This window comes from Bacillus sp. PS95 (assembly GCF_037963565.1).
GTDB classification, from domain to species: domain Bacteria; phylum Bacillota; class Bacilli; order Bacillales; family Bacillaceae; genus Bacillus; species Bacillus subtilis.
This window is the reverse complement of the sequence record NZ_CP150160.1, coordinates 1,137,196-1,361,285: the sequence shown is the minus strand read 5'-3', so window position 1 is coordinate 1,361,285 and position 224,090 is coordinate 1,137,196. Positions and strand designations below refer to the sequence as shown.

Sequence of the window (224,090 nt, the reverse complement as noted above, 5' to 3'; positions counted from 1 at the left end):
CGACGTTGACGTGGGGAATTGTATTGGGTACCAGTATTCTATTAAACATAACTGGTACGGCTCTAATCATGCGTTTCTTAAAAGCCCCCCAATATAACAGCTGACATGCAGCAAAGCCGATGACGAAATCTTTAAGTTTTGCTGTTTTTATTTCGGCATGACTGAACCGCAGTACAAGCTCACAATCTCTTCTTTACCCAATCTCCATATATCTATCAGCATCTTTTGCTTTAGATCGGGCTCAGAGCATAAAAACCCCCTGTCCATTACGGACAGGGGGTTTGAGGTTATGACATATGCTGGTCTCTATAGAGTCTTTTATTTTCAATTCCATACGATTTTTGGACGATGTAAAGCGGCCTGTCTTTGGCTTCATCGTAGATTCTGCCGATATATTCGCCGATCACGCCCAAAATCAGAAGGACAATGCCGCTGAACAGGAGCTGGATCACAATAAGTGATGACCAGCCGGTAATCGTGCTGTCTGTGAATAGTTTCAGATACAGCACGATAAACATATACAGAAATCCAGCACCTGACATTAAAATCCCCGCATAGCTTGCCAGCTTCAACGGTTTATGTGAAAATGTCGTGATGCCGTCCATTGACAGCTTCAGCATTTTCTTGAGCGGGTACTTTGTTTCTCCGGCGAGCCTTTCATCACGTACATACTCGACCGCTGTCTGTTTGAAACCCACCCAGCTGACTAGCCCTCTGACAAATGGATTTTTTTCTTTTAATCTTTTCATTTCATCACAGACTTTTCTGTCCATGAGACGAAAATCCCCCGTATCAATCGGGATATCAATATCTGTCATACCGCTGAGAAGCCGGTAAAACATAGCCGCGGTTTGTTTTTTGAAAAAGGTTTCCCCTTTTCGTTTAGTCCGCACGGCGTACACGACCTCATAGCCTTCCTTCCACTTTTCAATCATATCTAAAATCAGTTCAGGAGGGTCCTGCAAATCGGCGTCAATGACGACGATTGCATTCCCCTGTGCATAATCCATACCCGCCGTAATGGCGATCTGGTGTCCAAAATTCCTTGAAAAATCAATAATTTTCACTCTCGGATCGATCAGGCTGTGCTCTCTTAAAATCTCAATACTGCGGTCTTTGCTGCCATCGTTGACAAAAAGCAGCTCGTAGTTTTCCTTCGTTTGATCCATGACCTCTTTTAAGCGCTGATAGGTTTCATGAATGACAAGCTCTTCATTATACACAGGTACAACAATTGAATATTGAATATGTCTGCTCATGTTTTTGCCTCCTATTCATCAGCATGTAGTTCGTATAATGTTGCTGACTGATTCATTCCGCCAGGTCCGCCCATTTTGACGTTTTCACCTGAAGCCTTGCTGCTTGATGTATCAGCCGAATCAGTATTTTCTGTTTTTTGATCAGAACTTGATTGCCATTTTTCTGATGCTACTTCTTTTCCATTTTTTTCAACCCATTCAACAATGTCATTGTTTCCGCCTCTTCCCATTCCAGAAGCCAAGAAGTATTTCACTTTTCCTTCTTTTACAAGTTTTTTGAATTGAGTCAGTGTGATCGCCGGGTCAGAACCGCTGTATCCGCCAATAGCCATGACAGCTTTTTTCGTTTTAATGATATATGGTGCCGCTGTGTTCGAATCGGTTGTGGCGAATAGGTATTCAGCTCCGGAGTTATTCTCCTCTAGATATTTGATCAGTTTTTCATTTACAGTCGCATCAGACATTCCCATGCCTTTTCCGCTCATTGATGCGAGCTGAGGGCCTGTTTCAGGCAGTGAGCTGTTGCCTCCGTACAGAAGTGGCGTACTTGCCCAATAAATCGGCATCACCAGCAATGCGAGGAGAGCTGCAAGTGAAACATAATAACTGAACGGTTTTTGGCGCTGTTTAAACAGCAGCAAAGCAATCGCTGACAACACGCCGATAACACCTACCCCGATACTCCATCCAACACCGATTTGATCGTTGTAGTTTCTGAGAATAAACAATTCAAATCCAGTTGTCGCAATAATTGCTCCTGGCAAAAGCCATGCTTTCCAGCCTGTCTGATTGCGATACAGATGAACAAGGGCAACCCATCCCGCACCAACAAAAGCCGCAATCGGCGGTGCCAGCATGATGAGATAATAATGATGGAAAAATTCTGCGACACTGAAGAATCCGGCAATCGGTACAAGCCACGCAACCCAGAACACCGTTTCCTTCTGCTCTATAGATAATCTTCTTCTTTCTCTTGCGCCAGCGATCAGTAAGCCTGCGATTCCAAATATCGCAAATGGCAGAAGCCAGCTGATTTGATCAGATAACTCTTGTTGGAAAAGCCGCAATGGACCAGGTGTTCCCGTTCCAAACATCCCTGAACCTGATTGCATTTTCGAACCGGTTCCTGTACCGCCTTTCCCTCCGTCTCCGCCAGGTCCGCCTTGGCCGCCATCTCCGCCGCTTGGAGGGCCTCCTTGACCGCCGCTTGGCATTTCTCCTCCGCTTGGCATTTGGCCATTGGATGGAGGTACCGTCATATTGCCATTTGAGGATTTACCATCGCTTGATGAGCTGCTGCCTGATGACTGATTAGGCGGTGCTTGAGTGTTATCAGAAGAAGACATTTCTTTTGAAGCGTCTTTGTTTGGCGCACCCTGGCCGCCGCCTGAATTTTGGCCTGTCAGCCGCTGGATTCCGTTATAGCCGAAAGCCAATTCCAAAACAGAGTTGGTTTGGCTGCTTCCGATATAAGGCCGCTTGCTTGCAGGGATATTGTCGACAATGAGCGGCCACGATAACGAAACGGCTGCTAATACGGCTAACGCACTTACTAATGAAACGATTTTTTTCTTGATTGTGGCGTTTGCCGCAATCAGATAGAACAATAAGAAAGCCGGCAAAATCATGTAAGCCTGCAGCATTTTTGTATTGAAACCTACTCCAACAACCAAAAATGCTGCTAACAGCCAGATCAGCTTTCCTTTTCTGATCGCTTTAAAGAGAAGCCATGTAGCAAGCAATAAGAAAAATACCAGTAATGCATCAACATTGTTTGTACGTGCTACAGCTACAGCAATCGGTGTACATGCCATGATGAAAGAGGCAATTCTTGCTGCTGTCTTACCGAATGTCGGTTTTATTAACAGATACATTAAAAGGACAGAACCTACACCAGCAAGTGCCTGAGGCAGGATGACGCTCCAGCCGTGCATACCGAATATAAGTGCGCTGATGGTTTGTATCTGGAACGTAATAGGCGGTTTATCAACCGTTATAAACCCCGCCGCGTCGAATGAGGCATAGAAAAAATTATGAAAGCTTTGCATCATACTTGTGACTGCAGCGGTGTAATAAGGATTCACCGTATCATCATTCCAGATGTTATAGATATTTAAGAATGCAGATGCGAGCAAAATGAGGATGAGGAAAATATCCAGCTCGCGTTTTTTCTTTTCCACGTGTTTTTCACTCCTTTTGGCTAACTTGGAAATAGTGTAACAAGCAAATATGAATAAACTATTAATAAACAAAGACAATATTTTTGCCGAGGCCATTTCATGCCAATCATCCTATATACAGCTGGTTTCTAGCCCTTTCTCCAAATCGTAATCGGCGATGCGTTTTCCCAAAATAAAAAAACCCTCCGGCGCGCCGGAAGGCAAATGAATCACAATTTATTGGATCGGTTTCAATTTCGCTTCAATTTCTGCTCTTCGATGCTCTAGATATGGCGGAAGAGCAATCGTTTGGCCAAGCTCATCAAGATTTTCATCTACCATAAAGCCCGGTCCGTCTGTTGATAACTCGAACAAAATGCCGTTCGGTTCTCTGAAATACAGCGCCTTGAAATAGTAGCGCTCAACTATGCCTGAATTGCTAAAGCCTTCGCGGCTGATGATCCGGTGCCACCCGGCAAGTTCTTCTTCATCTCTTACCCGAAATGCGACGTGGTGAACACTCCCTTTGCCTTGACGCTCGCGCGGAAGATCGTTTCTTTCTATTAAATGGATTTCCGTTGCAGCACCGCCTTCTCCTGATTCCAGAATAACGGCGGTTCCTTGCCCTTCGACTGGTTCACGGCTGATTTCTGTAAATCCAAGAATATTCGTCAATACGTGTAAAGTTGGTTCAGCATATGGCACAGTCAGTTCAACCGGCCCTAACCCGCGAAACGAAAATTCTTCCGGAATGCCGCTCTGCTCAACAGGCAGGCCATATCCTTTTCCTTCCTCATCAGCAGTCAGCACAAGTCGCTGCCCTTCATGATCTTGAAATGCCAATATGTCACGTCCGGCTCTTTTGGAGATGCCGCTGTGCGTTACTTGCTGCTCTTCAAAACGTTCTTTCCAGTAATGCAGGGCTTCTGTGCTTGGAACGCGCAATCCAATAGAAGAAATACTGTTTGTTCCTGCATGAAACGGTGCAATGCGGGGAATCTCGAAAAACGTCAACTCAGTTCCCGGGTTTGCCACTTCATCTCCGTAGAACAGATGGTACATGGTCGGTTCATCCTGATTGACGGATTTTTTGACGAGCTTTAATCCTAATACTTTCTTATAGAAATCCAAGTTTTTTTGTGCGTCGGCCGTTAATGCCGATACGTGGTGAATGCCGTTAACTTTCATATGCTGTCCCTCCAGGTTATTTTATCTCGATTTCGAGATATCATATCATAATTGTATATTTATTGTTCTAATAACAAAGTATTTTATTCGCATGAGAAAGTCAACATATCAGCTTCACCGAAGGTTCGTTCATTTTCTGAATTCTCATCTCCCCTCTGTACCGGCTAAAATCCAAAACATAAAACACGAACTTTACAAATTAAAATCATGAAGTTTATTCGTTTATAGATCGTTAAAACAGGTGTTTCCACAGTTTTATCTGCTGTACACAAAGCAAATTTCGGAAATCAGAAAATTTATTTTATTTCACTTTTCTAAAATAGGGTTTACAATATGAAAAAATAGATTCTTCAACATGAAGCTTCAACATCATAGGAGGTTAAGGACATGCATACTGAAGACAACGGTTTGAAAAAAGAGATAGGCCTCTTGTTTGCCCTTACTCTTGTCATCGGAACCATTATCGGTTCTGGTGTTTTTATGAAGCCCGGCGCTGTGCTTGCTTATTCAGGTGATTCAAAAACGGCGCTTTTCGCCTGGCTGTTAGGCGGTATTTTAACACTGGCGGGCGGTTTGACAATCGCGGAAATCGGAACGCAGATTCCAAAAACCGGCGGGCTTTATACGTACCTTGAAGAAGTGTACGGCGAGTTTTGGGGATTTTTGTGCGGCTGGGTGCAGATTATCATTTACGGTCCGGCGATTATCGGCGCGCTGGGTTTATATTTTGGATCTTTAATGGCGAATCTTTTCGGCTGGGGATCAGGACTATCAAAAGTCATTGGAATCATAGCAGTTCTCTTTTTATGCGTCATTAATATTATTGGTACAAAATATGGCGGTTTTGTCCAAACGCTGACAACGATCGGAAAACTGATTCCGATTGCCTGCATCATCATCTTTGGCCTTTGGAAAGGCGATCAGCACATCTTCACAGCAGTAAACGAAAGCATTTCCGATATGAACTTCGGGGCGGCTATTTTAGCTACGTTGTTTGCTTATGACGGATGGATTCTCCTGGCCGCTCTCGGTGGAGAAATGAAAAATCCCGAAAAGCTGCTTCCACGCGCTATGACGGGCGGATTATTAATTGTAACGGCGATCTATATTTTCATTAATTTTGCATTGCTTCACATCCTGTCAGCGAACGAAATTGTCACGCTTGGTGAAAATGCGACAAGCACCGCTGCAACCATGCTCTTCGGGTCAATTGGCGGAAAGCTGATCAGTGTCGGGATTATCGTCAGCATCTTTGGGTGCTTAAATGGAAAGGTGCTTTCTTTCCCGCGTGTTTCATTTGCGATGGCGGAACGCAAACAGCTTCCATTTGCTGAAAAACTGTCACATGTACACCCGTCGTTCCGCACACCATGGATTGCGATTTCTTTTCAAATTGCTTTGGCTTTGATTATGATGCTGATCAGCAACCCTGATAAGCTCTCAGAAATCTCCATTTTCATGATCTACATCTTTTATGTGATGGCCTTTTTTGCAGTGTTTATTCTCCGCAAGCGAGCAAAGGGAAAAAAGCGCGCCTACAGTGTTCCGCTTTATCCATTTATGCCAATTCTGGCAATCGCGGGCTCCTTCTTTGTGTTAGGCAGCACACTCATTACAGATACAATGAGCTGCGGATTATCCATCCTCATCGGCCTTGCTGGACTGCCTGTCTATTACGGGATGAAAAAACGAAAAGCAAGCTGATAAAACGGTTCCCTTGTTTAGGGAACCGTTTTTTGGTGAAACAGAAGATAAAAGTTGACAGGAAAAACACAACTTTTGATATACTTTTTACGTTAAGCAGAAAGTTTTTGCAAACTTGGGTCGTTTTTTTAAAGCGAAGTAGGTCAAAATAAGGAGACACGATTTATCAAAAAAGTCAAGATACGTTTTTTTCGACTTTACCTGTTTTTTTTCGACAAAAGGCTATATAATAATTTGATGTGTGCATTGTTCATTCAAACTATGGAGGGTTTTTAATGATAAGAAGAAAAAAAGATAAGTTCTCACTCCTTTTAACAGAAATTGCAAAGAACATAGACGAAACTGCAGAATATTTTGTGAATTTTAAGGTCACTAACCAAACGACTCTTAAAGAATTTGCAGATACGTTAAAGGAATATGAAACAAAAGGTGACAATCATGTTCATGTCATGATTAAAGAGCTTAACAAAGCGTTCATCACTCCTATTGAGCGCGAAGATATCCTTCAGCTGACAAACAGCTTGGATGATGTGCTTGACGGAATCGAACATTTCTCTGCCATGATGGAGATTTTCTCAATTACTTCATCAGACGAGCATATTGATAAATTCAGCGGATATATCAGAGAATGTGCGAAAGAGATTTTGATTACGATCGAGCTGCTGGCAGAAAATCGCTTAAAGGATATTCAGCCTCACGCAATCAAAATTAAAGAGTATGAGCACAGTTGTGACAACTTGCACAGAAAATCATTAAAGAATCTTTTCGGAAATGAAACAGATCCAATCAAAGTCATTCAATATCGTGAAATATACGAAACGCTTGAAGAAATCGCCGACTCTTGTCAAAGTGTTGCCAATAATCTTGAAACCATCATTATGAAAAACGCGTAACGAGGGGTAAAAATGGATATTCTATTAATATTAACGATACTAATAGTCATTTGTGCTCTGGCGTTTGATTTCATCAACGGGTTTCATGATACGGCAAACGCAATTGCGACTTCGGTATCAACAAAAGCGTTAAAACCACGCCATGCCATTATATTGGCTGCTGTGATGAACTTTGTCGGAGCAATGACGTTTACAGGTGTTGCCAAAACCATTACGAAAGACATCGTAGATCCTTATACGCTGGAAAATGGCTCTGTTGTCATTTTGGCTGCGCTACTCGCTGCAATTGCCTGGAACCTTATCACATGGTACTACGGTATCCCAAGCAGCTCATCCCATGCCATCATCGGCGCTATTGCCGGTGCAGCCATTGCGGCAGCCGGATTTGCAGCGTTAAACTATAAGGGCTTCATTAAAATCATTGAAGCACTGATCCTATCACCAATTATTGCCTTTGTCCTTGGTTTTATTCTTTATAGCATCGTTAAGCTGATTTTCAAAGACAGCAACTTGGCGAAAACGAATAAGCAATTCCGCAGAGTGCAGATTGTAACAGCTGCCCTGCAATCGTATACACACGGAACAAACGATGCGCAAAAAGCAATGGGAATTATCACAATGGCTCTCATCACAGCGAATTTACATACTTCTGCTAATGATATTCCTACCTGGGTGCAATTCGCCTGCGCGACAGCCATGGGTCTCGGAACATCAATCGGCGGCTGGAAAATCATCAAAACCGTTGGCGGAAAGATCATGAAAATCCGCCCGGTAAACGGTGTTTCCGCTGACTTAACCGGAGCAGCCATTATTTTCGGCGCCACGTTTATTCATTTGCCGGTCAGTACAACCCACGTCATTTCTTCATCAATTCTTGGCGTCGGTGCGTCACACCGGGTAAAAGGCGTAAACTGGGGTACGGCCAAGCGAATGCTCATTACATGGGTCATCACGCTTCCGATTTCAGCGACACTTGGTGCCATCGCCTACTTTATTTTAAATATGATATTTTAATGTCACACCGCTTCTGTCAAAGGAGCGGTTTTTTTGATGGAACAGGAAAACCATCCGGATCTCTCGAATACAATAAGCAGAACCTATTTCAGATGTGAGGGATTCGAATATGGTTTTATTCTTTCAGATCATGGTCTGGTGCATCGTGGCCGGACTGGGGTTATACGTGTATGCCACGTGGCGTTTCGAAGCGAAGGTCAAAGAAAAGATGTTCGCCATCCGGAAAACTTGGTATTTGCTGTTTGTTCTGGGCGCTATGGTATACTGGACATATGAGCCCACTTCCCTATTTACCCACTGGGAACGGTATCTCATTGTCGCAGTCAGTTTTGCTTTGATTGATGCTTTTATCTTCTTAAGTGCATACGTCAAAAAACTGGCCGGCAGCGAGCTTGAAACAGACACAAGAGAAATTCTTGAAGAAAACAACGAAATGCTCCACATGTACCTCAATCGGCTGAAAACATACCAATACCTATTGAAAAACGAACCGATCCATGTTTATTATGGAAGTATAGATGCTTATGCTGAAGGTATTGATAAGCTGCTGAAAACCTATGCTGATAAAATGAACTTAACGGCTTCTCTTTGCCACTATTCGACACAGGCTGATAAAGACCGGTTAACCGAGCATATGGATGATCCGGCAGATGTACAAACACGGCTCGATCGAAAGGATGTTTATTACGACCAATACGGAAAAGTGGTTCTCATCCCTTTTACCATCGAGACACAGAACTATGTCATCAAGCTGACGTCTGACAGCATTGTCACGGAATTTGATTATTTGCTATTTACGTCATTAACGAGCATATATGATTTGGTGCTGCCAATTGAGGAGGAAGGTGAAGGATAATGGAACGTGCGTTTCAAAACAGATGCGAGCCCAGAGCGGCGAAGCCGTTTAAAATCCTGAAAAAACGTTCAACCACCAGTGTCGCAAGCTATCAAGTCAGTCCGCATACAGCAAGAATCTTCAAAGAAAACGAACGGCTGATTGACGAGTATAAACGAAAAAAAGCATGATCACACTAAAAGGACAAGGGAAAACAGCTCTTGTCCTTATTCCTTTTCTTAAAGGGTTACATATAATAAATACAAACAGAGGATAATGTCAGGTGATACAGTGAAAAAATTGGTGAGGCGTGTGAAGTTTGTTGATTACGGAAGGTTTGGGCTTTCCGGGTACTCGCTTCGGGTGAGGGAGCGCAGTGCCATGGTAATGAAGCAGCTAAAAAAACGAACAAAAAAAAGCGACAATTAAACAATATGTCGCTTTTTATATTCATCATTTTTATCTGTTTCATTAAAAAGCTTTGCGTACATGATTTCTAAATACTTCATTGGATGGATTATATATTTCACAATTCTGTTAAATGCTCGCGATCCCAAAATAGACGTTACTCCTAATGCCATCGTAAAACATAATACTAATCTAGTATCAGGGTTTTGCTCATTTAACCAGCTGTTATGCGTAAATAACGGGAAGACAAAGATCATATGAAATAAAAAGATCGCTAGTGAGTGTTCTCCCCATTGGGTTAATTTGTTTTTGCCAGCACCAACTGCATTTAATAATAAGAAAATGCCTAACACTGCTAAGGAATAATGAAAGAATACAATAGCAGTATAACTGTGATTCTCTATATGGAATTTTTGATAGCCAAGAAAACCAAAAAACAGCTGATCAAATTTATCATGATGAAAGTCTAATATGATGAATATCAATGCAGAGACAGCTAAAGTGGAAAACAATTTAAACTTAAATTTGTCTAATGAACTATATATTTTACTCATCAGATCGCTTGAACAATAAAAACCAGCCAAGAAAAATGGAAGAAAAACAAAAGTCCTTAATATAGAAAGCGTTTGTGTATGCATATTGCTATAGTATATTTTGATAAATTCTATTATCTCATCTGCGTAAAACCTGGAAAAAAAGCTTGCAACCAGCAATAAAATCAACAATGTCGGTTTTATGACATTTCTGCCGTTAATTTTCTTGAGAATGATAGCTAATGCATACCAGCTGCAGAGACTGACAATATACCACAAATGAGTATGCGGTCTTCCGTAAGTAAATTGAATCACAGAAAAGTTACCTGCGTAGTAACGGTACACACAGTAAAAGGTTTGAAAAATAACATATAACAGAATGAGATTAATAACTTTTTTGATTGATGGCCTTTTGGAAAAATAACCATTTAAAAAAATAAAAGCAGGCATATGGAATGAATAAATGAATTCAACCATATTTTCCAGCCCACTTTTACTAACACCCAGCAAATGGGCAAATACAACCAGAAATATCAATACACCTTTGACATTATTTAATTTAATATCTTTTTGCACAGTAAGACCACCCATAAATACAAAATTCGTCATATTCAGTATGGTTTTACTAGCTGAAGATGTCAATGTTTTCTTTCTACATAACTAATAAGGCACGGATTTTCTCCCTAGTCGCAGGCCCATAGATACCGTCAGCAGTTAAACCGTTAACAGACTGAAAACGGGCAACTGCGTCAGCTGTTTTCGGTCCGTAAACGCCGTCAATTCCGTTGTTAACAGCGCCTTTATCAGGGTAAAAATACAGAGCCGCAAGTGCTCGTTGCACCTGAAAGACGTGTTCTCCTGAGGTATAAGGTGTTGTCAATTGAATGATACCATCAGGGAGCGGATAGGGCTCGGGTTCTTCAGCGGACGATGGAGCACTTACAATTAATACTTGACCAACGCGAATAAGATTCGGGTCTTCGATATTGTTCCACTCTTGCAGCTGAGCAACCGTAACACCAAATGTTCTCGCTATAGATGTAAGTGTGTCGCCCTGTTTCACGACGTAAGTTTGGCTGCCGCCTCCCCCAATTCCTGCTTTGAACGAATCCCACGTATCTAACAATTTTCGCGGACATTCCTTCCCTGACCAATACTTATGAGGGACGACATTGGCGAGACTGATATTTTGTTCAGTCATTAATGTTTTGATAAGCCACTGGGCATTTGCTGTTGCTTTTGCAAAATCTCCATCAGCATTTTCGCAAATTTCAATTCCGATAGAAGCCCGGTTGCCGCTGCCATTTCCGTCTCCCGCATGCCAGCCGTTTTCATTCAAAGGCAGATGCTGATAAATTTCTGTATCATCAACTGTAAAATGCCAGCTTGTCGTCGTATCAGGATTTTTCAAATAGCGGGCATGCGCTGCAGCATCTGCCCCTACTGCGGTATTCGCTGTATTGTGCACCGTAATGTAAAGCGGCGTCATTGCGTAGCCTGGACGGTTATTTGCGCCAACCGGAATAAAGTCTTGAATAATGTTAACCATTTTCATCTCTCCTTATTTCGTCAGATTATTGTCCCTTAACAAGTCGCGCTGTTTTTTCCCTTTTTCTGTTATATAGTTGTTTTTAAACCAAGCGGCAAGTGTCGTTCCAATTGTAAATGCGATGGAACCGGCTGAATAAAGAGCGTCAGCGAGCTGATTGACCTGCTCCTCCTGAATGTCCAATGGTGATTTGCCGAGCATCAGCATGGTCTGGTTGATTAAAGCAATTAAAAGAAGCACCGTCCTGATGACCGTGCCCTTGTCAAACGTGTTCATGAAAATCCCCCTTTAATGCTGCAGCAGGCTGTACATAATGGCGATGGCTCCGCCAATGATGCCTGTAGACACTGCTGTAATGATGGCACCTGTGATGGTGCGTTTAATCCACGTGGTGTTTTCTTCAATTTTGTTTAATTTTTCGTTCAGCGTCATGATTTGCTGGTCTTGCCGGTCAGACACGCGTTCTAATGCGGAAACCCTCTGCTCAAGTGCTTTGTGCTCGCCTTTTATGTCTGCTAAGTCCTGCTGAAACACATTCACATCTGCCTCTTGCTGCATTATTCACTCCTCCTTCACATGCAGATCACCTCCCTTCCGAGAGCCAAAACTGTTATGAAACAGCGGTCCCTTTTACCGAGAGAGTACCGCCGGTGATACTGACGATCTCCATGATGATCTCATTAAACCCTTTAATATCGAAGGCCCATGCCTCAGCTTTTCCTAATGTACTCAAAGCAGTGGTAGCATCATCAGTTTTCACGCCTCTGATCGGAAGTTTCTGTCCTGACACCGATTTGCCCCAAAATTTGACTTCGCTCATTTCTGCTGTGCCGTAGACTTCAACGAGTAAATGCGCGGCACCGTCAACAGGTAAAGCAGCCCCCTCGCCGGCGGACTCTGCATTTTCATGAAAGACAAAGTCAAATGTTTTGCGAGCCTCGACTTTCAGCCGTCCATCGTGTGTTTGATTCTCCGCAAAGTCAATCTGTAAAGGCGTTTTTCCATTGACACGCACATCCATCTCACCCGCACCGACTGATTGGTATAATACAAACTCAGATTGCTGAAGATTCCCGTTCACATAGCGGAAACGGTAATAGCGTTTAGAAAGATATACCCAGTCCGTCGCTGTCAGGACACCTGCTGCGACATTAACTGCTGCTGTCGTTGTCCAAACATTGTTATTGTCACTTTCTTCTATAAAGAGCGTACCTTCACGATCTGCATACGCCCAGCCCTTCACTTTCGAAATCAGAACTGCGCCAAGCCTATCCTGCCCGAGCTGACTGTATGCCTCAGTAGCCTTTAAAGCAGCATTTGTTAAAATCTCCGCTACGCCTGACAAATTCGAAACAGGTGTCACAAAATCATTTTTTCCTCCTCGATAGGGCTTTACAGCGCCGGCTTTTCCAGCCTTATCGAGAGGAAATTCATATTGATACTTCACCATCTTCATCCTCCTTTGATCTAAAAACAGGCAAAATAAAAAAGCCTTACATGGCTTTACCGGTAATTTCTTTATACTGGTCAGTTGTGATCAGCTTTTTGTTCACACCCTCTGTCAGATCCTCAATTGAACAGTCTCGATATGCTAAGGCCTGCTTCACCATATCCGTTGTCGCCCACTCATAATAAAGGGCTAGCACCCAATAATTCATTCAGCATAATCTCCTTTCAAAGAAAGTATGGAAAGCTTTATATCTGACAACTCGCTTCCCAAAGTTTTGTTCAGTTCTTCAAGCTGCTTGCGTGCCAGCTTTTCTTGTGACAATTCTTGAGCGAGAAGCTCCACCTGATCAGGCGGATCGTACGGCGGGTTTTTTTGCAGCTCTTCCCACCAGGATTCGAGTTCTTTTTGTGTTGGGATGGGCGAGCGCAGGTTCCATTTTTCAATGTAAGAACCATTGCCGTCATTCCTCAGTTCAAAATCCTTTCTTGGCACAGCGTCAGGGTATTTGTACATGATTGCGTCGTATAATATCATTTTTGCACCTCCTACCGTGCAGGATAATTTCGGCCGCCAATTTCTGTTATATCAAAATAGTTATACCAGCCTAAACTATCTGTGATATAGCGTTGTGTCTGCCCGTTATATCCGACATATAAATAAATCTCAATATAGTCTCCCTTGTTGACAGATACTGTTGCTGCACCATATATACCTATATTAATGTTCGTATTATCTTCGGGATTCGAAGGGCTTATTCTATAATGCGCGATGTTTTTATATCTACTCCCATTTACATATATAGAAGTTTCATAGTTTGCATATTCTAGATAATTTTCTATATATATACCAGCATTGACTAAATACATTCCGTCATTTGGTACAATAAAACGGTTGTTTGTAGGGTCGAAGCAATTATGGCTATCTTTTATTTTCCTATTAAAATTTACTTTTTGAGACTCGCCTTTTATTAACAACTGTTTTCCAGTAGTACCAATATTCGCGTGAGCAAATCCAGAAATTTTCTGCCATGCCGTCCATCCTGAATCTGCCCACCAATGGCGGATCCAAGAACCTGTGTTAGTAAAATAGGAGCTAGATTCATTTCCAGTTCCATAAAAGTATTGAGAAAATCTATAATTACTGTGTTTTTCATTTTTTACAATACCATAGGTAAGCGGGTATCCTGTTGTATTATTTGCTCCTATATCCATAAAAGTCAGCCCAGCTGGATACTCATTGCCGCTTGTTCTAGCGTCTTGAATTGCATTGGATCCTGTAAGAACTGTTAATTTATTATTCGTATAATTAGAGTCAACATAGTTTTTAGCATCAGCTAAGGCTTTATCTGCTTTAGCCTGAGCGCTGGTTTCAGTTTCAACCTTGTTCCATCCTTGCCATGCAACAGTACTTCCATCATAATAATTCGTAAAAACGTTGTTTCTGTAATCGGTAGCTAAGACCCAACCAAACATACCTTTCCCCTCAGTTGATTGGCTAGTCAAATGAAATACTCCTCTTATTGAAAATGGGGATGGAGCGTTTACAGCTTTTCCATGTGCATAAAATGTGCCCATACCTCTACCTTGATCAATTATTTTTTGAAGAATGTCCTCTCCTTCGTTTGCTGCAATGGACACCCCTCCTATATCACTTGTTATTTTAGTAAGCTGAGCTCCATTCCATTTACTTCTCTCAACAGATGTAATGTGTATTGCTGAGTCCTTAGCATGATTAGATACCTTTTCCTCTGCCCCAGCTGTTGTCTCTAATTCAACCCAATCTGACCAGGCTCCTCCTGAGATCGTCTTTCGATACGTTTTATTTGTATTGTCAAAAGCGATAATTTGCCCGTAATTTCCAGTCGCATTAATTGTCCATATGCCCCTGACTGAAGTGCCGGGGCCGTTTAGTGTATTTGGTGCAGAAGCAAAATGAACCAATCCAGTGTTCTGTGGAACAATTTTATGAAAATCATCTGTTTCGCTTAAGTATAGTTTTCCTTGACCGTTGTCTGCAGTAATTTTAAAAAGCTGGCTGTTATTCCACTTGTCTTTTTCTGCTTGTGTGACATGTATGTCAGAAATGTCTGCATGAGCGTTCACTTTTGTTTGAGCGCCCTCTGTCGTCTCCAATTCAACCCAATTTGACCAGATACCGTTTAAGAGAGTTTTACGAAAAGTTTTATTATCATTTGTCACCACAATTACATGACCATTTAATTTGCTGTCGCTGCAAGTCCAAAATCCTCTTCCTGAGCCGCCTGGTGAATTTAGAGGCGTCCCAGTATAAGAAAAATAAGTCAATGTAGGATAGTTCAACAGTTCCGTATGGAAATCACTCGTTATATTGAACATAGGCTGTCCATCATCTTTTGTAATCTTCGATAACTGACCCCCATTCCATTTCTCTCGCTCTTCCTCTGTAACATGCCGCACCTGATCTTGCTCATGCTTCTCAAAATCCTTCTTCGCCGCCTGCTGCACATTATCTACGTTCCCCAGCCCGATTTGCGCCTTTGTTGTGTTGTGGGGGTTGTTCATGTCGTTTTTGTGGGCGGCCAGGTCGGTGTGGGCGTCTTTTATGCCTTTTTCCCAGCGGTTGACGTCATCTTCGTTGATGGGGTCGTCCGGAAGCCAGTCTGTTTTTTCTTCGTATGCCATGTTTACACCACCTCAAAAGTAAATCTGAAATCGAGTGTTCTGTTTTCGCTGACGTCCAGGTCAGTCTTTCTCTCTGTAATGACGTTGCCCAGCTCGTCAAAAATTTGTACCGTTTCGATATGCTTGATGTCTTCCTCACGTTTTGTCAGAACGGTGACGGTCGCACCGTCAATGGCGAGATCTACTATTTCTGTTTTTTGGCCGTTGAGCAGCACGTGATCGATTCTGCTTTTTAGATCAGCCGCTGTGCGTTCTCTGTATATGGTTGAAATCAAGTTAAGACCACCTCATTATTGTTAAGAGTGACAGAATAACCGACCTTGAGCTCACTGGCTGTTCGGTATCTGCGATGATTCAGGATGACTGTGTCTTTGATTTGCAGCGTCTCGTTCAATCCGCCTCTGAGCGTATACGCCAAATGAGCGGGCTTCATGTTTTCTATCGCTTCGATCAGCTCATTCATGTGCTGGAGGTCATCAACATTGATATCGACGTTAAATCGGTATTCGCCGGGAAGCAGGCGGACCTGTGCAGACGGGTTTTTCAAGAAACGGTTTACCGCCTGCTCAATGGCCCTGTATGTGATGGGCGGGATGTTCGACATTTTGGAAATGAGCCGCAATCGTCTGATCTCATCAGTGTCGCCTGATTCCCGCGGGACGTTTAAAATTTTTTCCCAGCGGCTGAGCCCCCAAGTCGCCGTCGGCACGAATAACTGATCCGTCAGATCAAATATGCTGTCATTTTGTTTATCAAACTCAGGCGCTTCCGCTTTCAGCAGCTCAGCCATTTCTTTAAGGCTGGTGAGAAACGGCGGCAGATACGCTGTCATGTCATCTTGTTTGCTCAATGATCTTCACCTGCCCAAGCTTAGGAATTTCCACGTCGCTCAGCACCAGATTTTCAGACGTGCCGTTGATTTGAATATTGGAGTAGTCACTGACTGATGGTGAATTATAGACGATATTGTTAATTTGAGAAAGGCGGATGACGTTATCTTCAAACGCCATTTTCTTAAAGAGATTTAAAACGCCTTCCTCAATTTCTGACTTCACTTCATCAATTGAGTGATTGATCTCAGGCAGCACTTCGGCAGAAATCTCAACTTCTTTCCAGACCGCGCTCTCCACTGTGACAACGGCTCCGATTGGCGCCTGTCCCTCTCCCTGCCCTGGTTCAGGGTCGATATAATCTTTCACTTTTTGAATTAAAATTTGAGAAGCGGGCTCAAGATTCGCATTCGTGACGACAATTTTGACCGTGCCTTCACCGTTCCAAAGCGGGAAGATCTTTGCCTTGCCCACACCGTCCACTTCCTCAGCCCACTCTTTATAATGCATTTTATTGGCACTGACGGCCTCACGCCGAACCCTTGTAAAATACCGTTCTCGCAAGCTGTCATCTCCCTCTTCCTCGCGCCCCGGAATCAGGATTTCTTTGACAATGGCCGTTTCTAAACCGGGAATGGTATCCAATGACAGTAAATTGCGTCCGGTCAGATTGGCGTTTCCCGCTTCACCAGGTGTTTCACAGATGAGCGTCCCGTCTGCCGTATATTGAAAATAAAGATTATCCACGTAAAAGCGGGAGCCGACAGGAATAGTAACTCCAGATGTAAACTCTCCCGCTCTGACAGCCTTTGTCGCGGCAGTTCTTTCAATTCCCGCTTCCGCTGCACGCCTGTCTAAAAATTCGCCTTGTGCGGTATCAGAAAAAACTAGCTCAAGCACAGTATCCAGCCATATATAAGACTTCGCAAGCTCGGCCGCCGCCGGGGCTAACGCATTATAAATGACACTGCCTTCTCTTGTATCAATATCTGCGGAAATGCTGTTCAGCATACGCTCCATAATCGCTTCAAAAGTCTGATCTTCAAACATCTTCGCCAATCACCTCCTCAATCTCAAGCGTTCCTTCATCCGTCTCCACCACGAAGGACACATGAAACGCGGCGCCTTGTTTTTCAATCTCAAAATCTGTTACAGCCGATATCCGGTCATCATAAACCAGCGCCTCTTCTATCAGCCTCGGGATCTCCATCTTTTTATAGGCATCAGTTGTCTCATGATCGGTCAGCACGTCCTGAAGCTCGTTTCCGACATTATGGCTGTATATGGAATACGCATAGCGTTCTGTCTGTAAGGCGATATACACGAACTGCCTGATCGCTTCAAGTCCGGTAATCAGCTCATTCGTAATTCTTCCGTTTTCAAAATCTATTTTGTACGTTTGCGAGGTTTCAATGATTTCACTCACATCTTCAATATCTTCAAACTCCACTTCTGGTGTCAGGGCCATGATGCCCACTCCTTTTACATGCTAAATAAAAACCCCTTCGTACTGAAGCGGTTTGTCTATACCTTATCTAAAATAAAAAACGATTGCCCGCCAGTCAGAGCCGCGGTCATGAGGCGATCCCCCGGCTCGAGTGCATCGTCTCCTCCGGACTGCATTCGTTTTGGGATAATGATGGCGTCTTCCGGTATGATCAGTTTGCTGTTTTCTTTTAATTTGATTTCCACAGGAGAAACCGAAACAACTTCAGCCGGGAGCAGTTCTACCGGAGACTCAGCGTCAACTGCGCCGACTGCCAAATGTTTTATAGCCTCACTTAATCTCATCAGGAAACTCCTTCCGGCATCGTATTCTTTTCGACAACATCGATCGTCATCGTATGTTTCGTTCCTTTAAATTCATGCCGGTCCGTATCTACCCAATAGGTTTTCTTGATGCCGGCCTCCGGAATCGAAATATAGACAGGCAAGCCGCTCTGCACTTCTGGGATGCCCACTGCCTGAATATTTTTCAGTTCTTTTTTCACGCCCTTTTTTTCAGCAAGACGTACATCTGCCCGCTGCTGAAGCTGTGCCTGGTTGATGTCATCTGTGACCGTTTCCGTATATTGAAGCACACCGTATTTATTTAAGCCTGAACTGTCCTTAGCAGAGGCTTTATATGTCTTATTGTCCTGTTGCCGGCGAAGCACCACCCGAGTAGCAGTGTCGTTTATAGAAGTGCTGTATTGGTAGCCTGTGATATTGACGCCCGTTTCAAGCACCCATACCTCTGACGGATCTGGCCAAGCGCGCAGACCGAGCTTTCCTTTTTCCGAATACAGCTGGTAATGTCGTCCTGTCTGGCTTTTCGTCTGTTTCAGCGCTTTTAATATGATGTCATACAATGTCGTATCATTTTTAATGACAAGACTTTTGATCGTATGGCCTGTGTTCGCGATCGAGGTTGTCGGTATCTGGAAGTCACTAGCAATCCTTCTGATGATCTGGTCGGCCCGCTGATTGGAAAACACGTACATATCCTGGTTTTTGACCAGGTACTGCAGCATGTCATAAGCGCTGAAGGCAAGCGTATGCTCGTCCGGGGTTCTTGCAAAAACAATGCCCCGAAACAGCTCTTTTCCCTTCCATTTAAACAAGACCGTATCTCCTTCTGAGACACTGTAATACGTCTGGTCGCCCTGCTTGGTGACGATGGTCGCTTCAATGGAACGCGGCGCCTGATAACGATGGCCTTCAAGCGATACGCTTTCTGCAACCAGCTCAAGCCACTCTGTGTCTTTAATGACGAACAGTTCTATCATCATACATCACCTGTTTCATTGCGGTATCTTTAATTTTTGGCCGGGAAAAATCCAGTGGCCCGGCTGCCTGATGTTCCGTTTGCTTCGTTTGATCATTGCTGTTTTATTGGCGTTCCAAATTTTGCGCCATTGGTTGCTGTTCCCGTAAAATCTGCCTGCAATGTCCCATAGCGTGTCTCCCTTTTTGACTGTGTACGTCTTCGGCGCAGCCTTCGACGGACGTTTTGCCTTTGTTTTTTTCTTCTGCTTGATTTTCCGCGGGGAAGCGGTTTTGTATTCTTTTAATTGAATATCAAAGGAACGATCACCTATATCCTGCTGGCCTTCGCTATAGGAAAAACCTTCAATACTGCATGTTAAATTCACTTTAGTTCCCGTAATCAAAAACTGAACCGGTTTTTTGGCCTTCATCCATTTTTCAATTTTTGTTATCGCATTTTCCGGCGACGGGAAGTTTTGATATTCTGCTATCGGACTGTATTTCTTCGGAAAAAAAGAAGAGAACGAAATTTCTTTCGCTCCCTGCTCGTCAATAAATGTAAGGTCACCGAACTTGGCTACTTTAACCGTCTCATTCTGAACTGTATTTGAAATACTCAGCTGGTCGGGAAGAACGGGGAGCCGCAGCTTGTCCTTCCCTTGTGAAATCCAAAATTCATATACGGATTTAGTCAAATGCAACGACTCCCTTCGTTCCAATATTGATATCCTTTTGCAGTTCGTCTATAAGCGCCTGCTTGATTTTCGCTGCAAGGCTTTCAGCGTCCTGTCCATTATGGAAGTGCTGGTCTCCGTTAAATTGAATATAAATCTCTTTTGATCCGGAAACCGTTGCAGTCGGCCGGCTAGCCGAGGTAACAGCTGAAACTTGTCCTGAAGAAAGCTCAGACTGCTGGGATTGAGACGGATCTGTCACTTCCATACCAAGAGCCTGTGCCGCTCTCTGAAGAAGGTAGCGACCGCGGATGCCCCGTTCCTCTGGGATGATCCATTCCCGCTTGTTTCCTTCACCGACACGGGCAATTTGTTCTTTCGTGATCAGCCCGCCGTTTGCATAACCGACATAAGGACCGCCACGTTTCAGGCTTTTAATGCCAGGTACATTATCAATTGAGCCGTATCTGCTTTTGATATAGCCGATCGCGGCAGCAGCGTTGTGAATCGGATTTCTAATGTTACCCATGCCCGGTGCTTTATGAGCATTAAATGTGGTCGGAACTGTCTGCATGAGTCCTTGTGATGGATTTCCCGCCTTCGCGTTGCTATCCCACAGGTTAATAGAGTTCGGGTTGCCCCCTGATTCATACTGTGCAATCGTCATTAATCCCGAGAGCCAGCTCAATGGTGTTTTTGTGGCCATCATTGCAGCCATAAGCCACTGCTTCACATTTCCACCTACTGCATCCATTCCGGAATAAGCAGCTGCCAGTGATCCAGCTTGCTTTTCAGCATATTTTTTCACATCGACAGAATCCAGTCCTTTTACAACACCGACAGAGGCAAAACGCCCCAAGCTCATCATGACTCGAGAAGGCGAATGGATATCTAATTCTTCACGGAAAGCCTGCTCCACTCTCTTGGCCATATCCTTTGCTGCTTGTTTTACTTCACTGGATTTAGAATTCATGCCTGTCACAAAGTTTTCGACCATGCCTGAACCCCAGCTGTTAGATGTGTCTTTTGAACGCAAGAACGGTTTGTCAACATGTGTACTCACATACTGTGCAGTCCCTGTTTGGGTTGAGTTTTGTCCTTGCGCAAAGCCTTTGACCGTTCCTGTGCCCCATGAAGACGATTTGTTCACAGTGGCTTGGTACGGCGTTTTAACTTTTGATTGCAAAAAGCCGTCCGTTCCGGTTGCAGTGCCGTTTTGGCCCTTGGCATACCCGCTTACCATTTGTTTACCGTAATTTGGTGAAGCAGAAATCATTTGTGTAAATGGCGTATTGATGTTTTTCTTTTTCCAGTCTTCCATTTTGACAGGTTGGTTACTTATTCCCTTGTCAAAGCCCTCTGAAAATTGCTGTCCGAGGTCTGAAGCTTGTCCGTTAAGGCTAGATGTGTTAATAGAAGGTGACATTGAAGCAGAATGGCTGCCAACAGTGTTTAGAGCTGTACCACCTGAAAGTGTAGAGGCTGATGCCATATCATCGACCACATGCATGCCCAATTTCGATGCGGCTTGCGCTAACAGCATTTTGCCGCGGCCGCGATTGTTGTCGACTGGAATGACAAATTCCTTACCCGCTTCACCGATCCAAGAAATAGTTGGTTTCGTAATAAAACCACCTGAGGCGTTTTTATCAGTTTTCATTCCAAAGTCTCTGTGAGCTTTCTCTCGTCCATTTTGAAAATGCTCTACCTTTTCTTGAACCCAAGACTTCACTCCGCCGCCCAATTTTTGAGCAGTTTTTACTACCTTCCCGCCTGTAGACTTTATTGCATCCCAAGAATCTCCTAATATATTTTTTCCCCACTCTTTTACTGAATCCCATTTTCCAGACCACCAGTCTTTATTAAATAGGCTGTCCTCAAGTGTAGATTTGAATTTTTTCCAAAGTGACTTTGTATTTTCCCATTTTTCCTTTGTCCAGCCTTTAACACCTTCCCACTTACCGGACCACCAATCTTTATTAAAGACTGTTTCTTTTACTTTCGACTTAATTGATTCCCAAACAGAAACGGCACCGTTCCATTTTTCTTGAGCCCAGCTCTTAACGCCTTCCCACTTACCGGACCACCAATCTTTATTAAAGACTGTTTCTTTTACTTTTGATTTAACAGAGTTCCATACAGAGGAAGCTTGATCCCATTTTTCCTGTGTCCAACCTTTTACCGATTCCCATTTTCCGCCCCACCAATCACTGTTGAAAAGCGTAGACTCTAATGTACCGTATGCATAACCAGCTTTTTCAGCCCACCAATTTGAGTCAAAAAAAGTAGTAGAAGCTGTATCTTTTATATTAGTCCACGTATCACTAAGGCCTCCGAGAGTATCACTCGTTGTTGTTTTAACACCTGTCCATTTTTCATTCCACCAATCACCATTAAATAATGTATTTGAAATGTTCTCTTTGATTTGAGAAGTATCAAACATCTTACCAATGTTCTTACCTGCTTCTTCGCCGCCGATTCCGCCTACTAATCCGCCGCCAATTCCGCCGATTGCCCCGCCGATTGCTGTACCTTCCGGACCAACGAAAGATCCAATCGTTGCACCAGCTTCCGCTCCGGCTGTTGCACCAGCTTCCGCTCCGGCAATGCGTCCTCCGATTGAACCAACCTTTTCGCCAGCATTATCTTTATTGATTCCAGCTAAATCAAACACTGCTAAAGCAGATCCTACGTATGGAACAGCCTTTCCCATTCCTCTGAACGCTTTTCCTAGTTTGGATGAATCCTTCCCTAGCGATTTTAAGCCTCCAAGCCAGTTCTTTAACTTGGAACCCGAGGTCCTAGGTGCACTTTCAGCAGGTGTGCCGCTTTGGCGTCTTCTTATCACCTCTCCAGGAACCTTGAGTGTTCTGTTTGGAGCCTTTGTGGGACTTTTCTTTTTTCTATAGGTTTTTTTATTTTTAGTGCTCGGATTGAGGCCGCCGCCTTCACAGCAGTCACAGCAACAATTTCCTCCTGTATTACGGTTAAGGACTTTTTTATCTGTGTCAGAATTTTCACCAGAATCGTCCTTTTTTTGTGGTCCTAGAATTTTATCAATGATCTTATCAAACACATCATTTTTCAGCTTTTCTATCAATCTCTCTTTGAAACGATCCAAAAAAGCTTTGCCTATTTCATTGAGTGTATCTTTAATCCAAGGCCAAGCTGATTTTGTCCACCAATCCTTCAGCCAGCCTTTTATTTTTCCGACCCATCCAGGTTTTTGATCTGAGCTTTTATCAGAGCCTTTATCTGAGGATTTATCTGATTCTTTCTTAGAAGTTTCTTTGTTAATCGGGCTTTCTTTTTTATTGATTTTGTCTGATATTTTTGTCTTAACAACCACTTTTACATAATAGGTTTTTTCAAATTTCCTTAGAAGGGCTGTTAATCGATTAACTGTTTTGGTGATTTCATCGATGACCTTTAGTTTGACTGTGTATCCGTTTTTCAAATTTTTCTTAATATAACCGATAATCCTTTTAACTGTAGAAGTAACCTTGTCATCTGGAATCAAAAGGAATGATAGCTTTTGATTAGATAGCATCTTCTTTATTTTTTTATACGCAGCTGCTGTCCGGTCTACCAAAGAGACAGTCAGCTTCGTTTCTTTCGGCAGCCGTTTAAGTTTTCTTTCAATTTCTTCAAGCTTTGAAGTGACTTGGTCATCAAGTACAACTTTAATTTCAAGCGATTTCGCGAATTTTAAAATGATATAGTCGTTTATTTTTCTCAGCCGGTAAAATGCCTGATCTTCCGCTCTGATACTGATTTTGATTTGCCGATTAATGGTTTTGACTTTTTTTTCGACCTCTTGGAATCCTTTATGTATCCGTTTTAGTTTTTTAGATACCTTGTCTTCGAGATCAAAACGGGCTGTTAATTTTGCGATATTAGTTCCCTCCTCTCCTTGATTCTTTTTCTAATAGATCTAGCTTATAACCTATCAACCCAAATAAAAGAGCTTTAAAATGTTTTGGTGCTTCATATAATTCAAGAAGTTGGGATGGCGAGTAATGAAGCTCATGCATTGCATAGTACAAATACACAGCTTCCTTATCGCCATCCTTTACTAGTTTTTTGCTTCTTCTTCTAGATCTTCAAGATCATCTTCAAAACCATTGATTTCAATTGCTTTATTCAGCCAGTTCGCATACTCTCCCCCAACAGATAATACACGTTTGGCAACTTCTACCGGATCCGCAGTTTTGTATGCTTCCCTTAAATCTTTTGAACGAAAATCAGGATAAATAGTAGATTCAATGGCAATTCTCGCATAAAAGCGCTGGGAGTCTAAATCTTTGACGCGGCCGCGGCCTTTCACATTTTTAAATGTGGTGTTTTCTTTCTCTAATTCATCAATCCGTTCAGTAGTAATTGGTTTTAAAATAAACGGAATGACATTCCCTTTTTTATCAACAAAACGCTTTGAGATCGGCACTTTGATTTCCTCAGCTTCAATTGTTTTTCCCGGCATAAAAAAGGAAAGATCATATACGTTTTCGTTCTTCTCGCTCATGTAAAAAACTCCCTTGTCTATTGTTTGGTTTCATCTTGTAAAAAAACAGACCTTTCTGAGAAAGGTCTGTGTATGGGCTGATTCAGCTTTTATTAAAACGTGTCAGATAGCTTTTCAGGGACGTCGAAGTCTTCGAATGTAAATGGAACTTCTTCCTCTAACGCTTCTGAATCGACATCAAGGCTTGCGATTTTGGCAGAGTCAAAGTTGACGTCGTACAGCGTGACTCGCTCTGTGCCCCGGCCTGAGGATTGATCATCCAGCACAGCTTGAAGTGTGAAATAAGGGTCGCTGCCTTTTTTGACATAGTCCATCATCAGGATCACGAATTTTGATGTGACTTTGTAGAACGTCGCGGTCCCTGTTCCATTTGCTCCTGTTGTTTTATGGCCTGTCATGCGGCGGCCCATAATGTTGACTTCAGACTTGTTTTTCTCGACGTTTGCTTCAAATGTTTTGATATGCGCCATTTCCTCACCATCGAGAAATAAGCGGCCTTCTTTTCCTGAGATTGTGTTTTGTGCTTTTAATGCCATATTAGTTTACCTCCACATTAAAGTAGAATTTTTCTGCTGCATCGACAGGCTGTACAGCCAGGTCAATCAAGAAGCCGTCACGATCTTCATTCATTGAAATTGTGATATCTTCATCGGAATCAAAGCCAGTGATGCCGCCTGCATCCTGAAGTGTTGTCATGTATTGCGTGATCATCGTTTTTACATACTGCAGTCCGTCTTCAGATGCCGGGATATCGCTTCCGCTGCCTTTTCTTGATTTAATTAAGGCTTTCAGCTCGCGTGTTAAATCATTATTCACAGCATCCAGGACACGAACGATTTTGTTTTTCGCAAATTTCTTGTTTTTCTCAGCTGTGAACGTCACGAGTGAGTTAATATCCTTTTCTACACTGACGGATTTATCGCGGGCGTCGAATGTGAATAATAATTCACCTTTGCCCAGACGTTCAACAATCGTATCGTGGTCAAGGCGGTGTAACACATCAACGGCGCCTTCGTACTCTACAAATGTAAGTGATTGGTTAAAGGTTGCTCCTGCACTCGCTCCAGCAACCCAAGCTGTTGCTTTGTCGGGTGTAACTTCCGTGCCATCTTCAAGCAGCACACCCTCGGTTACGTTGATGATGCCTTCATAATCACCGGCATAATTGGCTGTGACGCCTTGCACTTTTTGTCCTTGGCCGTCGCGCAGGCGTTTAATGAAAGCAGCAAACGTCGCCTTCAACTGGTCACCTTCTGCAACAGGCAGCGCAATCACATCAAAGCTCTCCGTTTCAGCCGCGGCTAAGAAATCTGTATAGTCGGAGTTGACAGGGGCTTTATCCGTACCGCCAGATAAACGGATTCCCGCGGATGCATTCAGCGTCTCAGCTGCAGTGTCTCCTTCTGATCCAGTGAGAGGAATCGTTGAAGAAAGATCGCCTGTTCCGGTAAAAGTGACATAGCCGTTAGCTGTTAATTCTTCAGCCTTTTTGACAGTCTGTTTATCAACCTCTGATTCGTCCATATATGTTGTCACATCGAAAGAATTAGCATCCAGCACATTTTGATTGATGCGGATGATAATGTCATTTCCTTTTGTTCCGCCATATACTGCAGTTGCTTTGACGCCTTCAGCAATATCAGCAGACGCTCGGACACCTTCGGTTAGACGGTACATCAATACCGTTTTCGCATTTTTCTTCGCTTCACGCAGCAGCAATAAAGACGGGTCATCGATGCTGAGGCCCACTTTTTTGTTTAGGTCTTCAACACTGGAAATGGAGACGAACGTTTTCGCTTCGCCCCAGCTTGATGCGACCGGAAGTGCGACTGTTCCCCGTTCACTGAGTGATACCCGCTCCTGTGCCGTCGTTTTAAAGTTAAAATAAATGCCTGCACGTTCTTTTTCTTTGCCTGTTGTAAATGTTCCGCCATTCATGATGACATGACCTCCTTGGTTAGAAATGTTTGAATCAATTGGTAGGCTTCTGATTTCGTCATACGTGGTTGATCCACGCCAAATAAAGCCCCCTGAAGAATATCCGGCTTAACGCCGAACAGTTCCTTCGCGTGCTTAATCAAATCCGCTGTATCAAATAGAGCTTCCCGGCTCTTTGTATGTACAGCCTTCTTCTGTTGTTTGTCCTTTGACACCGTTTATTTCACCCCGCTGTTCATGTCGATATCCTGTAAGACAGGCTGTTCTGTTTTGTGATAATAATATCGGCTGCTCCACCTGATCACCATGGCCGCCTCGCCCCTGTCCCCTACCCTTGTCTCGATTTGGGAGATGCGAACCATATCCCCCGTCTTCTCGCCGGATTCACTCAGCAGCGGAATCATATTTCTCGCTTCTCTGATGGCATCCGCGAGCCTGTCCGCTTCATCCAGCGCCTGAACGGAGTCCAGATGAAACAGTTTTACATTGAGACTGTAGGTTTTTTTAAATGTGGAGAGCGTATCTGTTTCCTCGAAAACAGATGGTGGCGGGACATATAACGACGGCACCTGAAAGTGATCAGGAAGCTCGCGTTCATAAATGGGAACAGACAACCGGCTGTACAAAAACGCCATGATCGATCCTGTTTCACTGTTCATCCTGCTCCTCCTTTACAGCTTCTTCAGCCACTGGCGCAGTTTGCTTTCCAGCGATTTTTCAAACAGCTGTTCATATAAAAGCAGTGCATGATCCCAGTAGCTCGTGCCCGGTATCCATTTTCTCTTGAGCGCCATTCCCGTTGAAGCCGCTGGATCATAAATAAACCGTGAGCCTTGAAAACGCCCCGGCACCCATCTCACATCTTGTTTTGACGTCCAATGGCCGTCATTAAGAAATGAGGCGTAATCAAGCTGTGTCCCCACCTCAAGCGAAAGCCCGCCGCTTTGCACAATCCAGAGATTGTCCTCTGCGCCTTTCTCAAAGGAACTGAGCAGTTTTTCTGTATCAATCGTTTGTGTGCTGATGAGTTCAGATTGGACGATCTCCAGAAAATCTTGCCCGCACTCCTCAAACCACCGGGACGCCTGTCTGGAAAAACCGCCTGAAGCCGCTTCTTTTAATGCCGTGTTCAGCTGTTTCAATCCCGCTATTTTCATAGGCTTTCATCCCTGACTGCGACGACCTCCCAATGATGATGCCTGATCCTTTTCGGCAGCTTTAATATATATTTATGATTCTCCCAAATGATTTTATCGTTCACGCGGATGTCCGCTGACAACGGAAAATGGACGAGAAAGCTATGATATACAGTTTGATCCGGCTCCTCCTGAATCAGCTGCTGCGTTTTTTCGGTAAAATAACAAGGGACATCTTGTTCATCGGGTGTCTCCGGATATGAAATCACCGGCTGCAGCCTGTCTGCCGGAATCCCAAATCGGCCTGCAGACGGCGCTTGCGCTGCTTCATGATAAATATCGCAGCGGTGAATGAGCATCTGCTTGTAGCTCATAAAGATCTCACCTTCAGTCTGGAGGATTCAGGGACGTAGCCCGGCTTGATAAACTCTTCGAGCAAATGATACACCTCAGGCCGCTGAATCCCGCCTTCTCCGGAAACCGTGTAGGAATAATCCCCCATTTTCTCAGACTGATAGCTTGATGAGGCAGATTCATCGCTGTTGACAAGCGCAAAATACTGGGCAAGCTTTACTAAAGCCAGCTTCACCTTGCCGGGCAGCGGATCATACAAGCTGTCTTCAAAGCGGTGGCCCGTGAGGAGAGCCGCTTCTGCCTCCGCCTCGATGATATCCTGCGCCAGCAGCTCTTCCGGCCTGTTTTTCACCCGATCATAGACCGAATAGGAGGCTACGTCAGTCGGTTCAATGAGCATGAGCTGACCACCTCGTTTCTATTATTCTTTTACGTTAATTAATTTCGCGCAGGCATCCTCTTCTTCGAACTTGCTGTCCAGCTTGGCCGTTAAGACAATGATGAACTTACGGGAGCGGATGTCTTTGTCGACTTCAATTCGGATATTGCGGGAGAAGCCGAGAATGATATTTTTCGGATGTGTGAGAATGATATCAGAAGCGTCATATTGCGCGTCTCCCTCACCGACTGTGTACGGCTGAATATTGGATACCCCTTTGACCGGCACGCCGAATGCTGTTGACAAGCCGCCCTGAACAGCCTGGTCCCCAAGGTTTGTCTGGCGGTCTGCCACGCGGTCCTTCCATTCAACTTCTAGGCCGTGAGACGTATAGAATCTGAATTCCTGAGGGATGCGCAAATATTTTGGCGGAACTGCCTTTAAGCCTTTCTTGAATGTCGCTCTGGACAGTTCTTCACCGTTCATGTCAACGATATGGGAAACCGCCTGTTTGCGGATGCCGTCCAGCTGCGCCAGATACGGATCAGCTGATGCTGTATCGCCGTTAACGATCAGCTCTTCAATATCAACTGCTGCGCGCTCTGCTAAAATTTGCATGATCGTCTGCTGCAAGCCGTCTTTTTCAATATTGTTTTCAAGTGTGTCATACGTAATGTTGATTTCCGCAATGACTTCCTTCGTGTTCAGCTGGACCGTGCTTGTCGTCGGAACTGTCAGCTCGTCGTTTGACAGTGCTTTTCCTTCTTGCGCAGCCCGCAGAATACGCTGGCCGAAGCCGATTTTTTCAAATTTTTGCGAATCGTTTTCCATTTGAATCACGCGGGATTCACTGAAAATGGTCGGCGTGTTTTGCACCATGCGGATAAAAGCCGATGCTTGCGAAGGGTTCATTAGCCCGCCGCTTTTTAAAGCAGAAAGCGACATTTCCGCTTTCCGAATGATCTCTTGATTTCTCAATTGATTTCCTCCTCCTTGACTGGTTTTACAGCAGTCCGCTCCAGATTGATTTTTTGACTTGCTCTGTATTGCCGCCCGTATCGTCCGCTGTCTGCTTAGACGCGCCTCGCGCTTTTTCCAAAGCCTCGATGCGTTCGATCAGCGGGGCAAGCATGTCTTCAACGAGCTTTTTCAGACGCTCGTCATCACCCGTCTGCTCCGGCTTTTCCTCCGTGTCTGTGTTTTTTTCAATCCGCTCAAGCCGTTTGAGCAGAGGGTAAAGCGCATGCTCGAATGATTCTTTCATGTCTTCTTTTCTCATTTCTTCAGTCTCCTTCCCTGTTTTGTCAGCAAGCATTTGCTTGAATACACTGAAGAATCCCGCTTTTTCAACCGGTTCTTCCTCATATACATCTGCAGTGCCCGCCATGCTGTAGCCAGTGATGATTCCAGCCTTGATCTGTTCCCACACCTCGTCTGACGCTCTTGTCACGAGCACCCATGAGCCCTTTGTAATCCGCTTTGACCCGATCATAAAATCATCGGGCGCCACATAGGACTCGACCACGACGCCGGTTCCGCCCTCAAAGCTGTGATTGATATCAATCTCCCGTGCCTCCGCGAGAAAACCGTGCGCCGCTTTTTCAATTTCCTCGGCGGTCATAAAATCGCCGTGGGCATCAGGAACATCAGGCTCATACACGATTCCGTACACGAGCTTTTGTTCATCCTGCTCACTTTTTGTAAACAGCCGAACCTTTTTTTCAAATGACGGAGGTTCGGCTGACTTCGTAAAGAAAAATTCTGTCTGGTTAGCCGCCTTGTCTACATAACTGACAAAGCTGATTTTGGCATTTCTTAATTCTCGCGCCACCTGCTTGATTCACCTCCCTTCAGGACGTTTTGATATCTTCGATGCTTTCTTTCAACTCCTGCATGAGCGCAGTCAGGTTTGTCTTTTCCGCATCCTGTCCTGCAGGCCGTTTATAAATGTCCTCCGGCCACTCCTCAAGTGTTTTTCCAAGCACCCGTCCGGCAAGGTCGCGTAAATCATTCGGCGAGACTGCTCCGGCTGTAATAAAAGGACCGAGCACCTTCGCAATCTCAAGCGGATCACGAAAGTCCGGTCCTTTTAATGTCAGCCTGACGTCATGGATATTCAGCTCCGGCAAAAGCAGCGTGTTCAGTTTATTCACGAGCGTTTTTCGCTCCGGCTGAAAAACCTGCTCCTCCGTAATTTTTCTAGCAGTATCAGCTGTCGCCCGGTTATATTCCTGGGCCTCGCCTGTATACAGCGGCGGGAGACGGAACGCGGAACGCAGCTTATTTCTGCTTTTTTCATCGTATTCAAGAAACAGGGCGTCGTTTTGGAGAATTTCCGCCAAGGATTTGATTTCCACGGAAACCGGCGTAATATCCTCGCCTCCGTGGAGATCCTTTTCTTTTGCGATTCCTTCTGCTTCGATCAGGAGAAATTTATGGGCGTTTTCCACACCTTCAAGATCATTCATGTATTCCTGCAGTTCCCGGTAAGAAGCTTCAGACAGCATCCCGTTTTCCACTGTAATCGCAGCGGGGACGTGACGCCCCTGCTTAAAATACATAAAATTGAGCTCTTCTGCTTTTCGGGCCCCGTATAAATTGACAATATTGCCGATCCAGCGGGGTACACCGTATACGCCGCTTCCGATTTTGAGGTGAATGGCTTCATTTGCTTGATACTTCTCTGCCAATGTGTTTACATATTCACCTGTACGCATATCCATTTTTCGCGGATCGCCGTATTCTTTAAAAAATACTTTCTTTCCATTAATCATCTGCACATATTTTCGGAAGCGTTTTTGCCTTTTGATCCTTTTCATTTTCCCGTTTTCTTCATATATAAATGAGACCTCAACAGGCTCGCCAGCTCCGCATACACGCATATATTTCACATCTAAATATTCGATGCCGGCAGGTTTTCCCGCCCCGTCGCGAAGCACTTCCATAAATCCGTTGCCTGTTTTTTCTCTGTCTTCGATGGCATAGCCTAAAATCATTTCAGCTGATTCATCAAAGTGAAGACATTTATAAAAGGCTTCGAGTCTGGCCCAGTCTTTTTCCGCTCTTTTCTTTTTTGCCTGATCGACATCACTTGCGTTGACATCAAATGTGTACTCAACATCGAATCCAAAGCCTGTAATATTCACTCTGTACGCATCAATGCATTGCTGAAGAATGGTCGAGTATTCGGCAATGGTTTTGAGCTCGATGATATTGTAGGGCGGAGCGATAATGTCCTCTCCGTACAGCTCAGAAAAGTCATCTTCATAGATTTGCTTTGTCTGAGGAGCGGCGGCATTGGCTTTAAATACAGTTGCTCTGACTGTTTGATTGTGCATGATTTATGACCTCCTCCTTTCTCGGTTCGGCCGGATTCGTTTGTGTGCTGTCTCTTTCATATCAGCAACCTCATAATCGTCAAGCGCATACCAAATGGCAGAAAGCGTATGCGGGTCAATCGTGAATTCATCCTCAATCAGAGCTCCGTTTTTATCTTTGGCATACGTAAGTGTCTTGAGCTCATAGATGACATTTTCACAGCGGTCCGAACAGAAGATTTTTTTGAACCGTTTTACCTTTTTGGTATATTGAAGCCTGGAGCCGGGAAACTTTCTGGCTCCAACCATCCGAAAGCCCTGCTGGCGGAAATATTGAATGCTTTTCGGCTCAGCCGAGTCGGCTTTGATCAATTCCTGTGTCTCAATAAACTCACGCAGCTCCTCAGCCGTCCTGTCATCTGTCATTTTGTTTTGATAATACTCCCAATAAATGTAGAGGTATTTTTTTTCAGTATCTACAGCAAGCCGGACGACAGCATTATAGGATTCCTCGAATCCAAAATCCATGCCTGTACGAAAGATTGGCTTGCTGATGGCTGCGATACATTTTTTCACTTGATCATGCGGGAGTACCTCGAACTGCGGCAGCACCCTGATCCCATTGACGCCGAATCGGCCTTTTCGGGCAATCCGGTACAGGTCAGGATCATACTCCTTAAGTCCGTCAAGCTGTTTCACATAGCTTTCCGGGAGAAAAAGATTGTCGTTAGCGGTGGAATGATGGTAATACGTATCTCCCTTCACAATTGTCCGCTTTTCGTAAAGTTCGCTGTCATCCAGCACAAACCGTTTATTGCGTTCGTCCCGAAAAAAATGCCTGTACGTCCAATTGGAGGTGCCGACGGGATTGGTGGTACAGATCATATGAAGCTTCAGCTCAGGATGGCGAAGACGTCCGATTAATTCCTTGAACCCCTCATACTTCACCTCTGAGCACTCTTCAATCCATATTAATGAAATATTATGAACCGATTTTAATTTTGCCGGATTGTCCATTCCTTTGAACATGATCCGGCTGCCATTGTGAAATCGTAGCTGCAGCGGGGAAGAAAGAGATGCCACAGCCTTTGTGAGACCGAGCTCTTCGATCACCTCTTGAAACAAGGCGAAGGTCGAATCCCGATGGGTATCGAACACCTCCCGGATCACAAGGGCCGTCCGTTTTTCCTTCAGCAGCTTTAGCACGATTTTCAATGCGGTATGATAGCTTTTGGATGAGCCGTAGCCGCCGACGAGAAATTGGTACGTCTGCTCCCAATTGAACACGTAATCTTCGAAATGAGGGTTGATTTCTTTTACAATCATGACTTGCCCTCTTTTCGTTTGATCATAATTTCAATCGGCTCTTGGCTGTCATCTGTTTTCTCCGCTTTTTGTTTGGCAAGCTTCAACTTCTCATTTTCAATTTTTTGTTTAAATTGATCTGGAAACAAATCAAAATATAAGGATAGCTTCTCAAGCGCCTTCATTTTATCTGCAAGCTTGATGGCAATGCCTTCTTTCCCAAGCTTTGCTTCCGTTACAATGGTGCCATCAACGAGCCCGGAGTCTTTGACATCGACAAAGCTGATTTCCTTCATAATCGGATTATCATCTTCATCAAACAGCGGACCCGATTTCCCGACAGCCTGGACCTCTTTTTTTCCGAAGGTCACATAGTCCGTAATATCCGCAAACGCGATCTTGATATAAACCTGCAGCACATCCATCGCTTCAATAAACATCTCATTGACCATTTCTTTTTTAATGCGTCTGATTTCAGCAGCGACCTTTTCGTTTTTTAAGAGCCGGCTGCCCGTCACATGAGCGCTGTCCGGAGAATAGCCCGCTTTGATTGCTGACTGTGTGGCATTGAAGCTTTTGACGTAATACAGGCAAAACAGCCGCTGGCGTTCATTTAATTCATCGTTGTTTATAGGGCGCTGTTTTTGTTCGTTTTTGGACGCAGAAAACAGCGCCTCTTTCCATTTGTCTTGTTTTTTCCAGATGCCGATTGTTTTCGCGGAAACACCGATTGTGTCCGCAATCGCCCGATTTGTGATCTTTCCTTGATGTTGTTGATAGATTGCTAATGCTTGTTCGCGCTGTTGTGTTTTCATGCTACGGCATCACCGCCACCTCCAGCATGGTTGTTTATTCATAAAAGCGGCTGATCAGCCAGCCGCTTATGTGTCATGCTCTATTCACTTATAGGTGGCAAACGTATGACAAGCTTTCAGGCAAGTGATCGATTCATGTCTTCCTGCTGTCTTTGCATCTTTAAACTCGCCCGTTTAATCGTCGTTTGCACTGTCGATTTTTTCACGCCGAGAAGATCGGCGATCCGTTCATAAGAAAAACATTCTACCTTATGCAGCAAAAACATTTCCTTTTCTCTGTCCGTTAACAGGGCTAATGCTTCTCGAATTCTCTCTCTGTCTTCTTCTGATACCTGTCCGTCCGGCTCAAACATCATAGCGCTGGAAAATGATTCGATGATTCTCGGGTCCTTGATCATCAGCCGCTGGTAGGCATCACGCCGGTCAATCGCCCGTCTGATGCCGGGCTGCCTTCCTTTTTCAAGCCACTCTGTTACATATTCAAGATCAGTAATCATATTTCTAATGATTTTTTTATCCTTCAGCTCTTCAGCTGAGAGCACGGATTCATCTGCCTCAGCGAGCGGTTTATATTGGTTTCTTGTTTGTTTGAGCGTTCGTTTATATTCAAATAGTAAGTCTTGCATTCTATGATCCTCCTCATTTTTGGCAAATAAAAAACGGACACCAATCAACGCACAAATGCTGTGCAGTTGATCAGTGTCCGCAGGCTTTCCGTCTTGGACGTATTCTGTTTTCGCTTTAATTTAATTTGTAGCCGATTTCAAATTCCACTCGGGCAAGGTCGCCCTTTCTTGTTTCGACGAGCGTTTTTCCATGCTCGGGCGCTTCTGTGATCCATGCTTCTTGCTTGATGCCATCCACAATAATGACACGGATTTTCCCGTCCTCCAGCTGGCTCTTAAGCGTGACGGAATCGATATGCAGCAGTTTTTTAGGATGAATCATGTTTTATTTCCTCCCCTTTTCGGTGCAGCGCTTGCTTCAGCTTTTTCTAATAGCTGAATGATACGCTCCTTTGAATGAACAGAATTCCCCTTCAGAAAATCAAGCGCTGCTTTAGACGCTTCCAGCAATTCAGGCGCAGCGGCCATCAAAGCGGCATTGCTTTTTTGCGAATAAGAGCTAAGGTCAAATACAGCGGCAATCAGCCGTCCGTTTGAATATGGGAATCTTTCTTTTTCTTCTTCACTGTAAGCTGAATAAATATAGATCGGTTTCGTATCCCCGCACGGGACAGCACGCCACGGCGCAGGGCTTTTCTCTGTCTGTTTTGTTTTTTCCAACACTTTCACTTCCCGTCGTCCTTATACCATTGTTCAATGTTTTTTTCTGTTCGCTTTGCCCGAAACAGCAAAGTGATTAGAGCAGTCAGCTGTTTAATCATAGATATTCAGCCGCGCTTTTCCCGCTGTCAGCATTTGCTCCAGCTTTTGAATGACAGGCGTTAAGTCAGTGCCGGACCGGCAGTTCGGACATGGATGAAAAACGACTCCAATACCGGTATGTTCCACAATGACTTTCTTTGTTTGACAAAGCTTGCACATTATCTGACGCCCTCCAATCTATGGTTAAGCTCGTAGGCTGCTCCTTTGATAATCACTAGATAGTCACTGCACATCTCATAGATTCTCGTGCCGAGCGCTTCATCAACCCGTACAAGTGCTTCAATTGTCAGCTCGCTAGAAAGCAAAATCGGTTTATGATTTAAGTAGCGATAATTGAGTACCGAATACATTTGCTCTAATTGCCAATCTGTAGCGCGGGGTTTGCCGTTAACCGGTTTAAACAGATCATCAATGAACAGCACATCCGCCTGCTTCATCCGGTTCAGCTTCGCTTCTAATAGGGCAAAATCATTTTTCAGATCAGTAAAGCCTTCCACGAACGGAAAATAAATGACAGGCACATAGCATGTTCTCATTAATTCGTTGGCAGCGGCAGTCAAAAGGTGTGTTTTCCCTGATCCAGGCTGTCCTAAAAGGGCAATGCTGTTTTTTCGGCAATCCTTGATTTGTTCATAATCGGCAACATACTCTTTTGTACACTCAAATGCGTCTTTTATAGCCTGCGGCTTTCCCTCCGTGCGGAATTCCTTGAAGCCGAGCTGTCTGAAAGCGTGGGTAATCTCACTTGCACCCAGCAGCCGCTTCACTTTTCGTTCTGCCATGCAGCTGCACATCGTCCAGACTTCCAGGCCATTCTGCCTGACGAGATAACCTCCCTGATCCTTGCAGCGCAGGCAATCATACCTGCTTGCGTCTGATTCGGCCGGATTGTCCGCCAGTAATGGACGTCTCCCTCTTCTCAGCTCGTCCAAAATCTGTTCGATTGTTCGTTTTGTCATGTTTTTTCATCCTCTCATGCTGAATTGCGGCATTCTTTTTGGCTTGCTGCGCGAAAAATCGGTCTTCAATGAATTTCGAGCAGTAGCGAAAGGCCTTGATTGTTTCTGAAACGGCGGTCCGCCGGTTTTCAAAAGCCTGAAAGCATTCTTCAAGCCATTTGATTGTTTGCGTGACAGGAACGCCGATGGCAACAATGCGGGCGATGGCTTGATAATCTCTTGAGGAAGGATACACGGTGCGTCCTTCTTGAGCCGACCGTAATTGTGTAAACCGCTTCGCAATGTGATCCACTGCATCATCAGCAGCAGTATATTTGTTTGTTTTATCTATATCTGTACGGTCGTTTGTGTCCGGTGTCTGCGGCGAAAATGGCCGTTCTTTTAGACTCCCGTGTACAGTATTGTCCGATCTGAAGCTGAATTTTTTGGAATGCTTGACCGAAATCATCAGTCCGTATGGCGCACGGACGGCCTTTATGTAATCATGGTTTTCGAGAAGCTCCAGCCATCTTCTGACGGTTTTTTCACTTACGCCGAAGACTGCCGCCATTTCTCTCGCTTTTAACGGCTTATGGCCGAGTACGATGCCCCAGCTTACGCCGTCTTTTTCGATTTCTTTTGTTGTTGAGCTGATAAACCAGAGAAACAGCCATAGCGCCGGGCCAATTTTGTCATAATGTTCTGAATTCAATAACCCTGAATACGTCGGAAAAGGATAGCTTTTATCGTTTTTCATTGGACGCCGCTTCTCCTTTTAACATCATGTATGCTTGAAACTGTTCCTGCGTTTCAAAGTGAAACACCGGAAGGCCGCATGCGGTAAACGAAATGGTGCCGCCGGATTGTCCGAGATGGCGCTGATCTATGGGATTTTCACTAAAAACGATTTGGATCGGATACATGTGATCACTCTCCTGATCTTTTTTTGATACATTTTGTATCAGCTGTTACCAAGTATAAACGATACGTTCTGTATCATCAAGTTATTTTTGATACTTTTTTTATCATAACTTTATTTTGATACATATTGTATCTATAATCATAAGTAACTTAGGGAGTTTAAAAAAGAGAGGTCATAGTATGATAGGCGGCAGATTGAAGAGTCTCAGAGGGAAAAGGACACAGGAAGAAATCGCATCACACATCGGTGTGTCACGGGCACGATATTCCCACTATGAAAATGGGCGAAGCGAACCTGATTACGACACACTCCAAAAGCTGGCTGATTACTTTCAAGTAACGACTGATTACTTATTAACGGGAAAAGACAAAAAATCCGATGACGATATGTTCTCAGATCCGGACCTGCAGCTTGCATACCGCGATATGCAGGATTTTTCCCCAGAAAGCAAACAGCAGGCCATCGAATTTATCAACTATTTAAAAGAAAAAGAGAAAAACCGCAAACCGAAAAATAAATAAATCGTTCTCTGTTCTCTAAAACATATAAAAAGTAGACCGATATAAAGAAAAAAGTGTTTATTTTTTAAAGAAAAGGGAAAGATTTCTACACTACTTTCCAGTCCTATACGGGCTTTTCTTTCTCGCTAAAAACAGAACAAATGTTCGAAAGGGAGTATTCAATTGGGCGATTACTTATCACATCTGGAGGAATACGTTAAAAATTTATACGGCCGGCTGGGCATCACATCCCCTCATCACATTGACATGCTGAAAATCGCAAAGGATCTGGATATTTGGGTGCATTTTGAGGATATGGGGAGCATGATGGTGAAATACGACGGCATGTACAGTATCGTATTGAACCAAAAAAAGTCACGGGAAGAGCAATGGGAGGATTTTGGCCATGAGCTGTGCCACGTGTTAAAGCATGCAGGCAATCATTTTCAGATGAACAAGCTCTTCAGAGAGCTTCAGGAATTCCAGGCAAATCAATTTATGTACCACTTCTGTGTGCCAACCTTTATGCTGTTGCAGATGGAACTGCCGCAATGGAGAAGCCAGGCACTCGCCACAATTTCGGCGGTATTCCGGGTAACAAAGGAATTTGCTGATAAAAGGCTTGACATGTTTGAACGGCGTAAAGCAGGTATTCAATTTCAGAAGCGGCTCGCTTATTTATTATCTCACAAGCGGCCACATGCGTACGAGGAAGGCGATCAGCAGCACTTGCAGGTCGCTGAGGAAAAAGCGTTATATCATATTGGCAAAAACATCTGATCAAATACGGGCTAAGGATATATTCCTCAGCCCAGAAGAGAACCTAACATTTCGACATTGGGGGAACTGTATTATGCAGCCACATGGGCGCCGGTTTAAGATGAGGCGCAGATGCGAACGCAATCGGAGCCGGGATATACCTGAATTCACCCCGGCCGTCAAAGGCTTCCCCATGTGCCCATCTTCCTTGTGAGCTTTCATCCCCCCTGGAAAAGTTAAACAGGTCATAGGAGACTTCCTGCTTTTCGAGCTCACGCGGAAACGTCGTCGGGACGACAATATCCCGTTCTCTTTCCTCCAGCTCTTTAATGGCCGCGTACCACATATTTTGATGATAGGTATCCCTTGCAATCAAAAATGACAGCATATCTCTTACCCCTGGATCATCGGTCATGGCATAAAGCCGTGTCACCTGAAGGCGTCCTTGGGCCTCCGCATTTAAGTTAGCGCGAAAATCGGCCAGCAGGTTTCCGCTTGAGATAATGTATTTTGCATTCCACGGATAGCCCTCACTATCTGATGCCATCGCCCCCAATCCGGACACAATCGCGTGCTGAGGATTCATACCTGACATGACTGCTGCAATAGCGGGATTGCTTTTATAAGCATCCTCCTGTACATCCGCGGGTGCATTGTCCAGAAGTCTGGAAATCATCGTTGCCAGCATTTCTACGTGCCCAATCTCTTCGGTCCCCACATCATATAACAAATCTTTATACTTAGCATCCGCCCTGCAGTTAAACCCTTGAAACAAATACTGCATCATGACGCTAATTTCACCGAATTGGCCGCCGAGCACCTCTTGAAGTTTTTTCGCATAAATCGGATCGGGATGAGCTGGCTTTGCTTGATATTGAAGCTCTTTTATATGATAAAACATGAATCATTCCTCCCCACACTTTGGCACAACCCCAGCGTATGAAGGAATAGGCCAACCGTGCAGGTCCCGTCTAGTTTTATTTATAAAAGCCAAGCTTGACGGCTTCCACATATCGATCAAACAAATCGTTTTGTATGTAGCTTTTATCATGGCACCCAAAATTGCGGAATAGCGCATTTCGCTGTGCCGTGCTTACCTCCAATTGCAGTCCCATTTCTCTTTTCGTCCGATTGACAATATTGTTTGGGTGTACACCTGCCAGGCGGTCTTTCTCATTAGTGAGCTCGGCGCTAAAACCCGCTTCATTCAGACGCTCACAAATGAGCTTGGCTTTTTTACGATCCGCCCCCCCGACCAATGTATGCGGGATTTTCGGATCATAATACCCGTGAAACGCTAATGCGTAATGGTGGTCATTCACTTTTTCTAAAGCCAGCGGCTCATCAAAACGAATGCTAGTGAGATGCAAGGAACGGTTGTTTCGCTGCTTTAGACCCTCAAACAAATAGATGGAACATCGATCCGAAAATGCCCGCACCAGTTCACTGACGCCAGGCTCAATTCTGCCGCCGTGAGGACCGAGGACGATAAGCTCACTTCCGTTTTTCTCCTCATAAATAATCCGGTACTCCGACTCAGAAGCAGAAAGGGCCGCAAAGCTGTCATACATATCTTCCATTTTGAACGCCCCCTTTACCAGTCAGCACCAGTTTACTCTACTCATCTATGAATGAAAACCTTTTTTATAGTATGATTTGATAGAATACGCAGAGGAGGTATATGATGGGGTTTATTGATGGATTACTCGGCAATGCGTCAACACTGTCAACGGCAGCTGTGAAAGAAGAGCTTGCCCATATTTTGCTGGAGGGTGAGAAGGTTGAAGCTGCGTTTAAGCTGGTTCGCGATTTGATTGTCTTTACTGACAAGCGGCTTATCCTTGTGGATAAACAGGGAATCACAGGCAAGAAAACGGAATATCAATCGATTCCGTACAAAAGCATTTCCAGATACAGCGTGGAAACCGCCGGCCGCTTTGACCTTGATTCAGAGCTGAAAATTTGGATCTCTGGCGCAGAACTTCCCGCCGTCTCAAAGCAGTTTAAAAAAGATGAAAGCATTTATGATATTCAAAAGGTGCTTGCCGCAGTTTGTATGTAAGGCAAAAAGACGGAAGCTTCACAGCTTCCGTCTTTTCATTTACAGCTTTTCCTCCAGCTTCGCTTTCGTTTTCGGACCGTAAATCCCATCAGCCGTTAAACCGCTGACAGACTGAAAACGCTTCACTGCATTTGCTGTTTTCGGGCCATAAACACCGTCAACGCCGTGATTTTTCGCTCCTTTATCAGGATAAAAATAAAGAGCGGCTAAAGCGGTCTGCACCTGCTTTACTTTTGTCCCTTTCGTCAGCGGGCTTGTCACTTTGATCACGCCGGATGGGAGCGGATATGAGGATGCGGCATGGCTTTTAGAAGCAGATGCCGTCTGAGGCAGTTTGATCACCTGTCCGATTTTGATGTGGTTCGGGTCAGTGATATGATTTATGCTTTGCAGCGTTTTCACACTGGCCCCGTGTGATGCGGCAATCCCTGACAGTGTGTCGCCTTTTTTTACATGATATTCAGACGCCGAAGAAGAGACTGCAGCTTTTTTCGCTGATACGCCCCCGTTTAATTCCTTTTCAATCGCCGCCTTCACTTGATCCCAGCGCCCCTCTGATAAAATGCGGTGCGGGCAATACTTTCCGCTCCAGTCCTGATGCTTTCTCACCCGATCGATGCCCCAGCCGCGCTCCTTCAACAGCTGTGCAACAAATGAAATCGCCAAGGCTTCAGCTGCCTTATACTTCGGGCCTCCCGATTTGCTGTAGCAAATCTCAACGCCGATTGATTTGCGGTTTCCCGGACCGTTTGTGCCGTCACCTGTGTGCCAGGCGTTTCGGTTAAGCGGCAGACCTTGAATCACCTCTTTATCATCGACTGCAAAATGAAAGCTTGTCGAGCTTGTGTTCCCGATCATATAGCTGATTTCATTGGCCGCTGACGCATCGTTTGCCGTGTTGTGAATGGTAATGTATTCAGCGGACATTGCATTAGGACACTTCAACGCGTATTTCGCCTCAGAAACCAAATTTTGCTTTACTGGAATGCTCACCTATCATCTCTCCTTTTCTTTTTTCATAAATAGGTGGCATTCGTAGGACGAAAAACTCTTATCATCTACACCGTAATATGGATAAATATGTTAAACTGAAGTTCACGGAGGGTCTGAATATGTATACATATTTAATGCTGACAATGAGAACGGAGAAATTTAATCAGGAGCATGTGGCTGGGCACTATGAATTTCTGGATCGTTTACAGGCAGAAAAACGTTTAAAAATGTTTGGGCCATTCAGCGACGCCACAGGCGGAGCGTATGTCATCGAAGCAGATTCACTGGAAGAGGCAGCGGAAATCGGGCATGCGGATCCGCTGGTGGCAAGCGGATCTTCTGAGCTGACGATAAAAGAATGGAAGCTGAAGAAATAAAAAAGACCCCTAAGGGTCTTTTTTTATGCATCATGTTTGATTGCGTGCCGCAATATGAAATGTTTTCCCTTCTGTGTTTGCTGTTTCACCTGCATGAACCATCACCTGAGTAAAGCTGAACCCGACCGCAACGAGCAACAAACCTGACATCCATTTAGATTTCATATAAACAATCTCCTCTCTGGATTTGTTTTTGTGCGTGCACCATTTTCTCATAAAATGAAAGTGCTTTTTCGGGCTGTCCGTTTTCTATATAGAATTGGGCAGCATCATGCGCCAGCTCTTCAATATAAGGATACAGCATATGTTCTTCAAGAAATTGAAAGGTGTGTGAGACTGATTCTGTGTCAATGTTTTTTCCGTATAACGCATGTAAAAATTGAAAAAGCTCCACAAATAATTCATCACTGTATTGACGGGCGATTTCCAATCCTTCACGATACTTTTTTTGCGCTTCGGCGTCATTTTTTTGTTTATACAGAACTTGTGTTAAAGAGTAGATAGAATGCGGAAGATTATCGAACTTTTCCGACTTGCAAATAGAAACAGATTTCTCAAAGTATTCGGCTGCCTTTTGCAGTTCACCCATTTTCTCATAGCAGTTTCCGAGATTATACAGGGCGGAACTGATCAGGCGGGGATTGCCTTCTTTCTTTGCAAGATCTAAAGCCAGTTCTAAGTGGGGCAATGCTCTTTCTGGATACTGCATATCATCATAATTACCTGCAATAACGAATTCACATTGGATTCTGCGGACGGTGTACGTTTCATACATTTGGTATGTTTCTAATGCCTGAACGGCGTAGCTCATCGAAACATAGGTTTGTTTTAAATTGTAAAAAATCTCAGCCATTTTAAAAGCAAACTCGGCTTTCTCAATATCATCCGAGACGAGGGCAAGATTCTTTTCTGCCCGTTTATAATACATCATGGCACTGACAAACATCTTCTGTTTAAATTCATACATTCCTCGAAAAAAATTAAAGTAATATTCGAGAAGCCCTGTCAGCTTGTACTGATTCCCTTCGATGTCTTCTAATAATTCTGAAAACTCTAGCTGCGACGTGTCCTCTCCAAAAGGCTTAATGTAATCCAGCATGACACGATGCCTGAACTCCATTAAAGAATAATACAGCAGCAAATCTTGGTCTTCTTCCATATCCTCAATTTCTCTTTCTACTTCGAGCTTGACCCGTTCGGCTTCAGCGACGTGGAACTGCCGGATATGAGTATACCATTCATTAATTTTAAGCCCGACATAAGAGGACGGAATCGTCTGCTTCATCCTCAATTAATCCCCCCTTTTGAATTACCCGAGATATGTCATATTTTATCATATTTACAAGAAAAAGAAGAACGCAAAATAACCGCAATTGTCGAATTTCGGCTAACCGCAACAAAAAAGCACGGGGTTTTCAAACACCCGTGCTTTCTTTTAGTGAAAACCGACTTTGTTTCTTTCCATCCAGCTTCCCCGCTGGCTTTTTCTTTGCTCTCCTGTCATGTCTTTCACCATGGTTTCAATATGGTGATTCCCTTCTTGGTGCCATTGAAGGGCTGAAGATACATATAATTCTCCCAGCTGTGCAAAGGAAAAGCCTTCTGTAAGTTTTGCGGCGTTTTTTATTTCTCCTTCACTCAAAAAGATGCCAAATCCTCTCATTTTCATATATTCCAGCCGCAGCTCTTCATCCGGAAGCCCGATTTCATAGGCACGGTCAAATCGCCCTGCACGATTCATCAAACCTGGATCGATCTCTTCGGGATAGTTTGTCGTACCGATGAGAAATAGCCCCTCTTTTGATGTCGCGCCGTCCAGCGTATTGAGAAAAAAGGACCGCACATCTTCCGGCATCGAATCTATATCCTCGATGACCAGAACTGCAGGAGCGAGGCGTCTCGCTGCCTGAAAGACTTCTTCTATTGTCTCGCTCGACGTAAATTCAGTAATTTGCCAATAAGCAACAGGTGCATCGATACTGCCTGCGATCGACTTCACTAACGTCGTCTTTCCGTTTCCAGGAGGTCCATATAACAGAATGCCGCGCTTGTAAGGGATGTCATATGTTTGATAAAACGATTTATCACTATGAAAAAACTGATCAATTGATCTGTATATCTCTTTTTTCAATAGCGGATTCATGATGACTTGACTCCGCTGAACCTCTCTGACAATGGCTTCCTGCTCTCTTGAAGTGCCTCCATCTCCATCCGTAAACACGGTCACTTTCCGCTTGCTTTTTTCCCAAAGACGCGATCTGACTCCCTCCAGAAATGCACGCATCTTTTCATCGTTAACCGCAAACAGACAATCAAAACTCATAATGCTCCCATCTTGAAAATATGGAATTCTGGCAAAAGCAACTCCCTTTTCAGGATACGCGTATACACTGTTTCTTATAGACTTATGGACGGTATAATCCGGTTCTTTCTCATCTTCATCGTAAGCAAAGGTTTTCTTTTCAAGCTTTTCAAATATATATGCCACATGCTCAGGCTCCAATGAACCGCTGCGGACATCTTCTACAAGAAGCTCCCAGTATTCCGTATTTGGATCATCACTGGCATAGAGCTCATAGAATACACCGTATTGATTATAAAGCGTTTCTTCAATCCGTGTGATAAGGTAACCGAAAGTGCCGTAGCCCGCCGCAGCTCTTTCATTCTCTTTTTCTGCGTACTGATAAATGAAAGGTATGTTAGTCATGTTTATACTCCATTTCATGTTTTGTGAACGTTATATATACGATTGACATAGCATTTTGTTTCATCCCACAGCATATTACTTGTGAATTCATAACCGTTGATATAGGATTTCATTGCACCATTTATTTTTACATATGGAGGAGATCATAATGAGCCAATCCAATCAAATTGTCAGCCATTTTTTATCCCATCGAAACGTGACCAATGAGCTTGCCGAAAAAATCAGCAAAGACCATTACAGCTACAAACCGGCAGAAACATCAATGTCAGCAGAAGAACTGGTCAAACACATTCTTACGTCTTTCCACTTGTTCGCAAATGTCATTAAGGAAGGCAATGCCTCACCATTTCAAAACAAGCAGGAGGAAACAGAAACAGATCTCAATGTTCTGGCAAAAACATATACAGAAAAAACGGCCGCTATCCTTGAACAGCTGACTGAAGAGCAGCTGGACAGAGAAATTGATCTGACATCCGCTTTCGGCAGAAAAGTCACAGGCCGCGCGCTGCTTCAGCTTGCAATGGAGCATGAAATTCACCATAAAGGCAACCTGTTCGTGTATGTGCGGGAAATGGGCCACACTGAGCTTCCTTTCTATCAGCAGCGCATGTAGCGTAAACAAGAAAAAAGATACCTGTTAAGAGGTATCTTTTTTTTGCGCCTTTAGTACTTCTCGATTTCGTCCAGACACTCATTATAGGGCAAATGAATAGAGATATTGAGCATACCAAAATTTCAAGCAACTAACGTGCAAAAATTCAAAAAATTTAATTGATTAACGCGTCCTAATCATATATAATCTGATAAAAATAGTCGGGTTTTCAGGAGGCCTTTATCATGAGTGTAAGCATCATATTGATGGGTTTGTTTGTCGGAGCCTTAGTCGGATTGACGGGAGTGGGTGGAGCGGCCTTATTAACTCCCCTTTTAATTGTGCTTGGAATTAATCCTTCCATCGCGGTCGGTACAGATCTTGTATATAACTCGATCACAAAGCTGTTTGGCGTTGCCTCCCATTGGCGGCAGAAAACGATTAACTTTAAATTGGTAAAATACTTAGCCATCGGCAGTATTCCGAGTGCTTCGCTAGCCATTGGCATATTGCATTTGTTCCCCGCCTTTCACCAGCATCAGGAAGAAATTATTAAGCACGCTCTAGGATATGTGTTAACGCTGGTTGCCATTTCAATCATCGTTCGTTTGTTTTTGGATAGAAAACTTCGTCCCAACCGCTGGCAGCTGATGCCGCTTGAAAATAAGCGGGCGCTGACAATTCTTATTGGTGTTGTGTTTGGGTTTATCGTCGGATTAACATCAATCGGGTCCGGCTCATTATTTGCAATCGCTATGATTTACTTATTTAACATGAAAGCGTCACAGATTGTCGGAACCGATATCGCGCATGCTTTTCTTCTTGTTACGGCAGCAGGCATTTTGAACGCAAGCTTCGGAAGCGTGGATTACATGCTGGCAGCTAATCTGCTCCTCGGTTCAATTCCCGGCGTACTGATCGGGAGCCATCTTTCGCCTCGATTCTCCCCGCGTCCGCTGCAATTTATTATGGCGTCCATTATTTTAGTCAGCGGTTTAAAATTGATTTAATGAAGAAGGCTATCCGCTTGAAGGATAGCCTTTTCTTATTATAACGTCACACCCGATTTAAAAATGGCGAGTTCTCTGAAATCATTTTTTTCATGGTTCACAAGCTGGCCGCTTGCCACCTCAATCATATAGTGGATAAACTCACGCAGCACATATTCCTCATGAACATCATCCTCTGCTAAAAGGCCTGCGTTAAAATCAATCCAATGCGGCTTCGCTTCATACAGCTCGGTGTTTGTCGCTACTTTCACCGTCGGGACAAAGGTGCCAAACGGCGTGCCTCTCCCCGTTGTAAAGAGGACAATTTGGCAGCCGGCCGCCGCCAATGCGGAGGAGGCGATCAAATCATTGCCCGGTGCGCTCAAAAGAGTCAGCCCTTTTGTCTTGAGTACTTCACCGTATTTCAAGACATCCGTGACAGGAGAAATCCCCGCTTTTTGCGTACAGCCCAGCGATTTATCCTCAAGTGTAGAAATGCCGCCCGCTTTGTTGCCCGGTGAAGGATTTTCGTACACCGGCTGATCATGTTTAATAAAGTATTGTTTGAAATCATTGATTAAATCGACTATCTTATGAAACACTTCTTCATTGGCAGCCCGCTGCATCAGGATGGTTTCTGCGCCGAACATTTCCGGTACTTCCGTCAGCACAGTACTCCCTCCCTGTGCAATGAGATAATCTGAAAAACGTCCAAGCAGCGGGTTTGCGGTTATGCCGGAAAAACCGTCCGAACCTCCGCATTTCAGCCCGATCTTCAGTTCAGACAGCGGGATGTCTTCTCTCTTATCTCCTTTGGCCGCTTCATGAATTTCCTTCAGCAAAGCAACACCTGCCTCCATTTCGTCGGTCACCGACTGGGATTCCAGAAACTTCACCCGCTCCAGGTTCACATCTTGCAGTGCTTCCTTCATTCTTGCCAGCTCATTGTTTTCACAGCCAAGCCCTAACACCAAGACGCCGCCGGCATTTGGATGGCGAATGGCATTCAGCAGGATCTGCTTCGTATTTTCATGATCGTCGCCAAGCTGCGAGCATCCGTATTGATGCTTTAACACCAGTACGTTATCAAATGGAGCGATATCCCCTGTTTCTCTGACAAAACGCTGCAGCATTTTTTCTGCTATTCCATTGACACAGCCGACAGTTGGGACAATCCACAATTCATTCCGTACACCCGCATCTCCGTTTTCTCTTCTAAAACCTTTAAACATCCGGTTCTCATTAGAATACGGATTTTCATCAAATCTCGGTGTATAGCTGTATGATTGGATATCAGACAGGTTTGTTTTCGTATTATGGACATGAATATGCTCTCCGATCGAGATATCTTGTGATGCATGACCGATTGGAGACCCGTACTTGATGATGCTGTCGTTTTCTTTGATAGACTGCAATGCAATCTTATGGCCTCTTTTTATATCATCCTTTACTTCAATCGACACGCCGTCCGCATGCAGCCTCTCTCCCTTTTGGATATCCCGCAGAGCAAGAAGGACATTATCTTGCTTATGAATCTTTATAAACGACTTCAACGTACCTCTCCCCCTTGTATGCAGTATTGTTCAAGAGCCCTCTGCATGCCCAGCTCATGAATATGATTCAAGTAAACAGCGACTCTATCAGTCAGCTTCGGTATCTCATTGAGATCTGCCCCCCACAGCCACTGTTCGCCTAACACTCTTGAGGCAATCCGAAGCATGTCGCCATCCTCCTGACACCAAACCTCTTTGAAAAATTGAAGAACTGCCGGATCATCCTGCAATGTCTCGTTATCATGATAAAAATACAGAAGAGCGCTGAAAGAAAACACCAAGCGTTCAGGAAGCTGTCCCTTTTGTTCAGCATATTCCTTAAGAGTCGGCAGGTTTCTCGTTTTGAATTTGGAAATGGCGTTCAATGCAATGCTTTCCAGGTAATGCTTAATATACGGGTTTTTAAAACGGTTCAGCACATCGTCAGCATACTGAGAAAGACCTTCCATTTTTAAAACAGGAAGAATTTCGTCATCAATCAGCTCTCTTATAAATCGCCCCACTTCCGGATGCTCGACAGCATCCCTAACAGTCTTCAAGCCGTATAATAAAGCCACTGGCGTCATTGCTGTATGAGCGCCATTTAAAATTCTTACTTTTTTAGTCCGGTATGGGGTGAGGTCGCTGACAATCTTTGTATGCAGCCCTGCAGCCGCAAAGGGAAGTTCTTTTCCAATCCAATCAGGCCCCTCGATAACCCATAAATAATATTGCTCTCCCACAACTATCAAATCATCCTGATAGCCAAGATCCGCCGTGATCTCATCAATGCTGTCGACGGGAAAACCCGGAACAATCCGGTCTACTAAACTATTACAAAATGTATTAGCCTCATGAATCCACTGTGTAAATCCTTCCTCCAGCTTCCACAGACCTGCATAATGAAGAACCGTTTCCTTCAGCTTTTCGCCGTTGTTCTCAATCAGTTCACATGGGATTAGGACACACCCTTTTGTCTGATCTCCTTTAAAAGCCTGATAGCGGAAGTAGAGAAATGCAGTTAATTTCCCAGGGAATGTTTTTTGCGGTCTATCCTCTAAACGATCTTTTTCCTCACATACAATCCCAGCCTCAGTGGTGTTGGAGATGATAAACCGAAGCCCTTCGCTTGATGCCAATTCTTTGTATGCTTCATAATCAGAAAACAGGTCAATCCCCCGGCTGATTGAGTTGATAATCATATGCTCGTTTACCGCTTCTCCGTCTTTCATTCCTTGTAAAAAAAGTGTATATAATCCATCTTGCTCATTTAATCGTTTGATTTTTTCTGAGCCTCTTGGCTGGACAACTGCCACGCTCCCATTAAAATCAGTGTGTTGATTCAATTGATCAATCTGCCAATCGATAAATCCCCGAAGAAAGTTTCCTTCTCCGAATTGGAGAATTTTTTCTGGATACTGAGTATAGTGATCGTACACATTTTTATTCAGTTTCTGCATCCTTATTGCCTCCCTCTTTTTATGCACACGTTAACATTTTTCTTTATAAAAGAATGCCCGCTGAAAAACGGGGCATCACGTCGTCAATCGTCTGACTGAATCACGCACCATGAATTCTGTGTTTTCCAAGATTTTTTCTGCTTTTGTTTCGGGCTCGCTGATCAGCGACAAGAGTTTTTGCGCACCGAGCACGCTGATTTTCTCCACTGGGCGCTTTACTGTTGAAAGCCTTGGCGTGATGTACTGTGAAAACCCAATATCATCAAACCCGATCACCGAAATATCATCAGGAACGCGCAGGCCCTTTGCGAATATCGCATTCATCGCTCCGATTGCCATGTCATCATTCGAACAAAAAACAGCGGTTGGAGGATTCGGCAGTGCCAGCAGCCGCTCCATCGCTTGAAAGCCGCTTTCCATATCGTACTGTCCTTTGACACTGTATTCATGCTTGATCGGAATATGATGTTGAATCAGTGCAGATAAGTAGCCTTCCTTTCGCTGCTGGGAGGATTTAAAGCCTTCGATCCCCTCGATGATGGCGATGTCTTGATGTCCGGACTGAATGAAGTATTCTACAGCTTCTTGAGAGCCTTCCTTGTCATTGGACAAAATATTCGTGATGGTGCGATCATCAATATCACGATTCAGCACGACAAGCGGAATGTTTTTTTCGCGAATATGGTAAATAAAAGAATTATCAATGTCACTTTGGCTCATTAAAATGATGCCGTCATATCTCATCGGTGTAACGGAGTCATAGTTTTTCAGATCATCAATGCCGCGCACATACAGATTGTAATCCTCACTTATGGCTTGATTGACGCCTTTAATTGTGTCTGCAAAGAAGCTGTGTGAGGTTCCGTTTGTAATGCTTGTAAAGAAAAGCCCGATCGTATGCGACTTTTGCATCGCCAGACTTTTCGCATTTACATTTGGTGTATAGTTGAGCTGCTCTGCTAGCTCTAATATTTTTTTCTTCGTATGTTCTTTGATGTAAGGGCTGTTGTTGAGTGCTCTGGAAACAGTAGTGTGGGATACGTTTGCGAGTTTTGCGATATCTTTTATGGTTACCATCTAATTCCCTTCCTTCTCATACCGGCTGCGATTATTTACTGTATATTGTATCATCAAACATACCGCCTCTCCCACTATATTTCCAGATTAATAAGACACAGGATTCTCAGCTTCTGTTCCCGCTGACTTGCCGATGATTGGACGGACAAAACGAATCACAGCAAGTGAAGCGAAGACAGCCAGCCCTCCGGCAAGCAAAAATGCTCCAGAAAACGTGCCTGTTTGGTCAACAATAAATCCGGTTAAAGCCGGGCCGATAATTCCTGCCGTGTTGGCGAGGAAATGCATGAAGCCTCCAACAGAACCGACTTTGTTTTGATCAACCACATCTTGAATGACAGCCCAATAGATAGCACCTGTTAAATATAGAAAAAATACTGACAAAGCGACCAGTGTGACAGCCCCCGCAGTCGTTGCCACAAGCCCGGCAAAACCAATCAGGACAGCTGATGAAAACAAACACGTGACAAGCACAACCTTGCGCGAAAACAGCACACCTTTTCGGGCCGTTTTTTTGTACACATAGTCAGAAACAAATCCCCCCGCAGCCAGCCCGATAAATCCTAAAATCCACGGTATGACCGTGATGACACTCATCGATTCAACACTTAATCCCCGCTCGTCGACAAGATAGCTCGGAAACCACGTCAAAAAGAAGAAGAGGATGTAGTTGTAAGCGAAAAAAGCGAACGCCGTGAACAGGACCGTTTTTTGCTTCAGGTAAAAGGTGAGCGGAATTTTTTCTCCGGGAGACGTTTCTGCTTTTATTGCCGGTGCTTCCTTGATCGTCTCTTGCGGCTTTTCTTTGACAAACTTGAACCAGAGCACTGCCCATATCAATCCAATAATCATAATGAGAACGAAGGATACCTTCCAGCTGAACGCCACTGCGATCATGCCGACTATCGGGCCGGAAATGGCTCCCCCGAGCGGCGTGCCGCTGTTGGTTACACCGATAACAGACGCCCGCTGGGTCGGCGGGAACCAGTTGTTCACCATCTTGTTGATGGTCGCCGAAAGCGGGCCTTCTCCCATTCCGAAGAGAATGCGTATAATCAGCAGGCTGACAAAGCCAAAAGCGAGGGCGACTGCTCCGCTAAACAGCGACCAAACAACCATCGCGACAAACAAGGTCAGCTTTGCCCCATAGCGGTCGGATGCCACGCCCCCAAGAAAGTTAAAAATCGCATAACCAATCGAAAAACTGCTGAAAATCAAGCCCATTTGCGTGGCAGACAATGTGAGATCATCCTGAATAAAAGGAGCTGCAATGGAAAGCGCCGAGCGATCCAGGTAATTAATCACCCCTGCCAGGAACAAAAAAAGGATAACGGGAAGCTTATCTTTTGAAAACATCTCAACCTCACCCCTATGTTGGTTCAGTTTCTGTTGCACCGCTTTCGTTACACACCTGAATAAGCCATAAATCCTCCATCGACAGGAACGGTGATCCCAGTGACAAAACCGGAATAGGATTCATCCGCCAGCCAAAGAAGCGTACCGAGCAAATCCTCGGGTTTTCCGAAGCGCTTCATCGGTGTTCCCGCAATAATTTTGTGAGATCGGCTGGTGAACGTTCCGTCTTGGTTGATCAGCAGATCATGATTTTGTTTTGTCAGAAAGAAGCCTGGGGCAATCGCATTGACCCGCAGCCCGGTTTCGGCAAAATGAACAGCCATCCACATCGTAAAATTATTGATGGATGCTTTCGCGGCACTGTATGCCGGAACCCTCGTCATAGGTGAATAAGCACTCATGGAAGAAAGGTTGATGATCGCCGGTGAATCGGCTTTCAGCAGCTCTTTTCCAAACACTTGCGAGGCCAGAAACGCACCGGTGAAATTGGTGGAGAATACAGTTAGAAAGCCCCTCTCATCCATATCAAAAAAGGATTGGCCTTCTCCCGCTTCTTCATATGTCTCCACATCGGTTATCGCGTCAGGATGATTGCCGCCAGCCCCGTTAATTAACAGATCAACAGCGCCAAATTGGCCAAGGATGTCTTCCTTTGCCCGTTCCAGTGACATCCTGTCCAGCACATCCGCAGCAACAGCGCACGCTGTGCCGCCAGCCGCCGTTATCTCCTTCTCGACCGCTTGGCCTTTTTCAGCCGTCCGATTCAAAATCGCCACCTTCATGCCATGACGGGCTAGCTCCCGGGCCATCGCAGAGCAAAGCACGCCGCTGCCGCCAGTGATGACAGCCGTTTTACCAGCCAGGTTCTCATGCAGCGGGATCATATGCCCACCTCTTTTTTTGCCATTGCTTCATAGGCGTCCCACAGCCCGTTCAAATACATGATGCCAAGTGCCCGATCGTATAAGCCATATCCCGGGCGGCATTGCTCGCCCCAAAGATGGCGCCCATGATCCGGTCTGACATATCCTTCGTAATCCTGCTTATGCAGTTCTTCCATCACGCCTTGAATGTTGATCGAACCATCCTTTGTTAAATGAGATGTTTCAATAAAATCGCCATTCTCATAAATTTTCACATTGCGAATATGTGAAAATGGAGCGATGCCGGCATACGTTTTAGCGATCTCCACCATGTCGTTAGCGGGATTGGCTCCCATTGAACCTGTACAAAGGGTGATACAATTAGACGGTGAATCTGATATCGCCCGCAGTTTCTTATAGCTTGCCTCTCCTGTGATAATGCGCGGCAGTCCGAAAATCGGCCACGGCGGGTCATCCGGATGAATGGCCATTTGAACACCATAGGGCTCAGCAACAGGAAGAATTTCCTGCAAAAAGAATGATAAATTGTCCCATAGCTTTTCTTCATCGACCGTTCTGTAGGCAGCAAAAAGCTCTTTGATCCGAGCTAATTTTTCGGGCTCCCACCCCGGCAGTGTCATGTCAGATGCATCCTCCACCGTCCGAATCAGCTCTTGAGGATCAAGGCTTTCCACCTTGGCCTTTTCAAAAAACAGAGCGGTCGATCCATCTTCTAGCGGCCGGAACATGTCCGTGCGTGTCCAATCAAAAACCGGCATAAAATTATAGCAGATCACTTTCACGCCAAATCCGGCAAGGTTGCGGATCGTTTGCTTGTAGTTTTCAATATACCGGCCGCGTTCTTCGTTCCCAAGTTTAATCGCTTCGTGAACATTCACGCTTTCTACAACTTCAGCATGAAAACCATAGGATTGAATATATTCGGTCTCGGCTCTGATTTCTTCTTTTTCCCACACGTCGCCGACAGGCTTTTGATGGAGAGCCCAAACGATGCCTTTGACACCGGGAATTTGCTTCACGTGTTCAAGTGTGACTGTATCGTTGCCTCTTCCATACCATCGGAATGTCATATTCATGCTCGCACCTCCGGATTCAGTCATTTAATCAAACGTGATGACGGCTTTTCGCACCTGATCTGGATGCTCCTTAATAAACTGAAATGCATGATGAACGTCATCAACTGAAAATGTATGGGTCACCAGCCCGTTATGCACTAACCGGCCTCCATTCAAAAGCTCTACCACTTTTGGAAACTGATTGGTCTGCAATCGCGATCCGGTTATCGTGACTTCTTTTTTTGTAATTGGCAGCTGAGAAATCTGAGCCGCTCTTTCATCAAATCCAAGCACAACCACATGTCCCGCCGGTGACACAGCCTCAATTGAAAGTGCAAAAGTCTCCGGCAGGCAAACAGCATCAATGACCACGTTTGCTCCTTCATTCCCAGTCCATTCAAGGACCTGCTCGGCAACATGTTCTGCTTGGACATTTACAACAGCATCGGCGCCGTTTTCTTTCGCAAATGCCAGCCGCTCGTCGTTCAAGTCAGTCATCATGACAGCAGCGCCCGCCAGCTTTGCCATTTTCAACACACAGATCCCGATGGGCCCCGCTCCCTGGATCAGAACGGTATCACCTTTTTCCACCTGGCCTCTCCACACTGCCTGGGCGCCTATCGTATAAGGCTCGGCCATGACTGCTTCCTCCCAAGGCAAGTCCTTTGAGACCGCGTGAAGCTGCCTTTCCGGAAGCACAATATATTCCCGCATGCCCCCGTCCTCATGTACGCCAAATACAGAAAGCTTGGCGCAAACATTCGGCCGCCCTTTGCGGCAGGCATAGCACGATCCGCAATAAGAAATCGGCTCAATCACCACATGATCACCGGGTTTTAGGCTCTGTACATTCGCGCCAACTGCCTCCACTTGTCCCGTTACCTCGTGTCCGATGACTCTCGGGAGGGTAGCGAGCGGATTCGTTCCATGATAAATGTGCATGTCTGAACCGCAAATGCCGACTCGCTTGACTTTCACGAGCACTTCATCATCCTTTGAAAGAACTGGCTTCTTCACCACCGCTGTCACCAGATCATACGCTTTTCGCACTTGAACCGCTTTCATTTTTCTCACCTGCTTTTTAAGAATTCATACACGCTCCGGGCGATAGAAATTCCTTTTTCCTTATTTCTTTCTTCATGCAGCTGCTCGATCTCGCCGGGCACATACACTCTTTCGAATCCAACAGCCGGCGGTGATTGCTGCAGTTCATCAATCATGTCATCCATCTGCTCTAAAAACGTATCCCAGTCAGTAAAAAAGGCTGGATTGATCGCGCAAACGTAATGCCCCAGCTTTCTTTTTTGATCAAGGCCGCTGTACATTTTGGCAATATGAGGGCCAAAAGCCGCGCCCGCCAGCAATCCGGAAAACACATCCACTACAATCGATAGTCCATAGCCTTTCGGGCCGCCGAATGTTGAAAGTGAGACGACCTTGTCAGGATCAGTTACTGCTTCTCCGTTTTCATCGACTCCCCATCCTTCAGGAATTTCATTGCCCTCTTCACGGGCCTGCAGAATCTTCCCAAAAGCCACTTTGGATGTCGCCATATCTAGGATAAACGGTTTTTTATGCTTAGCCGGAACACCGTAAGCAATCGGATTTGTCCCTAAAAAAGGAGTCCTCCCCCCAAACGGGACAACGATACTGTCTGTATGCGTCATTGCCATTCCGATCAGCTTTTCGTCAGCCGCTTTTTGCACAAAATAGCTTAGCGCTCCGCAATGGCTGCTGTTTACGGCCGTGACCATGCCGACTCCTTTTTTCTTCGCCATGTCAATTGCATGGTCCATCGCCATGTCGCAATTCACATGACCGAAACCATCGTCTCCGTCAAGCACCCCGGTCACAGGCCCCGTTTCTTTAAAAACAGGCTGTGCCCCAGGATTGATCCCTCCCGCTAAAAGCCTGTTCACATAGTGTTCTGTGCGCAGCACGCCATGCGAATGTACATTGCGCAAATCAGCGTGCACGAGAACATCTGCTACTTTTTCAGCATCTCGTTCATTCAAACCGGCACCGGCCAGCTTTTGCCGAACGAGTCCCTTTGCTTCTTCAGCTGCAATTGTTATCGTTTTCAAACAAGTGCCTCCTTCCTTTTCAGTTTTTTGGGCACTCCCCTAGTGAAACCCCTACAAACACATTTTATTTACAAATTATTTTAAATATTCTTTATATTATATTGTCAGTTCTTTTGATGAAGATCCTGAACGATCTGAGCATGCTGCTGGTCTGTGAGTTTATAAAGAAAGCCGATAATGATCATCGCTAATGCCAACGCAATGGCCGGATACAGAAGAAGCAGCGCTTTGATGCCAATCAGCGCCTGTGCTGTCTGGACTGCATTCGGCACATAGCCGATAATCCCCAAACCGATCCCCGAGAGAAAGCCAGACAAAGATTGAGCAAGCTTTCTTGAGAAATTGAAAAGTGAATATGTCGTTGCTTCCTTCCGTTCACCGGATTTCCATTCACCATAGTCGATAATATCGGAGACAAGAGCCCACGTGATGCCATTTGGGATACTGATTCCGATAAAGGCGATACTGGCGAGAATTGTAAACACATAAACGTTAGATGGAAGCATAAAGTTGATCAGATCCGCGGCCACACTGATGCCGAAGCCGATCATTGCCGTTCGTTTCTTTCCAAACATCTTGACGAGCTTTGGAAGGAATACGACGCCCAAAAAGGAAGAACCGATAATGATGAAGTTCATATAAGCCATTAATTCAACATTGCCCAAGTTATATTGTGCGAAATAGACTAGCATGGCGGATTTAATGTTGTATGCGGAAATTGAAAAAATCGTCATCAGGACAAGGGTTAACAGCGGTTTATTTGTAATAAATGTTTTGACGACAGATGAGAGTGTTAATTTTTCTTTGGGTGCTTCCGATATGACAATGCGTTCTTTGCAGTTGCGGTAGCAAATATAAAACCAAAGCACACCGAGTGCGGCGAACAAGCCCATGACCACCGGGTAGCCGACCTTCGGATTATCAAACTTGATGAGCAGCGGCATCACGGCAACACTTGTGATAAACAAGGCGCCAAGTGATCCGATTTGGCGGAACGTCGAAATGGAGGTCCGGTCCTCAGAATTTTGAGTCATCGCTGCCCCTAATGAGCCGTACGGAATATTCACAAACGAATAGCCGATGCCCCAAATCATATAGGATGCATATGCATAAATCAGTTTTCCGGTCGTTGATACATTGGGAGACAGAAAAATAAGAACAGTAAGCACCGCAAGCACGATGCTGCCAATTAATAGATAAGGCCTGAATTTCCCCCGTTTGCCGATATTTTTGCGATAATCGATTGATGAGCCGACAATTGGATCTGTTATCGCCGCAAACAGCTTACTGACTAAAAAAATGCCGCCGGCCATCGCAGCGGGGATTCCCGCTACATCAGTGAAATACTTCAATAAATAAATCTGGCCGAGATCAAACATAAAACCATTGCCAAAATCACCAAAACCATAGGACATTTTCTCTTTCAATGAAAGCCTTTTTTCCGTTTCGACCGACACAACCTTATTTGCCAGTTCAGTTCGCATGTTCCACCTCTGTGCCTTAAGAATTTTCGGATAGTGGTCCGCTCAGCGATACTGAGCGGACACTTTGTTACACGTTTGCTTTCTCTTCTTGAAATTGAAAGTAGTGTTTCGCATTGTCATAGCAAATCCCCTGAACGATGCTTCCCAGAAGTTCCATATCGCGCGGCACTTCGCCGTTTTCCACCCATTCTCCAATCAAATTGCAGACGATCCGCCTGAAATATTCGTGGCGCGTATACGAAAGAAAGCTTCTGGAATCGGTGAGCATGCCGATAAAACGGCTGAAAAGGCCAACATTTGATAACGCTTTCATTTGGTCGAGCATCCCGTCTTTAGTATCGTTAAACCACCAGGCTGTGCCGAATTGTATTTTTCCCGGGGTAATACCGTCCTGAAAACTGTTGATCATGCTGGCGATGACATAGTTATCATTTGGATTCAGTGAATATAAAATCGTTTTCGGCAGCTGGTTCTTCATCTCAACTGAGTTCAGCAGCTTGTATAAAGGCTTGGCAACTTCTTCATCGTTCATTGAATCATAGCCTGTATCAGGTCCGAGCCTTTTCATCATTTTTGTATTTGTGTTTCTTAAAGCGTTGATATGAAACTGCATCGCCCAATCGAGCTCCGCATACAAACCGCAAAGAAACTGAAGCGTATATGTCTTAAATTTCTTCTCATCTTCATAAGAAACCTCTGTTCCTTGTAATCTGTCAGAAAAAATCCGTCCAGCTTCTTCTTTTGTTGTTTCGGCAAATACCATTGAATCTATCGCGTGATCAGAAACTCTGCCGCCGGCTGAGTGGAAGAATCGCACTCGTTTTTCCAAAGCCTTTAAAAACTCATCATAGGTTGCAATGGATATGGCGGCGGCATCTTCAAGCGCCTGCACCCACTCAGGAAAGCCTTCACGATTGATCTCAAGTCCTTTATCCGGCCGAAATCCAGGCAGCACGCTGACAGGAAAGTCTTTGTCTTCTTTTAATAATAGGTGGTATTCAAGAGAGTCGACAGGGTCATCCGTGGTGCACACAACCTTTACATTTGATTTCACGATTAAATCCCTTGCCCCGAAGCCTTCCCCTTTGAGCAGTTCATTTGTCCGTTTCCATATAGCCGGTCCGGACTTCTCGTTTAAAATCTCGTAAATGCCAAAAAAACGCTGCAATTCTAAGTGAGTCCAGTTGTAGAGCGGGTTGCCGATCGCCATCGGCACGGTTTTCGCCCAAGCGATAAATTTCTCCTCATCAGGCGCATCTCCGGTAATGTATGTCTCCTCAATTCCATTGGCTCTCATAATGCGCCATTTATAATGGTCACCATACAGCCAGGCTTCCGTGATGTTTTGAAATGTCTTATTTTCATAGATTTCTTTCGGACTTAAGTGGCAGTGGTAATCAATAATTGGCATGTCTTTCGCATAATTGTGATAGAGTCTGACAGCGGTTTCATTTTTCAATAAAAAGTTTTCGCCCATGAAGGGGTCCATGTCCTCACCGTCTTTCATTCTATTTCAAAATGTTAACGTTAACATTTTGATTGTATCTATTTTACCTTTATATTCCTCTGAGATCAATCTCTTTTTTGAAAATGAAATGTTAACGTTAGCATATAAACAAAAAAAAAGACATTGCCAGAAAGCACTCGGAAAGGAATGCTTTTGGCAATGTCAGATTCATAGAAAGGATTAGTAAGCCAGGCTGAAAAGTCCTTTAATGTGTGTTAAGTAGCGTACGTTACTTGCTTCTTTCATCAAGGAAGCAGGAAGACCTTTAAGCGGTGTAGAATTTGCACCAATGATGGCAACCGCGTCTTTGCGTCCAAGGCTTGCAAGTGTACCAGAGTTTACTGGCTTGAATGTTTCAAGCGTTTTGCCTTCTAAGTAAGCGAATAGGTTGTAACCGATCAGCTCACCCATTTGCCATGCGATTTGTGCAGTTGGCGGGTATGGACGGCCGTCTGGACCGAAGTAAACTGCGCTGTCTCCAGCAACGAATACATCTTCATGAGATGTAGATTGCAGGAAGTCATTTACAGTCGCGCGTCCGCGGTTCACTTCTAGGCCTGATTCACCGACTAATGGGTTACCTTGTACGCCGCCAGTCCAAACAAATGTGTTGGCAACAACTTTAGATCCGTCTTTCAGATCAATTACGTTTCCTTCTACATTTGTAACAGGAAGACCTGTTAAGAACTCAACGCCGCGTTTTTCAAGGCTTGCAGTCGCACGCTCGATAAGATCATCTGGAAGAACAGGAAGGATCTTCGGACCTGCTTCAACAAGTTTCAATTTGATTTCTTTATGGTCTACGCCGTATTTTTTCGCAAGGTTCGGCATGATGTCAGCAAGCTCACCAACAAGCTCAACACCTGTTAAGCCGCCTCCGCCGATAAGGATTGTTGCATCTGCTTCGTTTTTCGTTTTAGAGTACTCTCGCACACGATCTTCAACATGCTGGAAGACTTTGTTCGCATCAGCAGCAGATTTCAACACCATGCTGTTTTCTTCAAGACCTGGGATGCCGAAGTAAGCCGTTACAGAACCAAGACCTACAACAAGCGCATCGTAAGTTAATGTAGAACCGTCAGCAAGCGCAACTTCTTTTTTATCAACAGAGAAAGAGCTTACTTCCGCGATTTTAAGATCAATGTCTTTGCCTTTGAAAAGTTTTTCTAATGGCATAGCAACCGCTTTTTCAGACACGTTGCCTGCAGCAAGACGGTGTAATTCCGTAATGATTTGGTGAGTTGGGTATTTGTTTACCACTGTCACGCGTGCTTGTTCTTTTGTGTAATGTTTGCGAACTGTTAGAGCAGAAAGAACTCCGCCATAACCAGCGCCTAGAATGACAATATGTTTTGACATCGTATATCCTCCGTCCTTTATATCAATTTGAATCTGAGATTATTTTTGGTTTTCGCGTTCGTTCATGACTTCAAGGTAGCTGTTAGCAAAACGGAACAGCTTTTGAGCTTGAGGATCTTTCAGCATGCGAAGAAGGCCGAAAAGTCCAATTGTTTCGTTGCTTGCTTCCGCGCGGTCTTTTGCTTCGATCGCAGTCGCAGCTACTTCTTTCGCTGTTTCTTTTACAGGCTCAAGAATTTCAGTGATCGCACCGACTGTGTCGTTTTTTAACACTTCGTCAGTCGCTACAGACTGAGCGAAATCATAAGACTTCGTTAAAATATTGACTAACTCAGTCAGCTTCGGAAGCTGGTCAACTAAAACAGTCAATGATTCTTGAACTTCTGGCTTTAATAGCTGATCAATAAGATCTTGCTGGCTTTGGCTGACAGACGCATTTGTTTGATCGATTGTTTCTGGCATATCCAATTCTCCTTTACTATAAGCAGTTTGCTGATTTGTTTGGAAAGGGTAGTGCCTCTCCCTGTCTCACGCTTTTAAGGCATAAGAATAAGGATTGTGAATTCGTGCACAATCATTTACAAAAATAAATGTTTACTACCCAGTTTTTCATCTTGCCATATTCAGTATTATTTTTATCAAAAAATAAACAATTGAATAAGTCAAAATCCTTTACTCTCTCTGAAAATAGCAAACACAAAAAACTCCAATTCGATTACCTTCTATATGATAACACTTTTTGAACAAAATTTGAACGTGAATTGCTTCGATTATGAAATTAATTTATATGGAGCTCATGTCATATCGTTTCTGCGGCACTAGTTATTGACAATCCAACAATTTCTCCCCTTCACTTTACCCATATTTCCAATAGAGGCTCTCTTTTTCCTGTGATCGGATCATTCGCCGGCAACGCCGCCTGCTTAATCTGTTTGACCGCTTCCTCCCGCTCATTGGGCTTCCCCGTCTTCATATCATACTGAACGCCTCCGGGATAGGCGCCAAGGACAGTAAAATCGGGGCTTGAGCTGAGCTTTTTATGTCCGACTCCGGCTGGAATCACGACTGCGTCGCCTGATTTGAAAGGGATGGCAGCCCCTTTTTCACCCCCAAACTGAATCACAGCCTCTCCCCTAAGGGCAAACAGGACTTCATGCGTATTGCTGTGATAATGATGGTATGGAAAAACACTCCCTGACCAGCTGTTTGACCAGCCATGCCGGATGACGATCCGCTCTGCCAGTCCGGTGTCCTTAAGCGCGTTTTGATACACCACGAGCGGAAAATCAGGGTGATTCGGAATCCTGCCGTCATCCCGAAAGAAGTATGTCTGTGTCTCTTTTTCCATCAATTACACCTCCCTTTTTTGTCTTCCACACATAGCGGTTCGCAAAACATGATGTTTTTCTCATGATTCCATTGATCTGCATGATACCGAATAGTATAGTATAAAAAAATAATGCCAGAATGAGGGATATCATGAAAGCTATCGTTATCGGAATATTGGCTTCACTCTTTTTCGCCGTTACCTTTATATTAAACAGAGCGATGGAGTTATCAGGAGGCAGCTGGCTTTGGAGCTCTTCGCTGCGCTTTATTTTTATGGTGCCGTTTTTATGTTTGATTGTCATCATGAGGGGGACATTCACGCCTCTCTTACTAGAGATGAGGAAAAAGCCGTTTTATTGGATCAAATGGAGCTTCGTCGGCTTCGTGCTTTTTTACGCGCCGATTACATTTGCGGCTGCATACGGTCCGGGGTGGCTCATAGCCGGAACCTGGCAAATTACAATTGTAGCCGGGGTGCTCTTATCTCCTTTGTTTTATGTCAAACAAGATATGCCGGGCGGTCCGCAGCTCGTTCGCCAAAAGATTCCCCTGGTTTCACTTGGCACTTCCATGATCATCCTGATTGGAGCGGCTCTGATTCAGCTTCAGCATGCAGAATCGCTTTCTGGGAGGATGCTGCTTTTCAGTGTGCTGCCGGTTGTCATTGCGGCTTTTGCCTATCCGTTAGGAAACAGGAGAATGCTCGAAGAATACGGAGGCCGGCTTGATACATTTCAGCGCGTTCTTGGAATGACATTGGCAAGCCTTCCATTCTGGCTTATATTAGCAGCTTACGGCTGGTGGTCAGATGGCCTTCCAACAGCAAGTCAAACCGTTCAATCCTTTATCGTTGCCGTCAGCTCAGGCATCATTGCGACGGTTTTATTTTTCTGGGCCACTGATATGGTAAGAGACAATCCGCAAAAACTCGCAGCTGTTGAAGCCACTCAATCCGGTGAAGTGATTTTCGCGCTAATTGGTGAAATTGTTCTGCTGTCAGGCGTTTTCCCATCTCTATTATCATTTGCCGGTTTGTTCATTATAATAGCGGGGATGATGTTACATACCTTCGCTTCACAGCCGAGAAAACCGAAAAAGAAAGCACAGTCAAATCTGACTGCGTAGCATCTGCAGGAGAATGGGTGAAAGCCTGTTCTCCTTTATTTGTGCTACCAAAAGGAATCTGTTTCACGTTATAGTTAAATATAATGTCAGCCTACTTATATTGAAAGGTGATTATTGTAATGGAAGCAAACGATCAAACACAAAACATACCAGCCATCTCCTTCAGATCAGTCAGAAAAAGCTATAAACAAGATGGACAAACCTATGATGTGCTGCAGGATGTCACCGGAGACATTCAACAGGGCGCAATCGTAGCCGTTTTAGGCCCTTCCGGCTCAGGCAAAAGCACCCTCCTTTCTATGTGTAATTTAATGAGAACGCCTGACAGCGGCGAAGTCAACATATATGGAAAGGAAGTCAGAGAATGGAATGTCAATGAGCTGAGGCGAACGGCAGCCCTCGCGTTTCAATCGGCTCCCGTGCTCGACGGGACAGTGCGTGACAATTTAAGTCTTGTACAAAGGCTGCATCAATCCCAGCTGTACTCTCCTGAAAAGCTGGCTTCTCTTGCAGGGCTGCCGCCAGAGCTGTTAGACAGAAGCGCCAGAGACTTATCGGGCGGGCAGCGGCAAAGACTGTCACTGGCCAGAACGCTCTCAAATCCTTCCTCCATTCTATTGTTGGACGAAATCACATCGGCCTTGGACCCGGTTTCTGCTCTTGAGATTGAAGAACTGATCAAACGTCAGCATCAAGAGAAAAAATGGACAGTCATGTGGGTCACTCATAATATAGAGCAGGCAAAACGAATAGCCGATACCATTTGGTTTATGGCAGATGGCCGGTTGCTTGAAATCGCTGAAACCGACACATTTTTCTCCGCTCCGCAGCATGAAGCAGCGAAAGAATTTTTGAAGGGAGGCACTCGGTAATGGATTACCTTTCTCTCTCTTTAACGATGATCTTTGTTTTGATCGCCTTGTTTTTATCAAAATCCTTTAAAGCCGGTGTAGAAAAAGACATGATCATCGCCACCATCCGGGCCGCGGTGCAGCTGCTTATCATCGGTTATGTTTTGTCGCTGATTTTTCGCGGAGACCACCCTGTTTTTATCCTGCTGATGGTGCTGTTAATGCTCGCAGTGGCGGCGCAAAATGTCATCAAGCGAAAGAAAAATACTATCGGTTCGTTTTGGAGGGTGTTTGCCGCGTTAGCAATCGTAGAAATTGTGACGCAGGGAATTCTGCTGTCTCTTCATATCATTCCGCTTACGGCACGATATGTCATTCCGATCAGCGGGATGGTCATCGGAAATTCGATGGTGCTCTCAAGTTTGTTTCTAAACCGGCTTAACTCAGAAGCCGGCGTTCGCAAAGAAGAAATTCAATTAATATTGTCACTTGGCGGCACACCGAAGCAATCCATACAGCGCATTCTTACCTCAGCGATGAAAATGAGTATGATCCCGACGCTCGAAAGCCAGAAAACACTGGGTCTTGTCCAGCTTCCCGGCATGATGACTGGCCAGATTCTAGCCGGCGCGGACCCGATTCAGGCAGTACGCTTTCAACTCTTAATCGTGTTTACAACGATGGCCTCAGCCGCGCTGACTTGTGTAATCTTAAGCGTGCTGACATACCCATCATTATTCACCGTTCATCAGCAGCTGAAGCAGAATGAATGACAGACAAAAGCCGCTTTCCGAGGGAAAAGCGGCTTTTTGTACTTGTTATTCCTTTTCTTCATAATACTTGGCCAGCTCAACAATCATTGCACCCATCCGCTCAATCTCTGGCGCAAGCAGTCTCGTAATGCCCTCTTCCCGCAGTGCTTCAGCAGTCACTTTTCCGACAGCAGCTGCGATGGCGCGTTCTTCGAATACCTTCTTCACTTCATTGATATAACCTCGCCCCTTAGCAAAATCAAACAGGGAACGAACCTGAATGGCCGTTGTAAAACAAACGGCATCGATCTCATCGTTCATCAGCTCTCGGCATAACCGCTCCACCGTTTCCTCCTCCGGCGGGATGTGCTGATAAGGCAGAATCGGCAGGACAGACGCGCCTTTTTCTTCAAGAAATGCCATGAGAGCCGGCGCTTTTTCGCCATGAAGCTGCACCATGACTGTTTTTCCTGAAAAGTCGTGAGGCTCCAAAGAACGGATTAAGCCTCTTGTTGTCCCGTCTTCATCCGAAGCTTCCGGTGTGATCCCAAGCTTTTTCAACGCAGACAGCGTTTTGTATCCCCGGCATGCCGCTTTCGCTTGGCGAATGGCCTGCAGAAACTCATCTTTCAGTCCAATTTTCTCTGCCATATCGACAAGAGTCTCCAACCCGATGCCTGTCGTGAAAATGACCCAGTCAGCTTTTTCTTCCGCAAACGTCCGCAAATCCGGCTCCACCTGCTTCTCTGCTAAGTAAACTGTACCTTGGAGAGGCCGGATGACAGGTATTCCGCCCTGTTTTTCAATGATTGTACTGATTTCTTCCGTTTTTCGTGAGCCACCGATTGCCACACGTTTTCCAAGTAACCCTTTTCCCATACCCGTTTCCTCTCCTCTTTGCATAGGTTTTTTATGTATACAAGCTTATTAAAGCTATTTTGGCGCAAACCAAGGGAGAAATCAAGATAAACCCAAACCTCTAAAATCCATTGAATACGCCGGAAGCTTGCTGTAAGATAAACAGCAGACACGTCTTGTAACGGAGGGACGACATGGAAACAAAAAAAGAAGAATATGAAACAAAAGGCTACGATACATCGATCGTTTACGAATTCAATGAATATCCGGACGCCCGCAGCGGGCGCTGCGACAACTGTGATTACACACTGTTCAAAAGCTCTGTAAAAGGCGGAAAATTTCTTAGAGAATGCCGGAGATGCGGGATGAAAAAAAATATTTAAACAGAAAACCGAAATCAAATTGATTTCGGTTTTTATGTTTTTACTGCGGGACAGCGGATTTTTTCATAAACGCTTCAATCTCAGCTGCCGCACGCTCCGCTCCGCCAGCTTCTTTTACATCCTTTTGCATATTCTTGACGCGGCTGAGCAGCTCTTGATCACTGGATACAGCCTGAACCGCTTCCTGCAGGCTGGAAACAGTCACTTCCTCTTTCGGCAAATAAACGCCAAGGCCTAATTCATCAACCCGATTTGCAGTGAGCTCTTGCTCATACATTTGCGGAATGACGACAAGCGGCACACCGGCATTCATTGCTTCCATCGTACTGTTCATGCCGCCATGCGAGATGAACAAATCAGCTTTCTCTAACACCTCAAGCTGGGGCACGCTTTGGCGAATGGTAAAGTGAGCAGGAATATCCTCCAAACTTTCAGGATCAATCGATTTTCCGACCGACATGATCACCTGCCATGAAGAACCCCTAAATGCTTCGATACACATTCTGTAAAATTCCGGCCATGCGTTAAACGCTGTTCCCAATGAAATCAGCATAACTGGTCGATCTCCCTTTTCAATCGACAGGCTTTCTTGTTCCTTCCGTTCTCCGAGAGAGGGGCCGACAAAACAGAAACGGTCATCGAACGTCTCATGCTGAATCTGAAAAGACTTCGGCATAAAGACAATATTTAATGCTTCCGGCACAGCTAACTGTTCAAATGAAACAGCCGGCAACTTCTCTTGCTCCAAGTAGGCTTTAAATTCAGCCTCTGCTTCTCTTATTTTTTTCAGCATGTCTTCATTTCCTAACTGAAAGGATTCATTTTGGGCATATGACGAACAGAGCTTAATGACCGGAACATTAAGCTTGTCAGCAAACAATTTACCAGCCAGCGCAACAAAGTCATAGATGATCAGATCAGGCTGATCATCCTTATATAACTCCTCAAGCTGGGGCAGAATGCTGAGTGATTCTTTCAAAAGACTGAGGGGCGCGTCATTCTTTTCCATCATCTCCCTGATTTGCTTAGGATCAATATTCAAGGATGTATGATAGAGCAATGCTTCTCCACCGGCTTGCTGAACAGCGGGCGCAAACTCCTCAGTCGTCGCGTACGTGACACGGTGCCCTTTCTCACAAAGCTTCTCTACTAAAGCAAGCGTAGGATTGACATGTCCGTACGCCGGGATATTGATCATCGAAATATGGTACTTTTTCATGAATCTCCAGTCTCCTTATCTATTACATTTTTACACGGAAGCTCTTTAATCCGTATATCACACTGTTTTCAATCGGAGTGATACTGACGTACTCCATATGAGGAATAGCAGAAATCAAAGACGTTAACGCGATATTTGCTTCAAGACGGGCAAGCGGGGCCCCAAGGCAAAAATGGATGCCGTGGCCAAACGCAATATGCGGATTAGGATGGCGGCGGATATCAAACATGTGCGGCCTGTCAAACTTCGCTTCATCACGATTTGCCGATGCCACAAACGCCAAAACCATATCACCTTCTTTCATCAGATGCCCACCGATCTCCGTATCCCGCTTGGCAATGCGCCTCAAAACCGGGGCGGGCGCTCTGAAACGCAGGGCTTCCTCCACTGCCTGAGGCATCAGTTCAGGATGGCTGCGCAGTTCCTCATAAACGCCTGGCGTTTCTAATATGCTGTACATCGCATTTGAAATCAGGTTTGTAGTGGTTTCATTTCCGGCCACCAGCAGCAGCGTGCAAAACGGAATCAGCTCTTCACCGGACAGCTTCTCGCCTGTTTCTTCCGCTTCCACTAAAATAGAAATAATATCCTGCGCCGGTTTGTTTCGCTTTTCTTCTATGATGCCGGCAAAAAACGCAGCCAGTTCTTCCTCACACTTATCTCGTTCTTCCAAAAAGGCTTTTTCAGCTTCTTCACTTTTATCCCTCGGTGTACTGACCAGAAGATCAGACCATGCTTTAAACTGATCCATATGCGCTGAAGGCACTCCCAGTAGCTCAGATATCACAATAACCGGAAGCGGGTATGAAAAATCGTGAACAAGGTCAAACTCACTGCGCCCCTGAAATTTTTGAATCAGTTCATCTGTGATTTCTTGAATTCTCGGTTCCCATTGCTTCATCACGCGCGGAGTAAAGGCTTTATTCACGACTGAACGGATTTTTGTATGCTTCGGCGGGTCCATGTTAATGATGGAATTTCCAATAGAGCTTGTCTGCTGCGGCATGTAACTGGAAAACAGCTCTTTATCCCCAACAACTTTTTTGACATCATCATAAAGAAAAACGCTCCACACTTGGTTTTCTTCATCAAAGGAAACAGGCGCATCCTTTCTCATCGATTCGTACCATGGAAACGGATGATACGCATCCTGTTTGTTTTTCCCATTGAGCAGCGCTCGCTGCAAGGCTTGCCGGCGGTTTAACACACTCATTATGGTCACTCCCTTGAAAAAATTCAGCAATGAATGTTCCACTTCACCTCCCGCTTTCGAAAAAGAGAGGGACTACCACAAATAATTAAATTGATAACAGCAGGCAGGCGATCACGATGTTCGATGCAGGCATCATATATTCCCCCTCGAATTTCGTTCATCTTACCATAATCTTTCAATTTTTTTCTATTCTGCACTGCTGTTTTGGCTCACAACGTGACCTTAGGCATAAGCACGCAAATCCAATATGGATTCAATTGCACCGCTCCGCTCAAAAAACGTCACTGTTTTCAACCAAATGCACTAACTCCAAAAATGACTTTCCCATTATGTAAAATAATTTGGTTCTATGATTAAATAGAAGGTAAAAGGTGAAGGAGAGAACAACGTGGCAGCACAGACTGATTACAAAAAACAAGTTGTCGGAATCCTACTTTCACTTGCATTCGTACTCTTTGTGTTCTCTTTTTCTGAGAGACATGAAAAACCGCTTGTTGAGGGAAAAAAACAGGAAAACTGGCATACTGTCGTCGACAAAGCCTCTGTCAAAATTTATGGCAGCCGATTAGTTGAAGAAAACAAATTAAAGCAAAAACTCGGCCATAAACAAGCCGATTCTATTTTGACCCTTCTGAAACTCGCCAACGAGAAACACATTACATTTTAAAAAAGAAAGAGCCCATAGGCTCTTTCTTTTTTAGTCAAATATCGTTTTCTTGTCCGGATGGCGCAAAAAGTCAAACAGCATGCTAAGCTGTGAGGGTGTGTTTCGTTTAGGAGAGAGCGGCGGGAGTCTGTCTTCCGGAAAAAAAGCGGCATGATTCGTCTCGACCCCTGTTTCCCCCTGCCCGCCCGTCATGCTGCATGCGATGAAGATTTTATAATAGTGATAAGGCTGAGGGGGATGAGAGTGTTTATGGCTGTCTAGCACGGCCAGCAATCGAGACGGCTCTGTATCGTACCCCGACTCTTCTTTGATTTCCTTGACGACGTTTTCAGCTGGCGATAAACCAATCTCGCAAAATCCACCCGGCAGCGACCACAGCTCTTCATGCTTCTCCCGGACAAGCAAAATCTGATTCTCTCGGAATACTGCGCCGCGAACATCCGCTTTCGGTGTCGGATAGCCCTTCTCGCCTTGCCATAAATCAGTGATAAGTTCAATGTCCTTCTCCGAGTAATCCGCCATCATTTCCGCGCTAAGCTTCATTAGCTCTTCGTACCTCTCCCTGTCGTACACATCCTTGGAAAAAGCAAGCCCCGCTTGGGCGATCGCCCGAATCCGCTGTGCCCGTTCCAGCCATTTGGTTTGCACTTTTATCACTCATCCTTTCAAGTCAAGTTTCGCTATAAAAAATGCACGTTTTCCACAGATGAAAAACGTGCAACTGTAAATTAGCTTCTAATCTAACTTCACCAAGTAATCAATATCGTCCTTTACTCTCTCTTCTGTATTACTGCTATTTGTATCAGCTAAAAACGGATTATATACCAGTGTGTAATGTTTCTGTTCTCCTTTAGGGATGACATAACTGAGTACACCTGTAACCTTTTTCCCCGATACTAGTGTTCCTCCCATAAGGATTCTGCCCTTCTCTTCTATAGAAAAAACAGGCCGCACTGATTGATCATTCTTATCTCTTAAATCAAACCCGATAAAATTGTAGCTTATTGAATCTTCCCCTATATTTTCCATCGTAACTTCTATAATAAGCCGTTCCTCATCATCTTTTATTGTTTTTGTCTCCTCATTTACAGCTCCGCCAACATTCATATATTCACCTTTTTGCACTCTATCAACTTTATTCACTGTAAAATTCGTATGTCCTGCTTTAAATGTTTCTCCTATTTTATGTATTTGATCATCTTTTTTGGTCTTCGGCTCACCGCCTTTTTTCAATTCCTTATCAAGTTCCTTTTCAAGCTCTTCTTGCGATTTTTTCTCTTTCGGTTTTTCCTTCTCTGACGCATCGCTCGATTGGCTGCACGCAGAAAGCGCTAACCCGATCGTCAAGACAAATAATAGTAATAAGACTTTTTTCATGATTGTTCCCCCATCTAAAGTAATCGATTTCTATTATAATCAGATTTTTCCTTTTCTTAACAGGTAAGAAAGTAACGATTATTTCTATCTCATTCATCACAATCTTACTTCTTCCTAGTATTTGAATATTTTTTACTAGTCCATTAGACCTTTTCATCAAAAAACCCGAGCTGGCTGAAGCCGCTCGGGTGGGAGGTCAATCTCGCTTATTCATTCCCCTTTTCTCTCGAGGTTCCTGATGATGTTTTTGGTGTTCCGGAGGCTGCGTCGTGCGTTCCAGCTCCTTTGTATCTTGTCCCATTCCTTTTAAAAAGGAAAAGAGCAGTGTAATTGATTTGTTGATTTCCGGGTCTTTTAGCGAGCGGATAATATCAAAATAACCTGTCTTTTCTTCGCTGTTTTTCTGCTCTACAGCGCTTGCCACACCCGCATTCACTTTCAAAATGAGAGGCTCCAGCTGCTTCACGTCCAGCATGCCGAGTGTTCCAAACAGAAGAAGCAGATTTTTCAGCGTGTTGGCCGTTTCCTCTGTATCTGCTTTTTTCACCAGAATATCAAGAACTTTATCCCCTTGGCCAAAAAGGCCGCGGAGCAACGGCAGGACCCCGCGCTCGTTCATATGGCCCAGCATATGCAATGTTTCGAGAATCGCTTCTTTGTGATCAACTAGAGCATCTTCAATTTCCCGCAAATCACGCTTTCGCTGATCCTCCTCGGTTACCTCGATTTTCTGGATTTGTTTAATCGCTTTAGCCATTATGCCCAATCCCCCTTTTCACGGCGTCACCAGGGAAAATATAATCATTCCGCGCCCATTTCTTTTGAACCTGCACACCGATTTGCGGCTGCGGATTGCCGTTGCGGTGGTTGATCTTAGGCAGCGGGCTGATTCCGTCGTGCTTCAAAATTTCCATCTTGGCCGATGTTTCTTTGTAAGCAGGCGTATCGGTATCCTTATCGGCATGGCTGCCCGTTAACAGGTTGATCGCCGCTTCCCCTGAATCGTTCATTGGCAGATATACTTCCTTCCCTTTGACTCGATCAGTAATCAGGCACTTCACTTTGACATTTCCGAAAGGCGATGTGAGTCTGACGAGGGTTCCGTCCTGAATCCCTCGTTCTGCCGCAAGCTCAGGAGAAATTTCTAAGAACACTTCCGGTGTTTTCTCCGAAATCCCTTTTGATTTGTAAGTCAGGTTCCCTTCGTGGAAGTGCTCCAAGAGCCGCCCATTGTTGACATGGATATCATATTCCTCACCGAATTCCTCAGGCTCTGTCCACTGGACAGGGTAGAGAATGGCCTTGCCGTCCGGGAAAGGGAAGCGCTCTGTAAAGAGTAAAGGCGAATCCTTTCCATCAGCTTTTACAGGCCATTGCAGGGAATTATAGCCCTCAAGACGTTCATAGGTGACACCGGCATAAATCGGCGACAGCTTGGCTGCTTCCTCCATAATGTCTGCAGGATGCTCATAGAGCCAGTCGGCGCCAAGCTTATTGGCAACCTCCATAATAATCTGCCAATCCGGCTTTGATTCACCCAGCGGTTCAAATACCTGATACAAACGCTGAATCCGGCGTTCTGTGTTTGTAAACGTTCCTTCTTTTTCAAGGCTTGGGCTCGCAGGAAGAACCACATCAGCAAACTCCGCTGTACGTGAAAGGAAAATGTCCTGCACCACAAAGAAATCAAGCTTTTCATATGCAGCGTGTACATGATTGATATTGGAATCCACCAGGCCCATTTCTTCACCTTTTACATACATCGCTTTCAACTGTCCGGAATGGATTTTTTCAATCATTTCGTGGTTGGTCATACCCGGCTCCTTCGGCAGCGGCACACCCCACACACGCTCGTATTTTTGGCGGACTTGTTCATCCGTCACTTTTTCATAGCCTGGCATTCTGTCAGGCATACTCCCGAAGTCACTTGCTCCCTGCACGTTATTATGACCGCGCAATGGGTAAGAACCTGCTCCCGGTTTTCCGTAGTTTCCTGTCACAAGCAGCAGGTTAGAGATCGCCGTGCTCGTGTCGCTTCCTCCAATGTGCTGTGTCACGCCCATCGCCCACAATGCGCACACACTGTCAGCTTGCCCGATCATCTCTGCCATTTGGATAAGGGTTTCTCGATCAATCCCGGTTTTCTCCTCAGCATATTCAAGTGTGTACGGCGCGAGGCTTTTTACATATTCATCCCGTCCGTTCACTCTTTCTCTCAAAAATCGTTCATCGGCCTTGCCGTTTTCTATTAAATATTTGGCGATCGCATTCAGCCAGACGATATCCGATCCGGCACGCGGCTGGACAAATAAATCGGAGCGTTCTGCCATTTCGTGTTTTCTGATATCCGCGACGATCACTTTCTGCCCTCTTAGCTTATGAGCCCGTTTAATGCGAGTGGATAAGACTGGATGCGACTCAGACGTGTTCGAACCGATAATCAAAACAAGGTCCGCTTGCGCGATATCTGTAATTGATCCTGAATCACCGCCATAGCCGACTGTCCGGAACAGGCCGGCAGTCGCAGGAGATTGGCAATAGCGAGAGCAGTTGTCCACATTATTTGTGCCAATGACCCCTCTGGCCAGCTTTTGCATAAGATAGGATTCTTCATTTGTACATTTAGAAGATGTAATAAAAGCGAGAGAATCCGGGCCAAACGCGTCTTTTAATTCAGTGAACTTGCTGGCGATCAGCGATAACGCCTCCTCCCACTCTGCTTCACGGAAATGGTCGCCTTCCCGGATCAGCGGCTTTGTCAGGCGTTCTTCGCTGTTGACGAAATCCCAGCCGAACTTGCCTTTCACACAAGTAGAAATGCCGTTGGCAGGCGCTTCCTCCTGCGGCTCTACTTTCAGAATGTCTCTGCCCTTTGTCCAGACATCAAAGCTGCAGCCAACGCCGCAATACGTGCAGACGGTTTTCGTTTTTTTGATTCGTTCATCACGCATGGCCGATTCCATATCAGAAATGGCGAGAATCGAGCCGTAGCCTGTCTCTACGCCTTTCGTGATCTCAATCATCGGTCGCAGCGTTTCGTTATTGATGCCTGTTAAATATCCTGCTTCCCCTTCCATTCCTTTTTCCATCATCGCGTTGCACGGACAGACCGTTGAACAATGGCCGCATGACACACATGACGACTCATTGATCGGCACGTCGTTATCCCAAATGACGCGCGGGCGTTTCCGCTCCCAGTCAATGGTCAGCGTTTCAGTTACCTGAACGTCCTGGCATGCCTCAACACAGCGTCCGCACAAAATACATTGATCTGGATCATACCGATAAAACGGATGGGATTCATCCTTATGGTATGGCTTGTGATCAAACGGAATGCTTTGGTGATTGATTTTCATTTCCTTCACCGTATTATGTATTTCGCATCCCCCATTGTTGTAATCGCAAACTGTACAATAAAGCTCATGATTATATAAAATCTTGTCCATCCCGATGACCTGCGCTTTTTTCACGTCAGGTGAGAGCGTATCAATGATATCCCCATCCTTTAATTCAGCGGAGCACGACCTCTTCAGCTCACCATTGATGCTGACGATGCACGTATCACATGTCTCAATCGGTCCTAAGCTTGGATGATAGCAAACTTGCGGCACTTCAATCGAGCTGTTATTCAAAAGCTGCAGCACCGTCTGTTCCTCGGACGCTTCCATTTCAACGCCGTTTATTGTGATTTTTTTCTTGCCAGGCATCTCCATTCCCCTTTCTTGCTTTATATACCGAATTACCTATTTCAGTTCCCTTACAACAACTCAATAAAACATACAAAGCGCACTCACATGTTTTATTGCACTAACACCGGGAAACGGAATGGTAGATCAATTAGGAGGGATTAACATGAAAAAGACAATGTCTGCTATAACCGCGGCAGCAGCAGTAACAAGCTGTTTTACCGGCTTTGGGGCTGCGTCCTTTTCAGCACCGGCAAAGGCCGCAGCTCAAACAAATACACTCTATGAAAATACAAACCAATCAGCCGCTGAGCTCGTCAAAAACCTTTACAACACCGCCTACAAAGGAGAAATGCCTCAGCAGGCGCAAGGCCTTACCATTAATAAAAGCACAAAAGGGGATGTCCACGCTGCGTTTGGGGAACCGGAAAGACCAGTCGGGGGAGACAATCGCTTTGATTTATATCACTGGAATATGGGACAGCCGGGCTACGGATTTTCCTATCATAAAGACATGACAATTTCAGAAATCCGCTACTTTGGAACCGGTGTGGAACGGCAGCTGAATTTAGGCGGAGTTACGCCGGAAGTGCTGCAGAAGCAATTAGGGCCAGCAAATCGGGTGTTAACCGTCCCGTTTACCGATGAAATCGATTATGTATATGATACAGGCCGCTATGAACTCCATTTTGTAATAGGCACGGATCAGACAGCCGACCATGTAAACCTAAAAGCAAAATAAACACCCTACGCGGCTATTCAGCCGCTTTTTTAGTGGACAAATAAAAGCTATATTCCTTACAATACAGGGAGATGAAAAAGAGACGGGGTATCAATTCGCAATGAAGCGAAATCGTTGGATATATGCAGTTTTCACCGTACTGATCATTGGGCTGGGGCTTGGATCCAGAGCATTCTCCAGTGTTCTTCCTGATACTCTCAATACTTATCTGGGAGACTCGTTGTGGGCCGCCATGATCTTTACGGGATGCGGATTTCTATTTCGGAAGCTGAAGACAATGATAACGGGCATTATCAGTCTTTCTTTCTGTTTTGTCATTGAATTCAGCCAGCTCTATCATGCCGAATGGATCGACCAGATTAGGGATACTTCTCTTGGCGGGCTTGTACTGGGGTACGGTTTTTTATGGAGCGATATCGAAGCATATACAATCGGAATTGCCGCCTGTGCCGCCATAGAACTGCTGGTTTTGGGAATCAAAAAGCGCCGCTGTATGTGACGCTTTTTTCATGTAGAAAACAGCCCGCATTGAGAAAGAATGGTCTTCGCATCCAAACGTGTGGCCTCGCTTATCGTGATATGATGTTGATTCATAAATGACTGAACGGCATGATAGCCAACTGCATAACCCGCAAAAGCCGATAAACCTGCAGGCTTAAAGCCTTGGTCGTTAGCAATTGGATCACCAAACATATAACGGCTGACTTCCGAAACTCCTTTCACATCCAACACCTCATTAATCACATCAATGGAATATTGCAAATCCTCATGATCAAAACGAGTTACCCAAGGGCCCAATCGTTCCGTACCAAACAGCTCTCTGGCGAATGATTCCGCCAATCCTTCAATCACAAGATAATCCCCGACACTTACAGAGCCATGATGAAAATCTATATACGAAAACCGCACATTATGATGAAACTCATGAGCAATAATGGAAGGAATCCTTGGCAGGTTATAACGGTTCGGATTAATCCATACATGAATAAAGCCCGGTATCCCGCCAAACCCGCAGTAGCCTTTTTGCAGCTGAAGCTTATTTGGATCAGCGATATAAAGGCCGAATTTGATCTCCTTTGCATTCACCCGCAGCTGTTCGCGCTCAGCAAAAAATATGCATTGCCGAAGTGCAGATTCCGCTGTCTCTGAAACATGTGATTCTTTCAGTATTCGCAGTGCTTTCTGTCCGATTTCAGCATCACGGACATCCAAATAGCCAAGCATTTTCGCAGCCATCATCACATCATAGCCGTTTGGCTCCTTCGCTTTCAGCGGAACATGGATGGCGGTCCACATCTTTTCAAACGGCCTCATCATCGTATACCGAAATTCATCCTTTCTTTTTTGTTCTTCCATTGAAAACAGCTTTTCGTATTGCTCAAAGGTCTTTTCCATTACAAGATTCATCCTGATCCCTCCTTGTCAAAAACATACGGTATGCCGCAGCGTAAGGGTCAACAAGTGAAATTAAGCCATTTTTCACTGTAAAATCATACAAACCCGCCGATAGGTAAGGCATAGGAGGTGGAACGATGGATATTCCTGCTTTATCGATTGCGATGCATCAAGCATCCCTTGCCCAGAATGTAAATATTGCTTTAACGAAAAAAATGCTGGACACCGCCCAGCAAAATGCCGATCAAACCTTAAAGATGATTCAGCATCCGACTCTCGGACAAACCATTGATGTAAAAGCATAACCTCACACCAAAGGCGGCCAATAACTCCATCCTCCCGGCCGCCTTTATTGTTCACAAAAAAGCATGCATGTTTTGATTGTTCCTCCATATGATTTATTGTTTGCCATATTAAGGAGGTCATAAATTGAAAAGACTGTTTATGAAGGCTTCATTGGTGTTATTCGCAGTAGTATTTGTTTTTGCCGTCAAAGGTGCACCCGCCAAGGCGGAAACCCATGCCTACGATGGAAAAAGCCCTTATTACAATGATTGTGCGTCCACCGGCTCTACAAAAAAATCCTCAAACTTAGTGAATGCCAGCAATCAAGTCATCGGAGTAGTCGAGCTTAAATTCAGCAGTACATGTAAAACGGCTTGGGCAAAAATCACGATGAATAATACATTGACGTCTGGCTATGAAGCAAATGCGGAGATTACCCGGAACACAGACGGAAAAAGATATAATTGTGATTCTGCAGGCGGCAATGGAAAAGCGGTGGCCGGCCAAAAGTCTTGCTATACACCGATGGTATATGATTTAGATCCAAGGACTTCTTACGCTTTTGGCAAGTATTCAGGACCAAACTTAAATGTTTGGGCCACCACAGGCTCTTATTAAATAGAAAAAAGGCTGTCCGTACGGACAGCCTTTTTTAATTTATTTCGCTTCTCTTTGTTTTTTAACCTCTTCAAGCTGAGAAACTGTCACCAATTGATAGCCTTGATCGGTGAGCTTTTTTATAATTTCATCGGCCGCATCAGCAGAGGTGCGGTAAATATCGTGAATTAAAATGGTTCTTCCATCTCCCGCCTGATTCATGACACGGTCAACAATTGTTTTTTTGTTACGGTCTTTCCAATCTTCCGGGTCAACATCCCATAACGCAACATCCATTTTCATTTGACTCCGCAGTTCATCATTAATGCCGCCGTATGGGGGTCTTACAAGCGTCGGACGATATCCGCTTATTTTTTCAATGATGTCTTGCGTATCATTGATCTGCTTTAACGCTTCTTTCACTGAAAGCCTTGTGAGAAGCGGATGGCTCCATGAATGGTTCCCCACCTCATTTCCTTCTTTCAGCATTCTTATTAGCGTTTCCGGATAATATTGAACTCTGCTCCCCAAAACAAAAAACGTGGCATGACCCTTATATTTCTTCAAGGAGTCTAGAATCTGATTTGTTGTCGCAGGATTCGGGCCGTCGTCGAAAGTAAGCGCAATGACTTTTTGATTTGGATCAACTGTTTCCTCTTTGGGTAAAGAAATCACTTCATGCTTCGGCTTTTGTTCTTTGATTTTATTTTTATTTTTTGCTTTATCAATATATTGTTCTTTCAGAATGTCTTTCAAAAGACTTTTCTTAATGGCAATCGATTGCTCTCCAAGATAGCCTGCTGCAACCTGATATGTGTCAAAGTAAAGTTCGATATAATCCTCCTTGATGGCAAAGCGGCTGAAATTTTCTTTTTTCGGAGCCGTCCCTTCCTTTAACAGTGCATCGTCCGCGGCAATGTCCTTATTCTTTTTCAGCTCGTGATAAGCGATTAACGAAAGCTTATGTAAGTAGTCAGCGTCCTCTTTGAAAATATCATCAATGGAAAGAAACGCTTGTTTACTAAAATCATAGTTAAACGTTTTTTTCACGGTTTGCCCGTGTGCCCCGCCGATGTATTTATATTCATTAAATACAATCGCCACTGTCTGTTTGGCATAATGGACAATTTTATAATCAACATTTAATTCGTTGCGTTTTGTCGTATGCTCTTGGTCAACGTCCTTTGTTTCCTTTTGAAATTGACGAACCTCTTTTTCTGCGAATCTTTTTAATGCCGAATCCATTTTTTCATTTTTGAAAACGGGATAGTTAACCGCGTAATTAAAAGTTTTCCCGTCATTCACAAGCGTTGCGATCTCAACATTCCCATATTGAGAATCAGTTCTTACTTTATTCATGACCGTTTCTTTTTTCAATGAATGATTATGGAAAAAGCCGATAAGGCCCACCACACATACAACTGCTATTAATACATGAAACCATTTGATTCTTTTTGCCAACAACAAAAACTCCTTCTTTCGTAGCCATTTCGATTTACTCTTCATCAGTTGGAACTGTATCTATTTAGAAATGTTTTTGTAACATTGTAGTAACATTTATTTCACATTTGTAATACTATGAGATTTAGAAGTTCATGTCAATCCTTTTTAAGGAATTTCATCATAAAAAAAACCGAATTTCATGAATGTACATACACCCAACTTAAGCATCAGGAATATGGTAAAAGGAATAAAAAAAGCTAGGGAGGTTTTCCTCTTGGATTACCCTTTGAATGAACAGTCATTTGAACAAATTACCCCTTATGATGAAAGACAGCCTTATTATTATCCGCGTCCGAGACCGCCATTTTATCCGCCTTATTATTATCCAAGACCGTATTATCCGTTCTACCCGTTTTATCCGCGCCCACCTTATTACTACCCGCGCCCGCGACCGCCTTACTACCCTTGGTACGGTTACGGCGGCGGTTATGGCGGAGGATATGGCGGAGGTTACGGTTACTAGTCGCCGCATATCAAAATGGGGGCAGTCCAGCTCCCCATTTTTTTGTTTTAAAAATGACAATATCATGAAAAATATAGGAAATAATTGTGATTCCGTCCCCCTCTTGTTACGATAACAAAAGCATGCAGTTTTGGGGGAGGCGTCTATTTTTGAAGAATACAAGAGATTCTGCAGCCATATCTGAAACAAAATACATAAAAGCTTCGAACCGGGTAACCATTTACGATTTTATCAAACTTGCAAAGCCGGGCATTATCATATCAAACTCGATAGCAGCCTTCGGCGGGTTTTGGATCGCGTTTGCAAGCGCAGAAAAAACGTTAACCGGCTTGGCTTTTTTGATGACAATGGTAACAGCAATGTTGGGAACCGCGTTTGTGATGGCTTCCGGCACTGTCTATAACAACTATTTTGATCGGCATATGGACGCAAAAATGGCACGCACTCGCAGCAGGGCCTCGGTCACAGGGAAAATGCCGCCAGCCATGATCTTAACATATGGCTCTGTTTTAGGGATCGCAGGCCTTGCCATGCTTTATTCCCTCAATCCATTAACGGCCTTTCTCGGACTGGCCGCCTTTATTTTTTATGCGATCATCTATACGGTATGGGTGAAACGAACGTCTGTGTGGAGCACATTTGTCGGGAGCTTCCCAGGAGCTGCGCCGCCATTGATGGGGTATTGTGCCGTAACCGGTGACTTCAGTATGACAGCAGTGCTGTTGTACACGATTATGTTTCTGTGGCAGCCGCCGCATTTTTGGGCGATTGGGATAAGACGCAAAGAGGAATATCGCGCTGCTGGCGTTCCGCTCTTGCCAGTAGTCAAAGGCAACCATGTAACTAAAATAAAAATGATGCAATATATTGCCGTCCTGGTGCCGGTCACGCTATTATTTCCTTTCTCTCTCGGCACCGGCCATATAAGCCCATTTTATTTCTTAGCCGCCTTGGTTCTCGGAGGCATATGGATCAAAAAAAGCATCAAAGGATTCAAAACAGACGATGACGTGAAGTGGGCAAAGGATATGTTTGTCTACTCGCTTATTTATTTTTGCTTGCTGTTCTTCATCATTATGATCGATTCATTTATGATGCTTCTGATCAGATGATGCAAAAAGAGCCACACATTAATGTGACTCTTTTTTGTTTGGAAAAACAGCATCTAATAGAAATGTCATGGCAAAAAACACAACCATGCAAATCAACAATCGTATAATCTCACTCAAAATCCAGCTATCAGCTATGCGCATACCATCGGTTTCTCGGAGGGTTGCGCATATTGAAAAAATCATGAGTATGTTTTTTAGGGTTTCTTTGTTCATAAAATACCATCGCTTTCTCGATAGAATGACTTAAAGGCAATGAGATAAGTCATCAAGATATAAAATATGTCGCATCGTTGCATGTTTTGATTGAAAGAAATCATTGTTTTTTTGCCAGCCAATTGTAAAGCTCAGGCAAACAGATGAAAAGCGTTTCTGTGAAAAAGCAGATCTAATCGAATGCTTCTATACTCTCTCCACAAATAAAAAATGCTAAGAAATACATTTGTTCTCTAATCTATAAACCCGCACTCTTTTTCCATCATCAGGTATTATAAGCCAAAAACAAACAAAAAAATAGACTTGCGTTTGAGTTGTATGAAAGTGAAATTGCAAGAATAACCCATACGGTGGTAATATATTGTTTGATTTTCCCATATTCATAGATTTGGAGGTCATACAAAAGTGAAGGGAATATTTTTAGTTGTTCAGCTTGGATTTTCTATTATGATATTTCTGTTTTTAGCTGCTGTTAATTGGTATCATGGAAGCGAGCTTGTTTCAGATCGATTTGATTGGAACTATACTGCTAAACTCTCAAAACTGCTAAATGGAATTGATGCCGTCAGCAGCCCCAAACAAATTTCACAGCTTGATTTTTTCATCTATTCCGCTAAACACTACCCTGTTATGAGTGCGTTAATGATCATCTCCTTCTTATATGTTCTGGCCGCTCTTTTTTTACTTATATACTCAGTCAAATGCAATAAGCAAAAGATTCATTTGGACTGCTGACCCGGTGAAATCCCTTTTTTAAGCCCCTTAACTCTTCAAGATGTTCCTGTGTTTAGTGAGGCAGACCTTAACCTAGGTTTTCGGAACTTCTCGCTCCATTTTACGTATACCTTAATAGGAGGGATCAAACGATGAAAGAATATGAATTCGTAAGAGTTGAGCTGAGCACGATGAGAAGAAGGCCTAAAGAAGACTACCAGCAAATCATCCATGATTATGCGAAAAGAGGCTGGAGATTCGTTCAGATTTTCGCTCCCAGTATAGATGGGTATGGGGCAGCTGCTTATTTTGAAATCATATTTGAAAGGGATGCGGAAAAAGCTTAATCGATATGACTAAGCTTTTTCGTTCCCCTATATCTGCATCTATACAATTTCTGCAAATGCGGCATCACATGATCTGGCTAAATCTTGTGGCGCCAACTTTAGCTGCATACCGATTTTCCCTGCACTGACAATAATAAAATCAAGCGTTTCTGCAGATGCATCAATATAGGTCGGGAACAATTTTTTCATGCCAATTGGCGAGCAGCCGCCGCGAAGATAGCCAGTTACCGCTAATAGCTCCTTCATTGCAATCATTTCTATTTTCTTTTCCCCTGTCACCTTTGCTGCCTTTTTTACATCTAACTCTTCTGCAACGGGTACAACAAAGACATAATAATGATTTGTTCCTGCTGCTGCAACCAACGTTTTATATACATATTTCAAAGGATAACCGATTTTTTCCGCCACAGAGATGCCATCTACCGGCTGGCCGTCTGTTTTATACCCTAATACCTCATAAGAGATGTTCTGCTGTTCTATCAGACGAACCGCATTTGTTTTTGCTATTTTTTTCGCCATTGTTTTCACCCGCTATCAAAATGATGTATGTCTAACTTCTTGCAGTAATATGTAAATTCTATCATCCTAACCTGCATTTTCAAGGTTACTAGCATTGAATCAACGAAAGGACAAATTGATTTCCTTGGACGCCTATAGCCCATTATTAGTCTACATGGAACAAAACAGGAATGAACAAATAACTCCCACATACAATTTGTATGAATGGAAAATAAAGGAGTGGTTGCTTTGTATCATTACTTTTATGGCCCTGCGTTAATTCCTTACTTTTCACATACTCATAACCCTCAAAGAAGTCCAGATTTTTCAGAAAGACAGCGAAGAAGAGAAATCACATTGACTGTAGATGGCTTTGTCCCCCCATCTTCCACCGAAGATCTTGGAGACGGCTTTTATTCTTACGCATGGACGAACCAACAGGTCATCAATCCAGGTGAATACTTAGTTTGTCATCTTGAAGGAAGAGATATCAACGTGATAAATGGTGGGTTCACTCCGCGCGATACTGCTCCATTGTATGCGGTAGCAAGCTTTCCAAGACGAAGAAACCAATGGGTCATTATCATTCATAATCCTGTTCAAACCCAAAGAGCCATATCGCTTTATTTGATTGCGAAAAGGTAGCACAACATGTTATCAGAAACCCTGCATTCAGGAACAGAAAAACGGGTAGGGACACATTAACATCAGCATTTTCCTACCCGTTTTTGGTCTGGGCAAACTCTTACCTGCCACTCTTTCAATTCCCCTCAATTTTTTCATCTTTCTCTACTGCCAAGGTATCAGAGAAAATTGTTATATGTTATCATTATTCCCAGTAAAAAGAAAAGAGGATTAGATATATGGTTCTCCTTGAAACGAATCGATTACGATTACAAACGATTGATATTCCCCTTCTTGACGCCGCGTCTAAACAAGATCATCAGGCTATCAAAGACTTAGGTTATGGAACAAATGGTGAATGGCCAAATTCTGATTTTTTTGAAGCGATACCTTATTTCCGCGAGATTTTAGTCAAAAACAATGGAACAAAAGGATTTGATTCATGGATTATTGTAAAGAAGGACAGTCATGAAATTGTTGGAGGAACTGGATTTTTAGGTGACCCAGACGAAAATGGCATGATTGAAATCGGTTTTGCAACAAATAAAAGTCATCGCCGCAAAGGTTATTGTGTGGAAGCCGCCCAAAAACTAATAAACTGGGCATTAAGCCAAGAAACAGTAAACCGGATCACCGCAAGATGCGAACATGATAATCTAGGCTCACAAAAAACCTTGGAGAAGTTAGGGTTTATATTGGATCATAAATCAGCGGATTATAAACATTGGATATATGTTACAAAGTAGAGTCCTTAATTACAAAAGCAGGCACTGCGCCTGCTTTTGTTTGGATTATTTACCTCTGTGCTTCTTTTTCGCTTTTTGCTTTTTGAGCATATACCTTTGCTCTTTTACATGTTCTCGTTGTTCTTTCATTATTTGTTTTTTCTTTTGCTTTCTTGCTTCAAGCTCTAGCTTTATCGCCTCTTGAGCTTTAGAAGTTACTCCGGCGTTTTTCAACTCTTTTGAAACCTGGCGCTGCAATCTTTTTGGATTGATCTTTTTTTGACGCCTGCCTTGTAAACGCACTCCTTCCTGCTCAGCTTGGGCCATCATATTCAAAAGTTGGTTATGAACAAACTCTAATACTTCAGAATCCCTCGGCTCTTTGCCAAAAAGATGACGAAAGGCTCTTAGCTTTCCATTGTCCACAACTTCAACAACGCCTACCCAAAACTGACCATCGTAGTAAACCGTTAATTTCATAACGATTCCCTCCTCATAAAAGATATTAAAGAATGATGGACATCCCGAGGAGGGGAAGGTTACTGACATTCTCAATCATGCATCCGGACTACCAACCGAATCGTGTTTTTTCATTCTTTACCATATACAGAAAAGAGTGTAACATTTCTTCTCCAACTATTAAACTCTTATTTTATTTAGATCATTGCTGGAGAATAGGCGTCTTCACTCGCAAATTTATTTCTCAAGCCCTGCCATGTTACAGATGGGAGACGATACATTCTGCATATCCTTCGAGTTTAAATTCTCCAAGACCGTAAGGCAGCAACATATGATCTCCTTTTTTGAAAGGATAGACATACTCACCAGAGATCATACGGCCCTCCCCTTCAATCACACTGATAAGAAGGAATGGTTTTTGCTGCTTTAAGCTTGCTGATCCTGATAAGTTCCATTTCCCCACCGAAAAGTAAGCGCATTCAATCAATGTCGTTGTAAGCAAATCCTCAATTTGTTCATGGTGAACTGTATGCCGTTCTGGAATAGACGGAACCTCTATCACTTCGATGCTCTTTTTCAGATGAAGCTCGCGCAGCTTGCCTTCTGCATCTTTTCGGTCATAATCATATAATCTGTAGGTTGTGTCAGAGTTCTGCTGCGTCTCCAAAGCAAGAATTCCTTTTCCAATCGCATGAACAGTACCGCTTGGCACATAGAAAAAATCCCCCGGCTTTACCTTTACACGGCGCAAGAGCTCATCCCATTCTCCACGCTCTATCATGGTAGTTAGTTCTTCCTTTGTTGTTGCATTGTGGCCATAAATAATCTCGGCATCACTTTGGCAATCAATAATGTACCAGCATTCTGTTTTTCCAAGCTCACCGTTTTCATGTATGCTGGCATATTCATCATTCGGATGCACCTGAACAGATAAGTCCTGGTCAGCATCTAATATTTTTGTAAGCAGAGGGAAACGATCCCCTTCAAGCTGTCCGAATAAATGTCTGTGATGTTCCCATAATTCGCTGAGCGTGAACCCCTTATACATTCCGTTTTGAACAACGCTTTGACCATTTTGATGCGCGGCAAAAGCCCAGCACTCTCCTGTTCGTTGTGACGGAATGGTATAGCCAAAATCAGCTAAAGCGGTCCCGCCCCAAATTCTTTCTTTGAAAACAGGCTTGAAAAATAACGGTTCAGTCGTCATGAAAATCCCCCGCTTTATTCGATTTCTTCTAGCAGCTTGTATGCTTCTTCTGTTGTTTGCACGGAGAGCAGCCGCTCCCTATAATTGTCATCCATTAGCTTTCGAGATAGCATCTGCAGTATTTTGAGATGCTGGTTTCCCCCGCTCTCTTTCGGTACAGCAATCATAAAGATTAATTTAACTTCTGATCCATCCAGGCTATTCCAATCAACGCCTGATCGTTTGATCCCAAAGGCAACACTCGGCTCCCTGACCGCCTCAGACTTTCCGTGCGGAATCGCGATATTCATGCCAATCGCCGTTGTTCCCTGTTGTTCACGATTCAAAATGGCTTGTTTAAATCCGCTCTCTGAAAGCAGCGCACCTCTTCGGGACAATTTCTGAATCAATTCATCTATGATGTCATCCCTCGTTTCCCCCGATAAATTTGGTTCAATTAATTCCGGGCTGATAATGTCTGTCAGTTTTTTAAATTCCGACATCTCAGCTTTTTGGCTTTGAATTGGCTGCTTTATTTCATTTGCTGCCGCAGCTTCACTTGGCGCGGAGGTCGGTGCAGTTTCACTGAGCACAGGAGACGCCGTAATATCCTTTTTTAGTACATTGACGAACAGAGCAGTGACAAGAGATCCTGCAATCACAGCAATAAAAAACATCAAGACATGATCAACTGCGCCAAGCACTGCAACGATAGGTCCGCCGTGTGCCACTCTGTCTCCCACATTGCCAATCATGGCTATCACAGAACCTGTCATTGAGCCTGCCATAATACTTGGAATAACGCGCAGAGGGTCCTGCGCCGCAAATGGAATCGCTCCTTCAGTAATGCCGAAGAGACCCATCGTAAATGCCGCTTTCCCCATTTCTCTTTGAGATGCCTCGAATTTTCTTTTTCCTAAAAACGTCGCAACGCCAAGGCCAATCGGGGGAATACAAATGGCGACAGCAATTGGTCCCATAATTTCATAATTTCCTTCTCCAATCATTGCTGATCCAAACAGAAACGCCACCTTATTTACGGGACCGCCCATATCAAATGAGATCATCGCCCCTAAAATCAATGCCAGAAGGATCGAGCTCGACCCTTTCATCCCCGCCAGCCAAACTGTTAAAGAGGCGAAAATTTGAGCTACAGGCGCGCCGATCAAAAACACAAACGCTAAACCTACAATCAGTGATGCAAACACCGGAATAATAATAATCGGCATAATCGGCTGGATTGCTTTTGGAACTTTTAATTTCTTGATCCAAAGTGCAGCATATCCGGCCAAAAACCCGGCAATAATCCCCCCGAGGAATCCGGCGCCGCTTGCGCTGTCATAAAAACTTCCAGTCGCCGCAATATAACCGCCGATCATCCCTGGCACAAGTCCCGGTTTATCAGCGATGCTATAGGCGATATAGCCGGCTAAAATCGGAATCATAAATGAAAATGAAGCACTGCCGATCTGTTCAATCGTTTTCCAGAAGGAATCATCCGGAATAACTAAGCCTTTAGGTGTTTTCTCCCCTCCAAGCGTTAATGCAACCGCTATCAATAATCCGCCGACAACAATGAAAGGAACCATAAATGAAACACCGTTCATTAAATGACGGTAAATTGGATTTTGTTTCTTCTCCTGATGATTACCGGATTCCAATTTTGTAGCGGAACGATAGACCGGTATATCCCCGTTAAGAGCTTTTTGAATCAATTCTTCCGGTTTGCGGATACCGTCCTGTACCCCCACAGACAGCAGTTTTTTGCCTATAAACCGGTCTTTGTTTACCGAGCGGTCTGCAGCAATAATGATTGCGTCCGCTTCGCGAATTTCCTCTTCGGTTAGCTTATTTTCAACACCAATCCCTCCCTGGGTCTCAACTTTGATGCTAACGCCCAGTCTGTCAGCAGCTTTTTGCAGATTTTCCGCTGCCATATACGTATGGGCGATTCCATTCGGACAAGATGTAATCGCTAACAGTTTCATAGGAAACCTCCTTAAAGTGTGAATAATCAGATCTTGTCTCAACTGTATACCGAAATCAGCTCATTAAAATCGCTTTTTTTACCATAGGTTCCGGTAATAAAGGCATTTTTCCCTATAACAAAAAAAAGCAAGGAATAATCCCTGCTTTTAATAATCCAAATGAGATAAAAATGTCATGACATTGGCTTCTTTCGTCAGCTTCTGGACGAAGGCCGGCTGCTCGCTAAGATATGAAAGCTCGCTAAACAGCTGCTTTGTCATAGTTTGATCCTCGTGTTTGACAGCCAGCATAAAAACGAGCGAAACTTTTTCATTTCCCCATTCAAGCGGCTCCTTTAATGTGGCAATCGCGATTGCTGATTGTTTAATAAATTTAGCGTTTGCATGAGGAATGGCAATGCCTGACCCAATATTTGTAGCCGACATTTTTTCCCTCATCACCGCATGAACCGCATAGTCCTTATCAACATAGCCTTTCTCAAACAAAGCTGTCGCCAGCTGTTCGATTAACTTGTAGCGATGCTCCGCCTCCTGCTGCAAAAAAACCAAAAAAGGAGTCGTATTGTTCAGCATCTGAAACGTTTTTTGTTTTTGGCGGTGTGATTCGCCCAGCTGACGTATAAACGCACTTAATTTCTTCTCTTCGCCAGGCTCTAAAAGCGGAGATACAACAATATGGGGAACCGTAATTTTCTCCAGCGCAATGGTGGATATGACAAGATCAATATCCTCATGCTTTTTGATATAATCCTTTAAATCGGCCTTTGCAATACAAGCCATTACAGCGATTTGGTGATATTTCCGTTCAATTTTTGTCCGCAGCAATTGTGACATCCCAATCCCCATGTGGCAGACGATAACCGCCTTTTTATGTGTCTCGCTGCTGCCCTGCATCCGTTCGATCGCTGCCTGAAAATGCAATGTCAAATATGCTGCCTCTTCCTCAGGAATATGAAGATCAAAAGTTTGATTGATGTCTTCCAAAACATCAATGATGAGGTGGAACAAATAAGGGTACATCTTTTTGATGTCATTGAGCATAGGATTTGCTACAGAAAGATCGTAGCTCAGCCGTTGTAGCACAGTATTGAGATGAATGTTCAAACCATTGATCAAATCCTGATCCTTGTGAAAATCCATCATTTTCAGCTCTGAAACACGATTGATTAAATGCCCTACAACCTTAGGAAGCACAGCATTTTCAAGGTCCTCTTCTGTCTGCAATGGATAACGAACTTTACCGCCCAATATATGTAATGTTAAGTACACGGCTTCTTCTTCAGGGAAGCGGATTGCAAAAACCGGTTCAAGCCGCTGTAAACAAGCAAATGTCCATTGATATTCTTTCTTCTTTTTTACTGCCGCCATTTCTTTTGGGGACAATGAAATCGGCTGCTTCATTTTGATGCGGCGGACCATTAACAATGTATGCAGCAGCAAACTTTCAAACGTTTCGTCTGTGAAATAGAGGGAATGCTTTTTTTGCAATGATTTGATTTCTTTCGTCACAAAGTCTACTTCATAATGTAAAAACTTACTTTTAATAAATTGGCTGGTAAACGCTGTATTGTGAATCAAATCAGATATTCTTGCCAATGCCTTTCTTTTATTTCTTTCGTTCCCTTCAACCTTTAATCCAAGCCGCTGCCTAGAAACCAGTGTGAGATCAAAACGCTTCAGCCACTCTTCTACTGCGTATAAATCCTTTTTAATGGAAGATCGATTGACAAAATGCCGAGCGGCAATGTCTTTTGCGGAAACAGGCTTCGGATTCATTAATAAGTCATAAGCAATGTGTAGCATTCTTTCTTCATCGCTCCGCTGCCTAGAAGAAAAATGTTCAGTATGTAATTGTTGGCTTAGCCAGGTCCTTTCCTGTTCTTCTATATGTAAATAAACGCCCAACCCTGGTTTTCGAATAAGCTGTGCATGAGAATGCTCATTGAGATAATCCTCGATCACTTTCAAATCATTCCGGATTGTTTTTTCAGAACACTGTACCCTATCTGCGAAATCTTGCACAACTAAATAGTCATCAGGTTCAGATAACAACAGATACAAAATCTCTTTTTGTCTTGTATTTATGTATTCCATCTGTTTTTCTATCCTTCCTGTCAGTATCTACTTGAGCAAATTGATAGTATAAGTATACTATATAAGAAACCGTTTACATTATAAAATAAAATCATAGAGACAAAAGTTTCGTTTTTTACCGAAGCTTCCGGAAAAATACGATTTTTATATTCATTGAGTTTGCTATGTAATGTATTTTTTATCGTTATTCAGCAGAAATTCATAAAAATACTCCAATTCTTCAGCTATTTAGAACGAAGATTTTCTAATGTATGAGTACGAAAGTAAGAACATGATGAAGAAAAGTGATTTGGTATCTTCGGGGATAAAGTGCAGGTAACAAAATTCCCACACGCTCAACAAACTAATAACTATCAAATGTGTGCTATTAACATTTTAAGGATGGCCATTCTCTCTCAGCAATTTTCCATCATAAATACAAACTCTGTGCAGGGCACACAATAGTCTTAGCTCAAATCAGTTGATCGTTCACATATTATTAACATTTATTTACAAGGAAAATAATTACTTTTTGCTGAATTGTTATAGTGCAAGACAAAAAACTTTAAAGGAGTGTTTCAAAATGAATTTCAAAAAAACGGTTGTTTCTGCTTTATCGATTTCTGCGTTAGCTCTGTCGGTCAGCGGGGTAGCTTCAGCTCATGAAATAAACTCCACACCTACTGAAGTAAAGAACATTTCTATTTCACCTACACATGTTATCAAGATTCAAGACTATAATTTACCTCTAAAAGTTGGAGAAACCTATTCTGTTAAAAATAATTCAGCTACTCGTTATTGGACTGATAACCAAAAAGTTGCTGAAGTCGATCAAAATGGTTTAGTGACGGCTAAATCAAAAGGGAAAGCCACGATTACTTTGTTTAAAGGTACTGCAGTATTCGGAAAAGTATATGTAACGGTTTATTAATCTTTATCCGCCAGATTTTCTGGATGCAAAACATGCATGAATAAAATAAGGTCCCCCTCTAAAAAGAGAAGGGGCCTTATTTTATTTCAATTGCGCTTCAAGTTTAGATTTAGTTTTGGGAATACATCATACATTGGTGTATATTGTGTTTCAGTAGCTTAGCCCCGAATAAATCCACCTTCTGAATGAATAATTTGTCCAGTTATCCATTCAGCCTCATCACTTGCAAGAAAAGCAATCATTCGTGCTGCATCATCTGGTGTGCCAATACGCCCCATTGGAAATTTAGGTGAAAGAAAATTTCTTATTTCATCTGTCATCCATGTAGAATCTGTTGGACCTGGGTTTACAGCGTTAACAGTGATGCCCAATGGTGCAAGTTCTTGTGATAACGACCTAGTAAAGGCAGAAATAGCTCCTTTAGTAGCTGCATACGCTAACTCCCCAGGCAAAGGACCTAAATCCTGCCCTGATGTCATATTGATGATTCTTCCTGATATTAAATTAGACTTTTTAAACCGACGGGCGAATTCAACACAAAGAAGAAAATTTGATCTCATATTAACCGCATAATGATCATCAAGTGATTTCGCATCTAACGATACATAATTATCACTTGCGGAATGAGCTGCATTATTAATAAGAATGGAAGGATATCCTAATTTATCTGAAATTTTTTCATGTATTGTGAATGCAGCATGTGCATCTGATAAATCAATTTTCATTGCCTCACAGCGGACACCCATACGTAAAATTTCTTGTTGAAATTCTTCTATCCAGGCCGCATCAGAGTTCCAGTGAGTAAAGAAGATATGTATACCCTGTGAGGCTAACTTACGACAAATAGCCGTACCAATATCCCCTTGACTGCTTGCTCCTGTAATTAGTGCAATTTTTTCTTGAGAATGACTCATTATTTTAACCTCCAATTTATACGGAGTATCTCCATTATGATGGTAACAAGTTATCCAAAGAATATAATCCTTTAAATCAAACAGAGCTGACTTTGAATACATTTCAAAATCAGCTCAAAAAACATTTTCGTCTCAAAAAATATTAAATAGAAAAAAATAAGAGTTGGACAACAATTTACTACTTAATCACAAGTGGCTGATTCTATGTCATTGAATGTCTTTTTTTAAAGAGCCTTTCAATCATTCACATTGCTTTTCATTAACCATTCTACTTCCGTTAATTCTTGTTTTTGAACGTCTATTGTGTGTTTTTTCGTGAAATGGGTTTTCACAGCTTCTTCGTTTTCCCAAATCTCCCAAAGCATTATTTTACGTTCTGATGGCTCAAGCGGATAAGCATGGAATGTAATACAACCCTCTTCTTTGTTCGTTTCTTCCTCAAGTTTTTTGAATTCCTTCATTATCTCATTAAGGTCTTTATCACTGATGATTTTTAAACATGCCGTTATGTAATGCATCGAAATTTCCCCTCCCATCATTTTATGGCTTTTCATTATAACATTTTCTTGAAAAATAAATATAACTGCGATATTGATTGCTCGAGTTAATCAATCGCTGTATGTAAAGGATTTAAAAATTGAAATCAAATAAAAAACCTTCATTTTATAGGAAGGTTTAAAAGTTATTTTATCAAGTTTGTGAAATATGTTTGGTATTGTTTCACTGTAAAGTCTGTAGCGAAACCACGTACTAAAACAAATGACAAGCCCCGCCCGGATAAGCTTAATCTCTATTTAAAAGTTATACAGTCATTCTCACCTTTGAATTTGTGTTTGAGTTTCAACCATTTTTTGATGATAGAGGTTTCAAATTCTTTTGAGTTTGCATAAGCAGGTGCAGTCCCAAAGGCAATGTCTTCAACATAAAAATCGTTACTTTTTTCTAAGTATTCTATGGTTTGATTAACTCCATGTTGATCCACCGCACGAATCATCTTAATAACATTCATTGATATTAATACCAACTTCTGACGATGGTAAATGCGGATTCACAGGACACCACTAATATATCTTTCTAACGTTTAACCGAAAAAACCGCAATTTGCTTGCGGTCTATATTATTACGTTTATGTTTTTTGCACATTCCCATCTGTTTCTGGCTTCAATAGTTTAGTTAGAGTTATCCCAGATACCCTAGTCAGAATATAGCCACTCAAGACAGTGTAGGGCGCAATTTCATTTATGAGAGATTTAGAGAAGATGAAATATAAGACAAAAAAGATAACTGCCGCTCCGCTTAAAACGTAAAATGCTTTTTTGTTTTTAACAGTTAATCGTTTCGATTGTGTGATCTTGTTAAAAAGCAATGGGCTTCCAGTGTAAATGCCGAAGAAAAATGTAACAATAATAGACCACAACAAACCAACAATCGAAAAATAATCCTGATGAAAAAAACCATCAAAAGACCATCTACTAAAAAAAATAAAGCCAAGTAAATAAACAAATGACAATATAACCTTGACCAATTACATCCCTCCCCTTCATTCAATATACACCCGCCAAAAGATTGTTTAAATGGGCAAGTACTATCATTTACCTTTTAATGGTAAAATCACCTCTGGAAAAATCATTGACAAAACGGCTAAGTATGCAATTGCCAATTCTGATTACACGTTTGTAAAGTATGGTGGCAACCGCCACGGTCATATGGAATTACATTCACACCAAAGGGAAACTGTTACACACATCTCGTTTCTATTAAGTAAAAGAGCCCTCCTGATAGTTAAATAGAGTAAGAGTCATAACAGTTATTTGCTTTTGTTCTTCAAAATATTGAGGCCTCGTTACCTCTGCGTATTCGTTTAATCGGTTTCCCTTTCCGAACATCATCCATAAAAAAACGCCTCCTATTCCGGTTTAATAGAATAATAACGTTCAAACATGGTAACGGTCACCGCTACAATGCATTCCTAATACGCCTAAAGTCAACGCAATAAAAAACGGCTATAAACATTGATATAACGCCTCTAACCGCCGTGTATGATTCCGACTGGGCTCGAACCAGCGACCTCTACCCTGTCAAGGACGAGACACGTATTCTGACTAATCTTTAACAATCCTAAAAAATCACCTAAACCCTTGTCACATAAGGGGTCATAGGATTTAGTTTCCTGATTGATATTTGTTGTTACTAAGTGGTTTTTAAAGTTTTTGTGACTCCGATGTGACTCCATGGTGACCCAATTTGTACACTAGAACACATTATTTTTGCATCCTTTAATTTCTTTATAAAAAAGCCAAACACAAAAAATTTATAGCATTTCTAGTGGTATAATTTTATTTAACAAAACTGAAAGGACAAAATAATATGGATAATCTAATTTCTATTCTCATATTCTCTTTACCTGGATTACTAGCGTATTTCTGGATACAAATGTTTGGCCTTAATCCATCTGTTAAACATAGTTCAGGGGAACTTGTTGGACTCTCTGCATTATTATGGATACCAGTATCATTGATAAATGTAGGAGTTATGAATGTATTAGCTGATAAGGGGCATTTTTGGATACATATGAATAGTGTTAGTGATATTAAAATTAACTCTGGGGACTTACTTTTCCTCACCTTTTATACAGTAATAACACTTTTCTCAAGTTTTTGTGTCTCTCTTCTTTGGTCAGTTTTTTTATACCCAACCTTCTTGATCATTATTAATAAAATAAGGTCATTTAGAAAAATTGTCTCTTTGGATGTTCATGCTTCAATCTGGGATACATACTTTCTTAATTATGAAGAAAGTAGAGATAAAGCTGATGAAAATACTTATGAAGGTGGTAATAATGAAGAAAATAATAAGAGTAAAAGTGAACCTCCTCTTATCGTAGAAATTTATTATTTAAGTGATCCAGACAAGAGAATGTATGGAGCCGTTTCAAACATGTCCCGCCCTTTTGAGGCGGAACGAGCTTTAATCCTCCAAGAGCCTGATGAGTGGAAAATAGCATATAATACTTATAGATATCCTGTTAAAAGAACTTACTTTGATACCAAATCAGGATTGGTAGTTAATGAATTAGAATTCAAACATATCACTTAATAATTTGTTAACTTCTTGGTCTTGGCGCAGACACAGTAGGTCTGTTACCTGACCTTGTCTCATTACCTTTTTGAACCTTCGGGGCTTGGACAACTGGTCTTTTGCCTGATTCATTCATGGGAATAAGTTGTTTTGTTGCCATAATAATCACCTCTTTTTGCACTTACTAACAGGATTTAAACATTATTCGACAACAAACAGCAATTCCCTTTTCCGACTAAAATTTTTTTGTATTGATCTAATAATTGTTCTGTGATCTTTATCCGAAAGTTTCAGTCTTTCTTTTATGTCATTTTGAAAATTAAACCAAAAAAGGATAGACAATTTGTCCATCCCTCATAGCTAATATTCTATGCACATGCAGCAACCATTGCTAAATCACAAACAACTCCACAAGTTACACCAGCTCCAACATTAATCAAACCAACAACCCCACAATAGTTGATACAAGCCAATAAACCTAGCGCTCCACAGGCAAAGTTCTTTCCCCAAACACTAAAGCCATTTGTGTGGAAGTCACCCTCCTGAAGACCATCTAAATTCTTTCCATAAATTTTAAAAGAGTTATCATTATCTTGGATCAATACATCAAGTTCATCAGAATCGCCGCTAAAATCTTTAGGTATTCCTAATAAGCTAAAGTTAAAAAACTCTTTAGTCTCTTTGCTATAACCCAAAGTATAAATTATGGAGTCGCCTTCTCCATTTTTATAAGCCCCATAAACAAATTCTAAATCAGATTTTGTACCTTCTTTGTCAATTTGAGCACCTTTGAATAAAAGACTCTTATCCTTTAAATCTACCTTTTTGTATCCGGCATTTTTGTATTCTTCAATGTACTTTTTAAACGTTTCTTTCTTATCTAGAGCTATTTGCTCTACATTTTTTACCTCTTGCTCACTAAGTACTTCAGTTTCGACATTGTAAACATCTTTAATTTCCTCGATGATTTGTTCTCTGTCTCTCTCTTTCGAACAAGTTGTACATTCTGTTTTGGCATTACTTCCATTTCCAATCGCTAAAGCATTTATTGGCATGATAGATACTATAGCAATTAAAAACATCAGCACAAACCTTTTCATACACTTTCCTTCCTTTCCATTAATATATTTAAAATACGCAAAAACGTATTTTAATCCTTACTATCATCTATCCAAACATCTCCAATCTTTGAATAGAAGTATTTTAAAGTAAAACCTAAAGCAATTCCAAAGATCACAAATCCAATTGAGAAAATAAGAAATTCAACGGTAAATACAGGCTTTCCTTTTAAATAACCTATTAACAGTTGTCCAAGAACAAACACCACTGACATTCCTGTCGTAATTAGAGGTAAACTTCTAACCCATGTTGTAAAATTCTTTTTCATTTGTTCGATAGTTAATTTTCTTTTTGCCATTTTCATCACCTCTTTAATTAGGTTAACACAAACTCTTTTTCCAAAAAATGAATATTACGAATTAAATTCTATACAACTTCGTTACTTATTTTCTATTTTAAGATTGAGACATTCTACATATTAATAGGTCTTACTTCTGCGCCACTCTCACAATTGATAATAGCTTAAGTAATGTTTTATCTTTTAGTACTGTTTGACAGGTTTACAGTAGTATGTTATCCCTTGCCAGGTTCACTATGAACCTCACAAATTTCTCCATTAATTGTCTTGACTTTTCTTTTGATTTTTTGCTTGATTGGTTGAGACTGTGGACAACGGCTGGGCAAGTTGTCTGCCTGAATTTGCTTGTAAAAAAATAAACAAACTCAGGCAGGCGACTGAAACTTGATTGTATATCCACTTGTGGTATCCGTGTGTTCACCCTATTTGCCGTTGGTTATTCCCCAAACAAGCCTACTGTGTCAAGTGTCCCTAACAGGTTCAACCAACCCAAAATTGGGTTCGTATACTTATGGCTTGTCCTGCATCGTCAGAAACGATACACCCATCCTTCGTCAGCACTTAATGGCAGCTTTCGCCTTTCAGATGCATGTGTAAATAGGGAAACACAGAAGGCATCCTATCCTCATTTATTGCGTCGGCTGAGTCACTACCCTGTCAAGTTTTACGTGTGTTAGCGCATTCCACGGCAGTCTGATCCTTAAAAAAGGCATCACTAAAGACAACACCTTAATTCAGGAGCATAGACTGACTTTATTTAATTGTAAGGAGTCGCATTGCACGCCCCCCTTGATTAAATTGTTGAGTTTAAATACAATGGAAAGGTATCAACCCTTTTACGATTAGGAGAGTGTGCCCGCACTCCCTAATCACCCAAACCAAGCTACAAACTGGATACATATAGCCGGTACAGCTACAAATAATACTCCAAAAGCCACTTTACAGAACCAATCGTTATGTATCTCAGTTTTATTCATCAGCGTCAGCTTCCTCTACGTCATACTCACCAATCCTACATAAATTATCGCTAACTCTAGGGATAACTATTTGTCCTCCGCCCATTTCAAACAACACATGTATATGATTAATTGCCATTTGCAACATTGACTCTAAATTGTCTCTTGCATCCTCTTTACTTTCACCATCTATATTGAAGGAAACAGGAATAGTGATTTCAGTATGTATGTTGAAGCGCTTTGTAGGCGCTCCATTATTACTTGTTTCAATGAAATTAACTTCTTCTGATTTGTTATTCAGGATGAAATGGTGAAAGTGATTAGCTATATCCTCAAAGCGTTCCTCGTTAGTGATTGTCCCTAAGCTCGTTACGTTAGTTCCTACAGTGTGTCGGTTAATTTGCATTGTCAGTATCCCCTTTAGTATGTTTTGTTTTTGTCTAACAACTGAAAGCCTTCTAATGTAATTAGCTCTCGATTATCAATAAGTGCATCCCATAAGGTTGTGTGAAGCAGTTTATCAACTACTGCATTAGTCAGAGTGACAAGACTTTTGTATTGAATATCTTCGGCCAAGAAATCTGAATGAAGCCTATCGTACAGCCCATCCCCTCTTTTTAAGACTTGATATAGATGAACTTGACCATCTTCACCAGCTATTGCGAACTGCTTATAAAAGAGTATTGCGGGTAAATTACCTAAGTCTTTTCTGTGGATGATTATGTGTTTCAATATTATCACCTCTTGTTAATCTCTATTTGTTTAACTCCTTGTGTTAATAATATATCATCATTTGTTTAACGTCAATCGTTAAATCGTCATTATTTTTTGCGTTGGTTTGTGGTATTATTATTTGGAGGTGAATACTTTTGATCAAATTTAAATTAGATAAACTATTAGAAAAACACGATAAATCAATGTATTGGCTTTCTAGAAAAACAGAAATAAGACCAAATACTATTAGTAAATGGGTTAATAATGAGCAACTGAGCGAAGAAGAAAAAGTAAAATCTATAAATGTTGAAGCGTTAGACAGAATTTGCAAAGTGTTAAATTGCAAACTGGAAGATGTTATTGAATTTGTCGAGGATGATCCTAAAGACTCTTAAGCAAAAGTATTGCTTTTATTTTTTAATTCGTTAAACAAAACCATTGAAATATTCGATTGTCGGAATTTCCGACAATCAAAAGTATTGCAATAGCTTTACACTGTACGGAGAGGTGAACGGGATGGAGAACAATATGCTTCAAGCAATATTGGATGAAATAAAGAAAATTGATAACAAAATTGATGGTGTGTCATCTGAATTAAAGTCATTTAAAAAAGAGATGAATGAATTTAGAGAAGAAACAAAGAAGGAATTCAATCAGATTAACGTTAAATTAGACAGACTTGAGGAAAACCAACCTCAAGATATTACAGCTCATCTTAAACAGCTGTAGAATGTAGATAAGAAGACTGGTGTGAAAAGGACGATTACAATGAAATTTCTAGGTTTAGGACTAATTCTAGCAATAATTGAAGGAGTTATTGGATACTTTTTCAGAGGAAGTGTATCTTATGAAACAGTATTTGGTACAGTATCAATCATTTTAATAGGTATATCCGTTCTAATTTCAGGTTTAGCAGTAAGTGGAGACCGTCAGCGAGCAAATCATCATTCTGAAACAAAAGAACACAGACAGTTTAGAATCAAAAATACTTTAAACCTCATGATCACAGCAATACCCTCTATTGTTGTTCTTATTTTCTTACTCAGCACAAAATAAAAAATCTTAATAAACGAGTGTTTGAACTTGATGAAAGATTGAACAACTGAGTAAAATTGTGAGAAGTATGTTCGAATAATCTACTCTGACCGAGCTCCCACATTTTTCATTTGGTATGTGCTATGCTTTTTACATACCAAATAAAGGGGGCTTTCAATTGACAACTTCTCATGAAATTTCTGTTTCTGTAGGGAATGAATTTAGGCGTTCCAAACACTTTAAATCACGTAGGGAAGCGTGTAAATTCCTTGAAAGTATTAGATTAAAGTTTGAAGATAAAGAGGTATTTCCATGGGATGAGGAATTCCCACGATTCAATGTGTATCTAAAGTATTGTCATAGTCACCTGGGGAAAGTAAGAAAAGGGATAATGGCACCACTTGGTACGCCTCATAGCCATTTCCCTGCAGAATTAGAAAGTGAAATATTGACGTTTATGGAAGAAGAATACCTAAAACGATAAATGAAAAACCCCTTCACATTTTTGTGAGGGGGTTATTTCGTTCTTATTAATCTTCCCAGTCTTCATCTTCTTCCCAGTTCTCTTTTGCTTCTTCAAGCTCTTCCATAAAAAACTGCAAAAAATTATCTGCAACTGTGTCTCCATAACCAGCTTCGTTTGCCCAAACAATTACTGGACATTCGCCGTTTTCCATCTTATTTGTATCAAGACAATAAGAAAATTCATCTACATACTCTATTACGATAATACCGTCACTTAAATCATAATGAGTTCTATATTCCTCAGTAACTGTAACAACTCTTGCAGAAACTTTGCCATGACCAAGTATATTTACCCCGTAAATTCCACCTGAACCATACTTATTTAAAAACCACTTATAACTCTCGGGAAGTTTTACATTTAAACTGTTTTGTATCTCTTTTATTTTATCTTCACTTATTCCGCCTGTGAAATCATCATCTTCAGCGTTTTCTTTAATAAATTCTTCAATTTCATGATAAGTCATTGTTACATCTCTCCTTTCTCAAATTGGCTCGCTCTCCATTTCCAATATCTTCGTTGGAAGCTTTTATACTGATTTCGCAGCTCTTTGTCATTTCTAAAACTCTCTCCACCTTTTTTCAATCCATGAAGAACTTTTTTATTATTTTGATGCACTGAAGCCGGAATTTCCACCATCGTTCCTGGCTCTTCTTGAATTAAGTGATGCAAGTTGATCTTTGTGCCGTCATTAGCAAAAGGAGCGTCACCTTTTTTCATGAGTTGTAAATTTGTTTTTCCACTTTCAGTATCAACTTTGTTTATATCAATATCTTTCAATGTGTATACTCTACGACTCACATCTTTGGTTTTACCTGAAGCTTTTACCTTCCCTTTAACCTCAAAGGCACCATACTTTTCTTTATTTAACCAAGGGAGATTTATTTCCTTACCTGTAAATGGCTTTCTTGTTTCATCTAATTTCTTAGCAAGCTGAAGCAACCTGTCTTTTGCGCTCACATCATTGATGACATTATAAGGCATGCCGCCTGCTACAACAACATCATCTCGCATGACAAACGGTTTAATTGCTGTTAGTGGATCAGGAGTTTCATCCAGTTTTTTTGACACTTTTTTGACTGTCGCTTTTCCGGCAGTTTTTACTCCTATTTTAGCAACTGAACCAGCACCTTTTAAAGCAAAGATGTTTACTGCTGCACATGTAATCCAATGAGCTGTTGATTCTGCGTCCCCGTTCTTTACGTCTCTAATATAGGAGGTTATTATTGCATCTTTAATTGAATTAAATGTGGAATCATAGTGATAAACTGCGACTGCAGAATTAATAAGCATGTCGACAGGATGATTGTGTGCCATATAGTCTAATGTTTCAGCTGTCATATCATAAAGAGCTGTAACAGTACCTTTGGCTCCAGCCATTAGCTCACGTGTGTTTTCAATCTGTGTGAAATATCTTTGTTGATCTGCTGTTAGATTGTCATAACCAATGGTTTTGGCCATTGAATAGAATTCATCTGCATCAGCAAAGTCGTAATTTTTCAGTCTTTCCTTCAGCTTCTCGATTTCCCGTTCTTTTTCTTCCTTCTTCTTAATCGTCAAATAAGCTTCAGTACGTTTTTCAATATCGCCTTTTTTCTTATGTATGTCACTTTCTCTATACGCTTTGGCATTGTAGTGAATTGGTGTAGCGTTCTTTCCTTTGCCTGTTGACTCCTGCAGCTTTTTAAAATCTTGCTGAATGAATTGTTCGTTAGGCTCTGTTAGTGCATATTCAGTTGTTAAATCATCATCGACTTCTCCAATTTTATTAATTGTTTTTTCGCGTTTCTTATCTGCACTTGCAAGTTCATCTTTAAAGTTTTCTGTTGAAAACAAATCAAGTGGTAGGATATCGTCAATATCGTTCAGAATGTCCTTCATTGCCTTCTTCTGTTCGGACATAATAGCCTTTGATTTTTTATAAGCATTAGCTAGTTCATGCTCTAAGAAAGACTCCTCGACGTATGCATCTGACAAGCTGGCTTCCTCTATAACTCCAGAGATACTTGTAAGGAAAGCAATTTTCATGTCAATCAGATCGATCCATTGGTCTGTAACGCCGACATGATCATGATAAAATGCTTTAATGTTGTCTGCGCCCTTAAAGATAGGGCTACTGCTGAGAGAATTGCTAATTCAGTTTTAAACGATCCAAAAAATATAAAGAAAATCGAAAATTGGATTGATGATCCTAAAAAACCTAAATTAATGTTAAGATACAAGGGCGATGGAGAAATAATCGGTAGAAGTGTATCAAGAAATTCAGAACTAGTAGAAAACGTTACAAACGCAAAAATTATACTCAAAAAAGATAACAACGGTAATTCTTACAGGATATCCAACCAAATAGAAAGAGAGGAAGTATCATGGATGAAGGTTATGATTTCTTAGACGAATTAGAAAATTTTTTAGGTGCAACATTTCATCAAGATATCCGATCCCCTGAACACGCATTAGACGAATTTATTGAGGAAATTAGTAAAGAAGGTTTGCTATTTACAGTAAAGTATTGCGAAGAGTTTCTAAATAGCGATCTAACTAAAGAAGAAAAGGAAGACATTATAAAGTGTAATGCCGAAATATATTTCCCGACAATTGGATTACCACCTATAGACTGGTTGAAAAGTGTAATAGAACAACTAAAAGAAGCTATTTAAAAGTGACACTGAAAGGCCCCCATTTTAAGAGGGCTTTTTATATTACTTCAATTTCGCTTTTGTAGCTGGTTCATAATAGCCATCGATACCTGAAGAAAATACAATTAGTTATCTAGAAAATTGTAATAAAGAAGATTTATATTGGATCAGTGAGGTATTTGAAGATTTAGCTGATAGTTTACAAAGTAAAGAACTTATTAATTGTTTAAGAAAATTAGATGAAAAAATACCCTGACTTAGAAATGACAAACGATATTGATATAGCAGAAAGTTATATAGAATAAGATTCCACCATTTCTCAGATTTGAAGTTAACATTTCTTGGCGGTGATAAGTAATGATTGAAATCGAAATTTATGAACCTGTATTTCAATTTCTAGGAGGTATATTTCATCAAGATATAGAAACTCCAGAGTCAGCACTGGACGAATACTTAGAAGAGATTCCAAAAGAAGAGCAAGAAACTGATATAGTTGCATTGAAAGATTTTATTAACAGCGATTATTCGGATGAAGAAAAGAATGGTTTTATCGATGAAGCTGCTGACGGAGTGGACGTTCTTAGTTACGGCGTATCTCCAATCATATGGCTCGAACAAGTTATTCAAAAAATCGAAAAGAATATTGAAACTGTATAATCCATTAAACCTAGCATAGAAACAGAGCTGATTTTGAATTCACTTCAAAATCAGCTTAAAAAACTTCCGTCCCCAACTCGATGAATGATGACAAAATCAATAAATAAGCAAAGTAAAAAACCCTTGCTGCGCAAGGGTTTAAGCTATGATTCCGACTGGGCTCGAACCAGCGACCTCTACCCTGTCAAGGTAGTGATTACCTTATGAACTGTTATTTTTATTCCTGACAAATACTTATCCATCAAGGGTTTTCATAATGGATGTCTGATCCCTTCTGAATAAAAATATTAATTGTTGGCAGGTTTGGGCAACAACTCGCCAACAATTTCCCATTTAAAACCAATGGGTAAATTCACAGACTTACCAACATTTTCTCCATTGATAAAGGAACATTTGTTCGCATATAATTTATTCAAGGAGATGATCGGAATGAGTCAAGAAATTTACGACAAGAGATGGGAACAAAAATTCATATTGCCTGAGCAAAGGGTTGCCCTTTTAAACAGAAAGAGAGAAGTCCAGAAGATTGAAAAACCCATTCTTGATGAATACCAGCTGGAGGAGATGGCACGCACTATTTGCGAAGCGATGGAATTCAACTCGGTTCTGGTCATCAGTATATACAGAGAGGGCTTTATCGAGGAAGTAACAGGGCACGTGCATTACATAAACGAAGTGAAACAGAAGCTACATGTGAAGGATTTAAAAGGGGATACATGGTTTATTGCACTTGATTCTCTTTTATCCGTTGGAAATGATGAAGTTGGGAGATGATCAAATGACTGATTTTGAACGGAAAGTATATCTGATCATAGTGAACTTGCAATTATATGGAAAGAACCCAACCTTGAATGATTTGAAAAGGAAAACAGGAAAGAGTGAAGAGGATATTCGTGTTGCAGTGAAAAGCCTTTTGATGAAAGGTGAATTGAAGTGGGATAAATTGCAGAAAAAGTGGATAATATAAAAAGCTCACCTTAATAATGGTGAGCTTTAATCAATTAAAAGCGTTTCTGCATGATCATAAGAAATTACCTGAAATTCGCCTGTTTCTTTCCAGGCATCTTCCTTATGTGAGAAATCACTTATTTCTCCAGAGCCATAATCTATGAAGAATTTGTCTACCTTCTTCAAAATATCGTATTCATGTTTATCAAAGATACTTTCATTGAAAGACCCCACTGATTTAATTTGGTTAGCAACATAATTACCGTTAATCTCATATGTTACTTCAATCAGTTTATTTTTTTCTAGCGTTGATAAAAGTAATTCATAATCTTTAGGTACTGGTCCATATTTAAAACGAACATAAGGCATTCCAGTTATAGATAAAGTATTATGTTTAAAATTTAGATAATCCGAATAAAATAACAACTTCATTAATTTAGTTTTCTGCACCCCTTGTTGAGCAAAGTACAAAATCATATTTATTAGTTTCTCTATATTAAAAGGACTATAACCTGATTCAATAGTTTTTTCATGTATTTTATAATTTATTTGAATAGTTTCCAATAGGCTTTGCTCTACTTCGCGTTGATCTACACAGCTGAGTTTACTTTTAATCTTCTCCTGCTCTTTATCATTAAATTTATACATCCTTTGCTTAAAAAATTCATCTAATTTCTCTGGGTTTTTCTTTAGTTGCAAATATATATTCATATGTGATGAATCAGGAATATACTTACCTGATTCATATCGTACTATTGTAGACTTGCTCCACCCTAAAATCCGTGAAAATAAGTCCATAGATAAACCGTATTGTTTTCTAATATTTTTTATTTCATCAAGAGGCAACCCAACTCGCTCAGTATAAAGCTTAACCAATGTATTCATTGTTTCATTATCTAAAGTTTCATCGTATAAGTCTTGATTACACGTTTTACATTGCAAAACTCTCTCCGTAAGATCGAATGTCTCACCTTTGAAAGTATATGTAGTGGGACGTTCTACAATTATGGTTTCAACATCTTTATCACAGACTTCACAATACTGAATTTTTGTTTTCACCATAGTGTCCTCCATTGTTAATTCTCCCCCGTTTTTCATCATTTACCCAATTGGTGCTCTTACCAATCCTTATGAAAGGATAAACAGACACATCCACGACGTTTATCGATTTTCATTTTGATGTATACCTGATCACCGTTTACATCTTTTTTGAAGACCCAGATTACTTTACCTTCATGCTTACGGTCAACATCAACGATTGGTCCCGCTACACAATGATTTGGTGTCAAAGTTAAGGTTTCATTCCACACCTGACTAATTTCTGTCAGACCAATATCCATTAGTGCTTCAATCCACTTAACCTTTTTTCCTGATGGATGATCATAAGTCCGTTTTATGAAATCTTTTTTGCCGCTGGAGATTAGTCGTTTAGCTTCTTTCAAAAAGGATTTAGAATCATTATTATGCAGAAGCTTTCTCCCCCAGTGACATTGTTATCTTATTTATATTATATAGTAATATATAAAGGGTATATACCGAGTATATACAATACCGGTATCAATTGATACCATTTTGACGCGAAAAGTTTCCTGACAGGAAATTTTTTTGTCGACATCTTTCGACAAATGGAAGAGATTACAATGGAGAACTACATAAATTATAAACTTTATAAGAAAAAATGGAAATAACTTAGTGAAAATTCTCTATAATCTCTTTTATTTATAGGTAGCAAAAGTATTACATAATTATAAAAACCCATTACTTTATACAAAGTAGGGGGTCATTCATCATACGGCCGGCACTTCTTCTAGGCGTTTACCCGAGTCTCCTTCAGTTGTTCTTCACAAGTACCCATGTTTTGATCGAAGTACATGTAAGTATGTTCTTGTCATCCTATTACAAAAATCAAATCGAGATATTGGATATTCTTATCCAGAAAATAAAATACTATCTTTGATGATGTTTCTAATGAGGTGAATGTATGGAATGCCCTAAATCAGCAACAATTTATCAAAAGGTAATTAATTTTACAGCAGCAAATTTCAATTCAGAAGAAGCTGTAATTGTAATTATTAAAGCTATTGCAGAAGATATGGCAGAGAAGAGAAAAGTGGAACAATTAGTAAATGAAATTACAGACCGAATCAACAAAATTATTGACCGCGCATTTTTCGAGCAAAATGCTGCGGATTTAGAAGCACTTCAGGATTTAGTTTTCGACTATGCTGAATCTAATGAAACAGACACTGGGTTGTTAAATCATCTCCATATCTTATCTAGAACCTTGTTTCAAAGGTTCAGGAAAGTGAATTCCATTGAAGGAATTCTTAGTACTATCCTTGCAGGTATTTTATACATGCTTGTCTTAAAGGCGAAAGATAAGGCAGGAATTAACGAAGATGCGAATTTAATCATTCGCGGTAAAGAATTAGGTGTGTTGATTAGGGAAAAAACAGATATTCTGTATAATTCAATAGCGCCTGAAAAAACTCTTGGAACTTGTGTGTCAAGAAATTTCCAAGTTGAACATGAGCCAATAGGTAATGATTTCGTTTTTAAAATAGAAACTTCATTATTTGATTTATTTTTTCCTGGTCGTTACAGGGACTATAGTACAAAAAGAGATTTGCCAAGAGATAATTCAAGTGAAATTAACCCAATGGTGCCAGTAGAGAAAATTTATGAGTTTATGGGAGATCCCGGTCTAGAAAAATGCAATTTAGACCGTGCTTTCATCTCAGAATGTCGTAAACAAGAAGCCGAAGGGCTCAGGGAAAGTTTAATTAGTCTCGCTAAAACTTTTGAACAAATTAATTAGTCTAATGATTTGTCACTGGGTCAATCTTAGAGGATCTGATGAGCCTCACCCACATGCAAAAAAGCAGTCACATAGGTAACCTCACTTTTATTGTGCTCCTCCCAAATAATGGAGGAGCATATTTTTAAAATTAAGACTCCAATTTCGATTTCGTTTTCGGTCCATAGATACCATCAGGATTTAAACCATTCATCAGCTGGAATCGTCGTACTGCGTCCGCTGTTTTTGGTCCATAATAACTATCGATCCCAAAGTTTTTGGCTTTCTTATCCGGGTAGAAATGCAACGCCGACAGGGCTGTTTGAATCTGTTCAACAGCAGCACTGTGCATTAATGGGCTTTTCACCTTGAAAATGCCAGAAGGCAGATTAAAGGATGATTTCTTTTTGCTTGAGCTTGATTTTTTCACCGTTTTGGATGAAGTTGTTTTCTTGCTGGTTGATTTGCCGCCAAGCGATTTTAATTCAGCATCAATTGCAGCTCTGACTTCATCCCAGCGCCCTTCTGACAAGATACGATGCGGGCAATACTTTCCACTCCAATCTTGATGCTTCCGCACACGATCAATACCCCATCCTCGTTCTTTAAGCAGCTGCGCCACAAACTTGATAGCTAACTTTTCAGCAGCGTAGTATTTAGCGCCTCCTGACTTGCTATAGCAAATTTCGACACCAATCGACTTACGGTTCCCGGTGCCGTTTTTACCGTCCCCTGTGTGCCATGCATTGCGATTTAACGGCAATCCTTGAATAACCTCTTTGTCATCAACTGCAAAGTGAAAACTCGTTGAACTGGTGTTTCCGGTCATGTAACTGACCTCGTTAGCAGCTGACGCATCATTCGCTGTATTGTGGATGGTAATGTATTCAGCATCCAAGTAGTTTGGGCATTTTAAAGCGTATTTTGCTTCTGATACAAGATTCTTTTTCACTGCAATTGTCATGAAAATCTCTCCTATTCTGTTTTTGAAATAAAAAGAACCGCCAGCTGGCAGCTCATTTGGTTAGATTGTTTTGCTTTAAAACCGCTTTTTGCTTGTGTCCTTTTGCTGTCACGTAGTTATTTTTGAACCACGCAGCAAGTGTCGTGCCGATTGTGAAGATCAGAGAGCCGGCAGTGTACAGCGCATCTGCCAATTGATTCACCTGTACATCAGTGATATCCAAAGGTGATTTACCGAACATCAGCATTGTTTGGTTAATCAGCGCAATTAAAAGAAGCACCGTCCGGACGACCGTGCCTTTGTCGAAGTTTTTCATTTTGTTTATTCCTCCTTATTTTTGCAAAACGGTATAAAAAATAGCGATTGCTCCCCCTATAATTCCGGTGGAAATCGCTGTAATGATAGCGCCAGTTATTGTGCGTTTGATCCAAGTTGTATTCTCTTCGATCTTGTTGAGTTTTTCATTGAGTGACATGATTTGCTGATCTTGCCTATCTGAGGATCGTTCAAGAGAGCTTACCCGTCTTTCAAGCGATTTTTGCTCTAGTTTAAACTCTGCCATCTCTTTTTGTATTACATTCACATCCGGTACCTCCGTCAATTGTGACATTAGTACGCCCCCCTTTTATCTATTTCATGCGATTTCACCTCCTTTGAGGCAAAATAAAAACACCTACTCGTTTACAGGTGTGATTTCTGGTTCACTTACATTGTCTTGGTCTGATTGTCCTTCATTTAGCTGCTGTATCAATGCATCTCTTTTCTGCGCTGTAAAGGTATACAGGGCCTTATATTCGGCAAGCTCCTTATTCTTTTGATCCAATTCTTGTTGTAATGAGGCAGACTTATAGATTTCAATCTGCAACTGCTCCTGAAGTTGCTCTTTCGTCATTTCTTCCATTCTGAACGCTCCTTTATGCTTGATCTGGATACGCGTCGCCGCGTTCCATAGTAGTGATTTGATCGTATTCTGATTGAGTTATTCTTCCTTTTTCCACCGCTTGTTTCATTTCGATGGTTAAGACAGTGCCATTCCTCCAACAATCCTCAAAAAACCCATACAGTGTGCTTCGACTTTCCATAGGGCTTCCCTCCGGTTATTACGATTGATTCGCCATTAAGACATTGCATACACGTTGAAGATCCAATATTTGTTCTTTTAACTGTTCAACTTCCGTTTTTCCGCTATTTGGGTCTGGTTTAGAGTTTACAACCGTTGGTTCAAGCTTCATTTTTTGTTTTCTCCTCTTCTTTGCATATTAAAATTGTGCCTTCTCTTGTTCCGTCCGGGAACACTTTGACTGACACCGGGAAAGAAATTAGAATGTTACCACCCTCATACGCGCATGCACTTTCCCCAGTTAGATAAGCCTTATTCAGTGATAATGAAGCCGTATCTGTCTCCCTGTTCAAATCCAACCACAGTACATACTCGACCGGGTAAGTGTCATCAGGTGTCAAGTCAAAGTGCGCCTCATCAAGTGAATATGTTTTTCCCTCCACTTCTGCATCGTGCAATACTCCAGCGGTTATTTCTATACCTGTTTCTGTCTCTTTGATATCAGCCGTATAAAACCAAGCAGGGCTATAATATATAGTATTAATCATTGAAGTTCTCCTTTTCTTATTGAGGTTCTACAAAGACAGCAAGCCTTACCTTAAATGTCTTACCAAGAATGACTGTAGAGTCTCCGATACCTCGTATCCATAAACGAGCTGCGGATGTAGAAGATTGACTTATTACCTTAACATGGACATGGTCTGCGTACGCTCCATAAACAGTAGGAAGAATCAAAAATACATTTTCTAAACTTTTTATGTCTAGCATAAGAAAGTCGAATGCGACCCCTGTATAAGCATTTCCTGTAGTAGGCATGGTAACTTCTTGTTCATACAACCTCACAATAGCATTTGTGTTTAGTGCTCCATGCGTTTTTACAATTGACTGGTCAACTTCAATGCCCAACAAAGGTACGTGTGGTGTTCCGGGACTATTCCCGACTCTCATCCTTACTGCGTTTTCTCCACCCGGTGTGAAAGTTATAGGTCCTGAACCGCCGACGACTTCAATATCTATTCCCGTTTTTGCTCTTAACATAATGTTTTTTTCTGCAAACACATTATGAACTTGGTCTACGTGTTGAAAAGTATCAGAACCCATAGTATTAAATGTGAAAACCTTGTTTGCACTAGCCTCAGGGACAAAGCTCCCCATATACATTGTGGTTGCTCCGCCTCTTTTCATGCGTAACCATGCGGAAGATTCCGATCCCTTCAATGCGTCCCAGTCGTTACAATACATTTGTATTTCAGAGTAATCTTTTTGTGTAGTATTTCCTGACATATTTACCGAGGCGTCCGACAATTTCAAATACCGCAAAGGTACGTCTGTTCCCGTTTCTCTACTACCTGTTACCATAGAAATTTGACCACTTGTAATAGTCATTTCGTCATATCTTTCAGATATAATAGTTGAGCTTGATCTATAGTCAAATCGCTGATAAATCTTATTGGCTTCAATATAAGACTTATAGGCAGATGACTCGTTCAACGGTTCAAAGCGCCCGCCCTTAATCAGAGACCCTGTAATATCAATAGCTTTGATTGTCCCCGACGTAATTTTGTCGGCTGACAAACTCCCAATCTTTGCATTGGTGATTGCCCCATCAATAATATGCGCGGTATCAATAATTGCTGTCTTTAAATGTGCTTTTGTTATCGCTGCATTTTGAATTGCTGCAGTACCTACGGCCGCTTCGGCAATTTTAGCCGATGTAATTGCGGCATCAGCTATATTTGCTGAGTTGATGGCAGCATTTTGGATGTGAGCAGAACCAATAGCAGCATTTGCAATAAAATCAGATGTAACTGAACCATCAGTCAAAAGTACATCGAAAGGGCTGAAGGTGTATTCTTTTTTCACAAGACCCCTTCTGATTTGAAGTTTCCGAATAGAAAAAGATCCAGCAGCAGCTACGTCTCCAACACTACCACCCAGCAACAAATGAATAGTGTCGCTTGATAATGGTGATTCGAAAGACAGATCCACACGAACAAATTGATCCGTAGGGTTTTTAGTCAGATCTGAAATACTCGATGTATTAATCAGGTTATTTTCAGAGCTTGAATTAGTGGATCTGAAATTTAAATAAGTTATGCCAGGTATATCACCGCGTTTTAGCTCAAATGAGATCGTATAAGTCTGGCCCTTTACTAAAGAAAGTGTTTTTCTTGGTGATGTGCTTATTCCGAATAAGGCGTTATCCGTTTTCGTTTTAGTTGCTGTTACTTCATTGTGTTCGCCGTTTTTCACAACAGATATACCAGCACTATTAAGACCGTTAATATCGCTTGCTCTTAGCAATGAACCCGGCAAAATATTAGCCTCTGAAAAATCACGTGAGAGCTTATCTGCTGTTACCGCCAAGTCTGCTAATCGATCCGATATAATACCGCCGTACATAATGTCATCAGTTAGAATTCTTCGTGTAGTGGCCGAGAACTCATCTGTAAAATCGCTTGCTGTGCCTCTTGTATTAATTGCTCGAAGACGGTAATACCAAACTTCATTCACACCTGTAAAATGCTCATATCCGCTTGTTTTCCCTCGAAAAATTCTGTTTTCTGACAGAGGTGTAAATCCTTTAATCTGAGAAGCATAAATTTCATAGGCAGCAATATAACTAGATGGATCATAGTCCCACGTTAAGGTGATATTTTGAAACATCGACTTTACTTCAACATTTTTAGGTACTGGTGGCTTTTTATCTGGGAAACTGCCATCAGTCACCTGAACATTTCGGTCAATATTTTTCACTTTATCTTCTAAATCGTCTAGGCGCCTATCAGGTTGATAAACTTCTAAAAATTCGCCCATTTCAACTGTTTTTGTGCCAGCAGGATTTGAAATACTGTATCCGAGGGAGATAACTCGGGATTGAATTTGTATTGGATCGGCTTGTGTATCATCTATAGCAGTCCTGGTATCTCCAAGAGAAATGTGATCAGTCGGAATGACCTTTAGTTCATATGTTGCTTGAGGTTCGGATGCCGTATCCCTCAAATGTTCATATGTTTTCTGTAATAGCTCTTTTGGATCAGTTATGTTTTCATCCTGCCATTGACCAAAAGAGTTTATAAACGCTCCATCAGCCTTTTTGTAGCCGTATTTCTCTTTTGCTCCTGGCAGCTCAATCCACTTTTGACCTTTAGGCTTGTCTGCCGGATCACCGTTTGCAACTTTCCATTCAACGTCTGCAAAATCAATATAACGGGAATCACCGCCATTTTCTGTCTCCACGCTGCCGCCCCACCCATATAGAGCAGAGACGGGATACGCCATTTCAGTGACTGTAATACTTTCGACATTGTAGCCGACTTCGAAACGATCACCTTCATCATTTCCACGCCGCTGCTCAATGTTTACAACCCGTTCAATAATTTTGTTGTTTTCTTCGTCAAAATTGACAGTAAAACGCAGCTCTCCGCCCCATACCTCAATAATTTTAGTAATGGCTTCGTAAGCGCTGATATGATAAAAGTTTGTGGACTGTATACCCGTTTGAGCTGTTACATTGCCCTTCCACCTTGTGCCTTCTAAAACTCTATCCAGTGCATATTGTTGCGTTTTACCGGTTGGCCGTACGTCTTCCACAATAGCTTCCAGCAACTCCATTTCAGCCGGCTCACAATGGGCGACTTTCTCTGCCCCGTTGTCTCCGTTGCCGCGGTCAATTTCTCTAATTTTGAAAAGACGAAAAAAGCCGTCTTCATCTCTGAAAACGACTTGGTTTAGTTTATTTACATGTAGGCTATCTTCGTGTCTTGCGTCACAACTGAAGGAGAATTCTGTACCTTGGTTCAGCTTTTCCACAAACTGATCAGAATGAAAGGTACAGGCATCATCCTCCGCATCACTAGATAGGATTGCCAAAGGGTTATCGTATCTATCTAACACCCACATATCGGCCATATAATCACCTACCTATCTACTTATATTTCTCTGTTAAATGTATTTTACTTGGATGGCTGGCCTTAACTTTGACGTTTTTCTTAGGCGGAATCTGAAAAAACCTCGATTTATAAAGGATGGCTGAACTCTTTTTGATTCCACTGATAGTCACACGTCGCTTAGAAAAATCTATTTCAATATAATCACCCGCAATAAAGTTAAATTTCAGATACACTCCTTGATACACGCTGCCATCATCATTCAACATTTCAATGCTGTATGACGTGGATGCAGCCGCCAGCGTGCATTTTACAACGGGTGAAGCCGGTGCACTGCCATTTGTTTTTACAGTCGTGCCCGCTACCGGAATATCAAAAACAGTGTCTGGACCATACTTGTAAGGATCAGGGCAGATAAAATTTATCGTGCCCTTTCCGTATTTGAAAACCTCGTCCAACTGCCCTTCACCATCAATAACGGCGTAATATGTTCTGTCAGGTTCATCAGGAAAGACTAATGGGGCAGGCTTGTCAGTTACAAGCCATTCGGCCACTTCTTCTTTCGCTTTCTGCATGTCATCAACACCCTTAATGACCACGGAAACAGGCAACGGACGGGTTTTTATTTTCTTTTGCTTCAGATATGCGCCAGGACGACCGGGGATTTCAACCATTTCCCACTCTATGGGCGCCCACATCGGCCGCTTTGTGTCTACCGTTGCATGAACAAAGGGTTTTGATACCCCGTTAAATGTCATAGTCATTTGTACCGCCTCTTATCTCTAAAAGCTTGGCGCTGTTGCGCTTGTGTCATGTCTTTTTGTGTTGCCGATGCAAATTGCCGTCCGTTTACGCTAAGATCAGTGCGAATAGCTGGTATGTTCACCTCGATAGGATGATTTAAAACAGCTTGAGAAAGTTGTTGAATAGCTTTAGCCATCGCCGACAGATCAAAATTGTTATTGATGTTTGTTGGATTAATATTTCCTAACGCACCGGAAATTCCAGCAGCCTTCTCTTTTGATGAAAGAGGTATAACTTTTGTTGTTGATCCAGTTGCATCTAATAGTTCTGGACCAGCCTCCCCTACAATTGCTTTACCTCGTAATACCCGGCCGCCTGTAGCCAACATTGGTATTTTAGGAATTGAAGGGATATTCACGCCAGGTATCTTATTTAAAACCTTCAGCTTGCTAGAGAACCCACCTGTGAAACTATTAATTTTTCCGATTATCCAGTTAATAGAGCTCCGAATGCCAGATTTTATGCCATCCCATACGCCCAACACTCCAGACTTTATGTTATTGAAGGCTGAAACCACTTTATTTTTGATATTATTTACAGGATTAACAACGTATGTTTTTATAAGATTCCACGCTGAACGTGCTGAGCTCTTCATTCCATTCCAAATATTATTGACCACGGTTTTCATCCCGTTAAAAACTCTTGATGCTGTATTTTTTATCCCATTCCATAAGCTTGAAAAGAATGATTTAAGCCCATTCCAAATAGACTTCCCGGTAGATGATATTCCTTTCCAAATATTAACCACAGTGCTTTTAATGCCGTTCCAGATTCTTGAGAAAAGACTTTTATAGAAATTGAGTGCATTTGTAAAATATGTTTTTAATGCATTCCAAACTGTATTAGCCACAGAGGAAATTCCTTTCCATACAGTGGTTAAAACAGTTTTAATCCCATTCCAAATGGTTGTGAAAACCTTTTTAAATCCATTCAGAAGATTGGTGAAGAACGTTTTTAAACCATTCCACACACTTTTCCCAACTGTAACGATCCCGTTCCATACTGTGGTTACTGCTGTTTTTATCGCATTCCATACCGTAGTAAATATGATTTTTAAACCATTTAAAAAATTAGTGAAGAACGTTTTTAAACCTTCCCAAATTGCTTTACCCGCTGTAACAATTCCATTCCATACTGCAGTTACAGCCGTTTTAATCCCATTCCACACAGCAGTGAAAATGGTTTTATAGAAATTTAGAAGAGTTGTAAAATATAATTTAAGTCCTTCCCAGATAGTTTGAGCCGCCACTACGATTCCGTTCCAAACAGCCTCTGCAAACGCCTTTATACCGTTCCATACTGTAGTGAAAATGGTTTTGTATAAGTTGAATTGAAAAGTAAAATATGCTTTTAAACCATCCCAAATTGTTTTTGCAACCGAGACGATGCCTTCCCATAGCCCTTTAAAGAATTCTGAAATAGGTTCCCAATATTTGATTACTAAATAAACTGCCGCCGCAATAGCTGTTATCGCAATTAATATGGGGTTTGCCATAAAAAGCTTTGATACTACACCGAATACAGTACCTATCGATTTGATTGCACCGCCTACTTTTGTAGCAACCGTTACGACTGTCCCAAAATTGGTGACGATAGCCGTTATAGCCGGCAACATCGATGATAGAACCATTAACAATGGACCGATTGCCGCAGCTATCCCACCCATAACGACTACAACCGCTTGTCCAGTAGGAGAAAGACTGTTGAAAGCATCCGAAACTACTTTGATTGCTTTTTCGACATACGGTAGAGCCCTCATCGCTAAATCTAAAATTATATTGCCGATAGGTACTAAAGCATCAGCTGTGCTTCTGAGAGCCTTTTGGAATCGTTGACCGAATGACTCTTCTTGTGCTTTGGTTACTCTGCCCATAGCACCATTTGCCTCGTCAAGTGAGCCGTTTATATTTCCCATACTGTATAATGCATCCGCTTCAAGGTCTTCCCATTTTGTACCGAATAGTGCAACACCTATGTTATTCGCAGCAACTTGATCATCCATCCCTTTTAATTCGGGAAGCACTGCGTTCGCAACATCTTTTACCGTACCCTTCCCTTGCAAGAAGTCTTTCCAGACCTTTTGAGTACCACTTGATAGTTGTCCCATTGCTTCTTCTGTGCTTTTCGATCCGTCTTTTACACGAATTTGAAACTCTTTAAAGACATCATTTACATAGTCGAGATTGTAGGCTCCATTATTAGATCCAGCTATAAGTAGCTTAAAGTATTCGTCTGCTGAATAGCCCATTTTCGCAAAGAGAGGGGCATATTCACTTAAGTTATCAAATAACTCATTAGAAAAATTTAAGCCATGGTCCGCCCCATAAGCCATCAAATCGAAAGCTTTTTGCGAGTCTATGCCAAAAGCTTGCATCAACTGGCCGCCGCCTCTAGTTACTTCATTCACGTCTGTATCAAAAGCTTTGGCCAATGCTAGTGCATTTTTAGTGGCAGTCTGTAGTTCAGCCTCACTATTGATATTTTTCATATTTTGTTTCGTTTGTATAAGAGCGTCAGATACTTGATCAAGACTCTCGCCGAAACCAGCTTTATAAATATTTCTGGCTACATTAGTAAGATTTTCAGCTTCTTTTTTGGTGACTCCTAAAGATGACTGTATTTTGGCTTGTGCATCATTCACACTTTTAGCAGAGGAGATGGCAGCCGCGCCTAATCCAGCTAACGGAACAGTAATGGCTTTACTCATAGTTTCGCCAACACTTTTCATTCGCCGAGCTCCGCTTTGCATTGTTGATTGAAGCCGCTGAAAGTCTCGCTCTGCTCCTTGTCTATTTAAGGATGTATCAATCTCAATTCTGCCCGCTGCTGCCATTGCTCTCACCGCCCTTTTTTCTTGTATTTGCTATCATGGAGAAATAAGTGTCCAATTTGGTTTCCAAATCTTCCAGTGTCTCTTCGTCTTCGAGACTGTAAAGGCGTTTGAGTTTAATCAACCGATCTCGTTCTTCTTTGTTGTGCTTAGTCGGTTTTGGCACTTCAGCAGCTCGAATACTCACGACCTCTTTAAATTTGGATTTATCTGAGAGGTTTTGGAGAAGGGCATTGAATTTATTCCAATGAAGAGTCCCTTGTAATTCGAATAAGTCCAAGTTATAGTCATACAAAAAAGACGCGTATATGTAAGCCGCGTCTTTGTCCAGATCGTATAGTTTTTTATTTGGTGCATCGTCGTCCCGCTGCTCTTCTTCGTCGTCATCCTGCTTTTTCAGTCCGATGAAGTCATAAACAATTGACTCGAGAGCCGCATTTTTTTCTTCAACCTCAAGCAACTTTAAAATTTCCGGATTCATTGCAAACATTTCTAAAGCTATATCAAGCTTCTGACCTTCACTAAATCTATCGTCTTTAAAGAGCTCGAAAAGCCTCATTACCCTGTCAAAGGATAAATTCAAGTAAAGTATTTTTTCGCCAATCATTATTTGATCGTCGAATCTTTCTGTCAGCTTAAAGTCCATAAAACTTCACTACTTTGTATAGTATTTCTTGCCGCGATTCTGAAAATCTTGAAACTTTTCTTCTACCACTTCAAGTAGACTAAATACAATTTCCGCTACCACAAATACTGATCGGCCGGCTTGCTCATAAATATGACTGTATGTGCCTTCTCCTAAAAACATTTCAATAGCTTGTTTGGTCAATCGTTCATTTTCAAGCTCTAACTGCTCCAATTGTTTGTCAGAGGCGTTATTGACATTTACTTTTTCAAGCTTTTTCACAGCTGCATAATACTCTTTTGAAAAACTTTCGTATTTTTTCAAGGAATCATCATCAAAAGGAATCTTATAAATAGAATCCCCGATTTCAACCTCTTCATAGGATTTCTTGATTTCAATTTTACGAACAGCCATAGTTATTCCGCTCCTTTATAAATAAAAAAGGGCAGCCGTATGGCTAGCCCTCTGTTGTTGGTTCTGGTTTTGTACGAGTTACTAATGAATCTGATGGTTCAGAGACACCAGCAGCATTAACAGCTCGGACCACAAATGTATATTGTGTGTCCGGTTTTAAACCTGTTGATTGATATTTATTTTCTGTTACATTATCAATTTTATTTCCGCTTCGGTATATATCATATGAGTCAGCCCCATCTACTTTGTCCCAAGACAAGCTGATTTCATTTGTACCTGCCTCATAAGTTAGATTTTGGGGCGCATCAGGGTGTTTCGGTTACTTTTGGTACCCCGTTATAAGCGATTGTGACACCGAACTCACCTTTTGCATTCGCATCACCAGAAGGCAGGGATATCTCAGTCATCGTGACATCCCCCTCAACAATTACACCTGATGGATCTGTCCAGCGAAATTGTGTTTCCCTCTCAGAGCCGTATTTCAACGCTTTTGAAGCAATAAAATTTTGCGCTGGATCATCATATTTCCGATGCCCGGAGAATGCAAGGGTTAACTGTCCCCCTGTTACTGTAGTGGATTTGTTTCCGTCACCGTCTAAATAAGACGTATCATCTGTTTCTTCATTTGGAGAAGGTTCAACGGATGAAAAGCCAGCTCCAACTCTTACCCATGTTGGTTCTGTAGCGTCCGGCGTTGTATTGATCTCAAATTTATGTTTTGCCTGAATGATAAAACTATCAGTACCTGGCATCATTTTTCCTCCCTTGCTTTGATAAATAACTCTGCATCAAAAGTGGATGCATACACATATTCCTGCTGCTCAGATTTCCCTAGAAAATTAGGCGTTGCAGAAACATTGCACTTAATAAATTCAAATGAATTGTCGCTACTTTGAACCTCGTCCTCTTGCAATCCAGATAAGAATTCGCCAATTTGAAGTAGAGAATTATATCCCACGAATTGCTGTTTATGCTTCACAAGAATCTGAAAGCGATATGTTTTCTCTATGCTGCCATCCATGTAATAAACATTTTCTGCATCAGATGAGGGAATGGGCGTTAATGCAATACTATTCCCTTCTTGAAGCATCGGAATGAGTATAGTGCTATATAGATTCATATTTCGCTCGATATGATCAATTAAACGATCAGGAAAATCCATATTTTCACCTTCTTAAATAGGCGTTAACTGCATTTTGTCCAACTGTGATCCAATCACCTTTATGTTCTGCAGCCGCCACCTCAGCCCACCGCGCCTTCGCATTTGGGTTTCGATCTAAAGATACACGCCTTGCATTCCATACTTTGCTTGCATACTTTGTATCCCAGATTACTTTCCCGGAACCAGGATGCGAGGCTCGTATACCACTTCTTTTTAGCTCCCCAGTATCTTGCGGAGCATAGAAGTTACCGTCTTTTAAAACTTGTTGATCTATAGCAATTTGAGCGTGGTCTAAAGCAGCAGAAGTAGCATTTAAAACACCGCTTAAATTAATATTCACGTTAAAACCAGCCATTAGATCAACTCCACTTCATAATGATGCGGTAGATCGCCATCAAAAGTATAAAATGGACTCACCTTGTTGACTTTCATTGTGCGACCGTTGAAAATGACTTCTGATTTCTCTTTCATTTCCACAAACGGCTTTGAATACTTGGCATCCAGAAATAATATAGATTGAGAGTTAACCTGTTCCCCTGTTGCTGTGACAGTAAGAGAAGTCGAAGGCTTTACAAGAACGTTAATAACAGGAACAACGTCAAGCCATCTTTCACCCCAGCGTTCATTTTGTTCATATTCTCTGTATTTCACAGAGTGAATAAGTAATTGTTTAGGAATCGGCCTAACCATGAGTAAAAACCTCAATACCTGAATACAAAAGCCCAGTAAACTGTAAGTAAGCTATAGTCGCAGGTGAAACCCTTTTTTGATTTCTAGTGAGTTCAGGATTCGCTTTACTATAATTAAACCCTCCGATACTGACGCTAGACATATCATCTGAAGCGCCAATTGTGTCCCCGCCATTCAATACGTAATATTCCACTTGGGCTGCCGTGGCCTTTTTCACGTTTTCATCAATGAAGCTGTTAGCCGCCAAGTTAATAGCTCCATTTTTAATACGAAAATTGGTCAATTGATCAATTAAATCAGACGCTCGTCGAATATACTTATCTAAAACCTCGTCATTATCCTCAGATTCGCCTACATACGTTTTTCGGTAATAATCAATATCAATATAACCCACTGGAGAAAAACCTCCTTAAAACGAAAGAGACAGCTTTATATTAAGCTGTCCCTCTCTAACTTGAACTTTATTCAGTTGTTGGTTCTTTTTGTGTCCGTGTTACAAGGTTTTCCGATTTATCAGAAGCACCCACTTCATTGACAGCTGCGATAGCGAATGTGTATTGAGTATCAGCCTTCAAACCACTAGAAACATATGTGGTTTCAGTCGTGTTATCAATTTTATTTCCGCTTCTGTATACGTCGTATGAAGTTGCCCCATCTACCGCATCCCAAGTCACGGTCACGCTGTCAGTCGTAGCCGTGAACGATAGATTTTGGGGCGCATTAGGGAGTAGTTTGCTCAAGGGAGACAATAACGCCATCCTGTTTATTTTCTAACATGAATAGATCATGATAAATACGGTTTTGGTAAAGGTATCCGTCACCTTCTGTATGCTGCCCCGGCGCAAACAAATAAACAGAATTGAATTTTGCTTTAGCAATAACGTTTGGTTTAGCAACAATCAGGAAATTAATTTTCTTGGCACCCTCAGCTGGTTTAAACCCTTCTGAGAAATCAAAAGAGTCATAGAAACGAGATTCATCCCAAACTTCAACTAAACGAACGCCGTCAATAGAAGAAACTCGTGTTTCTAATGTTCCATTATTATTAGTCACATCAATTTTACGAGTAAAATCCTTTGAGAGTTCCAGCGCATCCATTACCTCACTCGAAACGTACGCGATTAGGTTTCCTGGTCCATATTTTCTCAAAGGACGAATTGCAGCTTTTAATGTTGTGAAAATGTTCTCTTTGTCAATAGCGCCCGTCTCAATTTGTTTTCTATCGACAGCGTATTTGGCCAACTTCGAGAAGCGATATGCATCAAGCTCCGGCGTAGCATGCTCTGTTGTGAATGTTGCAGTAACATTTGAAGCAGAAGCAGCTTGATTTGATTCATCGACATCTGCTTTGTCAACGAAAAATTCAATGTCTCGATCAAATTCAAGAGTATAAGGCTTCTCAGTTGTTGTAACAGTTCCTTCGTTGTACCCTTTATTTCTTGTATGCGGCTTATATCCTGTTGTAGACACTGATTGAACTTTAAATGTTTTTGCATCCAACCAGTTTACATTAGGCGTTTCTAATTCTGCTGTAAGTGCACCTTGCACCAATTTTTGATCTAAAGCGTCTTGATACTTTGATACATAGTTAATAGAGTTTGGCATTATTGAGTTCCTCCTTTAAGTCCTAATCCTGTAAGAAAGGCGTCCATTTTCCCGCCTTTGGATTGATGCTGCCCTTGAGAAAAGCGCGGCTTGTCTACCTGTGTTGTTACTTCACTATTTGTAAATTGTGGGTATTTCTCCACAACTTTTTTGATCGCTGTTTCGATATCTACATCATCATTCATCTGTGCTTTCGCAAGCAGAAGAACATCATCCAGCGACTCTTCATTCACACCAGCTTTAAAAGCTGACAGCTTGGCATTAGCTTTAAAAAGCTCCTCATCTTTTTCTTTATTTGACTGCTCAAGCGCTTCATACGCTTCCTGTTGTTTCTGCTGCTCAGTCTTTTGAGATTCAAGGTATTTTCTGTGATCTTCAACAGCAGCCTTTGCCTCATCGAAGTTTTCAAAGCCAAGTGATTTTAAGATCTCCTTTTTCACATCCTCATCTGAGGGCGTTGGATCAGTTTGTTCTTCGTTACTTGGTTGTTCAGTTGGAGAGCTTGCCTGTACATCAGTATTACCTTCTTGATTAACTGTTTCGTCGGTAGCCACCGAATCACTGTTCCCTGCTTCCCCGCCAGTATCTTCTGAGAAAAACTGAAGATTCAATTTTAAAAGTGGGATTGTCATATATGTTCCTCCTTCTGTTTTAGGCATAATAAAAAAGATTGTTCTTTTAAGCCTGCAATCTTCTAAAAAGGCAATGAGTCAATAAACTTGTTCACGATATCTTCGGCGCTCGCGTCCGGTTTCCTCAATAAATGCACGCATAGCAGCTTGTCTTTTTCTGATTTTCAATTCTGCTTTAGCTGCCCCCTCTTCATCTCCGATAGCCCGAAGCATATTGGCTTCATTTTTGGCTTTTCGGATCTGTCGTTCGATATATCGTTGTTTCTGGCTCTGTTCATATGCTTTTGCGTTCTCTCTTTGGTTATAGGGTTTGTTTCTGCGTATTGAAACACCCTCGATATAGGCATATTTTTGATGACCGCAGTTAATCCCAAATAAGCCGTCTGGCTCTCCGTAGCTTGTGGATGAGAGAGGCGGGTACCTCGGGTGATTGCCGGATAAAGAAAATACCTTCCCTTGATACCGGGCGCATTTCGGGCGAGCCCCTGAATGACTTGAAATTTCAACAAGATCGATACCGTAGCTCGCGCATCTATCTTCTTGCATTTGATTAGTTACATTATTTGAAACAGTCCTGATCACAGTTCCTACATGAGCCTCTGTACTCCACTTCCGGCCGGTCCTGCTTATAAATGCCGGGATTCCTTGTTTACTGTATTCAATACAGGCTGAGCGCAAAGCCTCTTGATGCGTTTTCAATCCACTCAGAACCTCAGCTGTTGTTTTATTTACAATATCCCTATAGACCTGTTGAGACTGAATAAGAATAGTTGAATTTGTGAGATTAAGTTTTGTTTTAGCCTGCTGATAGTAAGTATTTAACGTATCAATAATAGTCGGGTCTTCTTTAACTGGAGGAGCCTGCTTTAAATTTCCGCCTTTTGCAACACGTTGTAAAAAGCTTTCTTGCTCAGCAATTCCTGTAAACCCCGCATTTTCAAGAATAGAATATATCGTCTCCTCTGCTATCCCTGTCCTTTCAGATAACACTTCAATATTCTCCTTAGTAAGGGCCTGCAGCTGGTTGAGCTTTTGAAATTGCCATGAAAGAATGGTTTCCGATGTCTCTTCCTCATCAGTTTGCAATTTCGAAGCGATATTTTGAAGCAGTTCACTCTCCATAGCGTTATAAATCTCAATTAAAGGACTCGTGAAAAGATCAAGTTGACGTGGGGTGAGGCTCATTCAACTTCATCTTCTTCCGTTTTTTCCTCTTCTTCCTCATCCTTTTCCAGTTGCCCTTCTTTTTGGCCGAATGTGTCCAACATAAAAGCATCATCCGCCGTTGCATTTTCATCTTTTATTTCTTGCAACATTTCTTCCGCTTGTTCTTCTGTTAGATCAAGGATTCGCTGAAGAGCATATTTCTTTGAAATAAGTCCGGCGCTCTGTAATGTCATATAATATGTGGCATTTGCCGCCCTATCTTCTGCAATGCTATCGTCAAAATCAACCGTTACATCATAGTCATCAGGAGCTGTAAAAATATCATATAGCTCAGCCACATTAACAATGACATCAACGAGCTCTTTAATCCCTTCTTCAACTATTGTTTCATGGCTATTTTTAGTCCTGAACGTCTTACTGTTTTCGCTGACAACCTCTGTCGCGGTCTTTAATCCTTGAGAATCAAAAGTAAATGTTCCTGCTGAGAAACCCAACTGCATAGACAGCAAATTCAAAATACTATTGATAGCATCAATATGTTCACTCACCCGCAATTCAACGCTAATGTCTTTTATTGCATCTTCACTTTCAAAGTTCATTGCCTGGTACGCTTCATCCTCAGCGTCAAAATAACGTGACATTTTTCCGCTCTGAGGATCAACTACGGTCTTTATCGCGGATTGCGGAACGAGAATACGTTTTTTTCCTAACCGGAATTCCCTTTGAAAGCTATCATAAGCAATATCCAGAGTTTTCAATGTATCAAGGGCATTCGCATAAATAGAAATTCCTAATGGTGAATACATATCAAAATTATTTGCTGTGTTGGGCCGAATATAAACGAATAAAGGCCGTGTAAGCCCCTCAATCCTCGCCTCTTCCTCTAAATCTGGATACATAGTAGATAAAGGGACTCTAATGCCTAATGTAGCTGAGTTATTACTCTCATAAAGTTCATTGGTAATGACATATTCAGAGCCTTCCCACGTATGCCATTCAAGCAGTGTATATTTTTTGTCGCCTTTTCTTGTCTCATTAACAAAAACGCCTTCTGTCACTTCGTCACTTGTTGAGGACAAAGGATAAAAGGCGTCAGCAGCAACATATGAAATTTTTATTTGGTTGGCATCTACATGTACTTTCATAACCATGCCGCCAAGAGCAAAACTGTATTCCAAATATCGTTGAAATTGCTTGCCAAATTTATTATGGTCCAGAACCTCTTTGATTTTGTCATACAGTGCGTTGTCCGATACATTCACCAAGCATTTTTCATTAAACACCAGCTGGGCCATTTCTGCAGCTGCAACTTTAGGCATATTCAGTGTGGCTCTGCGACGTGATCTCTCACCGGCAACTGTTTTATATGTTATATCATGAAAGTCTTTGTGGTATCCCTTGTATAAAGCATACCATGTATCCACGTATTCATAATGCTCATCGGTAACCATTACCTTTTTGCTGTCTGTAATTTTGTTTATTCCTTGGATTAAACCCATTTTGTACATCACCGCCTTTAATGCAGAGCCTATTTTTTTGATCATTGTTTCACCGCCCTAATTTTTCAAGCCGAGCTTTTGCAAATTGTCCTTAACGTAATATTGAAAGGCGTCACAAGTGTGATCATCAATCTTTATTATCTTCGGATCATCCGATTGAAGAGTGTCTGCATCCCACTGGTATTTCCTGTGCTCGGTCAAAAAGATTTGATTCGATTCTGTTTTAAGCACAAAAAAACGCCCTTGAGCCAATAGGTCCTGAACGTTGTCGATCATGTCAATTTTCTTTTTCTTCGCTACCGGGTGCAGCCTGATTCCGTAGTCTTTGAAGAATTGATTTCGAAGGGCACCTTCAGCTGAATCGATCGTCTGCTTGTCGAAATACTTGTTGTATTCTTGGCTTATCTTATCCATCCACTCTTTTAATTCTGTAGAAAGTTCAGATGGAGCCTTTTTCACGACTTTGTTTTCCGGGCTATAGTAATAAGTATCAAGCAGAATGACATTTTGTTTCTTTGTTAAACCAAACGCCAGATAGGTTGTTGCTGATACTTGGTGCCCGGTATCAATAGCAATATCTATAAGAATCAGTCCGTCATCCTCTGGCAGCTGATCAATTTCATGAAAATGGTTCATGTTATAGACCATATCCCCGAGACCAATAACCTCTCCGCTATACATCCATCGCCAGTAATCCTCATCCTGTTCCTTATAACGCTCAATTTTACGAATGAGCTGATCAGATAAGAAGCCTTTTTCATCCTCAAGGTATGTTGAATGATGGAGGAAATACTCATCATCTCCTGCCTTATCGTCTCTCCACTCATTCACCCAAGCGTAAGGATTCCGCGGCGGGTTATAAGAATAGTAAATCTTCACTTCTTTTTCACCCAGGTCTTGCCGGATGAATGTATCCTCCACAATATCGATGTCCTCTACACCGCTAAACTCGGCCAGTTCCTCAAACCAAAGAGCCATGATATAACCTACTGCTATATTCATTGATTTCAGCTTCTGTGGATCATCCACGCCATAGAAATAAAAAGCCGTTTTCGTTTCCTTGTGTTCGATCTTTAATGGAGATTTACCAAAAAAGAATTCATCCTCCACACCAAGCATGTAAATAGCCCATTTTATCTGTTCATAAACAGAGGTTGAAAGGTATTTTGCAACCTTTCGCAGACATATCACATTACCTTGGGGATCATCTAAAAAATCAATTACGAGTTTCAAAGAAATTACGGATGATTTCATAGAAGAACGGCCGCCAGATAATATTGACTTTGGTCTTTCGTTCAGCCAGAAAGAATAAAAATTCTTATTCATGAGGTCAGTAATTTTAATTGTCTTGGTTTCCATCGCTAATTGCCTTCCTCATAGCATCTTTATCATTAACGATAACAACCCGGTTCTTTCCGGATTTCTCATTCTTTGTCTCAGCCTTTGTCTTCTCGATATTCAAGCGCATTTGCTCCAATTTAAGGCGCCGTTCATCTTGTTCATGGGCCAGCTGATCAAATTGCTTTATCAAGCTCCTGAGTTCCCCCATTGCCCGAGATTGAGCATTTAGGAAGGTTGCATGACGATCCCATGCGAATTGGAACTCCCATTCTTTCTCATCACCAAACATACCTGGCTTCTCTTTTTTCAAAACCTTAGTCATATCGTCTTGATCCTGCACGTGCATAATGCGCTGCGCCCGGATAATGGCTGCATACTGAATCTGTATTTGATCCCATATCATATCAGCAGGCGAACGTTCCTGAATCTCTTCCATGATTTCAAGCGTCTCTTCTGGCAGGAATTTAGAGAAAAAGCCGTGAGTCACAGCGTTTTGATTCTTCTGTGGTGCGCCGCCGTTGTTCCCGACTGCATTTTTGTTGCCCGGTTGCCCGCCTTTTTTTGTGTGCACACTTTTTTCAATGGGTGCACCCTTTTTTCTTTCCCAACCATGCCGCTGTTTCCACGATTTAATGGTGTTCACAGACACCCCGTATTTCTCGGCAAGGTCCTTGTATTTCATGCCTTTGACGTAATCCTTATACGCCTGAATGTGCTTTTCGGCCATCTACATTCACCGCCGCCCCCTTCTGATTCGTGTTGTTTTGGAAAAGATATTCCCTCTAAACCACCACCGTGCTCAAGCCGTTAACCGCCAATTGTCTATCCTGAGTCTTACCGGAAGCAGTTTACAGAGAATATAAAAACGCCTTCCAAAAGGAAAGCGTTTGTTTTACCTAGGTATATTGTTTATATCCAAGGGTTCTCTTAGAAGTCCTTCCAAAGGAGTAGTTAGATCTCCATTAGACACATTTGTTTCATTAATAATAACTATTTCAGGCTCTTTTACTTTCTCTAATAGTTGTTCACCAGTTTTAGATATCCACTGATAGACAACTGTTTTTTCTTTCTGCTCTGCATCAAACAATTGATTAAATGAATCTATGCCGCCTAAGCCACAACCAACGTCTAAAATTGCTTTGAATGCAAGTCTCAACTCAAATTTTATATGTTCATCAACTATAAAAATAGCTCGAACATGTGGATCCACTGGAGTAAGCAGTTGGCATTTTATATTTGAACTCACTTTTATCACCCCCTCACCTACCAAATTATAGGCGAAAACAGGGGAACAAAGGAACAATTTACGAAATTTGTCGAACGAAAGCCCTACACCCAATAAGGGCATAGAGCTCTTAGATCACTATATGAAATTAGTGGTGACGCAGGAATAATCCGCCGCGCCGATCCTGCCTCCCATTTTACACTGCCGATTTAAGCGAGTTCAAATATTGCAGAAAGTTGGCTTCTTTGACTTTATTGACGATGTTGCCGATTATGGCTGTTTTGATCTTTCTGATGGTATCCCGGGAGCAATCAAGGTGGTTTGCAATAGCTGTATAACTCATGCCTTCCATCATGCAATCATAAACGATTCGGTGCTTTTCTTCTTCAATGTGTTCCATAGCGTTGTCCAGGTAATGCACAATAGATTCATATTTGTGGAGTCGTCTCTCTCTTCGGTCCATCTGTCGCAATTCTGCCTGACTGACGCCTGCTGATCCCCTTGGCATGCCCGCTTCATCCCCGTATGTTGCAGTGAGCTTTCCGTCAATAAAATCCACTTTGTTTAATACACGATTGAGCCTTTTAATCTCCCGCAGCATGAATTTATAATCACGAATCCATTCCTCAATCTCCCATGCAATCATTTGATCTGTCATAGTGCTTTCCCTCCTGATAATTAAATAGAATAAGTGTCATTCCAGTTGTTTGTTTTTTGCTCTGCGATATATTGAGGCCTCGATACCTCTTTCACGCTGATACTGAAGGTTTTGACCAAGAAGGTTTTCAATTCGTTATAGAGCTCTTCTTTGCCGCAAAAGATATTTACAAGCTTTCCATTTTTATAAGCGAATCCGTATTTCATCCTGAAACTCCCCTTTTACTTTCTACGTTTATAAGCGCCGCCTTTGCCACGTCTGAGTGTTTGCGTGTTTGTGTTCATCATTTGTTGCCAGAAACGAACTGAGCACTCCTGTTGCTTCTGTGATGGTTTCTTTTTGAAGTATTTCATGTCTAATCACTCCTTTCATAGCTAGTAATCGCGATAGACATCTGGTTAATTGCGAAAAAAAAACGGGCACCGACCGAAGCACAGGTTTTCTCTGTACAGCGATCAGTGTCCGCAGGCTTTCCGTCTTGGACAATTTATATTTTTAACGATTCACATAGGTATCTTAATGAATGAGAATTTTTTCTTGCAACTTCTAATTTGAACTTCTCAATTAGTTCAATCAAAAAAGTAGTTTTCTTAGTTTTAGGAGGAATCACACTATCAAAGGTCTCCTTAAAGATTTCATTACAATTATGCTTATGTTTAAAGTTTAATTTTAGTTTATCTTCAGTTTCTAGACCCGCTAAAAACCAACCTTCTATTTCTTTAATTACTACGTAGACTTTTTCTTTTTCTACATTTTTATATCTTTTTATAACTTCAGTTATTTTGTCTTCAATAGAAGAACACTCATCTAAATCTACAGTAAATATATAATCAGTATAGGCTGTTTTTTTAGCACTTTTGATATATGAATCTGTAAATAAATCATTAGGTTTTGAATACTCGATAATTTTTATTTCATTATAATATTTATAGAGTAAGGGTTGTATGATGTTTTTAAAAAAAGTCATATCGTAATATCCTTCGACAAAAATTAAAAGCGATTTATAGCCCATATCATTCACCTTGGTCCTCGTCAAATATTAAGTCTTTTACAAAAATGTCCTCTATACCTATTCCGTTATTTAAAAATTCCATAAAAAGCTCATTTTTTTGAGGATATATAGCTTTAGAAAATCCTTTATTGTTTCTTTTTATAAAGATTAAACTATCCGCGTCTAAGTACTTTACTATTTCAGGGTTATGACTAGTCAAGATAATTTGTTTATCACTTGATACATCTTTCATCATATTTAAAAGGCTAGAAAGAAGTTGAGGATGTATATTTCTTTCTGGTTCTTCAAAAAATAATATTTCTTGCTTCTCAAAAAACAAAGCAATTACTAAAGCTGTGACATTAATTGTACCATCAGATAGTAAAGAGGAAGGAAAACTTGAAGTCGTCTCATCTTGATAAGTTTCTTGCACTTCAAAATATAATGAGTTATCAGGTTGTTTCTCAATCTTTATTTGGTTGATAAAAGGCAATAACTGATTTATAAGGCTTGTGAGTTTTTTTCCATCCTTTTTATTTTTAATTATTTTACTTAGGACTAAAGGAAGGTTGCTACCATCCTCTTCTAAGTTGGTTTTCCCTATAACTTGTACTGCTTTTTTAGCTTCCTTAGGATCAATATAAAATATTGATGAATTCTCTAGAAATTCAACTAGTCGGTGAAGTGCACCATTAAACAAAATTGGTTTCTTCAGCATCATAAAATTGAAGTTTTTTTCGTCTGGCTTTTGATTGTATAGGTTAAATGCCCTTGTAAAGTGCCCTTCATTAAGGTTGTACTTATCCAATACATCATCTGGAGCATTTACTTTTTGATTATAAATAGCACCGTTTTTCAAATGCATTCTTGAACTTCCTGTACCGATTGTTTCTAATTCCTCATATTTTCCTTCTATTTTTGTATCTATTAGAACATACTTAAGGTCTTGGTTTAATTCTTCTTCAACTTCATAGTCATCATTAATAAAGTTAATAACGATTTTATATTTAAGTTTATCTACCTGGCAGACTAAAGTTGTTTTATTATCTATTTCTTTTAGAAATTCTCCAGCCATAGGCTTAACAACCAACTCTAATTCTAAAGGTTTATTAGGGCCAATTAATCTGTTTGTAAGGAACTCTTTTCCACCTTGCATTGCAATAGCATTTTCTAGACCATGTTTAGCAATATCCCCTAAAAATTTTATAACTAAAGAAAAATTAGACTTACCAGATCCATTTGCACCCAAAATCATGTTGAAATCTTTTAAATAAAAAGAAGTCTTATTAAATGATTTAAAATTAGAAATATGTATTTCGTTAATTTTCATATTATGTTCACCCAACAATAATTTTAACATTTTAAACCACACTTTCCAACATTTTTGTCATTCGGTATTAGGATCATCTTTACATTCTTATCTATAATAGGTATGATTTATACAATTTAAAAATAACTTAACAACAAATATCTCCATCACATCTATATTATTTTGGATTTATTTTTCCCACTACACGTCACACCATATAACAAATACCCATTTATAATTTTTCTATTCTAAGCAGGAACCCATTACTTGTTCTAAAGAAAAAATATATTTTGTTATATCCCCGGCAAAACTGCAATTGCAAAGAATAGAACTACAACCATCGCCCCAATGAGCCAGCCATTTGTCTTATCGCGCTTGGCAATGATTGTTTCATCACCAATCATTTTTAAATCATCTGCTCTCGCTACAAGAACAGGTATATATTGTTCGGGTACTTTTAATAGTTCTGCTGCCTGTTTGACGGTCATCGCTTCATCTTTCGTTGATTTGACGACACGTTGAAGTTCAACTTGTAATGGCACCATCATAAAAACCCCTTTCAATTGATTATCTAACTTTGAAACCTAATTCGTGATCAACTCGAGCAAAGCTGCCTTTTGCCGTTTGAATGATTGTTTTACCATGCTCCGGGGCTTCTAAGACATGTGCGGTGCCCTGGCTCCCGTCTAAAACGATGATCTGTATTTTACCCGGCTCAATTGCCTGTTCAATTGTTGTATCTTTGCTTAAATTAATTTCTCTTGGGTTGTACATTCTTAGCGCCCCCTGTGCTATGATAGAAGTACCAGTTCATATCAATGCATCGGGGCATACGCTTCGGTGCTTTTTTGTGTTTAATAGTGATCCGGTTTCCATCCGGCCATCGTGAACGCTGGCGATGGTTTCAGTTCCTCCCGGTAAACGATCGGATGCTTTTTCACGTATTCGGCCAGCTGTTCAGGCGTCATCTTCCATTCTTCAACCGGTCCTGGCTTGTAAGGATTGATGCTTTGGTGTTCCATGGTATCTGCCTCCTCCATTGATTTTGGGAATTTCAGTGCCGCCGAGCTTCTTGCAATCAGAACCCATTCGGCTGGCGCATGCCTTAAACTGAGAGCAACGTGTCATACAGGCCATGAGCTTATTTCCTTCCTGCACCCACAACGGCCGATCGTCTGCGATTACCACGTTTAACAGTGGACTTTCCCGCCTTTCTTTTGAGTTTTTTCAGCTCGTCCAACTCGATGAAGCCGAGTGACTTATCCAGAGCCAGCACCTTGAGTGGCGTATCATAAAGCCGCTCATACAACTTGCGTTTGATGGCAAATTCCTTTGTTTCCACGCCCTTGATATCAATGATCTCGATGCTGCCGTCCAAGTTATGAACCTCAAAATCTGCAATATATTCAATCTTCCGAAAAGTTTTGCCGTTCTTTTTGAATGCCTCTTGCAGCAGGAACCGTGGCTGCAGCTTAAAATCTTTGATCTGCTTGCTCACCTTGAGCCATTTCAGTTGCTCATAGTATTTGGCTTCGGCCCGGCTATCGAACGTGATGCCGTCTACCTGTGTTTTTCTGGCGCCGTACTTATTTGCTGGCATGCGATGCCTCCAAAAGCTCAGGATCTTCATAAATGTTACCGATGACTTCAATTTCTCTTATGGATGCGTCCATTCTCCAAAAACCTTGATCGTCTCCCATATTGAATACAAACGACCCAAGAGAATCTTTAAACTTGACCACTGCTTTTATAATTTTGTTTTCGCAATAGGCAGATTTAAACTTTACGACATCCCCCTCATAAATATCCCGACCGTTCTTGTCCTTTAATCCGGTGTATTGCATTAAAGGTGATACATTTGAAAACTCGTTTCTGAAATAAGAAGCTAACTCCTCTTCGTCATTATTGAGAATTTCATCCCAGTCCATCATTCGCGGAAATTCTTGACCGTCTCTTTTCTCTGTATGATAAGCCCGGAACTTGATTTCCCTCATTCTCCTTACCTCCCGTCATTTTCTTCCCATTGCTGAATCTGCTTTTCTTTTGCTGGCGCCGTCAGTATGATGGCTGGCAGCAGGATCACCGCTTTAAGCACTGTGCATCAGCTCCATTTGTCTGATCTTTTCCTCAAGAACCCGGATAGCCGGTGTGAGGTCCTTGCCGCCCTTTTGTTCAGCAGGCCCGAACAAATACATTCCTTTGGATCCTTTAACGTTCGTTTTTTCATCCATTCCGCAACCCTGCCAATCTATGATTTAATTGCATTCTGTCACCCTTGATGATCACGCAATAGTCCGCGCACATTTCATAAATTCGGGTGCCGAGCGCCTCGTCAATATCCACCAGCTCTTCGATGTCTAATTCACTTGAGATAAGAACCGGTTTATGATTCAGATATCGATAATTGATGACCGAGTATGTCTGCTCCACCTGCCAATCGGTTGCCCGTGGTTTCTTAATCCGTCCTTCTTTGGTGTTTGTGTACACAGGCTTGAATAGATCATCTATGAACAGCACTTCAACCTCTTTCATGCGGTTGAGTTTCTCCTCCAGCTTGTCAAAGTCATCTTTCAGATCGTTGAATCCTTCGACGTATGGGAAATACTGAACCGCGACATTTTTTGATTTGATCAGCTTGTTTGAAATAGCTGTTAACAGGTGCGTTTTCCCTGAGCCTGGCTGCCCCAGTAAAGCAATGCTGTTGCTCCGGGTGCCCCGAATGCTGTCAAAGTCTTTGTAGTATTCCACCGCAGTATCGTAAGTTTCTTTCACGACAGCTGGCTTTCCTTTGGTTATAAAATTCTTGAACTTCAACTTCTCAAATTCAGCAGTTATGTCACTAGAGTTCATCAGTTTCCGGGTGCGCCGGCGTTCTATGCAGTTGCACCGGACCCAAACTTCATATCCGTCCTTGTTCTCGATGTAGCCAAGTTGATCTTTGCATTTCGGACATTCATATTCAGCCTTTTCTTCTGACTCGGCCGACCCCGCCGAAAATTGGGCTGACCTTTCCTGAAGCTTTTTCAGTATTGCTGCCATTGCCGCGTCCGTACTTTGCGTTTTGTGTGTTTCCATGTTGCCACTCCTTACTTTTGTTCTTGTTTGACTGGAGAATGCGCTGCACGTAGGCCAAGTTGCGAGCGTTCCGCGTTACTGCCTCTTTCATTGCCTCCAGCACCTTATCTTCGCCATAATCGTCTATCAAGCTATTAAGCTTCTCAGCCATGAACGATGATAGAAGGCCAAATCCCTCATCCTCGAAAAATGCAAATACGTTACTCTTCATTTTCTTCTCATCCTCCTGCTGCTCTTCTTGTGCTGGTGCCAAGTCTTTTTTCTTGTTGTAATTACCCAGTTGTATGTACTCAGCGTAATGAAGAACTGTTACGATAAAACCGCGCTTTTGTGGTAGCCGGTCCAGCTTCAAATATTCTTGTTTAACCATTCGATCTAATGAATACTTGATTTGATCAGCTGACCAGTTAAAGCGTTTAGCCAGATCCACCAATTTGATAATTGTTTGGCCGGGCTCTAATTGTTGATCTGACCTGTATTCAGCCCTTTTAAACAAATGATCGTAAATCGTCTCGTCGCGTGAATCCTTAAAGGGTAGCCGGGGCAGGATCACATACCCCAAACCGTGCATATCCATGCCGCTCACCTACTTCCTTTCACACAGTGCTGTCATTCCGCTGATGCGGACTAAACGTAAACCAGGTTCATTTGTTCTGAGATAGCCTTCAACATAAGCACGGAACAGCTGCGCGCGATTGGGTGCCCCTTCTGCCAGCCACTTATAACAGAAGGGGATACTAACCTTAATCAAATGGGAGGTCATCGTCGCTGATGTCTACAGGTTTGCCGTCAAAAGGATCAGCATCCTGCGCGCTTGGTTTTTCCTCGGTTGGTTCCGCATCAATGATTTCTGGCTCAGACATTTGGTCAGTGATATCAATACGCTCGCGTTCCTCGTTATCCTCAATGACCGCCTTTTGCATTTCAACGGAGAGTATCCCCCACTTGCTGAGCATGGATTTTAGAACGGTTTTGAGTGCCATCGCATCCCAGTCCTTGCCCCAGCCGAAGTCCGACTTACTAAATTTCTTTTTGTGTTTCTCAACTTGAGCCTTTGTCCAATAGACAGTTTTTCGGAATCCATTTAAAAGCTCAAAATAAGCAGCGTAACCAATAACCGAATCTGATTCCCGCTTTTCAAAATCAATATCAATTTCCTCGGTCAACGGATTCCACTTTTGCAATTCTCCTTCATGAACCGGTATGCAATTGATAGATTTATATTGGCCCGTCCGCAAAGCAAGCTGAATGTATCCTTTGTAACCAAGCTGAAATTGCGCGCGGCCTTTATACGGAACGATCCAGGCATAACCCAAGTTCTTATCCACTGGCAAATCAAGCGTTGCCGCCACCATAGCCGATGAAATTACACTCATAGGATCTGCCTTTTGAAGAGTATTTTCACTGTTGTATAGGCTTAAGATTGACGCTGTGAATTGAGACGCTCTTTTTCCCAGAACTTCTTCGAATCGATTCATGACTGCTGGAGAAGAAAGTAGGCCCTTCATCGTTGTTCCCTGCTGTTGTCCTGGGGCACTGTTTTGTTTCTTCTGAATGCTGTTTTTAAGCGTTTGATTTGTAGCCATATTCAGCTAACCTCCTTAATTCCAAAGCGCCTGAATTGCACTTCTTTTGTGACTTTCTCGTATACATCTGGAAACTGCTCTTTCAATTTCTTGCTATCGATCCGATTAGTTGAAACTGACTTCCAGCTAGTTTGATAGTTTCCGATGAATCCATATTCTGCTTCCTTCATTTCATGTTTGATCTGGTTTTCTAATTCCTTTGCCTGCAATGACAGCTCGTTGATCTGCTCTTTCAGCTGTAAATACTGCTGAATACGTGTTTTATTATCAGATGTGAGATCAACGACTTTGCCGCCTTCTGCTTCGGCATAACGTTGCTTGAGGTATTCTTCTGCAGCACTCGAACCGTCAAGAACCGGAGCCTTTCCGCCCAAGACCTTTTCATTCCAAAATTCAATTTCGGCCTGAAAGATCATTGCAATAAGTTCGTCATCGCGCTCAATCTCTTTCCAAACGAATTTATTGCCGCCGATCAGTACAGCAAAATATGCTTTTTTATATTCAGGCCCCAGCACTCCTAGATAGTGTTGGACCTGAACAATATAGCTGTCAGGAATCTCGTCATCTTCCCACTCTTTCAGGTTGTATGCCGATGTGGTTTTGCACTCCAAAATGGCTTTTTCGCCAACAATCATTCGATCAACGTTTGCCAATATAAAATCGTGCTTAGGATGCCTGAGCATTGCTTTTCTCCGTCTTACTTTTTTGCCGCTACGTATCTCAAACTCTTTTGCAACGATATCTTCAAGAAGTGAGCCGAAGTAGGCTGCCTCACTTCCTGATTCACTCACAGGCACTTGACCTGTTTTGTCTAACCATAATTCAAACGGTGTTTGCCATTTGTTTATGCCTAAAATTACAGAAGCATCTGAACCGCCGATGCCTTTCCGTCGCTCAAGAAGCCATTCGTCCCGACTCATGTCTGCTGTCGAAGCGAAAACCTCTGCTTGCATCAGATCAGCCCCACCTTTCTTTTGTACTCTTCCGCACCAAGCCGCTGCCATTCTCGGTAGTGATCCATTGAAGGGAAACTAAACTGCGCTTTACCGTTTTTGGCGAATACAATTGAACCGCCAACCTGTCTTAAACGTTGTTGATCCTCCGCACGCTCGCTGAACGCCACTTTAACTGCTTTAGCCATGTATAAAACCTCCATTGATTTTCATGAGGCTATCTGGTAGAATATTGATATATGAGTTTTCAGATAGCCTTTAATTAAGTCCACTCTGCCAAGTGGGCTTTTTTATTGCTCATTTTTAAATTTAAAACCTAGCTGCTGTTTTAAATAGCGATCAAGATTTTCTCTCAAAATCAAAGTGCCGCAATCAATCACATAATCATCAACTGGCGTTACTTCATCCCCGAAAAAATCCTTTGGTGTTTCTGGCTCAGTCAGTTTGTCGTGCCAATTGTTTAGGATCATTGGGTTCTCGACTTCCATTTTCCTCAGCTCCTTCTTTTGCTTTAGCAAGTTCAGTAAGACTGTCGATTGCATTTTCTAAAGAGTAAAATTCCTTATGCAGAATGCTCACAGCTCCTTTGATATCTTCCTCTGAATATGCCGCCTTTTGGGCATATCGCAAGAAGCTTGCCGCGAGCTCAAATTTTCTGATATTCATCCCAAACACCTACTTATTACTGCCAAATTGATGCCGCGCTGTTGCATTTTCATAGCTGTTTCATACAACCGCCCTTTATTTTTCATACGGCTAATATCCTCAGAAAGAACTTTGATACTTCCAGCTAGACTCGTAGCCTCTTCGTAATCTCCATCACGCAAAGCCTCTAACAACATGATTGAAAGCTCTTCCGCTGAATTGATTTTTCTTGCAGCTGACTCTACATCTGACTTCAAAAACTGATTTGTTTTCATACTAAAACTGCCTTCCTTTCTTCTTGTTTTGACATTGCAACCTGATCCATTAACGCTTTGCGCGTCCACCTGTCAGCCAATTCAGGCATCTTCAAACCATAGTTCCGAACTAAAGAGTAAATGAGTGTTTTGTTTGCTGGTATCAGATCAAAAATTTGCTTGATATCATTCATCGGTAGTTCTCCAGTTCTACCTGGCCGGTCATTTGCCAACCATCGGGCTAGATGCTTTGTAGCTTGCAATGCTTCTTCAAGTTGATGAACCATATTGATTACTGCATTACTCGCACTTTCATTAAGTGCAGGGTCTATAGGTGCCGAAGCTGTCGGATGCAGCTTAAACAGGTAATGTACAAGATCGATGTGTTCATAGGCTTCGCAGGCTTCAAACCACTTGATACACAGCTCAGGTGTTAAAGGAAAAATGCCATTTTCGATATTAGAGACATACGATTGATCTCTGTTACCAATAATCTTTCCTATTTGGTACTGCGACAGCCTCGCTCTCTTCCGCTCTGTTTTGAGTATGGTTGGTAAATTGTCCATATTGTATGGATTGTTCGACATAAGTTCGCCCCCTGATATATTTAGTTTTAATTGGTAAAATTTAAGTAATGAAGGAACTAGCTTGCTTGCTGTTTCAGCTTGTTGATGATGAAGGCTTGTCCCTTTGGAGTGATGCGCATTGTCAGCCAGGACTTCGGCGTCCCGTTTACATCTCGCACCCCCTGTGCGATTTCAAAGTAACCGCGTTCGACGTATTCCTGGTATGGCTCATTTTTGTTGGCCATGATCATCTTCCATTCGCGCAGCTTCTGAAAGAGCCGTTTCTCACCGATAACAATGCCGTTTTTACAAGCAAGCTTTGCCAATTCACGAACAAGCATTGATCTTTCTGATGCCATACAACTCTGTGCAAAGTTGACTAATGGTTCTTGAATTTTCAATGTTTGTTCAAGGTGCTGCCGTTCTTCTTGCTCGCTGATCCATCGCTTTGCCCGGCTGACTGGATCTTCGATCATGTAGGACGGCTGAGTCATTTTTTCCAATTCGGCTTCCATCCGATTAAATTCGGCAATGTATTTTTCTTTGAATAGCGCTGCTTTGGCGCCCGTGTAACCAAAAACAAGAAATGTGAGTCCGTCACGTTTAATCAAATATTTTTTCAATGATCGACCTGTTGAATCTTGATATTCACTCAACGAAAAATTTCGTTCAGCAAAATCTTTAGAGCAATTAAGCGTTTCAATGCTTTTTATTACATCGGCGTGTCGTTTTCCGAATACCTCAGCCACTGTCAGGCTGTCTGTTACGGCTTGGTTGCCTTCAATAAAAACGAGTTGATTCACTCTATAGAGCCTCCTTCATATTTGCTTGTTCCTGAGCTTCAATCCACGCATCTATATTGTGTTTGGTGAAGAAAATACGTGTGCGCACTCGGAAGTGAGGAATTTGCTTTTCACGAACCATTGCATAAATTGTGTCATGGTGAACACCAAGATATTCAGCTGCTTCTTGGACGGTCATTGTGTTGCGAGTCATTTCTATGCCTCCTATGCTGTAATCTTTTTACCCTGCATTTCGTGGTGTTGTTTATCAAAAAAAATTTGCTGAACAGTTTTTTGATAATAATCAGCCAATTTAATTTTTATTTCATCCCGGGGAATACGCTGCCCAGTTTCATACATTTGCAAAGCGCTTACGCTTATTTTAACTGCTCTAGCTACCTCACTACGGGACTTTTCGGCTCTCAAACTAAGAAGCCTTTGACCAATGAGTTTTTTGTCCAATCAAGTCACCTCCTACACGTTTTGTGGTGTTCTTGATTATTATATTAAACCACGCGATTTGTGGCGTCAACACTTTTCGTGGTGTTTTTTATAAAAACACGTTTCGTGTGGTATTATCAATACAGGTGATGACTGTGAAATTTAATGAGACTCTAAAAAAATTGAGGCGAGAAAAAAACCTCTCCCAAAAGGAATTAGGAAATAAATTAGGTTTAGCTGAGAGTACGATCGGCATGTATGAACAAGGCAAAAGACAACCTGATTACGAAACACTTTTAAAAATCGCTGATTTTTTTGAAGTTACTTTGGATTTCCTTTTAGGTAATCCTAGAGGCGGTTCAAGTGTCAAAGAAACAGGGGACTCTTACAACATCAGCGATCCAGACTTACAAATAGCATTTAAAGATGCATCTGACTTTTCAGAAGAAGCACGTAGACAAGCTATTGATTTTATCGAGTACCTGAAAGAGAAAGAAAAAGCAAAGGGTCGAAAAGGTTAATCAATCGCTTAAATAACTCTTTGTTTATTATGTTTAATTTCTGTTTACTAATAAGATCAGAATTTCCAACCGAATTCGAACAGGATTCTCTTCTGGATGGTAAAAAAAACCATAACGTTAAACCCTTATATACCATAGGTTATATCATTTCTTCTCATCCGGATTCTCATCTGGATTTGAACAGCATTCTCTTCCGGAAAAATATAGAATTATTTAGAAACGAGTTCACTCGATTACATAAAAACAATAATTATTAAAGAGGGGAAATTATTTTGAAAAAATGGCTTTTAGGTTTTAGTGCTTTAACACTCAGTATCACTCTTGCTGCGTGCGGATCTGAAGATACTTCAAATAATTCATCAAAAAAAGAAACATCTTCTGAAAATGGCACTTCTGATACTTCAGATAAAACTAAAACAGATAGCAAATACACTGCTAACGATGTTTTAGCCGCTTTTAAGGATGCAAATTTAAAAACACCAGAAGATCGAGATAATACTGATAAACAATGTTCTTCATTAGGTTGTTCGCAGCTAATCACAACCGAAGCTGTTAGCATTTATCAGTGGCCTTCCGAGAAAAAAGCAAAAGAAGTGTCTAAAAGCTTCGATTATCAAAAAGAGACATTCACAATTAGATTTAACGACAAAAGCGTTGAACAACAACCGTATAAAGATGCTCTAAATGATCTAATTAAATAGATTGTTAAGCAATCAAAGTATGCCCTTTTCTTGGGCTTTTCTTTCACACAAAAACAGAACATACATTCCCTTTTGGTGGTGTTTTATTATGGCTATCCAGTTATCGCTCCTAGAAGAAGAAGTGAAAAATATTTATTCAAAACTGAATATGCTCAATCCTGAAGACATCGATCTTGAACGCATTGCCGCTGCTTTTAAGATATGGATTCATTATGAGAAAGCTAATAGCAGCATGTTTTGTATCAATGGTCTTTACAGCATGGTTTTGGATATTCGGGCTTCTCCACAAGAGCAATGGCAAGACTTCGTTCACGAACTCGCCCACGTGCTGAAGCATGCCGGAAACCAATTTAATATGAATAGAATGTTTAGAGAGCTTCAAGAATATCAAGCCAATAGTTTCATGTATCACTTTTGTGTACCAACATTCATGCTCGAAAAGATTTCGTTGCCGCGCATGCAATCCGAGGCTATAAAGTTAATTGGGGATACCTTTAACGTCACATACCCTTTCGCAGCTAAACGGCTTGAAATGTACAAAAGAAAACAGTTTTCAGAGAAACTTTATTTAATGGGGTGGGTGTTAATCATGGGTCATTGGATGGCTAGAGGTCAAAAATCATTTTTATTAGTTGTTGAGAACGGTTATGATTCAAAAGGCAAACGCAATAGGAAGACTAAAACAATCAAAATTGAAGATCCTAAAATTCTAAACAGCGTTAGAAAGCGAGAAAAATATTTATCACAGCAACTCCTAATGTTCGAAATGGAAGTAACGTCTGGTGAATATATATCGCCCGAAAAAACAACCTTCGAGTCTTTTGCAAACGAATATAAAGAACGAATTTTATATAAGAAATTTGCCCACAGAACATCTGAAATGCATGAGAGTCATATCAAAAACTATATTCTTCCAGCGATCGGTCTCAGGAGATTAGATCAGATCAAAACAATGCATATTGTTGACTTTATGTATTCACTTGAAAAAGACGGAATTCGAAAAGACGGCAAACCAGGAGGTTTATCAAGTTCAACCAGATACGACATATTCAAAGTTCTGAAGGCAATGTTCAAAGTTGCGGTTAAGCAATGGAAACTAATCAAAGTAGATCCAACCGAAGATTTAGATCCCCCTTCTGTTGAAACCAAAGAAATGCAATTTTATGATTCAGAAGCAGCTAAAGAATGCATTGAAGCTCTTTATCAGATTGATATAATGTGGAGATTGTACTTTTTGGGTGCAATGATTGGCGGTCTAAGAAGAGCAGAAGGATTAGCCTTTGAATGGCATTTAGATGTTGATTGGGATGCAGGAGGTTTTTATGTAAATCGTTCAATTCCAAAAACAATTGATGGGAAACCACTTATCAAAGATCCTAAATCAAAAAAATCCAAACGCTTTGTAAAGATGCCTGATTGGTACATGGAAGAGCTTGAGAAGTACTATAGAATGTGGAAAAAAGAGAAACTGAGATTAGGTGATGCTTGGGAAGGTGGAGAACATCAATACATTTTCCATAGTGGGAAAGGTAAGCCCTATTATTACACAACCCCCACTGCAAAATGGTCCAAGTTCACTAAAAAGTATGGGCTGAAAAAAATACGACTTCATGAGTTGCGTCATACAATGGTTACTTTATTAATTGAAGCTGGTGCAAATTATAGAGCGATTCAAGAACGAGTCGGTCACGCCAGCTATCGAACTACATTCGATAGATATGGCCATGTAACAAAAAAATTAGCTGATGAGACAGCTGAACTATTCAACAATTTTGACCCTAAAAAGAGATACGGTCAATGAATTTCGAAGCCAAAAAATCAAGTTCGCCAACAGTTTGCCAACAACTCGCGAATTTGATAAAACGGCTTTATTAAAGGAAAGTAAAAAACCCTTGCTACGCAAGGGTTTAAGCTATGATTCCGACTGGGCTCGAACCAGCGACCTCTACCCTGTCAAGGTAGCGCTCTCCCAGCTGAGCTACGGAATCATGATATGTATGTGTTGCTGGGTATGTTGTTGTCTTTCTGACAAGTTCTATTATATAACCTTACCTTCTATTCGTCAACTGCTTTTTTAGAAAAACTTTTTTTGGACTTGCTGTTCCGTTCCCCGGCTATTATAATATGTCTTAATTTTCTAACAATAGAGGTGATGGGGTTTTGCATTCTTTGATTTCTTCTGATGATGCATGGGTATTATGGGGGTTTATTGCGGTGTGGGCGGCAGTGAGCATCGGGCTGGAGCAGCGCTTTAAGTGGGCGTCCGCTGTGTCGGGCGCTATTATCGCCCTTGCAGGTGCTATGGTGTTTACAAATGTAGGAGTGCTTCCTGTTGAGTCGCCTGTGTATGATACTGTGTGGGCTTATGTGGTGCCGCTTGCGATTCCCCTTTTGCTGTTTCAGATCAATGTTCGGCAAATTTTTAAGGAAAGCAGGCGTTTGCTGTTTATTTTTCTGATTAGCTCCGCTGGCACTGTGCTTGGGAGCATTCTTGCTTTTTTTCTACTTAAACAGCATATTCCTTACTTAGATAAAATCGGCGGGATGATCAGCGCCTCTTATATCGGCGGCGGGGTCAACTTTGCGGCGATGGCGGCAAAATTTGAGACGCCTGGTGAATATGTGTCGGCTACCGTTGTGGCTGATAATTTTATGATGGCGCTTTTGTTTTTTATTTTAATCAGCATTCCTGCACTCAAATGGTTTCAGCGGCATTATGCCATGCCGTTTGAAGAGAAGGTAAAAGCCGATGAAAACAGCGGAAACAGTGCTGAAAGCTATTGGAAACGGAAGGATATTTCCTTAAAGGATATCGCTTTTAATGCCGGTGCCGCTTTCGCACTTGTTGCGGTTAGTATGAAGGTTTCCGGTTATTTTAAAAGCGTTTTTTCTCATCCCCTGCTGACCGGTACGCTTGGCGATCAGTACCTAATGCTTACATCTTTAACTGTTCTTATCATTTTTCTTTTCCCGCGTTTTTTTGAAAGGCTCAATGGATCTCAGGAGCTTGGAACCTTTTTGATTTATTTGTTTTTTGTGGTGATCGGCATTCCTGCAGATCTCCGTTTAATCGTCACGAATGCGCCTCTTATTCTATTATTCGTGTTTATCATTGCGATCAGCAATTTAGCGGTTTCCTTAGCTGCCGGAAAATTGTTCCGTGTGCGGCTTGAAGAAATTCTGCTCGCCGTCAACGCTACTGTCGGGGGACCGACGACTGCGGCTGCGATGGCAATTGCCAAGGGATGGCGGGAGCTTGTCGCCCCGATCATGCTTGTCGGTACGCTCGGCTACTTAATCGGCAACTATGTTGGCACTTTTATGGGAAATTGGTTTTCTTCCTTCTTATAAAAAGGATATTTGCATTTCCCTGAGAATAATGTAAGAGGAATGCTGACATGAGAACGGAGAGATCACTGTATGTTAAAAGGAAAAACCATTTATGTTAGACCTTTAGAAGGAAAGGATGCCGAAGAAAATTTGCGGCTGCAAAGCGAAAATCGGGATTTTTTCGAACAGTTTTCTATGATACGCGCAGACGATTACTATACGGTTGAGGGGCAAAGAAAACGAATAACCGAGTATCAGGAAAGACTTGAGAAAGATGAAGAATATCATTTTGGCATCTTTACAGCGTCAGACGATAGATTAATCGGGACGGTTTCGCTCTTTCAAATCATCCGTGGCGCGCTGCAAACTGCGTTCATCGGGTATTTTTTAGACAAAGCCCATAATGGAAAGGGCATTATGACAGAGGCAGTCAGATTGGTTGTTGATTATGCGTTCCACGAATTGAAACTGCATCGGATTGAAGCCGGTGTGATGCCCCGTAATCTCGGGTCCATGCGTGTTTTAGAAAAAGCGGGATTTCATAAAGAAGGCATCGCCCGAAAAAATGTAAAAATTAATGGCGTTTGGGAGGATCATCAAGTCCTCGCGATTCTGAATCCTGATGACGAACAATAATAAAAGAAGCCGGGCCATCCCCGGCTTCTTTTTTAACGAACCGCAACTGGAGCAATTTCTTTCAGCGCTTGTTCGAAATCGTGTTCTAAATCGTCTGCATGTTCGACGCCCACACTCAGACGGAGCAGGCCATCAGTGATACCGCGTTTTTCACGCTCTTCCTTAGGCATTGCCGCGTGAGACATCGTTGCCGGATAGGACAAAATCGATTCCACGGCGCCAAGGCTGACAGCGAAGACTGGAAGTGACACATTCTCGACTAACTTCTTAACGGCCTCTTTGCTTTCAAGCTCAAAAGATAGCACGGCGCCCGCTCCCGTTGACTGGCTTTTATGGGTTTCAGCGCCGGGATGATCAGCCAGTCCCGGATAATACACGCGCTTGACCGCCGGGTGCTTCTGGAAAAATTCCGCAAGCCGCTGCGCTGTTTGGCTCGCTTTTTCTAAACGGACCTGCAACGTTTTTAAGCCGCGCAGCACGAGCCAGCAATCTTGCACGCCAAGGACGGCGCCGAACGCGTTTTGCAGCTTATACAGCTGCTTCCCAAGCTCTTCATCTTTGACAGCAGCTAAACCTGAGAGCACATCGCTGTGTCCGCTTAAGAATTTTGTCGCGCTGTGAAGTACAATATCCACGCCGAGATCAAGCGGACGCTGCAGTGCCGGTGTCATGAATGTATTGTCCAGAAAGGTCAGACAGCCGTTTTCTTTTGCAAGCTGAACAATCGCTTTAATATCTGTAATCCCAAGTGTCGGATTTGATGGCGTCTCCATATAAATGACCTTTGTGTTCGGCTTGATGCTCCGCGCCACTTCATTACGATCCGTCATGTCCACAAACGTATGCTCAATGCCAAACCGGGTCAGCACCTCTGTCACCATACGGAAGGTTCCGCCGTATACATCTTCGGTCACAAGAACGTGATCACCCTGTGACAGCAGTAAAAATGCTGTTGAGATAGCAGCCATGCCTGAACTGAAAGCAAATCCTCTTGTTCCGCCTTCCAATGCGGCAATTGTTTCTTCGAGAGCTGTTCTTGTCGGCGTGCCAGAGCGGCTGTAATCATATGCCCCGAACTCTTCAAATGAAGATTGGTGAAAAGTCGAGGCGTGCTGAATCGGTACACTGACCGCCCCGGTTCCGCCGTCTGTTTTAAATGGATTGTGCACGAGCTGGGTTTCCAGCGTCCAATTGTGTTTACTCAAATGAAACAGCTCCCTCTTTGACCTGACATAATGCCTGTTTTAGATCCTCTTTTAAATCTTCCGCATGTTCAATACCGACAGAAAAGCGCAGCAACCGATTGCACACCCCGTTTGCGATGCGGATCTCTTCAGGAATATCCATGTGCGTCTGGGTCGCAGGGTATGTAATAAAGCTTTCCACCCCGCCGAGGCTTTCTGCAAAACAAATGGTCTTCAGTGCTTTTAAAAACGGATTGACCCATTCTTCTTTTTGCAGACGGAAGGACAGCATGCCGCCTTTTCCGGGATACAGCACATCCGAAATTTCTTCCTGCTCTTCTAAAAACGCCGCAAGCTCCTGCGCGTTTGCCTGATGCTGACGCATTCTGAGGCTCAGCGTCTTCATTCCTCTCATCAGAAGCCACGAATCAAATGGCGGCAGGACGGCGCCGATCGCATTTTGATGCTGAAACATTTCCTCTCCGAGCTGCTCATCCTTCACCACGACAAGTCCAGCAAGCAGATCGTTATGCCCGCCTAAATACTTGGTCGCGCTGTGAATGACAATGTCAGCTCCCAGCTCTAGCGGCCTCTGCAAGACCGGTGTATAAAATGTATTATCTACGATCAGCAGAAGACCGTGCTCCTTTGTCATCCGGGCAATATGTTCAATGTCCGCCTCCTGCATGAGGGGGTTTGTCGGCGTTTCCACAAACACCGCTTTTGTATTCGGCGTAATCTTAGAGCGTAAACAGTCCTCATCGCTGAAATCATCATAATGAAAAGTCAATCCGTATTTTTTCCATTCATTTTCAAATAAACGGTACGTGCCGCCATATAGGTCCGATGAAACGATCAGTTCATCTCCGCTTTTAAACAGCGCCATAATCGTTTGGATAGCAGCCATTCCCGAACTAAAGGCAAGCCCTCTCGCGCCGTTTTCTAAGTTAGCGATCGCGTCCTCAACAAGCTGGCGTGTCGGATTTTTTGTGCGGACATAATCAAATCCGGTAGATTCTCCGATCCCTCTGTGGCGGTATGCTGTTGATAAATAGATAGGAGCACTCACTGTTCCCGTGACTTCATCGCTACGGTTCCCAATTTGAGCTAATTTCGTTTCAACGTGCTGTGACATATAGCTGACACCTTCCCTTTTCAAAATAAAAACCCCTTCTTCATAAGAAGAAGGGGTTTAACGCTTCTTCTTATCTTCCAAGCATAAAAAACGCTTGCTGGATTTAGCACCTTGGCGCTTTGCACATGCAAAACAAGCCGGTTGCTGAGGTTTCTAAGGGCCAGTCCCTCCACCTCTCACGATAAGAAATATCGATTTCAATTTTCTGATTGTTTTATATTAGCGCAATTCACAGTTTATTTCAACACTTTTTTCTTCGTGTGCCGAACCGTTTAAAGAGAGAAATTTCTAATAATTCATGGTACAATAATTGAAAATGCAAGAAAGTATAGTGATGTCCTGGAGGAATGTTTTTATGGCACCGAAAAACGGCACAGTGCAAGAAAAGAAATTCTTTTCAAAAGAGCTTAACGAGGAAATGACCTTGCTTGTTTATCTGCCGTCCAACTACTCCCCGCTTTATAAATACCATGTCATTATCGCGCAGGACGGCCACGATTATTTCAGGCTGGGGAGAATCGGCAGACAGGTTGAGGAATTGCTGTCGAAACGCGAAATAGACCGGAGCATTATTATCGGTGTTCCTTATAAGGATGTAAAAGAGCGCAGAAACACCTATCATCCGGAGGGTTCAAAATTTTCGGCTTATAAACGGTTCATCGCCCATGAGCTCGTTCCTTTTGCAGATGATGAGTATCCAACCTATCAGATCGGTTACGGCCGAACGCTGATCGGTGATTCGCTCGGAGCAACCGTGTCACTTATGACAGCACTTGATTATCCGAATATGTTTGGCAACATCATCATGCAGTCTCCCTATGTTGACAAACACGTACTAGAAGCCGTAAAACAGTCAGACGATATCAAACACCTCTCTATTTATCACCAAATCGGAACAAAAGAAACTGACGTCCACACGACAGACGGGAACATTCTGGACTTTACAGAACCGAACCGGGAGCTGAAACAGCTGCTGGAGAAAAAGCTTTCCGATTATGATTTCGAGCCATTTGACGGAGACCACAAATGGACATACTGGCAGCCGCTCATCACCCCGGCGCTGAAAAAAATGCTTTAACACTCTATCATACTTTATTTCCAGGAGGGACATAATATGAAATACGGAATCGTTTTATTTCCATCAAAAAAGCTCCAAGACCTTGCAAACTCTTACAGAAAGCGCTATGACCCAAGCTACTCTCTAATCCCGCCTCATTTGACGCTGAGAGCATCCTTTGAATGCGCGGAGGAGAAAGCGGATCAGCTCGTATCACATTTAAGAAACATCGCAAAAGAGTCCCACCCACTCGTTCTCAAAATGACAAAATACAGCTCATTTGCGCCTGTCAATAATGTCATTTACATCAAAGCAGAACCGACGGAAGAGTTAAAAACACTCAATGAAAAGCTATACACCGGTGTGTTGGCAGGAGAACAGGAATATAATTTCGTTCCGCATGTGACGGTCGGCCAAAATCTTTCCGACGATGAGCATTCAGATGTGCTGGGACAATTAAAAATGCAGGAAGTGTCGCATGAAGAAATCGTTGACCGTTTCCACTTGCTTTACCAGTTGGAAAACGGATCGTGGACAGTATATGAAACCTTCTTGCTAGGCAGAGGAGAATAATGTTTGAAAGCAGTTATCGCAAAAAATGAAGAACAACTGAAAGATGCATTCTATGTAAGAGAAGAAGTCTTTGTCAAAGAACAAAACGTGCCTGCTGAAGAAGAAATTGACGAACTTGAAAATGAGTCAGAGCATATCGTCGTGTATGACGGTGAAAAGCCTGTCGGTGCCGGAAGATGGCGTATGAAGGACGGCTACGGCAAGTTAGAGCGGATTTGCGTACTGAAAAGCCACCGTTCAGCCGGTGTCGGCGGCATCATTATGAAAGCGCTCGAAAAAGCCGCGGCAGACGGAGGCGCTTCCGGTTTCATTTTAAACGCGCAAACACAGGCTGTGCCGTTTTACAAGAAACACGGGTATCGCGTGCTTTCTGAAAAAGAATTCCTCGATGCCGGCATCCCCCACTTACAAATGATGAAGGACTGAACGCATCCGGATCTTTTTGAGATCCGGATTTTTTCCGCATATAAAAAACCGTTCTCTCGTATGAACGGTTTTTTATACATATCGATTAATATATGTGCCCATTCCTTTTTCTCGCAATCTCTTATAAAGAGAGCGCTTACGTTTCATCTCGTTTACCTTTCTTTCAGCGGCCGTTTGATTCTCCTGCTGCTTTTCCAGTTCTTTGTATACCCGCTGAAACGGGACATAGCTGATTTTTTCGGTTCCGGCATAATCCTGCTTATGTCCAGCCGTTCTATTAGCATATTGAGCGTATTGCTGGTTCTGAATTTGACCTGCATATATCATACAATACCCACCCCTCTGCTGTCTCTTTTCCCTTAAACTTACTTTTTGAAACACATTTCTTTTGATATGATAGTCATTGTCTGTAATGAACACCTTTTGATTGGGAGGACCCCTTTTTGAAATGCGCCCGACTGAATGATAGAATCATACATTTACATACATATTCGAGAGAACATTATCAATTCCTCTTTGAAGAGGGAATAAAAGGACATTTATTTTGTTCTCATTGCGGAAAGCCCGTTTTGTTACGGCTTAACATCGCCGATCCGCCAGAGTTTATCCATCGCCAGCCAGGCGATTTTCCGGCATGTGAGGAGGCGTGCGAACCGAAGCCCTCTAAAGAGGGGAAAAAAGAAGATGATCAGGAATCTGGTGTCATTCGTTTACCCAAGGGAAAAGCGATCGCCGCTGACCCGTCCCCAGCTGTTACAGAATGGCACCGTCCTAGAAGGATTAAACCAGGAACACCATTTGTGCCAAAAACAATAGAACCCGATACGAGCCTTTTTCCGTCTGTCGGTTTAAACACGGATCAGCTGAAAGCTGTCACGGAAACAGAGGGCCCGCTGCTCGTGCTTGCAGGTGCGGGGAGCGGAAAAACACGGGTGCTGACAGCCCGTGCCGCCCACATGATCGAACACTTAGGCATACCGCCTGAAAATATGCTGCTTGTCACCTTTACAACAAAAGCTGTCGCTGAAATGAAAGAGCGTATGGCCAACCAGTACGGATTACAGCCGGCAAAAGTCAGAAGACTTGTGACAGGAACATTCCACAGTCTGTTTTATAAGATCTTGTATCACTCTAATTCTGCTAAATGGAACGGTGAGCATCTGCTGAAAATGGAGTGGCAGCGGGAACAATATATCAAAAAAGCACTCTATGAAGAAGGCATCGATGAGAAAGAATTCCCAGTTGACCAAGCTCTGCAGCAGATCGGTTTTTGGAAAAACACTTATGTCCCAAATGAACGCATCCCTCTAAAAGATGAGTGGGAAAAACAAGTTTATCGTTTATATGAACATTATGAACGTCAGAAAAAAGAACACAGCCAATTTGATTTTGATGACATGGCTTCAGCCTGCTATGAATTGTTTATCGAGCGGCCTGACCTTCTGGAACAATATCAATCTCGGTTTACGTATATCTTAATTGATGAGTTTCAGGACATTAATCCGGTTCAATACAAAATCATGCAAATGCTCGCCAGTCCGGAGCAAAACCTGTGCTGTGTCGGAGACGATGACCAGTCCATCTACGCGTTTCGCGGAAGCAATCCGTCTTTCATTCTTGATTTTCAAAAGGATTATCCGGGAGCGAAGACGATCTATTTAACTGCGAACTACAGGTCTACGCACCCGATCGTCTCTAGTGCTGATATCGTTGTGAAAAAGAACAAAAACAGATATGCCAAAACGCTTGAAGCGGCCCGCGATGACATTCAGGTCCCTGTGCTGTTTTATCCTTATGATGAAGAGGAAGAAGCCACAATGGTCGTTTCCGATATCAAAGAAAAAATTCAAAATGGAGCCAGTCCAGAAGACTTTGCGGTTCTTTACCGCACAAACAGCGGAGGCCGTGCTATATATGAAAGGCTTCATCAATCGTCAATTCCGTATACAGCTGACCGCGGCGTCCAATCGTTTTACAGCAGACGGATCGTCCGCCAGATTCTCGCCTACTTGTATGCCAGCCAAAATGAGGATGACACCGAAGCGATTAAACACTTGCTTCCCGCCTTGTTTTTAAAACAGTCCGCTTTGAATACGCTGAAGGCGCTCTCGATTACAGAGGACTGTACCATGATCAAAGCGCTGGCCAAATTGCCTGATCTGAAGCCATTCCAGCTGAACAAAATCAAGAAAATCGTACCGTTTTTTGCAAGCCTCCGCACAATGAAACCCGTAGAAGCCATCACCTTTGCAGAAGGAAAAATGGGCTTCTCCGAATATTTAAAAAAGCGGGGCAATGAGGGCAACAAGCTGGAAAAAGGCTCTGATGACTTGCGTGACATCAAGGTTGTCGCCAAGAAGTTCAAAACGATTCCTGACTTTCTTGCCCACGTAGACCATATGAGGGCCGCTGAGAAAAACAGAACGGATGAACATGGCGTTCAGCTGATGACCATTCACCGGTCAAAAGGCCTTGAATTCAAAACAGTCTACGTGTTAGGCACTGTAGACGGCTCGATTCCGCACGATTTCTCATTAGAAACGGCAAGAAAAGGAGACGAGGCCGCTCTTGAGGAGGAAAGACGTCTTTTATATGTAGCCATGACCCGGGCGAAACAGCATTTATATTTGTCTTGCCCCGCTAACAGGCGCGGCAAAACAGCCAACCGCTCAAGATTTTTGTATCCCCTTCTACAAAAAGCAAGACAGCCCTTGCATCATTAACAGCCCGGCAGATTACTGCCGGGTTTTTACTGTAAAAAAAGGCCCGCTGCAGTGAGTCAGCCAGGCCATCCACTTATTTATTATCCATCATTTTAGAAATCGTGCCAAAATCAAGCTTTTCTTTTCCGCTTGTAATAGATTCCACAATTTTATCTTCTAATTCTTTTGGCACGCGTCTGTTTGCCATCTGAGCTACGCGGTTAATCACACTGCGCACTGTATTTTCATCTTTAAAATTAGCGTTTTGGAGTGATCCGGCAAGATTCATTACATCCTGCATCTTCACACCTGTTTTCTTTTCGATGTTCTTAAAAAATTGATTATCCATAATGCGCCTCCTTTTGGCGGAGTAATACGGTATTGTATGAATGCACATAATACAATGTGCTTTTCCAACATTTTTAAAAATAAACACAAGGCAAGGAAGCACGGGTTATAACCCGTACTTCCTCAATACATCTTAAAAGAAAGATGCACCTACGATGATGAGGAGAATGAATAATACGACCAACAAAACAAATGTTGAACCATAGCCGCCGCCGTAACCGCCAGCATAACCGCCATAACAGCCGCCGTAGCCGCCGCCGAATCCGTATCCAAAGCCCATAGATAAGCACCTCCTTTACTCTCTATACACTATGTGAGCTGCTTGGATCGGCTTGGATATTCGCATAGGGCGTTTGCGGATTTATGATTGATCATATTGAGCTTGATGTTTCTTAAGTAAGGCCTCCGTTTTTTCAGCCAGCTCTTCAATCTCATCTTCAAATTCCAGACCGGCTTTATCAAATGCATCCAAGTCTTTTCTGATACGGCCCATCGTGTCTTCATACTCTTTTTGCTTTTGTTCGTGTGGTTCATATCTTCCTTCTATCCATTTTTCAAACTCATTCACTTTTATCCCCCCGCTTATGATATATGCTGAGCGAGGCCGCCCCGTTAAAAAAACAAAAAACCGGAGTTCTCCGGTTTCTTTGCCAGGCTATTGAGGCTTTTTCTTTTTATTTCCGCACCCGCAGCCTTTCTTTTTTATCTTTTTTGATTGATACGATGAATCTGTATATGGAGATTTTTGGGAAGGTTTATGATGTTGGCTCATTTTTGTCCCCTTCCTTTCCTTATGTCATATATGCTACTTTATGCTGATGCTAGTGAAAAGTTGCTGGTGGTAACGCCTCATTCTTGCAGCCATTTTGATACGAGCGTTTCTATGATGCCGGCAAGGCCGGCGATCGCCAAAAGTAAAATCAGCCACTGCGCCGCTTGCGGGATCAACGCCTGGCATAAAATCAAAAAGCCGGCGCACCACACGCCTGTGCACCAATAGCAGCTCAGCAATTCACCAATAAACGCCCTGACACCGGTTCCCTTAATCACGATATAGGTTTCAATGTTCCCGTCCGCATCCTTTTCTTCCTTCTCTTCATGAAACAGACTGCGAAGCGGCGCCATAATCGTGTCAAACACCAGCAGGCGGGCGAGCCGAAAGACCGCAAGCGATAGAAGAACAATTGTCAGCCCATTTATAACCACTCGTTCACTCCTTTGCCAATCATGATCCCTTCACATATATGCGAAAACCCTATTCTTCATGAATTGTATCTTGTCCGGCAGAAAATTGGTTATTTTTATTATTCCGCTCGGCACCCCATTTGCATTATATAGAGTATGGATAAGAAAGGAGTGAAGGTTATGTCATTTGAAACAAAAATTGAATCCCTGCATCCTGACATATTTGAGCAATTATCAAGCGAATTCGAGCAGCAGATCGAAGTGATTGATTGCGAAAATATCACAATAGATACGTCACATATAACAGCTGCCCTTTCTATACAAGCCTTGGTTACAACATTGATTATCCTGTTGACACAGCTCGTTATTGCCGACGAGGACTTGGCCGACACAGTAGCAAGCGAAATACTCATTCTTGATAACTCTCAAATCAAAAAAAGAACCATCATTAAAATTATCAACAGCCGAAACATCAAGATTACTTTGTCTGCAGACGAAATAATAACCTTTGTACAAATCTTGCTTCAGGTGTTAAACAGTATGCTCCTTGAATTCGACATCCTTTAACCCTTTCTTTTCACAAACTAAAAGTTGAGGTGAGAACAAATGTCAGATAACGATAAAATCAAAGAAGAGCTTGAAAAGCTCCCAGAAGTTGATCCAATGATGAAAATGCTGGTCCAAAACATATTTGTAAAACACGGCATCACAAAAGACAAAATGAAAAAAGTATCAGATGAAGAAAAAGAAATGCTTTTGAATATGGTAAAAGACCTGCAAGCGAAATCAGCGGAGCTAGCTGAAAAACACAAGAAGAAAAAAGAAGAAGAAGCCGTACAAGAGCAAAAGAGCGATAAACCGCTTAGCCGCAGAGAGCAGCTCATTGAACAGCTCAGACAAAGACGGCAAAACAATAACAATTCAAATTAATCATAAAAAATAGGGCACATCATCAAGATAAATGCCTCAGTCAAAGTAAGAGGCTCGCTCATTTAATAACAGTAAAAGAAAAGGAGGAATAGATATGGAAAGCAGACCATACTCTTGGGTTGCACTTGATCCTGACTGTGACCATCCGTTAGAGCACAAAGAGAAAGAAAAAGAAGAAAGAAAATGCAATTGCGATATTTGCTGCAATAACAATGGGTTTGGCAATGACAACAACGCCTTTATCGACCAAGATCTAGCTCAGGCAAATCTCAATAAACAAGTCTCAGATGAGACAATTATTATTAGAGACTCTTGTGACATCAACGTTTCATCTACAGACGTTCAAGCCGTAACATCTATTGTAACAGCGCTTAATGCAGCTGTCTTGACAGTAGCTCTCACCTCCATTGCAGATGGCGTTATTGCTGAATTAGTCGCACAAGATTTATTGCAGCTTACAGCTAACAAGCAAGTAAACCGCCAGAAACTTCTTATCGAATGCTCCCGCGGCGTAAACGTCACAACAGTAGATGCCGATATCGCAACCCTTGTCTCTACAGCTACAAACGTTCTGATCGCTGTCCTAGTCATCACTCTTGTCCTCTAGAACCTAAAAGCAGAGCTAAAAACGCTCTGCTTTTTCTTATTTTCCAAGCATATGATGAATATATAGACGTTCACCCACACCAAGTGGGGCACGGGTACATATGTTGTTAAGGACTAAAGTCAAATACCCTATAAAGAAGGAGCTGAAATCAATGAGCTGCGGAAAAACCCATGGCCGGCATGAGAACTGTGTATGCGATGCAGTGGAAAAGATTTTAGCAGAGCAGGAGGCAGTTGAGGAACAGTGTCCGACTGGCTGCTATACAAACCTTTTGAATCCGACAATTGCAGGTAAAGACACAATTCCGTTTCTCTTGTTTGATAAAAAAGGCGGATTGTTCTCCACATTCGGAAACGTGGGGGGATTTGTGGATGATATGCAATGCTTTGAATCCATTTTCTTCCGCGTTGAAAAATTATGTGATTGCTGTGCAACACTGTCTATTTTACGCCCTGTCGATGTTAAAGGCGATACCTTAAGTGTTTGCCACCCTTGTGACCCGGATTTCTTCGGGCTAGAAAAAACAGATTTCTGCATAGAAGTGGATCTCGGATGCTTCTGTGCGATTCAGTGCCTGTCACCAGAGCTAGTTGACAGAACATCGCCTCATAAAGATAAAAAGCATCATCACAATGGATAAACACTTGTAAAGAGGAATCCCCTTCCAAACTCTATTACAGGTGCAAATCATTCAGCTGCTTCCAGCGTGAGGCAGCTGACTCTCCATCATTTCGCCAGTCTCAAATTTATAAGGCAGGAGGGATAATATGAGCCAGAAAACATCAAGCTGCGTGCGTGAAGCTGTAGAAAATATTGAAGATCTGCAAAACGCTGTTGAAGAAGACTGCCCGACCGGCTGCCACTCTAAGCTTTTATCTGTAAGCCATTCGTTAGGCGACACAGTGCCTTTTGCAATATTTACATCAAAATCAACGCCATTAGTCGCCTTCGGAAATGTCGGCGAACTCGATAACGGCCCTTGCTTTAATACAGTATTTTTCAGGGTCGAAAGAGTGCATGGAAGCTGCGCAACACTGTCATTATTAATCGCATTTGACGAACACAAACACATTTTGGACTTCACCGATAAAGATACGGTGTGTGAAGTGTTCCGACTCGAAAAAACGAACTACTGTATTGAAGTTGACTTAGACTGCTTCTGCGCAATCAACTGCTTAAATCCTCGATTAATCAATCGTACACATCATCATTAATCATAAGCTGGAAAAGCTTGCAGGCCTGCAGGCTTTTCTCTATGTAAAAAAGCTGTCCGGCAACATCAGCCGGGCAGCTTTTTTCTTTTTCGTTAAAAACCGAGCGGGTGCAAAGAGGTAATATCATCAATTGCCAGTTCGGTTGGGGCTCCGTTTCCGGTTGTTCGAAGCAGGACGGAATCATTTCTTCTTCCGACAATCACGCCCCTGTACGTTCTTCCATTGGCTTCAATCAAACAAAGCGCTCTCGGCATGTTATGAGGCAGCTTTGTTAAAAAATCAATTTTTTCGTGGATCGTCATCTTGCTCATCGGTTTTTTCACTTTTCGTGCCGGCGGTGCTTTTTCCTCCGCTTTATCAGCACTATGGACAGCTTCCGGTTCTTTCTCAGGCTTCCGGGCCTCAAGTGCAGGCTCTTCCTTTTTTTCTGCTTTCGGGGGCTCGTGTTCGACGGTTTCTTCTACGGCCTGCGGCTCTGCTTTCTGTTCCTCTTGGCTTTTTATGTTCTCTGGCTCTCTCACCTCTTGTATTTGCTGACTCACTGGTTCGGCTGCAGGCTTTTGGTCTTCTTGCAGGACATCCTGTGCCACAGCTTCCTCCTGCTGCTTCTCATGGTAAGCCGGCTTTTCCTCAGCTTTTGGCGGAGCGGGTTTGTCGGCCTTTCTTTTGATGACAATCTCCTGCATGGATGACCTTGTAGTTTCTGCATAATCCGGCTGAACAATATACATGAGCGGTTTTTTATCCGCGTTTCTTTTCTTATTAGACATCTTCATCCCTCCGATTGTGTCATATTCTATCTATATGACAGAAAGCTGAAAATCAGAAGAAATAAAAAAGCAATCCCTATTCGGGATTGCTTGAAATAGATCCTGCTTAGCGGGCAGTGATATGGAAACCTGAATCAACGTGAAGATTTTCACCTGTAATCCCGCGGGACATATCGCTGAACAAGAACGCAGCTGTATCGCCCACTTCTTCAGGTGTTGTCGTGCGGCGAAGCGGTGCACGCTCTTCGATGTCTTTTAAGATAGAGTTGAAATCGCTGATGCCTTTAGCAGATAATGTTCTGATCGGGCCGGCAGAAATGCTGTTGACGCGGATATTTTCTTTTCCTAAGTCAGCAGCTAAATATTTCACACTTGCATCAAGAGAAGCTTTTGCTACACCCATAACGTTGTAGTTTGGCATCACAAGCTCTCCGCCAAGGTACGTCAAAGTGACAATGCTTCCGCCTTCAGTCATCATCGGACGTGCCGCTTTGACAACAGCAGTCAGAGAATATGAGCTGATGTTATGAGCCAAAAGGAAGCCGTCACGATTTGTGTTTAAGTATTCGCCCACAAGCTCTTCTTTGTTGGCAAACGCGATACAATGCGCGATACCGTGGATTACACCGACCTGCTCCTTAATGCTTGCGAAGCAAGTTTCGATTTCTGCGTCGTTTGTAACATCGCAAGGAAGGATGATGGAGTCGTTGCGGTCTAATGTTCCGGCAAGCTCGTGAACGGATTTCTCCAGGCGTTCACCAGCGTATGTGAAAATCAAACGTGCACCCGCTTCATGTAAAGAACGCGCAATGCCCCAGGCGATGCTGCGTTTGTTGGCTACCCCCATCACAACAATGTTGCGGCCTTCAAGTGAAAAATTCATATGTATAAAGCCTCCTATATTTAATAAAGACATAGTATTAGTACCTGATCTTAATTTCTATCATATCATAACCTTGTCCAGATGAAAAGCGCATACCGTAGCAAACGCAAAAGAGATCACCATCAGCTGGTGATCTCATCGGCTTGTATTTAAGCTGTTTCGTTTAAAAGCGAAATGGTTTGTCGGCCCGTGTCCCGATCCGATGCCGAGCGTATTTTCCACCGCTTCGCGGACAAAGTTGGCCGCAATCTCAAATGCCTGATGGATGCTGTCTCCTTTAGCCGTTTGGGCCGTTAAAGCCGCAGCAAAGGTGCAGCCTGTGCCATGCGTATGCTTCGTATTGATATAAGGATGGGTGATTTGCATAAACATGCTGCCATCAAAAAGAAGGTCAGTAATGTGATTGTCTTCAGGCTGGTGCCCGCCTTTGATAATGACATGCTGCGCACCCATCTTGACGAGCTGCTCGGCTGCTTTTTTCCGGTCATCCAGCGAGCTGATTGTCATTCCTGTCAGCGTTTCTGCTTCCGGGACATTCGGCGTAATCGCGTAGCTTCTTGGAATGAGCAACTCCTTTAAGGTGGCAACTGACTCATCACGCAGCAAGGATGCCCCGCCCTTTGCGATCATAACCGGATCAACAATTACACGATTGAATCCGTGCTCGTCAATTTTTCTTGCCACTTCTTCAATCATGTCGGCATTCCAGAGCATTCCCGTTTTGACTGCATCCGGTCTCAAATCCTCAGCAACAGCGTCAATTTGCTGTCTCAACGCCTCTACAGTCAGCGGATGCACCCCATGAACGCCAAGCGTATTTTGAGCGGTTACCGCTGTAATCGCAGACATTCCGAATACATCAAGCTCTTGAAAGGTTTTAATATCAGCCTGTATCCCTGCGCCGCCGCCTGAATCTGATCCGGCGATTGTCAATGCTTTATATATACTCATTACACTACACTCCTTTTATTACCCGATCCATTTATGATAAATGGATTTTGCCCGGGCAATATCATTTGTTCCATGGATCAAAGCTCTGCCGTCCCGGAACAGCACCATTTTCATATCATCCGAGCGGCAGGAAATTAAATACGGGTTCGCAGCTACTTCAAGCCCGGCCTGCCTCAGCTGACCGGCAAGCGCTTCAAGATCCGCTTCTTTCGTAATAGATGATCTGATCTGCACCGTGTTCCTGCCGCACAATACAGCCGCTTTTGTTTGATTTTCATATGACAAAAACGGAAAATCCTTTGTGCCGCAGCTTGGGCATGCGTCATGTTTGAGACTGGCCGCTCTCACTTCTGACCGCTCATTTTTCCACAAATCAAAGGAGCGCAGCACCGGCTCGCACTCCTCTCCCGTCAGCAGCTTCAGTGCATCTGTTACCTGAAAGACTGCTACCTGCAAAACAGCCGGACTGATGATGCCAGCTGTGTCACACGTTGCTCCGCCAATCGGAAGTGTATCGAGCAAGCAATGCAGGCAAGGGGTAGATCCCGGCACCACGGTAAAGGTGAGGCCGTAGCTCCCTACACAGGCACCGTAAAGAAAAGGAATCCCTTCCTTTACCGCAGCATCATTTACGATCAGGCGGGTTTCAAAATTATCAGCCGCATCCACTATAATTGATGCATCCCTAATCAGCTCGAAAATATTTTCTGCTGTCACATCCATGACAAGGCCGGTCACATCAACATCGCTGTTAATCGAACGGAGACGGCGCTCCGCAGCGGCTGCTTTCGGCATTTCTTTTTTGACATCATCTTCTGTATAAAGCTGTTGGCGCTGGAGGTTGCTCCATTCAACATAATCTCTGTCGGCAATTTTCACAGAGCCGACTCCCGCTCTCACCAGCATTTCTGCACTGGCTGTTCCGAGCGCGCCGGCGCCGATAATCACGGCGCGCGCTTCTTTCAATTTTTTCTGGCCGGATGGGCCGATCGGAGCAAACAGCTCCTGCCTTGAATACCTGCCTGTCATACAGGAAGACCTTCTCCCGGACTGCTTGCCGTTCCGTATTGCTTAAGCGGGATTCGGCCCGCCTCATAAGAAAGGCGCCCTGCTTCCACTGCGAGCTTCATGGCACGAGCCATTTTCACAGGATCGTCAGCGCCCGATACAGCCGTATTGAGCAGTACGCCATCCGCTCCAAGCTCCATTGCGTATGCCGCATCTTTAGGCGAGCCGATTCCCGCATCCACGATGACCGGCACTTTCGCCTGTTCAATAATAAATGACAGATTCAAAGGATTTAAGATTCCTTGTCCTGATCCAATCGGAGATGCACCCGGCATGATGGCATGAACGCCGAGCTCTTCCAGCTTTCTCGCCAGCACAACGTCATCCGACGTGTACGGGAGCACAATAAAGCCTTCTTCAAGAAGCTGTTCAGACGCTTTTAATGTCTCAACAGGGTCAGGCAGCAAGGAACGGCTGCATCCGATGACTTCAACTTTAATCATGTCACAAAGGCCGGACGCTTTCGCCAGCCTTGCAATCCGAACCGCTTCTTCAGCAGTGCTGGCGCCCGCTGTATTCGGCAAAAGCGTATATTTGGATAAATCAAGCTGTTCCAAAAAATTCGGCTGAGATGCTTCAAAGATGTTCATTCTCCTTACAGCAAATGTTAAAATATCAGACTCAGAAACAGCTACTGCTTCCTTTTGAATGTCAAACGATGGGTATTTCCCCGTGCCCAGCAGCAATCTTGATTGAAATGATTTTCCGCCAATTGTTAACATGCTCATCCGCCTCCTACAAAATGGACAATTTCAATGACATCACGATCACAAAGCTCAACCTCGTGATAGCGTTCTTTCCCGATTATTTCTTTATTTCTTTCCACGATAACGATTTTATTTTCAAGCTGATACGACGCCAGCAGGTCTTGAATTGTACCTGCGTCTTTTTCCCACTTCACGTCTTTACCGTTCAGCTGTAGCATCATATCTGAACCGCCTCCTTGCGATCAATTCGGAATGCGTGCAGCCAGTCTTGGTTGACCTCTTTATTCATGATGAGATCACTGATCAAAGCGCCCGTTGCGGGAGCAAGCAGGATCCCGTTTCTGAAATGGCCCGCCGCAAATAAAATACGGCTGTCCTCAGGATGTCTGCCGATGTACGGTTTTCCATCCTTTGTTCCCGGCCGGAGTCCCGCCCAAAAACGATCCACCTTCATATTCTGTATAGCCGGCAGCATCGTTTTTGCTTTTTTCATAACCGATTCCAATCCGCCAAGATCCGGTGTTTCACTCCAGTCTCCCGGCTTCATTGTCGCGCCGACAACCAGTTTGCCGCTTTTTCTCGGTACGATATAGCAGTGATCATGGTAAAGCGTTTTTGTCAGCGGGATATCATCATTCCAAACGGACAGGCACTCCCCTTTTACAGGGAGAAAAGCATTGTTCAGTCCGAGCCGTTTAAAAAACATCCCGCTCCACACTCCGCTGGCAACGACAACATGATTAGCCCATACGTCTCCTCTAGGGGTCTTGATGGACAGGGCTTCACCGTCACGTTCGACATGCAGGACAGGCGTATGCTCAAAAATCTCCGCCCCAAGCATTTTTGCTGCTTTCACATATGCCTTGCAAACAAAATAAGGCTCCACATGCACATCATCCTGAATAAAAGATGCACCAAAGATGTCACCAGACGCATACGGCTCTTTTTCTAACACCTCTTCTTTTGAATACCAGCTGACAGAGTCCAAATCGTCCATCTGTCTCAGCTGCAGCACATCTTCTTCAGAAAATGCAAGCTTAAACATACCGCCGTTATGCTGCCTGATATCCACACCGGATAATGCATAAAGCTCTTCTCCAAGACCTTTGTACAGACGCTGACTGTGCATAGCGAAATCAAAAAACGCGTCACGTTCCTCGCATTCGGCATGGGCGCCCAGCATTCCAGCAGCGGCACTTGTCGTTCTGCCGCCCATTGTTCCGCTTTCAAACAATGCGGTGCTTTTGATTTCCTTTGCCAAATGATAAGCAATCGCGGAACCGATAATTCCGCCTCCAATCACCACTGCTTCATAATGCCTTTTCATAGCGCATCTCCTTTAGCTTACGGGAATATCGTCTGGCTGCTTCCAAAGGCTCAGCGGAAGAGAAAATTCCTGACATAACAGCAATGCCGTCTGCCCCTGCTTGTTTTACGTCTCTTAACCTGTCCGGCGTCATCCCCCCGATGGCTATAACCGGGATGGAAATCCGCTGTTTGATATCTGACAGCAAAGATACTCCTCTGCCTTCAAGACCCTTTTTGCAATCCGTTTCAAACACATGGCCGAACAGCACGTAGTCCGCGTCTTCCTTTTCTGCTTGAACCGCTTCCTCCAGTGAATGCACCGACCTCCCGATATGAAGGTGTGGAAATCTGGCTCTGACCTGCTTCGGTGAAAAGCTGCCGCTTGGCAGCTGCACGCGGTGAATAGTAGAGAAAAGCGCAATATCCACGCGCCCGTTCATCACCAGTTTTCGTTTATCTATACCGCCTTCAAAAATAAGCTCGAGCAGTTTCAAAATATCCGCCGCCGATTTTGAGCGTTCCCGAATATGAATAAAATCAACTTCATTCTGAATCGTAATGATGATTCTCGCTAGCTCTTCTACCGGCTTGCTGTCATCCGTTATGGCGTGAAGCTCCACATTCCTCCACCTCTTTTATTGCGCTGTCAGACCAGCCTTCTTTTCGATAGGCCATTCCCCAAAATTGATATTCATAGTAGCTGGAGATGACAAAATTCTCTTTCATCTTGGCACGCACTTCCTCCGTGCTGTTTTCCGCCAGCTCATCAAAGCGGTTGATTTGCTCCTCAACCTGTTGTCTAAACCAGTCACCGCCGTACGTCCCAATCCACTTTTGATAAATCGGATGCCCAGGATCGCAATGCAGCAATTTCTCACCAACCTCGTAATAAAGCCAGTAGCATGGCAGCAGGGCCGCTAAGATTTCTGCGAAATTCCCGCTCAAAACCGAACGGTACATATGGGATGTATAAGAGTACGCTGTAGGAGACGGCTTAAACGCCTTACGCTCTTCCTCGCTGATTTCCAACAGCTCGGCAAACTCGCGATGAAGCGCCATTTCCGCCTCATATGTACCTTGGGCATGGCTTGCCATCCGCCCCGTTGTAAAAAGGTCCTTCGCATAAGCTGCGCCAAATGACTGCACCTTTGCAAAATGCGTTAAATAATAGGAATCCTGAAGTACGTAGTATTTAAAACGGTCAATCGGAAGCGTTCCGTCACCGATTCCTTGAACGAACTGATGGACAAAGCTCCCCTCCCACCATTCTGCGGCTGAACTGCGGCATTCTTCTGAAAACTTCACAAATCATTCCCCCTCTGAAAATAAAAAAACCACTTTCCCGCAAGGAAAAGTGGTTTGGAATTGGCATAGTAAAATAACACAAATACCGCTCCACTTCCCTACGCAGGTCTGAACCTGTTCAAGTTATGAGGGTCTAAAAGTCACACTTTTATCTCAGCCCTTATGAAGGACACCCCTAGTGGTTAAACGAATACATATTGAATTGTTCTGCACCTCTATATTAACACGAATCCTTATTTGGTCAAGATTTATCCTTCCAATGTTTTCTTAAGATCCGTTACGTACCCCCGAGATCCGGTGACAATTAAACGGTCTCCAAGTTTCAGCCTTGTATCCCCATGAGGAACGATGCTGTCCACACCTCTGAAGATCCTGACAAAGATGACGTCACCTGTTAAAGGGAATTCCCGTAAAATGACACCATCATATTTACTGTTCTCCATATTAATTTGATACAGCGAAGACTCTTGGTTCGTGAGCAGCTTCATGACGCCAGGCGCTTCAATCAGTGCGCGAAGCAGCGTTTTTGTCGACAGCAGAATAGAAAAGATGCTGATTCCCTGCTCCTTCAGAGCTGCTTCATGCTCCGGTGATCCTACGCTTGCAATGACTCTTTCTGTGCCTTTTTCTTTTGCAAGTAATGCAATGTCTGCATTCATATCTTCATTTCCTGTCGCCACAACGAGGATATCCGTTTCAAAAATGCCGAGTGATTCAAGCGTCTCGTGTTCATAGTCAGAAATTGTTTCAACAGCAAACACTGATTCTGACAGCTTTTCCTCCGCATTCTCTTGGTAGACGTGTACAACACGCACGTCATACTCTTCCTCTGGCAATTCGAGTGTAACAGGCAAAGTCATTTGATTGGCGCCAATGAACGTAATCGTCTTTTTCTCCTCCGGCTGCTCTTCCCGTTTGTATAATTTTTTAAAACAGATCGGCGTAAAAATACTTGCAATGACGGCTACTAAAATGAGCGCTCCTGACATATTTGCACTGATCACGTGAAGCTGCTGCCCGATTGTTGCAGCGGCAATCACGAGCGAAAGCGTTGATGTCAGCAAGAAGCCAGACGCGAAAATGGTTCGGTTATCATACCACTTCTTTAGGTACATGACAGGAATGATTTTGCTGACTAACAGCGCCAGCAGCAGGAGCGGAATCATGATTAAAATTGTTTTATCCTGAAAAAGAGTCCAAATATCAAGCTTCACACCGACCATCACAAAGAAAATCGGTATTAAGAACCCATAACCAAATGAATCCAGCTGCTGAACAAGTTCTTTGTTTGGCGAAAGCAGGGAAACGAGAACCCCCGCTAAGAAAGCGCCGAGAATATTTTCCGCCCCAAGTGATTCAGACAGGGCAACGAGTACAATAATTAACGTAAAAATGGCACGCGTCCCGATCTGGATCGTCCCTTTTGACATGGATTGAACAAAAGAGCGATGTTTGAAGACCCGGCCGAAAAAGTAAAGCACCACTCCGGCCGCAAACAGGATCATCAGGAGCCACATGTTTCCGCTGTCCTCTCCGTATAAAGAAGAAAAAACAGCAAGAAGAATCATCGTGGCCAAATCAGCAATAACAGCAACAAGCAAAATAATCTGCCCGATATTCGAATTCATGATCCGTTCTTCTTTTAATGTTGGAACGACAACGCCTAATGAAATCGTTGAAATAATCAGGGTCATCAAAAATGCATTTTGGATAAATCCGGCCAAGACGAACCCATAGGACAAGAGCAATGATAAAATAAAAATACCGACGAAAATAACAGATGCCGCAGCAAACGTATTCGGCGCTTCCTTGCCATTCGGCAGGAACTGCTTTTTCTTTCCTTTCTCAAACGACGAAAAATCAATTTCAAGCCCGCTTAAAAACATTAAAAAGATAAATCCGAGCATAGAGAGTGTTTGGAGCCAGGTGTCACCCTCCACAACTAAATTAAGGCCGCTTTTCCCAATAATCAGCCCCATAATGATTTCAGCAACAACAACCGGGATGCTGAGTTTAAACCGATGCAAAAGGATGGGTGTCAAAAATGCAACGATAAGTACAACAACTAAAGATGCGACAGATGTATGCGCCATAATCAGAACCTCCTTTTTAAGTCAGGGTTATGCCAGTTCTCACTCAGAGAACAAAACCTCATTTTTAAAAAACATAACGCGATTTTAACAAGGGTGATGATGAAAAATAAAGTGATAAGGTCTTAATCCTGTTTAGAAAATGATTCTTCTTCTATAATTTGCACATAAAAGCTTGTGATGACTCACAACACTTTGCTTCATAATAAATAAAACAATCGGTAAGGAGGATACCGCATGGCTTACGATATCATCAGCGATATTCATGGCTGCTATGACGAAATGACTGCATTAATCCAAAAGCTTGGCTATACAATCAAAAATGGAGTACCTGTCCATGAAGAAGGCAGGGTGCTTGTTTTTGCCGGAGATTTAACTGACAGAGGGCCTAAATCGATAGAAGTCATCCGATTTGTAGCCGGCACTTACGAAAAAGGCGCTGTACGTTATGTCCCGGGAAACCATTGCAATAAATTATATCGTTACTTAAAAGGAAATCCGGTAAAAGTGATGCATGGTCTCGAAACAACAGCAGCAGAGCTTGAGGAACTTTCCAAAGATGAGAGAAAAGCAGTCAGCGAACAGTTTATGAAGCTGTACGAAACAGCGCCGCTTTACGACATCTTACATAATGGAGAATTAGTTGTCGCCCATGCTGGCATAAGAGCTGACGATATCGGCAAATATACCCGCAGAGTGAAGGACTTTGTGCTTTACGGTGACGTGACGGGTGAAACATATCCGGACGGCAGACCCGTCAGGCGTGATTGGGCGGCAGCCTATAACGGAAAGGCTTGGGTGGTATACGGTCATACACCTGTGAAAGAGCCTCGGAAGGTCAATCGCACCATCAACATTGATACAGGCTGCGTGTTCGGAAATCAACTGACAGGCTTTCGCTTTCCAGAAATAGAAACCGTCTCTGTTCCAAGCTCCCTGCCTTACGACGAATCAAGATTTCGCCCCATATAAAAAAGGAGAGAATCAATGATTCTCTCCTTTTATCAGTTTTCTCATATCCTGAGGCAGTGGAGCATGAAACGTCATGTTCTCCTGTGTCAGCGGATGGATAAATGAAAGATGCTCGCTGTGCAGAGCCTGCCGGCCAATTTCCTGTCTCGTTCCGCCGTACAGTGTATCGCCGCACAACGGGTGCCCGAGATAACTCATATGAACACGAATTTGATGGGTTCGTCCAGTCTCAAGCTGCAATGCCACCGAGGTCATGTCGTCATTTGCACATGTGACGTAAAAATGCGTAACAGCCTTCTGGCCGTCTGGCGTTACCGTCCGTTCAATAATACTGTCAGGATGTCTGCCAATCGGAGCATCGACTGTTCCCTCCATCTGTGCCATCCGCCCGTGAACCACTGCCGCATACCGGCGCTTCACAAGGCCGTTTTTTTGCGCAGACGATAAAATGGAGTGGGCAAATCGATGCTTGGCAACAAGCATGACACCTGATGTATCCCGGTCTAGCCGGGTGACAAGATGTACTGTCGCCCTCACTCCGGTTGTTTGATAATGATCAATAATTCCATTGGCAATGCTGCCGGAGGGGTGCTCTCTCGAAGGGATTGATGACACATACGGCTGCTTGTTTATCACAAGCACATGTTCATCCTCATAAAGGATATCGAGCGGAACAGGCTCTGCCAGCAGCGTCTCGCTCACCTGTTCCTCAGGAAACTTCACGATAAGAAGATCTCCCTCTTTCAAAACGTATTTGACCGTCACATGCTCACCGTTAATCTGCAGGTCTCCCCCGCCAAACTTAATATCGGTCAGCAGACGTTTCGAAATTCCCATTTCACCGGCATATTCTTTTACAGTCATCCCGTCCTCAGCGGAAGTAATGTTCTTTCTGATAAAAAAATGCTCCACGATATGTCCTCTTTCTATTCACCTTTTCCAATAAACGAATCCTGGACTCTTTTCCAAAATGGAAACGGACGGAATCTCGCAAACCGCACTTTTTCGGATGCAACTTGGCAGCGGATCGACTTTACATCCTTATGGAGAAGGGTTAAATGGTCAATCGTCACTTGAAAGTCAACTTCGTTTCTCGGCTTAATCATGCAATCATGATGGGATGGGAGAAGCAGAGGTGACCCGACCGTACGGAACACGCGGTTATTAATTGAAGCCATTTCCGCAAGCTGGATCGCCCTGATAGACGGATGGATAATCGCTCCGCCCAGCGCCTTATTGTAGGCTGTGCTGCCTGATGGAGTTGACAGGCAGAGGCCGTCGCCCCGGAAGGTTTCAAAGAGCTGCCCTTTGATTTCCACATCAGCAACAAGGCTTCCTTCGATGCTTTTAATCGTACATTCATTCAAAGCTAAGTATCTTTCTTCCCGCTCGTTTTCGTGATAGGTCACAATGACTTCGAGAAGCGGATATTCGACTGTATGATACGGCGTTTTCGCGATGGCAAGAACAAGTTTTTCAATTTCATGAGGAACCCAGTCGGCATAAAAACCCAGATGACCTGTGTGAACGCCGACAAATGCTGTTTTGTCCAAGCGGTCGCTGTATCTGTGAAAAGCATACAAAAGCGTTCCGTCGCCTCCGACTGAAATAACGATTTCCGGTTCATTTTCATCCAGTTCCATATCAAAATCCAATAAATACGCCTGTATTTTGCTTTTCAGCGTATCAGAAACTTGATCTCCTTTTGATGATACGGCAAATTTCATGCTCTTCTTCCCCTTTACCTATTGTTGCTCGCTTCCTTTTTTCTTTCTTGAAAAGGCAGCTTGAGCTTCCTGTACTTCACCCCTGATCTCCGACATCTCTTCATCAAGCCGGGAAGCCGCTTCAGAGGCGCGCTGAAGCCTTAGTTTTACTTTTTCAGGAATGTTTCCGCTGTATTTATAATTCAATGAATGCTCAATGGTCGCCCAAAAATTCATCGCCAGTGTACGGATCTGTATTTCCACGAGAACATGCTTTTCTCCGGATACCGTCTGCAAAGGGTACAGCACAACAAGATGGTATGACCGGTATCCGCTCTCTTTATGTTCCGCAATATAATCTCGCTGATCCACAACGGTGAAATCTTTTCTGGCAAAAAGCATCTCTTTTACGATTTGGATGTCATCGACAAATTGGCACATGATTCTAAGGCCAGCAATGTCCTGCATGGTTTCAATTTCATGCAGCGGTATGCTTTTCCGTCTCGCTTTTTCAAGTATGCTCGCCACAGGCTTGACGCGTCCGGTCACAAATTCGATCGGTGAATGGTCGTCCTCGTATTCATATAGTGTGCGGATCCCCTTGAGCTTCACTTTCAACTCTTCGACAGCCTGGCGGTACGGCACTAAAAAACGCTCCCATTGTTTGTCATCCATCATACATCCCCCAATTCCGAACCAGTTTCTATAAAAACACGCGTTTCACTTTTTCTTCCATTTCTTCTCCGTAGTTTGCATTATCCTTTATATTTTCTAAAAGATATTCCAGCTCCTCATGCAGGCCTGCCAGTTCAATTGTTTGGTCTCCTGCCTCTAAAACAACCGGTATTTTTTGTGCATGGGCCTGCTTCAGTTCCGGCCATACATGTTCCTTTATAATGACATATTCAAAAGAATCAGCTAATTCAAGTATGTATACAAAAGCAAAGTGGTCAGAATCAACAAGCATTTGACCTGACGGCTTGCGTTCCGCTTCGTTTCCTTCTGTCTGACAAGTAAGGCGAAGCTGATCATCCGATAATGTTGCATTCAAAATTTCGATTCTGTTTTGCATAATGCTCTCCTTTTTTAAACAAAGTACAGATTCATTTTATCATATCGAGCTCGATATTGATAAACCTAACATCTAAAGAGATAATAGTAAAAATAAGATTTACAGGGCGGAAAGGAAGAGCATCATGAGCCAAGAAATTGAAATCGAATTTAAAAACATGCTGACCAAACAAGAATTCAAAAACATAGCAGCGGCACTCCAGCTGACAGAAAAAGATTTTACAGATCAAAAGAATCATTATTTTGATACAGACAGCTTCGCGCTGAAACAAAAACATGCTGCGCTTCGTATCCGCAGAAAAAACGGAAAGTATGTCCTTACATTAAAGGAGCCGGCTGATGTGGGGCTTCTGGAAACGCACCAGCAGCTTTCAGAGGTATCAGATCTCGCTGGATTTTCAGTTCCCGAGGGCCCTGTGAAGGACCAGCTGCACAAGCTTCAGATCGATACGGATGCCATACAATACTTTGGATCTTTAGCAACAAACCGTGCGGAAAAAGAAACAGAAAAAGGCTTAATAGTTTTAGACCACAGCCGATATTTAAATAAAGAGGACTATGAAATTGAATTTGAGGCGGCGGATTGGCATGAGGGCAGACAAGCCTTCGAAAAGCTGCTTCAGCAATTCAGCATTCCTCAGCGCGAAACCAAAAATAAAATTCTGCGTTTTTATGAAGAAAAACGAAAGTCTATATAAGGTGGAATGACATCGTGAATGTAACGAATTGGGCAGCATTACTTCAGCTTCAGGCATTACAGTCCATATCTAATGCACGCAGCAGCACGGACACTCAGAATACGGAAAGCCCGCTTTCAAGTTTCAGTTCTTTGCTCAGCCAATATACAAACGGTCTGACATCTCAGCAATCAGCACCTTCTTCATCGCCAAGCCCGCTCAGCATGCTGAACAGCGCGAATACAACAGCGCCGTCACTGCTTTCAGCGTATGGGCTTAACTCATATACGAGCAGCAATTCAGGTTCAATCACAAAAGCGGCAGAAAGCACTGAAACAGCTGCTGCAGATTCAGCTTCAAACAAACATGAAGCAAATCAGATCAGTTCGGGAGACTTCTCTATTGACAGTGCGATTAAAAAAGCCGCTGATAAATATGGCGTTGATGAAAAACTGATCCGCGCCGTCATCAAACAGGAATCAGGCTTTAATGCAAAAGCGGTCAGCGGAGCAGGTGCGATGGGCCTCATGCAGCTGATGCCGTCAACAGCAAGCTCACTTGGCGTTTCCAATCCGCTTGATCCGCAGCAAAATGTGGAGGGCGGAACGAAATATTTAAAACAAATGCTGGATAAATACGACGGCAATGTGTCTATGGCATTAGCGGCTTACAACGCCGGACCGGGGAATGTTGACCGATACGGAGGCATTCCTCCTTTCCAAGAAACGCAAAACTATGTAAAAAAAATAACTTCAGCTTATTACGCGTAACCAGAGGTGCTCTTTCCCTCTGGTTTTTTTGCGGAGTGAAATCTTACGCATTCCTGATTTTTATGTGATATGATATGAAATACAAACCCCGGCTGTCAGCCGAAATGAGTCATCAAACGCATAAAAGGCAGTTTGTTTGTAGAAATGATGCCTTGTTGCTAAAATAAATCTAGATGAAACAATGAAATACAGAAAATTACTTTTTGCAATAGGATTTATGATTCCTATTAGCCATATTTAAAGGAGTAGTCAACATGGGACAATCGTTTAACGCACCTTATGAAGCGATTGGAGAGGAACTTCTATCGCAACTTGTTGATACTTTTTATGAGCGTGTCGCGTCTCATCCTTTGCTGAAGCCGATTTTTCCAAGCGATTTGACAGAAACCGCCAGGAAACAGAAGCAATTCTTAACTCAGTATTTAGGCGGGCCTCCGCTTTATACTGAGGAGCACGGCCATCCTATGCTCAGAGCAAGGCATCTTCCCTTTCCAATTACAAACGAGAGAGCTGATGCGTGGCTCAGCTGTATGAAGGACGCAATGGACCATGTAGGGCTGGAGGGCGAAATTCGTGAGTTTTTGTTTGGCCGGCTGGAGTTGACAGCAAGGCATATGGTGAATCAAACGGAAGCGGAGGATCGATCATCTTGACAAACTATCAGCATGAGCTATACTTCGCCCATTGCCACGGTCATCCAAAAAAGCCGCTTGAAATTTATATGTTTGTAGACCCTTTATGTCCAGAATGCTGGTCCTTAGAGCCCGTCATCAAAAAGCTAAAAATCAGATACGGACGTTTTTTCACCTTACGCATTATCGCTTCCGCAAGCCTTACCGCTTTAAATAAAAAGCGAAAAAAGCATCTTCTCGCAGAAGCATGGGAAAAGATCGCGAGCCGCTCTGGCATGTCATGTGACGGCAATGTCTGGTTCGAACAGGATCAGCCGCTTTCATCGCCTTATATGGCTGCTCTCGCTTTTAAAGCAGCCGAATTGCAAGGACGAAAAGCCGGCATGCAATTTCTCAGAAATATGCAGGAGAGCCTATTTGTTTCAAAGAAAAATATTACGGATGAAAACGTGCTTTTGGAGATTGCTGAAAATACAAGTCTCGATCTTGAAGAATTCAAAAAAGATCTGCATTCTCAAAGCGCGGTCAAGGCGCTTCAATGTGACATGAAAATTGCTGCTGAGATGGATGTTTCTGTTAATCCGACACTGACGTTTTTTAATACGCAGCATGAGGATGAAGGGCTTAAAGTTCCTGGCAGCTACTCATATGATGTATATGAAGAAATTTTATTTGAGATGCTTGGCGACGAGCCGAAGCCGTCGGAAACACCGCCTTTAGAATGTTTTATTGAATATTTCCGCTTCGTTGCCTCGAAGGAAATTGCTCTTGTATATGACCTGAGCCTTGAAGAGGTAGAAAAAGAAATGAAAAAACTGGCGTTTGCTAAAAAGGTTGCCAAAGTGGAAGCCAAACACGGAATGTTTTGGAAGTCTCTCAGCACTTATTCTGATGAATATCAATCATGTGAAAAATAGCCGCAGGCGTGCATATGCTTGAGGCTGTTTTTTTATGCCGTAACCAAACGTACGTTCCATTTTTAGCACTAAAGAAACCGCGCCGGGATAAGCGCGGTTTCATATGTCTTAACGACAACAAAGGGGATGGGAGAAATTTTTCACGGTCAAACAAAGGGGTAATGTTTGTTTGTGATCAATTTCACATCCTTATGATAACAAAAGATGTCGACTTTTGACAACCTCTATGCTTAATGTTCATATTTTTGTCACAAAACATAACGAAGTGCATTCACTCATATCCTTATAAGGAAAAAGGACGAGGAGGACCGCCATGATGTCTACTTTGATCTCAATTGTGTGCATTGCTGTTTTTTTCTGCTTGAATATCTTAGGCATGATGCATATGCTGCCGCTTTATATTACCTCTCCTCTGCTGTTTCTGTCTATTTTGTTTACCCTCTACCGCTTGAATCACCGGAAAACCTTTAAAGGGTTTTAAAAAAGCCTGTGCGTCATTTCCGCACAGGCTTACTTTTTTAAGACTGCTTGACTTTCATCAGCAGCTCTTCCATTTCATCAAGTTTTTCTTCAAACATTTTGCACGCGGCTTCGATTGGCTCTGGAGACGTCATATCAACACCCGCTTTTTTCAGGACATCAATCGGGTATTGTGAGCTTCCCGCTTTCAGGAAGTCAATATAACGGTCAACCGCCGGCTTTCCTTCCTTCAAAATCTGGCTGCTTAATGCTTGGGCAGCGCTGTACCCTGTCGCATACTGATACACATAGTAATTGTAATAGAAGTGCGGAATACGCGACCATTCAAGGCCGATTTCCTTATCAATCACCATGCCGTCTCCAAAATACTTTTTATTCAGGTCGTAATAGACATTTGTCAGAAGCTCAGGTGTAAGCGGCTCGCCTTCTTGCGCCTTTGTATGAATCAGATGTTCAAATTCAGCGAACATCGTTTGTCTGAAGACCGTTCCCCTAAAGCCCTCAAGCATATGGTTGAGAATATATAAGCGCTGTTTTTCATCCTCTAAATTGTTCAGCAAATATTCGCCAAGGAGCGCTTCATTTGTCGTAGAGGCAACTTCCGCGACAAAGATGCTGTAATTGCCGTATGGATAAGGCTGGTGCTTTCTCGTATAGTAGCTGTGTACGGAATGTCCAAACTCGTGCACGAGCGTAAAGAGATTATTGACGTTATTATGCCAGTTCATCAAAATATACGGATTCGTGCCGTAAGCTCCTGATGAATAAGCCCCATTGCGTTTGCCTTTATTCTCGTAAACGTCCACCCAGCGGTTTTCCAGTCCTTCTTTTAGGATAGAGGCATATTCTTCCCCTAAAGGTGCGAGGCCTTTCAGCATGTAATCTTTGGCTTCCTCGTATGTCACCTTCATCCCAGCATCTTTCACAAGCGGTGTATACAGGTCATAGATATGCACTTCATCAAGCTCAAGCACTTTCTTTCTTAGCGCAATATAGCGGTGCAGGAGCGGCAAATGCTTATTAATCGTCTTAACAAGGTTATCGTATACTTCCTCAGGAATACTGTTGTTAGAAAGCGCAGCCTCACGCGCGGACTTGTACTTTTTCACTCTCGCGTAGAAGTTGTCCTTTTTCACAGTGCCGCTTAGCGTCGTGGCCATTGTGTTTTTATATTGTCCGTACGTTTTATACACTGCGTCAAACGCATTTTTGCGGACTTCACGGTTTTCACTTTCCAAGAAATTAATAAAGTTGCCGTGAGTGATCTGTTTCTCATTCCCATCTTCGTCTTTAATGGACGGAAACGTTATATCTGCGTTATTTAACACGCTGAATGTATTTGAAGATGACCCCAGTACCTCGGAGGCTTCAGCAAGCAGTGCCTCTTCCTTCTCGCTCAGCACATGCGGACGTTCCTTTGTAATCTCCTCAATCGCATGAGAGTACAGCTTTAATTCTTCTTTTTCAAGAATGAACTGCTGCAGTTTGTCTTCTTCTATGGATAAAATCTCCGGAACCAAATAAGCTGTCGCGCTTGCGGCCTGTGTATACAGGTTTCCCGCCTTGTCATTCAGCCCCTGGTAAAAGGAGTTCCCAGTATCCTGGTCAGAGCGCATATGCGCATATGTGTACAGCCTACCCAGCCGCTCCATCACTTTATCTTGATACGTAAGAGCCTCGTATAAATGATCAGCTGAATCTGCCAGCTTTCCTTTATACTTAGATAAATTCGGAATTAATTCTTTTACAGCTTGAAATTCTTTATTCCAGGCCTCATCACTAGGAAAAATATCCTCAAGTCTCCATGTGTCTTCTGCCTTTACCTCACTTCTGTCAGGCAGTTGGTTTGCTTTTTTTTCCTCAGCCATGGTGATCCCCCTCGTCTTCTTTGATTCAAGCCAATTGAAAAAACAGCTGTTTCTCAATAAACTTGTGTTGTGAATATCTTCCGGTTTTTCACTGCCTTTTGTCAAATCATATGCAGTAATGAAGAGAACGAATGCCAAAAAAGCAGTAAAAACACGAAAAACCTTTCCTTTTGTGCCTTTCACAGCCTGCCCACCACCTTTGTCTTAGGGTGAGCCAAATAAGACAAACTCATTCTATAAAACAGCTGCGGTCTCTTTCTATGAGATCCTGCATGGAGTGTATGCCGCCTGCAGGCTGATTCAGCACATATACTTCTTTCTGAGTCTCCCTTAAAAATCCCTTCTTGCACAAAAAATCAATATACTGTTTAACCGCTTCTGAAAGACACTCTTCGCTGCATTCGAACCTGAGTGCAATGTTCTTATTATGAATGTGCAGTTTGCACTGCTGCAAAACGGCTGAAAAACGAATTGGCGCACGTTTATCTCCAAGATCCGTCATAAACAAATAAAGAAACCCCTGCCACACAAAAACCGGACTCTTAAAAACTGCCCCTTTTCTAACAGGAACAAACACTTCAGTCGGCAGAAAAGAAAAAGGTGTCTGCCGCTTCTCATAAAACAGCAGCCTAAGGCGATTTGTTTCCTTTGAGTTAAACCGATGGGGTTTATGGCGAAAACGGTGAATCGCTTTCGTCCAGCCTGAATATTGAATTGAGGGTTTCGGTTCAGTGAAAAAAAGATCGTCTGCACCTGCCCGATGGATAGGGATCGTTTGGACTGAGGAATAAGAATGGTTTGTATAGAATGGAATGATGTGGCTGAGCCGGAGAAAAGAACGCCTTTCAGGACAATAACATATCAGCTCTCTGTATGGACTTGCATTGATAAACTGCCAATGAAAAGCTGAAAGCTGATAAAAGGACGAAGCAGTCCGTTTTAAGCGGCTGTATCCCATAATCCACTGCGGGATGATTCCTTCTTGTTTGAAGCCCTCTGTCCGCTTTTGAAAGACATCTGGAGCGATAGTGGCGCATTGATATTCAACAGCAAGCATATGCTCCTTAATTCTTGCCATGACGTCCGGTCTTTGGTTGATTGTCCTTATATACGGCTCCAATATTGGTGAAGCCCGTTGCGTTTTCAGCCATACATACAGCTGTCTTTTTCCTTCTAAGTGGTAGGCGCTTTCCGGTTCGATGTCTATGGAGCAGGACTTGTTCTGTTTATGGGCAAAATGCGGCGCTTTTTGAAGTCCGAGCTTCACAGCTAGCTCTCCTCCGCATACCGGACAGAAGAACCGTCTCCGCTTTAATTTCTGGTTTTGCTGAGCGCCTAGAAGGTGAAACATTTGGCCGTCTTCAGTCACAGCACTAAACAATTGTCATCTCTCCTTTCCAGATGAAGTATACTTTCTAGAAAAGATGATCAACTCCTGTTCGCTGTATTTTCTGCTTGTCTATATGTTTTTGATTTTTCACATCTCTAAAATGGCATTTTCGTGCATAAAAAAAACCGATTTCCGGAAGGAAATCGGTTTGCTATGATGCAAAGTGTTTTTTTATCGTTTCTAGAGCATGCTCTGAAATAATCAGCTTGCCGTACTCTTCAAGACGGTGTATGCTGATTGAGGATTCATTTGCGTACTCCAGCAGGATGCTTAGTTGATTTTCAACCTCTTCATCAGTCATATTGCCAAAATCTACATATAAATAATATCGGTTCTCAAACGAATATAAAGTCGTTTTGCTTCCGTTAACGTTCAAATTAGATAGAGAAATAACATCCTCAAAATCGCCAAATCGCAAGACAAATTGAAGCTTTTGCTCCTTCTCTTCCTGATTGACGGCTTGCTCTTCTTTCTGGAAATCATCCAGCAAGGCGTCAAGATCCTCAGATGCTGGTTCTTGCTTTTTATCCTCAGGAATCGGCAGTTCGAGCTTTTGTCCGTCTTTGGAAAGCTGGGCTTTTGTGACGATGATTTCTAATCCTTTGTCCAGTGCCTGAACTTGAATCCAAAGTGGGCCTTCCACAGCGAATTCCTCTTCTTCATGAACTTCATCCATGACTTCCCAGAAAAGTTCTTCACTGCGCTCACGGTTATACCAAATTTCTTCTCTGTCAAAACCGCGATCTTCAATATCTCCGTAAGACATATAAAATTTTACTGTATGCTCGTTAATTCTTTCAATTTCCATTTGCCAACCTTCCCTTCTATATAAGATGTTGAAGGGACATCTAAGCTCCCGATTAATTGTACTTTACTACACTTTACCCATTCCGTCCACATCTTAACCTTAACCAAGGCCAGTGTGAATTCCTTTGTATTTCTATTTTATGATAAAACAGTCACAAAAGAAATAAAAATGCACCTTTGCCTAAAAAACGGCAGATCAGGCGGCTGATATCATAAAATATGACCTGTCTCATATAGTAGTAGTACAAGCGAAGGACTGAAAGCGAGGTGCCGCTTCATGGAGCATGACTATCTGATTTCTCTGCTTGTCATTGTTGGGATTGACCTGATCCTCGGCGGAGATAACGCGGTTGTTATTGCCATGGCCAGCAGACATTTGCCGGACAAGCAAAGACAGCAAGCCATTATTCTCGGAACATTTATTGCCGTTGCCATGAGAATCGGATTAACAAGTGCAGCAGTATATCTTTTGAACATTCCGTTCTTGCAGTGCGCCGGCGGAATTTTCCTGCTGTATTTAGGATATCAGCTGCTGATTGAAAAAAAAGACACGAAACACATTAAAAGCAGCACCTCCCTGTGGAGAGCGATACGAACGATTGTGCTTGCAGATCTCTTTATGTCGCTGGACAACGTCATCGCAGTTGCGGGAGCATCACACGGTGAGTTTTCTCTCGTTGTTATAGGTTTGTGTGTATCGGTTCCGGTTATTATTTGGGGCAGCAAACTCATCCATATTGCACTAGAGAAAATACCGCTTCTGATTTACGCGGGAAGCGGGCTGCTTGCTTATACTGGCGGAGAAATGATTGTCAGAGACAAAAAGCTGTCGCTTTTTATGGCGCAGCACGGCACAGTTGAAACGCTCCTCCCCATTTTGACGGTTGCGTTTGTCATCCTTGCGAGCATTTATTACCAGCAGGTTGAAAAATAAAAGAAGGCTGATGACTCAGCCTTCTTTTGATGATACGATCTATTAGTTTGCCAAACGCTGTGCTTCTCTTAATTGGAAAGAGCGAACTTTTCTTGGCAGGAAACGTCTGATTTCGTCTTCGTTATATCCGACCTGCAAACGTTTTTCGTCAATGATGATCGGACGGCGAAGCAACCCTGGATGCTCGTTGATCAAGCGGTACAAATCTTGCAGCGGCATAGATTCAACGTTCACATTCAGTTTTTGGAATACTTTTGAACGGGTTGAGATGATTTCATCTGTACCATCCTCAGTCATTCGAAGAATTTGTTTTATTTCATCAATTGATAAAGGTTCAGAGAAAATATTTCTTTCTACAAATGGAATATCGTGCTCCTCGAGCCACGCTCTCGCCTTTCTGCATGAAGTACAGCTTGGTGATGTGTATAGTGTAACCATTCATCTTCACTCCTCTAATTAGTAGGATGAACATCTATTTTATTCTTAAATTGAAATTACTCTAAAAAAGGAATCTTTACAGGTATTATACTATAAAAAAGTAAGTGTGAACAGTATCCTAAGAAAAAAATGTGTCAATCCAGCAAATTTTTAATGTTTATGATATGTTCTAATTCTCAATTAGCTTAACTGATCGAAAATATTTTTTTGTTTTTCTTCATCAATGAGTTTCAGGACTTCATCCGTTTTTTCGTACGATTCCCCGTACCATTTCTCGTCTTTATAAGTATGAATGTTTTCATATGTTTGTTTCATGGCTTCAAGAATTTCTTCTTCTGATTCTGTTTTTGGTGACCAGTACAGAATCTCCATCTTGTTTACTTCATTCGTAGCCAATGACCGGCGCCGGTACCCAATTGACTGAGCATGCTTGAAATGCTCTCTTTGATAAAACCTCAGGCGTTTTTCTGTATCAGTATCATCTTCATCCACAGGTTCCACCTCGAGCAATATGGGCTTATTTTTCTTTTTCAGCTTCGCGATCAATTTGCCGCCAAGCCCCTGCCCTCTTGCATCCTTAGACACATACAGATAATCAACGAAGATAAAAGAATCGAATTCCGCAAACATTAAAATATGATGTTTGCCTTCATCTTTATGATAAATATCGCTTCGCTCTTTCAGAAGAGCTTCCATATGCGCTTTTGATTTCATTTCTTCAATTGGAAAGTACTCGCTAAGCTTTTCATACCAGTTCATTGATTTGCTCCTTATGAGTTCGTTGTCTTCATACTTTTAGATATACCCCATTTCTTCTTGTTTAAACAGCCTTACATCTATAAAGACGTGCGAACTTCCGCCATGGTTTCATTTTTTTTTCAGCAAAAACGGAGCCAGCTGCTCCGTTCATTTTGAAGTGTATCTCATTGAACTCGATTTTCTCGCCTGTAATGAACCAGGCGGGGCTGCGCCAGTGCAATCAGAAATGTCATGATATATAATGCAGCAGCCGCGATAAAAGCTATTTTCGCACCAGCAGCATCAGCCACTAGCCCCATAATGGAGTAGGTGACGCCTGACCAAGGAGTCAAAATCGCATTTTTTGCAGCCATGATTCCGATTCGTTTCTGCTCGGGAATAACCTCCTGCAGCATGGTTTCCTGGCAAATATCACGCACCTGATAAAAAGGCCCCATTGCAGCACAAGCCAGAGCGCATAAAAATGGGACTGGAGAAAATGAAAACAAAAGGGTCAGCGCCGACATTACAAGCGAGCTGAACATAATGGCATAGCCCATATTCCGCTCAAAAAAAGAAGAAAAACGAATAGCAATCACACTGCCGACAATTGCGCCTATAAAATAGGAAGCGTTAAACATCCCCCACCACACCTCTGTTTCATGCAAAACAGCCGCAGTAAATGCGAGGAGAATAGCAGATGACCATACGGAACCCGCCAAAGCTTCTATCATGTCCATTACAGTAATGTCTCTTACAATAGGGATGATCATTAAATCCTTCCATATACTTCTGACAGATGCTGTTTCAGCAGTTCCTACAGCCTCTTCTTCATTTACATGCAGCACACTGATGGAAGCTCCCGATAGAACAAACAGGCAAATGGCAGCGCCGACAACGAGTTCAAAAGGGACGGCGTACGTCAGAAGGCCTCCAAGGCCCCAGCCTGCTGTTAAGAACAATTGATTCGAGAGGGAGATCACACCATTCGCTTTTACATATTGCTTCTTTGGAACAATAATCGGCAGCAGCGCAAATCTTGCCGGCTGAAAAAAAGCGCCCGCGAAGGAAAAACAAAACACAAACAGCAGCGTAATCCAAAAGAATGCCTGTCCGTGATGAGTGACGCTGTATGCCATCAGTATTGTAAAGACCGCTCTCAGCAGATTCGCTCCCGCAAGCACCTTTTTAAAACCGAGATTGCGAAGCACCGGAGAGACGCAAAAGCTTGCTGCTATACTCGCAAACGACATGAACGATAAAATAAGGCCCGCCAAAAAAACGGAGTCAGTCATTTGATAGACCCGGACCATTAAAACGATTGTGACGAGGACTCCTGCTAAAGATTGAAAAGATTGAGACAGCAATAGCGCAAAAACATTTTTGTTATGCAGAAATTGAATCGTATTTCGCCTCCGGTTTTTCCTCTAATTGTAAATGTTATCATTCTCACTTTCTATGAGGACGCAAAAAAATCCTTCAAGAGATTCTCTTGAAGGATTGATGAATCATGAAAAAGCTTTAAATTCGGCTTCCGTGCACATCACAAAATGTCCCGGTTTGACTTCACGGAATTCCATCGTTTCCCCATCCTTTAATTGATGGACGGACGGATCATATTTCTGGCGAACGCGATTTCTCTCATAGTCTGGATCTGGAAGCGGAATCGCAGAAAGCAATGATTTTGTATATGGGTGAAGCGGATTTTCATAAAGCTCATCTGCCGGCGCAAGCTCAACCAGTTTCCCGAAATACATGACGCCAATGCGGTCACTGATGTATTTGACCATCGATAAATCGTGGGCAATAAACAGGTATGTGAGCCCTTTTTCTTTTTGCAGTTCTTTCATTAAATTCACGACCTGCGCTTGAATGGATACATCCAAAGCGGAAATCGGCTCATCCGCGATAATGAATTCCGGATCAACAGCAAGCGCTCTGGCAATCCCGATTCTTTGGCGCTGGCCGCCGGAAAATTCATGAGGATAGCGGTTCGCGTGTTCCTTGTTCAATCCCACTGTTTCCAATAGTTCATGAACTCGCTGCATCCGCTCTTTTTTCGTTTTTGCCAGCTTATGAATATCAAGGCCTTCAGCAATAATATCAGCAACTGTCATTCTCGGATTCAGAGATGCATAGGGGTCTTGGAAAATCATCTGCATTTTGCGGTTGAATTCCAGCAGCTTTTTCCGCGATTTTCTCCCGTGCACATTTTCGCCGTTAAACAGCACCTCACCATCGGTTGCTTCGTACAGCCGGATAATGCTTCGGCCTGTTGTCGATTTACCGCAGCCAGATTCACCAACCAGCCCTAATGTTTCACCTTTATAGATATCAAATGATAAATCATCTACAGCCTTAACCGTTCCCCTCGGCGTGACAAAGTGCTGTTTTAAATGTTTGATTTCTAATAGTTTTTCAGTCAATTCATTCACCTTCTCTCACTAAGACAGGTTTTTCATACGTATTTGCCAGTTTACGCATTTTCGCTTTTACCGCTTCAGGCGGCTCTACCTTTGGCGCGTCAGGATGAAGCAGCCACGATTTTACATAATGTGTATCGGATACCTTAAACATTGGCGGCTCCTGTTCAAAATCGATTTTCATCGCGTAAGAGCTCCGCAGGGCAAAAGCATCTCCTTTTGGCGGGTTTGTCAAATCAGGCGGTGTGCCCGGAATGGCAGTCAGCTCTTCCTCTCCTGAACTTTCCAGTGTCGGCATGGATGCAAGAAGCCCCCAAGTGTACGGATGTCTCGGATCGTAGAAGATTTCGTCTACCGTACCGGTTTCTACAATCTGTCCCGCGTACATGACAGCGACCCGGTCAGCAACGTTAGCCACAACACCAAGATCGTGTGTGATAAAGATGATGGACGTGTCAATTTTCTTTTGCAAATCCTTCATTAATTCCAAAATTTGCGCTTGAATCGTTACATCAAGAGCAGTTGTCGGCTCATCGGCGATCAGAAGCTTTGGATTCGCTGCAAGCGCCATGGCAATGACAACCCGCTGCCTCATCCCGCCTGAAAATTCGTGCGGAAATTGGTTCACCCGCTTTTCCGGCATTGGGATACCGACTAATTCCAGCAGTTCAACCGCGCGTTTTTTAGCCGCTTCCTTCGAGATCTTTTCGTGTTTAAAAAGCACTTCCGTAATTTGTTTACCGACCTTCATCGTTGGATTTAAAGAGGTCATCGGATCTTGGAATATCATGCCGATCTCTTTTCCTCGGACATTTTGCATTTCTTTTTCGGACAGCGGCACCAGATCCTTCCCTTCAAACAGGATTTCACCGCGTTTGAAATAACCCGGAGGCATTGGAATCAGCTTCATAATCGCTTGAGAGGTTACACTTTTTCCGGAACCTGATTCTCCAACAATGGCCAGCGTCTCCCCTTTATCCAGATGGAAATTCACTCCGCGGATCGCCTGGACCTCTCCGCCATATGTTTTAAATGAAATTGCTAAATCTTTTACTTCTAATAGGCGTGTCACCCGTATCACTCCCTTATTTACGTAACTTAGGATCCAATGCGTCTCTTAATCCGTCGCCGACAACGTTGAAACCAAACATTGTAATGCAGATAAATCCGGCAGGGAAGAATAAACGCCACGGATAATAGGTCAATGCAGGCAATCCGTCAGAAGCCATCGTTCCCCAGCTTGCCAGCGGAGCCGGAACACCGAGTCCCAAATAGCTTAAAAAGGCTTCTGTGAAAATCGCAGTAGGAACTGTCAATGTCATCGTGACCAAAATGGAACCCATTGCGTTTGGCACGATATGTTTAAACAGCAGACGGGATGTTTTTGCACCCAGTGTCTGTGAAGCAAGCACATACTCTTGATTCTTCAGCTGCAGCACTTGTCCGCGCACGATTCTGGCCATGTTAATCCAGCCCGTAATCGTCATGGCAATAATAATCGTAAATAGCCCTTTCGGAAGAACAACCATCAGTAAGATAACCATTAATAATGAAGGAACTGCCCAAAGGATGTCAGCGATGCGCATCATGATTTCATCTGTTCTTCCTCCGCGGAAGCCTGAAATGCTCCCCCAAATGACGCCGATCAGCAAATCGAGAACAGCGGCTGCGACACCGATAAAGATTGAGATTCGCGCCCCTACCCATGTACGGACGAAAATGTCCCGTCCAAGATCATCTGTGCCGAACCAGTGATCTTTTGAAGGCGGCTTATCCGCATTTAAAAGATTAGTAGTTGAATAATCATACCTTGAGAACATCGGCGCAAAAATTGCCATAAGGATAATGAGCACGATAATGATAAGCCCGACCATTGCAAGCTTATTGCTGCGGAAGCGAAGCATCGCATCTTTCCAGAGGGAAAGGCTCTTTTTACTTATTTTTTCTGCATCGCCGGCATTCGCTGCGGCTGGTTCAAACATGTTTTTTGGAATGTTCTGCATGGCCTAGGCTCCTTTCTTTGCTTTGGAAAGCTTGATTCTTGGATCAATAATGCCGTATAACACATCTACGATTAATACACACAATAGCAGGATGACACTGAAGAACACCGTTACACCCATAATGACCGTATAATCACGGTTTGTAATACTGTTGACGAAGTGTGCACCAAGCCCCGGGATCCCAAAAATGGTTTCAATAATGAAGCTCCCCGTTAAGACCTGTGCGGCCATCGGACCCATATATGTAACAACCGGCAAAAGCGCGTTTCGAATGGCGTGCCGCACTGTAACCGCTGGGCGGGACAGCCCTTTCGCTTTCGCTGTGCGGATATAATCACTGTTTAACACTTCGATCATGCTTGAACGGGAAAGTCTGGCAATAAACGCCATCGGCATGGAAGCAAGTGCGATTGAAGGCAAAAAGGTGTATGCCCAGGAATCCCACCCCGCGACCGGAAACAGCCCAAGCTTCATGGAGAACACATATTGCAGAACAGCCGCCATGATAAAGCTCGGAACCGAAATACCAAATATCGTTAAAATCGCGACGGTATAATCCTGCCACTTATTATGGTAAAGGGCTGCAATGACCCCAAACAATACACCTAACGCTAAAGCGAGGAGAATAGCTTCTGCTCCAAGAGTAAATGAAACGGGGAAACCTGAACTGATCAGGTCGTTAACACTCTGACCTTTATATTTAAATGACGGTCCGAAATCCCACATTGCAACTGATTTCAAATAACTGACATATTGTACAAACAGCGGCTTGTCCAAGCCATAATGCGCATTTAAATTTGCTTCAATTTCAGGCGGAAGCTTTTTCTCACCTGAAAATGGCCCGCCCGGTGCTGCTTGCATTAAGAAGAATGTCACAGTTACAATCACAAATAGTGTGATAATCATATAGACTAAGCGTCTTCCGATATATTTTAGCAAGGGGGAACACCTCCATGGTTTTTACATTTTTATACTCCATCAGTAAGAAAGGTATATGGGGCTTTTCTCCCCATATACCTTGAGGTCTTTTATTTTCAGACGTAGCCTTATTTAAAATATGCGTTTCTGAAATAAACCTCACCAGTACCTGGCATGATAACACCTTTTAGGTTTTCATCCTGTACCCAAGTATCAGTATAGAAATAGATTGGGGCAACCGGCATTTCATCAATGAAAATACCTTCTGCTTTTTTCAGCAGCTCTGCACGTTTTGTTTTATCTGTTTCAGTTTGTGACTGATTCAGAAGCTTTTTGAATTCTGGATTTTCCCAGCCTGTATCGTTATTTCCTCCGTTTTTGTCACGGAACAATTCAAGGAAGTTGATAGGATCATTGAAGTCGCCGAGCCAGCCCATACGGCCGATTTGATAATCTTGGCTGTGGAGCTTATCAATATAGACATTCCACTCTGAGTTATCAAGCTCAACATCAACGCCTAAATTTTTCTTCCACATTTCTTGTACTGCTTGAGCGATTTTCGCGTGTGCGTCATCAGTGTTGTAAGACAATTTGATTTTTGGCAAATCAGATGCCTTGCTCAAGCCCATTTCTTTTAGGCCTTTATCAAGGTATTCTTTTGCTGTTTTGACATCATTGTCTTTGAAGTATCCTTCTTTGTTATCCTCAAATCCCTTCATTGTAGGCGGCACTGCAGCCATTGCCGGGATTTGCTCTCCTTGCGTAACGTTTTTAACAATCGACTGACGGTCAAGCGAATATGTTAAAGCTTTACGGATATTTACGTTGTCTAATGGCTTAGCTTCAGTGTTGAATTTGTACCAATACACACCTGCAATCGGCTCAACATGTAAAGAACCGTCTTTTTTCAAGGTCGGCAGGGATTCTGTCGGAAGCTGTCCGAGCGGCATACCGGCCCAATCAAGTTCGCCAGCTTGGAATTTTTTTAGTTCCGTATTGTTATTGTTGATCATAACCATATCGATTTTCTTCAGTTTGACTTTGTCTTTATCCCAATACTGGTCATTTTTTTCGAGAGTAATAGAGCCGCTGTGTTTCCATGCCGTCATTTTGAACGGCCCGTTTGATACATAATCATCTCCGGCATTTGTATTCCACTTTTTATTTTTCTCTGCAATTTTCTTATTGATCGGCATATACGTATAGAACGCAGTTAATTCAGTGAAATATGGAGTCGGGTTATTTAATTCAACCTTCAGCGTTTTGTCATTCACAGCTTTTACTGCCACATCGTCTAGGCTGCCTTTTCCGGTATTCGCCGCTTCAGCACCTTTTATGTAGTAGAGCTGGTAAGCGTATTGTGATTCGTTATTAGGGTCAAGCGCCCATTTCCAAGCATATTCAAAATCTTGTGCAGTTACAGGGTCTCCATTAGACCATTTCACACCATCACGAATGGTAAATGTATATGTCTTTCCGTCCTTGCTCGTTTCAATCTTAGAAGCCATGCCTTCTTCAGGCTCACCATCTGCATTGATACGTGTCAATCCTTCAAAAGTCTGACGGATAACACCGCCTGATACTGAATCATTTGCCAATCCCGGATGTAAGGAGAACGGCTCAGTTTTAATATTAATGTTAAGTGTCGTCTTTCCTTTACTGTCCTTTTTCCCTTCACCGTTTGATCCGCTGCCGCCAAAGCCGCACGCGCTCAGCACGAGAGTGAAAATGAGCATCAACGTGACAATCGACCAACGTTTTTTCATATTCGCAAACCCCCTAATAATAATTTTTCAGCTCCTTACGGCTAAATCCTCAGAAATATCAGACAAATGAACCTGAGTTTCCACAACTTTTATTCTGTTCCGTCTTTTCTGATTATTTTTGTAAAAAAGCTGTAACAATAGAGTGAACAAGTTCATTATAATGAAACAAATAATTTATTGCAATATTATTTTATCAATTTAAAATATTTAAACTTCGTTAGTTTTTCTTCCATGAACATAATATCCTTCTACCATTTAAAGCATAAATTGATTAAAAACTTTTTCATGTGTTTTCTGCCCATATTGCTTTTTACATATAATATCTGCCTGTTTTTACGCTGATAGCAGTTATCATTTAAGGATTTTACAGCACTCGTGTTATTTATATTATTACAATTTTACTGGAAAAAAGAATGTTTTTTCATGATGACAATTGGTTATAATTGATTTATAATGAAGCAATCAAAAGAAAAGCTTGCTATGAAAAAGAGTAGTACACGTTTCACCTGTTTGAAGAGAGTCTGCGGTGCTGGGAGCAGATAACGGGCAATGTGGAATGGACTTTGGAGCAGCTGACCGAACTGGAAAAAAGTAGGCTCAGCCGGAGCAGTCTCCGTTACAAACGTCAGAGTGATTTCATTTTAATGGAATAATCAGGGTGGTACCACGGTTCATTCGTCCCTTTTTTACAGGGGAAGAATGAGCCTTTTTTATTATGTTTTAAGAAATGAGGTTGATGTTTTCATGAAACAAACGATTTTTTCAGGCATTCAGCCAAGCGGCTCAGTGACGCTCGGCAACTATATCGGTGCAATGAAGCAGTTTGTCGAACTGCAGCATGATTATAACAGCTATTTTTGCATCGTGGACCAGCATGCGATAACTGTTCCTCAAGACCGGCTTGAGCTTAGAAAGAATATCCGCAATCTCGCGGCGCTTTACTTAGCTGTCGGACTTGATCCAGAAAAAGCAACATTGTTTATTCAGTCAGAGGTCCCCGCGCATGCGCAGGCCGGATGGATGATGCAGTGTGTCGCCTATATCGGCGAGCTTGAGCGGATGACTCAATTTAAGGACAAATCCAAAGGCAATGAAGCTGTCGTCTCCGGCCTGTTAACGTATCCGCCGCTGATGGCCGCTGATATTCTGCTGTACGGAACGGATCTTGTACCTGTCGGCGAGGATCAAAAGCAGCACCTTGAACTGACGCGGAATCTTGCAGAACGCTTCAACAAAAAATACAACGACATCTTTACGATTCCGGAAGTGAAAATTCCAAAAGTCGGTGCACGCATCATGTCTCTGAATGATCCGCTGAAGAAAATGAGCAAATCTGATCCAAATCAGAAAGCTTATATTACCCTGCTGGATGAACCGAAGCTTCTTGAAAAGAAAATCAAAAGCGCTGTGACAGATTCTGAAGGCATTGTGAAATTTGACAAAGAAAACAAACCGGGCGTTTCCAACCTTCTTACAATTTATTCAATCCTCGGCAATACGACAATTGAAGAGCTTGAAGCAAAGTACGAAGGAAAAGGCTACGGCGAGTTTAAAGGTGATTTGGCAGAAGTCGTGGTGAACGCATTAAAACCGATCCAGGACCGCTATTATGAGCTGATAGAATCTGAAGAATTAGACCGGATTCTTGATGAAGGCGCGGAACGGGCGAACCGGACAGCAAACAAAATGCTGAAAAAAATGGAGAATGCCATGGGTCTTGGAAGAAAAAGACGCTGATCAAAAAACCGCTCTTTGCAAAGAGCGGTTTTTTTCAGTTGACCTTTGATTCGTTTTCCATTTCCCAAAGCTTTTCGAAAAAAGGCTGTCCTTTTATTAGGTTTTCGCAAAAAGCTAGGTGTTTGTCCGACCAGCCTTCAATTGTTTCGTTATACAGCATGTCCCAAATCTCTTCAAAGCTCATCCTTTTGATTTGTTCATACATATGCGGATTCCACTCTGTGTACCAGTAGCCGATTTCAGCCCGGTTTTTCAGCCCTTTTAATTGGTCAAGCGCCATAAACATCAGCTGCTTAATTTGCCGTTCTTTTCTAGTCAGTCCTCTGACATGTTCTGGTGCTAATGATAAGATGTGATATTCCTTAGAGGATTCCAGCTTCTTTGGCTCAAATTCATATGTTTCAGGCTCTACATCTTTTACCATTTCATAAACGAGCTGCTCCTGTCTTGGGATCAGACGGCTTTTTCTGACAGGGATCGTGTAGCCGATCGTGTCGACAGCTAAAATGCCGATTCCGTCTGTTACGACAAAACAATACTCAAGCTTTGTCCGCTCATGATTTTTCCGAATGTACGATTTCTGATGTACGTCTTCAAGCAAACCTTCCGGAAGCTCTGACAAATCGTTTTCTATGTAATGAAACAGTACTGACGGCACCCTTAACAGCGGCACCTGATCCAAAAGCTCAACCGTATCTTCCTTGCGCCATTCGTGAAAGTGGCATACATTGTAGCCATTTTCTTCCCCTTCAAACCAATTGACCCACACATCATGAAGAAATAACATCTCTAACCCCTCACTTTTATAAAAACTGTTGTCCACAGTATAGGCAAGGGATAGAGAAATTATTCCAAAGAGATTGAGGAAATCTGGAATCATTGGGTTTATGTAAGAATCATAAAAAGCAGATCTCTTTGTATATTTTCTGACAAAAGGAGACCTGCTTTTTTCTGATTTGGTGATATTTTATCACAGATATTATTTTCATTTTTATTTAATATTTTTCGGGTCAAGCGCATCCCGCAGGCCATCACCGACAAAGTTGAAGCATAAAACGGTCATTAAAATAAATAGCCCGGGAAATAACGGGTACCACCATGCTTGAATCATTAATGTAAAGTTTTGAGCATCCTGAAGCATGTTTCCCCAGCTAGCAATTGGCGGCTGGATACCGAAACCCAAATAGCTTAGCGTTGATTCAGCTAGAATGACACTGCCTACTTTTAGAGTAGCGGAAACAATAATTGGCCCAATACAATTCGGCAATATATGCGAAAAAATAATTTTGTGATTTTTTGTGCCTATTGTTTTAGCAGCCAATACAAATTCCCTTGACCGTAGGGATAGAAACTCGCCTCTGACTAGTCTCGCTGTTGTAGTCCAGCCCGTCAGAGAAAAAATCAAAATTAACTTATCCATTCCCGGTTGAAAAATTGTAACTAAGGTAATAAGCAGAAAAATATCCGGAATAGATAAAACTACGTCGACAGCCCTCATCAATACAGCATCTACTATTCCTCTAAAGTATCCTGCTAAGGCTCCAACAACCGTACCAATTGTAATCGCACCAATTACGGAAGCAAAACCAACTAATAAAGACACACGGGCACCATATAACACCCTTGTAAATATATCGCGCCCAAACTTATCCGTCCCCATTAGATTTTGAGCGCTTGGCGGCTTCAGTTTGTTTAAAAGAGATTGACTCTCAGGCGAGTAAGGCGCAATAAAAGGAGCAAAGACCGCCATTAAGATGATAACTGTTAAAATTATACCCCCAACAACAGCAAGCCTATTTTTGAAAAATTTCTCAAAAAAGATCCTAGTCATTGTTTCTGGTTTTTTTCTAATATTTTCTTTTAGCTTTACCTCATTAGAGGGAGCCGCAGTGTTTGGATGTGTCATGTGTGCCACCCCCTTTTAATATTCAATTCTCGGATCAACTAATGCATACAAAATATCTGCAATCAAGTTCCCCAGTACAACCAAAACAGCAGAAATCACAGTCATGGCCATAATAACCGGATAATCTCGAGAGAATGCCGAATCAATAAATAACTTCCCTAATCCCGGCCAAGTAAAAATCTGTTCAACTACTACAGCACCGCCAATAAATGATGGAATCATCAATCCGAAAATTGTAATAACAGGAAGCAGGCCATTTCTCAAACCATGTTTAAAAATCACTTTATTTTCTTTGAATCCTTTGGCTCGAGCTGTTCTTATATAATCTTGCTTTAATACATCAAGCATACTTGATCTTGTATAACGAGTAATACCTGCCATATCCGCAGTTGCTAAAACAAACGCAGGTAAAATTAAATGATGGAGCCTATCAAAAATGTTAAAGTCAGCGTTTAAAGTGCCGACACCTCCCGTAGGAAACCAACCGAGATTTACGGAAAGAACCATAATAAGAATTAATCCGAACCAGAAATTTGGTATTGCCAGCCCCAAAAATGACGTGACGGTTATACCATAGTCAAGCTTAGAATAAGGGCGTTTTGCAGAAAGAACACCGAAAGGAATTGAAATCAGAAGAGCAACAAGAGTTGAAAAAACCATAAGCACCAGAGTATTTGGCAAACGTGAAAGGATTAGATCGGAAACTGGTGTCCCCTTTTTCACAATAGATGTCCCAAAGTCGCCTTGGAGCATGTTCCCAAGCCATTTTAAGTACTGAACAGGTTCTGGATCATTGAGCCCGTACTTTTCAATAAATTTGGCTCTGTCAGCTTGGCTGATTGTCGGATCCATCATAAGTGACATCGGATCACCTGGCGCCGCTTTCATTATCGCAAATGATAAAATTGTAATGCCCAAAAGAATTGGCAGAGACATTAATGTTCGACGAACAATATATGTAACCATATTCTTGTCCCCTTTTCTAAAATAGGATAAAGAGGAAAGGATGCATAATCCTCACCTCTCTAGGGATTTAACTATTATTGTTCAAGCCACCATTTTTCAATATGATATAAGTCATTTTTCGGATGGAATACATATCCATGCATGTTTGTCGGGATTGCCCTATGATAATTGTAATAAAACAGGAATGAATAAGGCTGGTCCTCAGCAATCAATTTATAGATTTCTTCGTATTTTTTCTGATATTCTTTTCTGTCTGTAATTGATTTAGCTTCTTCTAAAAGTTTATCGACTTTAGGATTCTTATACCATATGTTGTTTAATCCGTTCTTAGATTGACTGGAGTGGAAAATTGAAAATTGATCTGGGAATGTAGCCAAACTCCAACCGAGCAGTAGTGCATCATAATCCCAATTCGGTGCGCTTGTTTGTTCAATAAGAGCACTAAATTCTACAATTTGCGGTTTTGCTTCAATTCCTACTTCTTTAAGTTGCTGCTGAACAACAACTGCTAAATCCTCCCGAATCTTATTACCCTGGTTCGTTTTAATGGTAAATGAGAATTTCTTTCCGTCCTTATCAAGGTAACCGTCTCCATCTGTATCTTTCCATCCTGCTTCTTCCAAGAGCTTTTTAGCCTTTTTAGGATTGTAATCAAATGTAGGTACATCACCTTTTGGATAGTTCCAAGAAAGCGGACTTTCAGGAACGTTTGCAACTTTTCCATCACCGTTTAACACCTGATCTACCATTGCTTTTCGATCAAGCGCATACGTAAGAGCTTGACGGACTTTTTTGTCTTTAAATAATTCATTTTTTTCATTCCATCCAATATAACTGTAGTTCAAACCAAGATCTGATTTAACTTGAACATTATCAAATGTTTTAACTGTCTCAAAGTCTGTGCCTGGTACAACAAAGAAGTCAATATCCCCAGCTTTTAATTGAGCAACAGCTGCATTAGAATCAGGAATCGTCTTAACTGTCACTGTATCTAAATACGGTCTTCCGCCATAATAGTCATCATTTGCTTCAAGTTTTACATAATCGCCCTTCTTCCATTCAACAAACTTGAATGGACCCGAACCAATTGGATTTTTCCTGTTAAATTCATTTTCTCCTAAATCTGCAACTGGCACTTTCCCTAAAATGTGTTTAGGCAGAATACCGTAACTGTCTAAAACAACATTGTAAAAATACGCATCCTTTTTCTTTAATTTAAATTCAACTTCATAATCACCTTTTTTTGTAACAGATTTTAGTGATTCAAAACCAGAACCGCGTTCACCATTATAGTCCTTGTTTAAAGGGATGCTATAAGTGAAAACAACGTCATCGGCTGTAAGTTCTTTTCCATCATGGAATTTTACACCTTTTCTAATTTTGACATCATAAGTCAGGCCATCTTTGGATTCCGTTACTTTCTCAGCTAAAGCAGGTTTCACATTTAGTTTTTCATCCGTTTCTAATAATGTACTATAGATCATCCCTTCAATATCTGAACTGGAAACGTCTGTAGAATAGAGTGGATTAAACAACGTAGGCTCCCCAGTTGAACCAACAACCAAATCCCCGCCTTGCTGCGGTTTGCCTGCTGATTTTTTCGCGCTGCTGTTGCTTGATTTTGATCCCGAGCAGGCTGATAAAAAGATGGCCAGAACCATCAATACACTTAGCATCATCAGTGCGGTTTTCCGTCTTTTCATTAGATATTCCCCCTCTTGAAATGTTCGTTCTTCTCAGCTGTTGTTTATGTAGTGTGCATACCCCCTCTCAAAGCTGTGCGGGCAACATTAGCTATAAAGGTGACAAGCCACAAAGTGGCTGGGAGCAGCTTCTTTAAATTCTGGTATTTGTTCCTTGCATATCGATTTTGCAACAGGACATCTTGTGTGGAATACGCAGCCTTTTGGCGGGTTGGCCGGGCTAGGCAGTTCTCCCTTCAGGACAATGCGTTCACGTTTGACAGATCCTCTTTTTCTTGTAACCGGAACGGAGGATAAAAGCGCTTGGGTATATGGGTGAAGCGGGTTGTCATAAAGCTCATGCTTGCCGGTCAGTTCCATCATTTTGCCAAGATACATTACTCCGACTCTGTCGCTGATATGGCGGACGACACTCAGATCATGAGAGATAAATAGATACGTAAGATTAAATTCTTCCTGTAATTCCTCCATCAAGTTAATCACTTGGGCCTGAATAGATACATCAAGTGCGGAAACCGGCTCATCTGCAATGATCAGCTCTGGATTCAAAGTGAGTGCTCTGGCAATGCCGATCCGCTGGCGCTGGCCGCCGGAAAATTCATGGGGATAACGGCTGGCAAACGACGGGTGAAGCCCTACTCTTGCAAGCAGCTCTTCAACTTTTTCGTTTCGTTCACGCATGGTATACATGTTGTGCGTATTAAACGGCTCCTTTATGATGGAACGCAGGGTCTTTCTCGGGTTTAACGAAGCAAATGGATCTTGGAAAACCATTTGAATATTTTTGCGGACACTCTTCCGCAGCTTCTCCTCTGACAGATTGGAAATATCCTGCCCTTTAAAAAGAATTTGGCCCTCTGTCGGTTTGTACAGTCTGATCATCGTTCTGCCGGCAGTCGATTTTCCGCAGCCCGACTCTCCAACGATTCCGAGTGTTTCTCCTTTTTTTAACGAAAATGAAACACCATCCACCGCTTTTACATCACCGACTTTTCTTTGAAAAAGGCCTGACCGGATCGGAAAGTATTTTTTTACGTCACGAAGCTCTAAGATTGTTTCTTGATTAGCTGCTGTCATGATTGTTCGGCACCCTCTTCCTCATATAAAAAGCATCTCACCGTTCTTCCGCTTTTGTGTGTCAATAGCGAAGGCTGATTTGTCCAGCACTTATCCATAGCTTTCGGGCACCTTGGGGCAAAACGGCACCCCGGCGGCAGATTATCCGGTGTAGGCACACTGCCTTTAATTGCATTTAATTTATCAATCTCTCCATCTATAACAGGAATTGACGTAAGCAGGCCTTCTGTATACGGATGAAGCGGTTCTAAAAATAAGTCATCAACAGTGGCGTTTTCTACGACTTGTCCGCAGTACATGACAATCACTCTATCGGCAGCTTCAGACACGACACCTAAGTCGTGTGTGATGAGAAGAATCGATGTATTGAACTTCTGACAGAGATCTTTCATGAGCTCCAGCACCTGGGCTTGTATTGTCACGTCAAGCGCTGTCGTTGGTTCATCAGCAATGAGCAGTTTAGGATTACAGCTCAGTGCGATGGCAATCATCACCCTCTGTCTCATACCGCCGGACAGCCGATGCGGGTACTCCTTCATAATTTGCTCCGCCCGGGAGAAACCGACCATCTGCAAGAGTTCAACAGCTCGTTGACGGGCTTCTTTTTTCTTCATGTTTTTATGGTAAATCAGCACTTCGGTAATTTGTTCTCCGATTGTTAACACCGGATTAAGGGAGGTCATTGGTTCCTGAAAGATCATGGATACTTCGTTACCGCGGATTTTGCAATAATCGTTTTCAGTGAATGAGGTGAGGTCTTTGTCTTCGAGTTTAATAGAGCCGTCCATGATTTTTCCGCCTGAGCTTTGGACGAGGCCCATAATTGATAAAGAAGTAATGCTTTTTCCGGAGCCCGATTCACCTACAAGCGCGACGGTTTCGCCTTTGCTGATGTGAAAATCGACTCCGTCAACCGCAGGGATCGGCTCCTTTTTCCTAAAAAAATAAGTCTTTAAATTATTCACTTCTAAAAGTGTGCTCATGCTAGCTCCCCTTTCCCCCCTCTTGTTGTCAAACGTTTTCAAGAGAAAGCAATCCCTTTATTCAGAAATAATAAATAATATTGAATTATCGAAAAATTTTATAGTTGTATATTATTACAATCATTTTGCAAAATCAAGAATTTTTTAGGATAATTGTAATATTATTAATGAAATTCCATTATTTTATCCTTTTAAAGCATTGCATCCAAAAAGGTCTCAGCAGGAATGGACAGCCCGTCTGCGGTGCTTGCCTTGCTGGCAGTTAAATATTTTTTTACAATATTGAATCCAACTGCGTATCCAAGCATTTTTGGCTGATATCCTTTGCCGAATAACAGCTGGGGAAATAATCGATTATCCCGTTTGATATCCCGATGGGGCGCAATCTTTTTTTCATATAAAGCCTGAAGCTGCTCCGGTGTATACCAAGTCGTCCACTCAGCCGTTTGACTTCGGCCGAACCTCTCATAAACAGCATATTCCGCCAGCCCTTCCATGATGATTGTATCAAGTAATGTGACATCCTTTTCCTCTTTTGTCAGATGACCTAACCGGCAAACGTGATGATACTCATGCGTCATAAGGGCAGATACCGACCCAAAATCTAAATCTGACGAAAGAAAAAGAAACATTTTGTCTTGAAAGGCGAGTCCTGATTTTGATCCGAACTCTAAACGGATTCTCCTGTTTCGTTCATCAACCGGCAGCGTAACAATTGGTACATCAGGACCTTGCCATTTGTTTTTGAGGTACTGTTCTTCCTTTTGGATATGTCCGTAAAAACCTTTTTCCTTCAGCTTGGAAACCGTCTGAATACCCTCTTTTATGTTTTTAAACATCCCATGATGCTGAAGATGCCCCAGAATGCCCTTCCAGTTCTTTTTCTCCGCACCTGAAAAAAGCGGGATAATGTAATGCGCCAAATCATCTATTGAACCGGCCTTCCTGAGCCAGCTATATGTTTGTTCTACACTCATGTGATCGCCTCCTCTTTTAATCCTATGCACACAAAAAAAACCGGCTACCCTTTAAGGGCAGCCGGTTTGGCTTGATTATGATTGATATTTCTTAAAGATTAATGTTGCGTTGTGTCCGCCGAATCCTAATGAGTTGCTGAGAACATAATTAAGTTCCTGTCTGCGGGCTTCATCAGGCACATAATCCAAATCACATTCTTCGTCAGGTGTTTGAATATTGATTGTCGGCGGAATCACGCCTTCTTTAATGGCCAGGATAGAGAAAATCGCTTCAATACCGCCGGCTGCTCCTAATAGGTGGCCTGTCATCGATTTTGTAGAGCTTACCGCAAGTTTATGCGCATGCTCGCCGAAAACGGTCTTAATCGCCATTGTTTCGTATTTGTCGTTGTAATACGTGCTTGTCCCGTGAGCATTGATGTAATCAATTTCTTCAGGTGCAATGCCTGCATCTTTAATGGCTTCTTGCATCGCTCTCGCTCCGCCTTCACCGTCTTGGGCCGGCGCTGTGATATGATAAGCGTCTCCGGTTGAGCCGTAGCCGACAATTTCTCCGTAAATTTTAGCGCCGCGGGCCAGGGCATGTTCAAGTTCTTCAAGAACGATAATCCCTGCACCTTCCCCCATGACAAAGCCATCACGGTTTTTATCGAACGGGCGGCTCGCTGTTTTCGGATCTGGATTAGTAGACAGCGCTTTGTTGGCACTAAAGCCGGCGAATGACATTCTTGTCAGCGGCGCTTCTGTTCCGCCTGTGACCATCACGTCTGCATCACCGCGCTGAATAACCTTAAACGCGTCACCGATGGAGTTCGTTCCTGTAGCACATGCTGTAACCGTACAAGAATTCACCCCTTTTGCTCCTAATGCAATAGAAATCTGGCCTGTCGCCATGTCAGGAATCATCATTGGCACGAAAAACGGGCTTACCCGTCTTGGGCCTTTTGTTAAGAAGATTTCAAATTGAGACTCTAGTGTTTCAAGTCCTCCGATACCGGAGCCTACCCAAACACCGACTCTCGGCGCGATCTCATCGGTAATGTTAAGCTCTGCATCTTTAACCGCCATTTTCGCAGCCACAACCGCATATTGTGTAAAGCGGTCCATTTTTCTGGCTTCTTTTTTATCCATATAATCTTCAACATTAAAATCTTTTAATTCAGCGGCAACTTTTGCCGGATATTCTTCAGCGTCAACACGAGTGATCGGACCGATTCCGGACACACCGTTGATTGCGTTATTCCAACTTGTATCGACGTCGTTGCCAAGTGGAGATAATGCTCCAAGTCCTGTAACAACTACTCTTTTTTTAGTCATCTTGTGTGCACCTCACCTTTTTTTATCGGCCCCAGCGGATTGCAATGGCGCCCCATGTTAGTCCTCCGCCGAACCCTACCATAACGACCACATCGCCGTCTTTGATTTTACCGGCTTCCAATTCTTCTACAAGAGAGATCGGAATGGATGCGGCAGAAGTATTTCCATATTTATGAACAGTTTTAGACATCTTTTCGACAGGAAGCTCTAAACGCTCGCGAGCAGCTTCCATGATGCGGATGTTCGCCTGATGCGGAATCAAAAAGTCGACATCCTCTTTTGAAAGTCCGGCTTTTTCAATGACATTTACGCATGATTCTCCCATTTGGCGGACTGCAAATTTGAAAACTTCTCGTCCATTCATGATTGTATGTCGTTTTTCATTCAGATACAAGTGCTGACCGCCTGTGCCGTCGGCTCCTAGTTCAAATGAAAGGATTCCTCTGTCATCACTGACTGGCCCGACTACCGCAGCGCCTGCTCCGTCTCCAAACAGAACGGCTGTATTGCGGTCTTCCCAGTCGGTAATGCTTGAGAGCTTCTCTACACCAACAACTAGAACATGCTTGTAGGTTCCGGATTCAATAAATTGTTTACCAGTTACAACCCCGTACATGAAGCCCGCACAAGCCGCGCTGATATCCATAGCACACGCTTTCTTCGCGCCGAGCTGTTCTTGAATCATACAAGAGACCGTAGGGAATGACTGATCAGGTGTAACAGTTGCAACCAAGATCATATCCAGATCCTCAGCAGCCACTTCAGCTTGTTCCAGCGCATTTTTCGCTGCTGCAACAGCCATATGTGATGAAAACACATCATCTGCTGCGATTCTTCTTTCTTCTATTCCTGTTCTTGTACGAATCCACTCGTCAGAAGTTTCAACCATTTTTTCAAGATCATGATTTGTTAAAACCTTCTCAGGAATGTAACGTCCAACACCAAGTATTCCAGCTTTCATAAGGGAAGACTCCTTTATATCTTAAATTTAGAAGATCAATCAGGTTGTGATCAATTATTAGTATCAGGTACTAATTCTATCCTATTTTTTTTCACATGGCAATATATTCGTCTAAACTATCAGTTCATCTTACTCATAGAGTATGGTATATGGAAAGGAGGCGTATGCAGTTGGATGTGTTTTCAAGAATGATGTTCGGCGATGCAGCAAAACCAACAGAAGAGAAGGAGGAGGAACAGCAAGAGGAAGTTTCTCAGGTTTCTCAGACAAACGACGAAGAGACGATTAATTACATGCATATTATGGACCAAATCGGTTCAATTATGAACTCTCTTGATCAAATCAAGCCCGCTTTAAAGGAGCTTGCGCCCATGCTCTCCGCTATTAAAAAGAAAATCATGTGAAAAGCCACTTTCAAAAAAGTGGCTTCTTCTTATTCTGTTTCAGATTTAGCGTCAGACTTGCCAAGCTCATAAGCTTCCGCCATTACCGTTGTAAATAGATTCATAAACGGCTGGATGGTCTCCATTGAGAGCTCAATGCCTGATTTCTCAAGCTGTTCTTTCGCTTCAGGGAGATATTTCATGGCAATTTGCAAGAATTCAAGTGATTTTTCGTGCTGCATGTGACGTCACTCCATTACTCGTTTTTTGGCAGCTCGCCTGTTTTGTTGTATGTTTTGATCAGCTTGGCGATTCTTTGCTGAAAGTCTTTGTCGACGAGCGGGCTGAATGTTCCCATCTCAACGACTCCCGTATTCAGGTCGTAGTAATGATCGCCGCCCTCAAGGGTGCCTTTATTAAATTGTTCAGCAATGATCTCATAGGCCTTGTCCACATTTTGCACCGTGCTGGTTAATACGGTATTCTCGCCCAGATCCGATTGATCTGTGACGTAGCCAATGGCATAAAGACCGTCTTTTTTGATTTGCTGAATAACAGGAACATTATACCCGTCTCCGGCGGGATACACAACATCCGCGCCCTCGTTCTTCATTTTCTGATAAAGCTTTACTGCTGTTGTATCATCATCCCAATGATCCGTATATTTCGTATTTACCTCTATATCCGGATTTTCATACTTGGCCCCTTTGATAAAACCGTCAACCTCAGGCTGCCACGTAAAGGAAGCAATTACACCGACCTGATTCGTTTTCGACATATGGGCAGCAGTCATTCCTCCAAAAAAGCCCATTGCTTCCCCGCTAAAATGGACACTCGTTACATTATCAGCTTTCGCTTTCGCATTGGAAATGACGAATTCCATATCTGGATAATCTTCGCCGACCAAGTTAAACACCTCAGCATATTCACTCCCATGGCCGTAGAGCAGATTGACGCCCCTCTTATGAAAATCCTCAATCGCATTTATGATATCTTCTTCTGTTTTAACGCCTTCTTTATAATAGACGTCCACATTGTATTTGGATTGTATATTCAGTAATCCTTTATACCCTTTTGTGCCCCATACGAGGTCATTAATCGTATCAGGAAAGAGCATGCCGACCTTCTCAATTTTTCCTTTGAACGGAGTTTGTCCACATCCACTCAATAAAAGGAGGACAGAAAAGATCATGACAAGCCTTGTGATCAAGTCATGTTCAACTCCTTTTGACAAGCTATAACATGTTTATTTTTATACGTTTATTGTATCTAGAAAACTCGAAACATGGAAGGTTTTTCTTAATATTTGTCGAAAATTGATGAAAATTGTCTTTTCCACTCGATAATTTTTGTTTTTGCTTCTTCTTTTGAGGTTTTTTCTGTGACTTGCAATTCAAAAAGCTGATCTTTGCTATGACGGCTTGGTTCTAACAGGAATCTCAGCAACTCGTCAGCCACGTCGTTTGTGTAATAGCCTTTTTCCTCTGTTTCTTCTTTCCATGGCCCATACATTTTCGGCAGGATCACGGTTTTTTCCGAGCCTGTTTTTTCACGTTTTTCCCATTCTTTGCGGTCTTCTTCATATACTAAAATATAAGGAGAATCACATTGGTCTAAAGGCAAAAAACTTCCGAACTGGATACAAATTGTATCATAATTTTGGTCTCCAATGTGTTCAAGCTGGCGAAAGAGTTCATTTCTCCCAAGCCACATGAGTCTTTCTTCTAAGTACATTTGTCTCATTTTATCTTCTGTTTCCGCCAGAACAACGTCAACATGTATGCCTTCATCCATCATTCGCTCACATAATGAAAGGCCGAAAAATTCGTCCGCACCTACAATCAGCGTTGATTCCATTGCATCTGCCGCCCTTCCGGTTTTTCATTTCCCAAAACAAAACAGCCTCCGCAAAAGAGAAGGCTGCTGTCATTATATTCTCTATAATTCTTTTTCATGACTGTGAAAGAATTTGCAAATTGATGCATAAATTCTGCTTGGATGCTCAAATAAATGAAATGTCATGTCGACCGGTGAGCCTTGCTTTTGCTGTTTTTCCTTGAAAACTTCCGCATGTACACTGTAGGGATATGGAGCTCCGGTCATACGCTGCCATATATGAACCGGTACGCCGCTCGGGTAGCTTTGAATTGTTTTATAACGAATCGCTTCCGCTTCTTTTTCAGAAATTCCGTAGCTTTTCGATACTTCTTTCAAAAATTGCTTATAGAAAAATTTATTTTCTTTTTCCGATTCATAATGTGCCTGAAGATCGAGACAAGGATTCAACATTGCGGCTGAGCGGATATGATCCGGGGAAAAACGAAGCAGTTCATCGGCCACGAGAGCACCCATGCCTTCTGCTAAAATATGAATCTTCGGATTGAGGATTTCCTGCTTCAGCACAGAATGTATCAGCTGTTTGGCATAGGTGACTGCTTTTTCCGCCCCCCAATGCCTTCCGAACAGATTGCTGTTAAAAAGAGTGTATCCTTCATTCATCAACATGCTCAGAAGCTGATTTCTGCCATAATGCTGCTGCCAAAAGCTTGAATCATGTCCGACAAAGTGGGTTCTGTCCCCCAAGATAAAGATGCCGAAGCCGTTCGGGCGATAGGGCAGATGAATGACATTATGCTCCGTTCCCAGTTGAAAGTATCTTTCCGTTATTCCCATCGCTTGCCCGCCTCCTTTCACACTTCATCTCACGCTATCTTATGTAAATAGAAAAGAAACGAATAAGGTAAAGTCCTAGCCTTTTACATTTTTGGCTATTATACTGATTGACGTTTTATATTTTACCATTAAAGTGTGACGAATCAGACTCTTTTGTCACCTCACTTTCTGCTAAAATTGGATTCCCCCTTCGCTTTTTGTATGGTATGATAACTTTTAGAATAGAATGAGAAGGACGAGGTGGAAACGTGCGATATATTATTGCCTTTATTTGGACGTTCCTTTTATCACATATGGCATGCTACTTGGTTGCAAGCATGAACAGCGTTACGTATAATTTCAAAACATCATCTGTCATTGCTGTTGTACTGTATGTCTTAATCATGGTTTTAGCAGAAATCATGCCTATGAACAAAAATGCAAGCCAGCATTAAAAAGCCAAAAACCCAAAACATTTATTGTTTTGGGTTTTTTAGTGGTCACGGCTTTCTTTTGTAGGTCCACAGCCGGTTGTGGTTTGATGTTTCGGGGAACATTTCCCCTGCTGACAGATGGACCTTTTGAGGGTTTTTAACCATGCTCCCTGTCTCGCCGATTTCTACGTAGACACCGTTATTAGGCGCTTTCTGTCCGGGCCGGAATTGGTGCTGCTGTCCCACTGTTTTTCCTCCTTTTCCTTTTTGCTGTAGTATGCGCCTAAGCGGCTGTGAATATGTTGCCATCAAAAAAACTGCTGAGTTTGGCTCAGCAGTTTTTTGATGATTCCCCTTTATATAAAATGGCCTTCAGCAGTGCTTTTTGCACATGAAGACGGTTTTCCGCCTGCTGGAACACTGCAGAGTTCGGCCCGTCAATAACCTCTGCAGTCACTTCTTCCTCACGATGCGCAGGGAGACAATGTAAAAATGTATAGTCAGGCTTGGCATGGCTGACCAGCGCCGCATTTACCTGATAAGGCGCAAAGACAGCAAGACGTTCTTGCTCTTCCGCTTCCTGCCCCATGCTTGTAAACACATCAGAATAAATCACGTCCGCGTCTTTTACAGCTTCAATCGGATCATCTGTCAGCGTGACAGAAGAGCCGGATTGAAGTGCATATGTCTTTGCCGCTTCAGCTGCTTCATCTAACACTTCATATCCCTTTGGCGAAGCGATCGAGATATCACAGCCCATTTTCGCGCAGCCGATCATCAAGGAGTGCGCCACGTTATTTCCGTCACCGATGTATGCGACTTTTACGCCTTTAAGCTTCCCTTTTATCTCCTTAATCGTCAAGAGATCCGCCAGCGCCTGGCATGGGTGGTATTTATCGGTAAGTCCATTGATCACCGGAATGTCAGCTTCTTTGGCAAGTTCCTCCACCTTTTCATGTTCAAAGGTCCGGATCATGATGGCATCCACATAGCCTGACAGCACTTTTGCCGTATCAGCGACAGTCTCACCGCGCCCCAGCTGCAGATCTTTCTGGCTTAGAAAGAGGGCGTTCCCGCCCAGCTGCGCCATGCCCGCTTCAAATGAAACACGGGTCCGCGTTGATGATTTTTCAAAAATCATCGCCAAGGTTTTGCCATGGAATATAGGCTGAATTTTGTTTTGTTTCAGCTCACCGGCTTCTGCGAGCAAGGCGTTTATATCCTCTTCACTAAGGTCCTTTAACGTTAATAAATCTTTTCCGTATAAACTGGTTTGCGTCACTGTGTGCATGATGCCACTTCCTTTTTATAGAGGTCTTTGAGAGATACAGGCTGCGGATGGCCTGAACCGCTTTGTAAAAACGCCCGCACAGTTTCTTCTTCTGTAAAGACGGGGATGCCGTGCGTCATGGCTTCCAAACGTTCTTTGCGTGCTTCTTCAGAACCGCTCAGATTAATGTGGAGCGAGTTTCCTTCCTGTTCCATCCATGAGGCAAATGTTCCTTCATGTATTGTAAAACCTGCGTTTTCTGCTAACTCCTTCACATCTTCCGGAACGTTTTGCAAATAAATGCTTCCTTTTTGACTCCAGACTCTTGTATAGATTTTTTTCAAGGCGCTGTTAGAATCATATGCGACACACATGCCTTCTCCCGTTGATTTCATTTCCGGCCCAAGCTTGACATCCACATCCTGGATCGCATGAGAAGAAAAAACAGGGAACTTCACGGCAACTCCATGATGATTTTGAACTGCCGGATCTAGATCTTTTAAGGACGCTCCCGCCAGCAGACGTGTGGCGAGCGGAATCATCGGAACGCCCATTACTTTGCTGACGACAGGAACCGTGCGGCTCGCTCTCGGATTCACTTCAAGAACGAGTATGTTTCCATTGTCGATCACAAATTGAATGTTCATGATGCCTTTAAATGAAAGTTTTCGGGCAATTTTTTGTGCCGCATCTTTCATGCCCTGCTGCAGCCCGCTCATGATGGACGGCCCGGGAAGAATGGCAAAGCTGTCCCCTGAATGGACACCTGCCCGTTCAATATGCTCGGTATATGTCGGGATAAAGACATCCTCGCCGTCGGAAATCAAATCAATTTCGACTTCCTTTCCAGACACATACTGATCAATCAAAATCGGGTATGGCATGCTGTCCTCATCATTCAGCAGCTGAGAAAGCTGGGCTTGCGAGTCAACAATGATCATGCCCATTCCGCCGATAACGTAAGATGGGCGGATTAACACCGGATAGCCGATCTCACTCGCTTTTGAAGCGGCTTCTTCTTTTGTATAAGCAATTTCTCCTTTTGCGTGCTTCAATCCCAGCTCGTCAAGAAGCTGATAAAATTGATCCCGATCCTCTAACACGTCGAGCGTTTGAAATGATGTGCCAAGAAGAGTAATGCCGGCTTTTTCGAGCGCTTCAGCAGCATTGATTGCAGTTTGGCCGCCGAATTGCACAATTGCAAAATCAATATTTTCCTGCTCCGCCACGTTTACAATATGCTCCGTTGTCATCGGTTCAAAATACAGGCGATCCGCAATTTCATAATCGGTGCTGACCGTTTCCGGGTTATTGTTAATCATGATGGTTTCGAATCCAAGCTCTTGCAGTGTCAGCACACCGTGAACAGCACTATAATCAAATTCAACGCCTTGGCCGATCCGAATCGGGCCTGATCCGATAATGAGCGCGCGTTTTTTCTCTTTGCGGCTGATGTCTCCATCGGTTTCTCCGAAATATGTGGAGTAAAAATAGTTTGTTTTCGCATCAAACTCTGCCGCGCATGTATCTACGATTTTAAAGGAAGGCGTAATGCCCATCTCCTTGCGAAGCGCGCGCACCTCTTCCTCTGTTTTGCCGATCAGTGAGGCAATCGTTGCGTCTGAGAATCCCTTTTCCTTTGCTTTCTTCAATAATTCAAAAGAGAGATCGCTCCCTGCTTCCATCAGGCGGTTTTCCAATTTGATGATGTTGTCAAAGGTATGAAGGAAAAACGGATCAATTTTTGTTTTTTCATGGATGTCATCAATCGAGACGCTGCGGCTCAACAGCTCCATGACAACGAAAAATCTGCGGTCATCCGGAGTGATTGCCAAATCCCATAGCGTATCAATTGACAACCCGCTGAGCTCTGGAAGGTGTGTCCCGATATTTTTTAATTCAAGCGACGCGGCTGCCTTTTGTATCGCTGCTTCTAAATTCCGTTCAATCGCCATCACTTCACCGGTGGCTTTCATTTTTGTGCCAAGCTTGCGGTCTGCGTTTTTGAATTTATCAAACGGCCAGCGCGGAAATTTGACGATCACATAGTCCAGTGCCGGTTCAAAGCTTGCGTAAGTCGACCCTGTGAGCGGATTTTTCAGCTCGTCAAGGGTGTATCCGACTGCCAGTTTCGCGGCCATCTTCGCAATCGGATAACCGGTCGCTTTAGACGCGAGAGCCGATGACCGGCTTACACGCGGATTCACTTCAATGACGTAATATTGCTTGCTGAATGGATCAAGCGCGAATTGAATGTTGCAGCCGCCTACAACATCAAGTGCTGAGATGATCGTCAGACTTGCTGTCCGCAGCATTTGATAGTCTTCGTCTGTCAATGTTTGTGACGGCGCCACAACAATAGAGTCACCTGTATGCACGCCGACCGGATCGATATTTTCCATATTGCAGACGGTAATGCATGTGTTATTGCTGTCACGCATGACTTCATATTCAATTTCTTTAAAGCCGGCAATGCTTTTTTCGACAAGGCATTGATTGATCGGGCTTGCTAATAGCGCCTGCTTAATCATAGCTGTAAAGGCTTCTTTATCAGGGGCGATTCCTCCGCCCTTTCCGCCTAATGTGTAAGCCGGTCTGATAATAACAGGAAAACCGATGGATTCCGCAAAATGGAGGGCATCGGCCTCGTTATCAACAATTTCACTCTCCGGCACGGGCTGTTTTAATTCATTCATTAACGAACGGAATTTTTCCCGGTCTTCTCCTTTTTGTATCGTTTCAACGGATGTGCCGAGGAGTTTGACGCCGTGCTCTTTTAAAACACCCGTTTCTTCAAGCTCCACCGCTAAATTCAATGCGGTCTGACCGCCTAAATTGGCAAGAAGCCCATCAGGCCGTTCTTTCTTAATGATGGCTGTCAGGCTTTCTGCTGTCAGAGGTTCAAAATAAATTTCATCAGCGAAGGCTTCATCGGTCATAATTGTCGCCGGATTGCTGTTGACGAGAATCACCCGGTAGCCCTCCTCCTTCAGCGCGATGCACCCTTGAGTGCCTGAATAATCAAATTCTGCCGCCTGCCCGATAATGATCGGGCCTGAGCCGATTACTAATATGCTTGAAATACTGGTGTCTTTAGGCATGCGCAATTTCTCTCCTTGCTGGTATCACATTCTTTAAATAATCATCAAAAATCCATTCGCTTTCCGCAGGTCCGGGATGGGCTTCCGGGTGGAATTGAACACTCATGACAGGCAGTTTTTTATGGGCAAGCCCTTCAACTGACGTATCATTGACATGATGAAACCTGATCGTGAGCTCTTCTTCATTAATCGACTGTTCATCAACCACATAGCTGTGGTTTTGGCTTGTCATAAAGACCCGTTTCGTCTCACGGTCGATGACCGGATGATTAGCTCCCCTGTGTCCGAATGGCAGCTTAAAAGTATTCCCTCCGAACGCGAGCGCGATCAGCTGATGTCCGAGACAAATGCCGAGAGTCGGAAAGCGGCTGATGATGCTTTTGATCTTTCCTAAATATGGCTGGATTGCTTTCGGATCTCCAGGTCCGTTCGATAGCACAATGCCATCGGGTTTGATGTTGTATACGGCCTCCATTTGCTGGTATGGCACCACGGTAACCTTGCAGCCTCGTTTGACAAGTGATGATGCGATTGACTTTTTATAGCCAAAATCAATGAGAGCGATATGTTTATTCCCGTCGCCGAATGTGCTGATTTCCTGGGCGGAAGCCTGCTCTGCCACATTCTCTGGTTGAAGAGCAATCTCAGCTCCTTCTTTAGAGGCTGTGACTGTCGCACCCATCGTCCCGTTTGCCCGGATTTTCTTCACGACAGCCCTCGTATCAACATGGGTTAACAGCGGAATATTCCATTTCTGTAGATACTCCTTGAGGCTGTATACCGCTTCATAATGAGAAAAGTGATCACACGCCTCATAGACAACCGCGGCTTTTACTTGCGGTTTCTTGCTTTCAAAATCCTTTTCATTTATGCCGTAGTTGCCAATCAGCGGGTAGGTAAATACAATAATCTGTCCCTTATATGATGGATCTGTCAGCACTTCCTGGTAGCCTGTCATTCCTGTGAAAAAAACAGCTTCTCCCGTGCAGTTTTCATGACCGTCCAGCTCGCCGCTGAACGATGTCCCATCTTCTAACACTAAATAACCTTCCATCTAACAGCCCACCTCTTGATGAATAATTAATTATAAAAATGAATTTTTATGCCTTTATATCGAAAAAAAATCACTGGTTTACAGCGGAATGATGAGCGATTGCCTGTTTCAGCTTGCTGACGGCTTCTGCTATTTCATCCTTAGTCACGGTGAGCGGCGGCAGCAGCCGAATCACGTTCGGGCCGGCCGGCAATACAAGCAAGCCTAATGTCTGCAATTCAGCAATAATGTCAGCAACCGGGCCATCACACTCAATTCCAAGCATTAATCCTTTACCTCGGATTTGTTTAACAAAAGGGCTCTTTAGCTCTGCCTCAAGCTGTTCTTTTAAAAACGCCCCTTTGTCAGCAGCCTCTTGCAAAAAGTCAGGCTGGAATACAATTTGCAATGTGGCATTCACAGCAGCCATCGCCAGCATGTTTCCTCCGAAAGTCGTTCCGTGAGAACCAGGGGTAAACGCTTCTCCAAGCTGTTTCTTTCCGATGACAGCGCCGACCGGAAAGCCGTTTCCCAATCCTTTGGCGACTGTGATGATATCCGGTGAGAGTCCGAAGTGCTCATATGCGAAGCCTTTTCCCGTCCGTCCGATGCCGGTCTGGATTTCATCAATGATGAGAAGGGCTTGCTTTTCCTTGCAAAACGACTGTACGGCTGATAAAAATTCAGCACTAGCCGGATTGACTCCTCCTTCTCCCTGCACTGTTTCAAGCATCACCGCGGCAATATCGCCTTCCTCCCCAAGAGCTTTAAAAGCAGAAGGATCATTGTATGGCAGGTAGTGAAAGCCTTCAAGCATCGGGCCGAAGCCTGTTTTGATTTTATCCTGTCCGGTCGCAGCCATCCCTGCATACGTGCGGCCATGGAACGACTGAAGAAAAGTGATGATTTTTGTTTTTCCAGTTGCTTTTCGGGCAAGCTTTATCGCACCTTCATTCGCCTCCGCGCCGCTGTTGCAGAAAAAGACAAGATCTCCTGCACTATGCGCCGCCAGCTTCTGCGCCGCTTGCTCTTGGAGACTGTTTTGAAACAGGTTTGATACGTGCCATACGCTGTCAAGCTGTTTTTTGACTGCCTCTGTCACCGCTTCATGGCAGTGTCCTAGATTTGATACCGCAATCCCCTGAATGAAATCAAGGTACGTTTTGCCGTTTTGATCCTCAACGTACGTTCCCTTTGCTTTTTTGAGGTCAATATCCCAACGGCCGTAGGTTTGAAACAAGCTGCTCATGAAACAGCCTCCTTTGCTTTGACGATTTTTGTCCCTTGAAAGGTTTGTTCTGCGAAGAATGATCCTTTTCCGTTTACGATCATGACTTCAGACACCTGATCTGATAAAGCTGACAAGGCTGAATTGACCTTCGGGATCATCCCTCCTGTGATCACTTCCTGCTTGATCAGCATCTGAATCTCCTTAGGGGTCAGGACGTCCAGACGCTGCTTTTCCTTCATGATTCCATCGACATCCGTGACGAACATCAGCTTATCGGCTTCAAGCGCTCCGGCGACTGCTGAAGCAGCCAGATCAGCATTTACATTCAGCGTTTTGCAGTCGCTTGTCATAGACAGCGGCGCAATAACGGGGATGATGCCATTTTCCATCAGCGCGTTCACCATGGACGCATCGACTTTTTTGATTTCTCCCACTTCTCCGTATGTTTCCGGATCTAGATAATCAGCCTCCAAAAGACCGCCATCCTTACCAGAAATGCCTGCGGCTCGCAGTCCGTGTTTGGCAAGCTCAGCAACGAAAAATTTATTGACAGAACCGGATAAAACCATTTCCGCCACTTCCAGCACCGGCTTCGTTGTTTTCCTCTGTCCGCCCGAAAACTCTGTCTTGATATTTAACCGTTTCAGCATATTCGTGATTTCCGGTCCCCCGCCATGTACGATCGCCAGCTTCCAGCCTGACGCCATCAGCTCTTTCAGATTTTGAAAAAATTCCTCCGACAGCTCACGGATGACGCTTCCCCCGCATTTAAAAACGATAGTTTTCTTCATTTCGCTCCCCTTTATTACGTGCGATAGCTCGCGTTAATTTTGATATAGTCATAGGTCAGGTCACAGCCCCACGCTCTCCCGTTTCCGTCCCCTTCATCCATCTTGATGACAATGGTGATTTCATCTCCTTCAAGGTATTCCTTGGCGAGAGATTCAGAGAATGGCTGAGGTTCGTTATCCTTAAACAGGCATTGGCCGCCAAGATAAACCTCTACTTCTTCTGCCGTCACCTGTGCTGCGGAGTGTCCGATGGCTCCGATGATCCGCCCCCAGTTGGCATCTGTTCCGTATACTGCCGTTTTTACAAGATTTGAGCCAACAATCTTTTTGGCAATGACGTTTGCATCAAGATTGTTTTTCGCTCCCTGCACTTGGGCTTCAATTAGTTTTGTCGCGCCTTCTCCGTCTCTGGCAATCTCTTTAGCCAGATCCTCACAAGTGAGCAAGAGCGCTTTTTTAAAGACCGGCCAGTCTGGATGGTCTTCTGTCAGGCACTCGTTTTCGGCGCAGCCATTCGCCATAACTAATACCATATCGTTCGTGGATGTTTCTCCGTCAACTGTGATTTGGTTAAATGAAACGTCAGTGATTTCCCGAAGCGCCTTTTGCAGCGCTTTTTCTTCGATTGCCGCGTCAGTTGTCACAAATCCCAGCATCGTGGCCATGTTCGGGTGTATCATCCCAGAGCCTTTGGCCGCTCCGCCGATCGTGACTGTTTTGCCGCCGATTGCCAGCTCATAGCACGTCTGCTTGATTACCGTATCAGTTGTTAAAATCGCTTCCTCAAAATCGCCTGATCCCGCAGGTGTTTCTTTCAGCAGCTCGATCCCCGCGTGGATTTTTTCCATGTCTAAATGCTCGCCGATGACACCCGTTGATGAAACAGCGACAAGCTCCGGCTCAATGCCAAGCTGTGAAGCAAAGCTCTCCCGCATTGTGTATGCGTCCTTTAAGCCCTGTTCTCCCGTGCAGGCGTTGGCAATGGCGCTGTTGACGATGACGGCTTTCAGTGTCGGTCCGTGCTTTAAGCTGTCTTGTGTCACTTTGATCGGAGCAGCCTGAAAGTGGCTTTGGGTATAAACCGCTGCACTCACGGCCGGTGTCTCGCTGATAATGACGCCGAGGTCTTTTTTCGAGTAGCGCAGTCCGCAATGCACACCCTTTGCCTGAAACCCTTTTGGCGAGGATACATCCCCTGTTACTTTTACAATTTGATCTTCACTTAACTGAATCATGGTTCGATTCTCTCCCGTTCTATGGATAAATTGGCGTGATGGTGAGTCCAGTTTCTTCATTCCAGCCATTCATCAAATTAAAGTTTTGCACTGCCTGACCGGCGGCACCCTTCATTAAATTATCGATTACCGAGACGATCGTGACTCTGTTCGTTCTCTCATCGAGGGTCACGGCGATATCACAAAAATTGCTGCCGTACACTTCTTTCGTTTGCGGGTACTGACCTTTTGGCCTCACTCTCACAAAATATGAATCTTGGTAAAATTCCGAATATAAATCATGCAGGTCATCTGCTGATAGATCACAGGTTAATCTGGTATACATCGTCGCCATGATGCCCCTTGTCATCGGAACCAAGTGAGCCGAAAATGTAATGGGCCCGAGGCCTGGCTGCCATTCATTCAGCGCCTGCTCAATTTCCGGCGTGTGCTGATGTTCATTGACTTTGTAAATTTTAAAATTGCCGTTCAGCTCAGAAAAATGGGTTCCCATGGATGCTTTTCTTCCCGCTCCGGAAACACCCGTCTTCGCGTCAACGATAACGAAAGATTCATCGAGCAGTTTCTTTTGAGCCAATGGCGCGAGGCCAAGCAAAACAGCTGTTGGAAAACAGCCTGGATTGGCAATGAGTTTCGCCTGTTGAATTTGCTGTTGATTCAGTTCTGCCAAACCGTATACCGCCTCTTGAATCACTGCCTTCGGTGCCGCTGTCCGTTTATACCATTTTTCATATTCAGCCGGTTCTTGTATCCTCAGATCACCTGACAGATCAATAACCGGAATTCCCGCGTCTGCCAGCTTTGGAGTCAATTCACTTGATACTCCGGGCGGCGCAGCGAGAAACATGATATCTATTTCGTGTTTGATCGTATTCATATCAATCGGCTTCAGCTGCTGATCCGCTAAGCCGGTAAGATGAGGATAACCCTCGCTATAGACATTCCCTTCTCCGCTGGATGAATAAAGTATGCATTCCTCTGCATGAGGATGATGCGAGAGAATCCTGACAAGTTCGGTGCCTCCATATCCTGTAGCACCTACAATTCCTATTTTCAAAACAAGTTCACCCTCTTGGTCTTTGTGAAATTATTTAACATTATAACATGAATAAAAATTAATTCAATCGTATATTTAATATTTTTATTCATTTATAAATTTTCTGTTCAATGGGAATTCCGCTCAAAAAAATCAGCACGACTCCAGCACAAAAACGTTGATGCGATGCCGCATTTCAGCCGTATAAAAAAACAGGCTGACCGCGTCAGCCTGTTTTCATCATCATCAATCCACTCAAAAAATATAGAATAGAGCTTGCATAAAAAATCATTTGCACTGTAAAAAAGTCAGCGAGAAAGCCCCCGAGCATAATGGCTGCTGCTGAAAAGACAGCTGTCCAAAAATGGTAATTTCCAATCTTCTTTCCACGCTCTCCGCTGTCTGTAAAATTAGCGATCAGCACTTTTTCTCCATGCTTTTGCATCGCTCCAAAGAGCCCTAACAGCACTTGGACGATATACACTTGAACGACGCTTCCGATATGCGGGACATATAAAAGCAGAACAGCCATCCCCCACGAGTTCAGAAGCAGAAAATAACGGCTGTCAAACCTTTCAGACAGCCGTCCGAGGAGCGGGTAAATGAGCGCTCCGCTCAACCCGAACAATCCGTAGGAAAAACCGAACTGTGTGTAGCTTGAGCCGATATTTTTCACAAACAGAATATAAAACGGAAAGATTAAGCTGCTTGCGAAAAACACGCTGCTTTGTGATAATGTCAGCCATTTTAATTTGTTTTTCCCCATTATTTATACCTCTGATAAAAGTAATTCATAAAGCGCTCATCCGGGTCATAGGTTCGTTTTTTCTGAAAAAACGCTTCACTTTTCGGATATGCCTGTCTCATTTGCGCTTTTGTCTGGTAGGTCATATAAGGCAGATAATAGCTGCCGCCGTGCTTGATGGCAACGTCTGTCATGCGCCTGATGATTCGGGCAGTATCTGCCTGGTCTTCTTTTGAAAAGCCCTCGTTTATTAATAGCACGAGCGAAAACATATCGTCCTTCGCATAGGAAAGGTCGGCCTTTTCATTTTTCTGCACGTAGCGGATCGTAATGTTCAGCAGGTTCAGATCTTCGTCCGACAGCGTTTGTCTCAGGTCATCAATATAGGACCCATACTCCTTCACGGGCACAAAGTATTCTTGCAAAACATCTGTGTTGTCATTGTTTTCATACTCTAGAAACTTTGATTCGGACCGCATGACGTTATTGCGTGAAATCTCTGTGCCGTTTTGGCTCAGGAAATAGGATTGCTGTGTGTCCCACAGCCAATTCCTGCCCCATTCATACTGTCTTGACAAACCGAGTGCAAACTTTGTGGCTCCCGTATACTCATCTTCTTTGAGATCGCTGTATGATGGCAGCTGATCCTGATGATCAGCCAATACGTAATTTGTGACATACATGTCTTTCAGAAATCCTTTTTTCGCTGTTGAAATTCGCGCCAGATGCATTCGGACATCTGGATTTCCTTTTACATGCTTTGAAAAATAGTCTGAGTATGTGCTGTAATTCATTTTTTCTGTCTTCATGACATACAGCTCATCATCTGTCAGCTCAAGCGTTACATCAAGAATCACGCCAAAAAGGCCGTACCCTCCGATGACCGCCGTAAACAAATCATCTTTTGGAGTGACAGTGATAATCGTCCCGTCAGCTTTTAAAAGCCGAAATGATTTGACTGTATCAATCAGCGAGCCGTAGCGAATATCACGTCCGTGTGCATTTGCGCTGAGAGATCCGCCGATTGTAAAAATGTTTTGTGACTGCATGACTTTTACCGCGAGTCCGTATGGATTCACGTATTTCTGGATATCATTCCACGTTGCACCGCTTTGCACCCTGATGGTTTTCTTCTCTTGATCGAGTGACAGGATTTTGTTGTAGCCCGTCATGTCGAGAACGATGCCGTCCTCATAATATGTATGGCCGCCCATGGAGTGCTGGGCCCCGGCGATTGAAATTTTTATGTTTTTTCGATTTGCCTCTTTGACTGTGTCAATGAGCGTTTCCTCTTCCTGCCCTTTCACTGTCTGCTTTATTTTTACAGGCATCAGGCGGCTGACATCCGTCATCTCGCTTGTGTCTGTTTTTTGCTCTGGGTTCACAGAGTACGCAAACAGGGCCGCATACGCGCCAGTACAAAGCGCGAATGCAAGCAATTTCTTTTTCATAGTGCTCTCCCTGCTGTTTTTTATGACCATTATACCATGACTGCGTCCTCATTTTTCCAAATTATCTTCTTGCCCGTTTTTCGGCACGGCGGTCGGCGACGATAAAGCAGGCGTGAATCGCGCCCGGCAGCCAAAAGATACAGGTCAATATGAGATTCAGCAAGGCCTGAAACGGTTTTCCCGAAAACAAAACAGCAAGCGGCGGGCATAAAACTGCCAGCAGGTACATCATTCCCTTTCACTCCTTTCAGCTGTAAAAAAGGACAGCCTCACATATCAGGCTGTCCTCTTTTGTTTTATTGAATGCCAAGCGCAATTTTTGCGTATCTGGACATTTTATCCCTAGTCCAAGGCGGATTCCATACAATGTGAACCTCTGTGTCTTTCACTTCAGGAAGGTCCGCTAATGCTTTTTTCACCTCATCCACGATAATCGGCGCTAAAGGGCATCCCATTGATGTTAGCGTCATGGTGATGTGCGTCAAGCCATCTTCATCCATATCAACGTCATATACCAAGCCGAGGTTCACGATATCAACGCCAAGCTCAGGATCGACAACCTGTTCCAGGGCGCCCATGATGTTTTCTTTTAATGCTTCTTCCACGTTCCCTCACTCCTTTTTTCTACAGTATAACGTAAATTCAGCTCTTGTTAATAACTTAGTGCTTTATAAGTACGTTTCAAACCATTCAATCGTTTTTAACACAGCTGCCCGCGGGACTTTATGGTCAGCGTTTTCATCTCCGATAAATTGCAGGCGTTCCGGCTGCTCGCTGTAATGGGATTTGATCGTGTCATAAAATTTCCGGGTCGGCGCGTAAGGCACAACCTTATCTTTTGCGCCGTGCCAAAATAAAAGCGGGCGCTGTTGCAGTTTCTCCGGCTGAAGGCTGAGATCCCGCAATTCGAGACGTTTCATCAGCTGCTGCACCTTCTCTTCCGGCACATCGATTTCAATGCCCTGAGATTGAATATGGTCAATCTGCTGCTGAAACAGCTCCACGTAATTCGGGCTTCCCATCAGGCTGACGCCGGCTTTTATCCAATCATATGCAGTCAAAGCGCCAAGCGTTGTGATGCCGCCCATTGACGTGCCTGCGAGACCGATGCGGCCGCCGTCTATCAGGCCCTCTTTTTCAAAATGGTTTTTAAGTACGCCGATCTCTTCAATCTCGTTTAGGACGATATCCCAAAAATGCCCCGCCAGCTCTTCGACAGCCATTTCTTCTCCCCGTACCCCATGGTGCAAAGCCTCCGGCAGAACGGCTCTAAAACCCTTCTCCGCAAGCAGATAAGCAATATGAAGGTTGTGTTCCTTCGCGCTTGTAAAACCATGTATAAAGATCACGAGAGGAACAGCGCGGTGCCTGTTCTCTTCCTTTACAATATGTAAAAACGGAATACCGGAAACGGTTTGATTCTCAATTTGTATCACAATGTGCCCCTCCTTAGGATAACCATAATCATAAGTGTAACATGTAGACAATAAAGATGGTAAAAAGCTACACTGTAAGTAAGGAAAAACAAGCAAAATCTAAGGTTAAAGGAGCTTTTCATGGAGACAAAACCCTATTTAATCGCATTAGATTTAGATGGAACATTATTAAAGGATGATAAAACCATATCTGAAAACACCCTTCAGACGATACAGCGTCTAAAAGATGACGGACATTATGTCTGCATCTCAACAGGCCGTCCGTATCGTTCAAGTTCCATGTACTACCAGCAAATGGAGCTGACAACGCCAATTGTCAATTTTAACGGAGCATTTGTCCATCATCCGCAAGACGACAGCTGGGGACGGTATCATACGTCACTGCCGCTTGATGTTGTCAAACAGCTCGTGGATATCAGCGAGAGCTACAACGTACATAACGTGCTTGCTGAAGTGATTGACGACGTATACTTTCATTACCATGATGAGCACCTGATAGATGCCTTTAACATGAACACAACAAATGTAACGGTCGGAGACTTGAGAGAAAATCTTGGTGAAGATGTGACGTCTGTACTCATACACGCAAAGGAAGATGATGTGCCGGCAATACGCTCTTATTTATCGGATGTGCATGCCGAGGTGATCGACCATAGAAGATGGGCCGCACCGTGGCATGTCATTGAAATTATCAAAAGCGGCATGAATAAAGCGGTCGGCCTGGAGAAAATCAGCGATTATTACGGCGTGCCGAGGGAGCGGATCATTGCTTTCGGGGATGAGGATAACGATTTGGAAATGCTTGAATTTGCAGGCTGCGGCGTTGCAATGGGAAATGGAATTGACGCGGTCAAGCAGATTGCCAACCGAACAACGGCTACAAATGAAGAGGACGGCGTTGCAAGGTTTTTGAAAGAATATTTCTCACTTTAAAGAAGGTCCGTATTAATTTTTCCCACTCATAAACCTTACTTTGCCCCACCATACTAATTGAAGACGACTCATCTCGTCAAAGTATGGAAGGGGGCAGTCTCAAAATGGGTAAACGAAGCAAATCCAGAAGGTTTATTCAGCAGGGTAAAGACTCCATCGGGCTACACGCCGCAAGATTTCCATATCGGTCTACTTTAGAAGAAGCTCACCAGCATGCCGCGGCACGAGACTCGGCCGAAAGCCAGGTTGAATATTAAATGAGAAATGAACTGTTTCAGCAGGCAAAATCATTTGTTCAACAGGCGGTCATGGTGACAAACGGCTTTGAGGAAGGCGATCAGGAGCAAGCGATTCTGAGAGCCAAAAATGCTGTATCTTCTGCGTATGCCAATTCGACAGATGCGGAACGTCGACAGCTCCATCAATTTCAAAATCAGCTGGACAAACTGCAATAAAAAAAGGCTATGGCGACTCGCCATAGCCTCTTATTTGACTTCAAACTGCTGAACAGCCTGCACCTGCTTGAGATTTTCCGCCCTGCCCTTAAATGTCACCTTTACCTCATAGGTTCCGGGCTCAGGGACTTCCTTCCACACATCAGAGAAATCATATGTTTCTCCAGATTCAAGCGTCAGGTTTTGAAAAGCCTGCGTAAACATTTTGTCTTTCGAATAACGGTATCTTTCTTTGTGCTCAGAATCATACACGACAAGTTCAAATTTTTGCCCTGTGCTGAATTGAAACTCGACAGCACGTTCGCTTTGGTTCTTCAGCGACATGTTAAACTTGATTTGTTCAGGCTCCTGAATTGCGTCAATAGATAAAACAACCTCTTGATTCTCCATTCCGCCTGATGCCTCCTTATCGGGTTCTGTCTGCTCATCTTTCCCGCAGCCTATCAAAAGCAGCACGGGGAGGAGCATCACAAGCAGCCGTTTCACGACTTCCACCTGCTTTCGTCAGTCTTTTCTAAAGAAACCAAAAATCCCTGTCGTTTGAACGATGTTCGTAAATGCTTTCGGATCAACTTCTTTGACGATCTTTTCTAAATCGTACAGTTCATACCTCGTGATGACGATAATCATCATTTCTTTCTGTTCGTTCGTAAAAGCTCCTTTTGCCGGAACAGTTGTGATGCCGCGCACCATTTTTCCGTAAATGGCTTCCTTGATTTCGTCCGCTTTTTTCGTCACGATCATTGCCGTGAGCTTCATGTGGCGAGTGTGAATGGCGTCGATCACCCTTGTTGTCACATACAGCGTAACCAGGGTATATAATGCTTTCTCCCAACCTTGCAATAATCCTGCCGTCAAGATGATAATCCCGTTCAGAATGAAGAAATACGTGCCGACGGGTTTATCCTTCCACTTTGCAAGCACCATGGCGACGATATCAAGCCCGCCTGTCGAAGCTCCGTATTTTAATGTTAAACCGATACCGACTGCGGAAATGACGCCGCCGAACACCGCGTTCAGCAAAATGTCATGTGACAGGCTTGTTTCCGGCAGGATCCCCATAAACAGAGTAGTGAGTGCGACACTTAAAATGCTGTACACTGTAAACGATTTGCCGACCTTCAGCCATCCTAAAATACCGACCGGAATGTTTAAGAGGAACAAGAGCGTTCCCGTCGATATGTAAAAGGGGGCATATTGATCAACGACGCTTGATAAAAGCTGGGCAACACCTGTAAATCCGCTGGCATATACATCTGCCGGAATCAAAAATAAGTTCAGCCCGGCAGCATTGAGTAAAGCGCCGATGATGACGATGAGTAATTTTTTTGTTTGATCTAGTACCATGGCATGTTCCTCCGCTCTTTCTTCTTTATTATGTTTTCCCTTAAAACAAATATTTGAACACGATTTTGGCAAATTAATATGATATAGTTGGCTTAACTCTCATGATAACGAGCGATAACGGAAAGAAGGGAAGCAATATGACAGTTCATCTCATCGCTGACAGCGCCACTGATTTGCCTCGTTCTTATTTTGAAGAAAAAGGCATTGGCTTTATTCCGCTCAGGGTTTCTCTCGGCGATAAAGAATTCGAAGATGCAGTCACAATTCATGCGGATCAAATATTTGAAGCTATGCACAATGGAGAAACGCCTAAGACGTCTCAAGCCTCACCGCAAACGATTAAAAATGTGTTTTTGCAATATGCCGAAACAGGTGATCCCGCTCTTTACATTGCCTTTTCCTCAGGTCTCTCCGGCACGTATCAGACAGCTGTAATGATCGCCAATGAAGTGAAGGAGGAATTCCCCGATTTCGATTTGCGGGTCATTGATTCCAAATGCGCTTCATTAGGATACGGTCTGGCTGTCCGGCATGCTGCCGATCTCTGTATCAACGGGAATACAATACAAGAAATTGAAACGTCTGTAAAGAACTTTTGCAGCCAGCTTGAACACATTTTTACCGTTGATGATTTAACATATCTCGCGAGGGGCGGCCGGATATCCAAAACGTCCGCTTTTGTCGGCGGCCTGTTGAATATTAAACCGCTGCTTCAGATGGAGGACGGCAAGCTTGTGCCTCTGGAAAAAATTCGCGGACAGAAGAAACTTTTCAAACGGATCATCGAGCTTATGAAAGAGCGCGGGGATGATTGGAGCAATCAAACCGTCGGGATTAGCTACGCCGCGAACAAAGAAAAAGCCACGGACATGAAACACCTGATTGAGGAAGCGTTCAAGCCGAAAGAAATCATTATGCATCCAATCAGTTCAGCAATCGGCTCGCATGCCGGCCCAGGTACATTGGCGATATTCTTTTTAAGAAAATGAGCAAACAAAAACAGTCAGACTCTGTGTCCTGACTGTTTTTGTTTGCTCATAGAATGCCGACAGCCTCATACGCCTTTTCGACTGAAGCTGATTGCTTCGAGTCTTCACCGTATAAATCATTGGCAGCTTCAATCGCCGCTTGCTTCATCATGCTGAAATCTGTAGATGCCGTTACATAATATGTTAAAGCCCGATAGTAAATTTGTTCACTTGCTTCACGCCCAATCCCTTCAACCTGTACACCGTGGTGCACGCCTCCTTCTGCAAGAAGATAAGCTGCTTTATTGTGAATGGACGAATTGATATGGACTCCGCCATAATCCTCTGTTCCTGTGTAGCGGTTCGAGTAATGATCTGGATTTCCCTGCTTAGATGGGTCCTCCAATGACCGCAATGAATCTCCTGCAATATCAGGAGTATAGACATCTTCGCCGATCTCCCAATCATCACGGTCAGCCATCGCGCCCATAATGTCAGAAATGGACTCATTTAATGCACCGGGTTCTCCTTGATATAAAAGACCGGAGGAATACTGTGTGACTGCGTGTGTGATTTCATGCGCGACAATGTCGAGCGATCCAGACAGCGGTTTAAATTTCGAACCGTCTCCATCCCCGTATACCATCTGGACACCGTTCCACGCAGCATTGTTCCATTGTTTGCCGACATGCACGGTAGACGTAATCCTTGCTCCGTTTTGATCAAAAGAATCACGGCCAAATGTCTTGCTGTAATAATCGTAAACGGCTTGCGCATTTGCGTGTGCGTCTACAGCCGCAGGTTCATTAAATACGGACGTGCCGCTGACTATTTCTTTGCCCGTATACCCGATCAGTTGAGACAAAAGCGTAAACAAGGTTTCGTTCAGGTTCTTCGCGTCAAACGTATTGATCCCTTTTCCCCTTGTTTCGTCAGCCAAATAAAAGCGCCCATTTTGTTCTGTGACGTCAAAGCTTTTTTCATCACCTGACACGCCGATTCCTGTACCTGCCGCTTCATGAATGGCATTAAAGGACTCAATGACCTTTCCGTTTTTGGCATCGATGAAATAATGCCAATAGCCAGGCTCAGGTTCAGATGTCGAGAGTCTCACAAGGTAGGCGAGATCATATTCACCGTCGTGTGGATAGATATATAATTCGCCTTTTGGTTCCCCATCAAGATATTCGATTTTTCCAATGGAAGCCTCGAGCTCACGCCTTGCTGTATGTATTGCTTTTTTCTCAGAAATAGACGGTGTAATGGAGACGTCTTTGATTTGCGGATGCACCTTTCCAAAGAAACTTTTCACTTGTTTGTTTTCCTTCATCGCGACCGCTTGTTCAAAGCCGTAAATCGGAATTCCTTTGTAAACCTCAGTTAATTTAAAAAACGTTTGTTTTGTCTTTGGATCCTTTATGGTTTTCGAAACGCGAAAATGGCTGTTCGCATTCCCTTTGAGCTTAAACTGCGTTTGATGCTTGTCAAGATAGGAAAATAGCGATTCTTTCTGGGTTGTGTTTTGTACCGGCTTCTGCGGTGACTTTTCGATGATGTATGAAGGGGTTTGATACGTATGGTCGTATTTGATGCTTTGATCAGCTGAGGCATGTGTTACAAAAACCATTTGGGCCGCCGTGCATAAGCCGGCCAGTAATAGAGATGTCTTGGTCAGGTTGCGCAAAACACCACATCCTTCCTATTTTGGAATCTATCATTTTTCTTCATCCTATCAAAAATACAAAAACTTGTATGTGGTGCTTCGTTCTTATTTTCCCCAAAAAAGGGCAGAGATATTTCGCTCTGCCCTTCTTTTTCTACTCTACTAATTTTTTATTGACATAAATAATAACCCCTGCTCCATATGCCAGTATAAGCGGAGGCATGAGCTGCTCCTGACCTTGAAATGAGATAAAACTATTCAGCAATATGAACGTACCGGAATTCAAGAAAAAGTAGCCTGCTATTCTGGCCAGCCGGTCTTTATCCCGTATACGCGCCTCGTTAAACCCAGCCAGCATCCAGGTTTGTTTTTTGATTCCGACAAAATAGGCAACCACAAAGAATAAAAGCGCGATGACAATTAATAGATAATTGATGCTGATTTCCATCTTACAGCCTCCTACAAGATTACTTGATGTTAAGAAAAAGAAAAAAAGCGGCGCAGCTTACTGCAATCAGCAGCAGGACGACAAGCGCATTGAGGAACGGGCTCAAAAGAAGCACCACTGCTAAAAACAGCAGATAAACCGCACCGACTCGCGAAATCTTGACAATCTCCTTTTGAGAGCGCATTTTGTTTTTTCTGACACCTGCAAACATCATCAATTTTTTCCGCTTCCATACATATCCGGCGAGCACCATTAAATAAACAGCCAGCGGCAGATGTCTGAAATCGGACGGCAGCAGCGGCAGGGCGATAATCGTGACAATGAGAAGGACCGAAAGCCAGCTTTTGCCCAATAAAGACCTCCTCCTTTTCGTCTCTCCCCCATCACCTATCATCAATTCGGCAAGCTCCTTCGGATGAGAAAATTCAGATTCAACAGCTTCCTGCAGTTCCTCTTCACTAAGGCCGGCTTTGATTCTGTCTTGAACGAAAGCGGTGATATGCCCCTTTAATTCGTCGATAGCGTTTTCTCTCTCTACATCAGGCATATTCGCCAGCTCTGCATTTAGTTCCTCCATGTATCGGTCAATGATAAGCTGTCCATTCATAGCAAATCCCCCGATAAAGACAGTAAGGCTTGATGGGTTTCCAGGTATTTCTCCAGCCGTTCTTTTAACATTTCTTCTCCTTTTTGTGTCATTTTGTAATACTTTCTTTTCGGGCCGTCCAGTGAATCTTCCCAAAAAAATTCGATCCATCCCTTCTCGGTCATACGTTTCAAAATCGGATAAATCGCTCCCTCTGAAATAGCCAGAGCCGAGGTGGTTTTTAAGGATGACGTCAGCTCATAACCGTACATCGGTTTAGAACGCAGAAGGGATAGGATGGCCAGCTCGAAAATCCCTTTTCGAAATTGAACAATCCAGCGGTCATTAACTTGATTCGTTTTCATGGTTTAAATATATCGAAAAAACCACTATATATCAATCACATATAGCAGTGTAAAATGTCCTGTTTTTTCTTTTAACAAAAATGGAATTTCTCATACTTTTTAACCTTTTTATTACATAAATGTTTTTATATTATGAAAAGTGTAAAAACGATTCTTCAGGTTAAAAGGAGCAGTCGAATGCAGAAATCGATATCATTTTTTGTCATTTTTTCAATCCTTTGGGGTTCGCTATTTCTGTTTTCTATTATTGGCAGCTTAGGGACAACCCCGATTCCGCTGACAAAGGACTCCAAATTTCTCATGTCCAGCATCCTCCCTCAGGGCTGGGGCTTTTTTAGCAAAAATCCGCGTGATACTGCAATCGGCTTATATGAGGCTGAAAATGCCAGCTCCAAGGTCAGATGGCCCAATATGAGGGCTGACAACCTATTCGGCCTGTATCGGTATGGGCGGTCACAAGGCGTTGAAATGGGCGTGATCTACAGCCAAGTCGGCAAGGAACAGTGGACAGCATGTAAAGAAAAGGACCTCGGCGCATGCAAAAGCAAAGCCAAAACCGTGCAATTAAAAACACCCGCTCCCCGCCCGCTGCTTTGTGGCAGCTACTATTTGACGAAAGAGGATATTGTTCCTTGGAGCTATTCTAAATACACCCCTTCGTCTTATCAGGTAAAAAGCATAGTCAAGGTTGTGATCTCATGCTCGAAAACATAAAACAGACCATCACCAGATGGGACGAAAGAAACCCGTGGACAAATGTATACGGTCTCGCGCGAAGCATCATTGCGCTATCCAGCCTGCTGACGCTGCTCATCAATCACCCGAGCCTCATTATGAAGCCAGCCAGCGGGATCAGCAGCTATCCAGCTTGTAAAATGAATCTCAGTCTCTTTTGCCTCGGCGAAAATAACTATATGATGTTAAATCTTTTCAGATGGGTCTGCATTGCCATTCTGGTGCTTGTTGTCATTGGCTGGCGCCCCAGAATCACCGGGGTTCTGCATTGGTATGTCAGTTACAGCCTGCAGTCATCGCTGATCGTCATCGACGGAGGCGAGCAGGCAGCAGCCGTCATGACCTTTTTATTGCTTCCCATCACGCTGACCGATCCGAGAAAATGGCATTGGAGTACGAGACCTATAGAGGGCAAAAGAACACTTGGAAAAATAACAGCTTTTATTTCTTATTTTGTGATCAGAATCCAAGTGGCGGTGCTTTATTTTCACTCTACCGTCGCTAAGCTGTCTCAGCAGGAATGGGTGGACGGAACGGCCGTCTATTATTTCGCCCAGGAAAAAACCATTGGCTTCAACGGCTTTTTTCAGGCGTTAACGAAGCCAATTGTAACAAGTCCGTTCGTGGTGATTCCGACATGGGGGACGCTGCTGGTTCAAATTGTCATCTTCGCGGCGCTGTTTGCGCCGAAGAAGCATTGGAGATTGATTTTGCTCATCGCTGTTTTTATGCATGAGATTTTTGCAGTCATGCTGGGCCTCATCAGTTTTTCGATTATCATGGCCGGCATTTTGATATTGTATCTCACTCCTATCGATTCCACGATTCAATTTACATATATTCGCAGACGGTTGTGGAATAAAAAACACAAGAAGGGAGAGGTTTCAGTTTGAAGAAGGCGTTTCTAGTATTTTTGTCGGTTGTATTGGTGACGACTGTGTTTTTGGTGAAGCAGCAAGAAAGTGTGGCACAGGCAAAGCAGCTTGAGTATTCAGGTGAGGAAATTTTTAAAGGCTTTGTGTTTGCCCAAGGGGAAGTTGGCAAACAGCTTCCAGAGGTCTTTAATAAAGCGATGACAGACAAACTCAACACAAAACAGGCAAAGGCTTTTGCCAATCAGGTTGTCGCTGATATTAAAAAAGAGGATGCTGACTTTTTTGATAACCTGAAGAAAGCTGTTTACAGCAAAGATGCATTGAAAGTGGATGAACTGCTGAAAAAAGCAGGTCAAATCGTTGAAGAAAAAGTAGAAGCAGCAAAGGAAATCGCCGCTTCCAAGGATGATACATCCAGAGTTCAGGCCGAGCTTGTCAACACTGTTGATACCGCTAACTATTTCTATTATGTTTCTTATGTTGCTGCAGCAGGTGCCCTGATTCTGATCATTCTCGCCATTGATATTACGCCGATTGCGATTTCAGACAATGTGGATCGCGAAATGGCAATCAGAACGCTGGTTGATGAATTAAACTAGACATAAAAAAACGGCTCGCTCCGCAGTCTGCTGCAGGCGAGCCGTTTTCATGCTATTTTTTCTCGTATGTCCATCCATTTTCCTGATACACTTTTCCGTTTTTCATCAAATGGCCCAGCGCGCGTTTAAAGGCGGCTTTGCTCATATTAAAACGTTCTCTGATATCATCAGGCTGGCTTTTGTCACTGTACGGCATGGCACCGTTTCTCATTCTCATATACGTTAGAATGCACTCAGCATCAACTGACATTGCATCCTGTTTTCTCGGAAGCAGCGACAAGTTGACTGAACCGTCTTCTTTCACTTGAATCACCCGGCCTGTGACTCTTGAACCGAGTCTTGGCTCCTCTTTTCTTTCTGACGGGTGAATAAAACAGCGGATACCGTCATCCGTGATCACGAATGAACCCGATGCGATCAGCCTGTACACCGTACCTGTCAGCTCTTTATTCATCAGATCTTCTGAAGCGTCGGTAAACAGTTCGCTGATGATATCTTCCGGCGCTGGTTTCGCAAACATGCGCCCCCGGTTCGTCACCTTCAGCATACAGTAAAGTTTGTCCCCTTTTTGCGGCCAGACATCTTCGTACGGCGGCAAATGCTCAGTTGCGACTAGTGCGTCCTTCGATAAACCGACATCAACGAAAACGCCCATATCTTCCACTTTATCCACCACTTCAACCCAGCCATATTCATCCGCGCTGATGACCGGAATTTTCATCGTGGCCGCAAGCCTTTCCTGCTGGTCGACGTATATAAAGACTTCTACTTCGTCTCTGTCCTCGATATCCTCAGTCATTTCACTGTTATGTAAGAGAATCGTATCTTCCCCATCGGTTAAAAAGTAACCGAAGTCGGTTTGGTGATCTATACTCAAGGTTAATTGCTGCCCTGGTCTCATGCTATCGTCCTTCCTGTTCCGCTTATTCTCTGCGGATTTTGTTAACATTTTTTCCAATCATCACAAATTGATTCTTTGTTCTGTTGGAAGTTTCTCTTTATTCTACTATAATCAACACATAAGTTAAATGTTATGGAGGTTTTCATATGGCAAAAGAAAGCTCATTTGATATTGTATCCAAGGTGGAATTGCCTGAAGTGCAAAACGCAATCCAAATCGCACTGAAGGAAATCAGTACCCGATATGACTTTAAAGGCAGCAAAAGCGACATTTCTTTAGATAAAGAGGAGCTGGTCCTCGTTTCCGATGACGAATTCAAATTAAGCCAGCTGAAAGATGTGCTGGTCAGCAAATTGATTAAACGAAACGTACCGACAAAAAACATTGAGTACGGCAAGGTTGAAAACGCGTCAGGCGGAACGGTGCGCCAGCGTGCAAAGCTTGTTCAAGGCATTGACAAGGACAACGCAAAAAAAATCAATACGATCATCAAAAACTCCGGACTGAAAGTAAAGTCTCAGGTGCAGGATGATCAAGTGCGTGTCACCGGAAAAAACAAAGATGACCTGCAGCAGATTATCTCAGCTGTGCGGGGAGCAGATCTGCCAATTGACGTTCAATTTATAAATTTCAGATAAATTTTCTGATTCCTATTGATTATTGTCTTTATTTTCGGTAAATTTGGAGAAAGGGAAAAACGCCAGGTATCTTTTGGCACTTCCTGACACGAAAATTTCATATCCGTTCTTATCAAGAGAAGCAGAGGGACTGGCCCGACGAAGCTTCAGCAACCGGTGTAATGGCGATCAGCCATGACCAAGGTGCTAAATCCAGCAAGCTCGAACAGCTTGGAAGATAAGAAGAGACAAAATCACTGACAAAGTCTTCTTCTTAAGAGGACTTTTTTTATTTCTCTTTTTTCCTTGCTGATGTGAATAAAGGAGGCAGACAATGGGACTTTTAGAAGATTTGCAAAGACAGGTGTTAATCGGTGACGGCGCCATGGGGACGCTCCTCTACTCCTATGGCATTGACAGGTGTTTTGAGGAGCTCAATATTTCAAAGCCGGAGGAAATTCAGCGCATACATAAAGCGTACGTTGAAGCGGGAGCCAACATTATTCAAACGAATACGTACGGGGCCAACTATATTAAATTATCCAGACACGGGCTTGAGGATGACATCAAAAAAATGAATCAGGAGGCCGTAAAGATCGCGCGGGCTTCAGCAGGCGATGCATACGTGCTTGGAACGATGGGCGGCATACGCACATTTAATAAAAACGCATACAGTCTTGACGAAATTAAGCGCAGCTTCCGCGAGCAGCTGTATCTGCTGCTGCATGAAGAGCCGGATGGCTTGCTGTTAGAAACATATTATGATTTGGAAGAAGCCCGTGAAGTGCTGAAAATCGCGCGCAAAGAGACTGATCTTCCGATTATGCTCAATGTCTCCATGCACGAGCAAGGCGTATTGCAGGACGGAACGCCGCTTTCTGACGCATTGCGCTCGATTGCGGATCTCGGAGCTGATATTGTCGGCATTAACTGCCGCCTCGGCCCTTATCACATGATTGAAGCGCTAAGCGAAGTGCCGATTTTTGATGACGTATTCTTATCCGTTTATCCGAACAGCAGTCTTCCTTCGCTTGAAGAGGGACGGCTCGTCTATGAAACAGACGACACGTATTTTCAAAACAGCGCGTCAGAATTCCGTAAGCAAGGTGCGCGGATTATCGGCGGCTGCTGCGGCACAACGCCGAATCACATCAGGGCGATGGCGGAAGCAGTTGGCGGGCTGGCTCCGATTACGGAAAAAGAAGTCAAAACCCGGGCCAAAGAATTCATTTCTGTTCATCACGAGCGAACCGAGCCCGGCCTGGATGAGATCGCGGCGAAAAAACGCTCTATTATCGTAGAACTGGACCCGCCGAAAAAACTAAGCTTTGACAAATTTCTATCGGCGGCTGCTGAATTAAAAGAAGCGGGAATCGATGCCCTGACACTCGCCGACAATTCTCTGGCGACCCCGCGGATCAGCAATGTTGCCTGCGGCGCTCTTGTCAAGCAGCAGCTCGATATGCGTTCCCTTGTCCATATTACGTGCCGTGACCGTAACATTATCGGCTTACAGTCACATTTAATGGGCCTTGATACGTTAGGGCTGAATGACGTGCTTGCGATTACAGGCGACCCTTCTAAAATCGGGGATTTTCCTGGTGCGACGTCTGTATATGATTTAACATCTTTTGATTTAATCAGGCTGATCAAACAATTCAATGAAGGTCTGTCTCTGTCTGGAAAACCGCTCGGCAAGAAAACGAATTTCTCAGTTGCCGCTGCATTTAATCCTAACGTCCGCCATCTGGATAAAGCGGTAAAACGGCTTGAGAAAAAAATAGATTGCGGCGCAGATTATTTTGTTTCTCAGCCTGTCTATTCCGAGCAGCAGCTTGTCGATATCCATAACGAAACAAAACATCTGAAGACGCCGATCTATATCGGCATCATGCCGCTGACAAGCAGCCGGAATGCCGAATTCATCCATAATGAAATTCCCGGCATTAAGCTGTCTGATACGATTCGCGAAAAAATGGCCCATGCCGGTGAAGATAAAGAAAAGCAAAAGGCGGAAGGCCTTGCAATTGCACGCTCCCTGCTGGATACGGCATGCGAGCTGTTTAACGGCATCTACTTGATAACGCCTTTCCTCAGATCTGACTTAACCGCTGAGCTCACATCATATATTCAGCAAAAAGATGAGCAGCGCCAAAATATCTTTTTGCATTAATCCCTTAAAAGACTGTCTGATCCAATCGGGCGGTCTTTTTCAACGGGATTCGTGTTACGATATAGAAAAACAATCATGAGGAGGAACATTATGCTCGAAGTCAAAACCATTTCCGCGGAAGATACATATGAAATTCGGCACCGCATTCTGCGTCCCCATCAATCCATTGAACAATGCAAATATGAAGAGGATCATGCAAAAGGCTCCTTTCATCTCGGCGCGTTTTTTGAAGGAAAGCTGATCAGCATCGCTTCTTTTTCCCCGCAAAATCAGCCATTAATAACAGAATCCCCAGCATATCGGCTGAGAGGCATGGCAACGCTTGAAAGATATCGCGATCAAAAAGGCGGGAGCACGCTGATCAAACACGCGGAAGAGAAACTGGCGGAGAACGGCGTTCAGGCAGTCTGGTGCAATGCCAGAAGCCATGTGAAAGGCTACTATTCAAAGCTTGGCTGGGAAGAACTCGGCGAACCGTTTGAGATTCCCGGCATAGGCACACATATCATCATGTATAAAAAACTCGAAACAAGCAGGTGATCTGTATGAGGGTAATCGATGAGCTGATTAAGCTTCATGAAGAACATATCCCTAGTCTATTGCGGCTTTGCAGGCAAGCCGGGTGGCCGGATTACGGCGAACAAGAGCTGGCACTGCTTGTCCAGCAAGGACGCTTTTTCGGCTATCAAAATGTCAGCGGTGAGATGATTTCCTGCATCGGCTTGTTTTTGTTTGGCCGTCTTGCTTCTATCGGCCTCGTTATCGTTGACAAGGAATATCAACGGCTCGGTCTCGGCCGGCGTATGGTAAACGCCTGTATCACCCAAACGGATGAAAACACCGCCATCAGGCTTTGCGCCACAAAAGAAGGTTTGCCGCTTTATGAAAAAGCAGGTTTTCATACGGCTGGTTCAGTGCGAAAGTACAGCTGTCACAGTTTTCAGCCTTATACAAAAAAGCTTGATGCTGAACTGACATCCTTTAGAGAACAAGACTTTCACGACTT

Annotated in this window: 268 protein-coding genes, 1 tRNA gene, 10 pseudogenes, 3 riboswitches and 1 other annotated feature (2 of these 283 only partly in view); of the genes and pseudogenes, 78 read left to right on the top strand and 201 right to left on the bottom strand. The window is 43.0% G+C overall.

What is annotated here, in order from left to right:
* Positions 1-104, top strand: the 3' portion of a protein-coding gene (locus NSQ12_RS07285; protein WP_032680700.1) for a hypothetical protein. It extends 73 nt beyond the left edge of the window; the window shows 104 of its 177 coding nt (coding positions 74-177); its start codon lies beyond the left edge, outside the window; the stop codon is at positions 102-104.
* Positions 105-287: 183 nt separating this feature from the next.
* On the opposite strand, the gene NSQ12_RS07280 is transcribed toward NSQ12_RS07285, so the two are convergent.
* From NSQ12_RS07280 to NSQ12_RS07265, 4 genes and pseudogenes are all read right to left on the bottom strand, one after another.
* Positions 288-1,259: a glycosyltransferase family 2 protein gene (locus NSQ12_RS07280; protein WP_015715747.1), complete on the bottom strand. Its 972-nt coding sequence runs from the start codon at positions 1,257-1,259 to the stop codon at positions 288-290.
* A gap of 11 nt (positions 1,260-1,270) precedes the next feature.
* Positions 1,271-3,439, bottom strand: a complete 2,169-nt coding sequence (locus tag NSQ12_RS07275; protein WP_198878802.1) for a glycosyltransferase family 39 protein — start codon at positions 3,437-3,439, stop codon at positions 1,271-1,273.
* A gap of 12 nt (positions 3,440-3,451) precedes the next feature.
* A pseudogene (locus tag NSQ12_RS07270) lies at positions 3,452-3,547 on the bottom strand (hypothetical protein); the annotation flags it as partial.
* Between the two features lie 108 nt (positions 3,548-3,655).
* Complete coding sequence (locus NSQ12_RS07265) at positions 3,656-4,606, bottom strand: ring-cleaving dioxygenase (RefSeq protein ID WP_014476561.1); 951 nt, start codon at positions 4,604-4,606, stop codon at positions 3,656-3,658.
* Positions 4,607-4,993: 387 nt separating this feature from the next.
* On the opposite strand from NSQ12_RS07265, the gene steT reads away from it, so the two are divergent.
* The 6 genes from steT to spoIISC all read left to right on the top strand — a co-directional run bounded on the left by steT (position 4,994) and on the right by spoIISC (position 9,481).
* Positions 4,994-6,310: a serine/threonine exchanger gene (gene steT, locus NSQ12_RS07260; RefSeq protein WP_015252262.1), complete on the top strand. Its 1,317-nt coding sequence runs from the start codon at positions 4,994-4,996 to the stop codon at positions 6,308-6,310.
* Positions 6,311-6,585: 275 nt separating this feature from the next.
* Entirely contained in the window at positions 6,586-7,203 is a 618-nt protein-coding gene (locus tag NSQ12_RS07255; RefSeq protein ID WP_003218470.1) for a DUF47 domain-containing protein, read from the top strand.
* Positions 7,204-7,215: 12 nt separating this feature from the next.
* Entirely contained in the window at positions 7,216-8,217 is a 1,002-nt protein-coding gene (locus tag NSQ12_RS07250; RefSeq protein WP_003232642.1) for an inorganic phosphate transporter, read from the top strand.
* Between the two features lie 109 nt (positions 8,218-8,326).
* Complete coding sequence (spoIISA, locus tag NSQ12_RS07245) at positions 8,327-9,073, top strand: toxin-antitoxin-antitoxin system toxin SpoIISA (RefSeq protein ID WP_089172519.1); 747 nt, start codon at positions 8,327-8,329, stop codon at positions 9,071-9,073.
* Entirely contained in the window at positions 9,073-9,243 is a 171-nt protein-coding gene (gene spoIISB, locus NSQ12_RS07240) for a three component toxin-antitoxin-antitoxin system antitoxin SpoIISB (RefSeq protein ID WP_003232646.1), read from the top strand. Before spoIISA ends, spoIISB begins: the two co-directional genes overlap by 1 nt.
* An 85-nt stretch (positions 9,244-9,328) precedes the next feature.
* On the top strand, positions 9,329-9,481 hold the full coding sequence (spoIISC, locus tag NSQ12_RS07235) for a three component toxin-antitoxin-antitoxin system antitoxin SpoIISC (protein WP_131228329.1): 153 nt from the start codon (positions 9,329-9,331) through the stop codon (positions 9,479-9,481).
* Here the strand turns inward: spoIISC and NSQ12_RS07230 are convergent.
* From NSQ12_RS07230 to NSQ12_RS07050, 37 genes and pseudogenes are all read right to left on the bottom strand, one after another.
* A complete protein-coding gene (locus tag NSQ12_RS07230; RefSeq protein ID WP_160243250.1) occupies positions 9,478-10,569 on the bottom strand; it encodes an acyltransferase family protein in 1,092 nt (363 codons plus the stop codon). The genes spoIISC and NSQ12_RS07230 overlap by 4 nt on opposite strands.
* Positions 10,570-10,645: 76 nt before the next feature.
* Positions 10,646-11,542 (bottom strand): N-acetylmuramoyl-L-alanine amidase, encoded by an 897-nt coding sequence (locus NSQ12_RS07225; protein WP_339176371.1) that lies wholly within the window; start codon positions 11,540-11,542, stop codon positions 10,646-10,648.
* A gap of 12 nt (positions 11,543-11,554) precedes the next feature.
* Complete coding sequence (locus NSQ12_RS07220; RefSeq protein WP_014479566.1) at positions 11,555-11,818, bottom strand: phage holin; 264 nt, start codon at positions 11,816-11,818, stop codon at positions 11,555-11,557.
* Positions 11,819-11,830: 12 nt separating this feature from the next.
* Positions 11,831-12,100 (bottom strand): hemolysin XhlA family protein, encoded by a 270-nt coding sequence (locus NSQ12_RS07215; RefSeq protein WP_015252265.1) that lies wholly within the window; start codon positions 12,098-12,100, stop codon positions 11,831-11,833.
* A gap of 52 nt (positions 12,101-12,152) precedes the next feature.
* On the bottom strand, positions 12,153-12,992 hold the full coding sequence (xepA, locus tag NSQ12_RS07210; RefSeq protein ID WP_339176368.1) for a phage-like element PBSX protein XepA: 840 nt from the start codon (positions 12,990-12,992) through the stop codon (positions 12,153-12,155).
* 43 nt (positions 12,993-13,035) lie between these two features.
* The gene (locus NSQ12_RS07205) at positions 13,036-13,200 is read right to left on the bottom strand and encodes an XkdX family protein (protein ID WP_339176366.1); all 165 of its coding nucleotides are present in this window, start codon (positions 13,198-13,200) and stop codon (positions 13,036-13,038) included.
* A complete protein-coding gene (locus tag NSQ12_RS07200; RefSeq protein WP_339176364.1) occupies positions 13,197-13,526 on the bottom strand; it encodes an XkdW family protein in 330 nt (109 codons plus the stop codon). The genes NSQ12_RS07205 and NSQ12_RS07200 overlap by 4 nt, the downstream gene beginning before the upstream one ends.
* A gap of 1,862 nt (positions 13,527-15,388) precedes the next feature.
* Positions 15,389-15,652, bottom strand: a pseudogene (locus NSQ12_RS07195) (terminase); the annotation flags it as partial.
* A gap of 2 nt (positions 15,653-15,654) precedes the next feature.
* The gene (locus NSQ12_RS07190; RefSeq protein WP_029317674.1) at positions 15,655-15,927 is read right to left on the bottom strand and encodes a hypothetical protein; all 273 of its coding nucleotides are present in this window, start codon (positions 15,925-15,927) and stop codon (positions 15,655-15,657) included.
* The gene (locus NSQ12_RS07185) at positions 15,924-16,502 is read right to left on the bottom strand and encodes a YmfQ family protein (RefSeq protein ID WP_015483131.1); all 579 of its coding nucleotides are present in this window, start codon (positions 16,500-16,502) and stop codon (positions 15,924-15,926) included. Before NSQ12_RS07185 ends, NSQ12_RS07190 begins: the two co-directional genes overlap by 4 nt.
* Positions 16,486-17,532 carry a baseplate J/gp47 family protein gene (locus NSQ12_RS07180; RefSeq protein WP_015252271.1) on the bottom strand — a complete coding sequence of 349 codons (1,047 nt, stop codon included), beginning with the start codon at positions 17,530-17,532 and terminating at the stop codon, positions 16,486-16,488. Before NSQ12_RS07180 ends, NSQ12_RS07185 begins: the two co-directional genes overlap by 17 nt.
* Positions 17,525-17,950, bottom strand: a complete 426-nt coding sequence (locus tag NSQ12_RS07175; protein WP_029317673.1) for a DUF2634 domain-containing protein — start codon at positions 17,948-17,950, stop codon at positions 17,525-17,527. The genes NSQ12_RS07180 and NSQ12_RS07175 overlap by 8 nt, the downstream gene beginning before the upstream one ends.
* 56 nt (positions 17,951-18,006) lie before the next feature.
* Positions 18,007-18,273, bottom strand: a complete 267-nt coding sequence (locus tag NSQ12_RS07170) for a DUF2577 family protein (protein WP_003244812.1) — start codon at positions 18,271-18,273, stop codon at positions 18,007-18,009.
* Positions 18,273-19,250, bottom strand: coding sequence for a phage-like element PBSX protein XkdQ (locus NSQ12_RS07165; RefSeq protein ID WP_042974276.1), 978 nt, complete (start codon positions 19,248-19,250; stop codon positions 18,273-18,275). The genes NSQ12_RS07170 and NSQ12_RS07165 overlap by 1 nt, the downstream gene beginning before the upstream one ends.
* A 15-nt stretch (positions 19,251-19,265) precedes the next feature.
* Positions 19,266-19,925 carry a LysM peptidoglycan-binding domain-containing protein gene (locus NSQ12_RS07160; RefSeq protein WP_217024195.1) on the bottom strand — a complete coding sequence of 220 codons (660 nt, stop codon included), beginning with the start codon at positions 19,923-19,925 and terminating at the stop codon, positions 19,266-19,268.
* On the bottom strand, positions 19,918-23,799 hold the full coding sequence (locus NSQ12_RS07155) for a transglycosylase SLT domain-containing protein (protein ID WP_339176670.1): 3,882 nt from the start codon (positions 23,797-23,799) through the stop codon (positions 19,918-19,920). The genes NSQ12_RS07160 and NSQ12_RS07155 overlap by 8 nt, the downstream gene beginning before the upstream one ends.
* Position 23,800: 1 nt before the next feature.
* Positions 23,801-23,950 carry a hypothetical protein gene (locus NSQ12_RS07150; protein ID WP_003239113.1) on the bottom strand — a complete coding sequence of 50 codons (150 nt, stop codon included), beginning with the start codon at positions 23,948-23,950 and terminating at the stop codon, positions 23,801-23,803.
* 29 nt (positions 23,951-23,979) lie between these two features.
* A complete protein-coding gene (locus NSQ12_RS07145) occupies positions 23,980-24,426 on the bottom strand; it encodes a phage-like element PBSX protein XkdN (protein WP_003232676.1) in 447 nt (148 codons plus the stop codon).
* A 92-nt stretch (positions 24,427-24,518) separates the two neighbouring features.
* Entirely contained in the window at positions 24,519-24,962 is a 444-nt protein-coding gene (locus NSQ12_RS07140) for a phage tail tube protein (protein WP_003239114.1), read from the bottom strand.
* A 1-nt stretch (position 24,963) separates the two neighbouring features.
* Complete coding sequence (locus NSQ12_RS07135) at positions 24,964-26,364, bottom strand: phage tail sheath family protein (protein ID WP_339176359.1); 1,401 nt, start codon at positions 26,362-26,364, stop codon at positions 24,964-24,966.
* Entirely contained in the window at positions 26,361-26,579 is a 219-nt protein-coding gene (locus NSQ12_RS07130; protein ID WP_339176357.1) for a hypothetical protein, read from the bottom strand. The genes NSQ12_RS07135 and NSQ12_RS07130 overlap by 4 nt, the downstream gene beginning before the upstream one ends.
* Positions 26,580-26,582: 3 nt before the next feature.
* On the bottom strand, positions 26,583-27,023 hold the full coding sequence (locus NSQ12_RS07125; protein WP_339176355.1) for a phage portal protein: 441 nt from the start codon (positions 27,021-27,023) through the stop codon (positions 26,583-26,585).
* Between the two features lie 12 nt (positions 27,024-27,035).
* Positions 27,036-27,521 (bottom strand): HK97 gp10 family phage protein, encoded by a 486-nt coding sequence (locus tag NSQ12_RS07120; protein ID WP_339176353.1) that lies wholly within the window; start codon positions 27,519-27,521, stop codon positions 27,036-27,038.
* Positions 27,518-27,874, bottom strand: coding sequence for a YqbH/XkdH family protein (locus NSQ12_RS07115; protein ID WP_213414430.1), 357 nt, complete (start codon positions 27,872-27,874; stop codon positions 27,518-27,520). The genes NSQ12_RS07120 and NSQ12_RS07115 overlap by 4 nt, the downstream gene beginning before the upstream one ends.
* The gene (locus NSQ12_RS07110; protein WP_326147492.1) at positions 27,871-28,254 is read right to left on the bottom strand and encodes a DUF3199 family protein; all 384 of its coding nucleotides are present in this window, start codon (positions 28,252-28,254) and stop codon (positions 27,871-27,873) included. Before NSQ12_RS07110 ends, NSQ12_RS07115 begins: the two co-directional genes overlap by 4 nt.
* A 21-nt stretch (positions 28,255-28,275) precedes the next feature.
* Positions 28,276-29,211 carry a phage major capsid protein gene (locus NSQ12_RS07105; protein WP_024572591.1) on the bottom strand — a complete coding sequence of 312 codons (936 nt, stop codon included), beginning with the start codon at positions 29,209-29,211 and terminating at the stop codon, positions 28,276-28,278.
* Between the two features lie 25 nt (positions 29,212-29,236).
* Positions 29,237-30,064, bottom strand: a complete 828-nt coding sequence (locus NSQ12_RS07100; RefSeq protein WP_003245836.1) for an XkdF-like putative serine protease domain-containing protein — start codon at positions 30,062-30,064, stop codon at positions 29,237-29,239.
* Positions 30,065-30,083: 19 nt separating this feature from the next.
* Positions 30,084-31,571, bottom strand: coding sequence for a phage portal protein (locus NSQ12_RS07095; protein WP_029317667.1), 1,488 nt, complete (start codon positions 31,569-31,571; stop codon positions 30,084-30,086).
* A 3-nt stretch (positions 31,572-31,574) separates the two neighbouring features.
* Complete coding sequence (locus NSQ12_RS07090; protein ID WP_217011478.1) at positions 31,575-32,876, bottom strand: PBSX family phage terminase large subunit; 1,302 nt, start codon at positions 32,874-32,876, stop codon at positions 31,575-31,577.
* Positions 32,873-33,670 (bottom strand): phage terminase small subunit, encoded by a 798-nt coding sequence (xtmA, locus tag NSQ12_RS07085; RefSeq protein ID WP_129137601.1) that lies wholly within the window; start codon positions 33,668-33,670, stop codon positions 32,873-32,875. The genes NSQ12_RS07090 and xtmA overlap by 4 nt, the downstream gene beginning before the upstream one ends.
* A gap of 116 nt (positions 33,671-33,786) precedes the next feature.
* Positions 33,787-34,296, bottom strand: a complete 510-nt coding sequence (locus tag NSQ12_RS07080) for a sigma-70 family RNA polymerase sigma factor (protein WP_033885237.1) — start codon at positions 34,294-34,296, stop codon at positions 33,787-33,789.
* Positions 34,297-34,411: 115 nt separating this feature from the next.
* Positions 34,412-34,618, bottom strand: a complete 207-nt coding sequence (xtrA, locus tag NSQ12_RS07075; protein WP_003244900.1) for a phage-like element PBSX protein XtrA — start codon at positions 34,616-34,618, stop codon at positions 34,412-34,414.
* On the bottom strand, positions 34,615-34,965 hold the full coding sequence (gene xkdD / locus NSQ12_RS07070) for a phage-like element PBSX protein XkdD (RefSeq protein WP_038828721.1): 351 nt from the start codon (positions 34,963-34,965) through the stop codon (positions 34,615-34,617). The genes xtrA and xkdD overlap by 4 nt, the downstream gene beginning before the upstream one ends.
* 84 nt (positions 34,966-35,049) lie before the next feature.
* Complete coding sequence (locus NSQ12_RS07065; protein WP_003245588.1) at positions 35,050-35,217, bottom strand: hypothetical protein; 168 nt, start codon at positions 35,215-35,217, stop codon at positions 35,050-35,052.
* Positions 35,217-36,017, bottom strand: coding sequence for an ATP-binding protein (locus NSQ12_RS07060; RefSeq protein ID WP_339176345.1), 801 nt, complete (start codon positions 36,015-36,017; stop codon positions 35,217-35,219). Before NSQ12_RS07060 ends, NSQ12_RS07065 begins: the two co-directional genes overlap by 1 nt.
* Positions 35,917-36,753, bottom strand: a complete 837-nt coding sequence (locus NSQ12_RS07055; RefSeq protein ID WP_339176343.1) for a phage portal protein — start codon at positions 36,751-36,753, stop codon at positions 35,917-35,919. Before NSQ12_RS07055 ends, NSQ12_RS07060 begins: the two co-directional genes overlap by 101 nt.
* Entirely contained in the window at positions 36,740-36,919 is a 180-nt protein-coding gene (locus tag NSQ12_RS07050; RefSeq protein WP_015715728.1) for a hypothetical protein, read from the bottom strand. Before NSQ12_RS07050 ends, NSQ12_RS07055 begins: the two co-directional genes overlap by 14 nt.
* 178 nt (positions 36,920-37,097) lie before the next feature.
* Between NSQ12_RS07050 and xre the strand changes: the two genes are divergently transcribed.
* Positions 37,098-37,439 carry an HTH-type transcriptional regulator Xre gene (xre, locus tag NSQ12_RS07045; RefSeq protein WP_003232719.1) on the top strand — a complete coding sequence of 114 codons (342 nt, stop codon included), beginning with the start codon at positions 37,098-37,100 and terminating at the stop codon, positions 37,437-37,439.
* Positions 37,440-37,601: 162 nt separating this feature from the next.
* Positions 37,602-38,198, top strand: a complete 597-nt coding sequence (locus NSQ12_RS07040; protein WP_024572596.1) for an ImmA/IrrE family metallo-endopeptidase — start codon at positions 37,602-37,604, stop codon at positions 38,196-38,198.
* A gap of 43 nt (positions 38,199-38,241) precedes the next feature.
* Here NSQ12_RS07040 and NSQ12_RS07035 read toward each other — a convergent pair whose 3' ends face one another.
* A complete protein-coding gene (locus tag NSQ12_RS07035) occupies positions 38,242-39,078 on the bottom strand; it encodes a manganese catalase family protein (RefSeq protein ID WP_339176340.1) in 837 nt (278 codons plus the stop codon).
* Positions 39,079-39,154: 76 nt separating this feature from the next.
* A complete protein-coding gene (locus tag NSQ12_RS07030) occupies positions 39,155-39,757 on the bottom strand; it encodes a poly-gamma-glutamate hydrolase family protein (protein ID WP_305090519.1) in 603 nt (200 codons plus the stop codon).
* A 104-nt stretch (positions 39,758-39,861) separates the two neighbouring features.
* Here NSQ12_RS07030 and NSQ12_RS07025 point away from each other — a divergent pair, with 104 nt between their 5' ends.
* Positions 39,862-40,239 carry a PH domain-containing protein gene (locus NSQ12_RS07025; RefSeq protein ID WP_339176337.1) on the top strand — a complete coding sequence of 126 codons (378 nt, stop codon included), beginning with the start codon at positions 39,862-39,864 and terminating at the stop codon, positions 40,237-40,239.
* 39 nt (positions 40,240-40,278) lie between these two features.
* Here NSQ12_RS07025 and NSQ12_RS07020 read toward each other — a convergent pair whose 3' ends face one another.
* Positions 40,279-41,232 (bottom strand): N-acetylmuramoyl-L-alanine amidase, encoded by a 954-nt coding sequence (locus NSQ12_RS07020; protein WP_339176335.1) that lies wholly within the window; start codon positions 41,230-41,232, stop codon positions 40,279-40,281.
* 119 nt (positions 41,233-41,351) lie between these two features.
* Here NSQ12_RS07020 and NSQ12_RS07015 point away from each other — a divergent pair, with 119 nt between their 5' ends.
* Entirely contained in the window at positions 41,352-41,609 is a 258-nt protein-coding gene (locus NSQ12_RS07015) for a YciI family protein (protein ID WP_003232731.1), read from the top strand.
* Between the two features lie 30 nt (positions 41,610-41,639).
* Here the strand turns inward: NSQ12_RS07015 and phrA are convergent, their stop codons facing one another.
* The 3 genes from phrA to yjoB all read right to left on the bottom strand — a co-directional run bounded on the left by phrA (position 41,640) and on the right by yjoB (position 44,316).
* The gene (gene phrA, locus NSQ12_RS07010) at positions 41,640-41,774 is read right to left on the bottom strand and encodes a phosphatase RapA inhibitor PhrA (RefSeq protein ID WP_003245487.1); all 135 of its coding nucleotides are present in this window, start codon (positions 41,772-41,774) and stop codon (positions 41,640-41,642) included.
* Complete coding sequence (gene rapA, locus NSQ12_RS07005; protein WP_015252291.1) at positions 41,764-42,900, bottom strand: response regulator aspartate phosphatase RapA; 1,137 nt, start codon at positions 42,898-42,900, stop codon at positions 41,764-41,766. The genes phrA and rapA overlap by 11 nt, the downstream gene beginning before the upstream one ends.
* Positions 42,901-43,044: 144 nt before the next feature.
* Entirely contained in the window at positions 43,045-44,316 is a 1,272-nt protein-coding gene (gene yjoB, locus NSQ12_RS07000; RefSeq protein WP_160221516.1) for an ATPase YjoB, read from the bottom strand.
* 148 nt (positions 44,317-44,464) lie between these two features.
* Here yjoB and NSQ12_RS06995 point away from each other — a divergent pair, with 148 nt between their 5' ends.
* A complete protein-coding gene (locus tag NSQ12_RS06995) occupies positions 44,465-44,929 on the top strand; it encodes a DinB family protein (RefSeq protein ID WP_014479541.1) in 465 nt (154 codons plus the stop codon).
* A gap of 224 nt (positions 44,930-45,153) precedes the next feature.
* Complete coding sequence (locus NSQ12_RS06990) at positions 45,154-45,918, top strand: sulfite exporter TauE/SafE family protein (RefSeq protein WP_003245643.1); 765 nt, start codon at positions 45,154-45,156, stop codon at positions 45,916-45,918.
* A 38-nt stretch (positions 45,919-45,956) separates the two neighbouring features.
* Here NSQ12_RS06990 and NSQ12_RS06985 read toward each other — a convergent pair whose 3' ends face one another.
* The 13 genes from NSQ12_RS06985 to NSQ12_RS06925 all read right to left on the bottom strand — a co-directional run bounded on the left by NSQ12_RS06985 (position 45,957) and on the right by NSQ12_RS06925 (position 61,043).
* Positions 45,957-47,450 (bottom strand): altronate dehydratase family protein, encoded by a 1,494-nt coding sequence (locus NSQ12_RS06985; protein ID WP_339176332.1) that lies wholly within the window; start codon positions 47,448-47,450, stop codon positions 45,957-45,959.
* Positions 47,447-48,889, bottom strand: a complete 1,443-nt coding sequence (locus NSQ12_RS06980; RefSeq protein WP_160221514.1) for a tagaturonate reductase — start codon at positions 48,887-48,889, stop codon at positions 47,447-47,449. Before NSQ12_RS06980 ends, NSQ12_RS06985 begins: the two co-directional genes overlap by 4 nt.
* Positions 48,890-48,964: 75 nt before the next feature.
* Positions 48,965-49,966 (bottom strand): LacI family DNA-binding transcriptional regulator, encoded by a 1,002-nt coding sequence (locus tag NSQ12_RS06975; RefSeq protein ID WP_003244946.1) that lies wholly within the window; start codon positions 49,964-49,966, stop codon positions 48,965-48,967.
* 87 nt (positions 49,967-50,053) lie between these two features.
* Entirely contained in the window at positions 50,054-51,322 is a 1,269-nt protein-coding gene (locus tag NSQ12_RS06970) for an MFS transporter (RefSeq protein ID WP_144500837.1), read from the bottom strand.
* A gap of 47 nt (positions 51,323-51,369) precedes the next feature.
* Positions 51,370-52,206 (bottom strand): SDR family oxidoreductase, encoded by an 837-nt coding sequence (locus NSQ12_RS06965; protein ID WP_144500836.1) that lies wholly within the window; start codon positions 52,204-52,206, stop codon positions 51,370-51,372.
* On the bottom strand, positions 52,203-53,282 hold the full coding sequence (gene uxuA, locus NSQ12_RS06960) for a mannonate dehydratase (protein WP_144500835.1): 1,080 nt from the start codon (positions 53,280-53,282) through the stop codon (positions 52,203-52,205). The genes NSQ12_RS06965 and uxuA overlap by 4 nt, the downstream gene beginning before the upstream one ends.
* Positions 53,283-53,306: 24 nt before the next feature.
* Positions 53,307-54,326 carry a zinc-binding alcohol dehydrogenase family protein gene (locus NSQ12_RS06955; RefSeq protein ID WP_144500834.1) on the bottom strand — a complete coding sequence of 340 codons (1,020 nt, stop codon included), beginning with the start codon at positions 54,324-54,326 and terminating at the stop codon, positions 53,307-53,309.
* Between the two features lie 5 nt (positions 54,327-54,331).
* Positions 54,332-55,345, bottom strand: coding sequence for an ureidoglycolate dehydrogenase (allD, locus tag NSQ12_RS06950; RefSeq protein WP_144500833.1), 1,014 nt, complete (start codon positions 55,343-55,345; stop codon positions 54,332-54,334).
* A gap of 104 nt (positions 55,346-55,449) precedes the next feature.
* Entirely contained in the window at positions 55,450-56,829 is a 1,380-nt protein-coding gene (locus NSQ12_RS06945; protein ID WP_038428817.1) for an MFS transporter, read from the bottom strand.
* Between the two features lie 67 nt (positions 56,830-56,896).
* The gene (gene uxaC, locus NSQ12_RS06940) at positions 56,897-58,318 is read right to left on the bottom strand and encodes a glucuronate isomerase (RefSeq protein WP_339176327.1); all 1,422 of its coding nucleotides are present in this window, start codon (positions 58,316-58,318) and stop codon (positions 56,897-56,899) included.
* 198 nt (positions 58,319-58,516) lie between these two features.
* Positions 58,517-59,695 carry an FAD-dependent oxidoreductase gene (locus NSQ12_RS06935; protein ID WP_003232765.1) on the bottom strand — a complete coding sequence of 393 codons (1,179 nt, stop codon included), beginning with the start codon at positions 59,693-59,695 and terminating at the stop codon, positions 58,517-58,519.
* A 39-nt stretch (positions 59,696-59,734) separates the two neighbouring features.
* Positions 59,735-60,157 carry a DUF1641 domain-containing protein gene (locus NSQ12_RS06930; protein WP_014663610.1) on the bottom strand — a complete coding sequence of 141 codons (423 nt, stop codon included), beginning with the start codon at positions 60,155-60,157 and terminating at the stop codon, positions 59,735-59,737.
* Positions 60,158-60,545: 388 nt separating this feature from the next.
* Positions 60,546-61,043, bottom strand: coding sequence for a cupin domain-containing protein (locus tag NSQ12_RS06925; RefSeq protein ID WP_038427606.1), 498 nt, complete (start codon positions 61,041-61,043; stop codon positions 60,546-60,548).
* Positions 61,044-61,174: 131 nt separating this feature from the next.
* Between NSQ12_RS06925 and NSQ12_RS06920 the strand changes: the two genes are divergently transcribed.
* From NSQ12_RS06920 to fetB, 3 genes are all read left to right on the top strand, one after another.
* Positions 61,175-62,149, top strand: a complete 975-nt coding sequence (locus tag NSQ12_RS06920; RefSeq protein WP_128441552.1) for a multidrug resistance efflux transporter family protein — start codon at positions 61,175-61,177, stop codon at positions 62,147-62,149.
* 119 nt (positions 62,150-62,268) lie between these two features.
* Entirely contained in the window at positions 62,269-63,021 is a 753-nt protein-coding gene (locus tag NSQ12_RS06915) for an ATP-binding cassette domain-containing protein (RefSeq protein WP_128441550.1), read from the top strand.
* A complete protein-coding gene (fetB, locus tag NSQ12_RS06910; protein WP_029726247.1) occupies positions 63,021-63,773 on the top strand; it encodes an iron export ABC transporter permease subunit FetB in 753 nt (250 codons plus the stop codon). The genes NSQ12_RS06915 and fetB overlap by 1 nt, the downstream gene beginning before the upstream one ends.
* Before the next feature lie 45 nt (positions 63,774-63,818).
* Here fetB and NSQ12_RS06905 read toward each other — a convergent pair whose 3' ends face one another.
* Positions 63,819-64,631 (bottom strand): uroporphyrinogen-III synthase, encoded by an 813-nt coding sequence (locus tag NSQ12_RS06905; RefSeq protein WP_015715713.1) that lies wholly within the window; start codon positions 64,629-64,631, stop codon positions 63,819-63,821.
* A 173-nt stretch (positions 64,632-64,804) separates the two neighbouring features.
* On the opposite strand from NSQ12_RS06905, the gene NSQ12_RS06900 reads away from it, so the two are divergent.
* The gene (locus tag NSQ12_RS06900; protein WP_003232781.1) at positions 64,805-64,993 is read left to right on the top strand and encodes a hypothetical protein; all 189 of its coding nucleotides are present in this window, start codon (positions 64,805-64,807) and stop codon (positions 64,991-64,993) included.
* Between the two features lie 40 nt (positions 64,994-65,033).
* Here the strand turns inward: NSQ12_RS06900 and NSQ12_RS06895 are convergent, their stop codons facing one another.
* Positions 65,034-66,212 (bottom strand): glycosyltransferase, encoded by a 1,179-nt coding sequence (locus NSQ12_RS06895; RefSeq protein ID WP_339176323.1) that lies wholly within the window; start codon positions 66,210-66,212, stop codon positions 65,034-65,036.
* 22 nt (positions 66,213-66,234) lie between these two features.
* Positions 66,235-67,425 carry a monooxygenase YjiB gene (yjiB, locus tag NSQ12_RS06890; RefSeq protein WP_124048326.1) on the bottom strand — a complete coding sequence of 397 codons (1,191 nt, stop codon included), beginning with the start codon at positions 67,423-67,425 and terminating at the stop codon, positions 66,235-66,237.
* 388 nt (positions 67,426-67,813) lie between these two features.
* Between yjiB and NSQ12_RS06885 the strand changes: the two genes are divergently transcribed.
* Positions 67,814-68,092 (top strand): hypothetical protein, encoded by a 279-nt coding sequence (locus NSQ12_RS06885; RefSeq protein WP_064671266.1) that lies wholly within the window; start codon positions 67,814-67,816, stop codon positions 68,090-68,092.
* Positions 68,093-68,122: 30 nt separating this feature from the next.
* Here NSQ12_RS06885 and NSQ12_RS06880 read toward each other — a convergent pair whose 3' ends face one another.
* From NSQ12_RS06880 to fdhF, 4 genes are all read right to left on the bottom strand, one after another.
* Positions 68,123-68,749, bottom strand: a complete 627-nt coding sequence (locus NSQ12_RS06880; RefSeq protein ID WP_339176320.1) for an NUDIX hydrolase — start codon at positions 68,747-68,749, stop codon at positions 68,123-68,125.
* Positions 68,750-68,827: 78 nt separating this feature from the next.
* Entirely contained in the window at positions 68,828-69,469 is a 642-nt protein-coding gene (locus tag NSQ12_RS06875) for a DUF4352 domain-containing protein (protein ID WP_003244850.1), read from the bottom strand.
* Positions 69,470-69,665: 196 nt separating this feature from the next.
* The gene (locus NSQ12_RS06870) at positions 69,666-70,226 is read right to left on the bottom strand and encodes a DUF1641 domain-containing protein (protein ID WP_015715709.1); all 561 of its coding nucleotides are present in this window, start codon (positions 70,224-70,226) and stop codon (positions 69,666-69,668) included.
* On the bottom strand, positions 70,219-73,176 hold the full coding sequence (gene fdhF / locus NSQ12_RS06865) for a formate dehydrogenase subunit alpha (RefSeq protein WP_339176317.1): 2,958 nt from the start codon (positions 73,174-73,176) through the stop codon (positions 70,219-70,221). The genes NSQ12_RS06870 and fdhF overlap by 8 nt, the downstream gene beginning before the upstream one ends.
* Before the next feature lie 145 nt (positions 73,177-73,321).
* Between fdhF and NSQ12_RS06860 the strand changes: the two genes are divergently transcribed.
* The gene (locus NSQ12_RS06860; protein WP_029317646.1) at positions 73,322-73,897 is read left to right on the top strand and encodes a YjgB family protein; all 576 of its coding nucleotides are present in this window, start codon (positions 73,322-73,324) and stop codon (positions 73,895-73,897) included.
* A gap of 100 nt (positions 73,898-73,997) precedes the next feature.
* Positions 73,998-74,396 carry a DUF2809 domain-containing protein gene (locus NSQ12_RS06855; RefSeq protein WP_017697549.1) on the top strand — a complete coding sequence of 133 codons (399 nt, stop codon included), beginning with the start codon at positions 73,998-74,000 and terminating at the stop codon, positions 74,394-74,396.
* Positions 74,397-74,404: 8 nt separating this feature from the next.
* Here NSQ12_RS06855 and NSQ12_RS06850 read toward each other — a convergent pair whose 3' ends face one another.
* Positions 74,405-75,304, bottom strand: a complete 900-nt coding sequence (locus tag NSQ12_RS06850; protein WP_339176315.1) for a DUF2268 domain-containing protein — start codon at positions 75,302-75,304, stop codon at positions 74,405-74,407.
* A 125-nt stretch (positions 75,305-75,429) separates the two neighbouring features.
* Here NSQ12_RS06850 and NSQ12_RS06845 point away from each other — a divergent pair, with 125 nt between their 5' ends.
* Positions 75,430-75,597, top strand: coding sequence for a YjfB family protein (locus tag NSQ12_RS06845; protein ID WP_339176313.1), 168 nt, complete (start codon positions 75,430-75,432; stop codon positions 75,595-75,597).
* Between the two features lie 124 nt (positions 75,598-75,721).
* The gene (locus NSQ12_RS06840; RefSeq protein ID WP_213414422.1) at positions 75,722-76,195 is read left to right on the top strand and encodes a YjfA family protein; all 474 of its coding nucleotides are present in this window, start codon (positions 75,722-75,724) and stop codon (positions 76,193-76,195) included.
* 39 nt (positions 76,196-76,234) lie between these two features.
* On the opposite strand, the gene pdaC is transcribed toward NSQ12_RS06840, so the two are convergent.
* Positions 76,235-77,638 carry a peptidoglycan-N-acetylmuramic acid deacetylase PdaC gene (gene pdaC, locus NSQ12_RS06835; RefSeq protein WP_003245023.1) on the bottom strand — a complete coding sequence of 468 codons (1,404 nt, stop codon included), beginning with the start codon at positions 77,636-77,638 and terminating at the stop codon, positions 76,235-76,237.
* Between the two features lie 253 nt (positions 77,639-77,891).
* Here pdaC and cotT point away from each other — a divergent pair, with 253 nt between their 5' ends.
* The 4 genes from cotT to NSQ12_RS06815 all read left to right on the top strand — a co-directional run bounded on the left by cotT (position 77,892) and on the right by NSQ12_RS06815 (position 80,526).
* The gene (gene cotT / locus NSQ12_RS06830) at positions 77,892-78,140 is read left to right on the top strand and encodes a spore coat protein CotT (protein WP_003245601.1); all 249 of its coding nucleotides are present in this window, start codon (positions 77,892-77,894) and stop codon (positions 78,138-78,140) included.
* Positions 78,141-78,262: 122 nt separating this feature from the next.
* Positions 78,263-79,252 (top strand): heme o synthase, encoded by a 990-nt coding sequence (gene cyoE / locus NSQ12_RS06825; RefSeq protein ID WP_080481057.1) that lies wholly within the window; start codon positions 78,263-78,265, stop codon positions 79,250-79,252.
* 618 nt (positions 79,253-79,870) lie between these two features.
* Positions 79,871-80,200, top strand: a complete 330-nt coding sequence (locus tag NSQ12_RS06820; RefSeq protein ID WP_339176310.1) for a YjdJ family protein — start codon at positions 79,871-79,873, stop codon at positions 80,198-80,200.
* Between the two features lie 131 nt (positions 80,201-80,331).
* Entirely contained in the window at positions 80,332-80,526 is a 195-nt protein-coding gene (locus NSQ12_RS06815) for a DUF4177 domain-containing protein (protein ID WP_003232825.1), read from the top strand.
* Between the two features lie 39 nt (positions 80,527-80,565).
* Here NSQ12_RS06815 and ybaK read toward each other — a convergent pair whose 3' ends face one another.
* Positions 80,566-81,045 (bottom strand): Cys-tRNA(Pro) deacylase, encoded by a 480-nt coding sequence (ybaK, locus tag NSQ12_RS06810; RefSeq protein WP_021479508.1) that lies wholly within the window; start codon positions 81,043-81,045, stop codon positions 80,566-80,568.
* Between the two features lie 228 nt (positions 81,046-81,273).
* Here ybaK and NSQ12_RS06805 point away from each other — a divergent pair, with 228 nt between their 5' ends.
* Positions 81,274-81,669, top strand: coding sequence for a hypothetical protein (locus NSQ12_RS06805; protein ID WP_009967031.1), 396 nt, complete (start codon positions 81,274-81,276; stop codon positions 81,667-81,669).
* Positions 81,670-81,887: 218 nt separating this feature from the next.
* Positions 81,888-82,394 (top strand): GNAT family N-acetyltransferase, encoded by a 507-nt coding sequence (locus NSQ12_RS06800; RefSeq protein ID WP_106073829.1) that lies wholly within the window; start codon positions 81,888-81,890, stop codon positions 82,392-82,394.
* A gap of 45 nt (positions 82,395-82,439) precedes the next feature.
* Here NSQ12_RS06800 and NSQ12_RS06795 read toward each other — a convergent pair whose 3' ends face one another.
* From NSQ12_RS06795 to manR, 4 genes are all read right to left on the bottom strand, one after another.
* Positions 82,440-82,922, bottom strand: coding sequence for a YjdF family protein (locus tag NSQ12_RS06795; RefSeq protein ID WP_339176667.1), 483 nt, complete (start codon positions 82,920-82,922; stop codon positions 82,440-82,442).
* 169 nt (positions 82,923-83,091) lie between these two features.
* Complete coding sequence (gene manA / locus NSQ12_RS06790) at positions 83,092-84,039, bottom strand: mannose-6-phosphate isomerase, class I (protein ID WP_339176307.1); 948 nt, start codon at positions 84,037-84,039, stop codon at positions 83,092-83,094.
* Positions 84,040-84,053: 14 nt separating this feature from the next.
* Entirely contained in the window at positions 84,054-86,006 is a 1,953-nt protein-coding gene (gene manP, locus NSQ12_RS06785) for a PTS mannose transporter subunit IIABC (protein WP_339176305.1), read from the bottom strand.
* A gap of 147 nt (positions 86,007-86,153) precedes the next feature.
* Positions 86,154-88,100, bottom strand: coding sequence for a mannose transport/utilization transcriptional regulator ManR (gene manR, locus NSQ12_RS06780; protein ID WP_106073827.1), 1,947 nt, complete (start codon positions 88,098-88,100; stop codon positions 86,154-86,156).
* A 562-nt stretch (positions 88,101-88,662) separates the two neighbouring features.
* Between manR and NSQ12_RS06775 the strand changes: the two genes are divergently transcribed.
* Entirely contained in the window at positions 88,663-89,010 is a 348-nt protein-coding gene (locus tag NSQ12_RS06775; RefSeq protein WP_003232839.1) for an Ig-like domain-containing protein, read from the top strand.
* A 158-nt stretch (positions 89,011-89,168) separates the two neighbouring features.
* Here the strand turns inward: NSQ12_RS06775 and NSQ12_RS06770 are convergent, their stop codons facing one another.
* From NSQ12_RS06770 to NSQ12_RS06755, 4 genes and pseudogenes are all read right to left on the bottom strand, one after another.
* On the bottom strand, positions 89,169-89,924 hold the full coding sequence (locus NSQ12_RS06770) for an SDR family oxidoreductase (RefSeq protein ID WP_015715693.1): 756 nt from the start codon (positions 89,922-89,924) through the stop codon (positions 89,169-89,171).
* Positions 89,925-90,160: 236 nt separating this feature from the next.
* Positions 90,161-90,478, bottom strand: a complete 318-nt coding sequence (locus NSQ12_RS06765; protein WP_072692634.1) for a putative quinol monooxygenase — start codon at positions 90,476-90,478, stop codon at positions 90,161-90,163.
* Positions 90,479-90,739: 261 nt separating this feature from the next.
* Positions 90,740-90,915: pseudogene (locus NSQ12_RS06760) on the bottom strand (aspartate phosphatase); the annotation flags it as partial.
* A 135-nt stretch (positions 90,916-91,050) separates the two neighbouring features.
* Positions 91,051-91,449, bottom strand: coding sequence for a hypothetical protein (locus tag NSQ12_RS06755; protein ID WP_339176303.1), 399 nt, complete (start codon positions 91,447-91,449; stop codon positions 91,051-91,053).
* 842 nt (positions 91,450-92,291) lie between these two features.
* Here NSQ12_RS06755 and NSQ12_RS06750 point away from each other — a divergent pair.
* On the top strand, positions 92,292-93,020 hold the full coding sequence (locus NSQ12_RS06750) for a hypothetical protein (protein WP_251186956.1): 729 nt from the start codon (positions 92,292-92,294) through the stop codon (positions 93,018-93,020).
* Positions 93,021-93,370: 350 nt separating this feature from the next.
* Here the strand turns inward: NSQ12_RS06750 and NSQ12_RS06745 are convergent, their stop codons facing one another.
* The 4 genes from NSQ12_RS06745 to NSQ12_RS06730 form a co-directional block, all read right to left on the bottom strand.
* On the bottom strand, positions 93,371-94,102 hold the full coding sequence (locus tag NSQ12_RS06745) for a putative immunity/bacteriocin fusion bifunctional protein (RefSeq protein ID WP_047182453.1): 732 nt from the start codon (positions 94,100-94,102) through the stop codon (positions 93,371-93,373).
* A 50-nt stretch (positions 94,103-94,152) separates the two neighbouring features.
* Positions 94,153-94,419, bottom strand: coding sequence for a hypothetical protein (locus NSQ12_RS06740; protein WP_014114929.1), 267 nt, complete (start codon positions 94,417-94,419; stop codon positions 94,153-94,155).
* Between the two features lie 969 nt (positions 94,420-95,388).
* Complete coding sequence (locus NSQ12_RS06735) at positions 95,389-95,781, bottom strand: hypothetical protein (RefSeq protein ID WP_041516382.1); 393 nt, start codon at positions 95,779-95,781, stop codon at positions 95,389-95,391.
* 14 nt (positions 95,782-95,795) lie between these two features.
* Entirely contained in the window at positions 95,796-96,116 is a 321-nt protein-coding gene (locus NSQ12_RS06730; RefSeq protein ID WP_225910704.1) for a hypothetical protein, read from the bottom strand.
* A 128-nt stretch (positions 96,117-96,244) separates the two neighbouring features.
* Between NSQ12_RS06730 and NSQ12_RS06725 the strand changes: the two genes are divergently transcribed.
* The 4 genes and pseudogenes from NSQ12_RS06725 (at position 96,245) to NSQ12_RS06710 (ending at position 97,608) form a co-directional block, all read left to right on the top strand.
* Complete coding sequence (locus NSQ12_RS06725; protein WP_033881587.1) at positions 96,245-96,484, top strand: helix-turn-helix transcriptional regulator; 240 nt, start codon at positions 96,245-96,247, stop codon at positions 96,482-96,484.
* A 121-nt stretch (positions 96,485-96,605) separates the two neighbouring features.
* Positions 96,606-96,815 (top strand): annotated as a pseudogene (locus tag NSQ12_RS06720) (hypothetical protein); the annotation flags it as partial.
* 42 nt (positions 96,816-96,857) lie between these two features.
* Positions 96,858-97,145 (top strand): DUF5316 family protein, encoded by a 288-nt coding sequence (locus NSQ12_RS06715; protein ID WP_033881589.1) that lies wholly within the window; start codon positions 96,858-96,860, stop codon positions 97,143-97,145.
* Between the two features lie 157 nt (positions 97,146-97,302).
* Positions 97,303-97,608 carry a hypothetical protein gene (locus NSQ12_RS06710; protein WP_033881586.1) on the top strand — a complete coding sequence of 102 codons (306 nt, stop codon included), beginning with the start codon at positions 97,303-97,305 and terminating at the stop codon, positions 97,606-97,608.
* A 46-nt stretch (positions 97,609-97,654) separates the two neighbouring features.
* Here the strand turns inward: NSQ12_RS06710 and NSQ12_RS06705 are convergent, their stop codons facing one another.
* Positions 97,655-98,113, bottom strand: a complete 459-nt coding sequence (locus tag NSQ12_RS06705; protein ID WP_014479498.1) for an SMI1/KNR4 family protein — start codon at positions 98,111-98,113, stop codon at positions 97,655-97,657.
* 2 nt (positions 98,114-98,115) lie between these two features.
* Positions 98,116-99,750, bottom strand: a pseudogene (locus NSQ12_RS06700) (T7SS effector LXG polymorphic toxin); the annotation flags it as partial.
* On the opposite strand from NSQ12_RS06700, the pseudogene NSQ12_RS06695 reads away from it, so the two are divergent.
* From NSQ12_RS06695 to NSQ12_RS06670, 6 genes and pseudogenes are all read left to right on the top strand, one after another.
* Positions 99,751-99,997 (top strand): annotated as a pseudogene (locus NSQ12_RS06695) (RNase A-like domain-containing protein); the annotation flags it as partial.
* Positions 99,998-100,013: 16 nt separating this feature from the next.
* A complete protein-coding gene (locus NSQ12_RS06690; protein ID WP_085187936.1) occupies positions 100,014-100,304 on the top strand; it encodes a contact-dependent growth inhibition system immunity protein in 291 nt (96 codons plus the stop codon).
* 91 nt (positions 100,305-100,395) lie between these two features.
* Positions 100,396-100,588 (top strand): annotated as a pseudogene (locus NSQ12_RS06685) (hypothetical protein); the annotation flags it as partial.
* Between the two features lie 52 nt (positions 100,589-100,640).
* Positions 100,641-100,940, top strand: coding sequence for a contact-dependent growth inhibition system immunity protein (locus tag NSQ12_RS06680; RefSeq protein WP_038428798.1), 300 nt, complete (start codon positions 100,641-100,643; stop codon positions 100,938-100,940).
* Positions 100,941-101,369: 429 nt separating this feature from the next.
* Positions 101,370-101,714, top strand: coding sequence for a YolD-like family protein (locus NSQ12_RS06675; protein ID WP_339176289.1), 345 nt, complete (start codon positions 101,370-101,372; stop codon positions 101,712-101,714).
* A gap of 4 nt (positions 101,715-101,718) precedes the next feature.
* Positions 101,719-101,907 carry a hypothetical protein gene (locus NSQ12_RS06670; protein ID WP_339176287.1) on the top strand — a complete coding sequence of 63 codons (189 nt, stop codon included), beginning with the start codon at positions 101,719-101,721 and terminating at the stop codon, positions 101,905-101,907.
* A 26-nt stretch (positions 101,908-101,933) separates the two neighbouring features.
* Here NSQ12_RS06670 and NSQ12_RS06665 read toward each other — a convergent pair whose 3' ends face one another.
* Positions 101,934-102,947 (bottom strand): type II TA system antitoxin MqsA family protein, encoded by a 1,014-nt coding sequence (locus tag NSQ12_RS06665; protein ID WP_180950484.1) that lies wholly within the window; start codon positions 102,945-102,947, stop codon positions 101,934-101,936.
* A 59-nt stretch (positions 102,948-103,006) separates the two neighbouring features.
* Positions 103,007-103,330, bottom strand: a complete 324-nt coding sequence (locus NSQ12_RS06660; RefSeq protein WP_101864212.1) for a hypothetical protein — start codon at positions 103,328-103,330, stop codon at positions 103,007-103,009.
* A gap of 539 nt (positions 103,331-103,869) precedes the next feature.
* On the opposite strand from NSQ12_RS06660, the gene NSQ12_RS06655 reads away from it, so the two are divergent.
* A complete protein-coding gene (locus NSQ12_RS06655) occupies positions 103,870-104,706 on the top strand; it encodes a hypothetical protein (protein ID WP_339176283.1) in 837 nt (278 codons plus the stop codon).
* A 130-nt stretch (positions 104,707-104,836) separates the two neighbouring features.
* Here the strand turns inward: NSQ12_RS06655 and NSQ12_RS06650 are convergent, their stop codons facing one another.
* From NSQ12_RS06650 to NSQ12_RS06415, 48 genes and pseudogenes are all read right to left on the bottom strand, one after another.
* A complete protein-coding gene (locus NSQ12_RS06650; protein WP_339176281.1) occupies positions 104,837-105,649 on the bottom strand; it encodes an N-acetylmuramoyl-L-alanine amidase in 813 nt (270 codons plus the stop codon).
* A 52-nt stretch (positions 105,650-105,701) separates the two neighbouring features.
* Entirely contained in the window at positions 105,702-105,965 is a 264-nt protein-coding gene (locus NSQ12_RS06645; protein WP_153952053.1) for a phage holin, read from the bottom strand.
* A 15-nt stretch (positions 105,966-105,980) separates the two neighbouring features.
* On the bottom strand, positions 105,981-106,250 hold the full coding sequence (locus tag NSQ12_RS06640; protein ID WP_074794633.1) for a hemolysin XhlA family protein: 270 nt from the start codon (positions 106,248-106,250) through the stop codon (positions 105,981-105,983).
* Positions 106,251-106,322: 72 nt separating this feature from the next.
* On the bottom strand, positions 106,323-106,550 hold the full coding sequence (locus NSQ12_RS06635; RefSeq protein ID WP_339176278.1) for a hypothetical protein: 228 nt from the start codon (positions 106,548-106,550) through the stop codon (positions 106,323-106,325).
* Positions 106,551-106,563: 13 nt separating this feature from the next.
* Entirely contained in the window at positions 106,564-106,731 is a 168-nt protein-coding gene (locus NSQ12_RS06630) for an XkdX family protein (RefSeq protein WP_339176276.1), read from the bottom strand.
* An 18-nt stretch (positions 106,732-106,749) separates the two neighbouring features.
* On the bottom strand, positions 106,750-106,881 hold the full coding sequence (locus tag NSQ12_RS06625; protein ID WP_302480628.1) for a hypothetical protein: 132 nt from the start codon (positions 106,879-106,881) through the stop codon (positions 106,750-106,752).
* Positions 106,871-107,257: a hypothetical protein gene (locus NSQ12_RS06620; protein WP_339176271.1), complete on the bottom strand. Its 387-nt coding sequence runs from the start codon at positions 107,255-107,257 to the stop codon at positions 106,871-106,873. The genes NSQ12_RS06625 and NSQ12_RS06620 overlap by 11 nt, the downstream gene beginning before the upstream one ends.
* A gap of 16 nt (positions 107,258-107,273) precedes the next feature.
* On the bottom strand, positions 107,274-110,621 hold the full coding sequence (locus tag NSQ12_RS06615; RefSeq protein WP_339176269.1) for a phage tail spike protein: 3,348 nt from the start codon (positions 110,619-110,621) through the stop codon (positions 107,274-107,276).
* Positions 110,622-110,637: 16 nt separating this feature from the next.
* Complete coding sequence (locus NSQ12_RS06610; RefSeq protein WP_339176267.1) at positions 110,638-111,363, bottom strand: distal tail protein Dit; 726 nt, start codon at positions 111,361-111,363, stop codon at positions 110,638-110,640.
* The gene (locus NSQ12_RS06605) at positions 111,360-114,236 is read right to left on the bottom strand and encodes a phage tail tape measure protein (protein ID WP_339176265.1); all 2,877 of its coding nucleotides are present in this window, start codon (positions 114,234-114,236) and stop codon (positions 111,360-111,362) included. The genes NSQ12_RS06610 and NSQ12_RS06605 overlap by 4 nt, the downstream gene beginning before the upstream one ends.
* On the bottom strand, positions 114,214-114,879 hold the full coding sequence (locus NSQ12_RS06600; protein ID WP_339176263.1) for a Gp15 family bacteriophage protein: 666 nt from the start codon (positions 114,877-114,879) through the stop codon (positions 114,214-114,216). The genes NSQ12_RS06605 and NSQ12_RS06600 overlap by 23 nt, the downstream gene beginning before the upstream one ends.
* A 9-nt stretch (positions 114,880-114,888) precedes the next feature.
* Positions 114,889-115,272 carry a phage tail assembly chaperone gene (locus NSQ12_RS06595; RefSeq protein WP_017697416.1) on the bottom strand — a complete coding sequence of 128 codons (384 nt, stop codon included), beginning with the start codon at positions 115,270-115,272 and terminating at the stop codon, positions 114,889-114,891.
* A gap of 43 nt (positions 115,273-115,315) precedes the next feature.
* Positions 115,316-115,567, bottom strand: a pseudogene (locus NSQ12_RS06590) (fibronectin type III domain-containing protein); the annotation flags it as partial.
* A 10-nt stretch (positions 115,568-115,577) separates the two neighbouring features.
* Complete coding sequence (locus tag NSQ12_RS06585; RefSeq protein ID WP_041517720.1) at positions 115,578-116,024, bottom strand: hypothetical protein; 447 nt, start codon at positions 116,022-116,024, stop codon at positions 115,578-115,580.
* Positions 116,024-116,434: a minor capsid protein gene (locus tag NSQ12_RS06580; RefSeq protein WP_213408084.1), complete on the bottom strand. Its 411-nt coding sequence runs from the start codon at positions 116,432-116,434 to the stop codon at positions 116,024-116,026. The genes NSQ12_RS06585 and NSQ12_RS06580 overlap by 1 nt, the downstream gene beginning before the upstream one ends.
* Positions 116,435-116,438: 4 nt before the next feature.
* Positions 116,439-116,789 carry a minor capsid protein gene (locus tag NSQ12_RS06575; RefSeq protein ID WP_041517718.1) on the bottom strand — a complete coding sequence of 117 codons (351 nt, stop codon included), beginning with the start codon at positions 116,787-116,789 and terminating at the stop codon, positions 116,439-116,441.
* Positions 116,789-117,124 carry a putative minor capsid protein gene (locus tag NSQ12_RS06570; protein WP_339176257.1) on the bottom strand — a complete coding sequence of 112 codons (336 nt, stop codon included), beginning with the start codon at positions 117,122-117,124 and terminating at the stop codon, positions 116,789-116,791. The genes NSQ12_RS06575 and NSQ12_RS06570 overlap by 1 nt, the downstream gene beginning before the upstream one ends.
* Positions 117,117-117,518, bottom strand: coding sequence for a hypothetical protein (locus tag NSQ12_RS06565; RefSeq protein ID WP_339176255.1), 402 nt, complete (start codon positions 117,516-117,518; stop codon positions 117,117-117,119). The genes NSQ12_RS06570 and NSQ12_RS06565 overlap by 8 nt, the downstream gene beginning before the upstream one ends.
* A gap of 67 nt (positions 117,519-117,585) precedes the next feature.
* Positions 117,586-117,873: a fibronectin type III domain-containing protein gene (locus NSQ12_RS06560; protein WP_339176253.1), complete on the bottom strand. Its 288-nt coding sequence runs from the start codon at positions 117,871-117,873 to the stop codon at positions 117,586-117,588.
* Complete coding sequence (locus tag NSQ12_RS06555; protein ID WP_017697408.1) at positions 117,845-118,729, bottom strand: hypothetical protein; 885 nt, start codon at positions 118,727-118,729, stop codon at positions 117,845-117,847. Before NSQ12_RS06555 ends, NSQ12_RS06560 begins: the two co-directional genes overlap by 29 nt.
* Positions 118,729-119,388 carry a hypothetical protein gene (locus NSQ12_RS06550; protein ID WP_026113729.1) on the bottom strand — a complete coding sequence of 220 codons (660 nt, stop codon included), beginning with the start codon at positions 119,386-119,388 and terminating at the stop codon, positions 118,729-118,731. Before NSQ12_RS06550 ends, NSQ12_RS06555 begins: the two co-directional genes overlap by 1 nt.
* A gap of 51 nt (positions 119,389-119,439) precedes the next feature.
* Positions 119,440-120,546 carry a phage minor capsid protein gene (locus NSQ12_RS06545; RefSeq protein WP_017697406.1) on the bottom strand — a complete coding sequence of 369 codons (1,107 nt, stop codon included), beginning with the start codon at positions 120,544-120,546 and terminating at the stop codon, positions 119,440-119,442.
* A complete protein-coding gene (locus tag NSQ12_RS06540; RefSeq protein WP_339176249.1) occupies positions 120,543-122,072 on the bottom strand; it encodes a phage portal protein in 1,530 nt (509 codons plus the stop codon). The genes NSQ12_RS06545 and NSQ12_RS06540 overlap by 4 nt, the downstream gene beginning before the upstream one ends.
* Before the next feature lie 12 nt (positions 122,073-122,084).
* Positions 122,085-123,386: a PBSX family phage terminase large subunit gene (locus tag NSQ12_RS06535; protein ID WP_339176247.1), complete on the bottom strand. Its 1,302-nt coding sequence runs from the start codon at positions 123,384-123,386 to the stop codon at positions 122,085-122,087.
* On the bottom strand, positions 123,367-124,095 hold the full coding sequence (gene terS / locus NSQ12_RS06530) for a phage terminase small subunit (RefSeq protein WP_339176245.1): 729 nt from the start codon (positions 124,093-124,095) through the stop codon (positions 123,367-123,369). Before terS ends, NSQ12_RS06535 begins: the two co-directional genes overlap by 20 nt.
* Positions 124,096-124,260: 165 nt before the next feature.
* Positions 124,261-124,614 carry a hypothetical protein gene (locus NSQ12_RS06525; RefSeq protein ID WP_339176243.1) on the bottom strand — a complete coding sequence of 118 codons (354 nt, stop codon included), beginning with the start codon at positions 124,612-124,614 and terminating at the stop codon, positions 124,261-124,263.
* A gap of 175 nt (positions 124,615-124,789) precedes the next feature.
* Positions 124,790-125,251, bottom strand: a complete 462-nt coding sequence (locus tag NSQ12_RS06520) for a hypothetical protein (RefSeq protein ID WP_339176241.1) — start codon at positions 125,249-125,251, stop codon at positions 124,790-124,792.
* Positions 125,252-125,287: 36 nt separating this feature from the next.
* Positions 125,288-125,457, bottom strand: a pseudogene (locus tag NSQ12_RS06515) (hypothetical protein).
* A gap of 15 nt (positions 125,458-125,472) precedes the next feature.
* Entirely contained in the window at positions 125,473-125,604 is a 132-nt protein-coding gene (locus NSQ12_RS06510) for a hypothetical protein (protein ID WP_339176239.1), read from the bottom strand.
* 134 nt (positions 125,605-125,738) lie between these two features.
* On the bottom strand, positions 125,739-126,272 hold the full coding sequence (locus NSQ12_RS06505) for a hypothetical protein (protein ID WP_339176237.1): 534 nt from the start codon (positions 126,270-126,272) through the stop codon (positions 125,739-125,741).
* Positions 126,265-127,572: an AAA family ATPase gene (locus tag NSQ12_RS06500; RefSeq protein WP_339176235.1), complete on the bottom strand. Its 1,308-nt coding sequence runs from the start codon at positions 127,570-127,572 to the stop codon at positions 126,265-126,267. The genes NSQ12_RS06505 and NSQ12_RS06500 overlap by 8 nt, the downstream gene beginning before the upstream one ends.
* A 272-nt stretch (positions 127,573-127,844) precedes the next feature.
* The gene (locus NSQ12_RS06495) at positions 127,845-128,096 is read right to left on the bottom strand and encodes a hypothetical protein (protein ID WP_339176233.1); all 252 of its coding nucleotides are present in this window, start codon (positions 128,094-128,096) and stop codon (positions 127,845-127,847) included.
* A 22-nt stretch (positions 128,097-128,118) separates the two neighbouring features.
* Entirely contained in the window at positions 128,119-128,325 is a 207-nt protein-coding gene (locus tag NSQ12_RS06490; RefSeq protein WP_339176231.1) for an XtrA/YqaO family protein, read from the bottom strand.
* Between the two features lie 80 nt (positions 128,326-128,405).
* A complete protein-coding gene (locus NSQ12_RS06485; protein ID WP_339176229.1) occupies positions 128,406-128,573 on the bottom strand; it encodes a hypothetical protein in 168 nt (55 codons plus the stop codon).
* 119 nt (positions 128,574-128,692) lie between these two features.
* Positions 128,693-129,151, bottom strand: a complete 459-nt coding sequence (locus NSQ12_RS06480; protein ID WP_339176226.1) for a DUF1064 domain-containing protein — start codon at positions 129,149-129,151, stop codon at positions 128,693-128,695.
* Positions 129,138-129,545, bottom strand: coding sequence for a YopX family protein (locus NSQ12_RS06475; protein WP_144527300.1), 408 nt, complete (start codon positions 129,543-129,545; stop codon positions 129,138-129,140). Before NSQ12_RS06475 ends, NSQ12_RS06480 begins: the two co-directional genes overlap by 14 nt.
* A gap of 93 nt (positions 129,546-129,638) precedes the next feature.
* A complete protein-coding gene (locus NSQ12_RS06470) occupies positions 129,639-129,782 on the bottom strand; it encodes a hypothetical protein (RefSeq protein WP_339176224.1) in 144 nt (47 codons plus the stop codon).
* Positions 129,775-130,626 carry an ATP-binding protein gene (locus NSQ12_RS06465; protein ID WP_339176222.1) on the bottom strand — a complete coding sequence of 284 codons (852 nt, stop codon included), beginning with the start codon at positions 130,624-130,626 and terminating at the stop codon, positions 129,775-129,777. Before NSQ12_RS06465 ends, NSQ12_RS06470 begins: the two co-directional genes overlap by 8 nt.
* The gene (locus NSQ12_RS06460; RefSeq protein ID WP_339176220.1) at positions 130,511-131,203 is read right to left on the bottom strand and encodes a DnaD domain protein; all 693 of its coding nucleotides are present in this window, start codon (positions 131,201-131,203) and stop codon (positions 130,511-130,513) included. The genes NSQ12_RS06465 and NSQ12_RS06460 overlap by 116 nt, the downstream gene beginning before the upstream one ends.
* A 166-nt stretch (positions 131,204-131,369) precedes the next feature.
* Positions 131,370-132,212: a recombinase RecT gene (locus NSQ12_RS06455; protein WP_339176218.1), complete on the bottom strand. Its 843-nt coding sequence runs from the start codon at positions 132,210-132,212 to the stop codon at positions 131,370-131,372.
* A 2-nt stretch (positions 132,213-132,214) separates the two neighbouring features.
* Positions 132,215-133,165, bottom strand: coding sequence for a YqaJ viral recombinase family protein (locus NSQ12_RS06450; protein WP_160245728.1), 951 nt, complete (start codon positions 133,163-133,165; stop codon positions 132,215-132,217).
* A complete protein-coding gene (locus tag NSQ12_RS06445) occupies positions 133,165-133,353 on the bottom strand; it encodes a hypothetical protein (RefSeq protein ID WP_032722312.1) in 189 nt (62 codons plus the stop codon). Before NSQ12_RS06445 ends, NSQ12_RS06450 begins: the two co-directional genes overlap by 1 nt.
* A gap of 102 nt (positions 133,354-133,455) precedes the next feature.
* Positions 133,456-133,653, bottom strand: coding sequence for a hypothetical protein (locus NSQ12_RS06440; protein WP_326354541.1), 198 nt, complete (start codon positions 133,651-133,653; stop codon positions 133,456-133,458).
* Positions 133,654-133,827: 174 nt separating this feature from the next.
* Positions 133,828-134,085: a YqaH family protein gene (locus NSQ12_RS06435; RefSeq protein WP_339176215.1), complete on the bottom strand. Its 258-nt coding sequence runs from the start codon at positions 134,083-134,085 to the stop codon at positions 133,828-133,830.
* Positions 134,082-134,651, bottom strand: a complete 570-nt coding sequence (locus NSQ12_RS06430) for a helix-turn-helix transcriptional regulator (protein ID WP_326354543.1) — start codon at positions 134,649-134,651, stop codon at positions 134,082-134,084. Before NSQ12_RS06430 ends, NSQ12_RS06435 begins: the two co-directional genes overlap by 4 nt.
* A 56-nt stretch (positions 134,652-134,707) precedes the next feature.
* The gene (locus NSQ12_RS06425; protein ID WP_139451250.1) at positions 134,708-135,433 is read right to left on the bottom strand and encodes a phage regulatory protein/antirepressor Ant; all 726 of its coding nucleotides are present in this window, start codon (positions 135,431-135,433) and stop codon (positions 134,708-134,710) included.
* 1 nt (position 135,434) lies between these two features.
* Positions 135,435-135,626: a helix-turn-helix domain-containing protein gene (locus NSQ12_RS06420; RefSeq protein ID WP_069703698.1), complete on the bottom strand. Its 192-nt coding sequence runs from the start codon at positions 135,624-135,626 to the stop codon at positions 135,435-135,437.
* A gap of 11 nt (positions 135,627-135,637) precedes the next feature.
* Complete coding sequence (locus tag NSQ12_RS06415) at positions 135,638-135,874, bottom strand: helix-turn-helix transcriptional regulator (protein WP_339176211.1); 237 nt, start codon at positions 135,872-135,874, stop codon at positions 135,638-135,640.
* 134 nt (positions 135,875-136,008) lie between these two features.
* Between NSQ12_RS06415 and NSQ12_RS06410 the strand changes: the two genes are divergently transcribed.
* The 4 genes and pseudogenes from NSQ12_RS06410 to NSQ12_RS06395 all read left to right on the top strand — a co-directional run bounded on the left by NSQ12_RS06410 (position 136,009) and on the right by NSQ12_RS06395 (position 138,876).
* Positions 136,009-136,374, top strand: coding sequence for a helix-turn-helix transcriptional regulator (locus NSQ12_RS06410; protein WP_326373891.1), 366 nt, complete (start codon positions 136,009-136,011; stop codon positions 136,372-136,374).
* 272 nt (positions 136,375-136,646) lie between these two features.
* Positions 136,647-137,075: a hypothetical protein gene (locus tag NSQ12_RS06405; RefSeq protein WP_326354545.1), complete on the top strand. Its 429-nt coding sequence runs from the start codon at positions 136,647-136,649 to the stop codon at positions 137,073-137,075.
* A gap of 88 nt (positions 137,076-137,163) precedes the next feature.
* Positions 137,164-137,631: pseudogene (locus NSQ12_RS06400) on the top strand (ImmA/IrrE family metallo-endopeptidase); the annotation flags it as partial.
* The gene (locus NSQ12_RS06395; protein ID WP_339176664.1) at positions 137,608-138,876 is read left to right on the top strand and encodes a site-specific integrase; all 1,269 of its coding nucleotides are present in this window, start codon (positions 137,608-137,610) and stop codon (positions 138,874-138,876) included. The pseudogene NSQ12_RS06400 and the gene NSQ12_RS06395, both read left to right, overlap by 24 nt.
* A gap of 114 nt (positions 138,877-138,990) precedes the next feature.
* Here the strand turns inward: NSQ12_RS06395 and NSQ12_RS06390 are convergent.
* Positions 138,991-139,063: transfer RNA gene (locus NSQ12_RS06390), tRNA-Val, on the bottom strand.
* 172 nt (positions 139,064-139,235) lie between these two features.
* Here NSQ12_RS06390 and NSQ12_RS06385 point away from each other — a divergent pair.
* Positions 139,236-140,426 (top strand): DUF819 family protein, encoded by a 1,191-nt coding sequence (locus tag NSQ12_RS06385; RefSeq protein ID WP_339176205.1) that lies wholly within the window; start codon positions 139,236-139,238, stop codon positions 140,424-140,426.
* A 69-nt stretch (positions 140,427-140,495) separates the two neighbouring features.
* Complete coding sequence (locus NSQ12_RS06380; RefSeq protein WP_015252328.1) at positions 140,496-141,041, top strand: GNAT family protein; 546 nt, start codon at positions 140,496-140,498, stop codon at positions 141,039-141,041.
* Positions 141,042-141,073: 32 nt separating this feature from the next.
* Here NSQ12_RS06380 and metC read toward each other — a convergent pair whose 3' ends face one another.
* Positions 141,074-142,246, bottom strand: a complete 1,173-nt coding sequence (gene metC, locus NSQ12_RS06375) for a cystathionine beta-lyase (RefSeq protein ID WP_014479474.1) — start codon at positions 142,244-142,246, stop codon at positions 141,074-141,076.
* Entirely contained in the window at positions 142,239-143,360 is a 1,122-nt protein-coding gene (metI, locus tag NSQ12_RS06370; protein ID WP_015715681.1) for a cystathionine gamma-synthase/O-acetylhomoserine thiolyase, read from the bottom strand. The genes metC and metI overlap by 8 nt, the downstream gene beginning before the upstream one ends.
* 67 nt (positions 143,361-143,427) lie before the next feature.
* Positions 143,428-143,548: riboswitch (SAM riboswitch) on the bottom strand.
* 167 nt (positions 143,549-143,715) lie between these two features.
* Here metI and NSQ12_RS06365 point away from each other — a divergent pair.
* Genes NSQ12_RS06365 through NSQ12_RS06355 form a run of 3 tightly spaced genes read left to right on the top strand, consistent with a single transcriptional unit; the run spans position 143,716 to position 145,416 of the window.
* On the top strand, positions 143,716-144,438 hold the full coding sequence (locus tag NSQ12_RS06365) for an esterase family protein (RefSeq protein WP_003245358.1): 723 nt from the start codon (positions 143,716-143,718) through the stop codon (positions 144,436-144,438).
* Positions 144,439-144,474: 36 nt separating this feature from the next.
* Complete coding sequence (locus tag NSQ12_RS06360; RefSeq protein ID WP_003232861.1) at positions 144,475-144,990, top strand: YjcG family protein; 516 nt, start codon at positions 144,475-144,477, stop codon at positions 144,988-144,990.
* A gap of 3 nt (positions 144,991-144,993) precedes the next feature.
* Positions 144,994-145,416, top strand: coding sequence for a GNAT family N-acetyltransferase (locus NSQ12_RS06355; protein WP_003245407.1), 423 nt, complete (start codon positions 144,994-144,996; stop codon positions 145,414-145,416).
* 72 nt (positions 145,417-145,488) lie between these two features.
* Here NSQ12_RS06355 and NSQ12_RS06350 read toward each other — a convergent pair whose 3' ends face one another.
* Complete coding sequence (locus tag NSQ12_RS06350; RefSeq protein WP_042977867.1) at positions 145,489-145,743, bottom strand: hypothetical protein; 255 nt, start codon at positions 145,741-145,743, stop codon at positions 145,489-145,491.
* Positions 145,744-145,859: 116 nt separating this feature from the next.
* On the opposite strand from NSQ12_RS06350, the gene NSQ12_RS06345 reads away from it, so the two are divergent.
* Entirely contained in the window at positions 145,860-148,139 is a 2,280-nt protein-coding gene (locus NSQ12_RS06345) for an ATP-dependent helicase (protein WP_339176202.1), read from the top strand.
* Between the two features lie 73 nt (positions 148,140-148,212).
* Here NSQ12_RS06345 and spoVIF read toward each other — a convergent pair whose 3' ends face one another.
* The 4 genes from spoVIF to yjcA all read right to left on the bottom strand — a co-directional run bounded on the left by spoVIF (position 148,213) and on the right by yjcA (position 149,672).
* Positions 148,213-148,467, bottom strand: a complete 255-nt coding sequence (gene spoVIF / locus NSQ12_RS06340) for a sporulation-specific transcription regulator SopVIF (protein ID WP_003232870.1) — start codon at positions 148,465-148,467, stop codon at positions 148,213-148,215.
* Positions 148,468-148,599: 132 nt separating this feature from the next.
* Positions 148,600-148,746 (bottom strand): sporulation protein YjcZ, encoded by a 147-nt coding sequence (yjcZ, locus tag NSQ12_RS06335; RefSeq protein WP_015252337.1) that lies wholly within the window; start codon positions 148,744-148,746, stop codon positions 148,600-148,602.
* A gap of 81 nt (positions 148,747-148,827) precedes the next feature.
* On the bottom strand, positions 148,828-149,034 hold the full coding sequence (locus tag NSQ12_RS06330; protein ID WP_017695696.1) for a hypothetical protein: 207 nt from the start codon (positions 149,032-149,034) through the stop codon (positions 148,828-148,830).
* A gap of 281 nt (positions 149,035-149,315) precedes the next feature.
* Positions 149,316-149,672, bottom strand: coding sequence for a sporulation protein YjcA (gene yjcA / locus NSQ12_RS06325; RefSeq protein WP_014476457.1), 357 nt, complete (start codon positions 149,670-149,672; stop codon positions 149,316-149,318).
* A 159-nt stretch (positions 149,673-149,831) separates the two neighbouring features.
* Here yjcA and NSQ12_RS06320 point away from each other — a divergent pair, with 159 nt between their 5' ends.
* The 5 genes from NSQ12_RS06320 to cotZ all read left to right on the top strand — a co-directional run bounded on the left by NSQ12_RS06320 (position 149,832) and on the right by cotZ (position 152,402).
* A complete protein-coding gene (locus NSQ12_RS06320) occupies positions 149,832-150,218 on the top strand; it encodes a spore coat protein (RefSeq protein ID WP_029726269.1) in 387 nt (128 codons plus the stop codon).
* A gap of 39 nt (positions 150,219-150,257) precedes the next feature.
* Positions 150,258-150,581 carry a hypothetical protein gene (locus NSQ12_RS06315; protein WP_015252340.1) on the top strand — a complete coding sequence of 108 codons (324 nt, stop codon included), beginning with the start codon at positions 150,258-150,260 and terminating at the stop codon, positions 150,579-150,581.
* A gap of 94 nt (positions 150,582-150,675) precedes the next feature.
* A complete protein-coding gene (gene cotX / locus NSQ12_RS06310; protein WP_015252341.1) occupies positions 150,676-151,188 on the top strand; it encodes a spore coat protein CotX in 513 nt (170 codons plus the stop codon).
* A gap of 151 nt (positions 151,189-151,339) precedes the next feature.
* Entirely contained in the window at positions 151,340-151,828 is a 489-nt protein-coding gene (cotY, locus tag NSQ12_RS06305) for a spore coat protein CotY (RefSeq protein ID WP_014479465.1), read from the top strand.
* A gap of 127 nt (positions 151,829-151,955) precedes the next feature.
* Positions 151,956-152,402 (top strand): spore coat protein CotZ, encoded by a 447-nt coding sequence (cotZ, locus tag NSQ12_RS06300; protein ID WP_003244982.1) that lies wholly within the window; start codon positions 151,956-151,958, stop codon positions 152,400-152,402.
* A gap of 92 nt (positions 152,403-152,494) precedes the next feature.
* Here cotZ and cotO read toward each other — a convergent pair whose 3' ends face one another.
* From cotO to NSQ12_RS06250, 10 genes are all read right to left on the bottom strand, one after another.
* Positions 152,495-153,178 carry a spore coat protein CotO gene (gene cotO, locus NSQ12_RS06295; protein ID WP_080265338.1) on the bottom strand — a complete coding sequence of 228 codons (684 nt, stop codon included), beginning with the start codon at positions 153,176-153,178 and terminating at the stop codon, positions 152,495-152,497.
* A 100-nt stretch (positions 153,179-153,278) separates the two neighbouring features.
* Positions 153,279-154,055, bottom strand: a complete 777-nt coding sequence (fabI, locus tag NSQ12_RS06290) for an enoyl-ACP reductase FabI (RefSeq protein WP_003232896.1) — start codon at positions 154,053-154,055, stop codon at positions 153,279-153,281.
* Between the two features lie 135 nt (positions 154,056-154,190).
* On the bottom strand, positions 154,191-155,006 hold the full coding sequence (gene thiD / locus NSQ12_RS06285) for a bifunctional hydroxymethylpyrimidine kinase/phosphomethylpyrimidine kinase (protein WP_015252343.1): 816 nt from the start codon (positions 155,004-155,006) through the stop codon (positions 154,191-154,193).
* 18 nt (positions 155,007-155,024) lie between these two features.
* Positions 155,025-156,035, bottom strand: a complete 1,011-nt coding sequence (thiF, locus tag NSQ12_RS06280) for a thiazole biosynthesis adenylyltransferase ThiF (RefSeq protein ID WP_033883575.1) — start codon at positions 156,033-156,035, stop codon at positions 155,025-155,027.
* The gene (gene thiG, locus NSQ12_RS06275; RefSeq protein WP_010886483.1) at positions 156,032-156,802 is read right to left on the bottom strand and encodes a thiazole synthase; all 771 of its coding nucleotides are present in this window, start codon (positions 156,800-156,802) and stop codon (positions 156,032-156,034) included. The genes thiF and thiG overlap by 4 nt, the downstream gene beginning before the upstream one ends.
* A complete protein-coding gene (thiS, locus tag NSQ12_RS06270; protein ID WP_015252345.1) occupies positions 156,799-156,999 on the bottom strand; it encodes a sulfur carrier protein ThiS in 201 nt (66 codons plus the stop codon). The genes thiG and thiS overlap by 4 nt, the downstream gene beginning before the upstream one ends.
* A complete protein-coding gene (gene thiO, locus NSQ12_RS06265) occupies positions 156,999-158,108 on the bottom strand; it encodes a glycine oxidase ThiO (RefSeq protein WP_033883577.1) in 1,110 nt (369 codons plus the stop codon). Before thiO ends, thiS begins: the two co-directional genes overlap by 1 nt.
* On the bottom strand, positions 158,092-158,709 hold the full coding sequence (gene tenI, locus NSQ12_RS06260) for a thiazole tautomerase TenI (RefSeq protein ID WP_015715674.1): 618 nt from the start codon (positions 158,707-158,709) through the stop codon (positions 158,092-158,094). Before tenI ends, thiO begins: the two co-directional genes overlap by 17 nt.
* Entirely contained in the window at positions 158,684-159,394 is a 711-nt protein-coding gene (tenA, locus tag NSQ12_RS06255; protein WP_129138143.1) for a thiaminase II, read from the bottom strand. The genes tenI and tenA overlap by 26 nt, the downstream gene beginning before the upstream one ends.
* A 78-nt stretch (positions 159,395-159,472) precedes the next feature.
* Positions 159,473-159,581: riboswitch (TPP riboswitch) on the bottom strand.
* A gap of 61 nt (positions 159,582-159,642) precedes the next feature.
* Positions 159,643-161,487, bottom strand: a complete 1,845-nt coding sequence (locus NSQ12_RS06250; RefSeq protein ID WP_015715673.1) for a monovalent cation:proton antiporter family protein — start codon at positions 161,485-161,487, stop codon at positions 159,643-159,645.
* 234 nt (positions 161,488-161,721) lie between these two features.
* Between NSQ12_RS06250 and prpE the strand changes: the two genes are divergently transcribed.
* Positions 161,722-162,456 (top strand): bis(5'-nucleosyl)-tetraphosphatase PrpE, encoded by a 735-nt coding sequence (gene prpE / locus NSQ12_RS06245; RefSeq protein ID WP_033883580.1) that lies wholly within the window; start codon positions 161,722-161,724, stop codon positions 162,454-162,456.
* 12 nt (positions 162,457-162,468) lie between these two features.
* Here prpE and NSQ12_RS06240 read toward each other — a convergent pair whose 3' ends face one another.
* From NSQ12_RS06240 to NSQ12_RS06225, 4 genes are read right to left on the bottom strand one after another with little or no spacing between them, the layout of a single operon-like run.
* Positions 162,469-163,368: an RluA family pseudouridine synthase gene (locus NSQ12_RS06240; RefSeq protein WP_033883581.1), complete on the bottom strand. Its 900-nt coding sequence runs from the start codon at positions 163,366-163,368 to the stop codon at positions 162,469-162,471.
* Positions 163,369-163,382: 14 nt separating this feature from the next.
* Positions 163,383-164,183: an NAD kinase gene (locus tag NSQ12_RS06235; protein WP_003232918.1), complete on the bottom strand. Its 801-nt coding sequence runs from the start codon at positions 164,181-164,183 to the stop codon at positions 163,383-163,385.
* 18 nt (positions 164,184-164,201) lie between these two features.
* Positions 164,202-164,837 carry a GTP diphosphokinase gene (gene yjbM / locus NSQ12_RS06230; RefSeq protein ID WP_003245294.1) on the bottom strand — a complete coding sequence of 212 codons (636 nt, stop codon included), beginning with the start codon at positions 164,835-164,837 and terminating at the stop codon, positions 164,202-164,204.
* 28 nt (positions 164,838-164,865) lie between these two features.
* Entirely contained in the window at positions 164,866-165,234 is a 369-nt protein-coding gene (locus NSQ12_RS06225; protein ID WP_339176196.1) for a hypothetical protein, read from the bottom strand.
* A 124-nt stretch (positions 165,235-165,358) separates the two neighbouring features.
* On the opposite strand from NSQ12_RS06225, the gene NSQ12_RS06220 reads away from it, so the two are divergent.
* The 5 genes from NSQ12_RS06220 to NSQ12_RS06200 all read left to right on the top strand — a co-directional run bounded on the left by NSQ12_RS06220 (position 165,359) and on the right by NSQ12_RS06200 (position 168,710).
* On the top strand, positions 165,359-165,931 hold the full coding sequence (locus NSQ12_RS06220; RefSeq protein ID WP_015252351.1) for a CYTH domain-containing protein: 573 nt from the start codon (positions 165,359-165,361) through the stop codon (positions 165,929-165,931).
* Between the two features lie 14 nt (positions 165,932-165,945).
* A complete protein-coding gene (cwlQ, locus tag NSQ12_RS06215; RefSeq protein WP_249678509.1) occupies positions 165,946-166,680 on the top strand; it encodes a bifunctional muramidase/murein lytic transglycosylase in 735 nt (244 codons plus the stop codon).
* A 254-nt stretch (positions 166,681-166,934) separates the two neighbouring features.
* The gene (locus NSQ12_RS06210; RefSeq protein ID WP_003232928.1) at positions 166,935-167,333 is read left to right on the top strand and encodes a group 2 truncated hemoglobin YjbI; all 399 of its coding nucleotides are present in this window, start codon (positions 166,935-166,937) and stop codon (positions 167,331-167,333) included.
* On the top strand, positions 167,330-168,229 hold the full coding sequence (spxH, locus tag NSQ12_RS06205) for a protease adaptor protein SpxH (protein WP_003245184.1): 900 nt from the start codon (positions 167,330-167,332) through the stop codon (positions 168,227-168,229). Before NSQ12_RS06210 ends, spxH begins: the two co-directional genes overlap by 4 nt.
* 313 nt (positions 168,230-168,542) lie before the next feature.
* Positions 168,543-168,710, top strand: a complete 168-nt coding sequence (locus tag NSQ12_RS06200; protein WP_003244944.1) for a hypothetical protein — start codon at positions 168,543-168,545, stop codon at positions 168,708-168,710.
* Positions 168,711-168,747: 37 nt separating this feature from the next.
* Here the strand turns inward: NSQ12_RS06200 and pepF are convergent, their stop codons facing one another.
* Together pepF and coiA are read right to left on the bottom strand one after the other, a co-directional pair.
* On the bottom strand, positions 168,748-170,577 hold the full coding sequence (gene pepF, locus NSQ12_RS06195; protein WP_003245178.1) for an oligoendopeptidase F: 1,830 nt from the start codon (positions 170,575-170,577) through the stop codon (positions 168,748-168,750).
* Positions 170,578-170,806: 229 nt separating this feature from the next.
* The gene (gene coiA / locus NSQ12_RS06190; RefSeq protein WP_024573349.1) at positions 170,807-171,958 is read right to left on the bottom strand and encodes a competence protein CoiA; all 1,152 of its coding nucleotides are present in this window, start codon (positions 171,956-171,958) and stop codon (positions 170,807-170,809) included.
* Between the two features lie 43 nt (positions 171,959-172,001).
* On the opposite strand from coiA, the gene NSQ12_RS06185 reads away from it, so the two are divergent.
* Entirely contained in the window at positions 172,002-172,124 is a 123-nt protein-coding gene (locus tag NSQ12_RS06185) for a hypothetical protein (RefSeq protein ID WP_003245684.1), read from the top strand.
* Here NSQ12_RS06185 and mecA read toward each other — a convergent pair.
* Positions 172,119-172,775, bottom strand: coding sequence for an adaptor protein MecA (gene mecA, locus NSQ12_RS06180; protein WP_015252354.1), 657 nt, complete (start codon positions 172,773-172,775; stop codon positions 172,119-172,121). The two genes, NSQ12_RS06185 and mecA, sit on opposite strands and share 6 nt — an antisense overlap.
* Positions 172,742-172,882, bottom strand: coding sequence for a hypothetical protein (locus NSQ12_RS06175; RefSeq protein WP_119122854.1), 141 nt, complete (start codon positions 172,880-172,882; stop codon positions 172,742-172,744). The genes mecA and NSQ12_RS06175 overlap by 34 nt, the downstream gene beginning before the upstream one ends.
* 169 nt (positions 172,883-173,051) lie before the next feature.
* On the opposite strand from NSQ12_RS06175, the gene NSQ12_RS06170 reads away from it, so the two are divergent.
* On the top strand, positions 173,052-173,708 hold the full coding sequence (locus NSQ12_RS06170; protein WP_003232944.1) for a TerC family protein: 657 nt from the start codon (positions 173,052-173,054) through the stop codon (positions 173,706-173,708).
* 42 nt (positions 173,709-173,750) lie between these two features.
* On the opposite strand, the gene spx is transcribed toward NSQ12_RS06170, so the two are convergent.
* The 8 genes from spx to oppA all read right to left on the bottom strand — a co-directional run bounded on the left by spx (position 173,751) and on the right by oppA (position 181,994).
* Complete coding sequence (spx, locus tag NSQ12_RS06165; protein ID WP_014476435.1) at positions 173,751-174,146, bottom strand: transcriptional regulator Spx; 396 nt, start codon at positions 174,144-174,146, stop codon at positions 173,751-173,753.
* A gap of 180 nt (positions 174,147-174,326) precedes the next feature.
* The gene (locus NSQ12_RS06160; RefSeq protein WP_003224597.1) at positions 174,327-174,905 is read right to left on the bottom strand and encodes a GNAT family N-acetyltransferase; all 579 of its coding nucleotides are present in this window, start codon (positions 174,903-174,905) and stop codon (positions 174,327-174,329) included.
* A gap of 164 nt (positions 174,906-175,069) precedes the next feature.
* Positions 175,070-176,287, bottom strand: coding sequence for an MFS transporter (locus NSQ12_RS06155; protein ID WP_339176662.1), 1,218 nt, complete (start codon positions 176,285-176,287; stop codon positions 175,070-175,072).
* A 105-nt stretch (positions 176,288-176,392) separates the two neighbouring features.
* Positions 176,393-177,310, bottom strand: coding sequence for an oligopeptide ABC transporter ATP-binding protein OppF (gene oppF / locus NSQ12_RS06150; protein ID WP_003245567.1), 918 nt, complete (start codon positions 177,308-177,310; stop codon positions 176,393-176,395).
* A gap of 1 nt (position 177,311) precedes the next feature.
* A complete protein-coding gene (gene oppD, locus NSQ12_RS06145) occupies positions 177,312-178,388 on the bottom strand; it encodes an oligopeptide ABC transporter ATP-binding protein OppD (protein ID WP_077670618.1) in 1,077 nt (358 codons plus the stop codon).
* A 4-nt stretch (positions 178,389-178,392) separates the two neighbouring features.
* Positions 178,393-179,310, bottom strand: a complete 918-nt coding sequence (gene oppC / locus NSQ12_RS06140) for an oligopeptide ABC transporter permease OppC (protein WP_003232954.1) — start codon at positions 179,308-179,310, stop codon at positions 178,393-178,395.
* A gap of 3 nt (positions 179,311-179,313) precedes the next feature.
* Positions 179,314-180,249 carry an oligopeptide ABC transporter permease OppB gene (oppB, locus tag NSQ12_RS06135; RefSeq protein ID WP_003245554.1) on the bottom strand — a complete coding sequence of 312 codons (936 nt, stop codon included), beginning with the start codon at positions 180,247-180,249 and terminating at the stop codon, positions 179,314-179,316.
* Between the two features lie 107 nt (positions 180,250-180,356).
* Complete coding sequence (oppA, locus tag NSQ12_RS06130) at positions 180,357-181,994, bottom strand: oligopeptide ABC transporter substrate-binding protein OppA (RefSeq protein WP_015252360.1); 1,638 nt, start codon at positions 181,992-181,994, stop codon at positions 180,357-180,359.
* Positions 181,995-182,465: 471 nt separating this feature from the next.
* Positions 182,466-182,680, top strand: a binding site (T-box leader).
* 58 nt (positions 182,681-182,738) lie between these two features.
* Here oppA and trpS point away from each other — a divergent pair.
* Positions 182,739-183,731, top strand: coding sequence for a tryptophan--tRNA ligase (gene trpS, locus NSQ12_RS06125; RefSeq protein ID WP_015483084.1), 993 nt, complete (start codon positions 182,739-182,741; stop codon positions 183,729-183,731).
* 34 nt (positions 183,732-183,765) lie between these two features.
* Here trpS and NSQ12_RS06120 read toward each other — a convergent pair whose 3' ends face one another.
* From NSQ12_RS06120 to fabH, 9 genes are all read right to left on the bottom strand, one after another.
* Entirely contained in the window at positions 183,766-184,518 is a 753-nt protein-coding gene (locus tag NSQ12_RS06120; RefSeq protein WP_167408052.1) for a YjbA family protein, read from the bottom strand.
* Positions 184,519-184,722: 204 nt separating this feature from the next.
* The gene (gene opp4C, locus NSQ12_RS06115) at positions 184,723-185,637 is read right to left on the bottom strand and encodes an oligopeptide ABC transporter permease (RefSeq protein ID WP_046160281.1); all 915 of its coding nucleotides are present in this window, start codon (positions 185,635-185,637) and stop codon (positions 184,723-184,725) included.
* 15 nt (positions 185,638-185,652) lie between these two features.
* On the bottom strand, positions 185,653-186,603 hold the full coding sequence (locus tag NSQ12_RS06110) for an ABC transporter permease (RefSeq protein WP_015252362.1): 951 nt from the start codon (positions 186,601-186,603) through the stop codon (positions 185,653-185,655).
* A 74-nt stretch (positions 186,604-186,677) separates the two neighbouring features.
* A complete protein-coding gene (locus tag NSQ12_RS06105) occupies positions 186,678-188,306 on the bottom strand; it encodes a peptide-binding protein (RefSeq protein ID WP_123373381.1) in 1,629 nt (542 codons plus the stop codon).
* A gap of 87 nt (positions 188,307-188,393) precedes the next feature.
* The gene (gene appF / locus NSQ12_RS06100; protein ID WP_041056494.1) at positions 188,394-189,383 is read right to left on the bottom strand and encodes an oligopeptide ABC transporter ATP-binding protein AppF; all 990 of its coding nucleotides are present in this window, start codon (positions 189,381-189,383) and stop codon (positions 188,394-188,396) included.
* Positions 189,380-190,366, bottom strand: coding sequence for an oligopeptide ABC transporter ATP-binding protein AppD (gene appD / locus NSQ12_RS06095; RefSeq protein ID WP_003232965.1), 987 nt, complete (start codon positions 190,364-190,366; stop codon positions 189,380-189,382). The genes appF and appD overlap by 4 nt, the downstream gene beginning before the upstream one ends.
* 191 nt (positions 190,367-190,557) lie before the next feature.
* Positions 190,558-191,343: a DUF2268 domain-containing protein gene (locus NSQ12_RS06090; protein ID WP_003232967.1), complete on the bottom strand. Its 786-nt coding sequence runs from the start codon at positions 191,341-191,343 to the stop codon at positions 190,558-190,560.
* 75 nt (positions 191,344-191,418) lie between these two features.
* Positions 191,419-192,660, bottom strand: coding sequence for a beta-ketoacyl-ACP synthase II (gene fabF / locus NSQ12_RS06085; RefSeq protein ID WP_024573256.1), 1,242 nt, complete (start codon positions 192,658-192,660; stop codon positions 191,419-191,421).
* A gap of 22 nt (positions 192,661-192,682) precedes the next feature.
* On the bottom strand, positions 192,683-193,621 hold the full coding sequence (fabH, locus tag NSQ12_RS06080) for a beta-ketoacyl-ACP synthase III (protein WP_003232971.1): 939 nt from the start codon (positions 193,619-193,621) through the stop codon (positions 192,683-192,685).
* 164 nt (positions 193,622-193,785) lie between these two features.
* Here fabH and yjzB point away from each other — a divergent pair, with 164 nt between their 5' ends.
* Positions 193,786-194,025 carry a spore coat protein YjzB gene (gene yjzB / locus NSQ12_RS06075; protein ID WP_003232972.1) on the top strand — a complete coding sequence of 80 codons (240 nt, stop codon included), beginning with the start codon at positions 193,786-193,788 and terminating at the stop codon, positions 194,023-194,025.
* 29 nt (positions 194,026-194,054) lie between these two features.
* Here yjzB and comZ read toward each other — a convergent pair whose 3' ends face one another.
* The 4 genes from comZ to NSQ12_RS06055 form a co-directional block, all read right to left on the bottom strand.
* Positions 194,055-194,246 (bottom strand): ComG operon transcriptional repressor ComZ, encoded by a 192-nt coding sequence (comZ, locus tag NSQ12_RS06070; protein WP_326147461.1) that lies wholly within the window; start codon positions 194,244-194,246, stop codon positions 194,055-194,057.
* A gap of 14 nt (positions 194,247-194,260) precedes the next feature.
* Complete coding sequence (gene med / locus NSQ12_RS06065) at positions 194,261-195,214, bottom strand: transcriptional regulator Med (protein WP_014476425.1); 954 nt, start codon at positions 195,212-195,214, stop codon at positions 194,261-194,263.
* 89 nt (positions 195,215-195,303) lie between these two features.
* Positions 195,304-195,861, bottom strand: coding sequence for a hypothetical protein (locus NSQ12_RS06060; RefSeq protein ID WP_029317608.1), 558 nt, complete (start codon positions 195,859-195,861; stop codon positions 195,304-195,306).
* A gap of 81 nt (positions 195,862-195,942) precedes the next feature.
* Positions 195,943-196,677: a hypothetical protein gene (locus NSQ12_RS06055; RefSeq protein WP_003245223.1), complete on the bottom strand. Its 735-nt coding sequence runs from the start codon at positions 196,675-196,677 to the stop codon at positions 195,943-195,945.
* Positions 196,678-196,925: 248 nt separating this feature from the next.
* Between NSQ12_RS06055 and NSQ12_RS06050 the strand changes: the two genes are divergently transcribed.
* Positions 196,926-197,111 carry a DUF2929 domain-containing protein gene (locus NSQ12_RS06050; RefSeq protein WP_003245236.1) on the top strand — a complete coding sequence of 62 codons (186 nt, stop codon included), beginning with the start codon at positions 196,926-196,928 and terminating at the stop codon, positions 197,109-197,111.
* 45 nt (positions 197,112-197,156) lie between these two features.
* Here NSQ12_RS06050 and NSQ12_RS06045 read toward each other — a convergent pair whose 3' ends face one another.
* The 13 genes from NSQ12_RS06045 to NSQ12_RS05985 form a co-directional block, all read right to left on the bottom strand.
* Positions 197,157-197,336: a YjzC family protein gene (locus NSQ12_RS06045; RefSeq protein ID WP_003245356.1), complete on the bottom strand. Its 180-nt coding sequence runs from the start codon at positions 197,334-197,336 to the stop codon at positions 197,157-197,159.
* Between the two features lie 85 nt (positions 197,337-197,421).
* Positions 197,422-198,381, bottom strand: coding sequence for an ornithine carbamoyltransferase (gene argF / locus NSQ12_RS06040; protein WP_076457865.1), 960 nt, complete (start codon positions 198,379-198,381; stop codon positions 197,422-197,424).
* The gene (locus tag NSQ12_RS06035) at positions 198,369-201,461 is read right to left on the bottom strand and encodes a carbamoyl phosphate synthase large subunit (RefSeq protein WP_033883597.1); all 3,093 of its coding nucleotides are present in this window, start codon (positions 201,459-201,461) and stop codon (positions 198,369-198,371) included. The genes argF and NSQ12_RS06035 overlap by 13 nt, the downstream gene beginning before the upstream one ends.
* Entirely contained in the window at positions 201,454-202,515 is a 1,062-nt protein-coding gene (locus NSQ12_RS06030) for a carbamoyl phosphate synthase small subunit (protein ID WP_032721333.1), read from the bottom strand. Before NSQ12_RS06030 ends, NSQ12_RS06035 begins: the two co-directional genes overlap by 8 nt.
* A 70-nt stretch (positions 202,516-202,585) precedes the next feature.
* Positions 202,586-203,743: an acetylornithine transaminase gene (locus NSQ12_RS06025; protein WP_069964103.1), complete on the bottom strand. Its 1,158-nt coding sequence runs from the start codon at positions 203,741-203,743 to the stop codon at positions 202,586-202,588.
* Positions 203,740-204,516 carry an acetylglutamate kinase gene (argB, locus tag NSQ12_RS06020; RefSeq protein WP_014476417.1) on the bottom strand — a complete coding sequence of 259 codons (777 nt, stop codon included), beginning with the start codon at positions 204,514-204,516 and terminating at the stop codon, positions 203,740-203,742. The genes NSQ12_RS06025 and argB overlap by 4 nt, the downstream gene beginning before the upstream one ends.
* Positions 204,517-204,530: 14 nt before the next feature.
* Positions 204,531-205,751, bottom strand: a complete 1,221-nt coding sequence (gene argJ, locus NSQ12_RS06015) for a bifunctional ornithine acetyltransferase/N-acetylglutamate synthase (RefSeq protein WP_212058995.1) — start codon at positions 205,749-205,751, stop codon at positions 204,531-204,533.
* 19 nt (positions 205,752-205,770) lie between these two features.
* On the bottom strand, positions 205,771-206,808 hold the full coding sequence (gene argC, locus NSQ12_RS06010) for an N-acetyl-gamma-glutamyl-phosphate reductase (protein ID WP_163189960.1): 1,038 nt from the start codon (positions 206,806-206,808) through the stop codon (positions 205,771-205,773).
* 205 nt (positions 206,809-207,013) lie between these two features.
* Positions 207,014-207,553 carry an MFS transporter gene (locus tag NSQ12_RS06005; protein ID WP_003232993.1) on the bottom strand — a complete coding sequence of 180 codons (540 nt, stop codon included), beginning with the start codon at positions 207,551-207,553 and terminating at the stop codon, positions 207,014-207,016.
* A complete protein-coding gene (locus tag NSQ12_RS06000) occupies positions 207,553-208,983 on the bottom strand; it encodes an FAD-binding oxidoreductase (RefSeq protein ID WP_133953497.1) in 1,431 nt (476 codons plus the stop codon). The genes NSQ12_RS06005 and NSQ12_RS06000 overlap by 1 nt, the downstream gene beginning before the upstream one ends.
* Positions 208,984-209,044: 61 nt before the next feature.
* Positions 209,045-209,215, bottom strand: a complete 171-nt coding sequence (locus NSQ12_RS05995; RefSeq protein WP_003232996.1) for a YqaE/Pmp3 family membrane protein — start codon at positions 209,213-209,215, stop codon at positions 209,045-209,047.
* A 64-nt stretch (positions 209,216-209,279) separates the two neighbouring features.
* The gene (locus tag NSQ12_RS05990; RefSeq protein ID WP_003232998.1) at positions 209,280-209,588 is read right to left on the bottom strand and encodes a metal-sulfur cluster assembly factor; all 309 of its coding nucleotides are present in this window, start codon (positions 209,586-209,588) and stop codon (positions 209,280-209,282) included.
* A gap of 63 nt (positions 209,589-209,651) precedes the next feature.
* Positions 209,652-210,419 carry a prolyl oligopeptidase family serine peptidase gene (locus NSQ12_RS05985; protein WP_116315453.1) on the bottom strand — a complete coding sequence of 256 codons (768 nt, stop codon included), beginning with the start codon at positions 210,417-210,419 and terminating at the stop codon, positions 209,652-209,654.
* 120 nt (positions 210,420-210,539) lie between these two features.
* Here NSQ12_RS05985 and yitU point away from each other — a divergent pair, with 120 nt between their 5' ends.
* From yitU to NSQ12_RS05970, 3 genes are all read left to right on the top strand, one after another.
* On the top strand, positions 210,540-211,352 hold the full coding sequence (gene yitU / locus NSQ12_RS05980) for a 5-amino-6-(5-phospho-D-ribitylamino)uracil phosphatase YitU (protein WP_339176169.1): 813 nt from the start codon (positions 210,540-210,542) through the stop codon (positions 211,350-211,352).
* Positions 211,353-211,456: 104 nt separating this feature from the next.
* A complete protein-coding gene (locus NSQ12_RS05975; protein ID WP_017695668.1) occupies positions 211,457-211,609 on the top strand; it encodes a hypothetical protein in 153 nt (50 codons plus the stop codon).
* Positions 211,610-211,807 carry a DUF3813 domain-containing protein gene (locus tag NSQ12_RS05970; RefSeq protein ID WP_003233010.1) on the top strand — a complete coding sequence of 66 codons (198 nt, stop codon included), beginning with the start codon at positions 211,610-211,612 and terminating at the stop codon, positions 211,805-211,807. It abuts the gene before it with no gap.
* A 30-nt stretch (positions 211,808-211,837) separates the two neighbouring features.
* Here NSQ12_RS05970 and NSQ12_RS05965 read toward each other — a convergent pair whose 3' ends face one another.
* Both NSQ12_RS05965 and NSQ12_RS05960 read right to left on the bottom strand, forming a co-directional pair.
* Complete coding sequence (locus NSQ12_RS05965; RefSeq protein WP_339176167.1) at positions 211,838-212,293, bottom strand: BsuPI-related putative proteinase inhibitor; 456 nt, start codon at positions 212,291-212,293, stop codon at positions 211,838-211,840.
* An 18-nt stretch (positions 212,294-212,311) separates the two neighbouring features.
* On the bottom strand, positions 212,312-213,154 hold the full coding sequence (locus NSQ12_RS05960) for a YitT family protein (protein WP_003245017.1): 843 nt from the start codon (positions 213,152-213,154) through the stop codon (positions 212,312-212,314).
* Between the two features lie 137 nt (positions 213,155-213,291).
* Here NSQ12_RS05960 and NSQ12_RS05955 point away from each other — a divergent pair, with 137 nt between their 5' ends.
* Positions 213,292-214,143 (top strand): DegV family protein, encoded by an 852-nt coding sequence (locus NSQ12_RS05955; protein ID WP_119899237.1) that lies wholly within the window; start codon positions 213,292-213,294, stop codon positions 214,141-214,143.
* A 46-nt stretch (positions 214,144-214,189) separates the two neighbouring features.
* Here NSQ12_RS05955 and nprB read toward each other — a convergent pair whose 3' ends face one another.
* The 4 genes from nprB to NSQ12_RS05935 form a co-directional block, all read right to left on the bottom strand.
* Entirely contained in the window at positions 214,190-215,806 is a 1,617-nt protein-coding gene (gene nprB, locus NSQ12_RS05950; RefSeq protein ID WP_339176164.1) for a neutral protease NprB, read from the bottom strand.
* Positions 215,807-215,939: 133 nt separating this feature from the next.
* A complete protein-coding gene (locus NSQ12_RS05945; RefSeq protein WP_339176163.1) occupies positions 215,940-216,233 on the bottom strand; it encodes a DUF3784 domain-containing protein in 294 nt (97 codons plus the stop codon).
* A 19-nt stretch (positions 216,234-216,252) separates the two neighbouring features.
* Positions 216,253-216,840 carry a hypothetical protein gene (locus NSQ12_RS05940; RefSeq protein WP_339176161.1) on the bottom strand — a complete coding sequence of 196 codons (588 nt, stop codon included), beginning with the start codon at positions 216,838-216,840 and terminating at the stop codon, positions 216,253-216,255.
* The gene (locus tag NSQ12_RS05935; protein WP_003245674.1) at positions 216,837-217,184 is read right to left on the bottom strand and encodes a PadR family transcriptional regulator; all 348 of its coding nucleotides are present in this window, start codon (positions 217,182-217,184) and stop codon (positions 216,837-216,839) included. Before NSQ12_RS05935 ends, NSQ12_RS05940 begins: the two co-directional genes overlap by 4 nt.
* 177 nt (positions 217,185-217,361) lie before the next feature.
* On the opposite strand from NSQ12_RS05935, the gene NSQ12_RS05930 reads away from it, so the two are divergent.
* Genes NSQ12_RS05930 through NSQ12_RS05920 form a run of 3 tightly spaced genes read left to right on the top strand, consistent with a single transcriptional unit; the run spans position 217,362 to position 219,393 of the window.
* A complete protein-coding gene (locus NSQ12_RS05930) occupies positions 217,362-217,898 on the top strand; it encodes an SdpA family antimicrobial peptide system protein (protein WP_339176159.1) in 537 nt (178 codons plus the stop codon).
* Positions 217,883-218,812 carry a sporulation-delaying protein SdpB family protein gene (locus NSQ12_RS05925; protein WP_033883608.1) on the top strand — a complete coding sequence of 310 codons (930 nt, stop codon included), beginning with the start codon at positions 217,883-217,885 and terminating at the stop codon, positions 218,810-218,812. Before NSQ12_RS05930 ends, NSQ12_RS05925 begins: the two co-directional genes overlap by 16 nt.
* Positions 218,809-219,393, top strand: a complete 585-nt coding sequence (locus tag NSQ12_RS05920; RefSeq protein WP_003244950.1) for a sporulation delaying protein family toxin — start codon at positions 218,809-218,811, stop codon at positions 219,391-219,393. Before NSQ12_RS05925 ends, NSQ12_RS05920 begins: the two co-directional genes overlap by 4 nt.
* Positions 219,394-219,445: 52 nt before the next feature.
* Here the strand turns inward: NSQ12_RS05920 and NSQ12_RS05915 are convergent, their stop codons facing one another.
* A complete protein-coding gene (locus tag NSQ12_RS05915) occupies positions 219,446-220,342 on the bottom strand; it encodes a S1 RNA-binding domain-containing protein (RefSeq protein ID WP_015252384.1) in 897 nt (298 codons plus the stop codon).
* A 98-nt stretch (positions 220,343-220,440) separates the two neighbouring features.
* On the opposite strand from NSQ12_RS05915, the gene NSQ12_RS05910 reads away from it, so the two are divergent.
* The 4 genes from NSQ12_RS05910 to NSQ12_RS05895 form a co-directional block, all read left to right on the top strand.
* On the top strand, positions 220,441-220,932 hold the full coding sequence (locus NSQ12_RS05910) for a YajQ family cyclic di-GMP-binding protein (RefSeq protein ID WP_014479415.1): 492 nt from the start codon (positions 220,441-220,443) through the stop codon (positions 220,930-220,932).
* A gap of 106 nt (positions 220,933-221,038) precedes the next feature.
* A riboswitch (SAM riboswitch) is annotated at positions 221,039-221,156 on the top strand.
* Between the two features lie 89 nt (positions 221,157-221,245).
* The gene (locus NSQ12_RS05905; protein WP_003245847.1) at positions 221,246-223,084 is read left to right on the top strand and encodes a bifunctional homocysteine S-methyltransferase/methylenetetrahydrofolate reductase; all 1,839 of its coding nucleotides are present in this window, start codon (positions 221,246-221,248) and stop codon (positions 223,082-223,084) included.
* Positions 223,085-223,174: 90 nt separating this feature from the next.
* Positions 223,175-223,624: a GNAT family N-acetyltransferase gene (locus NSQ12_RS05900; protein ID WP_339176156.1), complete on the top strand. Its 450-nt coding sequence runs from the start codon at positions 223,175-223,177 to the stop codon at positions 223,622-223,624.
* Positions 223,625-223,629: 5 nt separating this feature from the next.
* Positions 223,630-224,090 carry the 5' portion of a GNAT family N-acetyltransferase gene (locus tag NSQ12_RS05895; RefSeq protein WP_339176154.1) on the top strand. 388 nt of this gene lie beyond the right edge of the window, so the window shows 461 of its 849 coding nt (coding positions 1-461); the start codon lies at positions 223,630-223,632; the stop codon falls past the right edge of the window.

Excerpts from the sequence above, each read along its gene's own strand:
- NSQ12_RS07280 (WP_015715747.1), bottom strand. The coding sequence starts at position 1,259 with ATGAGCAGACATATTCAATATTCAATTGTTGTACCTGTGTATAATGAA.
- NSQ12_RS07265 (WP_014476561.1), bottom strand. The coding sequence starts at position 4,606 with ATGAAAGTTAACGGCATTCACCACGTATCGGCATTAACGGCCGACGCA.
- steT (WP_015252262.1), top strand. The coding sequence starts at position 4,994 with ATGCATACTGAAGACAACGGTTTGAAAAAAGAGATAGGCCTCTTGTTT.
- NSQ12_RS07255 (WP_003218470.1), top strand. The coding sequence starts at position 6,586 with ATGATAAGAAGAAAAAAAGATAAGTTCTCACTCCTTTTAACAGAAATT.
- NSQ12_RS07250 (WP_003232642.1), top strand. The coding sequence starts at position 7,216 with ATGGATATTCTATTAATATTAACGATACTAATAGTCATTTGTGCTCTG.
- spoIISA (WP_089172519.1), top strand. The coding sequence starts at position 8,327 with ATGGTTTTATTCTTTCAGATCATGGTCTGGTGCATCGTGGCCGGACTG.
- spoIISB (WP_003232646.1), top strand. The coding sequence starts at position 9,073 with ATGGAACGTGCGTTTCAAAACAGATGCGAGCCCAGAGCGGCGAAGCCG.
- spoIISC (WP_131228329.1), top strand. The coding sequence starts at position 9,329 with ATGTCAGGTGATACAGTGAAAAAATTGGTGAGGCGTGTGAAGTTTGTT.
- NSQ12_RS07225 (WP_339176371.1), bottom strand. The coding sequence starts at position 11,542 with ATGGTTAACATTATTCAAGACTTTATTCCGGTTGGCGCAAATAACCGT.
- NSQ12_RS07220 (WP_014479566.1), bottom strand. The coding sequence starts at position 11,818 with ATGAACACGTTTGACAAGGGCACGGTCATCAGGACGGTGCTTCTTTTA.
- NSQ12_RS07215 (WP_015252265.1), bottom strand. The coding sequence starts at position 12,100 with ATGCAGCAAGAGGCAGATGTGAATGTGTTTCAGCAGGACTTAGCAGAC.
- xepA (WP_339176368.1), bottom strand. The coding sequence starts at position 12,992 with ATGGTGAAGTATCAATATGAATTTCCTCTCGATAAGGCTGGAAAAGCC.
- NSQ12_RS07205 (WP_339176366.1), bottom strand. The coding sequence starts at position 13,200 with ATGAATTATTGGGTGCTAGCCCTTTATTATGAGTGGGCGACAACGGAT.
- NSQ12_RS07200 (WP_339176364.1), bottom strand. The coding sequence starts at position 13,526 with ATGATATTATACGACGCAATCATGTACAAATACCCTGACGCTGTGCCA.
- NSQ12_RS07180 (WP_015252271.1), bottom strand. The coding sequence starts at position 17,532 with ATGTTTGAAGATCAGACTTTTGAAGCGATTATGGAGCGTATGCTGAAC.
- NSQ12_RS07175 (WP_029317673.1), bottom strand. The coding sequence starts at position 17,950 with ATGGCCCTGACACCAGAAGTGGAGTTTGAAGATATTGAAGATGTGAGT.
- NSQ12_RS07170 (WP_003244812.1), bottom strand. The coding sequence starts at position 18,273 with ATGAGATTAAGTGAGGCTATAAAACATTTGGCAGTCGGCGCAGTTGAC.
- NSQ12_RS07165 (WP_042974276.1), bottom strand. The coding sequence starts at position 19,250 with ATGATAGAACTGTTCGTCATTAAAGACACAGAGTGGCTTGAGCTGGTT.
- NSQ12_RS07145 (WP_003232676.1), bottom strand. The coding sequence starts at position 24,426 with ATGAGCGAGAAGAACGAAAACGTATATGATCTTTCCTTTTTTATGCCG.
- NSQ12_RS07140 (WP_003239114.1), bottom strand. The coding sequence starts at position 24,962 with ATGGCATTAAAAGCACAAAACACAATCTCAGGAAAAGAAGGCCGCTTA.
- NSQ12_RS07135 (WP_339176359.1), bottom strand. The coding sequence starts at position 26,364 with ATGAATGGCGGAACATTTACAACAGGCAAAGAAAAAGAACGTGCAGGC.
- NSQ12_RS07125 (WP_339176355.1), bottom strand. The coding sequence starts at position 27,023 with ATGAACAGTGAAACAGGATCGATCATGGCGTTTTTGTACAGCCGGTTG.
- NSQ12_RS07120 (WP_339176353.1), bottom strand. The coding sequence starts at position 27,521 with ATGAAAATAGCGGGATTGAAACAGCTGAACACGGCATTAAAAGAAGCG.
- NSQ12_RS07115 (WP_213414430.1), bottom strand. The coding sequence starts at position 27,874 with ATGAGCTACAAGCAGATGCTCATTCACCGCTGCGATATTTATCATGAA.
- NSQ12_RS07110 (WP_326147492.1), bottom strand. The coding sequence starts at position 28,254 with ATGCTCATTGAACCGACTGACGTAGCCTCCTATTCGGTCTATGATCGG.
- NSQ12_RS07095 (WP_029317667.1), bottom strand. The coding sequence starts at position 31,571 with ATGCACAATCAAACAGTCAGAGCAACTGTATTTAAAGCCAATGCCGCC.
- NSQ12_RS07090 (WP_217011478.1), bottom strand. The coding sequence starts at position 32,876 with ATGATTGTAAAAGAAATCAACCCTCATTTCGAAGATTACGTGTTCAAT.
- xtmA (WP_129137601.1), bottom strand. The coding sequence starts at position 33,670 with ATGAAAACACAACAGCGCGAACAAGCATTAGCAATCTATCAACAACAT.
- NSQ12_RS07080 (WP_033885237.1), bottom strand. The coding sequence starts at position 34,296 with ATGCAAGACTTACTATTTGAATATAAACGAACGCTCAAACAAACAAGA.
- xtrA (WP_003244900.1), bottom strand. The coding sequence starts at position 34,618 with ATGATTCATCCTAAAAAACTGCTGCATATCGATTCCGTCACGCTTAAG.
- NSQ12_RS07065 (WP_003245588.1), bottom strand. The coding sequence starts at position 35,217 with ATGTGCAAGCTTTGTCAAACAAAGAAAGTCATTGTGGAACATACCGGT.
- NSQ12_RS07060 (WP_339176345.1), bottom strand. The coding sequence starts at position 36,017 with ATGACAAAACGAACAATCGAACAGATTTTGGACGAGCTGAGAAGAGGG.
- NSQ12_RS07055 (WP_339176343.1), bottom strand. The coding sequence starts at position 36,753 with ATGAAAAACGATAAAAGCTATCCTTTTCCGACGTATTCAGGGTTATTG.
- NSQ12_RS07050 (WP_015715728.1), bottom strand. The coding sequence starts at position 36,919 with ATGTATCCGATCCAAATCGTTTTTAGTGAAAATCCCATAGATCAGCGC.
- xre (WP_003232719.1), top strand. The coding sequence starts at position 37,098 with ATGATAGGCGGCAGATTGAAGAGTCTCAGAGGGAAAAGGACACAGGAA.
- NSQ12_RS07035 (WP_339176340.1), bottom strand. The coding sequence starts at position 39,078 with ATGTTTTATCATATAAAAGAGCTTCAATATCAAGCAAAGCCAGCTCAT.
- NSQ12_RS07030 (WP_305090519.1), bottom strand. The coding sequence starts at position 39,757 with ATGGAAGATATGTATGACAGCTTTGCGGCCCTTTCTGCTTCTGAGTCG.
- NSQ12_RS07025 (WP_339176337.1), top strand. The coding sequence starts at position 39,862 with ATGGGGTTTATTGATGGATTACTCGGCAATGCGTCAACACTGTCAACG.
- NSQ12_RS07015 (WP_003232731.1), top strand. The coding sequence starts at position 41,352 with ATGTATACATATTTAATGCTGACAATGAGAACGGAGAAATTTAATCAG.
- phrA (WP_003245487.1), bottom strand. The coding sequence starts at position 41,774 with ATGAAATCTAAATGGATGTCAGGTTTGTTGCTCGTTGCGGTCGGGTTC.
- yjoB (WP_160221516.1), bottom strand. The coding sequence starts at position 44,316 with ATGACTAACATACCTTTCATTTATCAGTACGCAGAAAAAGAGAATGAA.
- NSQ12_RS06995 (WP_014479541.1), top strand. The coding sequence starts at position 44,465 with ATGAGCCAATCCAATCAAATTGTCAGCCATTTTTTATCCCATCGAAAC.
- NSQ12_RS06990 (WP_003245643.1), top strand. The coding sequence starts at position 45,154 with ATGAGTGTAAGCATCATATTGATGGGTTTGTTTGTCGGAGCCTTAGTC.
- NSQ12_RS06980 (WP_160221514.1), bottom strand. The coding sequence starts at position 48,889 with ATGCAGAAACTGAATAAAAATGTGTACGATCACTATACTCAGTATCCA.
- NSQ12_RS06975 (WP_003244946.1), bottom strand. The coding sequence starts at position 49,966 with ATGGTAACCATAAAAGATATCGCAAAACTCGCAAACGTATCCCACACT.
- NSQ12_RS06970 (WP_144500837.1), bottom strand. The coding sequence starts at position 51,322 with ATGTTTTCAAAAGATAAGCTTCCCGTTATCCTTTTTTTGTTCCTGGCA.
- NSQ12_RS06965 (WP_144500836.1), bottom strand. The coding sequence starts at position 52,206 with ATGATCCCGCTGCATGAGAACCTGGCTGGTAAAACGGCTGTCATCACT.
- uxuA (WP_144500835.1), bottom strand. The coding sequence starts at position 53,282 with ATGAATATGACATTCCGATGGTATGGAAGAGGCAACGATACAGTCACA.
- NSQ12_RS06955 (WP_144500834.1), bottom strand. The coding sequence starts at position 54,326 with ATGAAAGCGGTTCAAGTGCGAAAAGCGTATGATCTGGTGACAGCGGTG.
- NSQ12_RS06945 (WP_038428817.1), bottom strand. The coding sequence starts at position 56,829 with ATGCGAACTGAACTGGCAAATAAGGTTGTGTCGGTCGAAACGGAAAAA.
- uxaC (WP_339176327.1), bottom strand. The coding sequence starts at position 58,318 with ATGGACCCCTTCATGGGCGAAAACTTTTTATTGAAAAATGAAACCGCT.
- NSQ12_RS06935 (WP_003232765.1), bottom strand. The coding sequence starts at position 59,695 with ATGTCAAAACATATTGTCATTCTAGGCGCTGGTTATGGCGGAGTTCTT.
- NSQ12_RS06930 (WP_014663610.1), bottom strand. The coding sequence starts at position 60,157 with ATGCCAGAAACAATCGATCAAACAAATGCGTCTGTCAGCCAAAGCCAG.
- NSQ12_RS06925 (WP_038427606.1), bottom strand. The coding sequence starts at position 61,043 with ATGGAAAAAGAGACACAGACATACTTCTTTCGGGATGACGGCAGGATT.
- NSQ12_RS06920 (WP_128441552.1), top strand. The coding sequence starts at position 61,175 with ATGAAAGCTATCGTTATCGGAATATTGGCTTCACTCTTTTTCGCCGTT.
- NSQ12_RS06915 (WP_128441550.1), top strand. The coding sequence starts at position 62,269 with ATGGAAGCAAACGATCAAACACAAAACATACCAGCCATCTCCTTCAGA.
- fetB (WP_029726247.1), top strand. The coding sequence starts at position 63,021 with ATGGATTACCTTTCTCTCTCTTTAACGATGATCTTTGTTTTGATCGCC.
- NSQ12_RS06905 (WP_015715713.1), bottom strand. The coding sequence starts at position 64,631 with ATGGGAAAAGGGTTACTTGGAAAACGTGTGGCAATCGGTGGCTCACGA.
- NSQ12_RS06900 (WP_003232781.1), top strand. The coding sequence starts at position 64,805 with ATGGAAACAAAAAAAGAAGAATATGAAACAAAAGGCTACGATACATCG.
- NSQ12_RS06895 (WP_339176323.1), bottom strand. The coding sequence starts at position 66,212 with ATGAAAAAGTACCATATTTCGATGATCAATATCCCGGCGTACGGACAT.
- yjiB (WP_124048326.1), bottom strand. The coding sequence starts at position 67,425 with ATGAGTGTGTTAAACCGCCGGCAAGCCTTGCAGCGAGCGCTGCTCAAT.
- NSQ12_RS06875 (WP_003244850.1), bottom strand. The coding sequence starts at position 69,469 with ATGAAAAAAGTCTTATTACTATTATTTGTCTTGACGATCGGGTTAGCG.
- NSQ12_RS06870 (WP_015715709.1), bottom strand. The coding sequence starts at position 70,226 with ATGGCTAAAGCGATTAAACAAATCCAGAAAATCGAGGTAACCGAGGAG.
- fdhF (WP_339176317.1), bottom strand. The coding sequence starts at position 73,176 with ATGCCTGGCAAGAAAAAAATCACAATAAACGGCGTTGAAATGGAAGCG.
- NSQ12_RS06860 (WP_029317646.1), top strand. The coding sequence starts at position 73,322 with ATGAAAAAGACAATGTCTGCTATAACCGCGGCAGCAGCAGTAACAAGC.
- NSQ12_RS06855 (WP_017697549.1), top strand. The coding sequence starts at position 73,998 with ATGAAGCGAAATCGTTGGATATATGCAGTTTTCACCGTACTGATCATT.
- NSQ12_RS06850 (WP_339176315.1), bottom strand. The coding sequence starts at position 75,304 with ATGAATCTTGTAATGGAAAAGACCTTTGAGCAATACGAAAAGCTGTTT.
- NSQ12_RS06845 (WP_339176313.1), top strand. The coding sequence starts at position 75,430 with ATGGATATTCCTGCTTTATCGATTGCGATGCATCAAGCATCCCTTGCC.
- cyoE (WP_080481057.1), top strand. The coding sequence starts at position 78,263 with ATGCAGTTTTGGGGGAGGCGTCTATTTTTGAAGAATACAAGAGATTCT.
- NSQ12_RS06815 (WP_003232825.1), top strand. The coding sequence starts at position 80,332 with ATGAAAGAATATGAATTCGTAAGAGTTGAGCTGAGCACGATGAGAAGA.
- ybaK (WP_021479508.1), bottom strand. The coding sequence starts at position 81,045 with ATGGCGAAAAAAATAGCAAAAACAAATGCGGTTCGTCTGATAGAACAG.
- NSQ12_RS06800 (WP_106073829.1), top strand. The coding sequence starts at position 81,888 with ATGGTTCTCCTTGAAACGAATCGATTACGATTACAAACGATTGATATT.
- NSQ12_RS06795 (WP_339176667.1), bottom strand. The coding sequence starts at position 82,922 with ATGTCAGTAACCTTCCCCTCCTCGGGATGTCCATCATTCTTTAATATC.
- manA (WP_339176307.1), bottom strand. The coding sequence starts at position 84,039 with ATGACGACTGAACCGTTATTTTTCAAGCCTGTTTTCAAAGAAAGAATT.
- manP (WP_339176305.1), bottom strand. The coding sequence starts at position 86,006 with ATGAAACTGTTAGCGATTACATCTTGTCCGAATGGAATCGCCCATACG.
- manR (WP_106073827.1), bottom strand. The coding sequence starts at position 88,100 with ATGGAATACATAAATACAAGACAAAAAGAGATTTTGTATCTGTTGTTA.
- NSQ12_RS06775 (WP_003232839.1), top strand. The coding sequence starts at position 88,663 with ATGAATTTCAAAAAAACGGTTGTTTCTGCTTTATCGATTTCTGCGTTA.
- NSQ12_RS06770 (WP_015715693.1), bottom strand. The coding sequence starts at position 89,924 with ATGAGTCATTCTCAAGAAAAAATTGCACTAATTACAGGAGCAAGCAGT.
- NSQ12_RS06765 (WP_072692634.1), bottom strand. The coding sequence starts at position 90,478 with ATGAAAAGCCATAAAATGATGGGAGGGGAAATTTCGATGCATTACATA.
- NSQ12_RS06750 (WP_251186956.1), top strand. The coding sequence starts at position 92,292 with ATGGATAATCTAATTTCTATTCTCATATTCTCTTTACCTGGATTACTA.
- NSQ12_RS06745 (WP_047182453.1), bottom strand. The coding sequence starts at position 94,102 with ATGAAAAGGTTTGTGCTGATGTTTTTAATTGCTATAGTATCTATCATG.
- NSQ12_RS06740 (WP_014114929.1), bottom strand. The coding sequence starts at position 94,419 with ATGGCAAAAAGAAAATTAACTATCGAACAAATGAAAAAGAATTTTACA.
- NSQ12_RS06735 (WP_041516382.1), bottom strand. The coding sequence starts at position 95,781 with ATGCAAATTAACCGACACACTGTAGGAACTAACGTAACGAGCTTAGGG.
- NSQ12_RS06715 (WP_033881589.1), top strand. The coding sequence starts at position 96,858 with ATGAAATTTCTAGGTTTAGGACTAATTCTAGCAATAATTGAAGGAGTT.
- NSQ12_RS06705 (WP_014479498.1), bottom strand. The coding sequence starts at position 98,113 with ATGACTTATCATGAAATTGAAGAATTTATTAAAGAAAACGCTGAAGAT.
- NSQ12_RS06690 (WP_085187936.1), top strand. The coding sequence starts at position 100,014 with ATGGATGAAGGTTATGATTTCTTAGACGAATTAGAAAATTTTTTAGGT.
- NSQ12_RS06680 (WP_038428798.1), top strand. The coding sequence starts at position 100,641 with ATGATTGAAATCGAAATTTATGAACCTGTATTTCAATTTCTAGGAGGT.
- NSQ12_RS06675 (WP_339176289.1), top strand. The coding sequence starts at position 101,370 with ATGAGTCAAGAAATTTACGACAAGAGATGGGAACAAAAATTCATATTG.
- NSQ12_RS06670 (WP_339176287.1), top strand. The coding sequence starts at position 101,719 with ATGACTGATTTTGAACGGAAAGTATATCTGATCATAGTGAACTTGCAA.
- NSQ12_RS06655 (WP_339176283.1), top strand. The coding sequence starts at position 103,870 with ATGGAATGCCCTAAATCAGCAACAATTTATCAAAAGGTAATTAATTTT.
- NSQ12_RS06650 (WP_339176281.1), bottom strand. The coding sequence starts at position 105,649 with ATGACAATTGCAGTGAAAAAGAATCTTGTATCAGAAGCAAAATACGCT.
- NSQ12_RS06645 (WP_153952053.1), bottom strand. The coding sequence starts at position 105,965 with ATGAAAAACTTCGACAAAGGCACGGTCGTCCGGACGGTGCTTCTTTTA.
- NSQ12_RS06635 (WP_339176278.1), bottom strand. The coding sequence starts at position 106,550 with ATGGAAGAAATGACGAAAGAGCAACTTCAGGAGCAGTTGCAGATTGAA.
- NSQ12_RS06630 (WP_339176276.1), bottom strand. The coding sequence starts at position 106,731 with ATGGAAAGTCGAAGCACACTGTATGGGTTTTTTGAGGATTGTTGGAGG.
- NSQ12_RS06625 (WP_302480628.1), bottom strand. The coding sequence starts at position 106,881 with ATGAAGCTTGAACCAACGGTTGTAAACTCTAAACCAGACCCAAATAGC.
- NSQ12_RS06620 (WP_339176271.1), bottom strand. The coding sequence starts at position 107,257 with ATGATTAATACTATATATTATAGCCCTGCTTGGTTTTATACGGCTGAT.
- NSQ12_RS06615 (WP_339176269.1), bottom strand. The coding sequence starts at position 110,621 with ATGGCCGATATGTGGGTGTTAGATAGATACGATAACCCTTTGGCAATC.
- NSQ12_RS06610 (WP_339176267.1), bottom strand. The coding sequence starts at position 111,363 with ATGACTATGACATTTAACGGGGTATCAAAACCCTTTGTTCATGCAACG.
- NSQ12_RS06605 (WP_339176265.1), bottom strand. The coding sequence starts at position 114,236 with ATGGCAGCAGCGGGCAGAATTGAGATTGATACATCCTTAAATAGACAA.
- NSQ12_RS06600 (WP_339176263.1), bottom strand. The coding sequence starts at position 114,879 with ATGGACTTTAAGCTGACAGAAAGATTCGACGATCAAATAATGATTGGC.
- NSQ12_RS06595 (WP_017697416.1), bottom strand. The coding sequence starts at position 115,272 with ATGGCTGTTCGTAAAATTGAAATCAAGAAATCCTATGAAGAGGTTGAA.
- NSQ12_RS06585 (WP_041517720.1), bottom strand. The coding sequence starts at position 116,024 with ATGCCAGGTACTGATAGTTTTATCATTCAGGCAAAACATAAATTTGAG.
- NSQ12_RS06580 (WP_213408084.1), bottom strand. The coding sequence starts at position 116,434 with ATGGATTTTCCTGATCGTTTAATTGATCATATCGAGCGAAATATGAAT.
- NSQ12_RS06575 (WP_041517718.1), bottom strand. The coding sequence starts at position 116,789 with ATGGCTGGTTTTAACGTGAATATTAATTTAAGCGGTGTTTTAAATGCT.
- NSQ12_RS06570 (WP_339176257.1), bottom strand. The coding sequence starts at position 117,124 with ATGGTTAGGCCGATTCCTAAACAATTACTTATTCACTCTGTGAAATAC.
- NSQ12_RS06555 (WP_017697408.1), bottom strand. The coding sequence starts at position 118,729 with ATGCCAAACTCTATTAACTATGTATCAAAGTATCAAGACGCTTTAGAT.
- NSQ12_RS06550 (WP_026113729.1), bottom strand. The coding sequence starts at position 119,388 with ATGCCTAAAACAGAAGGAGGAACATATATGACAATCCCACTTTTAAAA.
- NSQ12_RS06545 (WP_017697406.1), bottom strand. The coding sequence starts at position 120,546 with ATGAGCCTCACCCCACGTCAACTTGATCTTTTCACGAGTCCTTTAATT.
- NSQ12_RS06540 (WP_339176249.1), bottom strand. The coding sequence starts at position 122,072 with ATGATCAAAAAAATAGGCTCTGCATTAAAGGCGGTGATGTACAAAATG.
- NSQ12_RS06535 (WP_339176247.1), bottom strand. The coding sequence starts at position 123,386 with ATGGAAACCAAGACAATTAAAATTACTGACCTCATGAATAAGAATTTT.
- terS (WP_339176245.1), bottom strand. The coding sequence starts at position 124,095 with ATGGCCGAAAAGCACATTCAGGCGTATAAGGATTACGTCAAAGGCATG.
- NSQ12_RS06520 (WP_339176241.1), bottom strand. The coding sequence starts at position 125,251 with ATGACAGATCAAATGATTGCATGGGAGATTGAGGAATGGATTCGTGAT.
- NSQ12_RS06510 (WP_339176239.1), bottom strand. The coding sequence starts at position 125,604 with ATGAAATACTTCAAAAAGAAACCATCACAGAAGCAACAGGAGTGCTCA.
- NSQ12_RS06500 (WP_339176235.1), bottom strand. The coding sequence starts at position 127,572 with ATGAAAATTAACGAAATACATATTTCTAATTTTAAATCATTTAATAAG.
- NSQ12_RS06495 (WP_339176233.1), bottom strand. The coding sequence starts at position 128,096 with ATGGTGCCATTACAAGTTGAACTTCAACGTGTCGTCAAATCAACGAAA.
- NSQ12_RS06490 (WP_339176231.1), bottom strand. The coding sequence starts at position 128,325 with ATGTACAACCCAAGAGAAATTAATTTAAGCAAAGATACAACAATTGAA.
- NSQ12_RS06485 (WP_339176229.1), bottom strand. The coding sequence starts at position 128,573 with ATGGAACACCAAAGCATCAATCCTTACAAGCCAGGACCGGTTGAAGAA.
- NSQ12_RS06480 (WP_339176226.1), bottom strand. The coding sequence starts at position 129,151 with ATGCCAGCAAATAAGTACGGCGCCAGAAAAACACAGGTAGACGGCATC.
- NSQ12_RS06475 (WP_144527300.1), bottom strand. The coding sequence starts at position 129,545 with ATGAGGGAAATCAAGTTCCGGGCTTATCATACAGAGAAAAGAGACGGT.
- NSQ12_RS06470 (WP_339176224.1), bottom strand. The coding sequence starts at position 129,782 with ATGGATGAAAAAACGAACGTTAAAGGATCCAAAGGAATGTATTTGTTC.
- NSQ12_RS06465 (WP_339176222.1), bottom strand. The coding sequence starts at position 130,626 with ATGGAAACACACAAAACGCAAAGTACGGACGCGGCAATGGCAGCAATA.
- NSQ12_RS06460 (WP_339176220.1), bottom strand. The coding sequence starts at position 131,203 with ATGGATATGCACGGTTTGGGGTATGTGATCCTGCCCCGGCTACCCTTT.
- NSQ12_RS06455 (WP_339176218.1), bottom strand. The coding sequence starts at position 132,212 with ATGGCTACAAATCAAACGCTTAAAAACAGCATTCAGAAGAAACAAAAC.
- NSQ12_RS06450 (WP_160245728.1), bottom strand. The coding sequence starts at position 133,165 with ATGCAAGCAGAGGTTTTCGCTTCGACAGCAGACATGAGTCGGGACGAA.
- NSQ12_RS06445 (WP_032722312.1), bottom strand. The coding sequence starts at position 133,353 with ATGGCTAAAGCAGTTAAAGTGGCGTTCAGCGAGCGTGCGGAGGATCAA.
- NSQ12_RS06440 (WP_326354541.1), bottom strand. The coding sequence starts at position 133,653 with ATGGAAGTCGAGAACCCAATGATCCTAAACAATTGGCACGACAAACTG.
- NSQ12_RS06435 (WP_339176215.1), bottom strand. The coding sequence starts at position 134,085 with ATGAAAACAAATCAGTTTTTGAAGTCAGATGTAGAGTCAGCTGCAAGA.
- NSQ12_RS06430 (WP_326354543.1), bottom strand. The coding sequence starts at position 134,651 with ATGTCGAACAATCCATACAATATGGACAATTTACCAACCATACTCAAA.
- NSQ12_RS06420 (WP_069703698.1), bottom strand. The coding sequence starts at position 135,626 with ATGACTCGCAACACAATGACCGTCCAAGAAGCAGCTGAATATCTTGGT.
- NSQ12_RS06395 (WP_339176664.1), top strand. The coding sequence starts at position 137,608 with ATGTACAAAAGAAAACAGTTTTCAGAGAAACTTTATTTAATGGGGTGG.
- NSQ12_RS06380 (WP_015252328.1), top strand. The coding sequence starts at position 140,496 with ATGTTAAAAGGAAAAACCATTTATGTTAGACCTTTAGAAGGAAAGGAT.
- metI (WP_015715681.1), bottom strand. The coding sequence starts at position 143,360 with ATGTCACAGCACGTTGAAACGAAATTAGCTCAAATTGGGAACCGTAGC.
- NSQ12_RS06365 (WP_003245358.1), top strand. The coding sequence starts at position 143,716 with ATGGCACCGAAAAACGGCACAGTGCAAGAAAAGAAATTCTTTTCAAAA.
- NSQ12_RS06360 (WP_003232861.1), top strand. The coding sequence starts at position 144,475 with ATGAAATACGGAATCGTTTTATTTCCATCAAAAAAGCTCCAAGACCTT.
- NSQ12_RS06350 (WP_042977867.1), bottom strand. The coding sequence starts at position 145,743 with ATGATATATGCAGGTCAAATTCAGAACCAGCAATACGCTCAATATGCT.
- spoVIF (WP_003232870.1), bottom strand. The coding sequence starts at position 148,467 with ATGGATAATCAATTTTTTAAGAACATCGAAAAGAAAACAGGTGTGAAG.
- yjcZ (WP_015252337.1), bottom strand. The coding sequence starts at position 148,746 with ATGGGCTTTGGATACGGATTCGGCGGCGGCTACGGCGGCTGTTATGGC.
- NSQ12_RS06320 (WP_029726269.1), top strand. The coding sequence starts at position 149,832 with ATGTCATTTGAAACAAAAATTGAATCCCTGCATCCTGACATATTTGAG.
- NSQ12_RS06315 (WP_015252340.1), top strand. The coding sequence starts at position 150,258 with ATGTCAGATAACGATAAAATCAAAGAAGAGCTTGAAAAGCTCCCAGAA.
- cotX (WP_015252341.1), top strand. The coding sequence starts at position 150,676 with ATGGAAAGCAGACCATACTCTTGGGTTGCACTTGATCCTGACTGTGAC.
- cotY (WP_014479465.1), top strand. The coding sequence starts at position 151,340 with ATGAGCTGCGGAAAAACCCATGGCCGGCATGAGAACTGTGTATGCGAT.
- cotZ (WP_003244982.1), top strand. The coding sequence starts at position 151,956 with ATGAGCCAGAAAACATCAAGCTGCGTGCGTGAAGCTGTAGAAAATATT.
- cotO (WP_080265338.1), bottom strand. The coding sequence starts at position 153,178 with ATGAAGATGTCTAATAAGAAAAGAAACGCGGATAAAAAACCGCTCATG.
- fabI (WP_003232896.1), bottom strand. The coding sequence starts at position 154,055 with ATGAATTTTTCACTTGAAGGCCGCAACATTGTTGTGATGGGGGTAGCC.
- thiD (WP_015252343.1), bottom strand. The coding sequence starts at position 155,006 with ATGAGTATATATAAAGCATTGACAATCGCCGGATCAGATTCAGGCGGC.
- thiF (WP_033883575.1), bottom strand. The coding sequence starts at position 156,035 with ATGACAGGCAGGTATTCAAGGCAGGAGCTGTTTGCTCCGATCGGCCCA.
- thiG (WP_010886483.1), bottom strand. The coding sequence starts at position 156,802 with ATGAGCATGTTAACAATTGGCGGAAAATCATTTCAATCAAGATTGCTG.
- thiS (WP_015252345.1), bottom strand. The coding sequence starts at position 156,999 with ATGCTACAGCTGAACGGTAAAGACGTGAAGTGGGAAAAAGACGCAGGT.
- thiO (WP_033883577.1), bottom strand. The coding sequence starts at position 158,108 with ATGAAAAGGCATTATGAAGCAGTGGTGATTGGAGGCGGAATTATCGGT.
- NSQ12_RS06250 (WP_015715673.1), bottom strand. The coding sequence starts at position 161,487 with ATGGCGCATACATCTGTCGCATCTTTAGTTGTTGTACTTATCGTTGCA.
- prpE (WP_033883580.1), top strand. The coding sequence starts at position 161,722 with ATGGCTTACGATATCATCAGCGATATTCATGGCTGCTATGACGAAATG.
- NSQ12_RS06235 (WP_003232918.1), bottom strand. The coding sequence starts at position 164,183 with ATGAAATTTGCCGTATCATCAAAAGGAGATCAAGTTTCTGATACGCTG.
- yjbM (WP_003245294.1), bottom strand. The coding sequence starts at position 164,837 with ATGGATGACAAACAATGGGAGCGTTTTTTAGTGCCGTACCGCCAGGCT.
- NSQ12_RS06225 (WP_339176196.1), bottom strand. The coding sequence starts at position 165,234 with ATGCAAAACAGAATCGAAATTTTGAATGCAACATTATCGGATGATCAG.
- NSQ12_RS06220 (WP_015252351.1), top strand. The coding sequence starts at position 165,359 with ATGAGCCAAGAAATTGAAATCGAATTTAAAAACATGCTGACCAAACAA.
- NSQ12_RS06210 (WP_003232928.1), top strand. The coding sequence starts at position 166,935 with ATGGGACAATCGTTTAACGCACCTTATGAAGCGATTGGAGAGGAACTT.
- NSQ12_RS06200 (WP_003244944.1), top strand. The coding sequence starts at position 168,543 with ATGATGTCTACTTTGATCTCAATTGTGTGCATTGCTGTTTTTTTCTGC.
- pepF (WP_003245178.1), bottom strand. The coding sequence starts at position 170,577 with ATGGCTGAGGAAAAAAAAGCAAACCAACTGCCTGACAGAAGTGAGGTA.
- NSQ12_RS06185 (WP_003245684.1), top strand. The coding sequence starts at position 172,002 with ATGATCAACTCCTGTTCGCTGTATTTTCTGCTTGTCTATATGTTTTTG.
- mecA (WP_015252354.1), bottom strand. The coding sequence starts at position 172,775 with ATGGAAATTGAAAGAATTAACGAGCATACAGTAAAATTTTATATGTCT.
- NSQ12_RS06170 (WP_003232944.1), top strand. The coding sequence starts at position 173,052 with ATGGAGCATGACTATCTGATTTCTCTGCTTGTCATTGTTGGGATTGAC.
- spx (WP_014476435.1), bottom strand. The coding sequence starts at position 174,146 with ATGGTTACACTATACACATCACCAAGCTGTACTTCATGCAGAAAGGCG.
- NSQ12_RS06160 (WP_003224597.1), bottom strand. The coding sequence starts at position 174,905 with ATGAACTGGTATGAAAAGCTTAGCGAGTACTTTCCAATTGAAGAAATG.
- oppC (WP_003232954.1), bottom strand. The coding sequence starts at position 179,310 with ATGCAGAACATTCCAAAAAACATGTTTGAACCAGCCGCAGCGAATGCC.
- oppA (WP_015252360.1), bottom strand. The coding sequence starts at position 181,994 with ATGAAAAAACGTTGGTCGATTGTCACGTTGATGCTCATTTTCACTCTC.
- trpS (WP_015483084.1), top strand. The coding sequence starts at position 182,739 with ATGAAACAAACGATTTTTTCAGGCATTCAGCCAAGCGGCTCAGTGACG.
- NSQ12_RS06120 (WP_167408052.1), bottom strand. The coding sequence starts at position 184,518 with ATGTTATTTCTTCATGATGTGTGGGTCAATTGGTTTGAAGGGGAAGAA.
- opp4C (WP_046160281.1), bottom strand. The coding sequence starts at position 185,637 with ATGACACATCCAAACACTGCGGCTCCCTCTAATGAGGTAAAGCTAAAA.
- NSQ12_RS06110 (WP_015252362.1), bottom strand. The coding sequence starts at position 186,603 with ATGGTTACATATATTGTTCGTCGAACATTAATGTCTCTGCCAATTCTT.
- NSQ12_RS06105 (WP_123373381.1), bottom strand. The coding sequence starts at position 188,306 with ATGAAAAGACGGAAAACCGCACTGATGATGCTAAGTGTATTGATGGTT.
- appF (WP_041056494.1), bottom strand. The coding sequence starts at position 189,383 with ATGACAGCAGCTAATCAAGAAACAATCTTAGAGCTTCGTGACGTAAAA.
- appD (WP_003232965.1), bottom strand. The coding sequence starts at position 190,366 with ATGAGCACACTTTTAGAAGTGAATAATTTAAAGACTTATTTTTTTAGG.
- NSQ12_RS06090 (WP_003232967.1), bottom strand. The coding sequence starts at position 191,343 with ATGAGTGTAGAACAAACATATAGCTGGCTCAGGAAGGCCGGTTCAATA.
- fabF (WP_024573256.1), bottom strand. The coding sequence starts at position 192,660 with ATGACTAAAAAAAGAGTAGTTGTTACAGGACTTGGAGCATTATCTCCA.
- fabH (WP_003232971.1), bottom strand. The coding sequence starts at position 193,621 with ATGAAAGCTGGAATACTTGGTGTTGGACGTTACATTCCTGAGAAGGTT.
- yjzB (WP_003232972.1), top strand. The coding sequence starts at position 193,786 with ATGCAGTTGGATGTGTTTTCAAGAATGATGTTCGGCGATGCAGCAAAA.
- comZ (WP_326147461.1), bottom strand. The coding sequence starts at position 194,246 with ATGCAGCACGAAAAATCACTTGAATTCTTGCAAATTGCCATGAAATAT.
- NSQ12_RS06060 (WP_029317608.1), bottom strand. The coding sequence starts at position 195,861 with ATGGAATCAACGCTGATTGTAGGTGCGGACGAATTTTTCGGCCTTTCA.
- NSQ12_RS06055 (WP_003245223.1), bottom strand. The coding sequence starts at position 196,677 with ATGGGAATAACGGAAAGATACTTTCAACTGGGAACGGAGCATAATGTC.
- argF (WP_076457865.1), bottom strand. The coding sequence starts at position 198,381 with ATGCACACAGTGACGCAAACCAGTTTATACGGAAAAGATTTATTAACG.
- NSQ12_RS06035 (WP_033883597.1), bottom strand. The coding sequence starts at position 201,461 with ATGCCTAAAGACACCAGTATTTCAAGCATATTAGTAATCGGCTCAGGC.
- NSQ12_RS06030 (WP_032721333.1), bottom strand. The coding sequence starts at position 202,515 with ATGGAAGGTTATTTAGTGTTAGAAGATGGGACATCGTTCAGCGGCGAG.
- NSQ12_RS06025 (WP_069964103.1), bottom strand. The coding sequence starts at position 203,743 with ATGAGCAGCTTGTTTCAAACCTACGGCCGTTGGGATATTGACCTCAAA.
- argB (WP_014476417.1), bottom strand. The coding sequence starts at position 204,516 with ATGAAGAAAACTATCGTTTTTAAATGCGGGGGAAGCGTCATCCGTGAG.
- argJ (WP_212058995.1), bottom strand. The coding sequence starts at position 205,751 with ATGATTCAGTTAAGTGAAGATCAAATTGTAAAAGTAACAGGGGATGTA.
- NSQ12_RS06005 (WP_003232993.1), bottom strand. The coding sequence starts at position 207,553 with ATGGGGAAAAACAAATTAAAATGGCTGACATTATCACAAAGCAGCGTG.
- NSQ12_RS06000 (WP_133953497.1), bottom strand. The coding sequence starts at position 208,983 with ATGAAAAAGAAATTGCTTGCATTCGCGCTTTGTACTGGCGCGTATGCG.
- NSQ12_RS05995 (WP_003232996.1), bottom strand. The coding sequence starts at position 209,215 with ATGATGTACCTGCTGGCAGTTTTATGCCCGCCGCTTGCTGTTTTGTTT.
- yitU (WP_339176169.1), top strand. The coding sequence starts at position 210,540 with ATGGAGACAAAACCCTATTTAATCGCATTAGATTTAGATGGAACATTA.
- NSQ12_RS05975 (WP_017695668.1), top strand. The coding sequence starts at position 211,457 with ATGGGTAAACGAAGCAAATCCAGAAGGTTTATTCAGCAGGGTAAAGAC.
- NSQ12_RS05970 (WP_003233010.1), top strand. The coding sequence starts at position 211,610 with ATGAGAAATGAACTGTTTCAGCAGGCAAAATCATTTGTTCAACAGGCG.
- NSQ12_RS05960 (WP_003245017.1), bottom strand. The coding sequence starts at position 213,154 with ATGGTACTAGATCAAACAAAAAAATTACTCATCGTCATCATCGGCGCT.
- NSQ12_RS05955 (WP_119899237.1), top strand. The coding sequence starts at position 213,292 with ATGACAGTTCATCTCATCGCTGACAGCGCCACTGATTTGCCTCGTTCT.
- NSQ12_RS05945 (WP_339176163.1), bottom strand. The coding sequence starts at position 216,233 with ATGGAAATCAGCATCAATTATCTATTAATTGTCATCGCGCTTTTATTC.
- NSQ12_RS05940 (WP_339176161.1), bottom strand. The coding sequence starts at position 216,840 with ATGAATGGACAGCTTATCATTGACCGATACATGGAGGAACTAAATGCA.
- NSQ12_RS05935 (WP_003245674.1), bottom strand. The coding sequence starts at position 217,184 with ATGAAAACGAATCAAGTTAATGACCGCTGGATTGTTCAATTTCGAAAA.
- NSQ12_RS05930 (WP_339176159.1), top strand. The coding sequence starts at position 217,362 with ATGCAGAAATCGATATCATTTTTTGTCATTTTTTCAATCCTTTGGGGT.
- NSQ12_RS05925 (WP_033883608.1), top strand. The coding sequence starts at position 217,883 with ATGCTCGAAAACATAAAACAGACCATCACCAGATGGGACGAAAGAAAC.
- NSQ12_RS05915 (WP_015252384.1), bottom strand. The coding sequence starts at position 220,342 with ATGTTAACAAAATCCGCAGAGAATAAGCGGAACAGGAAGGACGATAGC.
- NSQ12_RS05910 (WP_014479415.1), top strand. The coding sequence starts at position 220,441 with ATGGCAAAAGAAAGCTCATTTGATATTGTATCCAAGGTGGAATTGCCT.
- NSQ12_RS05905 (WP_003245847.1), top strand. The coding sequence starts at position 221,246 with ATGGGACTTTTAGAAGATTTGCAAAGACAGGTGTTAATCGGTGACGGC.
- NSQ12_RS05900 (WP_339176156.1), top strand. The coding sequence starts at position 223,175 with ATGCTCGAAGTCAAAACCATTTCCGCGGAAGATACATATGAAATTCGG.